Genomic DNA, 230686 nt, shown 5'->3' on the forward strand with positions numbered 1-230686 from the left:
GCAAGACTTGGTAAACACCGGGGTTGGCGGCGGGGCTTTTATCACCGGAGGCGGCCCGGACTGCACGCTTTCCGCTTCCTTAACCGGCGATGAGACATTCTGAGCCGCCATATTAACCGGCGCTGTGGCCGGATGATTGGGCTGCTCCTGTTTTTCGTAACTGTCCCTCTCCGAATTAATAAACCGGGCCCGACAGGGGCAGGTACTGACACTGTCCAATGTGCCCGCCAGTTTTCGCCCCATGTCAAACACATCTGAAACACCCCCGACAATCATATAAGTACCGGGATGTTTACCACAGGTCACCTTATCCCCTTCACGCGCGGTTGCCCGCCCGTTAAATGTCATGGTGTGGTCACCGGTAATAATCTGGCCGCCACAGGTCGTCTTATCACCAACGAGCAAAAAATACCCTATTGCCATCTATTCGCTTCTCCATCGGCTGACCACATGAAGAATGGGTTTAACTGAAATCACTATCATATTTTTACCACTTGTGAGTTAACAGATGGTTAATAATGCATCGAATTTAACTTAAGGTATATAAGAACAGTCCGAAAATGGCGGATTTTATCGCCTCGAATATATGTAATAACTTATGTTTTATAACAATCCATAAACACATAATTAACACAAGGACCAGTAAACGGGGGGATAAACAAGATACGACTGAAGTGATTATTACAAACCATTCTTTTGAATGAATAGTGAATGAGGACAGCCCACAAAACTATCGAAGTTCTTCTGTTGAAAAAGGAAAATACGGCGGTAGTACTCGATTGCCAATCAATCAGCAATCAATGCAATGTTTAATCAGAATTAATGAAAATTCGCCAATGATGCGTGAGTTGTGATGAAAAGGATTGGCAAAATCCCTTTCATCATTTACCTACATGCTGTTTTTTAAAGTCCGGTTTTCGTTTTTAGCTCACCATGCTTTTATCATGTCAAGCACACCTTCAGGGACGTTAATAAGGCCAAAGATGCTGAATCAAAAGTTGCACATCACGATTGCCTCTAAACTCATTAACATCCAGTTTATAAGCAAGTTCCACTGCACGGACACTGTTATCCGGCCAGCGAGTTGGATCGATATTGAATACGATACCATCTAACATTGGTCCACCATTTAATGGCTCTACAATCACTTTTAAATGACGTTCTCCAACAATACGCTGTTGATGTAACTTGAATTTACCGTCAAAAACAGGTTCCGGGAAGGCTTGCCCCCAAGGGCCACCATCACGCAACATTTCAGCCATTTCTAATGTCAGTTCACCAATCGCCAATTCACCATCACTCCAGATAACACCTTCAAGTTGCGAAATATCCAACCAATCTGCCATCAGAACAGAAAAATGATGCTGGAATTGTTCAAATTTATCCTGTTCAAGTGACAGGCCGGCAGCCATTGCATGACCACCAAACTTAAGTATCAACCCTGGATTTAAAGTATCCAATCGTTCAAGGGCATCACGCATATGCAGCCCCTGAACTGAACGGCCAGAACCTTTCAAAGTACCATCACCCGCCGGCGCAAAAGCGATAACAGGCCGGTGAAAACGTTCTTTAATACGGGATGCCAGAATGCCCACTACCCCCTGATGCCATTCGGGATGATAGAGCGCCAGTCCATAAGGCAATTCAGTGCTAGTACGTTCGAGTTTGTCACAGATTTGCAGTGCTTCTTGCTGCATTCCCTGTTCTATTTCACGACGGGTATGATTCAGTCCATCCAATTCGCAAGCTATCTGACGCGCTTTTGCTATATCATCAGTTAGCAATAAAGCGACGCCAATAGACATGTCATCCAGACGACCTGCGGCATTCAACCTTGGTCCAAGAAAAAAACCCAAATCGCTGGCGGTCAGTTTATGAGCATCACGTTTGGAAACTTCCAGTAATGCACGAATCCCCGCGCAACAACGTCCGGCACGAATGCGATTTAGCCCCTGATAAACCAAAATCCGGTTATTGGTATCCAAAGGCACAACATCGGCGACAGTTCCCAGCGCAACCAAATCCAGCATTTCGGCTAAATTCGGCAGAGCAACACCCTGCTTTTCAAACCATTGCTCTTTTCTCAGAGCCGCTCTCAAAGCAGACATCAAATAAAATGTGACGCCAACTCCCGCTAATGATTTAGACGGAAACGAACAATCAGACAGATTGGGGTTAATAATGGCATCAGCGGCTGGCAGAATCTCACCCGGCAAGTGATGATCTGTGACAATCACCTTCATCTGGTGCTGATGAGCCGCCGCAACCCCATCATGAGAAGAGATACCATTATCCACGGTAATAATAAGATCGGCGCCTTTTTTGACGACCTCCTCTACCACCTGTGGGCTTAAGCCATAACCATCTTCAAAACGATTTGGCACCAGATAATCCAGATTACGATATCCCATCGCGCGTAATGATCGGATAGCCAGTGCCGTACTGGTTGCACCGTCAGCATCAAAATCGCCGACAATAACGATACGCCAGTGTTCATGCAATGCTGCCAGTAATAGCGATACCGCCTGTTGTACACCACTCAGATGCTGATAATTGAGCAATCCTTGCACACTTCGCTCCAATTCATTAGCTTGCTGGATACCTCGAATGGCATATAAACGGCGCAGTAACGGATGGATTTGTTGTGGAAGGTGACTATCATCCACCGCCGGACGGCGGCGGAGTCGTGTTTCAATATTCACTAAACTTATTTACCACTCTGATCTAATGTCTTTGCCAACGCTTCTGGTGGCATATATCCACCTAATAAGTTGCCATCTTTAAGGATAATCGCCGGCGTTCCCTGCACGCCAAACTGGAGCCCCAATTTATAATGGTTAGCGATATTCACCTTACAGCCTTTAATTGGCGAAATATCATTACCTTTAAACGCAGCATCCAGTGATTTCTGTGGCGTCGCACTACACCAAATAGATTGCATCTCTTCAGCAGACTTATGCTTCATGCCCTGGCGAGGGAATGCCAAATAGCGAACAGTAATCCCCAATTTATTGTATTCTTTCATATTTTCATGCAATTTATGGCAGTAACCACATGTAATATCCGTGAAAACAGTCACAACATGCTTTTCTTCTGGCGCTTTGTAGACAATCATTTGGTCTTTCATCGCTTCCAGCTTTTTCATTAATAATTGATTACTGACATTCACTGGAGAACTACCACTGACGTCGTAAATTGGCCCTTGCAATAAATACTTGCCGTCATCAGATAAATAAATGATACCTTGCTCGGTGACTATCGTATTTAAACCAACAATAGGTGATGGTTTGATACTTTCTACCTTGATCCCCAATTTTTGCATTGTTCCATGAATAGCGCCATCATCAGCCAGTGCATTTCCGCTAATTAAGGTCAGCAAAAGAGAAAAACATAACACGCTTTTTTTCATTATTCAGTTCCTTTAAATCCACGCTCACCCACGCGGATGATGTTGTTGATGTAGCAATCTGAGTCGTTCTGTTGCTACATGAGTATATATTTGTGTTGTGGATAGATCGCTATGCCCCAGTAACATCTGCACAACCCGTAAATCAGCCCCATGATTAAGCAAATGCGTTGCAAATGCATGGCGCAAAACATGAGGAGATAGTCGTTCAGTATCAATTCCGGCCAATAGGGCATAATGTTTAATTCGGTACCAGAAAGTCTGTCGCGTCATTTGTCGCCCCCGGTTACTGGGAAAAAGCACATCCAGAGTTGCACCATTTAGCAATCCGTCTCTCCCGTACTCTATATAATTCTCCAACCAATAAATGGCTTCTTCTCCTAAAGGCACCAATCGTTCTTTATTGCCTTTACCAATCACCCGTACTACTCCCTGACGCAGACTGACGTCAGAAAGTGTCAACCCCACCAACTCAGAGACTCGTAAACCACAAGCATAAAGCACCTCAAGCATCGCTTTATCCCTCAGTTCCACAGGCTGATCGGTACAGGGCGCATTAAGCAAGGCTTCTACCTGCTTTTCACTTAAATCTTTAGGCAATCGCTTAGGTAATTTAGGTGCTGATAAAAGCGCAGTCGGATCATCTGCCCGCATTTTTTCCCGGTAAAAATACTGGAATAACTGACGCATGGCACTGAGTAAACGTGCTGAGCTACTGGCTTTATATCCCCCATCTACGCGTTCGGCCAGAAAAGATTGCAAATCAATTGATTGAACAGATAATAAATCATGACCATAATTAACCAGCCAGTTATCCAATGCCTGTAAATCCAACCGATAAGAAATAAGCGTATTTTCCGCAAGATCATGTTCTAACCAAATAGCATCAAGAAACTGTTCTATCAATGGATTTATCAACTGAGTCTGCTCTTCTGACACGAAACTCTTTCCTTAAATTTGCAAATCTATGTTGGCTATTATGCCTGAAAAAGCAATTATTCTGTTACAATGCCAGCCCTGATGTCCAAAAACCATAATAATTAATGATGAAGATTGGTCTTTTTTACGGTTCCAGCACCTGTTACACCGAAATGGTGGCAGAGAAAATCCGCGATATCCTTGGTGAGGATTTAATTGATCTCCACAATATCAAAGATACAGCACCTGAATTAATGGAAGAATATTCCGTACTGATTCTCGGCATCCCAACATGGGATTTCGGCGAATTACAGGAAGACTGGCAAACTATTTGGGATCACATTCCTTCCCTCAATTTACAGGGAAAAATCGTCGCCATGTATGGTATGGGTGACCAGATTGATTATGCCGAGTGGTTCCTTGATGCGCTTGGTATGTTATATCGCCATCTACTCCCTTCAGGCGTGCATTTTATTGGCTTCTGGCCGACCGAAGGTTACGAGTTTACCAGCCCGAAACCATTAACCGATACTGGTTCACAATTTGTCGGGCTGGCTTTGGACGATGTCAACCAGTATGAGCAAACCGATGAGCGTTTATCGCAATGGTGTATACAAATCCTGCAAGAAATGGAGCCTCTGCTTTAAATCAGGAAAATTTCAGCTCAATCAGATATCAGGATATTGCAACAACAGTTGATTAATATTCCTCCATTCATCCTGTGACATACTATCGGATGCTATCCATAGGCGGATTTTTTTCTGGTTATAAAAAGATTGAGCGGTAATTAATAGCCCATAGCGACACAGCCATGGCTGTCGGATAATTTGCCATTCGTGTTTTTTCCATTGCAACTTATTATCATTGAGCAGAACTAAAATCCCCTGTGATTTACGGATATTTTTCTGGCTACGCCCCCAACTGGCAATAATCAACAGGACCAAAGGAAGCCAGAAAATGCAGAAAATAGCGTCATCCGCCGGCCACGGAGCAAGTAGTACTATAAGTGCTATTACACCATGAGCACAGGTAGAAATTAGCTGGGTATGCCAGGATACCCTGAGATCACATTTCCACAGGACCACGATCTTTATTTCTATTCTGAATAAGTTTAATCATGCGGAATAGCTCTTCATCTTCCGGACACCCATGATTCATTAGCCAGTTAAACAGATCAGGATCAGCACATTCGAGTAAACGAATAAAAAGTCGTTTATCATCATCACTGAGTGAGTCATATTCATACTTAAAAAACGGCATAATTGAAATATCCAGCTCACGCATTCCACGCCGACATGCCCAATGTATACGTGCTTTATTATCAATATCCATGTTCAAAAAATCCCCTTTTTATTTTCATTGTCTGTGTTAAATCGATTAGCCAGTAAATCGCCCGGCAAACTTATGCATCATGCCAGCTAATAGCAATAATAACTACTTGCATTGTGCTTCAGCTCTTTTACCATTGATACATCATTGGCTCAAATATCTGACTAGCAGGATATGTCATGACTTATAAGACTCCGTTTTCTTCACAATTTCCATTACCTTCATCAAGCCTTCCCCTGACTTTAATCTCTCTGGATGACTGGGGCCTGGTAACAGCAACTGGACCGGATACCAAAAAATATCTGCAAGGTCAGGTTACGGCAGATATTTTCGCACTTGCCGCGAATCAACATGTGCTTAGTGCACATTGTGATGCAAAGGGCAAAATGTGGAGTAATCTACGCCTCTTTCATCGTGGTGAAAACCTTGCTTATATTGAACGCCGCAGTGTGCTGGAAACCCAGTTTACAGAACTGAAAAAATATGCGGTATTCTCTAAAATTACACTCGTTCAGGATGAAAATGCCGTGCTGTTAGGTGTTGCAGGTAAAGGCTGCCGCGAGGCACTGAATAATATTTTCCCAACACTACCCGATGCTAATAATGCTGTCGTTGAACATGAAACCACAACTTTACTCCATTTTACCTTGCCATCTGAGCGTTTTATGTTGATTACCGACACAGCAACGGCTGAGCTGTTAACAGAAACACTCCAGGCTCAGCTGAATAATAGCGAACAGTGGTTAGCTCTGGATATTGCCGCCGGCTTCCCGGTTATTGATCCGGCAAACAGTACACAATTTATTCCTCAGGCAACTAATCTTCAAGCATTGGAAGGAGGTATTTGTTTTAAAAAAGGGTGTTATACCGGTCAGGAAATGGTGGCTCGTGCTAAATACCGCGGAGCAAACAAACGGGCAATGTACTGGCTGGCTGGCAGTGCGGCCAAAATTCCTGTAGCCGGAGACGATCTGGAATGGCAACTGGGAGATAAGTGGCGGAGAACAGGCACCGTTTTGGCTGCCGTTAAGATGAATGATGAGAGTGTCTGGGTACAAGTCGTCATGAATAATGATATGGAAAGTGACAGTGTATTCCGTGTCCGTGACGATGAAGGCCATTCACTCACTATTCAGCCTCTACCTTATTCTCTCGATGAAGAGAAAAATAATTAATGAGGTTTATATGTCGTTAGCAGTACCTGCCGTTGATTTTGGTCCTTTTACTGATGTAATTGGTTTTTTGATGGAATTGGATAAGCTGAAGAAAGTTCAACGGCGGACTAAGTTATTGGATAACCAGCGTCAGGAAAATTCAGCAGAACATAGCTGGCATTTCGCTATCGCAGCGATGAGTTTTGCACCTTATATGAAAGGGGTAAATACTCAGCGAGTTATTCAGATGGCATTAATTCACGATATTGTAGAAATTGATGCTGGTGATGTGATGGTCTACGATTTAGCTGCCCGTGAAGCCATTCATGGACAAGAAGTTAAAGCCGCCAACCGTCTTTTTGGTTTACTCCCCGAACCTCAGAAAAATCACTTTATGTCACTTTGGCAGGAGTATGAAGCAGGAGAAAGTCAGGATGCTCTTTTTGCTAAAATGCTAGACAGATTGATGCCAGTTCTGATGAATCTGCATAACAAAGGCCAAAGTTGGGTGGAAAATGATATTAGCCTGGAGCAGGTGATTAACCGCAATAAATTTATTGCCGATGTTTATCCTGAATTCTGGCAATACTTGTTACCACAACTGGAAGCGTCTCAAGCTAAAGGCTGGTTAAAATAACTTTTCCCAAAAACTCTACGCTAAAATTCAGTGCGCCATATTAGAAAATATGGCGCACTGATTGATATGGAAAAAATAATAATGCCTTATGAAGTCAATTATCCCACCAAAATAATAATCTTACAGAAAAGAAAATCAGGAGTAGTCCCATTATTCTTTCAATCCAGTGGCCATAACTGACAAACCTATTTCTCATTACCCCAATAATGAAGGGACTGTACTATTCGGCTCAAGATTAACCAAAAACAGGGAGGACCCGTTGCACCGGAAAGGCACTGGGTGGATTACGGTTGCTCATACGGGTATACACTTATTGCTACAGGATAATTAAACACCTAAGCAAAGCATGACGGTAAAACTATTACCGCCATAGTTATGTAATATAGGCAGCCAGATTAAACAATTGTATCAACGACTCCGAACCACTAACCCTATTCCTAAACAAACGGGAATGACACCTAAGACCCCAATAAAGCTGGGCATTTCATGCAGTAAAACCCCCGCAAGTACCAATCCAAACACCGGGTTCAGAAAATGACAGGCGCTGGCTTTGCTTGCACCGGCAGTACGGATAAGGTGAAACCACAACAGCATAGCACCGATAGAGACAACCAACGCAAGATAGAGAGATACAATCCAGAAACGTCTGTCCAGATTTACCGTTGACAAGTTTTCAAAAAGCAAGGACAACACCAGCATAATGAATCCTGCGATAATCGTTGACCATGTGTTGATCCAAAAAGGAGAAATATCACTGGCATAACGTCGATAAACAATGGTTCCACACGTCATAGAAACTGTACTTAACCCAACCAGCGCAAATCCCAGAAGCTGGAACTGAGTGGAATCGCCATCAACCAATTGCCCATGAACAATAAGCCATACGCCGCAAATGCTCAGTATAAGACCTGCCAGTTTTTTCTTGGTTAAAAGCTCCCCGAGCGTAAAGTGTGCCAATACAGCCGTAATAATGGGGGCTGTACTGATGATAATGACGACAAATCCCGCCGGAAGAATTTGTAACGCATAAAAACTCAGTCCAAGATACAGTACATTGTTCAACATCCCCAATATCAGTGCCAGCAGCCACGAACGGGTTTTACGGTCGGGTATTTTGGCACTAGGTATAAACCCCATGATCAATACCATGAACAAGCCAGCCAGCAGGAATCGTATGGCCAGTAAAAACAAGGGCGGTGATGACTCAATGCCAAACTTTCCGGCTATAAAGGCTGAACTCCAAAGTACAGAGAATAGAGTAGCCATCAGCAATATTTTAAGGTTTTCTTTTATATTCAATGTTGAGTTGTATTTTGTGTTCATGGCTGGCTTATGTTGTTATGTGATTATTTGTCTTTAGTGTACTCGGCCGATTTCATCCAGTTATCATCGTAAAATTTTGATAAATATTTGAGTCCAGAATCAGGAACGATAGTCACAATACGCTTGCCCTTACGCCCTTTCTGAGCAAACATCAACAAGGTACTGCCCGCTATCCAGCCTGGATACACTCACAAAATACCTACCAAAATTTCACCCAAACAAATAACGAGCCACAGCTAATGCCAGCCCAGCAGTACCAATTATGGTTGCAGCTAACCATTTTGTCTGTGCACTGATTTCTTTATGTAAGTCGCCTTTTGTCGCAAACTCTTCAGATCGAGTTGTTAGTTTTGTTAACTCTATCTTTATTTGTATGACATCTGATTCAAGACGCGCCACTCTTGGCCCTAAACTGCCGCCATCACCACCATCATTACGGGTAGTATCCATATCATTACCCCCTTTACGTTTAGTGCTATTTATATAAGATACATTACTCATCATGAGATCCTTTCTCTTGCTGACTCAACCAATGAAGCACAGAGCTGACCTCATAAGTGGTAATATAACCACAACTATCACAGCTAAGTTTATAATAATAATTGGCATCACTATCGATGGGTTGCTCTGGTGCGTGTCTGAAAAAAGTAACAAATGTTTTACTAACCGATTGTCCATGAAGCAAGTCAGCAACCATAGCTTTGTTTGTCTCAGCAATAACTTGCTCACCAACACTGTAGCACATCGGGCATATTCGAGTTACTTTCTTCGCATCCAAAAACCTGAAGAAAGTATCAGCGTTTATTGTTTCCAACTTCTTGATAAGTTTATTTTTGTCTTTCATTTAATCACCATCATAAATGTTTTCATTAATAAGCTCCTTAATTTATAAGCTAAGGGAAACGTTCAACGCAAATCCCACCCCCAACGTATGTATATATTATATAGTTAACCAACCTTCTGGCCGCTTTGGCTATTGTATGTGTCGTCGCCTCTCCCAGAACGTGAAGTAAATATGGTTTATGAATTCCTTGAAACTTATGAAGAAGCCCTGGAAACACTCCTCATGAAGTTTTAAAAATAGCTGAGGTGATAATGATAAATCACACAAATTTCATTTTAAAACCAAACGCCACCAATGTTGTATCCGTATCTCTTGAAAACATTAATGGCGAATTCTTGTTAACAGCAATGTTAACGAACAGGTGTTAATTCTTGGACCCGCTCGGCTTCTTCAATGCACTGTTCAATATACTTTCGATGTCCGTAATGCGTGTCTGTATGGGCGGGTATTTCTTTAAAATGATTTCTAATGGCTGTGTCAAATGGAGAGAAATTTTTGATGGAAGATATCGATAATTCGGACATCAACGCTATTAGAAGCGTTTTATGAATGTCCAGTTGCTCTTGAAGATTTGAAATTTGTTCGTGTAATGACTCAATTTCTTTTCTTTCATACTCATTTAACATTGTGATTACCTTCTTAATTGAGAGGATTAATAATATCTAATATACCCTTCATCCTTCAAGTTGCTGCTTTGTTAGCTGCTTTCACGCACCCCAGTCACAGAGTTATCTATGCTCCTGGGGATGCGTTCACTTGCCGTCGCCCTGCAACTCGAAATCCTTAATTGCGGTAGCAGGTGACAGCAACGCCACCGACATAAGTTATTTGGCCTGCCTGAGCGTTTAGGCAACCGGCGAAATAATATTTTTGATTTTTTCCTAGCGTAGCAAAACGTTTATGCTGTCCCTTGAAATACCTATCAGAACCTATTATTTGGGTTAAAGTGAATATCGACTTCATTTTCATAAAACACCGGATGTTGCTCTGAGGCGCTGGACAAAGCGTCCGTGATTTTTGCCCTTTTTTCACCGTACTCAGGGCCAAGCAATTTTAAGGTAGAGGCTTATGGATAGTTTTTTTCATCTGGCGACGTTCATTTCGGGATATTGGTGCTATGATCAGCATAACTTAGTCCGGTGAATGATTTGTTTTGATTTGGCGATTGCTCAGATCGCAAAAATCGGACTGAGTTCCCTTCGAGGGATCTACATTTTGGAATTTTATTTAAGACAACCCCAAAACAAATATCATATTTCTCAATAATCAATTTATTAAACTTATACCCGTTATCTTTCAAGTTGCCTCTTTGTTGGCTGCACTCACTTCCCAAATAGAACATTAGAGGCATCGTAGTCCGATAAATTTTCTAAATCGCCACTACGTGCCTCTGAATTGACACCCCTTAAACAACTCGAAGATTATTCCTATTTCGCAATTGCCTTAACTTGCAGTCGATATGTAATCAAGGATGCAAGTTCTGCCAACGACTTATCACCCAGCAGCAACTCCAGAGGAATATCCAAACGTAATTGTTTGTTAATTTTTTGTACTAACATCAAACCATTCAATGAATCAATACCGTTGTCGGTCAGTGGTTGATCTGGCTGAAACACCTCAGCTGGTGAACCAACAATCTCACCACAGAAAGCCTGTAACAAGCTGACAATATCATCCAGATTATTCACCGCAAGCGTTGCATCTGCGGAGCTCTGAACCACATTTTCTTGCTGAATATCACGTAATAACGGTAGATGACTCATCGGGCTGGAAAGTAAATTTGACCAATTCGTCAAGAACGGCACCAGTTGCGGCTCAATCCGGGCAAACAAGCGCTCTAAAACCGCTAATCCCTCCTCTGAACCAAATGGCTGTAAGCCACTGTTTTCCAATACGGTGAGGGTTCGACTATCCCGCAAAGCGATCCCCGCTGCCCACGGTCCCCAGTTAAGGCTTAACGCCGGTAAACCTTGCTGACGCCGTAAGCAGGCCAGACTATCCAACATGGCGTTAGCCGCTGCATAAGATGCCATACCCGGTAAAGCTAATAGTGCCCCCAACGAGGAAAACATAACAAAATGCTCTAAAGGTGCATCAGCCAGCGCTTGATGTAATGTCCAGGCGGCTAATGCTTTAGCGGCAAATACTCTATCAAACGCCTCAGGACTGAGTTCACGGTATCCTTGATCTTCAACATGCGCGGCACAATGAATTACCCCACGTAGCGACTGGTTGGTCTGTTGTCGATACTGAGCCAAACAGATGTTGGTCATTTCCACATCACCGAGATCAATCGGCAGATAATTAGCCTCGACCCCCTGTTGATGCAGCATTTCCAGTAACTTCTGCTCCTCTGCATTAAGATTAGGACGACGCCCAATCAATAACAAATGACGAGCACCATGCTGTACCATCCAGGGAATCAATTGACGCCCCATATCACCAAAGGCACCAGTCAGTAAGTAACATCCATCTGGGCGAAAACGCACTGGGGGTAGCACGGGTATTTCTGGTAATGGCACAAGGCGTAGCACATAACGTTGAGCATGGCGCAGAGCTAATTGATCCTCACCATCATCGGTCAACAACGCGTCCCACCATTTGGCTGGAGCCGTGGTACTGTCAATATCCAGTAATCCCCCCCACAGTGCAGTCGCTTCCTGTTGACCAATAACACGCATCATGCCCCATAATGCTGCGGCAAAGGGATCAGGCAGATCTTGCTCAGTGACTTGATGAGCACATTGGGTCACTATCCACAAACGTGGTTTTATCGATCGTTCAGCCAGCGCTGCACATAAATGGATCAATGAATGATAAGCCATCCGCGGGGCTTGCAACGGCCAGAGAATCAGGATTCTTTCGGTCTCAACAGGAAGGGTATCAACCAGTTCTTGCATTTTCTGATCACGGTCGGGCAGACCAGAATATAACGAAGCATGCCCACCACGGCGTTGCAACTCATCAGCCAACTCTTCTACCAGAGCGTTTTCACCACCTAAAATAGTCCACCGCATTACAGACTCTGTTGATGGCTGAGCGGGTAGTTCACGCCACTGAGGTTGGCCGACAACCAGATTGTTCAGTCGGGAAGACAAGCTGTTTTTTCTATTACCAACAAGCTGAACGCAGAACCCACTGATCTGACAAAGCAACATACCGCTATCAGTATAGACATCAATATCACCAAACCATTGTTGTTCCGTCTGCTTAGTATTTCGAGCATGGGCATAAACCCGGCCTGACAAGTTACCATTGATACGCAAATGCTGAATACTTACCGGGATACGGAACTCGTTGGCAGGAATTGGCGCGTGAACATCAACAGACTGAATCGCCAACAATGATTGGAAGATGCCATCCAACGCCGCAGGGTGAAAATCCATTCCCGCCGGTGCAGGTGGTAATTCAATCTCACAGATTGTTTCCTCTTCACCGACCAACGCATGACGCAGAGTACGAAAAACACCACTATAGCTGAAATGCAGATGTTGGAATGCTTGATACAACATCTCTTGGTTCCACACACAAGGATAGCGATCATTTGCCGCTAACGGAGGGATAGCACACGCAGTCGCACCCGGTACAACAATGCTCACCTGCGCACTGGCTGCCAGTTGATAATGTGCATCCTCATCCAAATTACGGGTAATGTATACTTGCACTACCATTCGCTGGCGATCTAGCTGTGTCTTTAACCTGAACTCTATGCCTGGCTCCAGCAATAAAGCCGATTGCAACACCATATTATCAAGCGCCAATCCAACGCCAGGAAAGCAGATACGAGCCGCCGCCAACATGACTTCAATATAGCCCGCAGCTGGAAACATTGCATTGCCCATGACCACATGATCGAGTAACCAAGGCACTTGTTCCACAGCTAACTCAGCTTGCCAACTCTCACTACCCGGCTGGGCTTCGCCCAATAATACACCGCTCAATATACGTAATCGGCGGCGGCGGCTAATCTCTGGCTCATACCAATAAGATTGCTGATGCCAAGAGTAAGTGGGTAGATCGATTGGGCAAGCCGTAGGCATTAAAGCCCGCCAGTCCGGTTCAATACCGGCTTCAAACAGTTGCCCTAACAGTTGTGGCCAAGTCTGCCCTGCACGACAAGCAAACACCTGTCCTCGATAAGGCTGACTCCAATCCTTCAATCCTGCACTCAGTAGGGATTTAGGTGAAATTTCAAGAAAATGGTGGAAACCCGCTTTGAGCATATTTTCTACCGCATCGTCAAAACGGAATGGCGTGACTACATTGTCAGCCCAATGTTCAGGACTCAACTTACCCCTAATCAACTCCCCTGTGACTGATGAAAATACCGGCAACAAGGGTTCTGCCGCAGGAATCGTTGCCGCATCCGCGGTCAACCCAGCCCTGATTGACTCTAAGTAGTAGGAATGAGAAGCAATTCTATAATTGAGCCGACTACTGGCGATACGCTGACGCTTTAAACGATCAGCAACAGCTGTTAATTCACTTACAGGCCCGGACAATAAGCAACGGTCGATACTATTACGCCCAGCTATCACCACAGCAGGCTCGGCACCGGGAGCAGACAAATGAGGCAATATTTGCTCTATTGTCGCAGCCACGATTAATAATCCGCCGCCCTTATTCAACACTCGTTCCAGATAATGATAACGCTGATGTAACAGTGTCAGCGCCTGCGTCAGATCATAAATTCCCGCCAGATAACAAGCCGCCGTTTCACCGGAACTATGACCAAGTAACGCCGCAGGTCTGAATCCCCACTTTTGCAGCTGCGCAGCCATTGATACCTGCACGGCAAACTGCATCGGCGGCTCTATGAGTTCATCGGCAGAGCTCAATGCCGCATATAAGGAAGGTGCAGAAAATCCCGTCCAAATTGCCTCACAACGTTCGAATTGTTCAGTAAACTCAGGAAATTGTTGAAACCAAGCTATAGCATCTTTCCAATCTTCACTGCCAATACCAGCAAAGATCCAAGCCAAACGATCAACTTTTTTATGATTCTGCTTCGACGACACATTCAGATTAGTCAACTGCTGTCGCAACTGTTCTCGGTTACTGAATGCTATTCCCTTACGTAACGGAAAGCAGTGACGAGTCGTCGCCAGGCTATAGCACAAATCATCAAGGGCAATCTCCGGCTGCCGTTGCAGCAAATCAGCAATATTCTGAGCTTGTTGCTTCAGAGAAAATTCAGACTGCGCAGACAATGGCAGCATGAAAGCTTGCCCTTGCGTCGCCCGAAGTTGTACGGAAGATTCAGCATGATTACTTAACACGACATGAACATTCGTTCCGCCAAAACCAAAGGAATTCACTCCAGCTATCACTTTTCCTTCAGGCAGTGGGGTTAACTGCCGTGGAACTTGCAATCCCAACTCGGTAAAACGAATGTAGCGGTTAGGGGGATCGGCATGTAAATTGCCCGGTACCTGTCCCCGTTGTAAACACAATACCGCTTTAATTAATCCAGCAATACCTGCCGCGGCTTCCGTATGACCAATCACGGATTTACACGCGCCGATCAGCAATGGGCGATCTGTCGGATCGGGTCGACACACCAGTCCCAGCGCTTCCGCTTCTATCGGATCGCCTACCGCGGTTCCGGTGCCATGAGCCTCAATATAATCAATCTCTTCTGGGGAAATCCCTGCCTGAGCACAGGCCATCCGAATCACCCGTTGTTGTGCTGCGCTACTTGGCTGGGTAATCGTGGGAGTATGACCATCTTGATTTGCCGCCGAACCGTGGATCACCGCCAGAACGGGATCGCCATCCTGTAAAGCTGCGTTCAACGGTTTCAGCAAAACAGCGCCGACTCCCTCGCTACGCACATAACCATCAGCATTAGCCGAAAAGCTATGACAGCGGTTGGTAAGTGATAGAAAACCGGTACGACTTTCCACTACCGAAAAATCAGGTATCAGCATTAACTGGCTGCCACCGGCCAGAGCCAGTTGCGACTCTCCGCGCCGTAAACTTTCACAAGCCAAATGTACCGCCAACAGGGACGATGAACAGGCGCTATCAATGGTCAGGGACGGCCCCCGAAAATCAAACACATGGGATATCCGGTTTGACAACATAGTTCCCATCGCGCCGGTTGAGGTATAACCGGTAGTCTGGCGTAAATCAGTAAATTGAAGGTGCATGTAATCATGAGTGAAAGCGCCGACATAGACACCAACTGCCTGACCTGCCAACGATTTTGGCGCTATTCTCGCCCGCTCCAGCGTTTCCCATGCCACCTGTAACATCAGGCGATGCTGCGGATCGATAAAAGGCGCTTCTGTATTACTGATATCAAATACCGCTGCATCGAAGCCAGCAACATCAGCGATAAATCCCCCTTCTCGCGCCACCATTCTCCCTGGCAAATTGCGATCTCGGGAATGATAAGCCTGAGTTGACCAACGTTCGGGGGGGACTGGGGTAATTGCATCGCTTGAACCACATAACAGCTGCCAGTATTCCTCTGGGGAGCTAACGCCCCCCGGAAAACGGCAACCCATACCGATAACAGCAATTGGCATATTGTCACTTCTCATCATATTGATATCCATAGTGGTATTCTTTACTCCGATTAGTCGTTTGCCAGATCATTGTTCTTACTTATCAACACCAAGTCGTTGGGCTGGGAATACATCTCGGCGGATGAGGTGGTAATCCCGGTGTCATCAATGATTGATAACTAATACCCGTATTGAGTAACTGATAACGCAAACCACTTGGGCAAGTGGTAGCACCATCCATCGCCTGAGTGATATCAATTGTCACCCCAAAAGCAACATTAACCGGTTGTAATGTATTGTCAGCCGCAACCCGGATGATACGTAATGGCGATCCACCACAAACTTGCAGATGGTTATTGCCGACCTCGCTCACCCGAATCACAACAAAGTTACAATATCCCCGGTAACTCAGATCGGTGTCCTGCGGCTGGTTAGAGATAATCCAATATTGATCATTTTGTTTTTCGATGATTTTGGCATTAGACAACAGGTTATAGCCGTTATCGATAAATACCTGCCGCAATTCCTTTGATATCACGCCACTATCTAATGAATTCACCAACTCAAGCGCCGCACTGAATAAAGGCACACCTGTCTGCTTCTTACCTGCTTCCTCAAGCGGCAAAGCTACCGCGCCATTAGTCAGATTAGCGCCAGTCAATTTAGCTTCAGTGAAAATAGTGCCTTGAATTGAAGCAAAGGCCAGAGATGCCGGTTTAAGACCTTGAGTTGGTTCCAACATCGCCTTGCTGAAGTTGGTATTCACCAAATTAGCATAGGCCAAATTTGCACCATATAACCGTGCCTGAGTGAAATTCATGGTCGCTAAGTTAGCCTTCGATAAGTTGACTTGCTCCAGATTAGCGTTATCAGCTCTGGCGTCGCTGCCGTACCAATGAGCGCCGGACATATCAACCGCATACAGATTAGCGCCCGTCAAGATAGCGTTAGGCATAAATGTGTTGGCAAGAATTGCCGCATTACCACCATTATCTTGAGCAACGTTTAATTGCCCATTCTGATAGTGAATAAATAACGGTTTACCTTCATGTTCCACCAGCCAGTTCTGGCCCGGCTGACGAACCAACACCTCTGCTTGGCCGTTGATCAACATCTTTCCCTGATACAACATTTGATGTAACTGTGCAGGCAGCTGCTGATTATCCAGCGATTGAGCCTCGGCTTCATCCAGATATGTCACTGTGGATAAGGCCCCAAATTGAGCACCGGTCAGATCAACATTCGCCAGGCTAGCATTGGACAAATTCGCACCCACTAAAGAGACATTACCCAAGACAGTAGCGCCAGCCAGATTGGCACCGACCAGAACGGCACCATTGAGTGATGTATAATCCAGATTTACCTTCTTCATTGACGCCATCAGGAATACGACCTGATCCAACTTCTGCTTACTCAGATTGACCCCATCCATCTGTGCTTGAGTAAAATTGGTTTTAGCGGTAATCGTGGCATCAACCAGATCCATTTCTGTTAGCACCGTTGCTAATAAGGTACTGTCGCTGAGGTTAAGCTGACTATAACCGGTGGTTAACGATAACCGGGCATTGGTCAGATTAGCGCCACTGAAATTAACATGATTGATATTCGCCCCAGTAAAATCCGTCCCTACTAACGTGGCTTGACTAAAATTCGAAGTCTGCAAAGTGGTATTTTGTAAATTTACCAGCGTCATAATCGCCCCGGTAAAATTACAGGAAGCCAGACTGGCACCGCTTAGATCAACATTAACCAGATTCGCCTGCGATAAATCAGCATTCTCCATGATCACCGAAGGTAACAACGCACCTGAGAAATTAGCCCCGGGCGCTTTTAGACGATTTAATACCGGCTGACCACCACTGCTCTTACAGCCACGGAAAATGGCATTTGGTAGCTCAGCACCAGGCATATTGGTATCACTACCCACGATACACTTTTCAAAAAGTGCATTTTTACCATGAACATCCGTTAGATCAGTCTTACTTAAATCACAACCACTAAAATTACAATCATCAACTTTAACATTCGTTAAATCAGCGCCAAGCAATGTGGAGCCACGCAGGTCGGCATTGGACAAATCGACGGCCATCATCACCATTTCATTCAAATTCTCTTCGGCGAGATAGGCAAAACGTAGATCGGCGCCCATGGCTCCCCAGTCTTTGAGATATTCCAGGCTTTTTGTCACGACGGTACGAGTAAATTGGGCTGACAGAGGCGGACTGCTAGTGACTGCTTGCCAAATCAGCCCAGATTGTTGCACCACCAAATAGCTGTCACCACTGCTACTAATACGACGCAGGCGAAATCCAGATCCTCCTACCTCTTCCAACCGGATCTCAGCAACCGTACCATCGCGCGGTTGATTAGCTTGAGGAGTATTACCGCTCACAGCCAAATATCGACCATTGCCCGCCTGTAACCAAAAGCTAGTCATGCCATAAGCATTAATCATTTGATTTATCGCCCCTGATTGCTTGGCTGACAGGCTAAGCGTACCATCCTCCTGAACCGTAATCAGTTGGCCAGAAGCCGCTGCAAATTGCCATTTGCCAGCAAAAGATCTGGATTCGCTCATGTCATTATCCTCGCAGCAAGTGATTTACAGAAACCTTTCCAACTCTCCCAGCCTGACCACCACTGGCGCTAATCCCTCCAATACCATATCCTCCATCGGGTGCATGTGAACCATCTCCATTTACCCCACCGCGCCCGGCGATCCCTCCTGCACCACCTGGCTGACCGAGTCCTCCGTTCCCGCCATTAGAAGTGGCAGATACCGGTTTTGGTAAGCTAGTCTGGTTATATCTGACCCAAACATTACCACCATCGCCGCCATCCCCTCCATTGCCGCCATTGCCACCATTGCCACCATTGCCACCGTCCCCTCCCGGCTTGCCTGACGATGACGAATTACCACGGCCACCATTACCGCCATCCCCCCCATTGCCACCGTAACCCGCTATGCCACCATCACCACCATTACCGCCATTATTGCTAATCCGTGCGACACTCTGTACGTCAAAACGGGTACAACGCAGGGCAAACCACCAGCTAGAACCGGATTGACCATCCAGGCCACTCTTACCAGAATGACCATTACTACCAGGGCTACCGGCAGTGGCTGGCTTACGACGAGAGGCATTCTGACCATCAGCACCTCGTTGACCATCAGCGCCATTGGCTCCATCGGCACCATTTACACCGTTAGTCCCCAAAATTTGAATATCTGCGACCATAACTCCTCCTTGCGGTTATTGTTTTTTACCGTTGACATAAATTGCACCGATAGCACCGGCTTTTCCGGCAGCTCCTGTGGTCCCCGATGAACCACTACTACCTGGGGCACCACCGCTACTACCTGTACCACCACCACCGCCAGCACCACCAGAGCCACCATTGCCGCCTTTACCACCAGTACCGCCAACCGCCCTGGCCTGGAACGTCGCACTGCCGCCTTCCTGGTAAGTAAAATAGATGTTACCGCCGTCACCCGCATTACCACCATTACCACTGTTACCGCCGTTACCGCCATTACCCCCTTTACCACCCTTTCCAGCGCTACATTCGCTGGTAGAAGCACCGCCATTCCCTCCTTTTCCACCACTACCACCATTACCACCGTTACCGCCATTACCCCCATTACCGCCTTGTGTCAGCATATTCACAAAGCCGCTAAGCGTCCCCGTTTTAAAATTAACATCACCCGCATCCCCACCTTTTTCGCCATCACTTCCTCTGGCGCCATCAGTACCATTGCCACCAGCGGTACCGTCCGTAGCCTGCCTTGCACAGGAGTTTTTATTATCTTGACCCGCACTGCCATTGCTGCCGTCTCTTCCAGAAGAACCATTGTTTCCGCTCCCACCATCGCCTCCGTGACTACCAATATTTTCGATGTTCGGGCCATCATTATCACCCGGAGTTGGATATGGTTTTGGGGAGTTAACTATGACGACTTCGTTCGCCTCAACCGTACCATTGGTCAAATAAATAATCTTACCGCCGGGTTCAATCGTTATCTTATTAAACGTCAAATTAACAGGTTCACCATGGCTATCTTTATTTCCAACAATCAATGGGTTACTGGCAGTGACAACAATATCTTCACCACTGTATAACGCGACTTTCATCGGAAAACGTTTAGCGTTCAGAATATCCTCATAATCTTTGACTAAAGGAGAATATCCATAGATATAAGCACGGAAAGCTTTACATATATCAACATGATTACCGGTGACATTCGCCAACCGTTCAGCTGAATAGGGTTCAGGTAGTGGATGATGGGGTTCCATTCCGCCCGGGCCATACTCACTGTCAGGCACCCCGCCAAGCTCCTTCAACTCCTGTATAGTCTGTACAGTAAAAAACGCGGGTGGCACCGTAGCCATTTTTGGATCGTGAGAAAATATTACTGGCCCGTCAAAGTCCGAAGTTTTCAATTGTTTTGGCTGCCGCTCTGCATCGGTCAAATGATAATGCTCACGCAACATAGCCAAAGTTTCGTCAACAGATTTCATTTTATTCATGGGTATTCTCCTGAGTTTGGGTATAAGTTTGCACATTTAAGATCACATTAGCGTCACATATCAGTTGCCCACCCTGTTCAAGCACCAGCGTGTCTACCGCTACCACAATCGGCTGTGAATTTGGGCTGCTAATTTCCAAAATCTCACCATTAGCAATCACCAATTTTCCAATCGCAAAAACATCAACGGTTGCCGGAAATGCTATCGGCGCTTCAACCGGGGGGATACCAGAAAGGATCAACAGCTCCGCTGCTGACGACACGTTTGACTGATGAGATGGGGCCAGTGACTGTGGATCATCAGGCCGTAAAGAGCCTTGCGACGAAGATGGAATAACGACTGTCTCCGTTACATCGCTCTCCAAGATACCTAATAATTGCAAGACCGCTTTAAATCCTGAACTATAACTTTTTAATAACATATTTTTCTCCGAGAAACTGTAGACAGAAATAATCTGCAAATTATCGCCATCTACTGTAGAAATGACCGGGTAACGGGTATCAACATCGGTAATGATGAAATAACCATTGTTATTGATAGTTTCGATAGTTGCCTGATGACTAAGAGGGTGTTTGTTCTCAGCAAAAACTGCACTGATCTTATCCATATCGTGTTGCTGGAATATCGGTAGTTGATCGATACCCAGATCGAATATCGGTGTGGTTGGTGTCCATTGGCTGATCTGTGGTTGAGTACGTTGATTTTCACCCAGGAACTTGCCGTAATTCATTGCCACCAAGGTACGGAATGGATCTATCGCCAAATGTGCCGCCACAATATGCTGGCGTTTAGTCGGATCAGGTACCAGTGTTGAATCAGGGACAGTGACCAAGAACTTACCGTCAGGCTCATAGATATCAAGGATATAATCCGTTGGATCACGCCCTTCGTTACGGTATGACAAGACATAAATATATCCTTTAGACTCAACCGCCACATCCAAATAAGTTATTCCCTCTGGCTTATTCAGCGGCATATAGGACAGATAATCAGCGACTATAATTTCAGCCGGATTCGTTACATCAAGGGTTAACAACCAAGAGCGGGCGCCAGCAAGATCATCAATTTGCCATTTGACACCTTGACCGATAGCGATGACCCGCACGTTACTCAAATCGTTATATACGGATACCGTTGGTCCCTGAGCAGTTAGCGTGTAAGTTGCAGGTTTCTGCGGATCATATACCAACCAACTCTGCCCTTGCTGTATCACATCAACCGTTGTGCTGCCAACTGGGTCAATATTACCGTCTGCGGTCTGGTTATAACTCAGATAGATCCCGTCCTCAGCAAAGACGGCAATAATCTGCTCATCCAGCACCCCGGCATTCAGTGAACGAATAAAGCTCGGATCACTGTTACTAAACAGGAATGTCAGCCCTTGTTCACGAAATGCTTGTTGTAATGCCGGAGAGAACATCTGGGCATCCAGTGTTGCCTGATACTCAGCAGTAGGCAGTTTAAACAGTTTTGCCCCTGGAAAACTGGGGAATGGGTTCCCTTTAGTATCGAACGCCTGAACACGGGTATTGATTGTTTCCAATAATAAGATGCGACCATCTGGCGTGACAGTCAGGGCAATTGGCCCATGCATGAGCCCTTGTCGAATCCCCTCGCCAGAGACAATCTGGGCCGCAGGTGCTTGAGCATCCGGGTAACCCTGATCACCCAACGGCAGGATCTGCATCTTGCTGTATTGCCAACTGACTGCAATAACATAACCGCTCGGATGAACCACCATTGCATCCAGATGAGGAATCGTAAACGATCCCCAAGACAGCGGATTGTCTGTCAAACTAAAATCATGTTTGCCGTCGCGCAGGTCCACTCGACGCAAGTGATATTCACCGAATCGTGAGTCAATAATAAAGTTATAAGGGGTGATGGTTTTGTCGTCCGGCCCTTCGCCAAAACTGTTATAGCTGATCAGGGGTTGTACTTTGAAACCCACCTCGGATAATTTCAAACGTTCATTCAGCGTGTCGTTGCTCAAAGTGGAAATGTTTTGCAACACATACATCTGACCGCTATTTGGCGGGCTTGATGGATCTTCCAATGGGATATTCTGACCGGAAGCCTGGTAGCAATAACCCACCTGATAATCTGAATTCAGTATTGTCATATTGACCAGCTTGCAGATGTTATTACCTACATTGCTGCAATTGGTTGAAGACTGGGTTTCCAACGGTACACTGCCTTCAATCCACTGATACTCTTTTTTATCGCTATCGTAAGACAACTGTTCCCAATATTCGTATTGCGTCACCTGAGTCAGGGGCACCAACATCTCTTTTATATTGCCACTGACGCGCATAATGCCTTCATTAGGATCGTCTGGTTGCGCATTCAGCAGCTCACTGACGTAGCTCCCCGCTAACCAACCAGTAGCGGAATAAACATTAGCCTTAATTTTCAGGGTTCCACCCCAACCAACCGAATTGAAATTAAAAATTAGCGGCGTATTGGAGCCGGTTGTAGGTAATGGAATAGTCTGGGTGTAGTAGGTGCCGTTGGTATATTCGACCGTCACCTGGCACTGCACTCCCACCGGCGGCCAGATTGCGGTTTCTGGGCGCCCCACTTCACCATGAGCGGGATCGGGATGCAGGGTAAAAGCCAACGTCATCTGGCGCTTGATATCCACTTCCAAAGTGGCTGGCGTAGAGAGCAATTCCCCTGTAGTCACTGCAATCTGAGCCAAATCTAGCGCAATTGCAGCAATCCTGAACGCCCAACCCACCACAGGAACCGCCTGAGCCGCTGCACTGGCTGCTATCTGGGCTGTCACATAAGTGGCTAACGCTTCCAGTCCTTTTTTAGCCAAAATACCAATGGCGATACTGGCTAAACTGGTGAGCACTTTTTTAGTATTGAATAATGCTGAACCGATAGCGGCACCACCGCCAATCAATGGGAAAGCAATACCGGCTAATATGGCAACATTATCTTTATTAGAAATAAAATCTTTATACCACTGAGTATTGGTCACTGCGGCACCGGCCAACATCATCAGAGATGGAATACCGTACTGGAACATACCGGTTAAAATCACACCCGGCCAAACAATCGGGTTATCCCAACGGGAAGTTCCCAAACCACCAAACAAGAATTTAGCCGCCTGAGCTTCAGCCGGCCAAGGCAAACCAAAATTAGTGGGATCAGTGGGCATCGGAATTCCCATGATCGTATTGACATTAGGCAACACCCCAAGGGCTTTTTGTGATGGCGTTTCGAATAATTCCGCTAACTCTTTAGGGAAATAAAACGGCCAATTACCATCAACCGTTGGATTATCGATCGGCTGTTTCATCTCAGTGTCTTTAAAGAATTGAATATAAACACCAAGCTGACGTAAATATTTATTTTTAAAATCAACGGAAAAATGGCTTTGACCGGGATCGTAACGGATGCTGTCAGGATACACATCCATACCATGATTAGGTGTGCGGTTAGTGGCTGTCCAAATTTGGCTGGTATTTCGCGGAGCATTCAATGCTGAAGCTTGATCTTTGAATTCGGTAACGTCGAGAGACGCACTTTGGCTGACACTCCAGTTATGATTTTGCAAACGGGTATCATTATGTGAAGTTTTCAGCGCATTAGAGGCCGGCGATCCTGAATAATTCTCTGTTTCATCCGATAGATTATATTGCATTACCGGATCACCTTCGGCGAAAATCACCTGTCCGTCTTGACCCACCCAGTCAAATTCGTAAAACATCGCGTTGCCATCAGGGTCAACCAATTGGCCATAAGTGGCAAAACCACCGGTTTCTGTTGCAGGTCCTTGACTCGATATTGATATAGCTAGTTCATAAACTCGGTTATATTGCTGTGGGTCGATTGCCTCTGGAGGGGCAATATGTGCATCCATCACAATTGATGCCGCATAAGCTTGACTGTTAGACAATTCCGGATGGGAAAACACAATAGAGCAAGCAACATCCCACGGTGTTTTCATTTCATTAGTTGCAACCAACAAATCGCCACAATGAATAGGGTTTCGTGCTAAATGTTGGCTATTAACACCAAGAGCACTCAGTTTACCTGGCAAAGCCTTACCCATATTATTTACGGCCAGTTTTTCTATGTTACGTTTGGCATAACGACGTAAATGAGCGTTAGGGATATGGTAAGAAAGATGGTAAAGAACTGGTAACGAGGAACGGTAAGGCCCAGATTTATCACCAACCACTTTAATTAGAGTAACGTGATGAGGTAAAAAATAGTGTTCAGGTACCTCGGCGAAATGGCTAATATTGTGTGAACCGTAACGCAGAACCATATCTATTGCAGGATTCTCGCCAGCCGCTTTGGCCAAACTTGACTCATCATGTTCTTGCAACGGTATATTATATTCACCAACCCAGAGACTCAATTGGCTGGATTGGGTACGTAAATGACCTTGAGCTAAATCAAAATGTAAAGTATGTGTCTTCATTTGAATTTCATCTCTCTAAGTAATTATTTTCGTTATCACAAGAAATACTCAATAATCGTATATACCCTTCATCCTTCAAGTTGCTGCTTTGTTGGCTGCGTTCACTCACCCCAGTCACATAGTTATCTATGCTCCTGGGGATTCATTCACTTGCCGCCGCGCTGCAACTCGAAATCTATTGGGTATAAATAATTTGATCGTAAAATTTGAACAAATAATTCCCATGAGAATTAATATATCTCTTCAAAAGCCTATTTATTAATCCAAAATACCTAGAATTAATTAAATGCCACATTTATCCACTTTAGGCAAAATGATCTAATGTGGCATTTAAATTCTATCAATAAAATAGTAATGTGATTCTCAACTTTTTCCATCAAATAAAGAAGATATTTTTGTGATACATTGCAATTTTTTAATGCATGCCAATTAATTATCCCAACTTAAAATCTATAGAATTAAGTAATATCACCATAGTGAAATAAATCTGCCACGTGAAATAGTGCATTTTCAATCAAATAACAACCCGATACAAATATACCCTTCATCCTTCAAGTTGCTGCTTTGTTGGCTGCGTTTACTCACCCCAGTTACATAGTTATCTATGCTCCTGGGGATTCGTTCACTTGCCGCCGCGCTGCAACTCGAAATCTTTTGGGTATATATCTCGATTATTTCATAATGAAATTATTAATATAAATTAAGTAAAAACCCGCAAGTTAAATCGATGTTATATACCCTATATTCTTAGAATAAACTCTCACCTTAAATCAACAATTAAAACATTTAAATATATTTACCAAATTTGAATTTATTATTATTTTATAAATATAAAGAAAACCAAGAAATGAAATATTGTTTACAAAATATTTTACTATTACCCGCTTGTAATCACAGGCGGGTAATATCTTCCTTATTGTCCGTAATATAGGAACTATAGTGACTATTATCTCTTTATCTCAACAGTTGCCACAAATTTGAATGTCCACTTTCAGAACTTTTCTATGAGGGCACCTTATATCATTACTGACGTTCTCCATTAATATAAACATCCCCCTTAACACCCGCTGCTCCCGCAATCCCATCGTTACCCGATGCACCGATTTTACCGGGGCTACCACTAGGAGAACCACTACCACCATAGCCCCCACTTCCGCCATAACCAGCATAGCCACCTTCACCACCCATGCCACCAGCAGACTTAGCATTAAAGACCGGAGTACCACTCCCATAGGTAACATAAATATTGCCCCCATTCCCCCCTTTACCTCCATTGCCACCGTTATTCCCTTCGCCTCCATTACCTCCACTCCCGCCACGTCCAGCACCACAGTAAGTAGTAGAGCTACCTCCATTCCCCCCATTTCCCCCTCTTCCCCCCTTACCACCGACACCGCCATTACCACCATTACCCCCTGCCGATTCTAAGGTTACCGTACCTGCAAGGTGAGCAACCTTTAGAACAATATCATTTGCGTCGCCGCCATTTTCACCATTGCTTCCAGCAGCACCATCTGTACCATGAGTCCCGTTAGTACCCGACGTTGCAGCCTTTGCACAGGAGCTTTTGTTATCCTGCCCAGCATTACCATAACTACCGGTCCTTCCATCACTTCCATTCGCCCCATTACCGCCATGATTTCCATCACTTCCCCGATTAATAATATTGGTCGGCTCGCTGTCTGCCCCCATAGAACTCACCATCGTCATGGTATTCGCTTGAACAGCCCCATTGGTGCGATAAATAATTTGTCCGCCAGGTTCAACAGTTATCTGCTCATAAACTAATACAATAGGTTCACCGTGATTATCTCGACTTTGAACGATCAGTGGCTTGTCCGCAGAAATAGTTATGCTATCGCCACCATATAGCGCAACTTTCAGCGGGAAACGCTTCGCGTTGAGAATATCTTCATAATCTTTGACCAAAGCAGAATCACCATAAATATAAGCACGGAAGGCTTTACATAAATCGGCGTGATTACCAGTGACATTCTCCAGCCGTTCAGCAGAATAAGGTTCAGGCAATGGATGATGCGGCTCCATTCCTCCGGGGCCATAATCACTATCAGACACACCTCCTAACCTTTTTAATTCTTGTATAGTTTGTATGGTAAAAAATGCGGGTGAAACCGTGGCTATTTTCGGATCGTCGGAAAATATGACCGGCCCATCAAAATCCGCAGTCTTCAATTGTTTTGGTTGCCGTTCTATACCCACCAGATGATAATGTTCACGCAATTCCACTAAAGTTTCAGCAACAATTTTTACTTTATTCATAAAAAATCTCCTGAGTATAAATCTGTAGTTTTAGAATCATCTTTACGTTATATAACTCTCTGCGATATTTTATTCTCACATAATCCCTTTAAATCCAGAATATTAATCATTCAATGACATATTTTTTATCTCCATTTAGAGCGAAAACTTATAGAAAAAGGTGGTAATTTATCACCTACCGTTGTTCTCAATGTGTATTTTCACTCTCACTTTATCTTCTTACGTGATTATTTTATTCATTACAATAGACATTCAACAACTGAATAAATAATTTCAGGAGAATTGATACATCTCCTATACTTTATTTATAAATACCTATAATTAATTAAGAACTTATTCAGTTTATATGAGGTAGTTTGATGTAAACTTTATTTTTTACAACTAAGAATATTAATATGCCTTTCTGTTTTTTCCATCATAAAAATGAATTTTTTATGGTTCATCACTATTTTCATGTGAATCAATTGATTATTTCAATTTAAACTTTATACAATTAAATATTACTGGCACAGGAAAATAAGATAACCAATTATGTAGTCTTGGTTCAACGAATAAATGAATTTTTTTGGCGAGGCGGCCAATTGCTATACTCCAGCACCTTCCCACCCACAGGAAAATGCATATGCAATACAAACAACTGACCTGAAGAAAACCACTATTAGATGAACAAATCCATCACGAAATTTACCGTATGATCTATAACGATAAAAAAAGAGTTATTTATGAACACATCTTCGTTGTCGCAAATAAACCCTGCCAAACGATACGGAAAATGAACCCATTCCCCTTATTTATAGTCGTTTAGCCAATCTAAAGTCTGATTATCACCATGCTTCTGTACATTACCGTTAACATGTACCTTGCCAGAAGTACCTTCATCGCCGGCTGTTCCACCAGTACCCTCTTCACCAGATACTCCGGGATGACCATCAGTCCTTACCCCTCCATTACCAACGCCACCTGCCCCACCGAATCCTCCTCTTCCTCCTTTACCGCCTGACCCTCCTCTTCCGCCATCCCCTCTATGTGACAGAGCATTAATTATCGGCTGACCCTCAGTGAAAGTAACATAGATGTTACCCCCGTCCCCACCTTTACCCCCATTCCCTCCATCCCCTCCATTTCCGCCATTTCCTCCCCTTCCTCCATGTCCAGCACTACATTTGTTTGTTGCAGCGCCTCCATTGCCACCATTCCCTCCATTACCCCCATTCCCGCCATTTCCCCCATTTCCACCCTTACCACCTATCGATGCCGCATTGACGACTCCAGTAAAAAGTTCAACATCAACAATGACATCATTTGCACTTCCAGCCCTTTTGCCATCCATCCCTTGTGCTCCGGAAGAACCGCCAGTTGCATCAGTACCTGGTGTGGATGCAACAGAGCAACCATGTTTATCCTCTGAACCAATACTACCATTGCTGCCATTAACCCCATTACTTCCCTGTTCGCCCTCAAAACCATCGGCTCCATCAGTACCTATACTGACAATGCTCTGCTTTTTATCATTGCCATTCCCTACAACCGTGTTAGCTTCGATCTTGCCATTAGTGCGGTAAATAATTTGACCTCCCGGTTCAATGATTATCTGGTCATACACTAAGACAACCGGTTCACCATAATCATCTTGATCTTCAACAATCAATGGCGCACCTGCGGTAACAGTGATTCTTTCGCCACTGTATAACGCAACCTTCATCGGGAAACGCTTCGCATTTAGCATTTCTTCATAATCTTTGACCAGATTAGAATCACTATAGATATAGGCCCTAAAAGCTTTGCACAAATCGATATGATAACCCGTGACATTCACTAATCGTTCAGCAGAAAACGGCTCAGGTAATGGATGATGGGGCTCCATTTTGCCAGGACCATACTCACTGTCAGGAACACCTCCGAGGGCCTTCAGCTCCTGTATGGTTTGTACCGTAAAAAACGCAGGGGGCACAGTCGCTGTCTCCGGATCATTAGAGAATATTACCTTGCCGTCAAAATCCGAAGTCTTAAGTTGCTTTGGCTGTCGTTCTACACCAATCAGATTATAGTCCTGACGTAATATCGCCAAAGTTTCAATAACGGTTTTTCTTTTATCCACAGTAATTCTCCTGAGTTTAAGTTTATACCCTTCATCCTTCAAGTTGCTGCTTTGTTGGCTGCTTTCACTCACCCCAGTCACATAGTTATCTATGCTCCTGGGGATTCGTTCACTGGCCGCCGCGCGACAACTCGAAATCTATTAGGTATATTCACTTCACAGAAAAGTGATTGAATGTCATATTTAAATTGCACAATCTAAAATATTAATATACCTTCCCAATCTTTTCATTAATTAAAGAGAATATTTCTGTGATATATCACTACCTTTCAATACGTACGAGTTAAAACTCTTAATTTTATATTTGTCTCATCAGGTATTATTAGAAAATACAAATAGAAAACCATAATTACGGTTATATTTTTCAAAAATAACGACAAAACAGAAATCGGCTGCATACCCAAGACGATATGTAAAACCTAGAGGGCAAAAAAACAGAGCTAACCAACAAGGCCAGATTTAATTACTATTCAGTAATTAATAATGTAAGCCGCTTGAATATATACCCTATGGATTTCAAGATGCATCGCGACGGCCAGGGAGCGAATCCCCGGGAGCATAGATAACTATGTGACCGGGGTGAGTGAGTGCAGCCAACAAAGAGGCAACTTGAAAGATAACGGGTATAAACAAAATGAATATCTGGCCTCATCCCTCGATATTTATCGTCGTTCGTACCAGTCCGATTGCTGCACCACTAGCGCTCAAGGTTTCCGTTCATGACCGTTGACATATATCTTGCCAGTGATACCGTCATCGCCAAATTCTCCTCTGGCACCATCTCTACCATTTTCTCCATGTCGACCATATCTACCGACTGCTTTAAGAGAATGTCCAGGCCTCCCGCCTACGCCACCCCATCCCACCATACCCCCTTCACCGCCAAGACCATTAAGTGACACAACCGAAAGTTTTGGATCACCTTCAGAGAAATTAATATAGATGTTACCACTATCTCCACCTTTCCCCCCATGCCCTCCATTCCCTCCATTTCCTCCATCCCCCCCATTTCCTGCATCCTCATCGGGACACCACCTGATTGTTCCATCCCCCCAATTACCCCCGTTACCCCCAACTCCCCCATGTCCACCATTACCTCCCTTTCCACCATTACCACCGTTCCCCCCTACCGTTGCTGCACTTATTACTCCAGTAATAGATTGGACACTCATGGTCAGGTCATTTGCATTTCCAGCCGCGGCACCATCTCCCCCGATGGCTCCGGTAGAACCCCTAGAGCCATCAGTACCTGGTGTGGCACTAAATAAGCAACCGCTTTTACTATCTTGACCAGGGCTACCATTGCTGCCATTAGCGCCATCATATCCTGGTGCACCATCAAAACCATTGACGCCATTACTGCCTTTATTGACTATATTTTCATTTCCAGCGTTTCCATTCCCTACAAGCGTGTTAGCTTCGATCCGACCATTAGTGTGGTAAACAATTTGGCCTCCTGGTTCAATGACTATCTCGTCATACACCAAAACAACCGGTTCGCCATAGTCATTTTCATCCTTAATAATCAATGGATTATCGGAGGTGATAGTGATTCTTTCGCCACTGTACAATGCCACCTTCATCGGGAAGCGCTTGGCATTCAGCATTTCTTCATAATCTTTGACCAACGCAGAATTACCATAGATATAGGCCCGAAAAGCTTTGCATAAATCAATATGACTGCCCGTGACATCTGCCAGTCGTTCAGCTGAAAACGGTTCAGGTAGCGGATGATGAGGTTCCATTCTGCCAGGGCCATATTCACTGTCAGGTATACCGCCAAGTACCTTCAGCTCCTGTATGGTTTGTACCGTGAAAAATGCCGGGGGCACAGTCGCTGCCCTCGGATCATTAGAGAATATTACCTTACCACCAAAATCCGAGGTCTTAAGTTGATTTGGTTGCCGTTCTATACCAACCGGATGATGATTCTGATGTAATATTGCCAAAGTTTCAGAGACAGTTCTTATTTTATTCATAGATATTCTCCAGAATTTAAATCTAATATCATCTTCCTAATAAACTAATGCGATACAGGCGAAAACCCGAACTTACTCATTTCCAAACAGTTGGTATTTAGGAGACGGAGAGTTCATGCAATTTGCCATTGATATATATCTGCCCCTTTTTTCCTGGCTTTCCTGACTCTCCTGGCTTTCCATTAATACCCTTTATACCCGGCTTTCCGCAACAATTTAAGTTTTTAGTTTTATCCTCAGCATTACACCACGCGGAGCCACCATCACCGCCTTTCCCTCCCCTTCCCGCTCTACCGCCAGCTCCTGCCGAGCCTGGTTTTGACAAATAACTAATTTGTGGATGACCAGCAGAATAGTTAAACTCTATGTCCCCTCCATCTCCACTATTTCCCCCATTACCTCCATCCCCTCCATCCCCTCCAGCTGCTCCATTCCCTCCATACGCAGAACTACACAATGTGCTAGTAGCAAGACGGCGATTACCACTATAAATACTCCCAAAACCCCCATCACCACCATCTCCCCCATAGCCCCCATCACCACCATGACCACCATTACCCCCATCCCCTCCTTCAGACTGCAAATAGATCAGCCCACCTACCTCATCACATGTGACAGTGAGTTTATTCGCCTCTTGACCGGGTTCTCCATCCGATCCCGGAATTCCCGGAGAACCTTTAGTTCCGCCAGTACCTGATGTAGGCTGAGTTATACAGCGCTCTTTACTCTCATAACCAGATTGACCGCTAACGCCGCTAACGCCATTGCTTCCACCTGTACCAGCAGTACCATCTTTTCCATCTCGCCCTTTATTGACAAAGTGCTGTGGGCCTGATCCAATCCCTTGGATGACATTCGCTTCAATCCTACCATTGGTGTAACAAATAACTTTGCCTTCCGGTTCAATGGTTATCTGGTTATACACCAAAACAACCGGTTCACCACAATGCTCTTTATCTTCAATAATCAACGGATTATCTGCGGTAATCGTGATCTCCTCACCACTGTATAACGCAACTTTCATCGGAAAACGCTTAGCATTAAGAATTTCTTCATAATCTTTAACCAAAGTAGAATCACCATAGATATAAGCGCGGAAAGCTTTGCGCAAATCAATATGATTATCCGAGACATTTGCCAGACGTTCAGCAGAAAATGGTTCAGGTAACGGATGATAAGGTTCCATTTTTCCAGGACCATATCGACTGTCAGGCACACCGTTGAGTGCCTTCAGCTCTTGTATAGTTTGCACTGTAAAAAATGCAGGTGGCACAGTAGCCGTTTCCAGATCGTTAGAAAATATTACCGGCCCGTCAAAGTCGGAGGTCTTAAGTTGCTTTGGTTGCCGTTCCAGACCAAACGGATGATGATATTGATGTAATATTGCCAAAGTCTCAGCAACCGTTCTTATTTTTTCCATGGAAATTCTCCTAAGTTTAAATTTATACATTTAGAATAATTTTATATATCAATTATCAATCTAACCAAGTTCCAAAGTCTCTACTGTTATCACTACCGGTTATGTCACTAACTTGCTAATTAGTCAGAATCTTACCACTGACTAATCACCCGATTAGCCAGAGCAAAAACATCGATTTTTCCTGACAAAGAATATAGTCACGTCAACAATAAGCAGGCCAGAAAAATAATTCCTATGAGAATTAATTAGGTAAATATTTATACCCTTCATCCTTCAAGTTGCTGCTTTGTTGGCTGCTTTCTCTCACCCCAGTCACAGAGTTATCTATGCTCCTGGGGATTCGTTCACTTGCCGCCGCGCTGCAACTCGAAATTTATTGGGTATATTCACTTTACAGAAAACAATTAGATACGACATTGAAATGACACAATTTAAAATATTAATGTAAATTCCCATTTTTTCCATTAATTATGGAAAATATTTCTGTGATTCATCATTACCTTTTAATAGATACTAATTAAAAAGTTCAATTTTATACCCGTTATATTTCAAGTTGCCTCTTTGTTAACTGCACTTACTCACCCCGGTCACATAGTTATCTATGCTCCCGGGATTCGCTCCCTTGCCATTGCGATGCATCTTGAAATCCATAGGGTATATACTTATCTCACGAGGTATTATTAGATAATAAAATTATGAATATGATTAAAATTACAGTCTCTATCATGATAAGTGCAGCCATTGGAAATAGCTGCACATCTTGTAGTTCAACATAGGCAAATCATTCAACACGATTAATTCTGTACATTACCGTTAATATATATCTTGCCAACTACACCCGCCCCGCCCAATTTTCCATCAATACCGTCTCGACCAGATACTCCTAGTTGACTACTGTTACCAACTCCTCCTTTTCCTCCTTTTCCTCCTTTTCCGCCTTTTCCACCTTTTCCTCCGTTACCGCTATATGACTGAGCGTTCATTACTGGCCGACCGCCAAGGAAATTAATATATACGTTACCACTGTCTCCACCTTTCCCCCCATTACCCGCGTCTCCGCCATCTCCACCATTACCCCCATTTCCCGCCCTTCCTGCTCTAGATTTGCCTGTCTTATTACCTCCATTGCCCCCTATTCCACCATTTCCCCCATTCCCTCCATTGCCACCATTCCCTGCATTTCCACCCATTGATTCCACATTTACTGCCCCAGTAACAAGTTGAACATTAATAACTATGTCATTTGCATCTCCACCATCTCTGCCTCCTCCCCCCAATCCTCCTGAAGAACCGTCAGTTGCATCAGAACCTGCTGTAGGCTCAACAACACAGCCGTATTTATTCTCTATACCAGCAGCGCCATCTCTGCCATTAGACCCATCACATCCTGTCTCACCATCAAAACCATCACCTCTATCATCGCCTTTACTGATAATGCTCGGTTTCTGATCACTTCCATTCCCTACAAGCGTATTAGCTTCGATCCGACCATTAGTGCGGTAAATAATTTGACCTCCTGGTTCAATGATTATCTCGTCATACACCAAAACAACCGGTTCGCCATAGTTATCTTTATCCTCAATGATCAATGGATTATCGGCGGTGATAGTGATTCTTTCTCCACTGTATAATGCCACCTTCATCGGGAAACGCTTTGCATTCAGCATTTCTTCATAATCTTTGACCAACGCAGAATCACCATAGATATAGGCTCGAAAAGCTTTACATAAATCAATATGATTGCCCGTGACATCTGCCAGTCGTTCAGCTGAAAACGGTTCAGGTAACGGATGATGAGGTTCCATTCCACCAGGGCCATATTCACTGTCAGGTATGCCGCCAAGTACCTTCAGCTCCTGTATGGTTTGTACCGTGAAAAATGCAGGTGGCACAGTAGCTGTTTTTGGATCGTTAGAGAATATTACCTTGCCACCAAAATCCGAGGTCTTAAGTTGATTTAGCTGCCGTTCTATACCAACCGGATGATGATTCTGATGTAATATTGCCAAAGTTTCAGAGACAGTTCTTATTTTATCCACGAGAATTCTCCTGAGGTTAAGTTTATACCCTTCATCCTCCAAGTTGCTGCTTTGTTGGCTGCTTTCACTCACCCCAGTCACATCGTTATCTATGCTCCCGGGGATTCGTTCACTTGCCGCCGCGCTGCAACTCGAAATTTATTGGGTATATGCGTTTAAGATAACTTCATATCCGTTGCCCATTTGGTCAAGTTCCAAAGTATCTACTGTTATTACTACTGATTTTGACATTAAATTGCTAATAGACAGAATATTGCTCTTAGCCAATCGCCAGATTAACCATAACGGTAGCGTCGATTTTTTCTGACAAAAGATATATACCTGTTATCTTTCAAGTTGCCTCTTTGTTGGCTGCACTCACTCACCCCAGTCACATAGTTATCTATGCTCCCGGGGATTCGCTCCCTTGCCGTCGCGATGCATCTTGAAATCTATTGGGTATATTTACTTTACAGAAAAGTGATTGAATGTAATATTTAAATTGCACAATCTAAAATATTAATATATCTCCCCTGTTTTTTCATTAATTAAAGAAAATATTTCTGTGATAAATAACTTTCCAAAATGGTGCTACACCTTATCTACTAACAACCCTATGTATAACAATTGGTTGAAGAAAACCACGTGTGGCGGAATTATGAAACCTTATTTATATCACTACCTTTTAATACGTGCTAATTAAAACTTTTGATTTTATACCCGTCATCTTTCAAGTTTCCTCTTTGTTGGCTGCAACTCGAAATCTATTTGGTATATATTTATTTCATCAGGTATTATTATGAAATACAAAAAATAAATAATATTGTATTTTTAAAAATCACAACAAAATATAAACCTATAGGTATTATTAAACAATAAAATTATGAATGTGATTTAAATGAAGAATGGGAAATAATGACTTTCACAAGAATAAGATGTTTTTACGAATAAATTGCAACTTTTAAATGAATTAAACTTACAAAAAAATCTTAAATTACCGGCAAAAAAGTCAATAAAATAGCCTTAATGAAACCATGCAGTAAATCAACATAACACGGTGCAGCCGTTACCAACGGCTGCACAATAAGACAATCAATATTCAAGCACTTGAGTTTTCTGCGGAGCTTTCAACAAACGCCAGGCGAGCAATACCACACCTGCGGTCAATACCGTCGTCATCCAACTCATCATATGAATAGCACTGGTGAATGATTCTGCTGCTGCTGTCATCAGTTGCTGCCCTTCCGCCTCAGCTAATGAACCCGCTACGACGTAAGCACCAGCCAGAGTCTCTAACGCTAATCCACTCTGTTCCTGAGAGATCCCATCTGGCAATTGCAGAGTGACACGATAGAAGGCGGTTACCAACCCACCTATGATGGTCGTGCCAAGTACAACACCCACTTCATAAGCGGTTTCACTGATGGACGATGCAGCCCCTGCTTTCGACGATGGCACTGCCGAAAGCACCAGATCGTTAGATACCGAAGCGATTGCGCCCACACCAACATTTAATAATGCGAAGGCAATAATCAGAGTGGTCAAATCGCTACCGATACTGGCGACTAGCAAAAATGCAGCACCAGCAAAACTCAGCAAAAGCGGTACCAAGTAGTAAGCCGGCATCCGTTGAGCAACCGGCACTATCGCCATACCAATGACAATCGCCATGATTTGCCCTGGAACCAATGCCAGACTAGCCGAAATCGGTTCCATTCCCAGCACGATTTGTAAAACCTGAGTGGCAAAAAAGACGAAGCCAACCAGCAAGGCCAGACTCAATAAGTTGACCATAATCGAACCGGTAAACACCCCATTACGGAACAGAGAAAGATCCATCAGCGGGACAGACAAACTCCGCTGCCGGCGAACAAACAACACGCCAGCCACAAGACCAACAGACAGTTCTAGTATGACACTTGTTTCAAACCCATCACTGGCAAGATGTTTAATCGCATAAACAATACCAACCATAGCGATGATCGATAACAGCACGCTATACACATCGATAATGCCTGTCTGCTTCTTATCGGACTCTGGCAATAACATCGGTCCGAAGATCAACAACGGCACTAATACCGGTACTGCTAATAGGAAAATTGAATTCCAATCGAAGAACTGTAATAGAACACCACCTACTACAGGACCTAATGCCGAACCGATAGTTAATGTTGTCGCCCAAATAGCGACAGCTAACCGACGCTGTTCTCGATCCTCAAAAAGAGTGCTGATTAAAGCCAAAGTTGAAGGCATCAGCATCGCACCAAAAAATCCTAGTACGGCTCGCCCGCCAATCAACTGTACGGGTGAAGTTGACAGCGCTGTTAACACTGAAACAACGGTAAATCCCAACGATCCAAATAACAGTAATGAACGATGACCAACACGATCACCAATACTTCCCATTGATACCAGCAAACCCGCCAATACCAATGAATAAGCATCGATTATCCATAATTGCTGACTTGCACTGGGTCCCAGAGCTTCAGCAATTTTTGGCAAAGCAAAGCTTAAGATCGTATTGTCCACAGTCACTAACAATACTGGCAACATCAATATCAGTAATCCCAACCAATTTCTGAGTCCTGCCCGCCCGTTAGCCTCAGCAACTCTATTTAACGACATCCCCTCAACTCCTTTTATATCATTCAAGCGTTGAAAAAATATGCTGGCAATCAGCGGCACTAATATCGAGCTGTTCCCCCAGTTGTTGTGCAATGTGTCTGAGGTTATCGCCAAATTCAGTTTGATCACCAGCCTGCACTATTGAATCTAACTGTTGTATGGCATGCAGTAACTCTTGACGTGGTTCGGCAGCCATCGAATTTTCATATTGAACGTCCCAGTACACTTCTATTGGATTGCGTAAGATCCTTGATAACAACGCCAACATTGTACGCATCGGTGGCGGCGCAACCGTCGCCAGAGTACGAATATCCAACGGACTTTTCGCCAACACCAGACCAAAAATCAGTATCGCAGCATGGGGTAAAGCCTGACAAAGCGCCATCACCCGATCATGCTCCTCCGGCATCATTCTGCTGATGCGCATGTCAGCCTGCATCAATACCTGCTCAATCCAATGCTCACTAACATGACAGTTATCGAGAACGACTGCAACTGGCCTTTTTTGCTCCGGCAAGGATGGCGAAAACATCGGGTTAACCCCAATGAAAGGCTGCCTAGGGGCGGCAGCTTTCAACGCAGAATAGAACGGGGTTTGAACTGAACAGGTTGATACGATCTGTACATCATCACCAACCGCCGACAATACCCAAGGTAAAGCCTGTACTGCAACGGCTTCCGGTAAAGCAAAGACGACTGCCGTTGCCTCATTAAAAACCGCTCCAGAATCCGCAGCCGGATTTAAAATATCAACCTGATAGCAATCAGAACGCACTCCCTGCGTTCGTTTGTCCACACTGTATACTACACAACCAAAGTGAGTAAAAAGGCGCCCTAATAAAGAACCAATAGCACCCTGCCCACCAAGAATGACGACTTTGTGGTTACTCACACACTTCCTCCGCCATATGACTAAAACTGAAATAGGGCACGCTAGCCTTAACCAATGTTTCTTCAAATTCTCCATAAGGATCGGAGTGAGCAACAATTGCACCTCCTACCCCAAATTCTGCACATTCTTGATGTAACACTGCGGTACGTATCACAATGCTCAAGTCCACTTCACCACTGAAAGATAACCAGCCAAGCGCACCGGAATAGACACCGCGTGCCGTCGATTCCAACGTGTCAATAATTTCCATCGTGCGCTTCTTCGGTGCACCAGTCATTGATCCACCCGGGAAACATGCCCGGATAGCCTCCATTGATGGCGTCTTTTCGCATAATTCACCGCGTATTGTCGAAACCAATTGATGTACAGAAGAGAAACTCTCAACTTTAAACAATTCAGGTACATGAACACTACCGGGGCGGCACACCTGATTAAGATCATGGCGTACCAAATCAACAATCATCAAATTTTCAGCTCTATCCTTAGCTGATTGACTCAATTCCAGCTGAAGACGCTGATCATCTTCCTCCGTTTTTCCCCGTGGCCGGGTGCCCTTAATCGGTCTGGATTCAACACCTCTGGTTTCATCAATGCGTAAGAACGTTTCCGGCGATGCACTGAGCACAGAAAATTCTCCACATGCCAAATATGCGCCATAAGGTACAGGGCTGGCATGACGCATCCGCCGATAAGCGTCCAATGGTTGCCCTGAATAAGCCATCCTTGCCCTATTAGTCAGACAGATTTCATAAGACTCGCCATCTTTGATGTATTGCAGTGATTTATAGATTCCATCTATATACTTCTGAGCATCATATTCCAGACAAATCTTATTCTGATCGACAGCGCCAGGAATAAAGTCGGGTATGGCTTTACCGGTGTTTTTTGCCGTTGTCACCAACCGCTCCGGTGGCCAATTTTGTCGTTGTCCTATCGGTGTAATAAGGCATTCATAAAGCTTATTCTGCTGGTGATCAAACACAAAGAAATGCGGAGTAAATATTAAACTGGCATCAGGATGTGCGGAATGATATTTGCTGCTACCAATTGTTAGCGCCTTTAATTCATATCCCAAATAACCGATAAAGCCACCCTTGAAGACAAATGGCATCGGTTTTGGTGTTGAAATTTCCACAAAACCCAGTAGCTCAGACATCAGCGAGAAAAAATCACCATGGACAATCTTCTCTCCCTCAGGACCAACCAGACGCAAATCCTCAGTTTGTACACTGTATTCAAGCCTGATCGCGCCCTGTTCATTACCGCTTCCCATGATTGAAAAACGGGCATTGGGTCTGTCAGAGTTTTCACTGTCAAGCCAGAAAGAATGCGTATCATTGCCGTAACGATGAATGAACAAAGTTTCAGGATCAACGATGCCCTTATATTCACGGTAATTCAGGTTAAGATGCTCACTTCCGCCTATTGCAAGGTAAGCGTCACTGACAGAAAGACGCTTATTCTGAGCTATTTCCTGCTCGTTATTTTCTTTATACGTTTTAGCTATGTGAACAAAATTACCCAGTAGCTCACGCCCATACTCGGAGTCAATCGACTCGGGATGAAATTGAACACCCCAGATCGGCCTTTGGGTATGCTCAATTGCCATGATTAAACCATCGTCAGTCCAGGCAGTACATTTCAGGTTATCAGGCAGTCGAGTACATACCAGCGAGTGATATCTGACCACTTCAAACTGTTCAGGCAAACCGCGGAACAATCCTTCTCCGGTATTCCTGATACGACTGCGATAACCATGTACCGGATTGGGGGCATGTTCTACAGAACCACCAAATGCCAGGCTAATTCCCTGATGACCGAGACAAATACCCAACAATGGCACTTTGGCACGTGCAATGACTTCTGCACAAACACCAAAATCACTACTTTCTGCCGGATGCCCAGGTCCTGGCGAAAGGACTACCGCATCATAATCGTCTATCGCTAACTCCTCATAAGCCACAGAGTTGGTGACGACAACCGGTATATTTCCGGTAACTTCATATAGATATTGAGCAATGTTTTGCGTAAAGGAGTCATAATTATCAATGAGCAATATTTTCATTATTATTTTTTTTCTCACGTAATAACTTATCAATCAGCGTTTCTTCCTGACGGCAGGTTTCTTCAATAACCAGTTGAAATATTAATTCAGTATATTCAGGCCGTAGCCCAAAATCCGTTGACTTATCCTTCAACATAGCCAATAACGAGGTAATACGTTGCGGCTGCATCATCGGAATATCCTGCTCCGCTTTTATTTCAGCGATTTTCATACAGATCTTCATCCGTTCAGAAAGCAGCGACAGAATCTGCATATTAATAACATCCAGAGATTCCCTGTGAGGTTGCAATACGTCCTGCTTAGTTATTATTGATTGAGTCATATATTCGCTCTTCGTCACAAGTTCATTGTGATCATCTTTTTTATTGATAAATTTATGTCACTTAGACCTGTGGAACGACGGCCTGTGGCTCAACCCAATTTAACCCTTTCTCTCGTATTTCGAGCAACGTATTTGCCAGATGCCTAATCTCACCTACCCTATGCTCACTGGAGAAAGCAAAACGCAACATAGCATTACCATCCGGGACAAGTGGGTAAAACACCGGGAACAATAGGATACCGTTGTCACGCAGCAAACGAGCGGCTTCAAGCCCTTCTGCTTCGTTTTCAAATAAGGCACCACGAACCGGAGATTGCACGCCAGCATTCATCAGACTGTTATTCATCAAAGAATCAAACAAGTTGATGTTTTTCCATAGCTGTTCCTGCCGAATTTCTATTTCCAGACTAAGATGAAGTTTTGCTGAAGCAACGTTAGCTGCCAGCATCGGCACCATAATCGAATGACCAAAAACCAAAGGATTCGCCAAGGTACTAATAACTTCAACATCATCAGCACCCGCAACAACCACGAAACCGCCCGCACCACCAAATGCTTTGGATAATGAACCGGCAAGTATGAGGTTAGATGGCAAAATATGGTCAAGTGCCGCAAAGGCATAACCCGCACCGTGACGCCCCATAATGGAAATACCATGGGCATCGTCTACATAGACATAGCCTCCAGCAGCGGCCAATTTTCGGGTTAATTCGGCAACGGGGATCAAACCATTCATTGAACCAATGCCATCAATCAACAGGATAGGGGTACGCTGATTCTCCTCACAGTTCTGCAAAGCTTGCTGTATCGACTGCTCATCAGCACTATCAACCCGCGATACCGGTCCAAATTGTTCGAAAATACCACGTAACACCTGCATAGATGCATGAGCAGTTTTATCCATTAACCAATGTGCTGGCCGCGCAAGGGGATAATTAGGTAAAGAACCACTACCTAATAACGGTAATACTCCAAGATGCACATTACTGGTGGAAGTAAACACCGCAACGGAGCCACCCTGATAAATTTCTTCCAGCAATTTCTCCAATTGACCTAAATATGGCGGGCGCATAGCACCACGGGATGATGACAAATGTATTCCAGTCTTCGCCATTGCCTGATTTGCTGCTTCGATTAACGCAGGATGATGCTCCAATCCCAAATAAGAGCAGGAAACAAATTCAGTAAAAACCTTTCTTTCTGCTGTAGTAACTTGTTTACCTTGACGTTCTACTACCGTGAAGCCGGTCAAACCTTCGTCGATAGCTTGTGCTAACGCTCTGGTCGTCCGCGATCTGCGAATTGTCATCCAATCCTGTTTGTGTTTTACATCCATTATCTAGACTCCAACTGTCTAAGTTCAAATGAGCTTACAACCTACAGTGATTACCGAACTGCCTGTTTTGTCAGAAATATCTTCATCGATAATTGTTCGAATCAAGGAAAAACCCGCGTCTGAAAATAATGCTCTGACTCTCTCCCCTTGGCTTTCACCATGTTCAATGACCAACCAACCATTTAATTGCAGTAGCTGACGGGCTTGTTTAATAATCAATCGTGTTAAATCGAGTCCATCATTGCCTGAATACACCGAAGTATAAGGATGATGTTCCTCCCACTCCGGTAATATTGTCTGTTGCTCTGGAACATAAGGCGGATTCGCAACAATTAAGCCTACCGACTCGTTAAAGTGAGAAAATGCCTGCCAATCCCATAAATCTGCTTTTAACGCTTCGGCTTTAATCGCCCAATTAGCCAATCGATTGATATTGCGCGTCAGGTATTGAAAAGCGACATCATCATATTCAACACAGGTGACCTTTAAATCCGGGCGATATTTAGCAATAGCTAAACCGATAGCGCCACTCCCGGAACATAAATCCAAAACTGTCGCCCCTTGAGGCACTTGAGATTCATTCTCTAGCCATTTATGAATAATCTGGCTATGCGGACGCGGAATAAATATCCCAGTACCAATCGTCAGAGGTAATCCATCGAAATCCACAGCGCCAACAATATGCCCAAGTGGAATACGGTTACAGCGCTCATGGACCGCCAGCATGAACTCATCACGGGCACGATCCTTACAGCGCCGTTCTAGATAACGGTCAATCAGACAATCAAGATCGGTTTCTACATCCCAAATACCCGCTTCTGACAGTAATTCTCTGGCCTTATCAATAGCCGCCTGATCTTTCAACGAAAAACTCATGACCATGCCTCATAGTAACTACGTAACCGTTCACGCATAGATTCATAAATATAAGAGAAGGCGACCAGTTCTGGCGGTGGAGTGAACTGAGGATGAAGAGATTCAATCAAATCCTGGTAATTACGCGTCATACCTTCATTCAGCAGTGGTAACCAATAAGGTTTGATATCCCAGCGATATTCATAACCTGTAGCAAGCATTTGCTGGACAGTCTCTTTCGCCATCACTTCACGGGAGAAACCTACGAGTGGAGGGCGAACCGGATTGAAGGAATCAAGGTTAATTTGCGTATTTTCAATGCCAGTCAAAGCATTGGCGATATAATCTGCCAATAACGGTGACTGATGTAAGCCATCACGGTAAGTACCGGTCGCCAACCAAAGACCATTCACGCCACATTCACCAATCAACGGGAACCCATCAGCAGGAATTGGTCGGTTACCAACTTGGATTGAAAGGATTTCGGCATCATGCAAGTTAAGATCTAACTGATCTAACGCACAACCCAGCAAGAACTGCACATCAGAAATCAGTGCTTGGCTGCGTGGTTTTTCGGCCAGAATATTAGTCGCCCCAAGATACAGAACACCATCACCACGTGGTACACAGTGCAGGCCACAAGCAAATGCCCGGTTAGGAGTACGGATGACTGACGTCGGTAACTCTCTGCCTTTTGGCATCCTGACCAAAATTGACACCCCATAACCGGCAAAAATTGGCGGAATTTGGCGAACAACAGCAGGTACATTTGATAACAGATCCAACGAATGTGCACCGGCAGCAACGATGACTTTATCCGCCATTAAACGCTCACCACTGAGCAATTCGACACCGGTCGCTACACCCTCTTCAATCAGCACACACTTAATATTTTCGTCTTTCAGGATACCGCCTTCGGCAATAAAAGCGGCATCCAGTTTTTCCAGTAATAAATGCGAATCCAACGCATGTTCATCAGGGATATACAAGGCGCGCAGCGGGCGCACTAAATCGTTGGGCTTTAACCATTGAATATCACGCGGATCAACGGTCTCATAAGGGGCAGCATAATCGTTCAGGGTTTGCTCGATAGCGTCATAATTAATACTGTCAATCTCTTCCATGCCAGCGGTATTCAGTATCACATGAGTCCCTTTGGCGGTGAACAGCGTTCTGGTATCACCGGAAGAATCAGCTAATCGTTGTGCCCAAGCGGGCCAAAGCTCCTTAGCGATGCAATCCATATTCAACTTTAACTTACCGTGTTCACTCGCTAATAAACCACTGGTAATTTCGCCAAAACAACCATTCATCGCACCGGCAGCTTTAGAAGCAGCATTGGTTCTATCCGTTTCCCCAACCCTACAAACGGAAAAATTTCTGCTTGCCAGCTCATAGGCGATTGAACCGGCAATTGCCCCGGAACCCACAACAATAAAGTCATGCTTCACTTATTTACTCCTGTATGGCCTGTGGCCAGTTTATTTAAAATATTTTGTCAACAACAACAGACAAACAATTATTACCTTTTTACAGCAAAGATATTTTTACCGCATTGCATCAATGGTAAAAAAGAATTAACAGCACGTCCGTAATAGATTAGAATCACGAACCATGCGAATACTTACGAAATTAAAAAAACATACAACAAAAAATTATCACATTAAAAAACACCCATTTATTATCAAACAAATATAATCACCAACGAAATTAATCAAACGAAAATCACAACAATAAAAATCAATAAAAAAACAAATTAACCAACAAACCACAAAATATAAATCATATTTAAAATAAATAATAACAAAAGATATCATTATATTTGAAATAACATTCACAAATCAGGGGGGAACAATAGTCATCAAATACATAACTGTCAAATAAATTTATTCCAATATTATAAATAAAAAAATCATATAAATATTTTCAATATAAAATAAAAACAATTTATATTTTAATTGTTACGGGGAACATTATTTTAAATGTTTTTTATTCTTCAATAAAAAAACAAAAATCCTCAAAACAAGTGATTTTTTAAATTTATATTTTACATCAACTCATAGTAATATACATATAAAATAAAAACTGTAGTAATTATATCTTTATTTACTATTATATACCCAATAGATTTCAAGATGGATCGCGACGGCAAGGGAGCGAATCCCCGGGAGCATAGCAAACTATGTGACCGGGGTGAGTGAGTGCAGCCAACAAAGAGGCAACTTGAAAGATAACAGGTATATTGGTGATTATTGATATCGCTAAATTAGCGAAGTTAAGGAAAAAACCCATCCCTCTTGCTCAGAACGAAATTATCTCTGCCGGATTAAACGTGCTTATCACTCCCAGAGCGCCCTTAACCAACGGAATGAAGATCGGAGAGAGATAGGAACCCAGCGGGATACTCGCGTGGTCAATGCAGGTAAGCATGGTAAAGTCGTCGTTACGTCTAGTAAGCTCGTCGCTGATAGCTTTGCCAATGCGCACCGTCTGCGCCAGTCCATGACCGTTCCAGCCATGTACCATATACACGGGTATACTGTCTCCGCTCTTGCGGGCATCGGTTGCACCGTTCAGGGTCAGATCGCTGATCCCACCCCAGGAATATTCTAGTTCGATTTTTTCCAGCTGCGGGAACACGGTTCTGATACGCTCAAGCAGATAGTTGTTTACATCACGCGGTGACCAAGAGTTGCCAGTACCCTGTCCACCGAACAGCAGGCGGTTGTTACGCACTGCACGATAGTAGTCAACCTGTAACTGTGTATCGTAGACCGGCATATCTGACGGGATCAGCTCCTTGACATCCACTGGCAACGGCGGCGTTACTGACACATAGGTGAAAAAAGGCACCGTGGTGGAAGGGCCGGAGATAAACTCACCCGTGGAGCTATGCACACCCAGCACCACGGCTTTACTCGCTCTAATCACCCCCCACTCAGTTTCTACCACTGTGCTACCAGCCTCCTGCCTGATGCCCTTCACTTTCGTGCTGTCATAGATTCGCCCACCCAATCTGGCGAAACCGTAAACCAAGCCACGCAACAGTGCCAGAGGCTGGGCCTGCCCGCTGATACTGTCGATATTTGCTCCATGGTAGATACCCGACCGCACATACTCTTCCTGTAGCTCGTACGGTCCAATAACCTTCACCGCCATATCGCCTAGCTGACGCCGGGCATCGGCATTAGCCACCAGTGCCCCCATGTGGCCTGCGTGCACCGCAACAGTGATATGACCATATTTGCGGTCACATTCGAAATTGTAACGTTCACGGAGTTCATCCACGAGATTCATCGCTTCAACAGACGCAAAACGCCATAAGCGTTTAGCCTCATCGGATGAAAGTTTTTCCAGCATGGTTTCAGCTTCCCAGCGAGCGAGTCCGGGAGTCATCTGTCCTCCATTGCGGCCAGAAGCGCCTGAGCCAATGTTATCCTTTTCAACCAAAATCACGTCCACGCCCGCTTCCGCAAGATGCAATGCAGTGGAAGCACCCAGCAACCCACCGCCGATGACCACAACCTCGCAGTTCTGGTCTCCAGGCAGACTCCCAAAAGCGGGCCAGTCAGCCAGAGAAGCTTCATAATAGTTGGCTGGCATGGCGTCAGCAGCAGCATCTTTATGCCAGTTCCAGATACGCGGGTCCAACCTCAACCGGCTGGCTCTGTGCTGCGCATCCTCCAACAGTATCGGACGGAGCTTATCAACATTGACGGCAGAAACATCGGCCTCAGTTAAAGTCCGGGCGAGTAGGGAGAAGGAAGGAAATACGGATGAAAGCACTCCAGCCCCCGCGAGCGTCATGGCGGTAGAGATAAAGTCTCTCCTGTTCATTGTCATTTCAGCACTCCTGTCGTGGTCTTGAAATCACCCGCAGGCTTAGTCCGGGGCGTTTCCCTGTAAGTGAATCCGGCTTTCTGAGCTGTATTTATTGCTGCCAGAGTTCCCCTTCAGACCGGCGAGAATCAGCAGGATAACGGTGCCGATAAACGGAATGAGATGCAGCAATAACCACCAAGCGCTACAGTTGATGTCATGCAGGCGGCGGGCATTCACTGCTAGCGCGGGCAAAAATGTAAACAGCAGATAGACGGCGCTGAACCAGCCCATATAAACTTCAGGATTGGCAACAGCAAAGTAGTTTTCAAGGAAAGAGATAATAAATACAGCCAGAATCTGGAACAAAACAAAATACCAGAACTCTTTACGCCGGGCTCGCCCTCTGAAATATGCATAGTTCTTTAATACATTTAAATACCAGTGCATTGTTGTCCTCTCTTGTAAAGCAGCAGGTTCTACCCTGCCGCCCTACGTATCCAACCTGTAAGGTCTGCACCCATTCAGTCAGTACACGCGTAAACTCCCAGCCATTACGCCCCCACCCTGTTTACGGCTCAGCCAGATCGAGCAGCACAGACTCCAGAATGTCGAGTGCTTCGTCAAAAACATTATTTTGTATGGTCAGCGGCGGAAGAAAACGTATCACATTGCCGTGTACCCCACACATCAGCAGGATCAGACCACGTTCCAACGCTTTCTGACGTACCGCGTTGGTAAAGCAGGCATCGGGTTCCTGACTGTCCGCTCGGTTAAACTCTACCGCAATCATCAGCCCAAGCCCACGTACGTCGGCAATCTGCGGGACACGCGGTCGCAGTTCATGCAGACGCTGTTTTAGCTGGTCTCCCAGCTGCGTCGCCCGCTCATTCAGCTGCTCTTCTTCGATCACATCCAGCACCGCATGGGCAGCCGCAATTGCCACCGGGTTACCACCATAGGTTCCCCCCAAACCACCAAGCACTACAGCATCCATCAACTCTGCCCGTCCCGTCACAGCCGCCAGCGGCAAACCACCCGCCAGACCTTTCGCCATAGTGGTCAGATCGGCAGCCACCTCATGATGCTCCATGGCAAACAGTTTACCCGTACGCGCGAAACCGGTCTGGATCTCATCGGCGATAAGTACAATACCGTGGCAATCGGCGATCTCACGCAGGGCTTTGAGCAGCTCGGTAGGCGCAGGATAGAAACCACCTTCGCCCTGTACCGGTTCGATGATGATGGCAGCGACGCGCGAGGGATCAATGTCGGCTTTAAAGAGATTATCCAGCGCATTCAGCGTCTGTTCCACGCTAATGCCATGCAGCCCGACCGGAAACGGGACACGATAAATGTCGCTAACCAGCGGGCCGAACCCCATTTTGTACGGTGCAACTTTGCCGGTTAATGACATACCGAGGAAGGTTCGGCCATGGAAAGCGCCGCTGAAAGCTACCACGCCACTGCGCCCGGTAGCAGCACGCGCGATCTTCACAGCATTTTCCACCGCCTCAGCCCCGGTAGTGACAAAGACGGTCTTCTTCGTAAAATTACCAGGCACTAGGCGGTTCAGACGTTCGGCCAGCGCCACATAATTTTCGTAGGGCACTACCTGATGACAGGTGTGGGTAAACTGTTCCAGTTGCTCTCTGGCTGCCGCGATGACGCGTGGATGACGGTGGCCGGTATTTACCACGGCGATACCGGCGGCAAAATCAACATAACGTTGCCCATGAACATCCCAAATTTCAGCGTTTTCCGCCCGCTCCGCATAGACTTGAGTGGTCACGCCCACGCCTTTCGCAATAGCCGCGCTGCGTCTTTTGGCTAACATCGATTCAGTCATAAATGAAAATTCCTCAGCAATCTGAATAAGTGGGCTTCAGCAGGCAGACTCCCGATGTAATGATGATAGGATCACCAAACGCAGTGCAGATACCTCACCATCGGCTGACTGATTAACGTCCTGACACTTCCATAGTGAACCGGAACGCACTCCCGGCACTGTCGAGGTCACGACCCGCGCATCGTCATTAATAACCAATACTGGCTTACCAATGGCTCCCAGAGCAGGTAGAAGTAACCGATCCAGCGTTGAAACCAGCATATCCGCCGCCACGACGCCGACAAAATCCTCACCGATGAGTACCGGGTGAGCTATTGTAATCGTGTAGGCTCCGTTGCAGACATAATCTACATAGGGACCGTCGATAAAGGGAAGATGGCAACTTGCCGGCTGCCGGAACCAGTCAAACAACCGAAAATCCAGACGCCTGCACTGCTCCTGATTGTGTTCCAGCTGTGCTTGTTGAATGGTGCTCCCTTCCTGACGCCACCACTCCAACGTCCAGTAGCCTCCCTCTTCCTCAGCCGTCTTCGTTGACACATAACTGGCGAACCCCGCCCCGTTACACCAGGCGTTATCGTGCAGTACATCGTGGATATGTTTTTGCAAGGCAGCGCGCTGCTCCCGCGTTAAGCGGGCACCTTCCGTATAATGTAAAGACATTTCCGATAAAATACGCACCGTCGCATCTGCCAAGGCTGCGGTAGCCCTCTGTGCCGAGGTCAGGATATCGTCTAGGATGTTCCTGGCCCGTTCTGCATGTATGTTGTTGTACATATGCCACTTCCTTTCCTGAGATGACTGCAGACTCGTTACTCGCGGGCGGGTTTCTGTAAGAACAACGCATCGGTATCCATGCGCAATTTGCATTCAAGTAGGTGGTCGGTAATTCGGGCAATCATCCTCTGCGCCAGCTGATAACAGGCGAAGTCGTCAGCCTTATGTAGAACGTCCAAGAGTGAACGCCAGGCGGTGACAACTTCGCTGTGTACAGCAGCCTCTCGGTACAGAAGCGCCACCAAAGGCGTCCATTCGGCCTGAATCTCCAGCTCCTGGTTAGCAAGCCTCGCCGACTGCGCCTGAGATGCCAGGGTTAACAGGCAGCGCATATCTGCCTGTATACGAGCATCTGGTTGCGTCGCGGCGGCAAAACTGTCGATCAACTGCCCAAGCATCTCCAATTCACCCGGCGTTGAGCGTTGCGCCGCAAGCCTCGCGCTGTGGCCGATCACCGCACAGTGAAATTCGCTGAAATCCGCTAGCTCGCCTGAAGCCATCAACCGCAATGGATGATATTTCCGCATTATCTCAACGGGAGCCTGACATACGAAACTACCGCCATGACGTCCCCGCCGAGTATCGATCAACTGCCTGGTGCGCAGCGTATTCAGAGCATCACGTACCGTTACCGGCGACACACCCAACAGACGCGACAGCTCGTTTTCATTAGGCAACTGCTCATCGGTCTGTAATACCCCAGAGATGATCGCGTTACTTAAACGTTCCACAACCTGTTCGGTCCGAGTGGCCTGATCGAGCGGTGCGTAGACGATGGAATATGCCATCATTCTTTAATTCCTAATTGAAAAAACATGGATTCCGACATGTCTGCAAACAACACTAAAAAATACCGTGGCGATGCAGCGCTTTCTCATCCTCCGGGACCAGGGTGATAGCATCCCAAAGCTCAGCCACTTTACCGTTCTCGATGCGCCATAGCTCGAAATAGCTGTGACGCGCTCCAGCAATACTCCCCTCCGAATGGGTCAGAACAAATTGCCCATCGGCTACCGTACGGTGAATTTTAGTGTAATGCAGGCCCTGCCCTTCATCCCTAAGTTGTTTAAGAAACGAGATAACTGCCGCCGTACCATCGGGAATATCGGGGCTGTGCTGGCGAAACAATTCCCCATTGGTGTAATTCCCAAACTCTTCGTAGTAACCCTCGATCAGAGTACGTGTAAAAAAGTTGACCACCAGTTCACGATTCTTCTCCCGGTTATGGCTATGACCTGTTTCAGTCGGGCCGTCTAACTGAGTCCGACCACTGGCGTTGGGTGCGGCCTGTGGTACCAGACCGTCCCAATGCTCCACGATTAAGCCGTCAGCAACCCGGTACAGATCGAAACCGACCAATGGCCGGTCGTCTAACCCCATAAAACGACCGTGGATAGCGACCAGATCACCATCCTGCAATACACGATACGTTTCGTGGTGCAGTTCAGGATGTGTGCAGACCAGCTCACGTAGTCCGGTAAGCCCCTCTTTGACCAACGGGGAGTGTTCGATGAAATGCGGCGAAAAATAACGCTCAAGTGCCCCTACATCACGGTCAGTAAACAACTCGTGGTGCGCGCGCGACACCAAATCGCGTGGAGATCTATTCTGCATCATTACAGATGTCCTGTGTCAGTCGTTGGAACTCATCACATGTTTGATACGCGTATATTCATCGAAACCATAAACCGACAGATCCTTACCATATCCAGAACTCTTAAAACCACCGTGCGGCGCCTCTGCCGTAAGAGGCATATGGGTGTTAATCCAGACAGTACCGAAATCGAGTTCACGTGACAGGCGCAACGCTCGGCCATGGTCGCGGGTCCAGACACTGGAAGCCAGCCCGTATTTCACATCGTTAGCTTTCTCTATGGCATCCTGTTCATCACGGAACTTCTGCACCGTGATAACCGGGCCGAAAATCTCGGTCTGGATTGCTTCATCGTGCTGTTCCAAGCCGGTAATTACCGTAGGTTCAAAGTAATAACCCAAACGTTCGGCCTGACGGCCTCCTGTTTCGATACGGGCATAAGAGGGCAGACCTGCAATGAACCCTTTGACCTGCTCCAGCTGACGAATATTATTGAGCGGTCCATACAGCGCCCCTTCATCTTCCGGATCACCGAAGCGGGTGACTTTAGCTGCCGCCACCAGTTTGGCGACGAAGGTATCGTAAACAGATTCATGCACCAGCACACGCGAGGCTGCTGTACAATCCTGACCAGCGTTAAAGTACCCCGCAGTAACAATGGTCTCCACTGCTTTATCCATATCTGCATCGGCGAAAACAACCACTGGCGCTTTGCCGCCTAACTCCAAATGTGCTCTGGTGAGATTAGCCGCCGCCGAAGAGGCAACCTGCACACCTGCACGCACGGAACCCGTGATGGAAACCATAGCTGGCGTTTTGTGTGAAACGACCAAGGCACCTGCTTTGGCATTACCCAACACCACGTTGAATGCACCGGTAGGGAAGAACGGATTGGCCAGTTCAGCCAGCAACAAAGTACTTTCTGGCGTGGTATCGCTAGGTTTGAGTACCACAGTATTGCCCGCAGCCAGCGCTGGCGCTATCTTCCATACGGCCATCATCAGTGGGTAATTCCACGGCGTAACTTGGCCCACCACGCCTAGCGGTTCGCGCCGGATGCTGGTCGTCATATTAGGAAGATATTCAGCAGTAGCTTTGCCTTCCAGAAAACGGGCGGCGCCAGCGAAGAAACGGATATGATCCACTGACGTCGCAACTTCCTCAGAGGCAATCATATGCTTGAGCTGCCCCGTATTGCGGCTTTGCACTTCGATCAGACGTTCAGCGTTTTTTTCCACTGCATCGGCTAATGCCAGCAATGCCTGCTGACGGGCTGACGGGGTGCTGCCCCCCCAGATCTTGAACGCCTCTTTAGCTGATGCATACGCTTCATCAACATCCGCCGCAGTCGCGTTAGGAGAACGCGCATAAGTTTCACCAGTGACCGGGCTTACCAGATCAAAATATTCCGAACTTTTAGATTCAACATACTGACCATTCATGAAATGCCTGAGCATTGGCACCACCATGGTTACCTCCTGATGGATTGGATAACATAAAATATAACCTATAATTTAATATATTAAATGGTTACAGAACTGTCAAATTTGTAACAAAAAAGTAAAAACAAAAGAATAATCAGATACATAAATGTAACTTTCTGCATTCCTGCTTAGGAAAATATGCCGATCTATACCCTATGGATTTCAAGATGCATCGCGACAGCAAGGGAGCGAATCCCCGGGAGCATAGCAAACTATGTGACTGGGGTGAGTGAGTGCAGCCAACAAAGAGGCAACTTGAAAGATAACGGGTATATGAACAGGATCGAGGATTTCAGATTTTACGAACCGGGCAATATGGACAAACCAACGGGTTCCGTCTCTATTACAAAAAACGGCAAATAAAATAGCCCTAATGGGATAGGTTCTGAATCAATTTCATTTTGAAAAACGTTTATTTATTAAAATAAGCTCGTTATGTGATTTTAGATTTTCACTTAATCCCATTCACCCATGTCTATTTAAATGATGTTTAAATAAATCAGCAAACTCATTTAATCACGATTTATTAAATAAATAACAGTGAAAATCCTCTCTAATTAATCAGCTAGAAAGATTATAATTGTTAGATGAGTATTTAAGTGTTAAATCACACTAAAAGTATAAAAAGAGGCAACTTGAAAGATAACAGGTATAATTATTTAACGAGCTGATGGGGAAGTTGAAAACGTGATTAAAACAGGTTAATGCTTTAAATATATTGTTTTATTAACCTATTTCATATTCTTATTTATCCTTTTTTACAGGGTATATAAACATTAATAAAACCAATTCTTTTTCTCATTTTTCACTGAAAACTTTATGGTGGCATGTTTTAAACTATTCTTAAAAGATATTTTTTAACTTCCGGTTTTAATCGGAAAAAATAATAAACCATCGGAATAAAAATCGTTTTACAGGATTATACTTTTTATCTTTTTAACATTATTTACTTTCTCTTTTTACTTTTCAATTTTTAATAACAACAAACTCCTGTTTATCGATAATATGTAATCTCAGAATTAAAAAATCGGCGTTCCATTAATACCCTAAAAACACAGAATAATTAAAAACGGATTGCTTCTTATCATATTTAATGTCTTTAACCCTCTTTTTATTTTACATTGATTTAACCTGCCATGATCATTTAAACGTGATAATAGAGAGAAATTAAAAACTTCATATAATTATCCCCTTCATCCTTAAAGTTGCTGCTTTCACTCACCTCAATCACAGAGTTATCTATGCTGCTGGGGTGAGCGAGTGCCGCCAACAAAGAGGCAACTTGAAAGATAACGGGTATATAACTATTTCTTATGTGAGCCGTCTAAATATATTTAACCACTTTTATTAATATTGTGCCCCCATTTTGGTTTTAGCTTGATAAATATTCTCCCCCTGATATTGCTTACTGATTTTAAACCTGCCGCTTTTAATCTAATTCTACCGCTTGCATTTTCATTGGATCTTTGAATATTTTATCCAATGTTATTGCTGCCAGCTTTTTAAATAATTTCTGCTGATAGGTAATTAATAACCAGAAAATAAATAAACCCCAGCCGTGTGAACTGCACCTTTATAAGTTGAGAATTCAACTTTTGGGGTGCAGTTCGTCAGGCCAAGTGCTTTTTTTAACGTAACCAAAATGGTGGATCGTTTGGGCTTAAGGCATCGTATTGCTCAAGGGGGCAATTAATCTCATCAATGTAATATGGTGTATCAGTAAAACCAATTCTTACAGGGATATATTCATTAAGCTCTTGATAATAAACTTCAGTGCATTCCAATGCTTCAGAAAATGCACTAAAGATCCTTTTAAAAACAACTAATAGAGACTCTCCGTTCAGATTTAATTTCGTATTATTTACATTCACTCCTAACGACATCCAATCAATATCTTTAGCTGATATCTGTGAAAATGACCTTTCTATGCTATCAAGATCTTTTTTGACATTTGATAGTTCCTCATATTTCAAAGAACGCCGATAGAGATTTTCTGTAACCCAAGGATATTTACTCCCTTTATTACGATGTTCCAATAACGTTACCACTAAATTAAAAAATCCATTTATATCAGATGCAGGGCCTATTTCAGCTAATGTCATAGCAGCATGTATACCAACATTTTTCATTCTGTTTTAAACCTAATGGATGATGAACTTATAGCGCCATTTGATTTCTGCACTATACGTTGAACTATTTGCATTTTTTGCTTGGCAGTTATTGCTTATCCCTAACATCAATAACAACCCGTTGTTCCATCCCTGCTGGAAGGTTTTTCTGCCGCTCAATCGCCTGTTTGGCAACATTATTAATCAAGCTCTTTTTATTCGTTGCAATATTATAGTTTTTCACTTCAATACTGCAAACATTGCCCTGACACCAATCTGGGCGAACACTACCTTTAGTTCCATCAGGGACTTCCTTACCCTCTTTAAATGTCACTTGACCATTCCAGCCATCTCCTAAATCTTTTCCTACGTCGATTTCTGACTGCTTATGACCGGGGCGTGAGATTGATGTGATTTCATCACTGGCCTTATTAATAAGCTTAGACGCTTCCCCAACGTCACCTTTCTGTAAGGCTTTCTCTGCTGCCTTTATAGCCTTCCCAGCGGCATCACCCACTCCCGGAATAATCGCGGCGGCGGCGGCCAGATAATCTAATGCACTCTGTGCTTCAACAAAGCCTTTGATATCGCCGACAATCGGCACGAAGTCAGTACCAAGACTGATAATATCACCCGCTTGTTTACATGCCTCCGGTGATTGCTGACAAAAGGTGCCCTTTTTCTCCTCGTAGGTTTTTATTTACAGTGGGCATTCGACACGATAGAACGTTAAATAAGGCCGAAAGATAGCGGGGATCTCCCGGCCTTATCAGGTTTATGTTTTACTCAAGATCAGCGCTTTCCATTGTTCAAGATAACCTTTGAACTCTTCTATACTAGTAATTTTCAGACTTTCTTCTGTGTACTCATTAAAAATTTCGACGCCATCAGGTTTGATGGTGACAGTATGGGCATTGCCCGTACCCTCCCATTGTGGCAATTCGCTATTATTGACTGATTCACATAAAGAAATATATTCGTTCACACCACGCAGGCTACCTTGAACATCTCCACTTAAAAAATCTGCTAACACATGACGCTCATATTCAATATCCACTTCAAGATACCCATCTTTACCAATAAAAAATCTCATATTGCCTCTAATAGTATTTTGGAAAAGCAGTATTTATATTGCCTGAAGCATCAAGCCATCCTTCTATTTTGATTCCGCTCGGTGATGTTCCTGACCATTTGCCATTTGGTTGTATAGTGCCGTTTTGATAAGCTCCTCTAATTTCTGACATTATTTTTTGTCGGTTCCAAGATTGAGGGAAAAACGTTGAATCAGCTCCTTTTGGTATCCACTGATTTGTCTTAACATCAAATATTTCAACCTTTCCTTGGTAAACACCCTGAGCGTTTGGTGGGTTTGTAATTTCGGTGATACGAGCCTTCCCTTGATGACCTATACTTACTTCATGATGAAAACCAACCGCTTTTCCTCTCTGGTTTATTTCACCATGAAAAACATACTCAGAATTAATTTTTGGAACTGTTTTAGGCTTAGGGGCCAATCCTAGCGTATCACGAGCTTGATTAATAAGCGTAGAAGCTTCCCCAACGTCACCTTTCTGTAAGGCTTTCTCTGCTGTCTTTATAGCCTTCCCTGCGGCATCACCCGCTCCCGGAATAATCGCGGCGGCGGCCAGATAATCTAACGCACTCTGTGCTTCAACAAAGCCTTTGATATCGCCGACAATCGGCACAAAATCAGTACCAAGGCTGATAATGTCACCCGCTTGTTTACATGCCTCCGGTGACTGCTAGCAAAAGGCCGAAAGCCCACGTGATGTAGGCTTTCAGTTCAAACTTACTGGAAGCTCTAACAGTTATTAAGCCTGTAATGATATTTTAGCCAATCGACCATCTTGGGCAAATTCCATATGTAAGGCATAGTCATTACTTTCATACTTTATCCATCTATTGATATACCCCAATAGCATATCTGGCTTACCACCGCCACTTGCCGGTGGTTTTCCTTTTACTTCTACAACGTCTTTTTCTTTATTATCGATTCCTATTCCCGGAGGTAATTCCCCTTGATATATCGAAAAACCTTCTTCTGGTTTCATGAAGAAAGTAATTTGGGTTACCAAATCATTTTCCAATAAAAACAATATGCCTGCCTGAAAGAATGAATAATAAATCCTCTTACCTAACATATCAGTTGTAACTACAGGTAATTCACCAATATCTTGAGGTAACAAGACAAAAATATTATTCACACTAGATTCATTAATCATGCTAATGTAATCTCGCCATCTCAACATTATTCAGACACTCCCATCTGACGATTACGCTCTATGATTTTTTTAATAGCTTGGTCAACTAACTTAGGATCATATCCACGTTCTATCATATTAACTCTTAATGTTTCAGTATCACGACACACTGCACCACATAAATCTGCTGCGTCCTGATTCACCTGTTCTGATGTATTTTTACCTCTATAAGTTCGACTCTCAGCATGAGCATCTTTAGGAAGTTCAACAGCAGTAGCATTATTATACAGAGTCTTTTCTTCTTGAGGTGTTAACTTTCTTCCAAGTTTATTTTCTTTGGCTTTCCTAAGGGCAGCAAAAGATGGAATATGATCGTGTTCAAGATTATCTCCGACTACAGCTTTAGACTTCAGTTCCTTATAGGGACCAACGTCGAGAGGTTTCACTGCTTGAATTTCATCACTAGCCTTATTAATAAGCTTAGACGCTTCCCCAACATCACCTTTCTGTAAGGCTTTCTCTACCGCCTTGATAGTTTTCCCGGCGGCATCACCCGCTCCCGGAATAATCGCTGCGGCGGCTGCCAGATAATCTAATGCACTCTGTGCTTCAACAAAGCCTTTGATGTTGATGATCCAAGATCATATATCCACCCTGTACGAACAATCGCTGTTTTGCCGTTTGGTCCAGTAATTGGCATGTCAATAATTATTCTTTGACCAAACTTATCAACATTACCAAGAATAGCTTTATTCGTTTTAGCCCCTGCCTGTATTTTAGATATTAAATCGGCACAGCACCGGATTGGCTTTACAGCCTTCAAGCGCAACACGCCCTGCCGTTGCCATTTCAGCCGAGCCCGCAATCAATATATGACCGCCATAAACCAGCGCATAGCCGCCTGCCGCCACTGCGGTGACGGCAATCGCTGCATCCCGCCGCGCAACGACGCGCTCTTTCGCAGCTTTATCCCCTTTCTCTGCCGCTAATATATCTTTTTGATTATCTACCGATAACTGATACAGCATATGCTCAGTCATGTTATTACGATAGACCAGCTCCGCGCTGTTTGCCGCTCTGTTTCATTCTTGTACGCAGGTTCAAATAGCCTGCTTTCCAGCGAAGCCGCCAGCGCTGAGGCTATGGCCCGCATAAACCAGCGCATAGCCGCCTGCTACCTGCGGTTACGGCATAAGCTAGGTTTTCGTTAAATTAAACCAAGAGATTCTGGTAATCCTTTAACATACTCATACGTGTCACCGGTATAATTCTCTGATAAATCGTAGAAAATCATAACTACCTCTTGTTTCTCATCATCATTAAGTAACTGAAGTTCCGCTGCCATCTGTTCCATTATTTCTATTGCTGAATCCGGATTAAGCAGTTCTTCACTTGTAAACTCCAAAAATATGGCAAGATCAATAATTACCTTTACAAGCCTAATATTGCTATTCTTTAACAACTTTCACCTCTATGTTTTTGATTCCAAGTTCATCGAACATCTTTTGTGCTCTATTCGCCTGAGTTTGATCTGGTACTTCCCAACGTCCTGTCATACCATTGCGCTTTAACGCATCTGATTGTCGTAATGCCTGATCTTTAGCTTTTTGGGTTGTCACAACGGATATTTTTCTATCTATCATGACATTATCATCTACACCATCAAACCTAACAGGCTTGTTTTTTCCATCAGCGTCTATCCTATCAATACTGGGAGCCTGCCCTTTTTTAGTTTCAATATTTGAACGAGCACCTGACGCAGAATCATTATAGCCTTTAGCCCGTTGACTCATGCTTGCGTTTTCATCAACCCATTTAACTTTTATTGCATCACTAGCCTTATTAATAAGCGTAGAAGCTTCTCCAACGTCACCTTTCTGTAAGGCTTTCTCTGCCGCCTTGATAGTTTTCCCGGCGGCATCACCCGCTCCCGGAATAATCGCTGCGGCGGCTGCCAGATAATCTAACGCGCTTTCGGCCTCGGCAAAGCCTTTGATATCGCCGACAATCGGCACAAAATCAGTACCAAGACTGATAATATCACCCGCTTGTTTACATGCCTCCGGTGACTGCTGACAAAAGGCTTGCTTTTTCTCCTCGTAGGCGTTGATTGTGCCTGACTTTTCTTTCTCTGCGGCAGACAGAAGATGCGCCAGCGAATTGTACACCATCACTATTTCCCCGGCATTGGCACCGCTGTTCGCGCCCTCTGCACTGTTGGTGGCAATCGCCCCCGCAACGCCGCCAATGATTTTACCTCCTGCCTGTATTGCCATCGGGTCGCTAAAGGTGTTCTCCAGTGTGATAGCCGCCAGCTCCGCGGCTAAGGCCCCTACCGCCGCTCCTTTGGCATCCCCGCCACCAATCTCCACCGCCAACGCAGATACCGCCGCATGGTTAATCGCTTTACCCGGCACCCCCAGAATCTGGCCTTTATCACCAATCAATCCGGCCCCTTCCGCGTTAATCTGATTACCCACATTGCTCAGTAACGCCGCTTGCAGATTGTCCGTAAAACTGCCGCCATTTATGGCCGTACCGAGGGTTGAGCTTACGATGGATTGCACCGCTACACGCTGAGCTACCTGACTCCAATTATGATTACTCAATAAGGGAAGCTGCGCTTTTACGGGATCGACCACGCCTGTTCCTTCCACTAATTTTCCCCAGCCCATCGTGTGGTCTAGCCCCCCTAATGCGCCACCCACCGCTATTTGGGCCACCAGTGATTTGACAGCATCGCGTTGCGCTAAGACGGCCAGAGTCTGGGTGAGATTGCCTCTATTTTCGACTAAGGCCACCGCCGCCTGCGAGGTCAACCCTATCATCCCGCCATACGCCGCCCCATAAACCGCACTCGCCGTAGCTCCGGTGGCCCCTGTCGCCCCCACAGCACTACTTCCCGCCAAAGCCGCCACACCCGAGCCGGCAGTCACCGCCGCCACCGCAATCGCTATCACCGCACCCACCACGGGGTTTAAGTGTTCACTTTTCTTGTCCCAGCTGCTGTAAGCGTCCTTAACCTCGTTCCACTGGACGTCATTACGATCCCGAAGATTTTTCAACCATTCGGTCCCGGGGGTGTTACCCAGTCTCCCCAACGTGTCTTCCAGTAACTGCCCCTCCTGCACTTTCACAGCCGCACTGATGCCTTTTGCCGCTTCCACCGTCAGCGTACCGCCAACATGCACTGACGGGATGACCCAGGTCTGCTCATGGTGGCCTTTATCGTGCTGCGTAATAAAAAAGCCCGTTGATGTCGTGAGGGTCTGCTCAATATCCGTATTGGGCATCGCCCTGAAGTTCACTTTCCCGCTCTGGCTGGTGATTGTCGCGTTTTTATCGGTTTCTATCCGGCTCGCTTCTAATGTCACATCATCTTTTGCCCTCAGGTTAATATCCCCACCGGCAGTCAATTCCGTGACTTTGTTGGTATTCTTGATTTGTATTTTATGTTCCGTTTTAGAACCAAATATTTGACACGATTTCAGAGGACCAAAACCTTTACAGCTTTTCTTCGTTTCTTCCCACCGGTAAGCTTCTTCCATCGCCTGCGCATAGAGAAAACCACCGGTTGCCGCGATATCTATCACACCTTTGGCAATTAATTCCGTTGCCTGGAATAACAGACTGCCCTGAGCGCGAATAGTTAATGCCCCTCCACTCTTCAGCCGGCTGGCATGTTGCGTAAAGCGCTCAATATTCCCCTCGCGGCTAAATTCCCGTCGCGACTCAAAGCGAATATTCCCCCCTGCGGAAAGCTGCATATCCCTGCCGGCGGTCAAACTCGTTCCGGCAGTCAGCAGGTTGCCGGCAGCCACTAAGGTGAGATGTTGAGCCGCATTGACGGCACTGGTGGCATACAGGTCTTGTGGATTGCCATCATTAGCCGGCGAATATTTCTGGGCCGAGAAGATTAAATCCCGGCCCGCGTTAACCGAGACATTGCCCTGAGTCGAGGTTAATCCCGCTATCCCCGCGATATCGCCCCCCGCGCTGAGTTGCAGGTGCTCACCCGCCGTAATTTGCGTGCCTGATGCGGATAAATCAAACAGAGGGGCTGACACTTCCGGCGTAGGGGGACGAGACAGATCGATATCACGACCCGCGCTTAATGTGACCTGTTGCCCCGCACCGATACGCGCCTGCCGCAACATGAAATTCTGCCCCGCAAACAGATGAATATTGCCCGCAGCATTCAATTGACTTCGACTGGCATTAAGGTTTCGGCCCGCACTTAAGGTCAGATGACGAGATTGATCTAACCGGGTACCGGAAAGATCCAGATCGTTGCCGGCCGAAATGCGCAAATGATTATCAGCTGAAATGACCGGCAAGGCATCCAGCCGGAGGTCGCCTTCACGCACCAGCAGCTCAACATTTTCCCCCTTCAATGCCGCCTGAAAGGCTTTAATCTTATTGCCGGCTATTAAGGTCAGGGTGTCCTTTGCCGCCAGTTTAACCCGATCGGCATCCATGTCATGACCCGCGTTTAACGTGATGGTGTTTGATTCATCGAACAAAAGCCCCGGGAGAGCCAGTGTGTGATTCGCGAACATCTGCACACGGTTACTGGCCGAAATACGCGAACCGTCATCCCCCATCCGGATGTCACCTGCGCGCGCGAGAAGCTCAACATTTTCCCCTTTCAGCCCGGTTTGACGGGCGGTAATATTGTTGCCCGCCCTCAGGGTCAGATTGTTCTGTGCAGCCAATTTAACCCGGCTGACATCCATGTCATGACCCGCATTTAACGTGATGGTGTGGGCTTTATCGAACCAAAGACCATAAAGGTCCAGCTTGTGAGCCGCGAATATCTGCACATTATTGCCCGCCGAAATACGCGACCCCTCCCCACTCATCCGGATGTCGCCTTCACGCGTCAGCAGTTCAACATTTTCTCCCGTCAACTCAGCCTGAAAGGCGTCAATCTCGTTACCCGCCATCAGGGTCAGATTGCGCCTGGCCGCCAGTTTATTTTGGTGGGCATTCATGCTACGGTCGGCGGTGACGGCCAGATCATTTTCCGCGTTTAGGTGACCCATACTGATAATGTCACCGGCATGCAGCAGAATGTTTTTCGCCGCGATGAACGCCGTTCCGTTGAATTGATGAATAAAATCCGCCACCACATTCAGACCGGCTGAGAGTTTACCGGCCATCCCGTTGTTAATGTCGTGACCGGTTAAGATGAGATTTTTCTGCGCCTGAAACTGGCTTTGACTGTTATCCAGCCTGGTCGCATTGATATAAGCATTCGCCCCAGCATCCAGGTTAGCCTGACCGGTATGGCGGAATGCTTTGGTGCGAATAATGATATCGCCCTGATGGGTTTTCAGTGTCGCCGCATCATTGTTAATCTCCGTGCTGAGATGACCGCTCGCATCTTTTTGCAGCCAGAGATGACCCCTGGCCTGAATCAGGCCCTGATTCTGATTATCCAAACGCTCAACAAACAGACGCATATCCCCTTCAGCGATCATGTTACCCCGATTGCTCAGCGTGTTCGTGGCCAGCGTCATCTCTTTCCCGGCACACACCTGACTCTGTGCTGAGGTTTGCATGTCTTTACTGCTGACGTTGATATCCGCTTTGGCCTGTACATTTCCCAGCATAACCGGACCATCAGCAATGACACAGATATCGCCTTGCGTTGCCGTCAGATGAGTGAGATTGACCGCTTTACCCGGCTCGGTGCTCACTAAACGGATTTTATGGGCCGAGATCCCTCCCAATGACCCGATATCTATCGCACGCCTGGGGGAATAATCTTCCCCTGTCATGGGGACAAGGGTTCCACGCCTGAAATCAACCTGATTAGGGCCTTGTGTCAAAGTCAGGTTTTTCGCCTGCACGTTGCCGTTAACCAGGGTGGCCCGGCTGATAATATCAACATCATCCTGTGCCGTGGCATCCAGCCCCTTTTCGCTAATGGTGATAATGCCTTTTTTCACGGCCAAGGCCGCTAACGCCCCATCTTTATCAAACACCGACTGACCGGTCGATAAGGTGACCGCCAGCGTATGGATAAAGCCACAGCCGTGACAGGTTATGCCGTTCGGATTGGTGATAAAAACCGGGGCTGTTTGTCCCGCCACTTCCAGCAGTCCTTGCAAATTGGAAGCTACTGTCCCCACCACTTCATTAATGATCAGTGCGGCCGATTTTCCGTTGAAGTGAGGGTTAGCGCCCATGGCACCGGCCAGTACAGACTGAGTGGCCCCGGTCGCATTATTGAACACCAGTCCCGAAGCCCCCACATTAAACTCCCGATAACGGTTATGTGAAATACCGCGGGAATTAGGTGCCGCAATCTGGATAACAGGCAGGTTATTTATCACGGCAATCCGCGTTTGCCTATCCGCCAGTTGAATCCCGGGTATGCCACCGGCTATTTCTGGGATATTGAGGGTCAGTTGGGGCGCGCGGTCTAATGCGCGGTCAATCAACGCCGACGTCACCGGGGTATATTTTCCTTCAACTAAAGGCAACACGGGGCTGTTTTCAGCAATGGCAACCGCCCCTTCTGCTGACAGAGTTGCCTGGCTATCGGTCATACCCAAGCCGGCTATCAGAGTTAAATGGTTGCCGGCGGTGACCTGATCAACATCTATTGAGTGACCACTGGTCAAGGTCATGTCTTTCCCGGCGGTCAGGGCGGTACCATGCAGATTTATCCCCATACCCGCGTGGAGTTCAATATTCTCATCCGCCGCTAAACGTGGATGAATATCTATCCCCCCGTTACCCGCCAGAAAGATATTTTTCGCCCGGTTAATTAACGTCTGTGAAAGGGAAATGCCCTGCTCAGACAAAATACGTAACGTATTTGCCGCCGACATTGTGGGTAAGATCGGTACGCCTTCTGCGATGGAATATTTTCCAGAGGAAATATGAATACCGCCACCGCGGGCAATCAGGGTCACGTCATGACCTGAAATATCGGTGTCCTGCACGGTAAAAAGATCCTGTCCCTGTAGCAGAGCATGGTTCCCAGCGTTAACATTTCCCCCATCTAAGGACAATGCTTTCGCTGTAATGGTGACATCACCGCCGGCACGAATGCCTCCCTGATTCTGCCAGGTATCGGTGGTCACGGTCAGATTTTGTCCGGCTTGTATATGACTCTGCTGCGCCGTTTCAATGCCTTGACTGCGCAGGTTGATGTCCGTTTTGGCCTGTACCTCCCCCAGCATAACCGGCCCCTCGGTGGTCACACTGATATCACCTTGCGTTGCCGTCAGATGGGTGAGATTGACCGCTTTACCCGGCTCGGTACTCACTAAACGGATTTTATTGGCATACATTCCCCCCAATGAGCCGGTATCAATCGCTTCCCAGGGGGTATAACCTTCCCCTGCAATGGGGGCAAAAGTCCCGTGTTTGTAATCAACCTGATTGGAGCCTTGTATCAAGGTCAGGTTTTTCGCCTGTAGTCTACCGTTAAGCTTAGTGGTCCGACTGAGGATATTGACAGTATCCTGGGCCGTGGCATCCAGTCCCCTTTCCCCCAAGGTTATCATGCCTTTTTTCACGGCTAAGGCTGCTAACGCCCCCGCTTTATCAAACACCGGCTTACCGGTGGATAACGTGACAGCCGGGATATTGATAAAGCCACAACCATTACAGGTCATGCCGTTCGGGTTGACGATGACGACCGGCGCTTTTTTCCCCACCACTTCCAGCCGTCCTTGCAGATTCGAGGCCACCGTCCCCACCACTTCATTAATAATCAGTTCAGCCGATTGACCGTTGAAGTTCAGATTCGCGCTAATTTGCCCCGCCAGCAGAGACGACGTATCCTCGGTCGCGTTATTCAACACCAGCCCTAGAGTCCCCACATTAAACGCCTGATACTGGTTATGTGAAACGCCCCGAGCATTAGGGGCCGCAATATGGATAATCGGGCGATTGTTTTTCGAGGTGATGCGGGTTTGCTTATCCGCCAGTTTAATCCCGGGCATTTCACTTTCGATTTCGGCAACATTGAGTGTCAGTTCAGGCGCCTGACTTAATGCGCGTTCAATCAGCGCAGCGGTGACCGGCGTATATTTCCCGGCCATGACGTTATATTTCCCTTGAGCTGAGTGCAGTTCGGCATTGTTTTTGATAAGGGTCGTTATCCCTTTTGCCGACAACGTGGCATCCGTATCCATGATGTCACCGCCAGCATTCAGGGTTAAGTTGTTGCCAGCAGTCACAACACTTTTCGTTATCAGGAAGGGAAAGCGGGGATCGGATTGGGCGTCATCACCGGCATCTTCATATTCATCCTGTTTTTTATAGCCAGTTCCACTTTCATACTCATAGGTGTCTCCCGTACTGATATCCAGCGCTCCCCCGCTAGTCAGCGTGATATCTTTCCCCGCCGTCAAAGAAAGCGAGCGCAGATCAACCACTTTTCCCGCATGAACCTCAATATTCTCATCTGCTGCTAAGTGACTGATCTGGTGTAGACGCTGTTTGATTAGTGCTTGTTGCGTCTCATCATTGGGTCGGACTCCTTCACTCACATCAGCTAAATCACTCGAAGGATAAATCTCAATTTTATCATTGGTCGCCAAAAAGATATTTTTCGCCCGGTTAATCAGGGTACTGACAAGATTAATCTGACCCTCGACGATAATGCGTAACGCATTATCCGCCGAAATCGTGGTTAATACCCTTATGCCTTCCGGGGTATAGTCGTCGCCGGGCACAACAGAAAGCAGACCCCGGCGAGACAGCAACGTCACATCACGACCGGAGATATCATAGCCATTCACATCAAGATGTGACTTTCCCTCCAGGGTGACCTGGTTCCCGGCTTTTAAATTCCCTCGGCCTAAATAGACGGTTTCAGCGCCAATGGTCAGGTTTTGTTCTGCCCTCATTGACGCCCGATTCACTAAATCTCTGGCAGTCAGATCAATGTTTTTCCCGGTGATTAAAGCCCGATCAGTGGGTTTCCTGCCCGCTTGAAAATGTGACTTATCCAAATCAAAAAGAAAGCTCTTTTCAAATGTTGCTGTCAAATCCTCACCCGCACTGAGTTTACCGATGCTATTCCCCTGACTATCTTTTATGGCTTTCGTTGAAAAATTTTTGCCGGTCAGCGTGAGGTTTTGCGCGGCACTTAACTCACCCACATTGTTTATCTCGTTAGCGGTAATACGGTTGTTTTTACCCGCGGTAATCAGGGGATGACTTTGCTGGGTCGGGCTGACGTTATCCAGTTGGGTCGCTTTTAGGGTGACATTACCCCCGGCCCGGATTTGCCCCTGATTTCGCAATGTTTCGGTGGTCAATACCAGATGTTGACCCGCCTGCACATGACTTTTTGCTGCTGTTTCAGTGGCTTTGCTGTTGATGTGGAGGTCGGTCCCGGCGTGTACCTCCCCCAGGATAATTTTACCCTCAGTGGTTAAACGGATAGCGTCCTGCGTGGTGGTCAGATGGGTGAGGTTAACCCCAACCCCTTCTTCAGTGGCCACCAGCCGGATTTTATTGGCATACATGCCGCCTAAGGCTTTGGTATCAACCGCTAATTGCGGTTTAGCGCCTTCTCCGGCAATCGGCTTCACTGTGCCGTCTGTTAAACTGATGCGGTTGGCACCTTGCGTCAGTGACAGGTTATTCGCCTGAATTTTTCCATTCAACTCCGTTGCCCGGCTGATGATATCGACATAATCCGTCGCTTTGCCATCCAGCCCTTTGTCACCAATGGTAATCTGGCCTTGTTTTACTTCCAGCGCTTCCAGCGCCCCTTGTTTATCAAACTGCGGTTTACCGGTAGTCAGAGTTGCGCTGGCGGTGTTGATAAAACCACAGCCATCACAGGTCATGCCGTTGGGGTTGGCAATCATTACATTGGCTTTATTGCCAACAACTTCCAACTGGCCTTGCAGGTCAGTGCGCCCGCTGCCGGTCACTTCGTTGATAATCAGTGCCGCCGGTTTCTCTTTCAGGTTAGGATTGGCGTTAAGTTGCCCGGCCAGTTGTGACTGAGCCGCCTGAGTGGCGTTATTGAGTACCGCTCCCTGAGTAGCAACATTGAACGCTTGATAGGTGTTGTGAGATATCCCGGCACCGTTCGGCGTAGCGATATTCACCACCGGGACGTTCCCCTGATGGTGTACCTGGGTTTGGTTATTATCCGGCGTGATGCCGGCAGCAATCGCCGGGTGTAACGGCTGAATGGCCGTCAGGTAAATTAAAAGATGACTTGTGGCCCTTGTCACAGGGGTACTACGTTGACTCATGTATCAGTCCTTGTTTTTTGGAGTAAAAATGTTTTTTATCAATAGGTTGTGTCTTGCACTGTTACAGTGCCAGTGATGCAGACCAGTAAACCACCCAGTTATCCGGTTTCAGATGATTTGGGTGGGTAAGTGGTGCCCCAATAGTTATCGCTTGATTGAACCTGCGGTGAGTCAGTGATAAGCCCAGAGCCGCGCCGGTAACGTTACCGCCCTCGATTTGCCCGGTTTTCCCTCGTAACCAGCCAGTATCCAGTGCTCCAGTGAAGGCGAGTTCATCCAGAGCCGGCAACGCCGAGATCCGCCAGTTCAGCTCATTGCGCCAATATCCTCCGCGATTGCCGGTGAGCGATTGTTCTTTAAATCCCCGGACGGAATATTGTCCCCCGAGTGACAGACGCTCACTGGCGTAAAGGTTATCCGGTGTGGTTTGGCCGTAAATCGATGAGAGGTAATAGAGGGAATCTGCGACCGGCATAAAATAGCTGGCACTTAAACTGAATTTGCGAAATTGGCTACGGGGTGCCGCCGGGAAACGTGGGTCATCTTGTGTGGCACCAAACACCGGTAAACCGTGACTCACCATTGGATTGAAAGTGATATAACTGCCCGCCAGCGCGGCACTGTAATTAACGCCAAGGTTGATAGCGCTGAGTGTCGGGCTGCTGATGGATAATATTTCTCCGGCCAGTAAATTAGTAGTCCGACGGCGTGTCAGCCCCATATCCAGCGCCAGTTTCTGTTCACCATCACGATATAACGTCCGGTTTATTGCCAATCGATGAGTCTGGCTGTCACCGTTATAGCGATAGGCTTGTAAATCGACCGGGATATTTTGAAAGGAATCATTCCACGCATATTGATAACTGAACAACCAATAACCATAAGGCACCGTCACATTGGCAGAGAAGCTGCGGCTTTGATGGCGATGGCTGAAGTCACTGTTATGGCTGGCAGATAATGCCCACTGATCAGCAAGGTGTAATGGATTATCCAAATTTATACCGGCATTGATTTGCCCAGTGCCGGTACTTTTTTGACCGCTATTATCCGTACCAAAACTGGTACTGACCGGTAAACGAGTCGCTGTGCGTTTTAAAATAACTGTGGAATAACCCGGTTGTTTTCCCGGCTGAATATCAATGATCATCTGTTGGGAAGGCAGGCGGTTCAGGCGTTCCATGCCTTGTTCAATATCCCGCAGATTAAGCGTTTTACCCACAATTCTCGGGAAAACCATTTTCAATGCTAGGGAGGTTTCACCATCAAGATGGATTGATTCAACTTTGCCTTCATTGACGCTAATAATAAGGACGCCAGCGGATAAATCTTGGGCATTGAGTCTGGCGTGAGATGTGACATAACCCCGTTCAATATAGGCATTAGAAGTTTTCCGTACCAACGCGTTAATATCTTGCAAGGTTAAGCAATGGGATAAATAAGGGTGTATTAAGTTCTTTTTGACTGAGCGAGGCAGGCTTTTTGCACCGTCAAATTCAATCCGGCTAATAGTGTGGCAAACAGATTCTGGTGTACTTGGTACTACATCGGGTGATGGAGATAAGGTGATGTTGTTGCGCAGCATTTCCCGTTGTTGCTGGGCTTGTTGCAGTAAGGCTTTTTGTTGCTGAGTAATGGTTTCTTGATCCGCAGGGCTGACAGATGCTGAGGCATAGACCAATTCAGAAAGCACCAGCAGGATAAGTGACATCAAGCTTCGGTGATAAAACGGTAGTTTTCCCATAAATAATATTGATAGCCAAATAGTTACATTATTAAACTATTTTAATGTTGAATTACTTTCCTGTCCGAATAAGCAGTTCAAAATGTGATCAGAGATCAGATCTTTAATATTATTAATGGGGAATTTCATATATTAAATGCCAGAAAATGGTGATAAGAGTAGAGATACTAAATAGAACTGCTGGAATAAGGAAAAGCTCGCTGCTGCTACAATCGCTACAGTCGTCGTACTTCTTTTTTTCAGCGAAAAAGACATTCACAGAAAAGTTTAATTCATGCGGATTCTGATTCTAAAAGTTCGTGAATATCAGGAAAAATACAACTTTCTGGTTTCTATGGCGGTAGTACCGAGATAGTCGTACCGGGAGGTGGTTTAAGGCTGACAAAAAATAGCAACACCAGTAATTATACTGATGTTGCTTATTACGTTAGCGATTATTGGTAATCGCTGACAGGTGCGCAGGAGCAGTGCAGATTACGATCACCGTAAACATCATCAAGGCGTTTAACAGCAGGCCAATATTTATTGGCTTTGGTTTCTGCGGTTGGGAAAACTGCAATTTCACGGCTGTAACCATGGTTCCAATCAGAAACCAGCTCAGTTTGTACATGAGGCGCATTGACCAATGGGTTATCTTCCAATGACCATTCACCTTTCGCCACTTTGCTAATTTCAGCACGAATTGCCAGCATTGCATCCACAAAGCGATCAATTTCTACTTTACTTTCTGATTCTGTAGGCTCCACCATCAGCGTGCCAGCAACCGGGAATGACATGGTGGGTGCATGGAAACCATAATCAATCAAACGCTTGGCAATATCCATTTCACTAATACCAAACTTTTCTTTCAGTGGTCGAATGTCCAGAATACATTCATGCGCCACATAACCGTTATGGCCGGTATACAGCACGTCATAATCATTCTTCAGGCGAGCAGCAATATAGTTAGCATTCAAAATCGCCGTCTGACTTGCCTGTTTCAACCCCTGTGAGCCCATCATACGAATATACATCCAGCTAATAGGCAAAATGGAAGCACTACCAAATGGTGCCGCAGAGACAGCACCCTGTTCGGTAATACCATCCATTTGAACCACCGAGTGCCCCGGTAAGAACGGTGCCAAATGGGCTTTTACACCAATCGGCCCCATGCCTGGACCACCACCGCCATGTGGAATACAGAATGTTTTATGAAGGTTAAGATGCGAAACATCAGCGCCAATAAAGCCTGGGGAGGTGATACCAACTTGTGCGTTCATATTCGCACCATCAAGGTAAACCTGACCACCATATTGATGGATGATTTCACACACTTGACGGATCGTCTCTTCATATACGCCATGGGTTGATGGATAAGTCACCATGATACAAGAAAGTTCATCACCCGATTTTTCCGCTTTTTCCCGCAGGTCCGCCAGATCAATGTTACCTTCTTTATCACAACCCACCACAATAACTGTCATACCTGCCATATGAGCAGAAGCCGGGTTGGTTCCATGAGCAGAACTTGGAATTAAACAGATATGACGATGCCCTTCTCCACGACTTTCGTGATAATGGCGAATGGCCAGCAAACCGGCATATTCCCCCTGCGCTCCAGAGTTTGGTTGCATGCAAACCGCATCATAACCTGTCAGTTGCACCAACCAATGAGATAATTGGCTTATCATCTGTTGGTAACCCAGCGCCTGTTCTGGCGGGCAGAATGGATGCAGTTCATTAAATTCAGGCCAAGAGATAGGTAACATTTCTGCCGCAGCATTGAGTTTCATGGTACAAGAACCCAGCGGGATCATTGCCTGATTCAGCGCCAAATCTTTGCGCTCAAGGCGATGCATATAGCGCATCATATCCGTTTCGCTGTGATAGCGATTGAAATTCGGATGCTGGAGAATTTCATCATTGCGCAACATAGATGTAGGGATAGAGTGGCTTTCCGCTATTACATTCTCATCTAATGCCTCAACATCCAACCGCTCCTCTGTACCCGTCAGCACAGAGAATAATTTGACCAAATCATCACGGGTGGTAGTTTCATTCAATGTAACACCCACAGCACCGTGAATGTCAGTACGCAAGTTGATTTCCGCCTTGTCTGCCCGTGCCAGCACTGCGGCTTTATCGGCAACTTCAACGGTTAGCGTATCAAACCAAGTTTTGTAGCGCAGAGTCAATCCCGCTTTCTGTAGTCCAGCGGCTAGAATGTCAGACAGGCGATGAATGCGGCCTGCAATGCGTTTTAGTCCTTTTGCACCGTGATATACCGCGTACATCCCTGCAATATTTGCCAGCAGGACTTGAGAAGTACAGATATTGGAATTTGCTTTCTCACGACGGATATGCTGCTCACGGGTCTGCATTGCCATGCGCAGAGCGGTATTACCTGCCGCATCACGGGAAACGCCGATAATACGGCCCGGCATAGAACGTTTGAATTCATCACGGCAGGCAAAAAATGCGGCATGAGGACCACCATAACCCATTGGTACCCCAAAACGCTGAGCAGAACCAAACACCACATCTGCCCCTTGTTTGCCCGGAGCGGTCAGAAGCACCAGAGCCATCAAATCAGCAGCAACGCTGATAATGATTTTACGCTGTTTCAGTTGTGCGATCAGGTCAGTGTAATCATGGATTTCTCCTTTTGTACCAACCTGTTGCAGCAACACACCAAATACACCTTCCAACTCCAGAACTTTTTCTGCTTTATCAACAATCACATCAAAACCAAAAGTTTTGGCTCGGGTACGAACAACATCCAGTGTCTGAGGGTGTACATCATCAGCAACAAAGAAACGATCTGCATTTTTCAATTTGCTGGCACGCTTCGCCATTGCCATTGCTTCAGCCGCAGCAGTTGCTTCATCCAACAGAGAAGCAGAAGCAAGATCCAAACCCGTCAGGTCGATAGTCACTTGCTGGAAGTTCAGCAATGATTCAAGGCGTCCTTGAGAAACTTCCGGTTGATAAGGTGTATAAGCAGTGTACCAGCCAGGATTTTCTAATAAATTGCGTAAAATAACCGGTGGTAGCACAGAAGGCGCATATCCCATACCAATATAGGATTGGTAACGCTTATTTTGGCTGGCAATGGCTTTCAGTTCAGCCAGTGCTTGTTGTTCCGTTGCACCACCGCCTACATCGGGTAGCTCTGGTAATGCAATATCACGGGGAACAATTTTCTGAGTTAATTCATTGAGAGAATTTGCCCCTACTGTCGCTAACATCTCTTTTTGCTGTTCGGCGGAAGAGCCAATATGACGGCGGATAAACGCGCCCCGGTTTTCAAGTTGGCTTAATGTCTGAGTCATTCGATACTAATTCCTGAAACTGGCCAGAAATGGCATACAAATAAAAACGCCCCGATCACGATGTGAAACGGGGCGACAGTGGGCATCCTATTCTTCTTCGTCCAGAAGTGCCCGATATCCATCGGCATCCAGCAAATTCGAAAGTTCACTCTCATCAGTAGCTTTAATTCGGAACAACCAGCCTTCAGCATAAGGCTCGCTGTTAACTAATTCGGGAGCATCGCTCAATGTTCCATTAACGGCAATAATTTCACCACTCAGTGGTGCGTAAATATCAGAGGCGGCTTTTACAGATTCAACAACAGCACACTCATCACCAAAATTGACTTCATCACCAACTTCTGGCAAATCAACAAAAACCATGTCGCCTAACAGCTCTTGCGCATGCTCGGTAATACCTACAGTGTATTCACCATTACCTTCTGCGCGAACCCACTCATGCGATCTAGCATATTTTAACTCTGCGGGTGCATTACTCATTACCATCGTCTCCTTCAATCTTAGAACCGATCTCATTAAGCCATTTTGCTTTCTTGCACCAATCATGCTTACTGAGATAAGTTGCTATTTACTCATCACGTTATTAGATAAAAATGACTATACCCTTCATCCTTCAAGTTGCTGCTTTGTTGGCTGCTTTCTCTCACCCCAGTCACAGAGTTATCTATGCTCCTGGGGATTCGTTCACTTGCCGCCGAGCTGCAACTCGAAATTTATTGGGTATATACGAGAGGTTTACCCACCCGCACAAAACCAGGTTTGACTACCTGAACCGGCATCTCACGATGACGTATTTGTACAATTGCCTGTTCACCAATCCCTTGCGGTACACGAGCAAGGGCAATACTGAATCCTAATGTTGGGGAGAACGTACCGCTGGTAATAACGCCAGAGTGTAAGGTGCCCATCTCATCAGTGAAACTAACCGTTAAGCCACTGCGTAACACACCTTTCTCTCTCATCACCAAGCCAACCAATTGATCTGTGCCCTCTTTACGCTGTCTTTCCAGCGCTTCACGGCCTATAAACTGGCGATCTTCTGGTTTCCAGGCGATTGTCCAGCCCATATTCGCGGCTAATGGAGAAATAGTTTCATCCATATCCTGTCCATAGAGGTTCATACCCGCTTCAAGCCGCAAAGTATCACGTGCCCCTAACCCTGCGGGCTTAATGCCAGCACTAAGTAATTTTTGCCAGAAATTTGCGGCCTGCTCTTTTGGCATCGCTATTTCATAACCCGCTTCTCCGGTATAGCCCGTCGTTGCGATAAACAGCTCATCAGCCTGAATACCAAAGAATGGTTTCATACCGGCGATAGCCTGTTTTTGTTCATCATTCAACAGAGATTGTACTTTTGCCTGAGCTTCAGGGCCTTGAATGGCGATCAACGCCAGATCATCGCGAACTTGAATATCGACTGAGTAATGAGTTGCATGTTCATTAATCCAGGCCAGATCTTTCTCACGGGTCGCAGAATTGACCACCATCCGATAAAAATCGTGACTAAAATAATAAACAATCAGGTCATCAATAACACCGCCGGAAGCGTTAAGCATCCCGGTATATAAGGCTTTACCTTTCTCTGTGAGTTTAGCAATGTCATTTGCCAGTAAATAACGCAGGAAATCACGGCAGCCAGTACCATGCAAATCCACAATCGTCATATGGGAAACATCAAACATACCCGCATCAGTGCGGACAGTATGATGTTCATCCATTTGTGAACCGTAATGCAAAGGCATCATCCAGCCATGAAAATCTACCATGCGCGCACCACAGGCCAGATGCTGGTCATACAATGGAGTTTGTTTTGCCATTATTTCCCTCTTTTCATTTCCTACATGAAAACATGCCGCGTATTAACCGACAGATACTGTGAATCATGAATAAAAAGCGGCTAAAAAACACGACGCAAACGATATCTTAGAATGAAAGTTATCACTGAAAATCAAAATGAACCATAAGTAAAAATAGGGTCCAATTCAGCGACAACCAAAAAACACGCTATGAGTATGCAGAATTTTCAACTATTAAAATGAGCTATAATGCTCAAAATTAACAATTAACATCAGAAAACAATCATTTTCCATTAAGAGCTAACTGAAATATGAATAAAACCACTTATCCATATTTCAGCAATGCATGAGAAATACTAATTGATATGCAGAGGCTAAATTAGATTTTTTCAGCTGAATAGGACTGAGAAGAGAGCCAGTCCGGTAAATCATTCAGCCCCATAGCTTGACGAAGCAATTGAGGTTTAATTCCGGGTAAGTTATCTGCCAAAGATAATCCAATATCCCGCAAAAGCTTTTTCACTGGATTATTACCGTCGAATAATTGACGAAAACCCTGCATCCCAGCCAGCATCACAGCTGCACTATGTTTACGACGGCGTTCATATCGACGTAAATAGAAATGCTGACCAATATCTTTGCCCTGACAATGTAAACGTCGTAATTCACCTATCAGTTCAGCAATATCCATAAAACCCAAGTTCGCTCCCTGACCTGCCAGTGGATGAATGGTATGAGCGGCATCGCCCACTAAAACCAAACGGTGAGCGGCAAAGTTACGAGCATAACGACCAGTCAGTGGAATTGTCTGGCGTTCACTGATCAGTTCACACTGACCAAGGCGCATATCAAAATCCACCGCCAATTGTTGATTGAAAAGCGTATTATCAAGCTGTTTGAACTGATCTGCTGATTCACCTGGCAGTGACCAAACAATAGAACACAAATGCGGATCAGCAAGAGGCAAAAACGCCAAAATACCATCACCATAAAAAACCTGACGGGCAACACTGCCATGAGGCTCTTCAGTGCGAATAGTCGCCACCAGCGCATGATGCTCATAATCCCAGAATGTCAGGGGGATATCAGCGTGCTGCCGCAACCATGAATGAGCGCCATCAGCGCCAACCACTAAACGGGCAGTTAACATACTCCCATCGGATAAAGTCATAAAAGCTTCATTCTCACCCCAGGCAACCTGCTTCAAAGCCGCAGGAGATAAGATAGTCACATCAGATAAGCTTTCCGCTTTTTTCCATAATGTTTCACGAATAACCCGGTTTTCAATGATATGACCAAGGTATTCTAGACCATATTCAGCCGCACTAAACTGAATGCGACCGAAGCTATCCCGCTCCCAAACTTCCATTTCCTGATAAGGGCTGGTACGCCTATCCAGAATCTGTTGCCACACACCAAGACGCTGTAATAGACGCTCACTAGCAGCATTAATCGCAGAAACCCGCAAAGCATACTCTTCTCCAGCAATAATGGATTGAGCAGGCGGATAGCTCTCCACCACAGCCACCCGCAAGCCACTGCCTTGCAAGCCACAGGCAAGCGCCAAACCAACCATACCACCACCAGCAATAACCACATCAAATGATTGCATAATATAACGTCCTCTTATTTTGTCTGCTTTATCTGCGGTTATCTTTGGGCAACCCAACCCAGAGTCTGACGAGCCAGTATATCCCGCATAGGAGAGCATTTTTCCATCACCATCAGGCCAAAGTTACGGCTAACTTGTAATGGAAAATAACGATTGGCAAATATCCGTATCAATCCATCAGTCATATCAATGGTATTTTTCCGATCTAAAACCCGTTGCTGTTGATAGTTAGCCAGAACCGAATAAGTACCAATATCCTGACCAGCAGCAAAAGCCTCAGAAACGATCTGGGCCAGTGTCATAACATCTCGCATACCAAGATTAAAACCCTGGCCCGCAATCGGATGTAATGTTTGCGCAGCATTTCCCACCAGTACTAACCGGTGGCTAATTTGTTGATTTGCAGTAGACAGTGTTAGTGGGTAACTATGACGCTGACCAGCTTCCAATATTTTGCCCAGTCTCCAACCAAATGCACGCTGTAACTGCCTCAGAAATTGTTCATTATTCCAGCCAGTTATCTCCTTTCTCTGCGCCAATCGATGACACCATACCAGTGAGCTTCCACCTCCAGACATTGGCAACAGAGCAAGTGGGCCATATTCAGTAAAACGTTCAAATGCTCTACCTTGCGGGTGCTCTGAAGTGAGTACATTAGTAATTACTGCAACCTGTTCATAATGGTGCTGTTGCCGTTGAATATGACAGGCGTCACCAATAGCGGAATGGCTGCCATCTGCTGCTACCAACAATTCCCCCTGGAGTTGTTCACCATCCTCCAGTGTTACTATCACCGATGACGTCGTTCTCTCAACAGCCAGAACCTTGGACGGACAATACAGCGTAACGCCAGGGGCATTTTTCAGTAATCCAAACAAACTCTGCCCAGCATGATACAGTTCGATAACATTTCCCAAAGCTGGAATGTTATAGTCTTTAGCACGAAGGTTGACAAACCCCGCATGACCACGGTCACTAACATGAACGTGAGTTATTGGTATCACATAATCTTCCAGAGCAGACCAAACTCCTATCTGTTGTAAACGCTGACAAGTACCGTAAGCCAGCGCTATCGCTCTGGCATCAAAGCCGGGGTGTTTCTGCTCCGGCTCCGCTGCTTCAATCAGGGAAACATGAATCTGCCCTTTACTCAGGGAAGATATCGCCAGCGCAAGCGTCACGCCAGTCATGCCACCACCAACTATAATCACGTTCATACTTAACTTAACCCTGTTTTGCTTTCGCCATCAGAGCTTCAATCTCATCAGCTTCTTTAACAACACTGGCGGTCAGGTTTTCGTTGCCTGTTTCAGTAATCACAATGTCATCTTCAATACGAATACCAATACCACGATATTCCAGCGGCACATCAGCATCCGGTGCGATATAAAGCCCCGGTTCAACCGTCAATATCATTCCCGGTTCCAGAATGCGATCGCGCTCTACGCCATAGTGCCCAACATCATGCACATCCAACCCTAACCAATGGCTAAGACCATGCATAAAGAACTGGCGATATGCTTTGGTTTCAAGCAAATGTTCCACTTCACCATGCATAATGCCCAATTTCACCAACTCTTCTACCATAATCCGCACAACATGTTCTGTCACTTTGTTGATGCTGGTGCCCGGCTTATACAGTTCAAGCGAGATATTCAGTGTTTTTAATACGATATCGTAAATTTCACGCTGAGCACGGGTGAATCTGCCATTCACAGGGAAAGTGCGGGTGATATCTCCGGCATAACCCAAATATTCACAACCTGCATCAATCAGTACCAAATCACCCTCTTTCATCCTGCTTTCATTCTCGGTGTAATGCAGAATACAGCTATTTTCCCCACTCCCGATAATCGTGTTATAAGCAGGATAGCGAGCGCCTTGATGAGTGAATTCGTGATGAATTTCGGCTTCCAGTTGATACTCAAACATACCAGGGCGACAAACTTTCATTGCGCGCATATGTGCCTGTGCGCTGATTTCACCTGCCCGACGCATAATTTCAATTTCTGCCTTAGATTTGAACAACCGCATTTCATGCACCCAAGGACGCCAGTCAGTTATCGTTAAAGGCACTGAAAGATTACGACGTCCACCTTTTCTTAACGTATCCAACGCATGGAAGACAATTTCATCTGCGTAGGCAAATTCGCCCTGTGCGTGATAAACCACATCCAAACCATTCAGTAACTGATAAAGCTCTTCCTTGATGTCATCAAAAGGCAAAGCTCGATCAATAGCTAATTTTTTAGGTGCAGCTTCTTGTCCAAGACGGCGACCAAACCAAATTTCCGCTGTCAAATCACGAGTTCGATTAAAAAGAACACTATGATTATGCGTATCATCGCTCTTAATTAATATCAGCACAGCTTCCGGTTCATTAAACCCAGTCAAATAAAGGAAATCGCTATGCTGACGATAAGGATATTCACTATCTGAATTTCGTGGCGCAGGCGGGGCAGAAAAAATAATCGCTGCGCTGGCCGGAGCCATTTTTGCCAGTAAAGCCTGACGGCGGGATAAATATTCTTGTTTGACCATACCCTCTCCTGCGACTTAATTAATTATTTTGAGTTCAATAAATACCAATTAATGCAATGTTGGCTTATCATTTTTTGCGATTGATACGGCTTTAGCCTCAGTAAACGCGATATAGCAAAGTTGGGCGGCAACCCGCACATATTCCAGGACCTCTTCCAGTGCTTGAGCTAGCTCTTCATGATCATCACCCTCTTCATAACCAAGCAGGCCGATGCTACGCAGGTCACTAATAATCTCACTAACTTCTTTCTTTTCTGTCAGCTTTGGTTGAGCGACGCCCAACCCCAATAAAAAGTGATTTACCCAACCTGCCAATGCATCAGCTCGTTCAAACACACTATCTTCTTCATCAGGCAACAATAAATGGAATGTGAAATTACTGTCATCCAATGATTCAAATGTACTTTCACGTAATTCACGCAATTGCTGAGCCAATGGATGGGAAAAAGCTAAGCCATCATTAGCTAAATCATGAACTAAAGCCTGCCAGCTGCTATCGCGATTACCGCCGCACAGCAGGCCGCTAATCAACCCATGCATCTCTGAGGCTGTCAGTGCTACTGACTGCTGATGCAATATTTCGTCAAAAGATTGATAATCTGGTAATGAATTCTGTATAGACATGTGTATTGGTCATCGTTGACGGTGGAAGTTCATGCTATGCTACCACCAAGGGGAGTCGCTATACCAGACAACAGCGGTAGCTAATCGTTAGTTATCTGCCGGTATCGCGTTGTAATGATTGGCGCTGGTTTCAATTCTACAATTCAGAATTAAAACTGGAGCGCAGTAATAAGTCAGGAAGGGGTCATGTCTGCACAACCAGTAGATATCCAGATTTTTGGGCGATCATTACGTGTCAATTGTCCATCAGAACAGAAAGAAGCACTGCTAGCTGCCGCTGTGGAACTTGAACAACGTTTAGAAAATTTAAAAGAACGCACCAGAGTAAGCAATACTGAACAACTGGTTTTTATTGTGGCATTGAATATCTGTCATGAGCTGGCACAAGAAAAAGTGAAAACTCGTGACTATGCCTACAATATGGAACAGAAAATAAAGATGCTTCAACAGACTATAGAGCAGGCATTAATGGAACAAGGTCGCACCACTGAGCGTACTATTGCACCAAATAAATGAATTTTATTGATAAATCATACATTAGTGAATGAATCGTTCGATAATTAAGTTGATTTCTGTATTTAGTTTCATACAATAGGCCCTATAAAGTTGCTTAGTAAGTGCTGAATAAATTTCTCTGAGATGTTCGTTAACGGGGAAAGTCCCCTGAGCCGATATTTCATACATTATAGAATGTAGTGCTCCGTAGCCGGTGTGCATGCTCGGTCCGTCCGAGAAGCCTTAAGGACACGACGCTACGTTCACCTTGAACCAAGGGTTCAAGGGTTACTACCTGTAACGGCATCTTGGAGAACCTCATTTCTAATATTATTTCCGCTATTAACAGGCAGGTTCCATGCAATCAGATCCCCTGTTATCACTGAGGCAGAACCTCAGAAAACAAATGCGCCAAAAACGCCGAGAATTGTCCCCTGAACAGCAATCTCTTTTTGCAAAACAAGTTGCTGAGCGCGCGATTAACCATCCAAAAATTCTCCAGGCTAATAACATCGCGTTGTTTCTTTCATTCGACGGTGAAATTAATACGCGCCCATTAATTAGCCTGCTTTGGCAACAAAACAAGCAGATTTATCTGCCTGTATTGCACCCTTTCAGCCGTCACCATTTGTTATTTTTACACTATCAACCGAATACTAAACTTGTCAGAAATCGTTTCAATATAGAAGAGCCATTACTGAATGTTCAGCAAGTTTTACCCTTATTTGAACTGGATATCATGATGATTCCGCTGGTTGCCTTTGACCACACAGGACAACGGCTTGGCATGGGAGGCGGATTTTACGATCGCACTCTCAGCCAATGGCAACAAAAAAATTTCTATCCAATTGGTCTGGCTCATAACTGCCAATTAGTTGATTCACTGCCATCTGCTAAGTGGGATATCCCACTCCCCGAAATCATCACTCCTGAAAAGAACTGGCAATGGCAGTAAAAAATGGGCACACCGTATATACCTAATAGATTTCGAGTTGCAGCGCGGCGGCAAGTGAACGAATCCCCAGGAGCATAGATAACTATGCAACTGGGGTGAGTGAAAGCAGCCAACAAAGCAGTAACTTGAAAGATGAAGGGTATAATTCGCCCATTTATCTCATGTCATGCCAAAATAATTAGTAAAGCAGACGTGAACGAATAGTGCCCGGCAACGCTTTCAGTTTTTGAAATACCATTTCAGCCTGAGCGGGAGTTTCAGTCACAATATCAATAACTACGTAACCCATATCCCCGCTGGTACGCAAGTACTGAGCAGCGATATTGATATCCTGTTCAGCAAATACCTGGTTAATACTGTTCAGTATACCTGGACGATTTTCGTGAATATGCAAAAACCGGTTAGTATCGTCAGCATGAGCAGGAAGGGAAACTTCCGGGAAATTTACTGCCGATAAGGTAGAACCATTATCAGAATACTTTGCCAGTTTTCCTGCTACTTCATAACCAATGTTTTCCTGTGCTTCCTGAGTAGAACCACCGATATGTGGAGTCAGTAACACATTATCAAATTTACGCAGAGGCGATTCAAACGGATCATTATTAGTTGCCGGTTCAACCGGGAACACATCCACCGCCGCCCCTGACAGGTGCTCACTTTCCAGGGCATCACATAATGCCGGAATATCCACTACCGTTCCGCGTGAAGCATTGATCAGGATAGCCCCCGGTTTCATCAAGGCAAGTTCTGTCGTACCCATCATATTCTTAGTTGATGGTGTTTCTGGTACATGCAAGCTGACCACATCACTCATATTCAGTAATTCTGATAAATGACGTACCTGATGAGCATTACCTAATGGCAGTTTGTTTTCAATATCGTAAAAATAAACATCCATACCAATACTTTCAGCCAGAATACCAAGCTGAGTACCAATATGACCGTAACCGATAATACCTAATTTTTTACCGCGAACTTCATAGCAGCCCTTAGCCTGCTTATCCCACACGCCACGATGAGCTTTTGCATTCGCTAAAGGAATGCGACGCAGTAACAACAACAACTCACCGAGTACCATCTCAGCAACAGAACGAGTATTAGAAAACGGTGCATTAAAGACAGGAATACCACGTTTGGCTGCGGCTTTCAGATCAACTTGGTTAGTTCCGATACAAAAACACCCGACAGCAACTAGTTTTTCCGCAGCCTGAAAAATGTCTTCTGTTAGTTGTGTGCGAGAACGGATACCAACAAAATGGGCGTCACGAATTGCTTCTTTTAACTCTTGGGAATCTAACGCCCCTTTATGATATTCGATATTGCTATAGCCTGCTCCTCGCAGATTTTCCACCGTGCTCTGATGAACACCTTCCAATAGCAAAAATTTAATCTTATCTTTTTCCAGAGATACTTTAACCATTTATCCAGCCTATTGTTACGCTTCGTTACATTTTAGATTCATTCTCTCAACATAACAAAAAAAACAGACACAGCAATATAAACGATTGCTATCCTTATCCAACAAGCCTCAATAAAAGCGTTATTATGCAGAACAAAATGATGTAGGAAAGAACAAAATCAGGATTTAGACTATATAATCATTGGAGTAATAAGATATATCACTAAATTTTTACTTATCATTAAGCGTGAAAAAATTTTAAGGGCGAAAGATTCCGCCCTTTATAAATAATATCATTGAGTGATGGTTTTCACTCCATCTAATGCTCCCATCAATACAACATCTGCACCACGATTAGCAAACAGACCGACAGTCACTACACCTGCAATACCATTAATTTTATTCTCTAACTCAATAGGATCGAGAATTGATAAATTATGAACATCAAGGATTACATTACCGTTATCAGTCACAACATTCTGGCGATATTTGGGTACACCTCCCAATTTAACTAATTCACGAGCAACATACGAGCGAGCCATCGGAATCACTTCAACTGGCAGAGGGAATCTCCCCAATACATCAACTTGTTTAGAAGCATCAACGATACAAACAAATTTCTTCGCTATTGCAGCAATGATTTTTTCACGGGTCAATGCAGCACCACCGCCTTTAATCATCTGCATATTGCTATTGATTTCATCTGCGCCATCAACATAGATATCAAGAGAATCCACTTCATTACAATCAAGTATAGGAATTCCCAAACTTTTTAACTTCTCAGTAGAAGCCTCAGAGCTAGAGACTGCCCCTTTAACCTGGTCTTTAATTGAGCCAAGAGCATCAATAAAATGCGAAGCCGTCGAACCCGTCCCCACCCCCACAATCGTTCCTGGCGTGACAAATTCGAGCGCCGCCCAACCTACTGCTTTTTTCAGTTCATCCTGAGTCATATCAATTCACTGCCCATATCAGTTACTAAGGAAAGCCTGTCGGCTAGTATAAACAATAATTTGCCTCATCCACTGAAAAAATATGGCATAGTGCAATACAGCAAAATAAATGGAGAATCTTTCTGTAATGAAACGCCCTGATTACCGAACACTGCAAGCCCTGGACGCTGTTATCCGTGAGCGTGGTTTCGAACGCGCTGCCCAGAAACTCTGTATCACTCAGTCCGCAGTTTCTCAACGTATCAAACAATTGGAGAATCTGTTCGGTCAGCCTCTGCTGGTGCGCACCGTTCCTCCTCGCCCCACCGAACAGGGGCAAAAGCTACTGGCACTCTGGCATCAGGTAGAATTACTGGAAGAACAATGGCTGGGCGATGAATATGGTATAGATACTCCACTCCTGCTTTCACTAGCAGTCAACGCTGACAGTCTAGCCACCTGGTTATTACCGGCATTGCACCCGGTACTCGCTGATTTGCCTATCCGACTAAATATTCAAGTTGAAGATGAAACCCGTACTCAGGAACAACTGAGAAGAGGTGAAGTCGTTGGCGCAGTCAGTATTCAACCTCAACCATTACCGAGTTGTCTGGTCGATAAACTAGGGGCTCTAGATTACCTATTTGTTGCCTCACCAGAATTTGCGGCCCGTTATTTTCCAAATGGAGTTACCCGTTCCGCGTTACTGAAAGCCCCTGCGGTAGCATTCGACCACCTGGACGATATGCATCAAGCATTTTTACAACAGAACTTCGACTTATCACCGGGCAGTGTTCCATGTCATATCGTCAACTCATCTGAAGCGTTTGTACAATTAGCAAAACAGAGTTCTACTTGTTGTATGATCCCGCACTTGCAGATTGATAAGGAGTTGGAAAGCGGTGAATTGATCGATCTAACACCCGGTTTATGTCAGCGCCGGATGCTTTATTGGCATCGCTTTGCACCGGAAAGCAGAACGATGAAAAAAGTGACTGACGCCCTGCTGAAACTTGGGCGTCAGATGTTAAGACAAAATGACTCTCATTAATGCTTTAGTTCAAATACAACATCAACTTGATCGCTGAAGTTGATGCTATCCTGCCGGTAAGTTTCCCCCACACCAGCAGCACCTCCCGCCATAAGCACATCACTATTTTGGTACTTCATACGACCAATCGCTTCTGGCGCTCGATAATTAATGCTATATATTGAACCCAATTTGCTGTTAAAACCTTTAGCCAGTGCACCAGCCTGCTCAATTGCATTCTCGATTGCTTTCTGACGAGCTTCATCTCGATATTTTTGTGGATCGTCTACACCAAATTCAACAGACGCGATTTCATTCAAACCCGCTTTTAATGCACCATCAAGCAGAGCATTAAGCTGATCCAACTTACGAATCTTCACCTCCACTGAACGAATTGCACGATAACCTTTAAGCGTAGACTTACCAGACACTCCATCATACTCATAATCAGGCTGAGTACGCAGATTCGCCGCATTAATATCTTTCTTTTCAATACCGTTCTTTTTCAGAAAATCAAAATATTTAGTAACAAGCTCATCAACCTGTTTTTTAGCACCAGAAGCATCTTTAGCAGAAATATTGACGTTAATTATCAACGTTGCCATATCTGGTTCTGCTTTAACTATCGCATTACCAGAAGTAATAATATGCGGAACCGCGGGTAAATCAGCCGCCTGTGCAACAGGAGACAAACCTCCTGCACTTAACATTGCAGCCAAACCCAATGATTTTAATTTCACACAACCTCCGTAGAAAATCTGTTACGAAAAAATTTATCCCCCGGAAAGACCGAAATATACACGGGATAAATAAAACACTAACACACACTCTGTAAGCAAAGAAGTACCTGAGTTAACCAGAAATTATCAATCCCTGTTTAGCAAGTTGCCAGGCTATATACCACATCACAATACAGATAAACCCATTAATAATCCGTTGAGAACGTGGTTTATTCAGTACAGGTGAAAACCATGCAGCCAGAAATGCCAGAGCAAAAAACCAACTGACAGAAGCACTTGCTGCACCAAAAGTAAACCATAGCCTAAGGTCTGAGGATAGCTGACCACCAATACTTCCCAGAATGACAATAGTATCCAGATAAACATGCGGATTTAACCAAGTGACAGCAAAGATGATCGCAATGACCCGCCAACGATTTTTGGCTACACTGTCACTGCCAGACTGTTCCAATTCAAGATTCGTATGTAGAACTGCACGAAAAGCTCCCCAGCCGTACCACAATAAAAACGCTACGCCCCCCCAAGTGACAAATTGTAGTAGTAAAGTTGACTGCCCAAGCAATGCACTACCACCAAACACACCGACTCCAATCAGAAAACCATCGCTGATAGCACACAAAGTTGCACTCATTAGATGGAATTGCCTCCTACTTCCTTGTTGCATAACAAAAGCATTTTGTGGACCAAGAGGTAAAATCATCGCTGCACTAAGAAAAAAACCCTGCAAAAATGTCGTTAACATAAAAAAATCCCCCAATAATTATTCACTTTACTTTTCAAGACGCTAAATATTAGGAAGAATAGCTCATTAGAGGAAATAAATATTTCTAATCGATCATTAGAAATTTTAATACCTGTTGAAATATAACTTTTTTACAGGAATCCCATTTTATTAATTTAAAGGAAATCAAGACAATACCCATCCAAGACATTAATAAATCTATTAATTCTGTAAAAATTAAGAAAAAAATAATTTTGATAAAAATTTCAATTTCATGCTGTTAGTAATTATTATTACTACTGCACTCACTGTCATAGATAACTATTTTTCTCCGAAGTAATCTAGAAAAAACATTAAACCAATCCAAAACAATAAAATATTATATTAACACAGAAATAAAATATTACCGACATCAATTTCAGTCATAAACCCTTTAATTATAACCACATGACAAAAATAACTTGTCACGAGAGATTGCAAACACTTAATTATTTACTTTATAAAATGAGATGATGATAAAAAAACCATAAAAGACCTAGGTATTATTGGAATTTATTCACAACATTGACTATTATCTAATTACTGACTATCAAGCCAATAGAAAATGAGGTTTGCATATGAACGTATCTACAAAAAATCATGATGCTAAATTATTCCCTCAAGGGGATAATAGTAAAAATAGAGATAATAGAGAGACTAATAATAACAGAGACAAATCAGAATACGAGAATTACCCAGAACTTTCTCAATGGACCTTTAGATTCTAAACACGAATAATTCAACTTATACCCAATAAATTTCGAGTTGCAGCGCGGCGGCAAATGAACGAATCCCCAGGAGCATAGATAACTATGTGATTGGGGTGAGTGAAAGCAGCCAACAAAGCAGCAACTTGAAGGATAAAGGGTATATACCCAATGGATTTCAAGATGCATCGCGACGGCAAAGGAGCGAATCCCCGGGAGCATAGAGAACTATGTGACCGGGGTGAGTGAGTGCAGCCAACAAAGAGGCAACTTGAAAGATGACGGGTATAAACAATGGCATTGGTAGTCAGTACTTATACCTAAGACTAATCCCATTAACGTTATTTTATTTATTATTTTTCATTCGCAATACTGATGTACTGCATATGCGTATTAATAATTTTACACGGTCTTAATTAAAAACCATCTACAACAATAATACTTAAAAGAGAGGTTAAGATGAGCGAAAAAATAGAAGTAATAAATATAGATGAAAATAGCGACATGAGTACTAATTACACTAAAAAAAGACCTAAAATCCCTCAGGAACTATACGCATATGAAGATATAAAGAAAATTCCAATCCAAGATATCCTTTCTGATGAGGAAATAGAAATTTATGAAAATGAAATGCAGAAAAAAATAGAAGTAAAACCGTTGGGTTCAAATAAACTTGTGGTTGTTACCAAAGCGACCAGATTATGCAATTTAAGATGTTCCTACTGCCATTCATGGGCTGAAGGGAAAAATAATACAATGAGTTTTAGTAGCTTAGTTGCCATGACGAAAAGGATACTTGATATTCCCGATTTAATTAGAATTGAATTTGTCTGGCATGGCGGTGAAGTTACAAGATTAAGACCTGAATTTTTCATGAAATTCATTTGGTTACAGCAACATATTAAAAGAGATAACCAATTCGTTACCAATGCGATACAAACAAATGCTGTAAATATAAGTGAAAAATGGATCGAATTAATAAAAAGATTGAATATTAGCGTTGGAATAAGTCTTGATGGCCACCCCGAAATTAATGATAGCAGAAGAGTTGATCTAAAAGGCATTGGTACTTCTAAAAGAATAGAAAAAACAATACAAACATTTAGAAATAACAACATTAAATATGGCGGGCTAGTTGTCGTTGATCGGCTTATACTTGAATCAAATAAAAGAGAACTATTAGACTATTTTGCAAGAATACACCTCCATGATCTTGTTTTTCTAGATATTGTTCCAGATAACAGGTTGCTTCCTGGAGAATCTCCAGGTGATAGTTATATCAATTACTTCGAATACATGGACTTTCTCTCAGAACTATTTCTGATCTGGTGGAAGGAATATAAAGACACAATTAACATTCCTTTATTTAACTCATTTGTTGGTGTTTTGAAAGGTGCTAGTAATGTTCTGATGTCATGTTATTGGTCAGAAAAATGCCATCAAGAAGTTGTTACAATTGAGCCAAATGCAACCGTATCTGCCTGTGATAAATACGTCGGAAGCGAAAATTTTTATTATGGTTCATTACTAGATAATGATTTAAAAACATTATTAGAGAACTCTATACATTATGAAAAATCAGAAAAAGAAGAAATCGATAATAATAACAACATGAAAAATTGCCAGTGGTTTAATCTATGTCATGGTGGATGCCCACAAACGAGAATAAGTAACAGAAAACATAACAAAATGTACTCAGATACATTAGCATGTTGCGGAACTGACAAGCTACTTAATACAATATCAGGAGTGTTATGATGGAAAATAACAATCAAAACACTAATCTTAATAAGAATGAAATAAATAAATTAATTTTCGTAGAATCAACATTGAGCAATAAAGAAATCATTGACATACATGATATAATGACGAGCTCAGGCGAATTAAGACCTATTACATACCTTAAGTTATGTCAACGTGAGATTAAAGAATCAAAGAGAATAGTTCTACTATGTCGTCATAATACAGAGTTTGTCGGCATGGCACACATTCTCTTAATATCCGAGCGTACATCATTTAATGACCTGGGAATTATTGAACTCCATGACCTTTGGATTAATCCAAAGTGGAGGAGAAATGGCATAGCACTTCCTTTCACTCGTAAATTAGAGGAAATTTGTTATCAAAGACTTAAAGTAAAAACGGTTGGCCTGGCGATACAACTCTATAAAAACAATGAATATATTTTACGATTTTATATGAAAATTGGGTATAAACCTATTGATTTACAATTAGACGGTTCCAATACTGTATTATGGATGACAAAAGAAATAGAACCTTTTTAAGTGATTGATATTGAACTATCAATATCAGAGTCTATCCCAATAGGCGTAATTGTTACAAACCATAGCAAATAAAACAGCCAGATGGTTGTTCGAAATAAGGGATCATTTTGCGGCAATTCAATCCGGTCTGAGCAATCACAAAATCAGTAAATCACCAACCGGACTGAATTCTGCCAATAATAGCACCAACATCGATACCTCAATATACGCGCTGAGGATCGAGATAATAACCAAACTCTAATCGCTTACTCTATTCCGCGACATAGCCTGATTCTGATGCAGATACACATCCATTTGTGGATAAGGAATACCGATATTGTGCTTATCTAATGCGCGTTTAAAGTTCTCCATCAAATCCCAATAAACGTCCCAAGCATCACCATTGGTAGTCCATACACGCACAATAAAATTCAGCGAGGATGGCGCCATTTCATGTAAACGGACCGTCGCACCTTTGTCATGCTGAATACGGCTGTCTGCCGCAATTACGTCGCCCAACACTTTTTTAACTTCATCAATATCCGCATCATAGGCAACTCCAACCATTATCTGAGTTCGACGGTTTGGTTCACGACTGGTATTAATAACATTATCTGCAATAATTTTCCCATTCGGAATAACAATGATTTTGTCATCGGCTGTACGTAATGTGGTAGAGAAAATCTGTACCTGAATCACTGTGCCTTCAACGGCTCCCAGAATAACATATTCACCCGCACGAATTGGACGGAAAGCGACCAGCAACACGCCTGCGGCAAAGTTGGACAGAGAACCCTGTAAAGCCAAACCAACGGCCAAACCAGCAGCACCGATAACCGCAATCACCGAAGCTGTCTGAACACCTAACTTACCCAAGACCGCAATAATAGTGAACGCAATAATCAAATAACGGGCAACAGCAGCCAGAAAATCTGACACAGTTACATCAATGCCACGCAACGACATAACTCTTTTCACGCCCTTACTGACTAATCTTGCCGCCATCAACCCCAATACAAGAATCAGTACAGCAGCAACAATATTGACCAAATATTGAATGATTAAATCCTGATGACTGATAAACCAGTTTGTAGCCTCATTAAGACCACCAGACAGACTGATATCTTCCATTAAAACCACCTTGATTATTTAGCAATTCAACTATAATAAAATAAGCAAAACTACCTGATGACTATGACTCATAGCAAGTATTCATCGCAAGAAAAAACTATCGTGTCAGAAAATTATTTCTGTCTATACACAAATTCTTATCGATAGTTTTTGTGCAAAATAAAATCCCGATAATTGGACAACATATCAATAAAATCCTTGGTACCACAAAAGGCCAGGCTTTCATTATCGTAATAACTCATGCCCTCCTCTAGCGAATCAGTTTCAAATTCAAGCTGATTGGCACGAACCATAACCTCTTCATCATCCATTAACAGCGTATATTCGTGACCCACAAGCTGCCATTGACGTTCACTACCTTTAATCTCATCCAGCACTGCGGCAATCTTATCTATCACTGTTAAATCACCTTTAACTTCTTCATTCAGCCACTGACCAATAGCTTCATGGTCCATTGAGAATCGGCTAGTTACCTTCCCGGTAACATCCAGTAAAAATTCATAGTCCATCATTAACCTCCGGTGCATTCTTTTCATTCTAATATTTCCTAGCAATTCCGCCCCAGAATCAGCCTACAAACAGACAAGAAGTGTGAGATGCCTTTATGCTGACACAACGATATGGTTTGCACCTGGATAACCGAAATGTCCATCCCAAGCTATTCTTGCAGCTTGTGTCCGCTATGGCTTTCATCAGAGGAGAGTTCAGCCTTAAGTGCAAATATAGACAAATATACTATAATTAATAATATCTCAGAGAAACAAAAACAGCAAAATCGAACACACGTCCACTAATTGATGAGATATATTCAAGAGTCTTGCAATACAAGCATTTATTTTCTATCTTGTCTGGAAAAACAAAGACACTTTTCAGGAGCCATTATGATACGTCATATTCTTTTGTTAAAATTTACACCCGAAATAAAAGAGCAGCAATTAATGACGATAAGAGATACCGCTATTTCTATGCAATATCGAATCAATGGTATTTCTTCCGTTGAGTGGGGTGGTAATGTCAGTAGTGAAAATAAAAATAAAGGTTTTACACATGCTATCACTATGACATTTGATGATCATAACGCTATTTCAAGCTATTTATCTCACCCAGTGCATGACGAATTAAAAGATCTCCTTATAGATTCTGTCGACGATATCATTGTCTTTGATTATGAAGTGTAATTTTCACTTCTGGGTAATACCTCTCTGCGAATCAATGTTCATGCTGGCGCGCCTAAGAATAATTAGACGCGCCAATTATCGGAAGAAATTAGGCTGACGTAAATTCCCATAGAAAATTTAAATACTTAACCAACAATAAACACTATATAAACAAGTTTATAAATTTTCCTATTTATAAGAGATATAAAATAGGAGTTTTTTCTCTCTTTTTAAGCTGCTAACAAACCAATTTAAAAAAGAAGAGGTGTTTTCTCATCACCGAAAACAGGATCGAAAAGTAATAACGGTTAAATGGATTCAAGCAATGTAAAACAAGTTTAAACTAACGTATCTAAAGTATCTCAGTTTTGTATAAAAAATTCATATAATAACGCCGTCAGTAACCCATTTCGTATTCTATTAAATCATTTATTTGGGGATTTTGTTATGCCAATTTTTTATCATCGATGATTTAATTGGTTTATGACAAAGTTTATTATCAATTAAAAACATTATTAGAATCAGCCTTTTGAGAAATATATTGCTTTATTAACCTATATATTTTTATTTATCCTTTTTACCGGAAACATAAACATTAACAGCGCCAATTTTTACTTCTCACTTTTCACTGATAGATTTATGATAGGCAGGTTTTAAACTGTTATTAAAAACCACTGTTTTAACCTCCAATTTTAATCGGTATAAAGTTTTAACCGTTTTTTACTACTTTTAACACCTGTTTTTTGTTAAGTTTAATCATCATAGGAAATAGTACGAAAACCAGTAATTCACATGATTTAACCTGAAGTAAGTCGGAAGCGGCGGAGTAAATAAAAACTCAGCATTAAAAATGGGAGGTTTTTACCTCCCATTCGCTCGTACTGCAATGTATTGGAATTACACCGCAGTTTGGAAAATCACATCACCCGCTTTTTCAGTGTATTGATTCAATTGATCAAAGTTAAGATAACGATAAGTATCTTCTGCGGTTTCATCAACTTTATCCATAAATTGCTGGTACTCTTCCGGTGTAGGCAAACGCCCCAATAAAGAAGCCACAGCAGCCAGTTCAGCCGATGCCAGATAAACATTCGCCCCCGTCCCTAAACGGTTCGGGAAGTTACGGGTCGACGTGGAAACCACAGTTACACCGTCAGCAACACGCGCCTGGTTACCCATACACAAGGAACAACCAGGAATTTCAATCCGCGCCCCACTTTTACCAAAGATGCTGTAATAACCTTCCTCTGTAAGTTGAGCCGCATCCATTTTTGTTGGCGGAGCAACCCACAAACGAGTTGGTAATTGACCTTTATGTTGATCCAATAATTTACCGGCTGCACGGAAATGACCAATGTTAGTCATACAAGAACCGATGAAAACTTCATCAATTTTACTATTAGCGACATCAGACAACAAACGCGCATCATCGGGATCATTCGGTGCGCATAAAATGGGTTCTTTAATTTCAGCCAGATCGATTTCAATCACCGCTGCATATTCTGCATCAACATCGGCTTCCAGCAGTTGAGGATCTTTCAGCCAGTTTTCCATACCTGTTACACGACGTTCCAGTGTACGACGGTCACCATAACCTTCAGCAATCATCCATTTCAGCAATACAATATTGGATTGCAAGTATTCGATAATAGGTGCTTTATCCAGTTTAATGGTGCAACCCGCCGCAGAACGTTCCGCAGATGCATCCGCCAGTTCAAATGCCTGTTCAACTTTTAGATCTGGCAAACCTTCGATTTCGAGAATACGGCCAGAGAAGATGTTTTTCTTACCTTTCTTTTCAACCGTCAGCAGACCTTGCTGAATCGCATAGTAAGGAATCGCATGAACCAAATCACGCAAAGTAATACCGGGCTGCATCTGCCCTTTAAAACGAACCAACACAGATTCTGGCATATCCAAAGGCATCACCCCCGTCGCAGCAGCAAACGCCACCAGACCAGAACCTGCCGGGAAGGAAATACCAATCGGGAAACGAGTATGAGAATCACCGCCAGTACCTACGGTATCAGGCAACAGCATACGGTTCAGCCATGAGTGAATGATGCCATCGCCGGGACGCAAAGAAACACCGCCACGATTCATAATGAAGTCAGGCAAGGTATGGTGAGTAGTAACGTCAACTGGCTTAGGATAAGCAGCGGTATGGCAGAATGACTGCATTACCAGATCCGCAGAAAAACCCAAACACGCCAGATCTTTCAGTTCGTCACGAGTCATTGGGCCAGTAGTATCCTGAGAACCAACAGAAGTCATCTTAGGTTCGCAGTATTCACCTGGGCGAATACCCACGGTGCCACATGCCCGGCCAACCATTTTCTGAGCCAAGGAGAAACCACGGCTGCTTTTCTCAATCGCTTTCGCCTGACGAAATACATCACTTTGCGGTAAACCTAGAGACTCACGCGCCTTACTGGTCAAACCACGACCAATAATCAGTGGAATACGGCCACCAGCACGAACTTCATCCAGCAATACATCTGTTTTTAGTTCAAATTCAGCCAGCAGTTCATTAGTTTTATGGCTACGCACTTCACCTTTATATGGATAAATATCAATCACATCACCCATATTCAGCTTAGTAACATCCAGCTCTATTGGCAGTGCACCAGCATCTTCCATCGTATTAAAGAAGATTGGTGCAATCTTACCGCCCAGAACAACGCCACCACCACGTTTGTTTGGCACAAAGGGAATATCTTCGCCCATAAACCACAGCACTGAATTAGTCGCCGATTTACGGGAAGATCCTGTACCCACAACGTCACCGACATAAGCCAGCGGGTAGCCTTTCTTATTCAATTCTTCAATCTGTTTAATTGGTCCAACAACACCAGCTTGATCTGGAACAATCCCTTCACGGGCGTTTTTCAGCATAGCCAGAGCATGCAATGGGATATCAGGACGCGACCACGCATCCTGCGCAGGAGATAAGTCGTCAGTGTTTGTTTCACCCGTCACTTTAAATACGGTGACAGTGATTTTTTCTGCCAGTTCAGGGCGTTCCAGATACCACTGCGCATCAGCCCAAGACTGCATAATTTGTTTGGCTTGTGGATTACCTGCTTTTGCTTTTTCTTCTACATCATAGAAGTTGTCAAACATCAACAGCGTATGAGAGAGCGCTTTTGCTGCAATTGGAGCCAGTTTTTCATTATCCAGAGCATCAATCAAAGGATGAATATTATAACCACCCTGCATCGTTCCAAGCAGTTCAACCGCTCTTTCTGGCGTGATTAATGGTGAGGTGGTTTCACCCTTTGTAATGGCGGCCAGAAAACCAGCTTTTACATATGCCGCTTCATCAACACCAGGGGGAACACGGTTAATCAGCAGATCTAACAGGAAATCTTCTTCACCTTTTGGTGGACTCTTCAGTAACTCAACCAGCGCCGCCGCTTGTGTCGCATCCAATGGCTTAGGGACAACGCCTTGGGCTGCACGCTCAGCCACGTGCTTGCGGTATTCTTCTAGCACGACTTTCTCCTCGCTCTCATTGTCATTTTATCTACCCGGCTCTGCACCCGCCTTAGAACCTATCTCATCAAAAAACTATCGTCTTTGCGCAATAATATGTATTTTCGCAACAATAATCCCTCCTGGGACAGGTTATGAGTTATGGTTCCGGGTGCCAGGTCAGAGGATTGCCAGCATAACTTAGCAAGTGCAAATTAAGTTATGCCCAGCTTCGGGCGCCCAGCATACCAAAATTTGAATGCGATGTTAATTCGTTCACATAAAAGTAACATTAACTGATAGTAATATTCTGAATTAACAGCAGACAAAGCTATCAAAACAGATTATTCCTCTGATTTTTACCAGTAACACCTAAAAAAGCCACACTTTTTATACCGCATTTCATTAAACAGGTCATACCAGAATAAAAAACGGCTTTCATACAAATGAAAGCCGCTTCGGTAAATTAAACTGATCGATTTAAGAAATTATTTCTTTTTCTTAGCCTTAGCATTTGGCAAATCAGTAATGCTACCTTCAAAGATTTCAGCAGCCAAACCTACAGATTCATGCAGTGTTGGATGAGCATGGATAGTCAATGCGATATCTTCTGCATCACAACCCATTTCAATTGCCAGGCCGATTTCACCCAGCAGTTCACCACCGTTAGTACCAACAATGGCGCCACCGATAATACGATTACTTTCTTTATCGAAAATCAGTTTGGTCATACCGTCAGCACAATCAGAAGCGATAGCACGACCAGAAGCAGCCCATGGGAAGGTTGCTGTTTCATAGCTGATGCCTTTTTCTTTCGCTTCTTTCTCAGTCAAACCAACCCATGCAACTTCTGGTTCAGTGTAAGCAATAGATGGAATAACTTTTGGATCAAAGTAGTGTTTCTTACCAGAAATAACTTCCGCCGCAACGTGGCCTTCGTGAACACCTTTATGTGCCAACATTGGCTGACCAACAATGTCACCAATAGCAAAGATGTGCGGTACATTAGTACGCATTTGCTTATCAACATGGATAAAGCCACGGTCATCAACTTCAACACCTGCTTTACCCGCATCCAGCATTTTACCGTTAGGTACACGACCAATGGCAACCAGAACCGCGTCATAACGCTGTGGTTCTGCCGGTGCGTTTTTGCCTTCCATCGTGACGTAGATACCATCTTCTTTGGCTTCTACTACCGTCACTTTCGTTTCCAGCATCAGATTGAATTGCTTACTGATACGTTTGGTAAATACTTTCACCACATCTTTATCAGCCGCAGGGATAACCTGATCCAACATTTCGACAACATCGATCTGAGAACCCAAAGCGTGGTAAACGGTTCCCATTTCCAGACCGATAATACCTCCGCCCATTACCAGCAAACGTCCTGGAACCGTTGTCAGAGCTAGTGCATCAGTAGAATCCCATACGCGAGGATCATCATGAGGGATGAATGGCAATTGGATAGGACGGGAGCCAGCGGCAATAATGGCGTTATCAAAATTAATCGTTGTTGCGCCACCTTCACCTTCAACAACTAACGTGTTAGCACCCGTAAATTTACCAACACCATTAACAACTTTAACTTTGCGGCCTTTAGCCATACCAGCCAGACCACCGGTCAACTGATTGATAACTTTTTCTTTCCAGACACGGACTTTTTCAATATCAGTCTTTGGCTCACCAAAAACAATACCGTGATTTGCCAGAGCCTTAGCTTCTTCAATAACTTTTGCTACGTGAAGCAATGCCTTAGAAGGGATACAACCAACGTTAAGACAAACACCACCCAAGGTAGAGTAACGTTCCACCAGGACGGTTTCCAAACCTAAATCCGCGCAACGAAAAGCAGCAGAATACCCTGCTGGACCTGCCCCAAGCACCACAACCTGGGTTTTAATTTCAGTACTCATCATGACCTCTTAATTGTTTGTCCGGCGGGTCAGACGCCAAAAACGATATATTCCACCGGGACCTACACACCGCGAGCAGTTTACAGAATTGTTAATAACCTGAAAAGCGCGTTAACGTGACAGAACTCGCAACAAACCAACCGTTTCCTGCCACAGCTATAACAATCAGGCCGGCATACGGCCGGCCTTTGAGATTACATCACCAGACGGCGGATATCGCTCATTGCATGATTAATAAATGTAATGAAACGTGCACCATCAGCCCCATCGATCACTCGATGGTCGAAGGAAAGTGACAGAGGCAGCATCAGGCGTGGTACAAATTCTTTACCATTCCAGACTGGCTTCATCGATGAGCGAGATACACCCAGGATAGCCACTTCCGGCGCATTGACGATTGGCGTAAATGCTGTGCCGCCGATACCGCCCAAGCTTGAGATAGTGAAGCATCCACCCTGCATATCAGATGCAGTCAGTTTGCCAGCACGCGCTTTCTTAGACATTTCAGTCAGCTCACGGGACAATTCGATGATGCCTTTCTTATTAACGTCACGGAACACTGGAACCACCAGACCATTAGGTGTATCAACTGCCACACCAATGTTGATGTATTTTTTCAGCGTCAGTTTCTGGCCATCTTCCGAGATAGAGCTGTTAAAGCGCGGCATCTCTTCCAGCGCTTTTGCTACCGCTTTCATGATGAATACCAGCGGGGTGATCTTCACACCAAGCTGTTTCTTATCAGCTTCCTGATTCTGCTGTTTACGGAAGTTTTCAACTTCAGTGATATCCGTTTCATCGAACTGCGTAACATGCGGGATCATCACCCAGTTACGGCTCAGGTTAGCACCAGAGATTTTCTGAATACGGCCCAGTTCAACTTCTTCAATTTCACCAAATTTGCTGAAATCAACTTTCGGCCAAGGCAACATACCCGGTAGACCACCACCAGCTGACGCAGGAGCCGATTCAGCACGTTTAACCGCGTCTTTCACGTAAGCCTGAACGTCTTCACGCAGAATACGACCTTTACGACCCGTACCTTTCACCTTAGCCAGGTTAACACCAAATTCACGGGCCAGACGACGGATAACCGGTGTTGCATGAACATAAGCATTATTTTCTGCGAAGTCGTTTTTATCTGCTTCTACGAAACTTCTGCTCTCTATAACGGGCACCACTTTTTCTGGTTCAGCCGCTGGCGCTGGAGCAGAAGCCACAGGAGCAGGCGCTGCACCCGCGACTTCAAATACCATAATCATAGAATCGGTTTTTACTTTATCACCGACTTTGATTTTAATGTCTTTAACGATACCGGCGAATGGTGCAGGCACTTCCATTGAAGCCTTATCACCTTCCACGGTAATCAGTGACTGCTCCGCTGTAACTGTATCGCCGATTTGAACCATCACTTCGGTTACTTCAACTTCATCACCGCCGATATCCGGTACATGAACATCCATAGCCGCAGAAGCCACTGATTCCGGCTCTGCCATACGAGAAGATAGTGACATAACGGCTGATTCTTCAGCTGGTGCAGCTTCTACAACACCATCAGCAGAATCAAAAATCATAATCAATTTGCCAGTTTCAACTTTATTACCAACCGCAACTTTGATCTCTTTAACAACACCCGCTTGAGGGGATGGGACTTCCATCGAAGCCTTATCACCTTCGACTGTGATTAGCGATTGTTCAACTTCCACTGTATCGCCAACTTTCACCATGATTTCGGTGACTTCAACTTCATCTGCACCGATATCCGGTACCTTAATTTCGATAGCCATTGGTTCTTTACCTCTTATGCCAGACGCGGGTTAACTTTCTCTGGGTTAATGTTGTATTTCTTGATTGCTTCTTCCACAACATTCACATCGATTTCACCGCGTTTAGCCAATTCACCCAGAGCAGCAATTACCACGTAGGAAGCATCAACTTCAAAGTGATGACGCAGGTTTTCACGGCTGTCAGAACGACCAAAACCGTCAGTACCCAATACGCGGAATTCGCTTGCAGGGATGAAGTTACGAATTTGTTCTGCGAACAGTTTCATATAATCAGTAGAAGCAACTGCTGGTGCTTCATTCATGATCTGAGCAACATAAGGCACACGTGGCGTTTCTGTTGGATGCAACATATTCCAACGCTCACAATCTTGACCATCACGAGCCAGTTCAGTGAATGAAGTTACGCTGTATACATCAGAACCCACACCATAATCGTTAGCCAGAATCTGCGCTGCCTCACGAACATGACGCAAGATGGAACCAGAACCTAGCAACTGAACTTTACCTTTACTACCTTCTAGGCTTTCCAGTTTATAGATACCTTTACGGATACCTTCTTCTGCACCTTGTGGCATCGCTGGCATGTGGTAGTTTTCGTTCAGCGTAGTGATGTAGTAGTAAATGTTTTCTTGTTTCTCACCATACATACGCTCCAGACCATCATGCATAATTACAGCAACTTCATAAGCAAATGCTGGATCGTAAGAGATGCAGTTAGGAATAGTCAGAGACTGAATGTGACTATGGCCATCTTCGTGTTGCAGGCCTTCACCATTCAGAGTAGTACGACCTGAGGTACCACCAATTAAGAAACCACGAGCCTGCTGGTCACCTGCTGCCCAGCACAGGTCACCAATACGCTGGAACCCGAACATAGAGTAGTAAATGTAGAACGGAATCATTGGCAGGTTATTAGTACTGTAAGACGTTGCCGCCGCCAGCCATGATGAACCGGCACCTAGTTCATTGATACCTTCTTGCAGAATCTGACCTTTGGAATCCTCTTTATAGTAAGCAACCTGCTCACGGTCCTGCGGGGTATACTGCTGACCGTTAGGACTGTAGATGCCGATCTGACGGAACAAACCTTCCATGCCAAAAGTCCGCGCTTCATCAGCAATGATTGGCACCAGACGATCTTTGATTGATTTGTTCTTCAACATCACGTTCAAAGCACGAACAAAAGCAATAGTGGTCGAAATTTCTTTATTTTGTTCTTCCAACAACGCACCAAAATCTTCCAGTGTTGGCAGTTCCAGTTTCTCTTCAAAATGAGTGCGACGGCTCGGTAGATAGCCACCCAATGCCGCACGACGCTCATGCAAATATTTGTACTCTTCAGAATCTTTATCGAAAGTCACATACGGCAGATTTTCGAGTTGATCATCAGCCACAGCTACATTGAAACGATCACGGAAATGACGAACACCTTCCATATTCATCTTCTTAACCTGGTGAGCGATGTTTTTACCTTCCGCTGTATCACCCATACCGTAACCTTTGATAGTCTGAGCCAGGATAACCGTTGGTTTGCCGGTAGTTTCCTGCGCTTTTTTCAAAGCAGCAAAGACTTTCTTAGGATCATGACCACCACGGTTCAGCGCCCAAATCTGGTCATCTGTCATATCTTTGACTAATTCAGCGGTCTCTGGGTAACGGCCAAAGAAATGCTGACGCACATAAGCGCCATCTTTGGATTTGAACGTCTGGTAATCACCATCCAGAGTCTCGTTCATCAGTTGGATCAATTTGCCGCTGGTATCTTTACGCAACAGCTCATCCCAACGCTCACCCCAAAGCACTTTAATAACCTGCCAGCCTGCACCATCAAAAATGCCTTCCAGCTCGTTAACAATTTTGCCATTGCCTGTAACTGGACCATCCAGACGTTGCAGGTTACAGTTGATAACAAATACCAGGTTATCCAGTTTTTCACGAGTTGCGATCGTGATTGCGCCTTTAGATTCTGGCTCATCCATCTCTCCGTCACCCAAGAATGCGTAAACGGTTTGTTTAGATGTATCTTTCAGACCACGGTGTTCCAGATATTTCAGGAACTTAGCCTGATAGATAGCACCGATTGGCCCCAGTCCCATTGAAACCGTTGGGAATTGCCAGAATTCAGGCATCAGTTTTGGATGCGGATAAGAAGACAGACCGTTGCCATTAATTTCCTGACGGAAATTATTCATTTGTTCTTCAGTCAAACGACCTTCAAGGAAAGCACGAGCATAAACGCCCGGAGAAATGTGGCCCTGGAAATAAACCAAGTCACCGCCATCATTTTCATTACGGGCACGGAAGAAATGGTTAAAACAAACTTCATACATGGTTGCTGAAGACTGGAATGAAGCCATGTGGCCACCTAATTCCAGATCTTTTTTAGATGCCCGCAAAACAGTCATCACAGCGTTCCAACGAATAGCAGAGCGAATACGGCGCTCCAAATCCAGATTGCCAGGGTAAGCGGGCTCATCCTCAACAGCAATGGTATTGATATAATCGCGGTTAGCTGCACCTGCTGCAACATTCACGCCACCTTTACGTGCTTCGTTCAGTACCTGATCAATCAAGAACTGGGCACGATCAACACCCTCTTCACGGATGACCGATTCGATCGCCTGTAACCAGTCGCGAGTTTCGATCGGGTCCACGTCATTTTTCAAAATGTCTGACATGGTGTATTCCTTATCTGTTATCTGTTTCTAATGGTTATTTTGGAGCCTATCTTCCGGTCATACCTTTTGATGTTCCGCCGGTCATGACCGGAAGATAGGCCCTCACTGTTGTTGCCGCTAGCGCCCTCAGTTAAGGGACTCGACTAGCCATGCAGACGCAGCAAACTTCAGGATCTACATAGCTAATTTTATTCTGGATGTTGTTGGAGACGCCGTAATGATCGCTCGCGGCGGGTATGCTCACGGCTGAGATCCAATAAAACATCTTCAATAAAAGCTAAATGCCGGTGGGAAGCTTCTCGGGCCTTCTCCGGTTGTCTTGTCACTATAGCTTCAAAAATTTTTGCCCGATGATCACTGACAGCCGTCAGCATTTCTCGACGGGTATAAAGGAACTCAAAATTCTGCCGGATATTTTGTTCCAGCATAGGTGCCATACAACGCAATAAATGAAGGAGAACCACATTATGGGCAGCTTCAGTGACAACGAGTTGGTATTGTAGAACCGCATCGGATTCAGCATTAACATCACCACTTTGTTGAGCTTGTTGGATAACAAGGTGATGTTCCCGAATACGTTCAAAATCTTCGTCAGTTCCACGTAATGCCGCGTAATAGGCAGCAATACCTTCCAAAGCATGGCGAGTTTCAAGGAGATCAAACTGAGATTCTGGATGGCCAGCCAGTAATTGTGCCAATGGATCACTAAAACTTTGCCAGAGATTACTCTGAACGAATGTTCCGCCACCTTGACGGCGAAAGAGAAAGCCCTTAGCTTCCAACCGCTGAATAGCTTCGCGCAATGAAGGTCGTGACACATCAAATTGTTTCGCCAACTCACGTTCAGGTGGCAACTTCTCTCCGGGACGCAAAGATCCTTCAAGGATGAGATGTTCAATACGTTGCTCAATGACATCTGATAATTTTGGTTGGCGGATTTTACTATAAGCCATATTTACTGTAGCCAGTTAGAACCTATCTCATTAGGCTATTTTATTTGTCAAATTTGAACCTGGGGTGATTGCTCACACAAAAGTACTCGCTTTTGAATGCGCTTTAGTGCAACCCGAAGGACAATGAAGCGAGTCATCCTCATACACTACTTTTATACGCTCCGGGTTTGCGCACTATTCATGTTCAAACTGCCTGCATAATTCCTACTATATTCCTACTATCAAGATAGGCAATTAATGGGTAAACATTGCTTCGGTCTATGCCGGAGTCAATTGGTAATACCAATTTAAACCACAGACCCCTAAAAGTAACAAAGTATTCACCAACTGTCCATAAAGACCTTGTGCTAAATCATAAAAACCTGCAAATTTTAACAAATTTTTTTAAAAATTAGCAAAACCTGATAACTAATAGGCCAATAAATCCTCTACGACAACATTCTAATTTAACCTATTTTAAGGGTATAAATAGACATATTGAATCGTTACAGCAAGGAATAAGTATCATATTTATGCTAAAAATATAAATAATCAATCACAAGCCATTAACTTCAAACACAACTGTTATCTCATTAGGTTATAAATGTAGCTCAAATCAGTAAAACCGAGCGGCTAAAAATTGCGATCAGGAAGGAATAATGACAAATATGTGAGGAACCACCAGCAACAGTTCAACAAAACTCCCGCTGATGGGAAAAATGCACGATACTAAAACCAATAACGTGTTTTTTCATGCCACCCTTTTTTATACATACAGGAAGAAATTACCCAACGCCTTGCAGATTCATTTTTATCCCAACGCTCAACTTCAGCTTTTGGCACAGTGATGTAATGCCCACAAGATTTGTCTTTTTTCCCATCCTTATCTTCACAAGGGAAATGTTTTGTTTCATAAGAATGAACAATTTTGCTGTCCCAGTCTGGTGGAAAACGGAAATAACCCTGTTCCTTACATTCAGCATAATCTACGTCTCTATCAAACTGAGTTGCTCCTGGTTTTTCCCACGATGTACAACCGCTTAATACAGTAAATAATATAGATAAAGGAATAACAACTATTCTTTTTATAAAATTCATACAAAAATTCCTACAATTAAATAAAACAATCAAGGAAATTAAAAGTCAAAAGACATTCCAACACTATAATTTTCTTTTTCAAAAGATGGTCTCCCTCCGGATTGTATAACTTGTCTATCCTGAATTGGTGTATATTTATCAAAATTAGGTGTGGAATTCGTAGTATTTACTTTGACTCTGGTTCCTGAAATTATATCTTTAACATTACATTCAGAATAACCACACGCTGAAATATAACTACTATTCATCTTCGGTGTAGAACATCCGGTAACAATAAAAACTAATAATGAAATGATGAACAATTTATTCATTGTTAATATCCTTGAATTGCTGTATACGTTAAAAAAATTAATACAAATAAAAAGCAACCATATATAAATAAAGGCTATTTCTTACGTTCTATTAAATAATATCTACATATGCATTTTATCTTTCTGGCACCCCATGGAATATCAGAACAATCTCTTCCCATGGAAAAAAACATACCTTCATCACAGGGAAAAACCTGTTTTATTAGTATTCCATTAACACTCAGAAATAGCAAGCCAGATAAAAAACACGAAATAAGTGGTATTTTCATGCACTTAAAATGAGTTAATTAATATTAAATTCCACCTTACAAGATATCAAAAGACACCCAGTGACTTTATCAACTGTTATCCTCTTTATCTTCTACATATTCCAGTATATCTCCAGGCTGGCATTGCAAATGTTTACAAATTTTTTCCAATGTATCAATACGAATACCTTTTATCTTACCATTTTTCAGCAATGATAAATTTTGCTCAGTAATGCCGATAATTGCCGCCAACTCTTTAGACTTTACTTTCCTTTTAGCTAAGACCACATCCAGTCTTATTATAATACTCATGATGGTTCTCAGATAAAATAACGCTGCTCATCGCTGATCTTCTTAGACTCACGCATAATTAAGCTAAATATCAGAAGGAATACACCAAACATAATAATAAACAAAGATTCTGAATTAACGCCAAGCGAGAAACTAAATACCCGTTGTCCTTTTCCTAAATCCACAGATAACGCCATTCCTTGTAATGTATTAATCACAGGGTAAAGAAGTTGTTCCAGAATCATCAGGAAACCAATAATAAATGAACCGAAGATATTACGATCACTCCATATTTCACCTTTAGCAAACCGGAAAAACAAAATTCCAATCAATACATAAGAAGCTGTCGATATGATTCGTGGTATCGTATCCAGAGATATATAAAGTATCTGGCTTAATAAAGACTGTTTAAATCCTTTTGCAGTCAATGCAGGCATCAGATCACTATACGCCTGAAGAACAGCCTGGCGAGTGGAATCATGCCATAATGACCAGGAAGCAATATGGAATCCCATATCAGCAACCGCCATAACGCAAGCAATAATAATAGCCAGAAAGCTAAGAAGCCTGATTTTGGGGTTAGTCATAAACTCCTGTTTATCACACATCTTATGTTATTCCATTACATGCTCAACTAAACTTTCGTTAAAGTACTTCAAAAATTATCGTATTACAATAATTTTTTATCATTAAATAAACAGGGCATTATTCAGAGCAATATATAATCCATAGTAAACATAGTTGATGACTGTTATTAATTTATTGATAAAAGAGAAAAAAGGAGCTACTTACATAGCTCCCTTATAGATAGTTAAGCTAGTGAGCGCCAAACAAATCAGCATAGCCAAACCATCAAACTAATGCCCCATAAATTGTCAGTAAGGCAACAACTACAATGATAGAAAAAGTCACCTTTTTCGCCAGTGTCACTGCGGCAATAGGTGTTTGAATTGCATCAAGATGTGGCTCACGGCTTAATGAAAACTGGGCAAGCTGACACACGACTTTATATTGTGTCGTTCTCAAATCACTAAGAGAAGCAACCCACGCTGGCAAAGCCCGTTCACCATGCCCTAATAAAGCATAAGCAACGCCAGCCAGACGAGCCGGAATCCAATCCAACCAGTGCAATAGGCGATCAACACCAGACTGTGCACGCTGAAGCGGCGTACTATATTGCGCCAACCATCCTTGATAAGACCTTAAAAAGCAATATCCCACCAAAGCAACCGGTCCTAATTTGCCAGCAACGATTAGCCAAAAAATTGGTGCCAAGTAATAGCGAAAATTTACCCATAGAAGAGCATTTTGCATCTCTCGTAACTTATTTTCTTTACTAGCATCAGCTGGTAAACCATGAATGATTACAAGACGAGCAAGATATTCTCTTCGTTGCTCCCTGTCATCTTGATGAACAGTACGAAAATATTCACGATAATCATTCCGTAAACTTCCCGCACCTATACACAGCAAACAAATGAGCACCCATAAAATTAGTTCAACAATTCCAAACATAAAATCATTAAATATTGTAATAAATAGCCATGTAAGCAGCATAGCGGCTAACGTCATCAACAAGCTTTTCCATAAGGAAAAAGCCTTCATGTTGGTAAAAAGTGGTTCAAGACGGTGATCCAATTGCCAATGATCGCTGAATTTAAATACTCGTTCCCACGCTAGCACTAACAACAGTATAAAGAGAGTCATTCTTTCTGCTCCTGCAACAATTGTTGATAATGTGTCTAACCGAAATAAGGTTCTGAATCTATTTTTCTTCCCGGAGCAATATCATTGTGACCAGTGATATGCTTGTTATATCCGGATATTCCTGTATAAGTCATTGTGTCAAAATAACAAAGCTTTCAATTACCTATCAGTAAATGGCTGAGTGTCTGCTCCCATCAGTTCTATCCCCATGGAGAAATCATTGCATTCTTCCTGCACCATATAGCAGGACACGCCAGCATACCACGAGCGCTTAGTGACTGCTCACCGCCCTAAAGATGTATGGACTCCCCTCCCGCATTCGGCGAGCAACTATCTTGAGCGATAATTTATGAAGCCATCTGATAGTATGACTCATCCCATCCTTCGTTCTTTCTGACCCCACCAATCCAGCCCTCATGTAACCGCTATTGCCCCCCTAAATCTGATAACAAAACCAAGATAGTAGTTGTTCACTGCACAACAAGGTAGCATGTTAAGACCATCATCAATATTGTTATCAATCATTTCTGGAGCTTTTCAATGACGACACGAAATTACGATTCAGATCAGCGCCGAGCTATTCTAATAGAACGCTTGAAGAATGACATTCCTGCCAGTGTAACCCTTGCCTTAAAAGAAGATTTGGGCGGAAACACAGATTTAGCATCTGACATTACTGGTCAGTTAATTCCAGCGGATAAACAAGCCACCGCAATAATTATTACTCGAGAAGATGGCATTTTCTGCGGTCAGCAATGGCTGAACGAAGTCTTTACTCAATTGGGCAATCAAACTTCCATTGAATGGCTGGTAAAAGATAGCGACTCAATTACTACCAATCAAAAACTCTGTGTACTACAAGGCCCAGCATCTGTATTATTGACCGGTGAACGCACTGCTCTTAACTTTATTCAAACACTCTCCGGCGTTGCAACAGAAGTCAATCATTATGTCCACCTTCTTACCGGCTTAAAAACCCAGTTACTTGATACCCGTAAAACACTACCAGGATTACGTACTGCCCTAAAATATGCCGTACTTTGTGGGGGTGGTAATAATCACCGCCTTGGACTATTTGATGCTTTCCTTATTAAAGAGAATCACATTATTGCCAATGGCTCAATTAAACAGACTGTAGACAAAGCCCGTCATTCTCACCCTGATGTTCCTGTTGAAATCGAAGTAGAAACCTTGGATGAATTGATCCTGGCCCTGAAAGCCAATGTTGATATTATTATGCTGGATAATTTTACTATTCCAATGATGAAAGAAGCCGTTGCTATTACATCAGGTAAAGTTGCTTTAGAAGTATCAGGTAATATCACCTTAAATACCCTGCGCAGCTATGCTGAAACAGGTATTGACTTCATTTCCGTTGGAGCATTAACCAAACATGTTAAAGCATTAGATCTATCAATGCGCTTCCAATAGTTAACAATGATATTGATGGTGGTGTAAATTAGCAATCCATAACCAACAGATTTGCGAACACCACCGTAAATGTTTTTGCAAACATTGCAATCCAGAAATCTTTTTTCGAGTCAATTCCATAATCTCTATATATCCTATTTTATTTTTTTCTCTTTCCTTCATTATCTATATCGCAATACCACAACGCGGAGAAAAAACATGAGTCAACAACAAGGATTTACCTTAATGGAAATTATGGTGGCTATTGCCATAATTTCTATCTTAAGTGCTATTGGCATTCCCAGTTACCAAGGGTATATTCAGAAAGCCGCCTTAACAGATATACTACAAACTATTGTGCCTTATAAATCAAGTATAGAACTTTGCAGTTTTGAAACTGAAGATTTCAAAGGTTGTAATACAGGAACAACATCAATTCCCAAAGGCCATAACAGCAGATATATAGAGAGCATTTCAGTTAAAGATGGAGAAATTACCATTAAAGGGCAACAGAGCCTTAAAAACCTCAGCGTTACATTAAAACCGACACAAAATATACAAACAGGTACAATTAAATGGAATAATAAATGCGAATCGGCAAATAATTCATTAAAGAACCGTTGCCAGGAAATATTTGAATTTTAATTCATTACTCTCATAAATATATATTTATACCCAATAGATTTCGAGTTGCAGCGCGGCGGCAAGTGAACGAATCCCCAAGAGCATAGATAACTATGTGACTGGGGTGAGTGAAAGCAGCCAACAAAGCAGCAACTTGAAGGATGAAGGGTATATATAGGAGATAACAATGAACTCGCTTTCAGCAGCAGAAAACACATTAATGGAAAGAGAAATCCATGATATTTGTCATCGTTATCAATCTGTGGTTATAAAAAAAGATGATAATACTATAACAATTGCCAGCAGCGAATTACCCAATGATGAGCTATTAGCCGCATTACGTTTTATTTCTGGCCGTATCGTTAATGTAGAAATTTGGCCGTTGGCACGAATTGAATCAGTATTGCACCAAAATATTTCACTACACCATTTACCAGAGGAAGAATCATCTTTATTACCACCTACAACCGATATTCATGCAGATGAAAATGATGCACCAGTCATTCAGCTTATTAATCAAACTTTATTAACTTCAATTCAACGACGTGCATCTGATATTCATTTTGAACCATTCCAACAAGGTTATCGTATTCGTATCCGGGTTGATGGTGCATTACATCTCTTGTCATCTCCATCTCCTCAAATGAACGCCAGCATTGCCGCACGTCTTAAGATAATGGCGAAATTGAATATTGCCGAAAAACGGCTACCTCAAGATGGACAATTTGATTGGTATGACACACGTCATAACTATGCTATCCGTATGGCCACCTTACCAACAATACACGGAGAAAAAATTGTACTCAGAATATTAAATACAATGCGACAACTGTCACTGGATCAGCTAGGTATCCCAGAGCAGTTATTAAATCAATTACAACAAAAATTAACATTACCACAAGGGATGATTTTAGTGACAGGCCCAACGGGAAGCGGAAAAACAGTAACTTTATATAGTTGTTTACAATATCTGAATCAAAACAAAAAGAATATTTGCAGTGTAGAAGATCCTGTTGAAATCCCGCTCAATGGCATTAATCAGACACAAATTAACAGTAAAATTGATCTCAATTTTGCCAAAGTATTACGAGCATTATTACGGCAAGATCCCGATGTCATCATGGTAGGAGAAATACGTGATAGCGAAACAGCCGAAATATCAGTAAAAGCAGCACAAACAGGCCATCTGGTCCTTTCTACATTACATACTAATTCTACGGTAGATACATTATCTCGCCTACAAAATCTAGGCATTTCAGGCTATATGGCGGCTTCTTGTATCAAATTAATTATCGCCCAACGACTTGTCAGGAAATTATGCCTGCATTGCCGTAATCAGCAAACAGATGAAACAGTGATTAATATCGGAAATAATTCTATATTTATCAGGCAATGGATAGCGGTTGGTTGCAAACATTGTTTCTCTGGTTACTATGGCCGAACTGCTATTTATGAATTTTTGGAAATAACACATGAACTCCAACAAATATTATCACAACAAGACCCTCAAAATTTACAAAAAACTATTATAGATCAACGAAAAGAGACCTTGTTTTCATCTGGCATTCTATTAATAGAACAAGGAATCACTACACTAGAAGAAATTTACCAAGTTACAGGAAAAGAAGAACAATGAAAATTCATTATATTTATCATTGGCAAGCAGTTAATAATAAAGGCGAGATATCAAAAGGAAAATCACTATGTGATAACCGCAAAGTTTTATATCAACAACTTATTCATATTGGATTACAACCTTATAATATAAAATGCGAAAAATGGATATTTTATCATCATCAACAAGTTTCCTACCGTCTGAATTTCATTCGTCAATTAGCAACATTATTATCATCAGGAATGCCATTACTTAATTGCCTGAACATTCTTATCCGTGAATGTAGTAATCCATTATGGCATTGCGTATTATCAGATATTAGCAAAAGAATTACCCGAGGAGAATCATTCTCTACTTCACTAAAAAATTATCCATTTCTATTTCCACCTTTATTTTATCAACTCATTGCTGTTGGTGAGTTAACTGGGCAACTAGAAATCTGCTGCCAATTATTAATTAAACAGCAAGAGCAACAAGATAAGTTACAGAAGAAAATAGCAAAAGCATTACGCTACCCTCTGATTATTATTGTTGTTGCCAATATTATCATTTTATTAATGCTAATTTTTGTTTTGCCTGAATTTGAACATATTTATCATTCATTTAACACACAACTTCCTTTACTGACCCGTAGTTTATTAATAGCCTCCGACTGGATTATTCAATATGGTGGTTATAGCGCTATTGGATTAATAATGTTGTTCCTATTTTACCTACAATTACGCCAGCGCCATAAAATATGGATTGTCCGTGAAAAAAATCTGATATTACGTTTACCCATTATTGCAAAATTAATTAGTTGTCAGCAATTAGGACAACTTTTCCATATCCTATTTATGACACAAAAAGCCGGATTAACCCTCACCGCAGGGTTAAACAGTGCTATTGCATCAATAAATCATCCTGTATTTCTGAAAGCGACTAAATTCTTACATACCCAAATTAATCAAGGGATACCAATGAGCGAAGCACTAAAACAACAACCTTGCTTTCCTGCACTGTGTCAACAGTTCGTCAGTGTTGGCGAAGAGTCTGGCAATCTAGAACTACTATTGGAAAATCTCGCTAACTGGTATCAACAACAAGCATTGGAAATTTCTGATAATATGGCTCAGTTACTGGAACCAATACTTATGATTATAATAGCTACTATTGTTGGCATACTATTACTCGCAATGTATTTGCCAATTTTTCAGCTAGGTACAATACTCACTTGAAATAAAAACAATTCCATGGTTTTGCTCTAGGTCATCTGCCTCCCTTTCGGTTACAATCTCAAAATACTATCAAGTAATATTAAGGGATAGGATGACTTATATTATTGCACTCACAGGTGGGATTGGCAGCGGTAAAACCACTATAGCCAATGCTTTTGCAGCTCTTGGTGTTCCTCTTGTTGATGCAGATATTATCGCCAGAGAAGTCGTGGCTCCTGGAACTCCTGCTTTGCAAGCCATTAAAGAACACTTTGGACATGAAATACTAACGCCAGATGGTAGCCTTAACCGAACATTGTTACGCCAGAGAATTTTCACAAATCAACAAGAAAAACAGTGGATTAACCAACTCCTTCATCCTCTAATACATCAAGAAACCAAACGCCAGTTAGAACAGATAACTGCCTCTTATGTGATTTGGGTTATTCCATTGTTAGTTGAAAATAATTTGGGACATCTGGCAGATCGGATTCTAGTCGTTGATGTTTCACCTGAAGTACAAATCAGCCGGGTAGCTACTCGTGATGGTATTAGTTGCCAACAAGTCGAAAATATTTTAGCTGCACAGGCATCCCGTAGCGAGAGACTGGCTTATGCCGATGATGTTATCTCAAATCATGATAACATACAGGCAATTACTCCTCGTGTTGCCGAACTACATCAACAATATTTAAGATTAGCTGAATCAGCTTGACAGGATAATCATGATGAGTGATACAACTTCTACAATTATTTTTGAGCACCCACTGAATGAAAAAATGCGATCATGGTTGCGGATTGAGTCCTCTCTGCAACAACTCACCAATCAACGCCATTTAGACTCATTAGCAAGTAGCCTTGCCTTTTTCCGTACTGTTGCTGAACTACTTGAAGTTTTAGAACGAGGTGAAGTACGTTCAGAACTATTAAAAGAATTAGAACGCCAACAGGCGAAATTAAAACACTGGGCCGAAATACCTGATGTTGATATTAATATCGTCAATAATTTCAGATTAAAATTAAAAGAGCGAGCTGTTGCACTGAGCAAAGCGCCACGATTAGGACAATCCCTTAAAGACGATAAAATCATTAGTATGGTGCGCCAGCGCCTCAGTATTCCAAGTGGCTGTTGTGGTTTTGATCTACCCACCCTACATTTATGGCTTCACTTACCGCAATCAGAAAGAGATAAAATGGTTTCATTCTGGATTGATAGTTTGTTGCCACTCCAACAAGCACTGGAAAGTATTTTAGAACTAATACGCCAGTCTGCGACTTTTCGTTCAGAAGTCAGTAAAAACGGTTTTCACCAAGATACAGCAGAGGGTTCAGATTTACTAAGATTACGATTACCATTAAAACCTTTATTGTTCCCTCAAATCTCTGGCCATAAGACCCGCTTTGCCATCCGTTTCTTACCACTGGATAGTGAAAAAGGCTGCGTACCTACCCATTTGCCATTTGAACTGGCATGCTGCTAAGATTATAGGCTAGTTATCCGGAGAGAAATCATGTCTGAGTTATTAACTATTGAATGCCCAATATGCAGTAAAAGTGTGATTTGGGGAGAAATAAGCCCATATCGACCATTTTGCAGTAAACGCTGTCAATTAATTGACTTAGGTGAATGGGCAAATGAAGAGAAACGGATACCAAGCCAAAGTGAAAATTCCGATAGTGATGAATGGAGTGAAGGGCCTGAACAATAATAAGTAGCCGCGTTAATTATAATGCGGCTATTTACAATTCAAGCAGTCAATAAGGCAACAATACTGCGATTAGCGGGTGGGAATTCATCTGCAATTAAATCTTTCTGTAATACCCACCGGGAAAGCTGGCCTTCTTTGCCAAAAGGCTCATTTTCCCATCCACCTACCAAGAAAAAATAAAGGGTAATCAACCTATCAGGAAAATCATGTTTAACCGTTTCTACCAACTCATAATGAGTAGCAGTAATACCAATTTCTTCCTGTAGTTCACGAATCAAAGCCTGTTCAGGAGTTTCTCCTTTTTCGATCTTCCCGCCTGGAAATTCCCAGAATCCCCCCATATGAGTGTCAGCATGACGCTGAGTAATAAAAATTTCATGTTGTGAGTTTCTAATAATTCCAGCAGCTATATGCAGGTGTTTCTTTTCCATATTACTATTATCTTCATTCATTCTTTTGGTTATCAAGCAACCAATATTCAGATGCTATTTCCGAAGGAGGCAGATTAAGGCCCACAGTAAAAAGGCGGTTTCCCGCCTTTTCATCATTACTGCAAGCGCCCATGACAATGTTTATATTTTTTACCCGCGCCACAAGGACAAGGATCATTACGACCTACTTTACGAACACCACTAGCAATCTGAGCTTCTATTTCAGACATCAAAGCACCTTTTTCAACTTCATGGCTTAATTGCTGTTGTCTTGCCAGACGTTCAGCTTCCACACGACGTTGCTGTTCTAGTGCCTCTACCTCTTCTGGCATTCTTACCTGGACTTTGCCCAATGTACTAATCACTTCATATTTCAGCGATTCCAACATATTTGCAAACATAGCGAAAGATTCACGTTTGTACTCTTGTTTTGGATCTTTCTGAGCATAACCGCGTAAGTGGATACCCTGACGCAAGTAATCCATTGCAGCCAAATGTTCTTTCCACAACATATCTAGAGTCTGTAACATGATACCTTTTTCAAAGTTACGCATCATTTCAGTGCTGACAATCTCTTCTTTACGTTTATAGATTTCAACAGCCTGTTCAAGAATACGCTCACGTAAAGTTTCTTCATGTAGTTCAGGTTCTTTATCCAACCACTCTTTGATCGGTAATTCCAAATCAAAATCAGCCACTAAACGCTGCTGCAAACCTTCTATATCCCACATCTCTTCCAGAGATTGAGGGGGAATATAAACATCAATGATTGTTTTAAATACATCTTCACGGATACTACTGATAGTTTCGCTAACATCACTGACATCCAGCAAATCGTTACGCTGAGCATAGATAGCACGGCGCTGATCATTAGCAACATCATCGTATTCCAGTAATTGCTTGCGTATATCGAAGTTACGGCTTTCTACTTTACGCTGAGCATTGGCAATAGCCTTGGTTACCCACGGATGCTCAATCGCCTCACCGGGTTTCATACCAAGTTTACGCATCATACCCGTAACACGATCAGATGCAAAAATACGCATCAGTGAATCTTCCATTGATAAATAGAAACGTGATGAACCCGCATCCCCTTGGCGACCTGAACGCCCACGTAACTGATTATCAATACGACGGGATTCATGACGCTCCGTACCAATAATATGTAACCCGCCCGCAGCTAGAACAATATCGTGGTGTTCCTGCCATGCCGCTTTAATCTTTTCAACCTGAACTTCTGTTGGATCTTCCAACTTAGCAACTTCTGCCTGCCAACTACCACCCAGCACAATATCAGTACCACGACCAGCCATGTTCGTCGCAATAGTTACTGCACTCACCTGACCAGCCTGAGCAATAATATCTGCTTCCATTGCGTGAAATTTGGCATTAAGTACGTTATGCTCAATACCTGCTTTAGTCAGCTCACGGGAAACCAATTCAGATTTTTCAATAGAAATAGTCCCCACCAATACAGGCTGCCCTTTACCAGTACGTTCGCGGATATCTTCAATGATGGCTTCAATTTTTTCAGCTTCAGTCATATAAACCAGATCCGGCAAATCACTACGGATCATCGGGCGATTTGTCGGCACCACAATGGTATCGAGCTTGTAAATAGAACTGAATTCAAACGCTTCTGTATCTGCCGTACCGGTCATACCAGCCAGTTTTTCATACAGACGGAAATAATTTTGGAAAGTAATCGAAGCCAAGGTTTGGTTTTCATTCTGAATCTCTACTCCCTCTTTAGCTTCAACAGCCTGATGCAGCCCATCAGACCAACGGCGCCCCTGCATAGTACGACCAGTATGCTCATCAACAATAATGACTTCACCATCTTTTACGATGTAATCAACATCACGTGTAAATAAAGCATGGGCACGTAGCGCAGCGGTAACATGGTGCATCAACATGATATTGGTTGGTGAATACAAAGATTCACCTTCCTCCATCAATTTAGCTTCCGCCAGTAATTGTTCAATCAAAACCAAACCACGTTCCGTCAAGTTAACCTGACGGGACTTCTCGTCAACAGAAAAGTGCCCTTCCCCCTGAAAAGTATCTGAATCTTCTTTTTCCTGACGGATCAGTTTGGGAATCAGTTTATTCACTTTGATATAAAGTTCAGAGCTGTCTTCAGCAGGGCCAGAAATAATCAATGGAGTACGGGCTTCATCGATCAGAATAGAGTCAACTTCATCCACCAGCGCATAATGCAGTTTACGCTGAACACGTTCTTCTGGGCTAAATGCCATGTTGTCACGAAGATAATCAAAACCATATTCATTGTTAGTACCATAGGTAATATCCGCTGCATATGCCTGTCGTTTAGCGGGGGCTGGCATACCTGGCAGGTTGATACCAACACTCAACCCCAGAAATTCAAACAATGGACGGTTATTTTCAGCGTCACGTTGTGCCAAATAATCATTCACTGTAACTACGTGAACACCGCGGCCAGTCAATGCGTTCAAATAAGCAGGCAAAGTCGCTGTCAGTGTTTTACCTTCACCGGTACGCATCTCTGCAATACACCGCTCATTTAGAACCATACCACCCAGTAACTGAACATCGAAATGACGCATAGCAAACACACGTTTACTTGCTTCACGTACTGTTGCAAATGCTTCAGGTAACAGATTCTCCAGCGATTCACCTTTTTCCAAACGAGCACGGAATTCAACTGTTTTGCCTTTTAATTCGTCATCAGACAATTTTTCAAATTCTGACTCCATACGGTTGATTACATCAACTACTTTACGCATACGACGCAATGTACGATCATTACGACTACCAAAAACCTTAGTTAACAATTTAATTAGCATAGTTAATTACATCTCAGATAAGGCTGTTATCTCGCAGCCAACAAATAGTTATTTATTCAAACCTTATAAAAAAACGAAGATCAGAGGTAGGCAGAAGGACCTGCACGAATACCCTGGGCTTTTGCAATCCAAAACGCCGGAGTATGAGAAGATTGTGATACGGTAATCGGGAGTTGCGTATTTGAAACCGGTTCAGGCAGCTGAAGCTCTCGAGTTAACAGTCCATTCAAAGTTTCCAGCACAAGCTGCTGAATATTGGAAGAGCTTAACCGGATACTTTGTTTTGCTGTTTCATTATTTATAGGTTGGGAAACAAAAAAAGCAAAAGAAAGATGCCGAATCATATTACGCACAGCATGTTGTTGCCAGTAATTAACTCCATTATTGGCAGACTGACGCTGAATATTTTGCTGTGAAAAGAGGTTATCAAAAGCCGACAAAGCCTGATTTTGCCAACACTGACAGGATGATGTATTGGCTTGTAATAAGATATTATTCGTAACACCCACTAAGATGGTAGGAACACCAATACTTGCCGCAACCATCCCTAATAACAGATGCGGCCAGAAATAACGTCTACCAAATTGTCGCCAAAGATTTAGAATACTCATTAACCCTTCGTTATACCGGATCTACTTTTTATATGCGTGATAGCCGCCCACAATCATTAGATGTTCTTTTTGAAGACGCCGCTGCCATTGAGAAAAACCCGCTTCATATTGTCCAGCAACGTGCTGTCGCCTTATTAAAACTTAATCGTGCGGTCATCAGCCTACTCCCTGCACAACTACATCCGTGGTGCAGGGTCGCCAATTATCGCAAACAAATTCTGGTACTGGAAGCAGGAAACGCTAGTTGGATGACCAGATTGCGTTACGAATTACCAACGCTACTCTCTGCATTGAGAAGTGAAATTCTACCATCCTTGTCATCGATCGACATCAGGATTAATCCATCATTAATGGTTAAACATGATAATAGTGCGCAGAGCTTCGCAAAAATAATGAGTAACAGTCACAACATCTCACCGGTACGTCAGTTAAGTCAAGAAAGTGCTAAGGAATTAATAATATTAGCAAGCCGCAGTCCGAAAAAATTAAAGGAAAGATTGGAGCGATTGGCCGCACTGGCCGGAGAGAGTGCCAGCACAGCCAACAAGAAGCGCTAACGCTGAGTAAAAAACATCAATGAAAACAAAACCACTGATAGCATAACGCACTGATCATAATTGAGCTACTCTCTAAAGAACTATGCCATTACAACTGATGGAGCACGAAAAGCCAGAGGCATTTCAGCTTCATCTTCGAAAGTGATCAGTTCCCATGCGTTTTCTTGCGCCAAAACTGCCTGCAACAGCTTGTTGTTCAATGCATGACCAGATTTGAACGCAGTAAACGCGCCAATGATGTTATAGCCACACATAAATAAATCACCAATTGCATCTAACATTTTGTGGCGAACAAATTCGTCTTCAAAACGCAAACCATCTTCATTAAGCACGCGATAATCATCAACAACAATCGCACAATCAAAACTACCACCTAAACACAAGCCTTTAGATTGTAAGTACTCAATATCACGCATAAAACCAAAGGTACGTGCACGACTGATTTGACGAACAAATGCGTCTGCTGAGAAATCTAGGCAATAACGCTGAGAACTTGAATCAATCGCAGGATGATTGAAATCAATAGTGAAATCCAGACTGAAACCATTATAAGGTGTCATCTCTGCCCACTTATCGCCATCTTCCACACGAACAGCCTCTTTAATTCGCAGGAATTTTTTAGATGTGTTCAATTCTTCAATACCAGCATCCAGCAGCAGGAAGACAAACGGGCTGGCACTACCATCCATAATAGGAATTTCTGGCGCATCAACTTCGATAACAATGTTATCGATACCCAACCCTGCAAGTGCTGCGTTTAGGTGCTCAACTGTTGAGATTCGCACATCATGCTCATTTACCAGGCAAGTACAGAGCATAGTATCACGCACAGATTTTGCATCTGCCGGAAAATCAACCGGTGGATTCAAGTCAGTGCGACGATAGATGACCCCGGTATTCGCCGGTGCTGGGCGCATTGTCAGCGTGACCTTCTTACCGGTGTGCAAACCGACGCCAGTCGCCTGAACAATACGTTTAAGTGTCCTTTGTTTGATCATCGTTTTATCTCGCAATGTTATCCATCCTGCCAACCACTATACACTATGGTTGGCGGGGAAGTTTAGCACAAAAAGCGGAGAATCCAATCTTTTAGCTATTAATCGGCCTGTTTACGCAAAAATGCAGGAATATCCAGATAATCTGGTTCTTTGTTTGTTTGTGCGTTTTGGTCATTCACCACTTTTGCCGCAGGTTTATTTTCTTCCGACAATGAGGACAGACCACCAGATATCTGCTGATGACGGTGCTCCATTACACTTGATTGAGATGCCTTGTTGGTAACTAGCGTAATTTCAGGGCGCTTGTCCATGCCAATACCAGTAGCAACCACAGTTACACGTAACTCATCATTCATGTCTGGGTCCAGAGAAGTACCGATAACGACAGTTGCATTATCAGACGCAAATGCCCGAATAGTGTTACCCACGGTTTCGAACTCATCCAAACGCAGATCAAAGCCAGCAGTAATGTTAACCAAAACACCACGAGCACCAGACAAGTCGATATCTTCTAGTAACGGGCTGGAAATTGCCATTTCAGCAGCCTCTTCTGCGCGATCTTCACCCTGAGCAATACCAGAACCCATCATCGCGTAGCCCATTTCTGACATCACGGTGCGCACGTCAGCAAAGTCAACATTCATCAAGCCTGGACGTGTTATCAGTTCGGCGATACCCTGAACCGCACCTTTCAAGACATCATTAGCTGCCCCAAAAGCATCCAATAGTGAAATGCCACGGCCAAGCACTTTCAACAACTTGTCATTAGGGATAGTAATCAATGAATCTACATGCTTGGACAATTCAGTGATCCCTTGTTCAGCAAATGCCATACGTTTCTTACCTTCGAAATTAAAAGGTTTAGTCACGACAGCAACTGTCAAAATCCCTAGTTCTTTTGCAATTTCAGCGACCACAGGTGCAGCGCCAGTACCGGTCCCCCCCCCCATACCGGCAGCGATAAATACCATATCCGCACCATCAAGAGCTGTACGCAATGAATCACGATCTTCTTGTGCAGCAGTACGGCCAACTTCTGGATTTGCACCAGCCCCCAAGCCTTTAGTAATACCATTACCAATCTGGATAGTCTGGCCGACAGCAGTTTTACGTAATGCCTGAGCATCCGTATTTACTGCGAAGAATTCAACACCTTCGATACGCTCACGCACCATGTGCTCAACAGCGTTACCGCCGCCACCGCCGACGCCGATGACTTTAATCACCGCGTCATTGGTTAATTCTATTGGTTCAAACATAGTTTCTCTCCGCTTTGTGCCTTTATATCGAGACCAAAAAACAGATGTAGTCTCTGTATAAAATTAAAACTCTTTTTTCAGCCAGCTACTGACTTTCTTAAACCAGCGACTCACTGAAGCATGTTTTTCAATATCCGCATCACCATTAAGATGAGAGGCTTTTCCGTAATGCAACAACCCTACTGCTGTTGAATAATAGGGTTCCTGCGCATAGTCCGTCAGACCAGTAATATTAAGAGGTTGACCAATGCGCACCTGAGCATGGAATACACGCTGGGCACATTCAGCCAAACCATCAATCTGGGCACCACCACCGGTTAAGACAATACCCGCAGCCAAATGGTGTTTAACACCTTGCTGGCGTAACTGTTCCTGCAATCGCAGGATTTCATCATTCACTAAATTCAGTAATTCGATGTAACGTGGCTCAATCACTTCAGCCAACGTCTGGCGCTGTAAGCTACGAGGTGGGCGCCCACCGACACTCGGTACCTCCACACTTTCATCCTTGCTAACCAACGAACCCAACGCACAACCGTGACGTACTTTTATCGTTTCGGCATCACTTGGTGGAGTACCAAAGGCATAAGCAATATCGCTGGTGACGACATTCCCAGCGTAAGGGATTACTTTGGTATGACGCAGCGCTCCGCCGGTATACACCGCAATATCCATCGTCCCACCGCCAATATCTACCACACAAACTCCCAGTTCACGCTCATCCTCAGTTAAAACCGCATAGCTGGCAGCCAAACCAGAAAAAATAAGCTGATCGACTTTCAAACCACAACGTTCAACGGCTTTTGCGATATTTTTCGCCATATCGTTATGGCAGGTAATCAGATGAACTTTCGCCTGCATACGCACTCCGGAAAGCCCTACTGGATTTTTGATGCCTTCCTGATAATCGATCGCATACTCTTGAGGAATAACATGGAGTATCCGGTATTCATCACGTACACGAACCGATTTGGCCGTATGAACGACATTGTCTACATCTTCTTGGGTGACTTCCTCTTCAGAAATGGGAACCATCCCAATTTCATTCTGACAACTGATATGTTTTCCAGATAACGCCAGATAAACAGAAGAGATTTGACAATCTGCCATTAATTCAGCCTGATCGATAGCCCGCTGTACACATTTAACAACCGACTCCAGATCGTTTACACCACCTTTATCCATGCCGCGGGATGGACAGCTTCCCACCCCGATAATATTAACCATACCATCGGGCAGAATTTCACCAACAAGGGCAGATACCTTTGCTGTGCCAATCTCAAGGCCAACTACTAATTTTCTGTCCGTCGATTTGATCATTGTTATTCTGCCTGCCTCTATATTATTACCAGTAACTGTTTATTACCCATTGACCGGAGCATCAGGAGCACCAATTAGCAAAGGTGCCCAACCTACCGCGGCGCCGCTGTCATAACGTAAATCCACATAATCCACTCTTTTCTCTTTGTTCTGCTGTAATAGTGGATAAAGCTCGATAAAACGTTTAATACGACCTGTTGTATCCATTCTTCCCAGCTTTAGTCGGATATCATTATCCAGTGTCAGTTGCCAAGAACGACGATCAGTCATTGCTACAACTTTTAATTTCAATTTATTGGCAGCAAGAAGTTTAGCCATTGCCCGGTAGCCATCAAGCACCTCTTTCTCACTACCTTGCGGGCCATAAAGCATCGGGAAGTGACCTTTAGCTTCCCATTCAGCCGGTATACTAAACACCAGCCCTTCTGCATCCAGCATCTGTGTATCATTCCAACGCACATAAGGAACATATTCTACCAGATGAATTCTCAGTTCATCAGGCCACTGTTTACGGACAGTGACTTGCCTTATCCATGGCATCCGTTCAATCTGTTGCTGAATGATATTCACATCCTGCGTCATGAAAGTTCCCGGCTGCCCTAATGACAAAATTGCCTGCCGAATATCATCGTTGGTGGTGTAATGACGTTCCCCCGTTACCACCAGCTTAGAAATAGGCAATCTGTTAGTATCTTTCATCCAGTTAAGAACTGCCCAACCACCCCAAATAATGGTGCCAAGTACCATCAAGAAGAAGATAAGCCCTGCCAGATAAGAGCCGTTACTAGGGCGGGAACGACTATTTTCACTATCCCGCCCCTTTACTTTCAGGGCCGCCTGAGACATATCAATCAGCCAACTCCAAAATCTTTACTACCAACTGTGAAAAATTTAACCCTGCTTGACGTGCTGCCATTGGCACTAAGCTATGACTGGTCATCCCCGGAGATGTATTCACTTCCAACAGATAGAAAACACCATCAGAATCCATCATGATATCTACCCGGCCCCAACCACAGCATCCAACTGATTTATAAGCTTTTAATGCTAACTCTGCCAATTGTTGTTCTTTTTCATCACTTAAACCACTCGGACAAAAATACTTTGTTTCTTCAGACCAATATTTTGCATCATAGTCATAAAAAATAGCAGCGGGCTGAATACGAATAGAAGGTAAAGCCGTATCACCGAGAATAGCCACAGTGTATTCTGGACCATACAGCCATTTTTCTATCAACAAGTCAGCGTCATAACGAAATGCTATCTCCAATGCACCACGCAACTCTGAAATCTCATTAACCTTAGTCATACCCACACTGGAACCCTCCAGACTTGGCTTAACAATTAATGGCAAACCTAAATCTGCTACATGTTCTTGGAGTTGCAAATCAGTAAATTGTTCAAACTGCTGCAAATTAATTGCAACATATGGCGAAACCGTCAATCCTATCCCTTGCCATAACTGCTTTGTACGCAATTTATCCATCGACAAGGAAGAAGCCATCACGCCACTACCGGTATAAGGCAGCTGCAAAAATTCTAATACGCCTTGCAAAGTACCATCTTCCCCGCCACGACCATGAAGCGCGATAAAGACTTTCTCAAATCCCGCTTCTTTAAGTTGCGTTACAAGAAAATCTTTTGTATCAATTGGATGAGCATCAATACCTGCTTCTTTCAATCCAGCCAGCACGGCATGTCCAGACAACAGTGAAACTTCACGCTCAGCAGAAGTTCCTCCCAACAATACCGCGACTTTCTCAGCCATGGTGTTTTTCCTCATTCAAAGATGGCTGTAATTTTGTTTCAGCCAAATTGCGCGCTATTTTGCCTATATTCCCGGCCCCTTGAACCAGAACTAAATCATTACCGTCTAGTACTTGTGCCAACACAATCGCCACTTTTTCTGGCTCAGATACCAGAATCGGATCTAACTTACCGCGGCTACGGATAGTACGGCACAACGAACGGCTATCCGCCCCCGGAATAACCGCTTCGCCCGCAGAGTAAACGTCCAACATCAGCAATGCATCCACCTGATTCAATACATTGGCAAAGTCATCGTACAGATCACGCGTCCGAGTATAACGATGAGGCTGAAATACCATCACAATACGCTTATCTGGCCAGCCAGCACGAGCGGCTTTAATGGTTGCATCCACTTCCGTTGGATGATGACCATAATCATCAACCAACATTGCACTACCACTTTTGCCGTTAACATGCTCCAGAGAAAAATTTCCCAGAAAGTCAAAACGGCGTCCGGTTCCCTGAAAACCTGCTAACGCAGCCAGAATATCACTGCCAGAAATGCCTTCTTCAGTTGCAACAGCGACTGCTGCTGCCGCATTTAGCGCATTATGGCGACCCGGTGCATTTAATACGACTTTCAAATCAACCATATCTTGACGACTAACAGTAAAATACCCTTGAGCCCCTTTTTGCTCATAATGGGTGATACGTACATCTGCTTCCTCACTGAAGCCATAAGTCGTGATATAGCGTCCCACACGAGGGATTAACTCTTTGACGACAGGATCATCAATGCACATGACTGCACGCCCATAAAAAGGTAAGTTGTGCAGGAAGTTGATAAACGTCTGTTTCAGCTTTTCGAAGTCACCATGATAGGTATCCATATGGTCTGCTTCTATATTAGTAACTACTGCCACCATGGGCTGCAAATGCAGGAAAGAAGCATCACTTTCGTCGGCCTCCGCAATTAAATAGCGGCTGCTACCAAGACGAGCATGTGTTCCTGCCGCTTTGACTAAACCACCATTAACAAACGTTGGGTCTAAACCAGCCTGTGCATAAATGCTGGAAATCATCGCCGTGGTAGTTGTTTTTCCATGAGTCCCCGCAATAGCAATACCATGACGGTAACGCATCAGTTCTGCCAACATCTCTGCTCTGCGAATGACCGGAATCCGAGCTTCACGAGCAGCAATAATTTCTGGGTTATCTGCTAAGATTGCAGTTGAAGCCACAACAACACTAGCATCCAGTACATTTTCAGGACGATGGTTAAAATAAATCTGAGCACCCAACTTAGTTAGTTGCCGAGTTACCGGATTTGGCGCCAAATCAGATCCACTAATCTGGTAACCTTCATTGGCCAACACTTCGGCGATCCCCCCCATGCCAGCACCACCAATGCCAACAAAGTGGATATGCCTGACTTTTCTCATTTCAGGCACGAAAGCTCTTAATTTCGCCAGTTGTTGTGTATTCACGTTTTCTTCTTCACTGTATATGTTTACTTCACCACCCTGTTTCAGGTGGCCTGAATCATTTTTCTGCTGCATCAATTAATGCCGCCGATACTCTCTCAGTTGCATCAGTAATTGCTGCTAAACGGGCTTTTTCTGCCATTTCCAACAATTGTGGGCGTTGCCACTGAGTTAATAATTGTATTACTGCATCAACCGTAAATTGCGGTTGTTCCAGTATCTCTGCTGCACCAACTCTCTCCAGTGGTAGTGCATTCCAATATTGCTGACGATCTTTATGCTGAAATGGTACAAAAATCCCAGGTAATCCGGCTGCTGCCACTTCGCTGACTGTCAACGCACCAGAACGGCAAATCACCATATCAGCCCAGGCATAAGCTTGTGCCATATCATCAATAAATTCAGTAACTTTGTGTTCGCATTTAACTAATAAATTGTTATAGGCATTCTGAACACTTTCTTTAGCCCCTTTGCCTGTCTGATGCCAAAGGGTAATTTTATCACCCATATGGGCAGCAATTTCAGGCATTGTCTGGTTGAGAATTCTTGCCCCCTGACTACCACCAACAACTAGAACCCGAATCGGGCCTTCACGCCCTGCCAAACGCTGTTCAGGGCGGGGTAATGCCAACACGTCTTCACGGACAGGGTTCCCAACAATAGGTGCTTTCGGGAATGCACCGGGAAATGCCTGTAAAACAGTCGTAGCAATTTTTGCTAGCCAACGATTTGTCAGCCCTGCAATACCATTCTGTTCATGCAGGACAACCGGAATACCGCACATCCACGCAGCAATACCGCCAGGGCCAGAAACATACCCTCCCATTCCGAGCACTACATCTGGCTGATAGCGACGCATAATCGCTTTTGCCTGGCGAATGGCTTTGAAAATTCGCACCGGAGCAACTAACAGTGCTTTGATTCCCTTACCTCGCAAACCCGAGATCTGAATAAAATCAATCTCAATGTCATGTTTCGGCACTAAATCAGCTTCCATCCTATCCGCTGTTCCCAACCAGCGAACTTCCCAGCCCTGGTTTTTTAAATGATGAGCTACAGCCAAACCAGGGAAAACGTGTCCTCCAGTTCCACCTGCCATCACCATCAAACGCCGGGTTTTGCTACTCATCGAGTGCTCCTTACAAACGCCTGTGCTTTTGCCAAGCGTGTTTCAAAATCAATTCTTAATAGCAATACGATAGCAGTCGACATAATTAGCAAACTTGAACCACCGTAACTAATCAAAGGTAAAGTCAGACCTTTGGTCGGTAACATACCTGCGGCTGCACCAACGTTAACCAGGGTTTGAAAACTGAACCAGATACCAATCGAACAAGCCAGAAAACCAGAAAAACGCTGATCCATCTGCAATGCACGACGACCTATAGTCATCGCACGAAAAGCGACGAAGAATATCATTAACAATACAAAAACCACACCTACGTAACCCAATTCTTCTGCTAAAACAGAAAAAATAAAGTCAGTATGTGCTTCTGGCAGGTATGCCAATTTCTGTACTGAATTTCCTAATCCTTGCCCTAAAAATTCTCCTCGACCAAAAGCCATCAAAGATTGTGTTAATTGATAACCTTTGCCATACGGATCTTCCCAAGGGTCCAAAAAAGAAGTTACACGGCGTATACGATAGGGCTCAGCAATAATTAACAGAACGACTGCAAACACTCCTGAACCAATAATCGCCAGAAACTGCCATAACTTTGCCCCCGCCAGAAATAACATGGCCAATGTTGTAACAAACAGCACTACTACAGTTCCCAAATCGGGCTGAGCTAAAAGTAATACCGCCAACACCACCATGACACTCATTGGCTTACAGAATCCCCAAAAGTTATTCCGCACTTCTTCCACTTTGCGCACCAGATAACTGGCGAGATAACAAAACAGAGAAAGCTTGGATAACTCCGCAGGCTGAATTCTCAAAGGTCCAAGAGCAATCCAACGCGATGCACCATTTACCGAACTTCCCACTACCAATACAACCAGCAACAGGATAACGGAGATAAGCAACATCAGGTTGCTATAGCGCTGCCAGAAATCCATCGGGATACGCAGTGTGATTAATGACAACCCGAAAGCCAGCAAGAGATAAACCACATCACGCTTAGCAAACAAAAATGGATCTTCAGCAAGACGCTGCCCAACCGGCATTGATGCTGATGTCACCATAATAAAGCCGACAATACCCAATCCGAGTGCCAGCCAAACCAGTGTGCGATCGTACAACACCATATTAGTAGCATCGGTTTCACGACCACCAATAACCCAGTCTTTTAATCCACTGAACCCGGGAATAGACATCAGCCCAACTCCTCCGCCAAACGAGCAAACTCATGACCACGCTGTTCAAAATTACGGAACTGGTCAAGGCTCGCACAAGCAGGAGATAACAGCACCATGTCACCAGCCACCAGCCGCGGCGCAATATCACGTATCGCCTGTTCCATAGTTTCAGTTAATGTCGCTATTTCCGGACGTAGCTGCGCCAGTCGTTTCCCATCCCGGCCAAAGCAGTAAAGCCGAACTTTATCCCCACAAAGGAATGGCTTGAGCGGAGAAAAGTCTGCTGATTTACCATCACCACCTAGCAGCAAATAAAGCGTACCCTCTAAGTTAAGACCATTAAGCGCCGCCTCCGTACTGCCAACATTGGTCGCTTTAGAATCGTTAATCCAACGCACCCCGTTGTTCAAATGAACAAGTTGGAAACGGTGGTTAAGCCCCGGATAAACCGTCAATGTTGCCAAACTGGCTTCACGAGGAATACCAACCGCATCAGCTAAAGCTAATGCAACCAACCCATTGACGTAGTTATGTCGCCCGGTCAGCTTAATTTCATTCGCCGCTAGCAATGACTGGTTGTGAACTTTCAAAAAGGCATTTTCACTATCAAGCTGGTAATCACCACAATCGACACCAACGCTGACACAACGGCTGTCCATACCCGTTTCAGGCAATGTCAGAGTATCCTGAACATTCACAATGCATCTTTTTGCCTGATGATAAACCCTCAATTTAGCTGCCCGATACTGAGACAAGCCCTGAGGATAACGATCCATATGGTCTTCAGTTACATTCAGCACAGTTGCCGCCGCTGCCTTTAGACTATATGTAGTTTCCAACTGAAAACTGGAAAGTTCTAAAACATAAAGCTGACAAGATTGTTTCAATAGTTCTAATGCAGGAAGACCAATATTACCGCCAACCCCCACTTGCCAACCAGCAGCTTTCGCCATTTCTCCGACAAGACTAGTCACGGTACTTTTACCATTAGAGCCCGTGATTGCGATTATCGGGGTCGTTGCCTCACGGCAAAATAATTCGATATCGCCAACGATTTCTATGCCTGCATCAGCTGCGGCTTGTAATTCAGCTGTCGCCAAAGCAATGCCCGGGCTTACAACAATCAAGTCAGCATCCATCAACCAATTGGCATCCAAACTTCCACAATGGCATGCAACATCATCAGGCAGTTTATCCCTACCAGGCGGCATTACACGGGTATCCATCACGCGAGGGATGACACCGCGTACCATAAAAAAGTCAACGCAAGAGAGGCCTGTCAGCCCCAATCCAATAATGACGACTTTTTTACCCAAATAATCCGTCATGATTATCGTACCTTCAATGTTGCCAAGCCAATCAGTACTAACATCAGAGAAATAATCCAAAAACGCACGATAACGCGCGGTTCTGGCCAGCCTTTCAATTCATAATGGTGATGAATAGGCGCCATTCGGAAAATACGCTGTCCTCGCAGTTTAAAAGAACCTACCTGCAAGATAACCGACAAGGTTTCTACCACGAATACACCGCCCATAATCACCAGTAGAAACTCCTGACGCAGCAACACAGCAATGGTCCCAAGTGCACCACCCAATGCCAAAGAACCAACATCTCCCATAAAAACCTGAGCCGGGTAAGTGTTGAACCACAGGAAACCCAATCCAGCACCAACAATTGCAGTACAGACGATGACTAATTCGCCCGCATGGCTCAAGTAAGGAATATGCAAGTAGTTGGCAAAATTGACGTTACCTGTTGCCCACGCAACAAGTGCAAAACCAGCCGCAACAAAAACCGTCGGCATAATTGCCAAACCATCCAACCCATCAGTCAGATTCACTGCGTTGCTGGTTCCAACAATCACAAAATAAGACAACAGAATGTAAAGCACACCCAGTTGCGGCATCACATCTTTAAAGAATGGCACAACTAATTGTGTTGCCGGGGTACCTTTACCGACGCTGTACATGGCAAATGCTACGCCCAATGCCAAGATTGACTGCCAGAAATACTTCCAACGGGCAATCAACCCTTTAGTATCTTTGCGCACGACTTTACGGTAATCATCCACGAAACCAACAATGCCGTAACCAATCAACACAATCAGTACGCACCAAACATAAGGGTTATTCAAACGCGCCCATAGCAGTACCGAAATCGTGATTGAGAACAGGATCAACAAGCCACCCATCGTCGGTGTGCCACGTTTACTGAAATGAGATTCTGGTCCATCATTACGAACAACCTGCCCAATTTGTAATTTTTGCAGGAAGACGATCATACGCGGCCCCATCCATAATGCGATAGCCAAAGCAGTCAGCAGGCTGACAATAGCCCTAAACGTCAAGTAAGAAAAGACGTTAAAGCCGGTATGATATTTGACCAAATATTCGGCCAGCCAAACTAACATGTGAAGCTCTCCTGTAATGCATGGACAACATCTTCCATTGCGGTATTGCGCGAACCTTTAACTAACACTGAAATGACCTTGTGTTGTTGTAATAGTGGAATCAATGTTGCGATCAATGCGGCTTTATCCGCAAAATGCTGACCACAGCCGCTTGCCTCACTAATATGAATACTTAATTTACCGACACTGAACACACGATCGATACCGCAAGAAGCTGCGGTTTCACCAATTTGACGATGGTAATCTTCTGACTGTTCACCCAATGCCCCTATATCACCAACAACCATCACTCGGTAACCCGGCATCTGTGATAACACCTGGACCGCAACGGTCATTGAACCAACATTGGCGTTATACGTGTCATCAAGCAGCAATTTTCCTTCTGCCAGATTGATTGGAAACAACCGCCCCGGTACCGCTCTCAGCTCCGACAAGCCCAGACGAATATCTCGTAAGGTTGCACCAACAGAAATTGCTAACGCACTGGCAGCTAATGCATTGGCGACATTGTGTTTCCCAGGCAACGGCAAGTTGATTTCTGTGCTACCAATAGGAGTATGTAGACAAAAATCCGTAGTCAGTTGTTTAACCTGAATATCCGTGGCATAAAAATCAGCGCCTGATGCTTGTTGCATGGAAAAACGCTGTACTGTCTTGTCACCAATAACCTGTTGCCAGTAAGCCCAATCATTGCTTTCCACATTGATAATAGCCGTACCTTTTTCTGGAAGGCCGGTAAAAATCTCGCCCTTAGCTTTTGCAATACTCGCAAGAGAACCAAAATCTGCTAAGTGCGCTGCAAACAGGTTATTGACTAATGCCGTTTCTGGCCTAACCATTTCTACGGTATAGGCGATTTCACCAACATGGCTTGCACCTAATTCAACCACAGCAAACTCATGTTGTTCTGTCAGTCTGAACAATGTCAGCGGTACACCAATATCATTATTCAGGTTACCCGCGGTATAGAGCGTATTACCACACTGGCGCAAAATCGCGGCGGTCATCTCTTTCACCGATGTTTTACCGGACGAACCCGTTAGCGCAACAACCCGGGCTTTACTCTGTTGGCGAACCCAACCAGCCAATTTACCCATTGCCAAACGAGTATCTTCAACCACAACCTGAGGACAATTAATCGCTAATACACGGCTAACCAACAAAGCACCAGCGCCCGCTTTTACTGCATCAGCAGAAAAATCATGAGCGTCAAAACGTTCACCTTTCAATGCAATAAATAAACTACCATTTTCAACCTTACGGTTATCAGTAGTAACATCACGGATATAGATATCTATTGCCTGTCGCTCAGTTACCTGATTTAGTACCCCATCAGTGACCTGCGCCAATTGTTGTAATGTGAGGGAAATCATGCAATTACCCCCAGTAACCGGGCAACAGTCAAGCGGTCTGAATAATCCAAGCGGCGATGACCTACCAACTGATAATCTTCATGGCCTTTACCCGCCACCAATACAACATCATCTTGTTTTGCCTGCATAATGGCACTAGTCACCGCTTCAACACGGCCATGAATGACTATTGCTCGCCCCGGATCAATAAAACCGGTCAAAATATCATCAACAATTGCCTGCGGTTCTTCACTTCTCGGGTTATCATCGGTAGTAATCACATAGTCGGCCCACTGTTCTGCCACACTTCCCATTAAAGAACGCTTGCCCTTATCACGATCGCCACCACAACCAAAAACGCACCAAAGCCTACCTTTACAATGCAGGCGTGCAGCCAACAAAGCTTTCTCTAGTGCATCAGGTGTATGTGCATAATCAACAACGACAGTTGGCTTATCCGGTGCATTGAATACTTCCATTCTTCCGCAAACAGGTTCAAGGCAGGAAGCTGTTTCAAGCAGTTTTTTCAATGGATAACCCAGCGCTAATAAGGTAGAAAGTGCTAACAGCAGGTTGCTGACATTGAATGCTCCCATCAAGGGACTGTCAATTGTACCGCCTCCCCAACTGGACTCAAAAGTAACAGATACGCCTTTATCGTGATATTTTATTTCACTGGCCGACAACCAACGCCCTTGCCAATTTTCCGGCAGACGGTTTTCCATCGTTACAGCAACCGCTTGCGGTAAACGGGATAACCATTTCTGACCAACATCATCGTCAGCGTTAATGATTTGCTGTTTCACATTGTGAGAGGAAAATAGCAGCCATTTCGCTGCTTCATAGTGTTCCATATCACCATGGTAATCCAGATGATCACGACTCAGGTTGGTAAATACCGCCACCTCAAATGGCAATGCGGCCACACGCCCCTGAACCAGCCCATGGGACGAGACTTCCATTGCCGCAAAAGTTGCCCCTTTCTGAACAAGCTGTTGCAGATCCAGTTGGATATCAACAGCTGAACCGGTGGTATTTTCACTTGGTGCCACATGCCCCAATAAACCATTACCTACTGTTCCCATCACTGCGCTGATTTCACCCAATCCGTGAGCCCACTGCGCAAGTAATTGAGTCGTTGTCGTTTTACCATTAGTTCCGGTTACGCCAATCAGGCGCAGTTGACCACCAGGGTGGTGATAAAACTGACCAGCTAATTGTGACAACTTATTATTCAAATCACTCACATAAACAACCGGAACACCGTGAATAACCTGCACCGTCCCGCTATCAGCCTCGCCCTGGGCTTCTGCAATAACCGCCGCGACTCCTTGCGCGATGGCTTGAGGAATGTAGTGTCGACCATCTACCTGATGCCCTTTAATAGCAACAAACAAATCTCCGGCAGCCGATTTACGGCTATCCAATGTCATTTCGCGTAATGCACACTCTGGAGCATCAATACCCAACGGAGCGAGTAAACTGCGTAGATTACGATCTGCCACCTGTATCCTCTTTCTTATTAATCACAAATTCATTTTTATCACCTGCTGCCAAAGCATCCGGCTCCACATTCATAATGCGCAGAACACCGCCCATAATGGCACCAAATACCGGCGCAGAAACCGCACCACCATAATATTTACCTGCCTGTGGCTCATTAATGACCACAACTAAAGCAAACCTTGGGTTACTTGCAGGAGCAACACCTGCGGCGTAAGAGATATATCGATTAACGTATTGGCCATCCGGCCCAACTTTCTTTGCAGTACCCGTCTTGATTGCAATCCGATAACCTTTTACCGCGGCCCGCACTCCACCACCGCCAGGCAAAGCCACACTTTCCATCATATGAACGACTGTTCGCATGATGGGCTCAGGAAATACTCTTGTACCTGGCACAGGTGGATCAACTTTGGTAATTGACAGAGGACGGTAAATACCCAAGCTACCAATCGTTGCATAGACCCGCGCTAACTGTAATGGTGTTACCATCAGCCCATAACCGTAAGAAAAGGTCGCCCTCTCAAGATCTGACCACCGTTGTTTTCCTGTTGGATATAAGCCACTGCTTTCACCAACCAACCCCAGATTAGTCGCCTTTCCTAACCCAAAGCGTGAATAAACATCCACCAATTCTGTCGCGGGCATCGCTAACGCTAGCTTAGAGACACCGACATTGCTCGATTTTTGTAAAATACCAGTGATAGATAATTCCGAATAACGGGATACATCTTTAATTTCCTTACCGCTTATCCTAAAAGGTACTGTATTAATAACCGTATTTTCTTTGATGATACCATTATCCAGCGCAGCCATTACCACCATCGGCTTAACAGTGGAACCTGGTTCGAAAATATCGGTGATAGCACGGTTACGCATCGCGTCTTTTGGCGTATTGAGGAAATTATTTGGGTTATAAGACGGGTTGTTGGCCATTGCCAGCACTTCTCCGGTATTAACATCTACCAGTACTGCTGTACCAGATTCTGCTTTATTAAAAGCTACCGCGTTGGTCAGTTCCCGATAAACTAGTGCCTGCAAGCGTTCATCGATACTCAATACCAAATTGTGTGCCGCCAAGCTATCGACAGATGAGATATCTTCGATGACACGACCAAAACGGTCTTTACGTACAATCCGCTCGCCAGGCTGACCAGTCAGCCAGCGATCAAAACTTTTTTCCACACCTTCCATACCCTGACCATCAACGTTGGTCACACCAATAATATGGGCTGTTACCTGGCCAGACGGGTAATAACGCCGAGATTCTTGGCGTAAATAAATTCCCGGCAATTTCAGTTTATCAATATAATCGCCAACCGATGGATTGACCTGTCGTGCTAAATAGACAAAACGACCTTTAGGATTAGCACTAATTTTGTTAGTAAGTTGCTCAACAGGCAGGTTAATAGCATCAGACAAAGCTCTCCAGCGGGTATCATCAGTAATTCCCCCTTTTTCAAATACCTCTTTCGGATCTGCCCATACAGCATTTACTGGAACACTGACAGCCAAAGGTCGCCCCAGACGATCGCTTATCATACCGCGTGCAGTCGGAATCGACTGCACGCGCAAAGAACGTAAATCCCCTTCTTTAACCAATTGATCCGGATTGATAACTTGCAAGTAAGTCACTCTCAGCAACAAGCCAACCAAAGCAAGGACAATTCCCCCGCACAGCAACGCAAAACGCCAACTGACAAAGCTGGCTTTATCTTCTTGCCGTTTTGATTTCGCGAAACGAGCTGCTTTCATCGCTTACCTTATTAATTAATCAAATTAACTCACTGTGCAACAACAATGTTTTCCTGTGCTGGATTAACATGTTGCATCTGCATTTTTTCAACTGCTATCCGCTCAACCCGACTCTGATCACCAAGGGAATTTTCTTCAAGAATCAAATTACGCCACTCGATTTCTAATGCATTACGTTCCAGCGCCAAATGCTCTTTTTCAGCAGTCAACAAGCGGGTTTCATGTGTTGTGGTCACAACAAATATGGCTGAAACCACTACAGCTACTAGAAGAATCAATGGTATTTTGGCATTCCTGAGAAAATCGCTGCCGATAATACCGGCTAATCCGTGACGTTCACCTGCCATTATTCACTAACTTTTTCAGCAAAACGCAAAACCGAACTACGAGCCCGTGGATTATCAGCCACTTCGTTCTCTGAAGGTTTCATCTTACCGATGGATTTCAGGCTACGCCCACCCTGCGCTTTCAGTTGCTCTTCTGTCAGTGGTAACCCTGCCGGTACCTGTGGCCCACGGCTGTTATGACGAATAAACCGCTTAACAATGCGATCTTCCAGTGAATGGAAACTGATAACTGAAAGTCGCCCACGTGGGGCAAGCACCTGTAATGCACCATCCAGCGCTTGCTCAATCTCTTCCAATTCACTGTTGATATAAATCCTAATCGCTTGAAAGCTCCTTGTTGCAGGATGCTTATACTTCTCTTTTACCGGACTGGCTTGAGCAATCAAATCTGCCAACACTTTTGTTCGGGTGATTGGTTCTTCCTGATTACGTGTAACAATTGCTTTAGCTATACGTTTGGCGAAACGCTCTTCACCAAACGTTTTCAACACCCATGCAATGTCATCCGCTTCTGCTTTCATCAGCCATTCTGCAGCTGACTGCCCGTGTGTCGGGTCCATCCGCATATCTAGCGGCCCATCTCGCATAAAAGAAAAACCACGTTCTGGATCATCCAATTGAGGTGAAGAAACGCCTAAATCCAGTAATACCCCATCAATTTTTCCTGTCAGACCGGCGTTTTCTACATAGTGCGCTAATTCAGAAAACGGTCCATGGATAATTGAAAAACGCGGATCTGTGATCGATTTTGCGGTTTCAATCGCTTGCGGATCACGATCAATTGCGATTAAACGACCTTCCATTCCCAGTTGTGACAAAATCAGACGTGAGTGCCCACCACGGCCAAATGTGCCATCAATATAGATTCCATCTTTACGAATATTCAGTCCATTGACTGCTTCATCCAGCAATACACTGGTATGTTTAAAATGACTGTTTGCCATGTTTATAGTGATAAGTCCTGTAGCCGTACTGATAAAGGTTGCTGTGTGGATTGTTCAGCTGCAATGTCATCCTTAACCTGTTGATACCAAGCTTGCTCATCCCACAGTTCAAATTTGTTGAACTGACCAACCAGCATGACCTCTTTAACTAGCCCTGCGTGCTGACGCAGTGTATTGGCTAGCAAAAGACGTCCAGCGCTATCCATCTGGCATTCACTGGCGTGACCTAAGAGCAAACGTTGCACCCGACGCTCTGCCGGATTCATGCTGGATAAGCGAGAAAGTTTTTCTTCAATAATTTCCCATTCAGATAACGTATAAAGCAGCAAGCATGGCTGGTGGAGGTCAATAGTACAAACCATTTGCCCTTGCGATTCCTCGTTTAGCATAGCCCGATATCGGGTAGGTACGGCAAGCCGCCCCTTGCTATCGAGATTAACCAACGTTGCTCCACGAAACATCCTAAAGTTGCCTCAGGCGATCCCAAATTACCACTTTATCCCACTAATCCCCACAATAAGGAGTTTACGGATGGGACGAAAACCTTGTCAAGCCAGAGCCGATGCGCTTTAGCTATATTTAGTAAAAGGATTTTGGATGTTAGGAGCACTAATGATTAAATTTAGCAATGTCAATAATAATTAACACTATGATAATTTTGAATAATTTTACAAGTATAAGGAGAATAAATGTTCACTACAAAATAATGAAAAAATAATTGTGTTATTAGTTTATTTACATAATTTACATTTCATTACCATCCAACCATCATACAATAATATTTATCATTTAAATAAGTACATTCGATACTAAAACCAATAATGATAATAAAATCATCAAAAATAACATCATTAAAATCAATTTAATATATAAATAAAACAATGAGATAGGACAAAATGCAAAAAATTTCAAACCTAAATAAACTCCTATTCATGCCGTTTTCTTACTAAATAATTTAAGAATTGCTTTAAAATTGTCTTCCCACACTGCCTATTACAAATCTGAAGCAAAAGCCCCTCATCAAAAAATTAATGAGGGGCTTTTATCATAACTTTCGACTCAAGCTTCCTCGCCGACATAAGTCACGGCGTATCCGCGTAATACCTGGACCTGGTTTTTGCTTTTCATCCAGACTTGCAAGTACTAGTTCTAATACCTGTTCCGCCACTTCACGATGACGCTGCACGACAGAGAGTACCGGACACTCAAGGAAATCCAGTAATTCATGATCACCAAAAGTCGCAATAACTAATTGATTAGGTAATCTTCCATCGTGTTTAAGCGTGACATCCATTATTCCCTGTAGCAAAGCAAAAGAGGTAGTAAACAGCGCTTGTGGCATCGGATGAGTTTCCAACCACCTGGCGAACACTTCAGCAGCCGCATCACGCTCATAGCTGTTCGAATAAAGATACATAACTTTGCGAGGGTCATCTTTCCATGCTTCACGGAATCCCTGTTCACGCAAAAAACTAACTGACAGTTCAGGTAATGCGCCGAGATAAAGCACAGATTCAGCAGGAAATTGACGAAATTCTTGTGCCAACATCTTTGCATCTTCAAAGTCATCACCCACTACACTGATAAAGTGTTCATTTTCCAATGCACGGTCAAACGCAATAATGGGCAAAGCGCGGTTTGCCCAACGCTGATAAAAAGGATGCTCCGGCGGTAATGCAGTAGAAACAATAATTGCATCCACCTGACGTTGTAATAGGTGCTCAACACAGCGCATTTCATTATCAGGCTGATCTTCAGAACAGGCGATCAATAATTGGTAGCCACGCTGACGAGCTTGACGTTCTAGATAATTCGCAATACGGGTATAACTGGTATTTTCTAAATCTGGGATAACCAAACCAATAGAACGAGTGCGTCCTGCACGGAGACCAGCTGCCACAGCATTTGGATGGTAGTTATGCTCTCTAACCACGGCCATCACTTTCTCTACTGTTTTATCACTAACACGGTATTGCTTGGCTTTACCATTAATCACATAACTGGCCGTTGTGCGCGAAACACCTGCAAGGCGGGCGATTTCATCCAGTTTCACATTAACTCCTCATAAACCCCGAAAAGGCCCTACTTTATCGCAGAGCCTTATCAATGTATGTATATTGTCCCGCAGTTTGCGATTTTTCATCGCATAATTTTATCTCCGCGCGATACACCAACAATGCCGGAACGAGCAACTTCTACAATTTCAGCCGCGTCACGAACAGCATCGAGAAATGCATCCAGTTTATCGCTGGTTCCTACTAGTTGTACGGTATATAAGGTTGAAGTCACATCAACGATCTGCCCACGAAAAATTTCAGTACTGCGTTTAATTTCTTCACGGCCATATCCACTAGCCTGTAATTTCACCAGCATAATCTCACGTTCCACATGAGAACCTGATACCAACTCGCTGACCCGCAACACATCCACCAGTTTGTGCAATTGTTTTTCAATCTGCTCAAGTACCCTGGCATCACCTTTAGTCTGAATTGTCATCCGTGACAATGTTGGATCGTCAGTTGGAGCCACAGTTAAACTTTCAATATTGTAACCACGCTGGGAAAACAGACCAACAACACGGGATAAAGCCCCCGATTCGTTTTCAAGTAATACAGATAAAATCCGGCGCATAATCAGGTTCTCTCCGTTTTGCTTAACCACATCTCATCCATTGCCCCTCCACGGATCTGCATAGGATAGACGTGCTCAGTTTCATCAACTGTGACATCAACAAATACCAGCCGCTGATTTTCAGTTACCTCTTTCAAGGCTTCTGCCAATTTACTTTCCAATTCATCATAACGTTGGATAGCAATGCCTACATGACCATAAGCTTCGGCCAGTTTGACAAAATCAGGTAAGGATTCCATATAGGACTGGGAGTGACGGCCAGCATAAATCATGTCTTGCCACTGTCTTATCATCCCCAGGAAACGGTTATTCAAGTTCAGAACCAGCACCGGTAACCCATATTGCAATGCCGTGGACAGTTCCTGAATATTCATCTGAATACTACCATCCCCAGTAACACAGATTACCGTCGCTTCTGGTTTCACCAATTTGACACCTAAAGCAGCAGGTAAGCCAAACCCCATCGTTCCCAAACCTCCGGAACTGATCCAACGCCTTGGCTTATCAAATGGGTAATGTAATGCAACAAACATCTGGTGCTGCCCAACATCCGAAGTGATATAAGCTTCACCTTTCGTCAGACGATAGAGAACCTCGATAGCAGCTTGTGGTTTAATTTTTTCGCCACTGCGATCAAAATTGAGACATTTACGGCTACGCCATTGCTGAATAGATAACCACCAATCTTTTAATGCATCCGGGTCCTGTGTGTCTTCCATTGTTTCTAATAATCCCAACATTTGTCCCAAAACCTGTTTAGCATCACCGACAATAGGTACATCTGCAGAAACAGTTTTCGAAATTGATGTTGGATCAATATCAATATGTAAAACGGTTGCATCCGGGCAATATTTTTCCAGATTATTAGTAGTACGATCATCAAAACGTACACCAACAGCAAAAATCACATCCGAATTATGCATCGCTTTGTTAGCTTCAAATGTGCCATGCATACCAAGCATACCCAGATTTTGCTGATGAGTTGCCGGGAAACTGCCTAATCCCATCAGGGAGCTGACAACAGGAATATTAAATTTTTCTGCCAATACCAATAATTCTGCCGAACAATCTGCATTAATTGCCCCACCACCTACATATATGATCGGTTTTTTCGCATTCAGAAGTTTTCTCAATGCCCGTTTAACCTGCCCTCTATGCCCTTGAACCGTCGGGCTATAAGAGCGCATGCTGATCTGTTCAGGATAAATATATGGCAATTTTATTGCTGGATTTACCGTGTCTTTCGGTAAGTCAATGACAACTGGCCCCGGACGACCGCTAGAAGCCAAATAGAAGGCTTTTTTCAGTACCTTTGGAATATCTTCCGTTTTCTTCACTAAAAAGCTGTGTTTTACGATTGGACGGGAGATCCCCACCATGTCACATTCTTGGAATGCATCATTACCAATCAAGGAGCTGGCTACCTGACCGGACAATACAACCATTGGAATTGAATCCATATAAGCTGTCGCAATACCCGTGATTGCGTTAGTTGCACCTGGCCCAGAAGTGACCAATACCACACCCACTTTACCCGTGGCACGGGCATAACCATCAGCCATATGAACTGCACCTTGCTCATGACGTACCAGGATATGCTCAATTCCCCCAACCGTATGCAAGGCATCGTAAATATCCAGTACTGCCCCACCCGGATAACCGAATACATGTTCAACGCCCTGATCAATCAACGATCGGACGACCATTTCAGCTCCTGATAACATCTCCATGGGTTTTCCTCCAGGTTCTGTCTGCAAGTTAATAATCGGAAGTGATTTCCACTTTTATTTTCGTAAAACAAAGAGATTCTCAGCTATTACTGCTACTGAGTTAATTAACATAACGCCAGAAACGAGTATTAGCAATTGTCATCACCCTATTCTCTTCCAGCTACTTCTGTTGCAATCCATATCACCCTATTCCATCTATAAATATGACAATATTCAGCCAAAATCCATATATCCCATCATCAATATATTTTTTTATCACGTCATAAATTATATTGATTTAAATAATTCACCAAAATAGCCAAGTTATGGATATAAATAGACTTAACATACTCTACAAACAGTAAATCAGTATCCTCACAACATTGAATTATCTTTTAATACCTTCTCCAAATTAGAAAAAACAGTGAAACCATCGCTATCTAAAAAATGCCCTCCATAAGAGAAACCGTACAATTCAGCACAGATTTGCTGGCTCAAATTTAATGTAAACTGTGGAGGTACAATCTCATCATTAAGCGATAATACCGCTATTCGCCGTTTTATTTTTTGTATAAATAGACGAAAATCTAGATTTACATCAGTAAATGTACTTAATTCAGGTAAGGTTAGTAATTTTTCAGAGAACCCTGAAATTAATACGACACCCCCTATAGTTACATCATCAGGTAAAGATGAAATGTAACGGAGAGTCGCTATGCAGCCCAAGCTATGCCCGATAAAAAGCGTTCTTTCATTAGGGTTGGGTATACTTTGCTGCAATTTTTCTTGCCATAAATGAGGAGAAGGAGCATATGACTCTGGCATTTCCGGCACAATAACTTGGATATTTGACCTTTCATACTGACCTTTAAGCCAAGGAAACCAATGACTATTAGGAGTAGCTAAAAAGCCATGAACAATAACTACATTATCAAAATTCATTAATTCACCCAATTATACAAAATGTGTTCTGTTTACTATGCAAACAAGCATAAGATGCTATCATTTCATTTTTATGACTCTCTGTTACATATACTTTTCATATCCTATCTTAACCAATTAGCAAGAAAATATTCTATCTGACAGAAATAGTAGTCAACAGGCTATCTATAAATTAGCAGAAAAATATCATCAATCCCTAAAATCAATATATAACCTTCATCTTTCAAGTTGTTGCTTTGTTGGCTGCTTTCACTCACCCCAGTCACATAGTTATCTATGCTCCCGGGGATTCGCTCACTTGCCGCCACGCTGCAACTCGAAATCTATTGGGTATAGAATTTTTGATCCCAGAACTAAATAACACTTTTATAGCAGAAATCACCTGATAGTTTTCAAATAGCAAGCATTCAAGCTATAATGTTTAATAATTACAGCATGATATCAGGAAATATAATTCATCTACAATTTTCAAGGTCGGAATGCAACTTATTCGTCCAATATCGAGGTCATTAAAAACCAGATATTCTGGAGATAAGTTCGAGATGAGATATTATCCAATACCATGGAACTTCCCTTGAATAACTGGCTTTTAAGAGAATGACCCTAACTTATATAAATCCTGAAAATCAATCCTGATACATAGACTCAATTTCTTGATGGTAACGCTGCATAATAATTTTTCTCCGTAATTTCAGCGTTGGGGTTAATTCACCCATTTCCATTGAGAATGGTTGTGGCAGTAGTGTAAAACGCTTTACCCGATCAAAATGAGCAAAGTTTTTCTGTATCTCTTTCAAACGTTGTTCAAACATTGCCACAATGTGGCTATTACTCAGTAATTCAACCCGATCATGATATTTGAGATTAACGGATTTTGCATACTCTTCCAAGGCATCATAACAAGGCACTATTAGAGCAGATACAAATTTACGAGCATCAGCAATAACAGCAACATGCTCAATAAAACGATCTTGTCCCAAAGTACTTTCTATCATTTGTGGAGCAACATATTTACCATTTGATGTTTTCATCAAATCTTTTAAGCGTTCGGTAATAAACAAATTACCATTTTCATCTAACTTACCAGCATCACCTGTACGCAACCAACCATCTTCAGTAAATGTCCGGGTAGTTTCTTCCTGCTGATTGAAATAGCCTTTCATTACAATTGGGCCACGTACCTGTATTTCATCGTCTTCACCGATACGGACATCAATACCAGGCATCGGAGTACCAATAGAACCAAGCACGTAACCTTGCTCACCCCAACAGGAAACCGTGGCGCAAGTCTCAGTCATGCCATAACCATATTTGATATTTACACCAACAGCGAGGAAAAACAGGATAATTGTTTCATCCAGACGCGCTCCAGCAGCAGGCAAAAAGCGAACTCTGCCACCCAAGACATTACGCAATTTGCTCAATACCAATTTATCGGCCAATCGGTGCACTGCCTTTGACCAAAGGCAGCTTTTTTCCCCTTGCAGCTTGCGTAAAACCTGACGTTTTCCACATTCAATAGCCCAATTGAAGAGTTTTCTCCGATGCCAAGGTGCCTTAGAAACCTTTTCAAAAACTGCACTGTAAATTTTTTCGTAAAATCTTGGTACAGCACACATGACTGTTGGGCGAATAACAGCCATAGCTTGACGAACAAAATTAGTATCGGTCAAATAAACGTTTTGGGCGCCAGTATGCATGACATAGAAGCTCCATGCACGCTCGAAAATATGAGATAACGGCAGGAAACTTAAAGAAACATCCAGCTCAGTTAACGTTAGTACATTATCATGTGAATACAACTGATAAGCTAAACTACGGTAATCAAGCATGACACCTTTAGGCTCGCCGGTTGTACCAGATGTATATATAAGCGTAAAAAGATCATCCAAACTGCGATTAGCAATACGGGTTTCCAACTCAGATTGATGCTGTAATTTGTTATCAGTTATGAAGTCAGATAAATGCTGCGCTAATGAACAATCACGCAAATCGACTGATTCATCCAATACAATGATGTGACTTAGCTGAGGACAACATTCTATCAATGTGATAGCAATATCGTACTGCGCCTGCCCACCAACAAATAGAATATGTACGCCAGCATCCTTAAGAATAAAGCCAGCCTGCTCCTGACTGCTAGTTGCATACAAAGGAACTGTGACCGCCCTGAGCTGTAATATAGCTATATCCGTCAGTGACCACACCATACTATTATGTGCAAAAAGGCCAATTTTTTCCTGCACATCAACACCAATCTCCAACAGTGCCCGACTAATGGCTTTTACCTTTTTATCAATATCATTCCAACTCAATTCGAGTTGTCCATCCGGAGACCATTGACGAAACGCTATTTTCTCTGGGTGTTGTTTGATCTGCTGTTGCAACCGGTTTATCAAATGATAAGGATGTAAATTTTCAGCTATCACAATTCTTTTCCTGTTCGAAAAACTATTTTCTTATCAGAGAAAAAACAGCTGTTTTATTCTCTAATAATACCTGTTTGCATGGCTCATTCGCTATTCAGCTTACAGGTGTTAGCTATTTCCTCGCAGTCTACCTATTCCTGAACAACAGGAAAAGAATATTTATCAAAAGTTGAGAAATTTGTGATAAGGTAAAAAAACTCACTACCAGTTATCTAATAGTGAGTTCCAAGCTAATTAGTTTCCACCAAGCTGACTCAGCAACGATTTCATCCACTGATGCCCTTTATCTTTTGCTGTAGATTCGTGCCAGATCAAATAACACGGGCGGCTTACTTTATCCCACGGCAATGAAACAGCCTTTATTGCTAATTGTTCGCTGTAGTGTTCAACCAACCATCTTGGAGCAACCGCAACTAAGTAAGTTTGGGATACAATATGCAACACGCTATTCAAGTCAGTTCCTTGATAAACCACAGAGCGTAAACATTCGCTATCATCATAATAAGGGATACTGAATGAACCTACGTTATCCAAAGATACAACTGCATGATGCTCCTTATACAATTGCTGCTCACTAATACTATTTTCAATTCTTGGATGGTTACTGGAAACGGCCAAAACCAATTCATCGTTGAATAACGGATAATGATGAAAGTCCACACGTTCCAACTGCGTATAACTAATGACAAACTCAGTTTCTTGATACCTGAGTTGATGCTCAATATTATCATGCAGATATGATCTAATCGTGACACCCAAATTCGGCGTATTTTGTTTTACCTGTTCAACTATTTTTGCTGCCAGTCTAATATCTAAAGGGCTACAAATTGATAGATTAAAAACCCTATCACTATCCTCAGGCTCAAAGCCAACCCCAGGTAACTCATTATATACCAATTGCAATGCCTGGCGGACAGGCCCAAATAACTGATGAGCTCTTGCTGTCGGTTGTATTCCACGTCCATAACGCACAAATAATTCGTCATTGAACATTAACTTCAAACGAGAAACCGCATTACTAACAGCAGGTTGTGACATCCCTAATATCTGCGCCGCACGTGTTACATTCTGCATTTGCATAACTGCATCAAAAACCGTCAACAGATTTAGATCCACATTGCGTAAATGAATTTCACCTGGACCTTTTTGGGTTGTCGTTACTGAGGTGTATTCAGCCATTGTTTAACTCCACTAAACTCATTCAGATGACCCCAACTAATAACAAAACATCGGAAATACCTTCATTCATCACTCAGATATTACGATGACTTTTACTATTAACGAGATCAATTATCTCAATCATTTTGATGGTAAATAATTAAGACTCGTCCTTGTACAAATCTGAATACGCATAGCTAACCAGCGCATCCCCTTATTAGTGTTAAAAATATATAATCTCAATTAGTAGAAAATGTAGATGCTCATTATTTATTCACAAAAAAGTACAATCATGTTAACAATTCATTCACTCTGGCTTGTTAGATGAGATAATAAATCAAAGAATGACATAATTCATAATAAAATTACTGATTTATTATTATTAAACAATTTTATCAGAGTTATTATACTATAAAATTATTTTTTCAAAGATATATAACATAACTTCCTATTTACATCTATTTTGTCAATAACGGATGATATTTTTTAGAAAAATACAAAACGATTTCCATCTCTCTTCATGAAAATACTTAATTTTAATTAATAAGTATAATACGCTATTTTTTATATAATTATGAGGTTATCACTAAAGTCAAAACCGGCCACGAAAGAATAAAATAAAATCTTTTCAAATAAATACAGGTTAACACTTCAAATCATCACCATGGAAAAAGTAAAATCAAGAATCATATGCCTAAATGAATTCTTGACATCACTTTTAAGATAACGTATCAATAAAAGTATCGGAATCACAAACACTCATTAATACTACTGAAAGGTTGGATCAATATGATTCACTCAATTTGTCTATTAAACCTACTACTAATCGTATCTAATGTGCGCGGTATGCTGGTGGACAAAAAACGGAGTTGATTCAAAACAGAGTTGGTCCAAACCAGACATTAACAATAACCCGCGCCATGCGCGGGTTTTTTTTACCTGCTGGGCGCAAAAAATAACCACGAGAGGAATACAATATGAACCAGCAAGTTATTATCTTCGATACCACTTTGCGGGACGGAGAACAAGCATTACAGGCCAGTTTGTGTGTGAAAGAAAAGCTCCAAATTGCACTGGCTTTGGAAAGAATGGGAGTTGATATCATGGAAGTTGGTTTCCCAATTTCCTCTCCTGGTGACTTTGAATCTGTACAGACAATTGCTCAACAGATAAAAAACAGCCGTGTTTGCGCCTTAGCCCGTTGTGTAGAAAAAGATATTGATGTTGCCGCTGAAGCATTAAAAGTTGCGGAAGCCTTTCGTATCCATGTTTTCCTGGCTACCTCCAACTTACACATTGAATCCAAACTGAAAAAAACATTCGAAGATGTCATGGAAATGGCAGCTCAATCAATCAAACGGGCACGTCGTTACACCGATGATGTCGAATTCTCCTGTGAAGATGCTGGCCGCACGCCGATTGATAATCTGTGCCGGATTGTTGAAAATGCCATCAAAGCAGGTGCAACCACCATCAACATTCCAGATACCGTCGGTTACACTACCCCCTATCAATTTGGTGGAATCATCACCAATTTGATTGAACGAGTTCCTAATATTGATAAAGCTGTATTATCCGTCCATTGTCACGACGATTTAGGCATGTCTGTTGCTAACTCTATCACAGCGGTACAAGCTGGTGCCCGTCAGGTAGAAGGAACGATGAATGGTCTTGGTGAACGGGCTGGCAACTGCTCGCTGGAAGAAGTCATCATGGCAATTAAAGTGCGTCATCAGACGTTAGGCGTCTATACTAATATCAATCATCAGGAAATTTACCGTACCAGTCAGCTGGTCAGCCAGTTATGTAACATGCCGATCCCTGCTAACAAAGCAATTGTTGGTAGCAATGCATTCTCCCATTCATCTGGTATTCATCAGGATGGTGTACTGAAAAATCGTGAAACTTACGAGATCATGACACCAGAATCCATCGGCCTGAAAGAAATTCAATTGAATCTGACTTCCCGCTCTGGCCGTGCAGCGGTAAAACATCGAATGGAAGAGATGGGCTATCAAGACAAAGATTACGATATGGATAATTTATACGAAGCCTTTTTACGACTGGCGGATAAAAAAGGCCAAGTATTTGACTATGACTTAGAAGCTTTAGCTTTCATTAACCTGCAACAACAAGAGCCAGAGTTTTTTCATTTAGACAATTTTAATATCCAATCCGGTTCAAGTGTGATAGCAACAGCAGCGGTACGTTTAGTGTGTGGCAAAGAGATAAAATCAGAAGCTGCCACAGGTAATGGCCCGATAGATGCTATTTACCAAGCTATCAGCCGAATAACTGAATACCCAATTGAACTTGTTTCTTATCAATTATCAGGTAAAGGACAAGGGAAAAATGCGCTGGGTCAGGTAAGTATTGTTGTCGAATGCTTTGGACGTCGTTTCCATGGCATGGGACTGGAAACAGATATTGTTGAATCTTCTGCCAAGGCAATGATTCATGCGCTGAATTGTATTTGGCGCACAGAGCAAGTTAAGAAAGAGAAACAACGCATACAGCAAAATACAAAGGAAATGGTGTGAACATGTCGAACAATTATCATATTGCAGTTTTACCCGGTGATGGTATTGGCCCTGAAGTTATGACACAGGCCCATAAGGTACTGGACGCAGTCCGTAAGCGTTTCAATATCCGCATCACTACCAGCGAATATGATGTGGGTGGAGTTGCTATCGATCGTCACGGTCGTCCACTGCCGGCAGAAACTATAGCAGGTTGTGAACAGGCTGATGCTATATTGTTCGGCTCCGTAGGGGGGCCTAAATGGGAACATTTACCACCAGCAGAACAACCTGAGCGTGGTGCTCTGTTACCATTACGTAAACATTTCAAACTATTCAGCAACTTGCGCCCCGCTCGCTTATATGCTGGATTAGAAATATTTTGCCCCTTACGCAGCGATATCGCCGCCAAAGGTTTCGATATTTTATGTGTTCGTGAATTAACAGGCGGTATTTATTTTGGTCAGCCAAAGGGGCGTGAAGGCCAAGGTAAATTTGAGCGTGCATTTGATACTGAAATTTATCACCGCTTTGAGATTGAGCGTATCGCCCGCATTGCTTTTGAATCAGCGCGTAAACGCCGTAACAAAGTCACTTCTATTGACAAAGCAAATGTATTGCAGAGTTCTGTGTTATGGCGAGAAGTTGTCACCGAAATAGCTAAAGAGTACCCTGATGTGGAAATTGGCCACATGTATATTGATAATGCCACCATGCAATTAATCAAAGATCCGTCTCAGTTTGATGTCATGCTGTGTTCCAATATCTTCGGTGACATCTTATCTGATGAGTGCGCCATGATTACTGGCTCAATGGGCATGTTACCCTCTGCCAGCTTGAACGAAAAAAGCTTTGGTCTGTATGAACCCGCTGGTGGTTCTGCCCCAGATATTGCCGGGAAAGGTATTGCTAACCCGATAGCTCAGATTTTATCTGTCGCTTTACTGTTGCGTTACAGCTTAGGTCAGAATGATGCAGCTAATGCGATTGAACAAGCGGTTAACCATGCTCTGGAACAAGGTTATCGCACAGCAGATTTAGCCGGGAATGGTCAAGCAATCAGTACCGCTGAAATGGGTAATGTTATTGCCCGTTATATAGCCGAGGGGGTTTAATATGGCTAAGACTTTATATCAGAAATTATACGATGCTCATATTGTCCGGGAAGTACCGGATGAAACCCCGTTACTCTATATTGATCGTCATCTGGTTCATGAAGTAACCTCCCCACAAGCTTTTGATGGCTTACGCACCAAAGGTCGCCCGGTGCATCAGCCAAGTAAAACGTTCGCCACAATGGATCATAACGTCTCCACACAAACAAAAGATATTAACGCCTGTGGTGACATGGCACGTATTCAGATGCAGGAATTGATGAAAAACTGCGCTGAATTCGGTATCACACTATATGACCTAAACCACCCCTATCAGGGAATTGTTCATGTGATCGGACCTGAACAAGGTATGACCCTGCCCGGAATGACTATCGTATGTGGTGATTCACATACCGCAACCCATGGAGCATTCGGTTCATTAGCATTCGGTATTGGCACTTCTGAGGTTGAACATGTACTGGCAACTCAAACTCTGAAACAAGCTCGTGCTAAGACTATGAAAATCGAAGTTGTTGGTGACGTTGGTAATGCTATTACCGCCAAAGATATCGTTTTGGCAATCATTGGCAAAACAGGCAGTGCAGGTGGTACAGGCTATGTTGTTGAATTCTGCGGTAAAGCGATTGAAGCACTTAGCATGGAAGGCCGGATGACCTTATGTAATATGGCAATTGAAATGGGTGCTAAAGCCGGTTTAGTTGCACCAGATGAAACCACTTTTACTTATATGAAAGGTCGCCAATTCTCACCAAAAGGAGAACTGTGGGAACAAGCTGTTGCTTACTGGAAGACGCTGAAATCCGATCCTGACGCACAATATGACACAATTGTAACTATTAATGCGGAGGAGATTTCCCCACAAGTCACATGGGGAACAAATCCTGGACAAGTCATCTCTATCGATCAGGCTATTCCTGCACCAGAATCTTTCAGTGATCCTGTTGAACGCGCATCTGCTGAAAAAGCACTGGCTTACATGGACTTGAAACCCGGTATTAAGCTGACGGATGTGAAAATTGATAAAGTCTTTATTGGCTCCTGTACCAACTCCCGTATCGAAGATTTACGCGCTGCTGCTGCTATCGCTCAAGGCCATAAAGTTGCACCAGGTGTTCAAGCAATCGTAGTTCCGGGCTCAGGCCCAGTTCAGGCACAAGCGGAAGCAGAAGGTTTGGATAAAATCTTCATAGATGCCGGTTTTGAATGGCGTTTACCCGGATGCTCCATGTGTTTAGCAATGAATAATGACCGCTTGCAACCGGGTGAACGCTGTGCCTCAACCAGTAACCGCAACTTTGAAGGGCGTCAAGGTCGTGGAGGACGTACACACCTAGTTAGTCCGGCAATGGCAGCAGCAGCAGCGATTAACGGCCATTTTATTGACGTTCGTGGTTCTGCACAGACGTTATAAAAGGAGAAAATTATGGAAAAGTTTATTCAACATACTGGCTTAGTAGCTCCTTTAGATGCAGCAAACGTTGATACCGATGCCATTATTCCCAAACAATTTTTGCAGAAAGTTACCCGTACCGGATTTGGTCAACATCTGTTTCATGACTGGCGTTTTCTTGATGATGCAGGGCAGAAACCGAATCCCGAGTTCGTATTAAATCAACCCTGTTATCAGGGTGCCAGTATCCTTCTGGCTCGTGAAAACTTTGGTTGCGGCTCCTCCCGTGAACACGCACCTTGGGCGTTGACGGATTATGGGTTTAAAGTTGTTATTGCCCCAAGCTTTGCAGATATTTTCTACGGTAACTCCTTCAACAACCAGTTGCTACCCGTGAAATTAGACGATAAAGATGTCGATGAACTATTTAAACTGGTTCAACAAAACAAAGTTTGTCGTTTTACTGTCGATTTAGAACAACAGAAAGTACATGCTGGTAATAAAAGTTATAACTTTGAAATCGACAGTTTCCGGCGTCACTGCATGATGAATGGCCTGGATAGCATCGGTCTAACATTACAACATCTAGATGACATAATAGCCTACGAGCAGGAACAACCCGCTTTCTTGCGTTAATCCTTTCTTTACTCACCTATTTATCCCGTAGTTTTTTACTACGGGATTTTTTTATCACCAGAGTAGAAAGCAAGAAGAATCCTGCCATACTCAATGCTGGTTACTATATATTTTTTCAGCAATTGAGAGCACTTTCACTGCCCAAAAAGTGCCTTAGAGTTAGCTTAAAACACGACAGAAATTGATACACAAAAATAACCACAACAGCCGATCAAAACTCAATCAACATCAGATTGCTACTCAAGGCTGAACTAATGCGCAAAAGAAAAGCAACACAGAATTAAATCTTGAAATTCCTCTCAATTTACTTCTACCTCACATTCCTTAACATAAATAACAGAATAACAACATACACAATGTACAATAAGAAAAAAAGCCAGTAAGCTTGCTTACTGGCTGGCAAATCACCATTACTCAAGAAAATTGGGGGAGAAGCCAGATATCGTTCTGGCCTATTGAGCTACTTTCAATACTGATAATTATCTGCTCAATATAAGGAAACAAAAATTGATCAATAATACTGCGGAGTTCCTCTTTTATGCCCAGCCCACGCTTACAACAACAATTCATCCGATTATGGCAACACCATCAAGGAAAAGAGGCTGAAACAACATTACAAGAACTGGCAAATGTACTGCATTGTTCAAAGCGTCATATCCGTTCATTGCTCAATAACATGCAGAAAGCAGGCTGGTTACAATGGCAAGCAGAATCCGGCCGAGGGAAACGTTCTCAACTGAATTTTTTGCGCGACGGGCTAGAACTCCAGCAGCAACGAGCGGAAGAATTACTTGAACAACAGAATATTGAGAAGCTTGTTCAACTTGTTGGTGATAAAGATGCCGTTCGTCAGATGGTATTATCCCAGATTGAACGCCGTTTCCGGCAAGGAAAAAACTTACTGCGGATACTCTATTACCGCCCTTTCCTTAACCTTCTACCTGGTTCACCTTTACGCCGTTCTGAAATTCATCTAGTCAGGCAGATATTTAATAGCCTGACCCGTATAAATGAGGAAAATGGGGAACCAGAAGCTGATTTAGCTCATCATTGGCAACAGCTATCTCCAAATCATTGGCGCTTTTATCTGCGACCAGCCATCCATTTTCACCATGGAAGAGCATTACAGATGGCAGATGTTATTACTTCGATTCAAAGGTTATGTAACCTGCCTCTTTTTTCTCACATTGAAAAAGTCACAACACCGACACCACATGTAATTGATATTTTTCTTTCAGAACCCGACCACTGGCTCCCTTTATTAATTGGCAGTCCACATGCCATGATTTTGCCGCAAGAATGGCATCAACTACCGAATTTTGCTCGTATGCCAGTAGGAACTGGCCCTTATCAGGTAGTCAAAAATAGCTCTCAGAAACTGCAAATCCGTGCCTTTGATAATTACTTTGGCTTTCGGGCGCTGATTGATGAGGTCAATATATGGGTTCTGCCAGAATTAGCGGAAAAACTGGTCTGTACAACTCTGCACTTAGAAAGTGACAGTACCGGTAATAATTCATTAGACAGCAGGATGGAAGAAGGCTGCTATTTCCTACTGCATGATCACCGTTCTGCTAAATGTAACAGGGAAGATGTTCGCCAGTGGCTATGCAGCTTATTAACACCAATAAACCTGTTAGCTCATTGTGACCCCTTTTACCAACGACACTGGTCACCTGCATATGGCCTATTACTGCGTTGGCATCACAGTAAGCTGATAGTGGAGCTGAATAAACCAGAAGATATTACCCATCTGACCGTCACTCTTTATCATCAACACCACGAATACCATACAATCAGTCAAATCCTTCAAACCATACTGACAAAATACGGCGTCGAACTGAAAATCAACATCGTGGATTATGACACATGGTTCAATGGCAACGCCGAAAGTGACCTCTGGCTTGCTACCGCAAATTTTTATAATCCACTGGAATTTTCATTGTTCGCCACACTGTATGAGATGCCATTATTGAAAAAATGTCTTGGTGATAACTTAGATAAAGAAGTGTCACTATGGCGACGACAAGAATTATCACTTGAAGAATGGTGCGAAAAAATTGTCGGTAAACATTGGCTTTATCCTCTGTTCCACCACTGGCTTGAACTCCAAGGACAGAGAAGCATGCGGGGCGTTAAAATGAACACCTTTGGCTGGTTTGATTTCAAATCTGCCTGGTTTACCCCATATGAAGGGTAATTCACAGAAAATGCCACAGTTATGAACATACACAGGTATACAAATCTGCTTTTATTCACTTTTTCTGTGGATATCTATGTGAAAAAGGCAGGGGTAATTCAGGTATAGCTTTATATTATGAATTATCAATCTATAAACAAAGAATGAAATTGTATTTACTTTTCATTGAAATAGCAGTTATTTACCCCGTTATTTCTGGCGTCAATCACTGCTATAGCGGATAACGTTAGTCAACAAGAACAAAAAACAACCAATAATGACATTATCCACAGGTTATGCTTTTTAGTTAAACAAAAAATAGGTTTTTTTGTAGAAAAATACGTTAGTCAAGGCTGTAAATCAAACCAGTGATCTCATTTTTGTCTACTTATCCCATAAAACTGTGGATAACATGGTGTAAAATCCTGTTCATTATTACCGGCAATCGGTGAACAATAATGGCGTTCAATCTTACAATAATTAAAACAGCAATAAAAAATGTTTATATATCATGCTATTATCACTCTGTTAGCTGCTGTGTAAGATCCAGATTTGTTATTCACAAAGATAAGGCTGTTTTTTGACCTAAAAACGGATATACAAAATGAACACACGTTTTTCCTCTCCTCTCCCACCCGATAATGAACAACAGTTATTTGAATGTGCCCAACTTTTGGCTGGCTTATCCATGGGAGAACTGGCAACAAAAGCAAATTTACCTATCCCACCTAATCTGAAACGAGATAAAGGCTGGGTAGGAATGCTACTGGAATACTATCTTGGTGCCAGTGCCGGCAGTAAACCAGAACGAGACTTTGAACATATTGGTGTTGAACTTAAAACCATCCCTGTAGACGGAAAAGGCTATCCTTTGGAAACAACGTTTGTTTGCATAGCACCATTAACCGGGAACAGCGGCATTACCTGGCAAAGCTGTCATGTCAGACGCAAATTATCACGTGTGCTGTGGATACCCGTTGAAGGTGAAAGAGAGATTCCTTTAGCTAAACGCCGGGTCGGTTCCCCTTTGTTATGGAGTCCCAATCAAGAAGAAGAAGAATTACTACGTCGTGACTGGGAGGAATTGATGGATTTTATCGTACTTGGCAAGGTAGAAAGTGTTACAGCCCGTCATGGTGAGGTATTGCAGTTACGTCCTAAAGCCGCCAACAGCAAAGCATTAACCGAAGCAATCGGAATACACGGGCAACCCATTATGACTCTGCCTCGAGGATTTTATCTAAGGAAAAACTTTACGGCACCTCTACTGGCCCGTCATTTCTTAGTTTAACATCAATATTCGATCTGTTTTTTCATTGGCATACTTACCTTGCATTCAATCACGCGTATAATTGAATTTTTAACCTTAAGGTTTTAATAAACAATGTTAGAATGGATCGCTGATCCCCATGCTTGGATGGCACTTGCCACCCTGACAATTCTGGAAATCGTTTTAGGAATTGATAACATCATCTTTTTGTCACTTGTTGTCGCAAAACTTCCTATTCATCAACAAAATAAAGCACGCAAAATCGGACTGATGGGCGCAATGTTAATGCGCCTGGCACTATTGGCATCTATTGCCTGGATTATCCGGCTGACCTACCCGATATTAACCATTTTTGAACATGATGTTTCCGCCCGTGATCTAATTCTGTTCTTGGGTGGCCTATTCCTAATATGGAAATCCAGTCAAGAAATCCATGAAGCCATTGAAGGCGGCGATGAAGGAGATTTAAAACGCCCGGTTCACTCTTTCTTTGGTGCAATCATCCAGATTATGCTGTTGGATATTATTTTCAGCCTGGATTCTGTCATCACTGCCGTTGGTCTATCTGATCATCTGTTTATTATGATGGCAGCCGTGGTAATTGCTGTCGGTGTTATGATGCTTGCCGCTCGCCCTATCGGAGAGTTTGTTGACCGCCACCCTTCAGTAAAAATGCTGGCGTTGTCATTTCTGATACTTGTGGGCTTTACCCTTATTCTGGAAAGCGTACAAGTACACATACCTAAAGGTTATATCTATTTTGCGATGTTCTTCTCAATGACAGTGGAAGCACTGAACCTGATGCGTGGAAAAAAGAAAAGAAACGAGAAGTAGCGTTACAAATATCATTCTCTAATATAAAAAGTATTTTACCAAAGCCCAGTTCAGTATCACGGCATCTAAATTTCACATAACAAGAAATTGCCGGTTATTCCGGCATTTTTTGTTATATTTAGCTAACATTACTATGGAAAAAGAATAACTTCCTCCCACTATCTATATCACATGCCCATGCGGAACATGCCGGTGATTTATCACGCGATCATAGTGATCCTTTTGACAGGATGCTAATTGTTCAATCTCAGATGGAAGGACTGACACTGATTTCAGCTGATAGCATTTTCTCTCAATATGGCATTCAGTTAATCAATGCTCATATGTGAGAAATAATGGAGAGTATCTAGGAAAGCGTATAAGCACATGCATATATACCTGTTATCTTTCAAGTTGCCTCTTTGTTGGCTGCACTCACTCACCCCAGTCACATAGTTATCTATGCTCCCGGGGATTCGCTCCCTGGCCGTCGCGATGCATCTTGAAATCTATTGGGTATATATGAAGGTTATATCAATTCAAATAATACTAAGCCAGGGGATAGATTCACAACTCGTTACGAGCTTATCGACTATCCCCTGATGCTATGTATTAGCGCATAAGAATTCAGATTATTTTCTTAGCAGCCTGTAAGTAAAGCATCTCCAGTGCAACGGTCGCACCTGCCAAAGCAGTAATCTCAGACTGATCATAAGCTGGAGCCACTTCTACCACATCCATACCGACAATATTCAGTGGTTGCAAACCACGCAGTAACTTCAGTGTCCGATCTGTTGTCAGTCCACCAATAACAGGCGTACCCGTACCTGGTGCAAAAGCAGGATCAAGACAATCGATATCGAAAGTTAGATAAACCGGCATGTCGCCAGCCGTCTCTTTTATCTGAGCGATCAAATCCTCCACACTGCGGTCATTAACCTGAGCAGCATCCAACACGGTGAAACCATCGTCCTGACCATGTTCAGTACGGATACCAATCTGTACTGAATGATGTGGGTCGATCAATCCTTCGTTTGGAGCATGGTAAAACATAGTACCATGGTCAAATTTACTGCCGTTTGGATAGGTATCAGCATGAGCATCAAAATGGACCAGAGCCATTTTGCCAAAATATTTAGCATGAGCGCGTAAAAGAGGCAAAGTAATGAAATGATCACCCCCAAAAGAAAGCATGCGCTTACCGGAAGACAACAATCTTTCCGCATGGTCCTGTAATTTATCGCTCATATCCTGAGCATCACCAAAATCGAAGACTAAATCACCACAATCCACCACATTGAGGTAATTGCGTAATTTAAAATCCCACGGCCAGCGGCGGCTTTCCCAAGCCAGGTTAGTGGAAACCTGACGGATAGCTGCCGGCCCATGGCGACTGCCTGAACGACCTGATGTTGCCATATCAAATGGCACTCCGGTAATTACCCACTCTGCATCGCTAGAATACGGCTGGAAGTTCAGCGGAAAGCGCAGGAAACCGAAGGCATTCGAAACCAGGGAGTTATCTTGTTGGTTGCCCAAGGTACTTATTGTCATGATATATCCTCAAAAGTCTCCTGAAAGAAAAATGCTATTTAATTCCAGAATATTCAGAGCTATTACGAGATAGGGAATCTCTGAGAGAATCCTATCTCCATATATCCTAAATATCTGGCTTATATAAATAACGTTATTCCATGTATAGGAGGCTTAATTAACGCCAGAAGATTATTCATCTTCCAGATATGTGTAGCCATAAAGGCCACTTTCAAATTCCAGTAAAAATTGCTCTTGCAAACCGGTATCCAAATCCGTGCCTTTTACTTGATCACGGAACCGAGCCATCAGCACATTAGGGTCCAATTTCACATATTGCAGCATATCTGCGACTGAATCCCCTTCTTCACTCTGGTTGTAGGTCACTTCACCATTATCAAATACATAAACATCAATAGCCGCCGTATCACCAAACAGGTTATGCATATTGCCAAGAATTTCCTGATATGCCCCCACCATAAAGAAACCAATCATTGGCGGGTAATCAGGATCATAAGCCGGCATTGGCATTGTCGTTGCTACACCATCACCATCCACATAGTGATCAATGATACCATCGGAGTCACAGGTGATATCTAACAAGACAGCGCGACGATCCAACGGCTTATCCAGCCCCTCAATCGGCAAAACAGGAAACAACTGATCAATTCCCCATGCATCAGGCATAGACTGAAACAGAGAGAAATTCACATAGAATTTGTCTGCCATGCGTTCTTGCAATTCATCAATAATTGGCCGGTGAGCACGGTTGCTTGGATCAAGATCCTGCTGAATACGACGACAAATATTCAGATATAATTCTTCTGCCCATGCCCGTTCAGTCAGATCCAACATGCCATGAGCATATTGTGTATGAACATCATGCAGATCGAGCTGGCTGTCATGCAGCCATTCACGCAAAGAGCGCCTATTCCCTTCAGAATGCATCTCCTGCCATGTTTCCCACAGGCTGGCAAGCGGGCGGGAAGCATCTTCTACCGGTGGCGTTGTCTGCGTAAATTCATTACGTTCAACACCAATAACATTGGATACCAACACAGTATGATGAGCTGTCAGAGCACGGCCAGATTCGGTGATAACAGTCGGATGTGGTAAACCATGTTCATCACAGGCATCACCAATGCCCCAAATCACATTGTTAGCATATTCATTCAGCCCGTAGTTTACAGAACAGTCAGATTGAGAACGGGTTCCTTCATAATCAACACCCAGTCCTCCGCCAACGTCAAAACACTGAATATTGACACCAAGTTTATGCAATTCGACATAAAAACGGGCTGATTCACGGACACCCGTTGCAATATCACGAATATTCGCCAACTGTGATCCAAGGTGAAAATGCAGTAATTGCAGGCTATCAAGCCGCCCTACTTCACGCAGGGTCTCAACCAATTGCAGTACCTGAGTCGCAGCCAGCCCAAACTTCGATTTTTCACCGCCACTGGCTTGCCATTTACCCGAACCTTGAGATGCCAAACGGGCACGGACTCCCAGACGCGGTATTACATTGAGCCGTTCGGCCTCTTCCAGCACCTGAGCAATTTCAGACATTTTTTCGATCACCAGATAAACCTTGTGACCTAGTTTTTCACCTATCAGTGCCAGACGAATATATTCACGATCTTTATATCCATTACATACGATTACAGTACGAGTCATCCCCGCATGCGCTAGCACTGCCATTAGCTCGGCTTTAGAGCCAGCTTCAAGCCCTAAAGGTTCCCCAGAACTTGCCAACGATTCAATAACCCGACGTTGTTGGTTGACCTTGATGGGATAAACTAAAAAGTAATCACCTTTATAGCCATAGGACTCTCTGGCTCGCCTGAATGCAGCGTTGATTGAACGCAAACGATGTTGCAGGATTTGAGGAAAACAAAATAACGCCGGCAAGCGTAGATGTTTCTGCTCTTCCTGAACTCTCTTCACTAATCCCGCAAGATCAATTCTTGCCCCTGGCAAATCAGGGTTTGGACAAACACTGACATTGCCTAAATCATTGACGTAGTAGTAACTTCCTCCCCAATATGCAATATTGTAAGTCTGTTGCATTTTACGAGCGATATTATCATTCATGGCAGTCTCCTTAATGGAGTTAGAGTTTCGCCTTCGCCTGTAATTAATAAATAACTCAAGACACCATATCTTGCGTGTTAAGAAATATCAGGGAACAGCATGCTCTCAGGTTAAAAAAGCGTTTAGTTACTACTAAACAATGACAAAATTACCGAGCGACAATACATCTGTTCGACATATCCGGCCTATTTATTGACAACGGATAACATCGCATTAAAGACATATTGAAAAGAAAGGAAAAAGACGCGGACAAATCCGACAAGTGTGGCTGTTGGCCATTAGCAATCAGCAGATAATGGATCATTACCCCATTCACCCCCACACATGACTCATATTTAAAGAGCCATTTTCTCGATTGAGAAAACAGAAGCTATTTAGCTTTCTGCGAATCTGTAGCACAAAATAATTTAACTACGGCCGCTGTTTATACTCGCAATTACACAAAATTGCAAAATGAAATTGAACAAAACTGACATATAAGCAAAGAAATTATTTGTCACCAGATGAAAATTACCACCTACAACTAAAAAAATCTGGAACACGGATAGTAATTACCCTAGAATAGCCATCTAGATGTTAATCCATCCATCACTCCCAAACTGAAATTATATTTTAAGGTAACATAATATAATGACCACATACCTGTTCACTTCTGAATCTGTTTCTGAAGGGCATCCTGATAAAATCGCAGACCAAATTTCTGATGCTGTTCTCGATGCTATTCTGGAACAAGATCCAAAAGCTCGTGTCGCATGCGAAACCTATGTTAAAACCGGCATGGTTATGGTTGGCGGTGAAATCACTACCAGCGCTTGGGTTGATATTGAAGAAATTACGCGACAAACAGTTCGAGAAATTGGTTATGTTAATTCTGAAATGGGTTTTGATGCAAACTCATGTGCAGTATTAAGTGCTATTGGCAAGCAATCACCAGATATTAATCAAGGCGTTGACCGCGAAGATCCTCTACAACAAGGCGCTGGCGACCAAGGGCTAATGTTTGGTTATGCAACTAATGAAACTGACGTACTGATGCCTGCACCTATCACCTATGCACACCGTCTGGTGCAACGTCAGGCAGAAGTCCGAAAAAATGGTGTACTTTCGTGGTTACGCCCTGATGCTAAAAGCCAAGTAACATTCCAGTACAATAACGGCAAAATTGTCGGCGTTGACGCAGTTGTACTTTCAACACAGCATGCTGAAGATATTAACCAAAAAGATTTACAAGAAGCGGTAATGGAAGAGATCATCAAGCCGGTTCTACCTTCTGAATGGTTAAATGCAACAACCAAATACTTCATCAACCCAACTGGCCGTTTTGTGATCGGTGGCCCAATGGGTGACTGTGGTCTAACGGGTCGTAAAATCATTGTAGATACTTACGGTGGTATGGCTCGTCACGGGGGTGGAGCATTCTCTGGTAAAGATCCATCAAAAGTTGACCGTTCAGCAGCCTATGCTGCGCGTTATGTAGCAAAGAATATTGTGGCCGCTGGCTTAGCTGATCGTTGTGAAATTCAAGTTTCCTACGCTATCGGCGTTGCTGAGCCAACTTCCATTATGGTAGAAACATTTGGTACTGAAAAAGTTCCGACAGCGACTTTGACTCTGCTGGTACGTGAATTCTTCGATCTACGTCCTCATGGCTTAATTCAAATGCTGGATCTGTTACACCCAATCTATCGTGATACTGCTGCCTACGGCCATTTTGGTCGTCCACAGTTCCCATGGGAAGCCACTGACAAAGTAGAAGTTCTGCGTGAAGCGGCCGGCCTTAAATTGCCAGTTATCAATATGTGAAAGTAAAAAAACCTAGTTTGGATAAACTGAACTGGGTTTTCTTAATATTAGCTGACGATTGAAAAAACCATGAAATTATTATTATCGTTAGCTAATATTTAAGAATTTCTAACAAATATTCACCTATTATCCTCACCAACTCCATTTTCAACATATGAAATCAATTAGAGTGCCAATCACTTTACAACAAGCTGTTATGCAGACCTTACGGCAAAAACTGCAACAGGCACATTTGCATCTTAATCGTGATTTTCCTGAACCTACAATAAATTATCGCCAACGAGGAACCTCTGCCGGTAGTGCTTACATACAAAGTTGGGAAATCCGCCTTAATCCAGTGCTATTAATTGAAAACCAACAAACTTTTATTGATGAAGTTGTTCCTCACGAACTGGCACACCTACTGGTTTATCACTACTTTGGGAAAGTGCCTCCACATGGGAAACAGTGGCGTTGGATGATGGAAGAAGTTCTGAACGTTCCTGCCAACCGTACACACAAATTTGAAATTAATTCAGTGCGCAGTAAAACTTTTACTTATTACTGTAGCTGCCAGCAACACACGCTAACCCTACGTCGCCATAATAAAATCTTACGGGGGGAAAGCCATTATATCTGCCAAAAATGTGGCGATAGACTTATTTTTAAATAATAAAACCAATTGAAAATAAAGAAGAATCGGAAAATGTTTACATGAAGAAGTAATTACCTATATTACTAAATTTTCATAAATAACTTTAAAGAAATATTTAAACCACACAATAATCAAATATATAATCCAATGATAATATTAACATATTCTAAATTTATTAAATTCACCATGAATGAATCAAAAAAATTAAAAAATCAGATAGCAAGAATAAATAACTTATTTATTCTAAAATGATGTATTAAAGCCTAATTAGATTATATACCCAATAAATTTCGAGTTGCAGCGCGGCGGCAAGTGAACGAATCCCCAGGAGCATAGATAACTATGTGACTGGGGTGAGTGAAAGCAGCCAACAAAGCAGCAACTTGAAGGATGAAGGGTATACATAATAAAACCATCGTAAACAGAAATAACTGATAATATGGCTAATATAATAAACAGTCATACATCCATTCATTAAATTAATACCTGTAAATAAGTTTAACCAGAAGTAATAAAATATCACTTCACTATTTATTTTATTTTGATTAACAAATAAAGCCCCTATTTTTTAAATTTATGCTATTAATTGCACATAATGATAAATTAAAAACAACAAAAATAAACTCATTTCATTAAAAAAATGACGAATAAATTTCCCCAATATTATCTCCAGATAACAATAAAACCACAATAAGACATTATGGATAAAAAATATCGTTAAATCAATAAGATACCCAATTGCTATGGGTATCTTATTGATAGATTTAAGCCAGTTCTGTTATTACCAACTTAGCTATCTCAAAATAGATAATCAAACCAGTACCATCAATAAACGTAGCAATAAAAGGCGCTGATACAACAGCTGGATCAATAGAAAGCCTTTTCAGTACCATTGGAATAATGGAAGAAACAATGGCACTCCAGACCGTAATTGCAATTATGGTCAAACTAACAACAATCGTCACCTCAATTCCTACACCTAATATCCAAGCGCGGATAAGCGCGGCAAAACCAATCGTTATCGCAACTAAAAATGAAGTGGAAATCTCTTTACGTAACACAGCCCACAGATTACGCAAACTCACTTCCCCCAAAGCCATTGCTCTGACCAACATTGAAGTGATCTGTGTACCGCAGTTGCCTCCCGTACCTATCAATAACGGGATGAAAAATGCCAAAGAAATTACAGCTTCTAGTTGATCTTCAAAAGATTTAAGCACAGCCCCAGTATAGGCTTCTGCGACAAACAGCAGCAATAACCAACCAGCACGCTTACGCCATAATGTTATCGGGCTGGTACTGAGATAAGGTTCATTCAGAGGCAAAGTCGCCCCTTGTAAATGAGCATCTAAGGTATTTTCATCTTCAATCAGTTCAGCAATATCCTGTGGCCGTAAAACCCCCACTAATTTGCCAAAATGAATAACGGGTACACTATCCATACCACTGTGATTCATCAGACTATAAACATCATGACGCGGCTGCTCTGGTGATACAGAAAAGTAGTTTTGCCTCATAATATCTGACACAAATAAATCATCGGCTGCGGTTAATAACACCTTCACCGGCAATATGCCATTCAGATAGCCTTCAGCATCAATGACATATAAATACGTCGGAATTTGCTCTCCTTCAAGTTGATTAATCAGATTACCTTTCACCGATAAAACAGAATCAGCAACGGACACAGAAATAAAACATTGACTCATATATGCGCTAACAGTTGCATCTTCATTTTTTAATTGATGTTTCTGTTGCTGATCAGTATTTTTTTCATTGATAGAGTGGTTATTAGCAATAGCTAATAAATCCATTTTTTCATGGGATGTAACTTTCATGATATTAGTCCCTATTACTGTTGTGAACTTCAAACAGCACTCACATAGGGGCGAAACCAGATGAGAGAATGCAACAGCTATCTCCACGTCTCAGTTTTAGCACTATACAACGTATCCTGATTTATCAGGAAGTTACATGGGGATATACCTTGGTTCGATATATCCTGTCCTAATCTTGGGCGTCTCTCGACGTCGTCAGATCAGCAACCTGTGTTTGTATAGGAGCCTCGCCTAACGAGATACTGCACTTAGAATGCGGGTCGCATTATAAACAAAACTTATAATAATTCAAAATTAGAAGTTGGCTTGTTTAATTTTCATTTAAGTTACTAACAACGATAAAAAAACGGCATAGACTTTTTATCTCGTGCCGTTTAATGCAAATAATCCTATGAAGATGTTATTCATTTTCTGATTTCTTAGCTTCAATTATTTCAGCTTCAGCAATCAGTTGGTCAGCAGTTTTACCATCCAGTGACTTATAAAACTTTTGTTTCAATTCTTTTATATCACCATTAACACCTGATTTAACCAGCTCATTGAAATCGATGCTATTAAACATAGCTACCCGAATTGATTCATCAAACTTAGCTCTTTTATCATCTGGTAGCACATCTCTTATCTTATCAATGGATGTTTTCAAAGCAATTTCATTAGAAGCATCAATTTTAGGTTGGCTATCACACCCCACTAGTACAAATCCTAATAAACAAATTACTAACAATTTTTTCATACTCGCCCCCCGAAAAATATTAAACAAGGGAATAATAACAGAAGCAAAAACAATAAACCGTTTATACCCGTTATCTTTCAAGTTGCCTCTTTGTTGGCTGCACTCACTCACCCCGGTCACATAGTCATCTATGCTCCCGAGGATTCGCTCCCTTGCCGTCGCGAAGCATCTTGAAATCCATAGGGTATATACCCGTTATCTTTCAAGTTGGCAAAGAATAGGAACAAAATTAAACTTTTTATTCTATTCCCGAACAACATTTCCCCGTAATTGGCAACTGCATGCCAGAAAATAACCATTTGCTATTTCATTAGCAGTTAATGCCATGATACTACTAGTGGTATATTTATCATGAATAATCCGAGTCTTACAACTGCCACAAACACCTGCCCGGAATGCCGCCATCACCGGAATATGATCATTTGCCATTGCGGCTAACAAAGTCATTCCTACCGGTACTTTAACCGGGAAAATGACCAGTTCAAAGTCATAGTTAAAGACTTTTATCTTCAACTTGTTCTGGTTCTGTTGAAAACCACTTTATAAAAAAGCAATTTTCTACCACACCAAGACCATAGCAAAATTCACGGGCATTTTTCATATAAGACTCAAGTCAGTACCCAACGGCACATAAACATAACCAGCGTCACAACACATCCCTCAGCAACCCAGCCATCTATTATGCATTCTATTATTAGAAGTAATGCATTTTAAACAAATCTTACAACGAAGAATTTATTCAGGGAAAAAAGCCCTTTCGAACAAAGACATCAGGTGTTCAGATAACAACCACAACTTAACTCATTGTTATCATTTAAGAATAGTGAAAAATTAAAATATTATTTACTAAAACCACTAAAACTGTTTGATTAGTATAAATCGTTATCATTATCATTTTAAGCTTATCGTAAACAGATGTTGACCCTATCGGATGAGATCACATCGACACTTACCGACTCGCTTAATTATTCTAATGGATCAACCAAGAACACTCTATATTTCTGCACTCATGAATTTCTGATACAGAATATTACTTTGCAACCCTGCATATAAAACTTAAAAACAAAGGAGAAATAATGTCAGTCATCCACCGCATTGCAAAATATTTTCTGACTACGATGTTAATATTATTGCCTATCCTTACTCAGGCAAAAGAAATTATGGTCAGGGATGTTGCTGGCCGGAAAGTTAAAGTTGATGCCCCAACCAGTCGGGTCATGCTGGCTGACAGCCGGGTATTAATCGCACTAAATATTCTTCATCCTGATAATCCTCTTAAAGGCATTGTCGCCTGGGATAATGCATTAGAAATAAAATCCCCAGATCTGGCAGCTGTTTATGAGCAACACTTCCCACAGCTACGAAATATTCCTGTATTTCCTAATCCTTATCAAAGTGATTTCAGTGTTGAAAAAGCGCTAATTCATAAACCCGATTTAGTTATTTTTGATATTGGCCTTCAGACCAAACTCAATGATAACGGAACTATGACTCTACTAGAGAAAGCCAGTATCCCAGTTATTTTTATCGATTTCCGTCAATATCCGCTGACAAATACTGTTCCGAGTATGATTTTGCTTGGGAAAGTATTTGACGAAGAAGAAAATGCACAGAAATTCATTAAGTTTTATCAAGACAGGATGCAAACCATTAATAAACGAATCGGTACACTGGGCAAAGAACAGCGCCCGCCGGTATTTATTGAACGCCATGCAGGAATGTTTGGCGCAGAACAATGCTGTAAAACTTTCGGGAGTGGAAATTTTGGTGAATTTGTTACTGCTGCTGGAGGTGATAATCTGGGGGCTCGCTGGTTCTCAGGTATGGAAGGTGAAGTAAATGAAGAACAATTAATTGTCAGTAATCCTGAATTTTATCTGATGACCGCTGCTGATTGGGATAAAGTTCGATCTGAAAGTTTTTCTGTTCCATTGGGTTATGCCAGCAATCTGAAACAGTCACAAAAACGACTGGAAAAACTGCTAACACGACCAAAGTTGAACATATTAAGAGCATTCCGTGAAAAACGGGTAATAGCACTGTATCACCAATATTACGATACACCATTTAACATCATTGCCGTTGAAGTTATCGCAAAATTCCTACATCCAGAGCTGTTCGAAGATATCGATCCACAGGCCGACAACATATATCTGCATAAAACTTTTACTGCCCTTGATGGTAGCGGGGTATTCTGGGTCACAGCAAAATAATATTTCCTTTCAGTCCGTTGGAATATTCCAGCGGATATTTATTCCACATTTATTCATAATTTACATTCGTTAATATACGTAATATTTTATATAACACGCTAATAGACATCTATTATTTTGTACTCTACTATGTTGGTACTAAAAAATAACAAAACATGACAAGAAACATTTGACCAGGTAATAAATTATAAAGCAAAGATACATTCACCTGTCGAAACTATATTAAGGCTATTAATTAATAACCTTTCCCAATAGACATAATTGATGCAAGGCAGTAAACGTAACTATTCTTAAACCAAAGTACCCGGAGTATGTTAATGAAACGATTACATGATATTGCTGAAGAGATGTTACCCGTTAAATCCTACAAAATGCTTATCGGTGGACAATGGGTAGATAGTGTATCCAAAGAAACAACCAAAAGTTATAACCCGACGACGGGAGAATTACTGACTGAATATGCATCTGGTAATGCCAAAGATGTTGATCTTGCTGTCAGTGCCGCGAAAAAAGCCTTCTCTGTATGGAGTCAAACCTCCCCAATAGAAAGACAATCAGCTTTGCTGAAAATTGCTGACTTACTGGAAGCAGAACTAGAACGTTTTGCCATGCTTGAATCACTGGATAACGGTAAACCATTACATGAATCCCGGGATATGGATCTGCCCGCCAGCATTGACCAGTTCCGCTACTTTGCGGGAGTGATCCGTGCCCATTCCGATGAAGCTTCAGTTCTAGATACCAATACACTTAGCTTGGTGATCCGTGAGCCTATTGGTGTTGTCGGACAAGTAATTCCCTGGAATTTCCCGCTACTGATGGCGGCATGGAAACTGGCTCCTGCTCTCGCAGCAGGTAACACGATTGTTATCAATCCTGCAACATTGACACCAATCACACTGCTTGAATTAGGTCGGATATTGAATCAAGTCCTGCCAGCTGGGGTGGTCAACATTGTTACAGGTCGTGGTGCAGTAGTAGGTCAAGCGATTCTGGATCATAAAGATGTCGAGAAAGTGGCCTTCACAGGTTCCACCGGAGTTGGCTATACCGTAGCCGAAGCCGCTGCTAAAAAGCTTATCCCTGCAACACTGGAACTTGGCGGTAAATCGGCCAATATTATCTTCCCTGATGCCAATATGAAGAAAGCAGTAAAATATGCTGCCAAAGCCATTCTGTTGAATCAAGGGCAGGCATGTGAATCAGGTTCGCGGTTATTCCTGCATAAAGATATTCATGATGAATTCCTGAAATCCCTGAAAGTAGAATTTGAATCTGTCCGGGTTGGTGATCCATTGGAAAAAGAAACACAGATGGGAAGCCAAATCAGCCAGGAACAAATGGAAAAAATTCTCTCATATGTCGATATTGCGAAAAAAGAGGGCGCGACTATCTTGACCGGTGGCAAACGGATTACTGGTGAAGGTTATGATGATGGCTTCTTTATTCAACCAACCATTATTATCAATGCGACTAATGAAATGCGAGTCGCACGCGAAGAAATCTTTGGCCCTGTATTAACAGTCATTCCATTCAGCACAGAAGAAGACGTGATCAACATGGCAAATGATTCTGATTATGGGCTTGGTGGTGCAGTTTGGACACAGGATATCGACCGAGCATTACGTGTTTCCAAAGCTGTCAGAACTGGCCGCATGTGGATCAATACTTACCATGAACTACCCGCCCATGCACCATTCGGCGGTTACAAAAAATCTGGCCTTGGAAGAGAAACACACAAAATGATGTTAGATGCTTATACTCAGGTCAAAAACATCTACATTAAAACTAGTGAAAAATAAAATTAGTTTCACCTAGTGATTAATAAAGCCTTCCATTTGAACTGACCCCAGAAAGTTGGACATTTTAGTTAAACGGCGTGTAAGGCCTGGTTTCGATATTCTATCGGAGTTAGGCCTTTTAATTTCACCTTGATCCGTTTTGTATTGTAATATTCAATGTATTCTTCTATTTTTTCAATCAGTTCATCCGCACTTTTAAAGTGCTGCTGGTGATACATTTCTGTTTTGAGTAAGGCAAAAAAGTTTTCTGCCATCGCATTATCCAAACAGTTCCCTTTCCTCGACATACTTTGTTTAATATCTTTATCAGCAAGTTGCTTTTGATAAGCCCTATGCCGATATTGCCAACCTTGATCACTGTGAATGAGTGGCTTAGAGTGAGCATCTAGCCCATCTAATGCCCCTTTTAGCATCTCTGTCACTAAAGGCAGACTCGCCTTTTTCGCCACGTTGTAAGCGATAACTTCTTGATTAAATAAGTCAATAATAGGTGATAGATAGACTTTTTGTTCATTCACTTTAAATTCCGTCACATCCGTTACCCATTTCTCATTAGGTTTTGTCGCGCGAAAATCTCTTGCCAACCAATTCGGTGCTGTTTTTCCAACTTCCCCACGATAAGAACGATATTTCTTCGGCCTTACCGTGGATTTTAGGTTTAATTGCCCCATTAATCGTTGGACTGTTTTATGATTGATTTTAAAGCCATTTTTTCTCAATGCTAAATGAATGCGGCGATAGCCATAACGACCTTTATGCTCATGATAGATAGTTTTAATCATCTCTATTTCTTGTTCATAAGCACGCGTTTTTTTAAGCGCTTGGCATTGATAGTAAAACACGCTTCTTGCAAGATTAATGGCACAAAGTAAGTGCTTTAATGGATATTTCTTTTTAAGAGCTAAAACAATTAACGCTTTTTCTTTGCTAGTGGGCGTTTCTTCTGTTCCAGCTCTTCTAACTTTTTTAGGACAGCATTTTCTGCACGCAAATAAGCTAATTCTTCTTTAAGTTCCTCAACTGTCATTTTGTCATCAGACTTCGGCGGGGTTTTAGGTCGGGATTTCATTGGGGGTCTTCCTCGCTGATGACTTTCGAGTCCTTTGATACCGGTTTCATTATACTTATCAAGCCAGACTGATAAGGTACCTGGAGTCGTTAAATTGAGAACTGCACTAGTGTGAGTGAGAGACCAATCATGTGTCCACATTAATTTTAAAGCTTGGAATTTTGTTACAGCACAAAGAGAGTGAGACGTTGGCAAAAAGGCGTTATCGCCATGAATGGCAACAACTTGAGCCCAGTATCGAATTTGTCGAGAAGAGATTGAATATTCCGCTGATAGCTTATCCGATGTGTTACCTGCTAGACATCGTTTAGCAATAATGATTTTTAGTTCACGACTATATTTAGACATAAAAAAACCCCCAGTAAGTGGTTGTCCAACTATTGGGGGTCACTTCACATTCGGAAGGCTTTTATTCAATTCTTTTCTCTAATATCAATACCATTCGAATTTACATCTTTAATGTGTTCTTTTGTCAGCCGGTAAACAACCGGGCTCAATAATGCCAATGCAATCAGATTTGGTATCGCCATCATTGCATTTAATGTATCGGCCAGTAACCAAACAAAATCCAACGACTGAGTAGCACCTACCATCAAAGCGACAATCCAGACCACACGGAAAGGGGTAATTGCTTTTTGCCCAAACAAATACTGAATACATTTTTCGCCATAGAAACTCCAGCCAAGAATAGTGGTAAAAGCAAATATTACCAACGCCCCCGCAACGATATAGTTACCGCCAGGAATCGCCGCAGAGAAAGAAGTCGCTGTCAGTGTCGCACCAGTCTGACCGTTCAACCAACCGCCAGTAATCACGATAGTTAATCCAGTGATGGAACAAACAATAATGGTGTCGATAAAGGTACCGAGCATCGCTATCAATCCCTGACGAACCGGATTTTGCGTCTTTGCTGTGGCATGAGCAATTGGTGCACTTCCCAGTCCCGCTTCATTAGAAAAAATTCCGCGGGCCACACCAAAACGAATTGCTGCCCATACTGCTGCACCAGCAAAACCACCTTGAGCCGCAACGGGTGTAAATGCAGATTTAACAATCAGGATAAATGCAGCGGGAATTTCATTGAAATTTACTCCCAAAACAACAATCCCAGCAACCAAGTAGGCAACCGTCATAAATGGCACTAACTTACCTGCCACATCAGCAATACGTTTAATACCACCAATAAGTACTGCACCAACCAGAAACGCCAGTATTATGGCAGTTACCATCGTCGGAACACCGAAATTACTTTGCAGCACATCAGCAACAGAATTCGCTTGTACGGTATTACCAATACCGAAGCAAGCAAGGCTACCAAATATCGCAAATAACGTTCCCAGCCAGATCCATTTTTCACCCAAACCGTTTTTTATGTAATACATAGGGCCACCAACATAGTGACCATTTTTGTCAACCTCACGGAAACGAACTGCCAGTACTGCCTCTGAGTACTTAGTCGCCATTCCGACTAATGCAGTGATCCACATCCAGAACAACGCACCCGGTCCACCCAATACAACTGCGGTAGCAACACCAGCTATATTACCCGTGCCGATGGTGGCAGAAAGCGCAGTCATCAGTGCATTAAACGGCGATATTTGCCCTTCTCCTCGCTGATGATTACGCTCAAACAGTAACTTAAAACCTGTTCCCAATTTACGTATGGGCAGAAAAGAGAGGCGGATCTGCATAAAGATACCAACTCCCAGAAGACCAACCAGCATTGGTACTCCCAACACTACCCCATTAATAGCACCCAGCCATTCTGTGATTAATTCCATATATTTCCTCGATATTTCGCAACAAAACAACAACATATATGAAGCAATTTAAATAAAGAATATTTACAGAAAATATGCGAGAAAAAATTTCGTAAAAATGTAAAAAGATTTAATACTTGTGAGTGATATCACTCAATACAATTTTAAGATAGGGTACTTAAAATTTGTTATCCCAAACTCATCACAAAATATCTGCGCCTAATCTACCTTTTTACATACAAATAATTTGCTGATAGCATTAACATTTTCAACTAATTGAAATAAAAAGCTATTCTTCATACTTAATTTTTTGTTCATTAATGCTCTTCTTAAAAAGAATGACTTATTGGATAACTAATAACCAAATAGAAATTATCAACAATTTTTCTGAAAGCCTATTCCTCGCTCTAACTATCATTTTTTTCTTGAACCAGCCCTTATCCAAAACAGATTCCATTACTCCAATCTGGGGAACAATAAAAATATATTTAATATTCTTTCATAATCATAAAATTACCAAATCTTTCTCGAACCGCTTCACAATAATTAAACAACCCCATTGTATTATTGTTCTGTTCAACTCATTTTGTCAGCTCAAGTTAACGAGTGGGCAAAGGATCACATGGTAGAACAACAATATTTCATTGGTGTTGATGTTGGCTCAGCTAGTGTCCGTACCGCGGTTTTTGACCAACACGGTAAACGACATGCATTCTCTGTGCGCCCTATCCAACAATTTCATCCAAACGCTGGTTTTGTTGAACAATCCTCGACAAATATCTGGGAACAAGTGTGTATCACCGTCCAAGAAGCTGTCACATTGGCGAATATCAATCCGATTGATGTTAAATCAATCGGCTTCGATGCCACCTGCTCACTCGTCGCGGTGGCAGCTAAAGGCCAATCTCTTTCTGTTGCTGAAAATGGCAATCCTGAACACGATATCATCATGTGGATGGATCACCGCGCGATCGAAGAAACCACCACTATAAATCTGACCAATGATCCGGCACTATGCTATGTAGGTGGCCAAATCAGCCCTGAAATGGAGCTACCAAAAATCTTATGGCTAAAAAACCACTTCCCTCAACGTTACCAAGATGCATGGCGTTTCTTTGACTTAGCTGATTTTCTGGTATGGAAAGCAACTACAGCTGATGTAGCCAGTATCTGTACTCTCACCTGCAAATGGAATTACCTGGCTCATCAAAAACAATTCAGCGAACAGCTACTTTATGATGTGGGCTTAGAAAATTTAGCAGACAAAGTTCCAACGACCATTCTCGAACTTGGCGAACCAGCCGGTCATCTAACCACTGAAGTAGCTAAAAACTTTGGACTACATACAGGGGTTGTAGTCGCCGGTGGTATTATTGACGCTCATGCAGGCGGGCTAGCATTAGCTGGAGCATGTCCAGAAGGCAGTCTGGTCATCATCAGTGGTACTTCAAACTGCCATATGATCGTCAGCCCCTATCCTGTTATCGTTCCAGGGATTTGGGGGCCTTATTTCGGCGCTATGCTACCCGGTTACTGGCTCAACGAAGGCGGGCAAAGTGCAACTGGCTCATTAGTTGAATGGACAATTCGTCAACATGATAGCTGGCTGGAGTTAGCAGCTGAAGCTAAAGCATCTGATCGTGATTACTACCTACTACTAAATGAAGCTGTTGCCCGATTAGAGCAACGAGAAAAATATCCAACTGCACAACTTCACATTTTAAGTGACCATTACGGTAACCGTTCACCAAGGGCAAACCCCAATGCGAAGGGGATGGAAAGTGGGTTAACACTGGAAACAGGCCGTGATGCTTTGGCTCGCCATTACCTGGCAACCTTACAATCTATCGCCTATGGTACCCGCCATATTATTGATGCGTTAGCAGAATCCGGACATCAGATAAACAGACTAACTATGTGTGGTGGCGCAACTAAAAATCCATTATGGCTGCGCGAATATGCCAATGCCACCGGGCGAGAAATTCATCTTCCCCAAGAGCAGGATGCCGTCAATCTTGGTGCTGCTCTGCTCGGTGCAGTTGCCTGTGGTTCTTTTCAAAACCTTACACAAGCAGCAAAATTGATGGTACATAGCGGCAACATCATCAAACCGGAAAAAGAGACATTTTTATTTCATCAGGCTAAATATCAGGTATATCTACAAATGTACCAAGACCAGCAGAAATATAACGAAATTATGCAAACCTGCTATTAGCTTTTAATAATAAAAGCTAGAATATCAATAGGATAGAACATATATCCCAAATTACAACTCAGAAAATAAACCAATAACCAATTGAGTCGCTTGACGCTGTCAACATAGAATTAATAGCTCATCTAAAATATTTTAATGCTTTTTGGCAATAAGCGTAGCAAAATTTAATTTTATTCTGTTGCCATGTTCATCCGTTTTATGAAGATACCCTGGATTTTCATTATATTTAATAATTTCCCAGTCAGAATAATAATTTCTCAATTCCCCCGGTTCCAGAAAACACTTAAATGGCAGTAATGAATATGGTGCAGAATCTGTTTTAATCGGACACACAATCAGATTAATACCACTTTCATTCGTTTGTTTCTGCATATTGAGAATAATATCAGCAATTTTTTCCCGTTGTAGGAACATCAGTACCACAGTTGAAATAATCAAATCATATTTTCCTGTAATATTGTGCGAATTGATATCATAAACAGTAGTACGGATGTTTTTCAGCTGTTCTTTCTCTTTAATAAAATTAATTGTATCAATATGCTGTTGGCTAATATCCATCGCCATAACATCATAACCCTTTTTTGCCAGATAGAAAGTATTTCGACCACGACCCGATCCCAGATCTAATGTCCTACAAGGAGAAATAATATCTACCAAGTATCTAATTTCAGAATGAGGCAGCGACAGGTTATTTTGTTTATAAAACAGATATTGCGATTCACATAAAAAAGAGAGCTGACATTTAATATCATCACTCACCCATTTAATTTTATGCCAAACTTGTGGCTGAATGACTGGAGGCTGCTTTTGCACATTAAAGTATGAGATTTCTTCTTGTTGATCATTGAAAATCACAAATTCCAGTTCACCTTCAAAGATTTCAAGACAAGCATAAGTACCTTCTTTGGTGTTGTGTCTTTCAGTAAACATTTCAGGAATCGTGTTTTTTTGCCAGATTGGCATTCGTTTATAGCAAACAAGGTCGCCCATTAGATTTCCCCAGAAATAAGTTACATAACAAATGCATCTTATAGTTACAATCTGCAACTGTAAAGGTATAAAGCAACAACAGGAAAAGTTCTGTTGGTTCAGCCTTCAAAATAAAAGGAAAAATGGTCAATTTTCCTTTTACTTGAGCAAACTAACTGCTGTCAGAAAGTAGAAAGGAACAAGATTTCATTGATAAAATTTCTCCGACCTGCAACTGGAGGCCGGAGAAAAACAGATCAATCCTTATAACTATATTGATAATGCCCGCCATAATAGAGACTCGAATTCTTCTCTACAGCGTTTAACAATACCCCTTTAATATGAGTACCATTTTGCTCGAAACGGCGAATAGCAACATCAACTTCTCTAACCCGAGTTTTATAATAACGGGCAATCAGTAATGAAGTTCCTGCATATCTTCCAATAATTGCAGCATCAGTTACAGCCAAAATAGGGGGAGTATCTACCAAGACATAATCATAATGCTCTTCTGCCCAAGATAATAGCTCCTTAAATCTGTTATGCATAAGCAGCTCTGACGGATTAGGCGGAATAGTGCCTCGACTAATAAAATCAAGCTCAGTAAGATAAGTTCTGGTAATAGTCTCTTTTATCTGGTTTTGGCCAGCCAAATATTCTGAAAGTCCTGGAGACTGAGGGCTTTCTAACACCTTATGTAAATGCCCTCTTCTCATATCTGCATCTATTAAAAGAACTCGTTTATTACCTAATGCCAATACTGCTGCAAGGTTTACTGAAATAAAAGATTTTCCTAATTCTGGAGCTGGACCGGAAAGAAGAATAATTTTATTTGCAGATTCCATCATTGAAAAATGCAAAGTTGTTCTAAGACTACGTAATGCTTCAATCGCCAAGTCAGTAGGGTCATGAATAGCTAATAACCGTAATCTTTGATGATAAGATCTCTTTTTCTGTTGCTGCTCAAGCTTAGTTTGGGTCTCCGATAATGGAATAGTTGCATAAACAGAAATCCCTATTTCTTCCAACTGTTCGGGGCTTTCAATTCCTTTGCGGAACAATACGCGTACTAAAACTAATCCCATCGATAATATAAGCCCTAACATCATCATAACAGCAATGATCAAAGACTTTTTCGGTTTTATCGCTGAAGACTCTACAACAGCTTCATCGATAATACGTACATTACCAACCGTCCCGGCTTTTAAAATATTCAGCTCTTGCTGTTTATTAAGTAACTGAACATAAATTTCTTGCCCAACCTGGACATCTCTGGTCAAACGTAAAATTTCCTGCTGGGTTTTAGGTAACCGTTTGATTGACTGATTCAACTCCTTTTTGGTATCAGTCAGAGTCTTGCGCTTATCAAGCAATGCAACATAAGCAGGATGTTGTTTGGTATATAATTGCTGTAACTCAGCCTCTTTAAAAGTCAGTTCGTTAAGCTGCTTCTCAACCTGGACCAATGTCTCCAGAGCGGATTTTGCTTCAAGCGATAAATCAATAGATTCATTAGCTTGACGATATTGATTAAGCAACTCTTCGGAGCGATTGAGCTCCATTTTAACTTTAGGTAAATGATTCTTTAAGAAATTAAGGCTACTCTCAGCCTCTTCGGTCTTTCTTGTCACATTCTGTCGCAAGTAATTTTCACTGATACTATCAAGTATCAATTTTATCTTTGTACGATCATCACCTTCTATTTCAAGCGAAATAATACCGGTATTACTTCCTTTCTCCGTTACCCTCAAGGATTGTTGCAACCGGCGAATTACGTCTAACTGCGCCTTTTTAATCAATGTAAAACTTTGCCCAGGTGAAGCCGAGATATTTGATATGAGCAAATTTATACCATCAGCATCAAACACCTTATTAACTTGCCCATTAAAAACCTGACCATCGAATTCCAATCGATAATGTTCAGAGTCATCAACATATATTTTTATGGGGTTGTTAATATTGTGTGACGATATGGTAAAATTTTTAATAACAATTTTAGGATTTGGCATACCACGAAGGCGGGCAATTCCTTTACCTACCACAGGAAAATAATCAGCTTCAACCTGAACATCCAAATTCAGGTCTCTTACTGTTTTTCCTATTATCATCCGAGAAACCAGTAACTCCAATTCTGCTGATATATCTGACGGTTTTCCAGACAGCATATCCGTCACGTCCCCGACTAAAGACAACGCGCTACTTTTCTTTTCAACCTGCAATAAAGCATTCGCTTTGTATACAGGTGTAGCAATCAAGGCATAACAAAGACCAATAACAGTGAATAATAAAGTGACTCCGCCAATAACCCAGCGATAATCGAATAAGGCGCTAAAAAGACGGCCTAAATCAATTTCATCACTATCCGTATGAGTGTGACTTGATTTATCTGATGTAGTCATAAAAAGCCTATAATTACTTATTTAAGAAGTAATGAAAAATAAAAAAAATTAAAGAACATTTATAAGTTATAATTTCTCTAACCAACTATTAACGCTTTTAAATAATAATTGATATACATATTCATAAACCTCGGTATCAGATTTATAAGGATCAGGAATCTCCATTTCATTTAGCCAATGGCCTAAGAGCATTGTTTTCCCTCGTGCTCCCAAGTTAACTCTGTTTACAGCCTCAATATGCTTTTTTTCCATAACCAGAATCAGATTTGACTGCTGACATAACTCACTGGTTAACTGACGCGCTGTATGTCCTTCCAGAGACAATCCATGTCTAGCCGCAACTCTACTAGAAAGCTCATGTGCAGGCTTACCAATCAGAGCTGATATTCCCGCAGAATAAATTTTTTTCTGAGGGAATAGCTGCCGCAATAAACGCTCTCCCGTTGGAGATCGACAAATGTTACCCACACAAACAATCAGAATAGAATTAAACATCAATTAGGCCACTTATGAATCCATTTGGTTGTTTCAGTCAGACTATTAATACTTGATATTGTTGGCACCAGTTGACTAATAACCCGATTCCAGCGAACAATTGGTGCACTGGTAACATAAACAATATCATAGGGTTGCAAATTAAACTCAGTTCCCAAAATTAACGTTGTCGCATCCTTGGCATTGAGCTGATAGATATTTGCTATTTTCCCACTCTTATCAGGTTCATTGCGCAGTGAGCGAATCACAAAGATTCCACTAGCATCGCTTGATAATTGATCTATACCTTCAGCATTACCTAATGCTTCTGTTAAGGTCATTCCACTACGATCCATACGTAGAGTGCTTTGCTTTTTGACTTCTCCCATGACAAACACTTTCAAATCATCATTACGAGGAATATATAAAATATCACCAGAATAGAGCAGACGATTCTGCTTCAGATCCCCGTTTTGCATTAAATCCTGAAGAGAAATAACTGTTTCTTTTCCTTTATGAGTCAAAATAGCTCTTTTCCAGTCAGCATTTTCAGTCAAGCCGCCAGCATGGTTAATCGCATCAATCACGGTTAAAGGAACATTAGTGATAGGCTGTTGATCAGATCTAGCAACTTCACCTGTTACATAAGCTTTTTGTGAACGGAAAGCAGCAATATTTACATCGACCTGAGGTGATTCAATATACTTTGATAACTGATGCGTAATCATAGTACGCACCTGAGTCACTGTTTTCCCTTTCACATGCAGTCTGCCAATATATGGGTAAAAAATCGTTCCATCAGAATGTACCCAGTTACCAGTATCACTGGCACTGCGATATTGTCCCGCAGGCGTCGTTAATTCAGGATGATCCCAGACGGTAACCATGATTACATCCCCCACACCTATATGATACTCATATTGCTGCAATTCTTTATCTAGTTCAGGGTTTGGACGAGCAATCGCAGAATTAACTCGCAATTTTTCAATTAACTGCGGTGTCACCGGATAAACATTTACCAAATTATTAATATCATAGTTACTATCATTATCATTGATTATTTCTTTATTATAAACAGGGAGGCTGCTCCCAGGAGCAACCGTACAACCACCTAATAACATAGAACAAGACAATACTTGAACTATAATTAATTCCTTTATATTCATCAGAATTTTATCCTTAAAAACAATAAGCAAAAAATACAGTAGTATTAATTATAATCTCCTTAAGAAAGGAAGATTATAATATAATAAGATATAATATAATATAAAAATTTTGTTTAAGTATCATGAGCTATATGAGTCATTGATCGTATCATTTTGTAAAAACAATAAAAACCAGCTTAATACCTTTGATAACTCAAACGACTAAATAGAAAATAAATCAAACAAATAATATAACCACTAACTATTTTATTATAAAATGTATTGCATAAGATATTGTTGCAAATAGAAAGTAAGAACTGAATATCCCTGATACAATAAAGAGAAAATATCACCAGAAGTTATTGAAACTGAATGCATATTTGTGATTATATTGCTGCAAAAACACACTTCTGCTTGTATCAAAATTAATCCTTAATTTAGTAAGTAGTTTTGTAATTTATACAATGGTAATAAGCCTAAAGCTAGACAACATATTTGCCAAACAATTAAAAACACAAAACAAACAATAATTCTTATATATTTTAAATTTAAAGAATAATAATCTGGTATGGATTCTATCACAATTTCTGACTGTTTTGGTTCATTAAGCCTACTATTTTGTATTTTCGCGGCTCTCAACTACTATTATTAGTTGTTTTATATAGAGATAGAAGATCTATGAGTTGAACACATTCCATAAAAACTTTATCAGCTGGAAATATCATGCACAAATCAACCATTCTAAGGATAGCCAGACCAACAGATAACCTAAATCAGATCGCTAAAATGTACTGTCAAGGTTTAGGGTTTACTGTTTTAGCTAAATTCGAAAATCACGAAAACTTCGATGGCATTATGCTAGGACATCCAGATCATCTCTGGCACCTCGAATTTACACATCATCGCGGCACAAAGGTAGGCAAAGCTCCGACACAAGATAATTTACTGGCCTTCTATATACCAGACCATTCAGAGTGGTTACATCAAATATCATTAATGAAAACCGCTGGTTTCATGAATATCTCTTCTTACAACCCATACTGGGATGTCAAAGGTAAAACATTTGAAGATATTGACGGTTATCGGGTTGTGTTACAAAACACAGTATCCACTGTCTGATTATAAATTGACTTTCAGCAGACTTTCCTGATAACCACCCCATATCTACATTATTTCACATTGTGCAATAACATCATCAAAACTCAGCTACTGACACTGAGTTTTGATGTATTCCTGCAAGTATTTAGTTTGCCTCTCGTTCTCAACAATCATTCTTCGGAGATCGAAATAATCTTGTTCAGCTGCCGGGTTAAATCGTGGGGTTCCTGCATGGCCCACGCTGCCGGTGGAACTGGTTTCGCCCTGACTACAGGTTGCCGCGATGCGCAACCTGAGACGACCAGCGGCAACATCACCACGAAGAGCATCAATTTCAGATTTAGCATTAGCAAGCTCCTTCGTATGTTTATTATCCAACTCAGACAGGAGTTTTATCCGCTCCTGCTGGCTGACTATTTCATTCTGCTGCTCCAATAACCGACTCTGTAGCTGAACTGTTGTATCAAGCTGCTTGGTATATTTACCGTAATAGTGATAAGCCAGCAACGAGATAAGTGCCAGGGCAACAACAGCATAACCATGAGAGTTAACCTTCATAATATCGCTCTACAAAAGTGAAAAGGCTTTATCAATGACCGCATTGCTATAGGGCTGACTACCATTTTCCATGGTAATAATCGATTTAAGAAGTTTTGTCATAAATGTCTTATCGAAGACATTAATAATCTGGTCGCGGGTAGCACCCGTATCTTTACAAACCCGGCTTATATAAGCATCGGTATTATTTTCATTGGGAGGAGCCCATCGTGAAATGATCCCCTTCACTGTTTTAAGGCCATGTTTCCGATTGTAATTATGTAAAATTTTAATCATTGCCCGGATACCATACTCAGGACTGACAAACTGACAGAAAGATTTATCAGTACGTTGTGATTTAGGTACTAAACCTAGCCAATCATCACCCCAGCGAATATTGCCAGGGTTATTATTCCGAATGCCTCTGCTCATAATTTGCTCCTACTGCTTGTTGCCTGTTTTATTATTAACAACTTTTCTTAAGATCTGACCAAAATAATCAGTTCCCAAGTAACCAATAATGACACTACCGATGTAAGCCAAATCCGTGCTCATACCAAAGAAATCCAGCACATCACGGATAAACCAGGCAATCATGGCACACATAATGGCATCCATAATTGTCGTCCAGAATTTACCGCCGTTATATCGACCTCTGAGATAAGCCATTGCAGCAGCCAGTGCCGCGCCTATACCTTGTTCTTTGACTGACAGCAACCATAACCATAGCTGCATCCAGATGTCAGGCTGTTTATCCATGTATTTCATCCTTTCCTCCCATTCATATAATGGGAATCCATAGGCTGCTGTGTAGCCTTAAATTTGAGTTAATAGGAATACTGCGAAATCAGTAGAATAAGAAAAGGCCACACATAGCGCAGCCTTAAATTTTGTTAGGTGATTACTTACATTTAGTATAATACCGCACTCATCAACAATTCTCAGTTATGCATCATTATGGATAAAAAAATTAGGATGACAGATGGATATATAATTAGTTGAAATGTTCATTATTCCAATAAAATAATATTCCTATTGATAATTATTACTGACTGCTTTGTGAAAATCCGACTGAAAGTTTATTTTTTAATGTTCTGATATCGTATTACTGGATTAAAAGGCAAGATATTATTATCTTGCCTCGAGCTTGCCACTTTCAAGTAGCTATTATTTCGCTAAGCTTAAATTCTATAATGAACTGTTATATTGCTATAATGAATTCACTTTTATCAATTCATTTCAATACAGGGTGAATACTAACCTAAAACAGATCTCTCACATCTATTCCTTTAATATAAAAATTTTTAAAGTACGGTAAACCTCTTCAGGTTGTTCAAGTATACCCAAATGTGTTCTGGCACTTTCCAATCTCTTAACCTGGAAAAAAGAGTTCTCATGAGAAAATTTTTGCTGCTCCAACAAATAATTGTCTCTTTTATCTAAAGAATAAATATGAATACATTGATGATGCCCAGATAAAAGTTTCAATCTATCTAGAGGAGAACCATATCTGCTATATGCTCCCGCTATTGCCTTTCCCGCCGCTTCCCACACAGTAAAACCCACTTGTGACATTTCTTTAACCAAGTGATCCTTAACAACTTTATTATTTCCACCTCCCATCCAGGAATTAAATAAAGAATCCCTTGCCGAAACCCAATTTTCAGGATCTTGTATATAGTTAATTGCTTGAAAGAATTCAGGCTCAGGATTAGTCATAATCCAGTCAAGAAATACGAGCGCAGAAACTCTCTCTGGCATGATCTCTGCTAGATCGGTAGCAATCCAGCTAGCATGTGCAACTGAAACCGGTATAAATTGCTCTATTTCTAATGAGTTAATCAATGAAACAACATCATTTAACAATATCTCTGGAGTCAACGGTAATACAGATTGTGAAGATAGTCCGTGATTACGCCAATCCAGGCTAATAATTCTGAAAGTTTCCGAAGCCAACGCTTCAAAGGGCATAAAAACTGTTTTAGGTTCACACCATCCAGGAAGAAGTAGTAATGTGATTGGACCTATACCACTATCATTGTAATCTATTTTTATATCATTGTAATAAAATTGACTCATAATCCTATCCTCAACAGAAAGAATAACGATAACCTAAGATCTACAACAAATTGTCATATTAAGATCTTATTGTCTATACCCTAATTATTTTTCACCACTAAATAGCACTAAAAGTAAATAATTCAGAGCACAATCATCATTAATTCATGAATTTCCTTAATGCTAAGATTAAATTACAAGGTATAATAAACTATAATTCATGATAATTATGTACACCAGGTAATAAATATTTCACAGTAATTTCTTTAAGGTAAACTCTTATATCTTTTTCTTATGCAAAATAAAAAACCAATTCTATTATTGCATGGCGATTAGTTGAATTTCTTAAATATTTTTTATCTTTAATTTATTTATAAATTTCAATAATTGAATCAATTACAGTACTAATTTTATTAAAATTAGCATTATTTAATTTAAAGAAAATCAATAAATATAGAAGGGTAATTTTATAATCATCATATTTCTATTACAAAGTAAAAACATCCAATAACATATAAAAATAAAAAATTTTCATTTAATAAATAAACCTAATAGACATTTAATATTAAAAATTAATTGAATTATATATTACAAATAATATGAATAATAAATGCAATGTAAAATAATTAGATAAAAATTAAATAGTATTTATACCCTTCATCCTTCAAGTTGCTGCTTTGTTGGCTGCTTTCACTCACCCCAGTCACATAGTTATCTATGCTCCTGGGGATTCGTTCACTTGCCGTCGCGCTGCAACTCGAAATCTATTGGGTATAGACACTTATAAATAAACATTATTTTTTTATTGCTGAAGAATTTGCTATTCAGTCTTATAAACATTCTGGATAACACGGTAGGGGAGATAATTGCACTATGACCTTTTTTCCTGCAACAATCCATTGTTGACTCTTTGCCTGTATTGCTCGTTCCCCATCCCAATGTAAACGAGTTCGCAAGAACAAATCTTCATGAGAAAACTGTAATGACCCCAAACGCATGGAAAAAGTAAGCGGTAGCATATCCAGGCGATAACGCATCTTACCCACTGTTAACACTTTCCCTTCAACGACAGCAAGCAACGATAGTTCAACATTTGCAGTTTTGGATAGAGGAACCAGCATAGTCACATCCCCCTCAATCAACCGTGATGTCCCATTATCTGTTACGTTACTTACACACCCGACAATCAGCAAACACAACAACATTAGCCCCTTTCTGGTCATAACAAGCTGATCCGACGTTGTGACAATGGTGTATGCTGCCCATCTAACAAGCGTTGCAATACTGCCTCATGTTCAAGCTCTATTACAAGCCCTCTACTCAGCACAACAGAAAGCGGTTCATGAACATTTTGCGATATATGCCCTGACGTAACCCGATAACCACAACAAAGATTATCATTTTCATGAGATACTTTTGTTAAATGAATGGGTAATGAATTTTCAATTTTCATACTCGCATTCCCAAAGATTCATTCTGTTGAGTACCAGTCGAAAGCTGAGCCTGCAATAACTCCTGCCAAAACTCAGCATGATCTAGCATACTCGAAAGGCTTTCCTCAAAAGCAGCCAGATTCAGCCGGCTGGCCGCCATTTGCCGATAAAGCTGCACCATTAACGTTGACTCATCAAAACCAAAGTGAAGATCAAACTGATACCAATGACGATTAAAACTGGCTAATTGACGGAAAATCCCCTCTCCAACCGCAGTAATATCAGCGACATCTACCTGTAAAACTAGTTGATCACGTTCAGGAATTAAGATCAAAGAGAGGTGAAGATGCTCATCAAAACAGAGAGCAGCCACACCTTCATGATTCAAAGCTAAGTGTGGCAAACCGAATTTGGCAGCAAATTCAGCCAAAACTTGGTTGATGATAACTATCACATCCATGGGTTACTCCCGCAGAGAAGGAAATCAGGCAAACTTGAAGCTACCACGCAGTTAAACAAGCGGGTTAATCCCGCAGAAAAGGGATTTAGTTTACTACCACCATCTTTTATGCCTCTGTCACTCAAAGGCAATTCTTTTAATAAAAAGGTCACCCCGGTAATTATTAAAAACCAAACACCGGAACATAGGAAATTTCTTTCTTACTTAACACATTCTGTCGGTTAAGAATTGAAATCTTGATTTGGTATTTTCGCTTTCTGGTACCTTTGGCGGTGTTAGTAAATTTTAAAAAAAGAGAGCAAATAGCAGTATCCATTTATAAGAGCGCACCGGAAGGTGCGCTCAGGTTTGTTATATGACACTGAATCTACTTACTCTGTCCGCATTACACGACACCAGTCGCCGCACGCAATGCCTGGACATGGCTCTGATAAATTTGCTGTATCAATTGCAAAACATCTCTCATGAAATTGTTATCTAATGAAATCTGATCTTCACTCTTTTGTTTTTCATGTTGAGCAATAGATGCATCTACTTCATGTTCCTTAACTTTAGCCTGAGAAAGCCCCTGCTCCACTTGCACTGAATTATTAGACATGCTCTCTAAAGATTTCATCACTGCACTTAAGAACTGCTGTTTGCTGTTACGATCTTCAAAAACCACGGTAAGAGATTTCAAAGCCTTTTCATCAAGAAGTTGAGCGTTAGCCCATACTTTACCAACCACAGCACGATCCACATCGCCATTTTTACCTAGCTGTTGCAGCTTAAGATCAATCAATTCGTTCCGACCAGCAATATTATTTTCCAGCGTCCTCTGCTGCTTAACCGTCTGACTATTTTTAACACTAGAGAAGATACCTATAAACCCTGAACCAACAGTCATCAAGCCGGAAACTACAGCCGTAGCAATCATCAGCTTGGCTCCATGTCGCATCTCATCCACTTGTGACTTCTGAGCATCAATGGACGCTTTATTCTCAATGTCACGCTGTAAAATACCCAGTTCGCGCATCCTCTTGGCGATCTCAAAAATCAGCGACATCATATCCAGAGTGTTACTTAATTCTCGTTCGGCATTCCCTAAGCGATTGAGATCGAGATTCTGTTTCGGTGCAATCAATACAACCCGATTCATTTGCCCCGTTTTTTCCGACGGTTGAATAGCGGCTTCATGTGCTGTCTGTGTCGAAATAGAAATTTCGTCAGTTTCAAGGCCAACAATGTGATTGGAAGTGACCTTTTGACCACTGACACTAGCACTATCATTAATCCCCATCTTCATTACTCCCTAAATTTCCTGTGGTCGGCTGGCAAGGTTATTTATCATATCTCCCTTGGCATTAAGCATCTGTAAAATCATTTCCATTACATGTTGGAAAGACTCCACCATTTGGAACAAGTCCCCTTTGAGCTTATCCATAAGAGCCTGAAATGTGGTCAATTCGCTACGTGAAAGCTGTACATCGGCCTGTCTGTTAGCCGCTTTACTCTGGAAGGCCGCATTGGCAGTTTGAGCAGCACCATTAGCAAGATCAACTGCCATATCACTCACCTGTGTAACCACCTTCATCCCTCGAGCCGCGGTATTAGCTGCTGTACCAGCCATTTTTGCAGAAAACTCCACCGCCTTTGTTGCCACCCTAGCCGTCACTTCAGCCACTTTACCGCCAATCTTAGCGCCCATTTTAGCTATCAAACCTGCGGCGGAACCACCAAAACTGACTGCCGCCGCAGCCACAGCCATTGTAACCTCAATCGCGGTTATAACTGGCCCCAACCATTTCATAGTTTCCTTGCTAATTAAACCGTCTTGAGCCGCCTGTTGTAATCCCTGAGAAACCACACCCATTACTCCTCCAGCAATCAGCAAAGCGCCTGCTACTGCGCCAACCCCGGTAGCAACCATGATTGCCCCAACCACAATTGAGGCAATCGCACTAAGCCACCCAAAGATTTTAGAGAACAACCCAGATTTCTGCGCCTCTTTGGCAGAATTTTCTGCTTCTTTGATCTTCTGCTGATTCTCATCCATTTTCTGTAAACTTTGCTGACGCGCCCGATGAATATCCTGAAGCTTAAGATTCGTCTGATTACGTTCAAGCTCACTGGTCAGTTTGCCCAGCTCAATTTCTATTTCCTCAAATGAGGATATCGCCAGAGAGGCCAACCGCGAAGTTTCTGTCAGTTTTACTGCCAATTCTGCTATCAGCCCCGTTGCTTGCTCGGTCTTTTGTCTAATTGATTCGAGCAGATGATCTACTTCCTTTTGTTGTTGTACATCAAGACGAGTATTACTGACTGACAATGGTTGCGGTAATACCACTCCTGATGTCGCGACTATATTGTTAGGTTGTATATTACCCGCTTGGCTAGGTGTAAAGTGATCATCCTTTTTAAAAGGTGTAATCGCAGGGATATCACCAACTGGAAAACCGCCCCGTAGTGGATCATTTGCTATTAGATTCATCTTCCTGAGCCCTTTTTATCGTAATGGCTTCTAACATTGCACTAGCACTGGCAACCAAAGCCGCCTGTTCCGGCAAAGCTGCCGCAAGTTGTTTAGCCGAGTAGAATCCACTCTCAGCCCCATCAAGCTCTCCTAGTCGCATTAAACATTCGGCAGCATGAAATGGAAAACGAGGCTCGTTAACATCAAGCATTGCCCCATAGCTATAACTTTGGATAGCCTGTTCCAATTGCCCCATTGCTTGACGACATGCTCCCAACCCAAGAAAGAATCGGTGATCATAGTGATCCAACATGCATAAAGCCTGGAATATTTTATGCGCATCCTGCCATTTACCTGACTGGTACTGGTTGAACGCCAAAGAATAAAGCTGTTCCAGCGTATCACTGGAGACATCCCTCAACATGGCAAGAGTGCCACCATCATGAAAAAAAGCCTCCAATTCTTGTGCATACTGGTCAGAAGTGGTAGAGGTTTCTTGGTACTCCATAATCATTCCTTAAATTGCGCCGAGAATATTGCGCATAATGCTGTCATACTTCTGGATAAAACGGTTTAACGCTTCAATAGCAGCATTAAAACGGGAACTCACGTCATTTAAACGAGTCGTTCTTTCCTGGACAGAGTTGTTGAGTGGATTTACGCGATCATTGACAGAAGTAGAGAAGTTGGCCAAACGATTATTATCTTTGTCATATTCATACGAATTCGCCAGACCTTTCATAGCTCCACTATGCTTATCGGGACTTTCTAAAAATGCCTTAATAGAGATAGGTTCAGAGGATATCTTATTTAACAGCTTATATTCTGTACTCTCCGCAAAAGCGGTTTCATCGCTAAAACCATATTTCTTATAGTCCCGCAAGTCGAAAGATGTACTGTCAATCGAAAGCTTCTGCTCACCATCCTTAGCTGACAATTTAGCATTAATCTCCGATTGAATAACACTGTAAATCTTTAGCTCCGCAGTTAATTCAGCCAGCTCATCACGCAACTGACGCCGTTTTTCATCATGACGCAACATGACCGAAGTAAACACTTCGATGACATCATCATCAAGACGATCAGGCGTCAAATTAAAATGAACCACAGACAGGAAATCTCTTAATGTCCAAGTTGTCGATGCCTGATTATTCAAGAAGGATTTAAGATTATCGATCCCATTTTTTATTTGGCTATCTAAGTGGCCATCCTTGACAACAGCATCCGCTGGCAGGAAATAGGCAATCAGCTTTTTCAGCAGTTCTTTATCGTCAGTGATAACCTTGGGATCAAAACTTGGCCCGTCATCCTTACTTGGATCGTATTTCACTTCAATCTTAATCCCCTTAGCAAGAATAAGTTGAACCAATCCATCAAGCTCTGAAGATTTAGAACCCTGTAGTTGCTCCGGCTGAACTGACTTCAGATCGTCCAAGAAATGTTGTGGGTTGCTGTGATATGACCTAATTTCCACCTTTAAATCCTTATACAATAATGCCACGCATACCAGGTGGACGACGGGGACGTTTTCCCTCTTCCAGAGAATGAACATAGCTGTTTCGCAAGCGATTAATTTCTGTCAGCAGTTCCTGTTCAGCATTTTGAACCAGAGAAAGGTCAGAATTGCCAAACAGTTCAGCACCCACACTTGGCTTAATACCAAGAGACTGCCACATCTCCTGTAACAATTGCAGCCTGTGATCACTGTCCTTAATGGCTTCCTCAGCGGCTTGCAGTACTTTGGCATTAGGTTTCTCTTGCATCAGTGGCTCCTATAATAAAGAGAGATATTGATTCTTCCTGTCAGAGTTAGACTTTTTTTTGTTGTTTTCTCATTTGATGTAACGATATTACGCAACTGGCTTCTAACTCGAACCAGCCAGGCGCTACTTCACTCGCACCTGTCCAGCGGTGATAAAATCGGGTTAAACGTTCATCATTAAGAGGAGAGTCAACTAGCGTATTAACTTGACCATAAAGCCGGCTACCCGGCCCAAGCACTGTCATAGCGGCTGTAGCCAACAGATAAAGAGGCGCAAATGGATTAGCAAGTCCCCGCCGTTGCTGAGTACGACGTAACATTATGATCCAAACTCGCGGAGCATCGTAGCGCCAGGCAATTTCACAGCCTTCACACCACACACGCCAACCTAGAGGAATTGAACTACTTCCCATACAATGAAGCTGCACTGGATAACCCCGTTCCTCAAACCAAGACGTCAGCGGATCATGATTCATAGACAAACCCGACCAAGAGGTTGGATATTGATCTGTTGAGTCAATTCCTGATACGAGAGCACAGGTAAGCTGTGATGATCACCTTCAATTAACTTACGTACATAGCGACGAATATCCATTGATACGATCAGCACCGGTTTATTCTGCATCTGTGTTAAATCACCCACCGTTTTTCGCATCTGTTCAAGGAAATTTTGCGTCACCGCGGGGTCAAGTGCCAGGTAGCTACCAGCACTTGTCTGACGAATACCACTACGGATCTGTTCCTCCACCTGTTGATCTAACAGATAAGCAGGCAAGATGTTGTTGCCATTAGCATACTTGTAACAGATATAACGCTTGAGACTGCTGCGAATATATTCCGTCAATTGCACCACATCCTTCTCCTTCTGCCCCCACACTACCATAGCTTCGAGAATCGCACGTGTATTACGAATAGAGATGTCCTCTCCTACCAACCGTTGCAATATCTCGGTCATCCGCTGTAATGGGATTATGCGCATAGCCTCCTTGACCAACTCACCGTAACTGCCTTCCATCTGCTCCAGAAGATAACGGGTTTCCTGAACGCCAATAAAATCTTCCGCATATTCTCGCAGCACATGTGACAAATGCCATGTGATCACTTGAGACATTGATAAAACCGCCAATCCGGACTTAGATAAACGTTCTTGATGCGCTTCATCTACCCACAAAGTTGGTTGATTAGGTAATAGTGGTTCACCTTCCTCATAGGGGATAGCCAACAATTCCAACTGGCTGACTGGTTCCTGTACCAGCAAGTGTGCCGAACGCAATCGACCACGGGCAACAGGTACCTCTTGTAGTTGGATCAAGTATTCCCCTTCCTTCATACCCTCATTAAAGCGTAAGTGGATACCCGGAAATGGGACTCCCAAGTCCAAATAGAGGGCACGTCGTACCCGTATTAACTCATCATTTAGCGAAATCGCTTCCAGTTCAGCTTGTAACCCAGCATCCACATCAATAAGTAAAGGAACCGTCATAGCGAATTCCTCTTTTTCCCCAAGTTTCCCACCCTTGGCCTTACTACCGATTTTAGGCTTAGATTTAGGTTTAGCTGCCGGGGCACCAGCCCCTTGGGCTAACAAGCTGGGAAGGTCAGTTTGCTGGTTGGCGTTAGCTTGCTGCTGACGTTGGAACAAGAAATAACCGCCTCCAGTTACCACCAGCGCAAGCATTAAAAAGGTTAATGTCGGAAACCCAGGAATAAGACCAAACAACACCAATAAAACACCACCAATTAGCAGCGCCTTAGGTTGAGCGACGACCTGATCACCAATCTCATTACCCAGATCCAAAGAATCTTCTGATGAAACCCGAGTAACAATGATACCTGCCGTGATAGCAATCAACAGTGCTGGGACCTGAGCAACCATGCCATCACCAATGGTTAAAATAGCATAGAGTTGCAATGCATCAGCCGCTGCCATCCCCTTCTGAGTAACACCTATAGTTATTCCCCCCAGGATGTTGACAAAGATAATGAGGAGGCTAGCAATGGCATCCCCCTTGACAAATTTCATTGCACCATCCATCGAACCAAACATCTGGCTCTCTTTTTCGATAATGCTACGCCTCTCCCTAGCTTCATTAACGTCAATAACTCCAGCACGCATATCTCCGTCAATACTCATCTGCTTACCGGGCATCGCATCAAGGGAAAAACGGGCGCTAACCTCAGCCACACGTTCCGAACCTTTGGTTATGACGATGAATTGCACAATGGTGATAATCAGGAAGATCACTATCCCTACTATCAGATTTCCACCAACAACGAAATTACCAAAAGTATAAACAATCTTCCCGGCGTCAGCCTGCAACAGAATCATTCGGGTGGTACTCACTGAAAGCGCCAAGCGAAACAGGGTTGTTACCAGCAACACGGCTGGGAAAGCAGAAAATTGCAAGGGCGAGTTTATATAGACTGCCATCATCATTAGTACGACCGAGATAGTCATATTAATGGCGATCAAAATATCAAGCAGGACAGGAGGAAGTGGCAACACCATCATAAAGACAACAGCCAACAACAATATTGCCAGCATAATATCTTTGCGCTCGCCGATCAGACGTAATAATTCAAACCCGCGATTCATGGTAAAGTCTCTTGGGAAAGATAACGCTGATAAGCACTACGTGCTTCTTCTAAATTTCCCTCTTGTTGGCAGGCTCGGCTAACACAAAGCCAAAGGGCAGCACTTTGGTCTCCCTGTTTCTGTAAAAACGTACAATGTTCTCTCGCCACTGTCCCTTGTTTCAGCTTAAGTAACGAAACCACCAAGGCACGACGCCCTTCTTGGTGTTCAGGATGCAAGGCTAGTAATGCATCTAATAAAATACGAGCTCGGTCAGGGTGACCATACTGGAGTTGAAGCCAGCCAAGCAGCAGCAAAGCGCTCTGCTGTTTAGAACTAAGAGTCATGGTCATACCTTGTGTAACAGGTGCAGAGCCATCTGCAACAACTGTTCATCTTGATTCATATTTTCCAACAAGGAAACGGCATTCCGTACTCTAATGTCATCACCTTGTTGTAAAGTCTCATGCAGGCTACTGACAGCCTGACGGAAGTCATACGGGCGTAAAAGAGAATGAAACCCATCTTTTGGGCAGGCAAAGGCCAATAAAGTCTGATCGGCTTTGTTAGCCGGATAAAGACGTGCTGAGTGAGTCTCAACAGATTGACCATCAGGCAATAATACATAGCGATCGGGCAAACCAATCCCTATCTCTTCCTGGCTGATCGCCGTCAGTTGCTCAATTCCTATATGGGCGGAAGCAATTCTACTCACGAAGCGAGCACCTCACGCTGTACTCTCAACAAAGAACTAAATGCCTGATGTAACAAAGGCAACGTTACACATCGTTCATCTAATGTAACAAACAACAACAAACGATCATCCCCCAACCAGCCACAACGCAAGGGCAATTCAGGACCCAACCCGCTAAAAGTAAGCGACATCGCCTTAATCATCACGTCTCCCCTTTGATGCCAAGAGATTTCACGGGCTAGCCAAAGCGTTAATAACCCACCATAGCGTTCAATCTGTAACGTGCCAGAGTACTCAAAATCGATTTGGATCAAAGAGCTGGGAACATCAGACATTTCCATACCCAAATCCTGACAAAACTGGAGCAATTGTGACTCTATCCAGTTCATGATGTTCCTTCTCCTGACCACAGTTCGTCTTCTTCTTTCTCAATTGCTGCATCAAGCACCAGTTGACAGGAATTAAGCAGATTTTGGCGCTGCTCCTCATCACTAAACACTTCCACCGGAATCAATCGAATTAATTGTTTCAACTCCCGGAAGAAATAAATTTGAGTTTCACTATCCTGCAATTCCAAAGCATTACCGAGCATTTCAACATCCCGCACATTAGCCCAGCGTTTCTCAATCAGGGAAATAACATCCCCCATAAGGTCAGAAGGCCAGTATGACTTGCTTTCTTCCTTCACTACGCTTTTATATAACAACTCAACCTTAGCCGACACAGTGTTAACCAAACGTAGCTTCTTCATATCATCCATAACACATTGCAGCTTAGCAGACTCAATATTTCGCGGTTGGCTTTCCAGATCAGCAACCAAAGCTTTCATGATGAATCCTGTTACTTCCTTCAAGGGACTGTTCTTAAAATTTGATTGGATATCTCGCCAAGCCGCTGACAACCCTTGATAATCCATAACAGCATCACGATAAATGTTACGTAATGCCTGCAAATTGCCAACCCCATTTCTGGCTGCTACCGTGGCATCAGGCGTAATGCGAGCCCCCAACTCGATAGCGATTCCCTGCTCTTGTGCTAAACGTGACAACTCCTGCTCAATCAATGCCAACATGGCACGGGCCTCTGGCCTGCCTGCTAGCGCATCACGGGCCTGACTCAACGCATAGAATTGTTCACTCACTTCTCCAGAGAAACTTTCCAGATAAGCCTGTAACTGCGAGATATTGGTCAACTGGCCGCTATTTAAGTGAGAGATCAATGCCTTAATCTTTTGTTGACGCTCCAGATCCGGCACTTTCTGTAAGTACTCACTCACTAGCGCCTCAATTTCCCGCACCCTAGCATGCCCATCGCTAACTTTACGTTTGGATAATGGCATATCCTTACGTTCCGAAAATGCAAAGGTCATCTCTTCAGCCGCGTCAGCTAAAGACTGGGATGCAGCAACCAGTACCACTTTCTCTCCCTGAAACTGACCGATTTTAGCCTGCTCCTGTTGCGCTGTAATTTCGGCACCGGATTCTGGCAAAGTCACCGAATGAAGATGATTCTGGATAATATCCATAGCCTATCCTGTCATATCAGAGTTAATTAATGGACAAATTATAAAGATACCGCCCCGGGGCCTATGCCAAAATCAGTCGTGAATTTTTAGCAAAATCCGCCGGAAACCGCGTCTAATGCGAGTGGCGAACTCCAACCATTTTCTAAAAACTCCCGACTCAAACTACAATCTCTCCGCCATTCCCTGCTTTATAGTGTTTAAAGCAGAGGTTACATATAACGATCATGAAGCTTTCCCTAGACCACATTCCCGGCCAAATGCATCATGCTATTAATGAATGTCGACTGATTCAGATTCGCGGCAGGGTTACCCAGGTTACAGGCACACTGCTTAAAGCAGTTATCCCTGGTGTACGGATAGGTGAACTTTGCCACTTGCGCAATCCTGACAACACATTGTCGCTCTTGGCAGAGGTTATAGGCTTCCAACAACATCAAGCTCTGTTGACACCACTTGGTGAGATGTTTGGTATCTCTTCTAATACAGAAGTGAGTCCAACCGGTGCTATGCATCAGGTTGGTGTAGGTGATTATCTATTAGGGCAAATTCTTGACGGGTTGGGTAACCCATTTTCTGGAGGCCAATTACCGGAACCACAAGCCTGGTATCCAGTTTATCGAGATGCCCCAGCCCCCATGAGTCGTAAACGGATTGAACACCCGCTCTCACTTGGCGTAAGAGCCATTGATGGCCTGTTAACCTGTGGTGAAGGGCAACGTATGGGGATATTTGCCGCCGCAGGTGGCGGGAAAAGTACGCTGTTATCTACATTGATTCGTAATGCCGAAGTTGATGTTACCGTGCTGGCACTCATCGGTGAACGAGGTCGGGAAGTGCGAGAATTCATCGAATCTGATCTAGGTGAAGAGGGGCTGAAACGCTCAGTATTAGTGGTCGCTACCTCAGATCGTCCCGCGATGGAGAGAGCTAAAGCCGGGTTCGTCGCCACTTCAATAGCTGAATACTTCCGCGATCAGGGCAAACGTGTACTACTGCTGATGGACTCCGTGACCCGTTTCGCCCGGGCTCAACGAGAAATAGGTCTGGCGGCTGGTGAACCACCGACCCGACGAGGATATCCTCCATCAGTCTTCGCGGCCTTACCGCGGTTAATGGAGCGTGCGGGTCAATCTGACAAAGGTTCGATCACCGCACTCTATACCGTATTGGTAGAAGGAGATGACATGACAGAACCCGTAGCAGATGAGACTCGTTCTATCCTAGATGGCCACATTATTCTGTCACGCAAGTTAGCCGCTGCTAACCACTATCCGGCCATTGATGTATTACGTTCCGCTAGCAGGGTGATGAGTCAAATTATCACCCCCGAACATCAAGCTCAGGCCAACCTATTACGTCATTGGCTGGCTAAGTATGAAGAAGTTGAACTTCTGTTGCAGATTGGAGAGTACCAAAAAGGACAAGATCCTGTTGCCGACAATGCTATTGCGCATATTGAAGCAATACGTGGTTGGCTGCGTCAAGGCACTCATGAGCCAAGTGATCTGCCACAAACTCTGGTGCTCTTACAGCAGATAACAAAACAATGATTAGCCGTTTACAACGCATAAAAGCATTGCGCGTCAAACGCGCTGAACAACATTTGTCATTACAACAAATGAAGCTGCAAACAGCTCATCAGCACCATGAACAAGCCTTGCGAAACGTGCAAAATTACAGTCAGTGGCGAATAGCAGAAGAACAGCGTCTTTTTAAACTGTGTCAAGGCCAGCCCATTGACCGCAAAGGGCTTGAACGTTGGCAGCAACAAGTTGCTCTGTTGCGCAAAAATGAAGCACAACTGGAGAGGAAAGCCGCTGAAATACTCGAACAAGTAGAGCTAGAACTCCGCCAATTACAAGAGTGCCAACGCGTATTGCATCACGCACGCCGGCAGCAAGAAAAATTTAATGAGTTAGGTCGTCAAGAACAAGAGGCGCTCCGTATCCAAGGTGAATACCAAGAAGAGCTGGAGCAAGAAGAGTTCCACCGCCAAGCAAGAGTATAAACAGAGAGTATGAAACCACTGACAGCTATCGGAAAAGGCGTTTCCCCACTCCCAGAATCCCCTGTGGCAGCAGATGCAGACTTGCAACGCCGTTTCGAACAGGCTATCGCCTCTCACACCACCAACACACGCCAGCCAACAACACGACGGACGGAACAACCGTTAAATGACCCAAAGGCAAACGACAAAACAACGAATTTGTATTCCATGGATGACTCAAATGAGGAGCTTTCTTCATTCGATTCCATGCATCTGACAACCGATGACCCGAATATACATGCCTTACCGCAGACATCCCCTAGCATACCTTCCTGTTCACACAACAGAGAAGAGAGCTTGGCTAACCCGAATCAGAGAGAAACCTTACCAAAATTTGCTCACCGCCCCATTGAGGCCATCACAGAGATAAAAGAATCATTGACGTATGAACAAACAAATTTTCTGGCGGCACCAAGTATCCCAGAGCTTCACCTAGACTTAAAGTCAATTAGTATTATGTCTTCTGCTATACCTAATCCTGATATAACAGCTATTCCTGCACAGAAAAACGCAAATGACGAATTGGTAGCCTACCCAATGACTCAGGCAACGCCTGATCTCCCAGTGAACCCAGACCTGAAAACGTCATCTGCTCTTGACCTAGAGCCAACTGACATTATGCCCACGGTTGCTTCTCATCCTGACACAACAGCTATTCCTGCACGAAAAAACACAGGCAATGAGTTGGCATACCGTCAAAACACACAACAAGGAACAATCCTTCGCCAGCAAGAAGACTTAACTTTAGCTATGCCGGTCCGCTATTCCAACGAAATCAGAATTAGGGAAGGAAAGACCCTTGCCGAAACTGAGATACATCATTTGTCAGCGTCAAAGCCAAAAGAGTCGGATACTCATCCTTCCTACCCTAATGAATCAGACGGCAAAGGGGCCTTCTTCCCACCAACACAACTTCTGCCAGGAGAGCGCATACTCGCTACGATGCAAGCCACTTCAGCCACCGTTCCTCTTTTAGCAACGCTAATCGATAAATTGAGTGTAGAGATCAGCATCACATTAACACAGCAGCAGCGCCCGACGACATTACATCTGACACTGCCTAACCTAGGTGCTCTTGAGATCCAACTCACCAATGAGAATGGCAAACTTCAAATAGAGATTTTGGCAAATCCGACAACCCAACAACTACTGAAGCAGGCACGCTCTGAACTACTTGAACGCCTACAGCACCTTTACCCAACACAAACTATCGATCTCTCTCTTCCGTCTCAAACGGATAGCGAACATGGTTCACGCCAACGTCGCAGCATATATGAAGAATGGAAAGATGATGTATGAATAGCCTGACCTTACCTAAAGTCTCATTAGAAGAATTGACCTTGCGTCAGACCCTAAGTCATTATCAGCAACAATTTAGCTGGGTTAATGGTCACCTCTCACTTGATGTCGTCTCCCCTCCCCAAACGCTGGACAGAGTATTGCTGGCCCACTGGAAAGGACATACATTCTCTTTTTATTGCCATGCAGCTGAACTGGCCCTGTGGCTCGCTCCTGATCTGCAACAAGCAGACTTATCCTCACTTCCTCAGGATCTATTACTATCATTGCTGGAATACCAGAGTAAGATGCTATCTGATCTATCATGGTCAGCACTACGTACTACATCAGCCCCCTCTTCATCAGCCTGCGTACTACTGCGTTTTGAGCGACAAGGTGCCACATTACCGCTCTGGTTAACAGAACCCTCTCCCCTACTTGCTATATTGCCCAAACGTCAACCGGGGGAGTACCTGACCATTCCATTACTCCTTTCTTTACAATGGGGAGCGATAAACCTGACCTTAAACGAATTTCGCACCTTGGAATCCGGGGATGTATTGCTACTGCCTCCCCAACAGCAACCAGATACTCCTCTGTTAGGGTATCTGGAAGGACACCCTTGGGCCTACTTTAAATACCATGAACATAAACTGGAGTTAATCACTATGCATACACTCTCTTCTGACAGTCCCAACAGCACTTCACCAGTACCGGACTTAAACAGCTTAGAGATTCATGTTAGTTTTGAAGTAGGTCGCCAGACTCTGGATTTACATACACTCACTAGTCTACAACCCGGTTCATTACTCGATCTTGGCGTCCCGCCAGATGGTGAAGTACGTATTCTCGTCAATCAAAAGTGTCTCGGCTCAGGGCGGCTGGTGGATATTCAGGGACGCCTGGGAGTCAGAGTTGAACGCCTTGCTATGGAGAAAGAATCATGATCCAGCTACCGAACGAGCTGGACCTCATCATCGGGCTTGCTCTACTCTCTCTGCTTCCCTTTATTGCAGTGATGGCTACCTCTTTTCTCAAACTGGCTGTGGTATTTTCCTTACTGCGTAACGCCTTGGGAGTACAACAAATCCCGCCCAACATGGCTATGTATGGGTTAGCAATTATCCTCACAATCTATGTGATGGCTCCGGTAGGTTTCGCTACTCAGGATTACCTGCGTCAAAATGAAGTTTCATTCAGCAATGCACAATCAGTAGAAAAATTCCTGGAAGAAGGCATGGCACCTTACCGGAACTTTCTAAAACAACATATTAAGTCCAGTGAACGAACTTTTTTTATCGATAGCACCCGACAAATTTGGCCAAGCCAGTATGCGAACCGGCTGGAGCCAGATAGTTTGTTAATCTTACTACCAGCCTTTACGGTCAGTGAATTAACCCGGGCATTTGAAATTGGGTTTCTTCTTTATTTGCCATTTATTGCAATCGATCTCATTATTTCTAACATTCTGCTCGCAATGGGGATGATGATGGTCTCTCCTATGACCATTTCCCTCCCTTTCAAGTTACTACTATTTGTCTTGCTTGATGGCTGGACACGCCTGACACATGGCCTTGTCATCAGTTATGGAAGTTAAATATGAGTAATGCTGATATTTTACATTTCACCAGCCAATCCCTCTGGTTAGTGTTAATCCTTTCCCTGCCACCTGTATTGATGGCTGCCGTGGTGGGAACATTGGTTTCTCTGATCCAGGCACTCACCCAAATACAAGAACAAACACTGGGCTTTGTCATCAAATTAATTGCGGTTATTATCACCCTGTTTGCCACTGCTACCTGGCTTGGCAATGAACTCTATAGTTTCGCCAATATGGCCTTTTCCAAGGTGCCTCTGATCAAATGACACTACAAGAGTTCCAGCAACACATACTTGCTTATACCCTGCTGTTACCACGCATTATGAGCTGTTTTGTGATATTTCCTGTCCTCAGCAAACAGATGCTGGGAGGGGGAATGATTCGCAACGGTGTGGCCTGCTCATTGGCTCTTTATGCTTATCCAACAGTGGCAAATAATCCACTACCCACATTCGGCAGCCTGGAATTGATGCTATTGCTTGGTAAGGAAGTTCTGCTTGGCCTATTAATTGGCTTTATCGCTTCTATCCCATTTTGGGCCATGGAAGCAACGGGTTTTATCGTAGATAACCAGCGGGGGGCAACCATGGCTTCAGTACTTAATCCTTCACTGGGAAGCCAAACCTCGCCTACTGGTCTGTTATTAACTCAAACCCTGATAACTCTTTTTTTCTCCGGCGGCGCTTTTCTTAGTCTACTTGGTGCCTTATTTCAGAGTTATAACAGTTGGCCGGTAACTCAGTTTTTCCCCACAATTACCAATCAATGGATCAGTTTTTTCTACGGTCAGTTCAGCTACCTATTGCAACTATGTGCCCTAATGGCTGCCCCCTTGTTGATAGCCATGTTTCTGGCAGAATTTGGATTAGCACTGATTAGCCGTTTTGCTCCTTCTCTCAACGTCTTCGTGTTAGCAATGCCGATCAAGAGCGCAATCGCCAGCTTGTTACTGGTTATCTATATCCAGTTACTGATGCACTATGCCTATGATAAGGTGTTGTTAATATTCTCCCCTCTACACATGTTAACCCCTATCCTGGAGGCCCCATGAGTGGAGAGAAGACTGAAAAACCTACCCCCAAGAAACTCAGAGATGCCCGCAAGAAGGGCCAGGTAACTAAGAGTACAGAAATAGTCTCTACCTCCTTAATCTTGGGGCTGGTTGGTATGATAATGGTTATGTCTGATTACTATTTGGAACATCTGAGTAAACTGATGTTGATCCCAGCTAACCTACTGGAAAAGCCGTTCCCTCAAGCTCTCAATCACGTCGTTGAAAACCTGATGCAGGAACTGGTCTACCTCTGCCTGCCAATTCTGAGCGTTTCCGTTTTACTATCGCTGGCATCACACTTCGCTCAATACGGTTTCCTGCTAAGTGGGCATTCAATCAAGCCTGATATCAAAAAAATCAACCCTGTTGAAGGTGCTAAAAGAATTTTTTCTATCAAAAGTTTGGTGGAGTTCATCAAATCGATACTTAAGGTAGGTCTACTCTGCACCCTAATCTGGGTTACTCTGGAAGGCAATCTACAGGGGCTACTAAATCTACCGGAATGTGGGTCAAGATGTATTATTCCTGTACTTGGTATGATGCTAACCCAGTTAATGACTGTATGCGGTATCGGATTTATTATTATTTCTATCGCCGATTATGCTTTTGAACACTACCAACATATCAAGCAGCTTAGGATGAGCAAAGACGAAATTAAACGGGAATATAAAGAAAGTGAAGGCAGTCCAGAAATCAAAAGCAAACGACGCCAATTCCATCAAGAATTACAATCAAGCAATATGCGCGCCAGCGTCAAGAATTCATCAGTGATCGTTGCCAACCCAACCCACATTGCCGTTGGTATCCGTTATAAGAAAGGCGAAACCCCACTGCCTCTTATCACGCTTAAGTTCACCGACGCACAGGCCCTACAAGTTCGACGCATTGCTGAAGAAGAAGGCATCCCGGTGTTACAGCGAATTCCTCTCGCCAGAGCACTTTATCAAGATGGTCTCATCGACCACTATATTCCTGCTGATCTTATCCAAGCCACCGCAGAGGTTTTACGTTGGTTAGATCAATGGCAGGATCGTTCTCCTGAATGATAACCTTCTCCATATATTAACTTTTTGAGATACAAAACCGCACCATGTTGATAACCCCACAGGCAAACATTCACTATACCCTTCATCCTTCAAGTTGCTGCTTTGTTGGCTGCTTTCACGCACCCCAGTCACATAGTTATCTATGCTCTTGGGGATTCGTTCACTTGCCGCCTCGCTGCAACTCGAAATCTATTGGGTATATGTTTTAGTCATCGCCGGCAGCTCTTTATTTAAGGTTTGTCCAACTTATCGCTTGTTGGACCACCTTTCTTTTAAGTGACGAAGCAACTTGATAAAAACCCGACTAATTACGTAAAACGATTTGCGAGTCCTTGCATTAGTATCTTCCTAAAATTCTTTCGGAGAATATTTAAAATGCAAATTCACATTAATCCTTTAAAAATTTCTTCTCCTGATTATGAAGCAACAAAAAGTCATTCATCCCCAACAAACGTTACCAAAGATCCCATAGTTCAAAGTCTCACTAGTACTTTGAAGAGTGCAGTGGCTACTTTACGTCTCCCAACAGAACCGGCCATTCGCAACCAAATCCAGTCCCCAACGGCACAGGGTAATGCCACAGTTATGGCAGAAGGTGCTGGAAAACGAAACATTACGTTAAAACAATTTGAAAATGGTAGTGTCAGCCTGGAGTTAAATCGCCCCCCCTTAACTAGCCTGGTACTCAGTGGTGGAGGCGCTAAAGGTGCCGCCTACCCCGGCGCTATTAAAGCATTAGAAGAACAAGGAATGCTAAACGGCATCCGCACCATGTCAGGTTCTTCTGCGGGCGGGATCACTGCCGCATTATTGGCTTCTGGTATGGATGCAGCGGGCTTTAAAAAACTCTCTGATGACATGGACCTAATTTCCTTGCTAGATAAACCCAACAGCAAAGCACAATTAAATCCGCCCCCTATCACCCGTTCCGGAAAAAAGTTTGCTGGTCCTTTTGGTGCGGTAGGGAAACTAGTTGACCTGCTTTATAAGTTGCTTCCGCGTATACAGTCCAAGGCGGTACCACTGGAAAAAGTTATCCGCCAGGAATCCGCTAAATCGATGTTAAAACAGATAGCAGCCCATCCAGAACTTTCCAATAAACCTGACATTATGTCCATCCGCGATCGACTCAACAACGGAGGTGGAGTGACATTTAAGGATTTGGATATTCTGAGTAAACACATTCCCGAGATAAAAGCATTAAACATTACCGGAACCGCAATGTTTGATGGCAAGCCACAAATGGTCGTCTTCAGCTCAACACTCACTCCTTACATGGAAATTGCGCGGGCTGCCCATATTTCAGGCTCTTTCCCTATCGTATTTTCTAAACCTGAAGAACACAGCCAACCTTTCCAGTCAGAACAAGAAATTACCCACTTCCAGGACGGGGGAGTGATGCTAAACGTGCCTGTCCCTGAAATGATTAATCCACATCATCAACACTCCCCTATTCGGCAAAATGACAATCTGATCTTGGAATTTGAAGGAGAGAAGGTAAAAGTACCTGCCAAAGGTAATCTTGGTTCGGCAATAGTAGATTGGATCGTAGGTGCACCTGTCACTGCCAGGAGCGCATTACAGACCAATGAGCTGAAAACATACAAAGAACAAATAGTCACAGTCCCTTTAAAAACAGAGATGGGTGATTTCAGCGATACGCTCAGCGGTACGTTGAATTTCACCATGAGCGGGGAAATCAAAAACCAGCTACAAGAAAAGCTAGACTCCGCTGTCACAGAGCACTTGCAGAATCGGCAACAACAAACCGAACATCACCGTTTTGATAACCTGGAACAAGCGTTACTCTCTCTGGATGATGAAATGTTCTCTGCTGTTGCGACACAATCCAAGGAATCAACCTCAAACATTGCTCAATTCCGTACTGAAGCCCGGGAAGCGCTGTCTGAATTAGCTGCTGCGATTATCAGTGAAGAGAACGATAATACGTTAACCATAACTCCATTCATGCAATCTGCATTGCAGAAGCTGGATGCCTTAGCGACAACCCCTGAACGTAAGGCATGGATTGCTGGAGAATTGAATCAGAGTGATAACCCAATATTCCAGCGATTACTCAGCGCCAGTGCCGGAAAAAAAATTGACTCATCTGTATTAGGACAAGCACTGACAGAAGCAAGACGCAGAGATATCGCCAATATTGCGTTGAATATTACACGTGAAGTCGTTTATCCATCATTATTCCGGATGGGACAACCTGCCTCTAACATCGCACTACTACGTAAAGTCGAACACAGCCTTGCCAGAGCAACAACCGCCGAGCAAGTCAACCAGGCACTGACAGAGCTGGCGGACAATTATGGCGCAAGAATGAAACCTTGGAAAAAACCGTTCTCTTCAACAACAGTAGAACTGGCTAAGGCTTGGATGATCAAAACAGCATAGGAATAGAATATGTTACAAGAATGGTTAAAAAAATATCAACTGGAGTTGCCTTTAGCAGGAGAGACACTGCGCATTAAAAACAAGCAAGGTCCCGATGTGTTGCTAGAAAGATTTGATGAGAATTATTTACTGGCAGTCAAATTGGGCGATTATCCAGGTAAAGTTCTGCAAGGCGTCATGCTGCAATTATTGCAAGTGAATAATCCTTTTTCAGCTTTATACCCTGCACGGCTAACTGCTGATGTTGCTGGGGATTTACTGCTATGGTTACCGCTTTCCACAGAAGCAACAGCAGACGAATGTGATTCTGCTTATCATAAATTACTTGATGGTCATCAAGCCCTAAGTCCTATGCTAAATCCGCCTGACGATGACATCACTAAACCTTCAGAAATGATGTTTGTTTAACGTAATAAGTGCAGCATTGAGCATTGGTATAAACATCTCCCAGTGTTCAATGCAAACAAAAACACCTCAGGCTCACGTCTCATCATCATGACCAAACTGCATTCAAATAAATTTATGATAAATAAAAATCACTGATGATGGATCAATATCCGTTAAACGATATTAAAATAAACAATTCAATGTAGTCAGGTTGATTTCTTCTTTTTATCGATTGATCAAATTGTTCAAACCAGATTTGAATTTCTTATCAAGTGATCTACTATTATGCGAAGACCATTTGAACTATTAGATTTCATTTCATATTGATTTCTATACTTTTAATCAATTAATATTCAGGGGTTCATTACAATAATTGACGTATTCTGAACCATCCATACATTACTTGAATAATAAGGGAGAAAATTTAAGTTTGGATAAAAATATTGATTCATGACTCACTGCCTATCACATTAGGTTATTTACTCTGTTGTTTGTAATAACAGCATGAATATGAACGGTGCTTACTATTCATTCATAAGCATGTCATTCACAAGCATGGTCTGCGACAATTACACTTACTGGGATAGACTTTAAGAATGCAAAATCGACAGGTACTTGTTATTATGCAAAAAAATTTATCACTTTTCATCTGTCGTTTATAAAACGTGAAAATAATACTATTATTCAGACAGGGATAATGTACCTGCCAGAAGAAAAACATTTTAATCAAAAGGCGTTACAACTCACCATCCAGTTAAGTACTTAAAATTATTCTTCCTGTCTATTGCAGGTAGTAAAACCAAACAAAACATATATTTAATATCAATAAGAATAACGCTATTTATATTTTTTTAAGACAACATCAATAGATCCAGGACAATAAAATGAACGGCATCACAACATCAGGGAAAGGAATGGATATTACTCTATTCCAGAGTAGTATGCCTGCCTTCAACGTTATAGAGCATCATCAGGAAGGGATATATATCCTGCTCGAAGGCGAAATGACATGGCAGGACAGCACCAATAGCTACGACATCTCCCATAACGAGCTGCTTTTTGTTCGTCGTGGCAGTTATGTAGCAAAAACTCGTAGTGATACTTGTAAGCTACTTTGGTTGCCCCTAAGTACACCTTTTCTTCACGGTTTTCTGCAACGTTTTGGTACTCTACTTAGTGAAGTCGAGCGGCACAATGTACCCGCCCCCGAATTGATTGCATTTACCTCATCTCCTCTATTGTCTCAAAGTATTAACGGTCTGGTCGATTTATTGGCTCATGATTACCCCACAGCTTTGGGCCAGCTAAGAACGGAAGAATTGGTATTGTTGATGGCATTCGGGGAGCAAGGTGCGTTGCTCATGTCAGTATTACGGCAATTGAGCAATCGTCAGGTAGAACGTTTGCAGATCTTTATGGAAAATCACTACCTCAAAGAGTGGAAGCTCAGCGAATTCGCTAAGGAATTCGGTATGGGACTAACCACTTTCAAGGAATTGTTCCGTTCTGTATACGGAATATCACCACGAGCTTGGATCAGTGAGCGCCGTATTCTTTATGCACACCAGTTACTACTCAATAGCGAAATGAGTATTGTTGATATCTCTATGGAAGCTGGATTCTCCAGCCAATCCTATTTTACTCAAAGCTACCGACGGCGTTTCGATTGCACACCCAGTCGGGCTAGGTATGGCAAAGAGTAACGATTGGCTAAAATAATCTGACGTTTTTTACAAGTTAACTCGTGGCCTGACAGATAAAATAAAGCCATTTCTAATTTAATCGATAAGAGTGACTAGCAGCAAGATGAGCATAGCATGAGCCAACAAGACCATAATCAGACTCGAACCAGCATGTTTCTTGGCCGCAAAATCTCTGTCATGCAGTCTGGGATTCCACGCCGGGATCAGTTACTCGGAAAATCACAGCCAGCCCAATCTCAGAATACAGGCATTATCAATAGCCAGCAGTCTGTTTTGTTACAACGTCTCTTACCAAGACGCCGTTTGGAAAGCCTGACGAAATCGGTTTGGTTTCACAGACGGTTAAATTGCGGGCAAACTTTAAGACGTGATGAACTACAACAGCTAATCAGAACAGCTGCGAAACCAGAGTGCGACTGGAATCAAATACTGGGTGACCACATTAACCTGGCTGACAAGTGTCTTTTGCAACACTGGGTATTACAACCACTATTTAACTGGTGGCTACGACTGTTAGAACCAGAAATTGAACTCTGGTTCACCGAACTTGAACAATTGCAGATTCAAGAACGACAATTACATGCTAAAGCACACTTTTGGCAACAGGCTGAAAACGTACCACCTCAATGCCGGGAACAACATCAGCAAGAGGTCATATCCTTACAAGCAACACTCAACCAACGCAAACATCAGTTAGAAAAACAGCTGGTTACAACTGAAACCCATGCCCGCGAAGCGTGGCCAAATTGGTTTATTGGGCTAGATGCACTCCAATCTGACGGCAACCTGATGGCTTTTATGCCAGTTCCGGAAGCGTTGTCATCATGCTGGGCTTGGTTAACCGCCATAGAATATGACTCCAAGGCGGCCAACCATTTGCAACAATGGCTCTGTGCTCGGGCTTTATGTCTACCACAGGATAGTTTTCACTGGCAATCGACGATGGCCTAACCATTTAGAGGAAGCATGCAAACTCTACTCAACCATTTGGCCAGTCGCTTGGGCCAGAAGCTTTTTGTTCCCGATAGACAAGGGCACTATCATCTACACATTGATAACTACAACCTGTTTCTGCGCCAACAGGGAACCGAATTTGTATTATCCAGCCCACTAAACTGGCGTCATAACCTACAAGATCAAACAAGTACTGAATCACTAAAAATATTGCTTCAACAAGTCACTCGATGGGGACGCTATGCCCCTCAAGCAATAGTCTTGGATGAATCAGAGAATCTTATTCTGGAAGCACGTCTTGCTCATGACAGTCTGGATGTTCAAATACTGGAGCAGATGATAGGCATACATATCGATCTATTGGAACAGGTAATAACTTTATTATCAGAAACTCAATCTGCTCCGCAATGGAAACAGGTAATATGGCAGCCATGAAACAGTTCCAACGGCTGTGCCGTTACTTACTGTTATCGTTGAGTATCAGCACTATGATACTTCCCTCTGCGTTTAGCCAGGATCTAGACTGGTTGCCTACGCCTTATAACTATTTGGCTAAAGGAGAAAGTTTACGGGATGTCCTGGTTAATTTTGGTGCTAACTATGAAGCATCAGTGATTGTCAGTGATAAGGTGACCGATCAGGTTAGTGGTCATTTCGAACACGAAGGGCCTCAGGAATTCCTGCAACACTTATCCTCTCTCTATAATCTGGTCTGGTATTATGATGGCAGTGTGCTTTATGTATTCAAAAATAGCGAAATACAATCGCGTCTCCTTAAGCTTGAGCAGACCAACGCAACAGAGTTAAAACAGGTTCTGAAACGTGCCGGCATCTGGGAATCACGCTTTGGCTGGCGCCCTGACTCAAACAACCAACTAGTTTATGTATCTGGTCCTCCCCGCTATCTTGAGCTGGTCGATCAAACTGCATCTGCATTGGAACAGCAGTCACTACTACGTAGCGAAAAAACGGGCGCATTAACAATAGAAATTTTCCCACTTAAATATGCTTCAGTTGTCGATCGCAAGATCCAGTATCGTGATACCAATATTGAAGCGCCTGGCATAGCCACCGTCCTCTCCCGCCTGCTTAGTGATGCCAATGTGACAACTGTCACGGGTGAAATGTCCTCATCTACGGGAGGAAACCACTCAAGTCGTGCTGTCATACAGGCAGAACCCTCTCTAAACGCAATCATTGTACGGGACAATCCTGAAAGGATGTCCATGTATACACATTTGATTAACGCACTGGATAAGCCATCAGCGCGTATTGAAGTTGCCCTCTCCATCGTTGACATCAATGCTGACAATCTTTCAGAGTTAGGCGTTGACTGGCAGGTAGGTATCAATACTGGACCACGCCATATAATTGATATCACAACCTCAGCCAGAGAAAAGGAAAAGGAGAAGAACGGAGGAAAAGGCGAAAGCATCGGTTCAACTGCATTGGGTAGTTTAGTTGACCGCCGTGGTCTGGATTATCTGTTAGCCAAAATAACCTTATTAGAAAGCAAAGGCAGTGCTCAGGTAGTTTCCCGCCCGACACTACTCACTCAGGAGAACACTCAAGCAGTTATTGATCACAATGAAACCTATTACGTAAAAGTTGAAGGTGAACGGGTTGCTGAGCTTAAGAGTCTTACCTATGGCACCATGCTACGCATGACCCCCAGAGTCATCAAAATAGGCGATACCCCCGAAATCAGTTTAAACCTGCATATTGAGGATGGTAATCAGAAGCCGAACAGTTCAGGCTTAGGGGGCATACCTACAATTAACCGAACCATTGTCGATACAGTTGCCCGGGTTGGGCATGGTCAAAGCCTGCTGATCGGCGGCATTTATCGTGATGAGATGAGTGAAACTGTACGCAAGGTGCCATTTTTAGGCGATATTCCTTACCTAGGCGTATTGTTCCGCACTACCACTGAGCAAGTTAGACGATCAGTACGACTGTTCATTATTGAGCCACGGCTAATTGATAGTGGAGTGGCCAATTATCTGGCTCTGGGTAACGGCCAAGACCTACGTACCGGATTACTGGCGACACAAGATATCTCTAATCAGAGCATTTCTCTGAGTAAAGCACTGAGTAGTGCACAATGCCAACCATTATCCTCAGCCCGTCAAATGCAAGAAACATTACGACAAGCGGGTAAAAGCTCATTTCTGACTTCATGCCGAATGGGTAACGTTTATGGATGGCGCATCATCGAACAACAATGTTCACTTAAGGATACTTGGTGTGTTCGTGCACAAAACAAGGCGAGCAAATGAGTTGGAAAATTCGCTTTTACCGCGGACTGAATAAAAGTATTGAGGTCAATTTGGCTGAAGGGCGTTTAGTCATCGGCTCAGACCCTCTACAGGCAGACATCGTTCTGGTAGATGAAGGAATTGCCCCCGTGCACCTCATCTTAGAAGTAGAACCAGACTCAGTCCGCTTGTTGGAATGGGCGGGTGAAACAACACCAAGTCAGAATGGCGAACCGCTGTCGCCAAATGCCTTATTGCAAGCACTGGCCCGTCAGGAAGCAGGTCCATTGCTATGGGCTTTCTGCGACCAACAACATACCTTCCCAGACCAACTTGCCGAGCCGGTGATAACACCACACCAGCGCCCAGTCCGGCAAAATCGCAACCGGATTGCTGGTTGGATGTTAATACTCTGTTTGGTAGTCGCACTTGTTTTTCTAGCGTTGCTTGGACATGAAGGATGGCAAAGAAGCAACATGTCCAATGGTATGGCCGAGCAAGAACTACGTCGTTTTCTCAATAGCAACTCAGCCTATCATCAGGTTAGTGTGCAAATGATGCCTAATGATGAACCTCTACTGATAAAAGGTTATGTGGACCGCAACCACCATCGGCTGGCACTGCAACAATATCTTGATACCCACCCGCTTAATTATCGCCTGGAGTTACGTACCATGGAGGAATTACTTCAAGGAGTGGATTTTATCTTACAGAAATTAGGTCATACCCAAGTCCAAAGCGGCAATGGCAAACAACCTGGCTGGATTCGTCTTACCGGAGAATTAACTGATTCTGAGCAGAACTGGAATGATATCGAATCATTACTTAAACGCGACGTTCCGGGCTTACTTGGTATAGAAAACCAAACGATGCAAACCGGTGGCCATCTCAAGAGACTAGATATGCTACTGGCTAAACATGATTTGCCCAACACACTGACCTATCAGGATAAAAGTGATCGTATCGAGTTCACAGGTCAACTGGATGAGCACCAAACTCACAGCTTCTACCGCTTACAGCAAGTATTTAAGCAAGAATTCGGCAACCGACCAGAACTGGTACTGCTAAACAACAACCGGCTAGCCCGCAATAATGATGAACTCAATTTCGATGTCCGGGCGGTTTCCTTGGGGCGTGTACCCTACGTGGTACTAAAAAATAACCTGCGCTACCCCGTTGGAGCAACAACAGAAAATGGTTTAAGGATCGAAGCAATCCGCAGCGATGCCATTATCATTATCAAAGGTGAACAGCAATTTATCATCAAACTTAACAGGAGCCCCGCTTTATGATGACATCCCTGGAGGCCCGACTGTTCGGGGCTGATCCCAATTATGTCAACGAACTTCAACACCGCCTCTCTCAGGCACTAAACGATATCAAACAACGTTTGAGACATGGAGGTTCGGTACAAGAATACCAACAGTGGCAGTTGGAAGCTGATGCTATCCAAGCTGCAATTACAATACTTAATGCAACAGAAGGAGACAATCATGTCTGGAGCAGATGCTAGCACTAAAATTTTTACTTCCGCAGAGACAGTAAATACACTTGATAAAGTTGCTAATCAATTAAGCACACAAGCTAACGCAGCCAACAAAAACGTCAATGACGCAATCACCGCCCTCAAAGACGGTCCTGATAACCCCGCATTACTGGCTGAATTGCAACACACGATTAACAAGTGGTCAGTCATCTACAACATTAACTCCACTGTCACCCGGTCCATGAAAGACCTGATGCAGGGCATATTACAGAAGATCTAATCATGACACGTTCACTCAAAGGGCTACTGGCAGATATTGCTCTGGTTGGAAGCGGCCATCACTGCCATGACGAGGCCAATATTATTGCTGACTGGCTGATGTTAAACGAGGAAAGTCAAGAAGCTGCAAACCTGATTCGGCTCTCTTCTTTGACAAATCAAGGCAAATATCAACAGGCTTTAGATTTTGGTCGAGATCTTCCCTGGCCTAGTCTGGAACCTTGGTTAGCTTTGTGTGAGTGGCGTCTGGGACTAGCATCAGCTCTGGAACAAAGACTGACACGAATGGCAGGCAGTGACGATCCACAATTGCTCTCCTTTGTTGACGGTATGCGGGAACAACTGACTCATGAATAGGATTGAAGGGCCGACCGATCACACTGTGCCGCAACCAACAGCACAGCCTTCGGTCAGTTCTGGGCATCAGCACAGCTTCGAGCAAGCACTGGAAATCTTGCCCGATCAACAAATGCTGAAAGAACGACAGCAACGTTGGCTACAGGGAGAACCTCTGGAAAACGTTTTAGGCGACTTAGATCCAACAACACAGCACAAAACTCTCTGGCAGTGGTATCAGACCTTATCGCCTGAAAGCCAACCTTCGCAACGTGCCCAATTAGAAGCCAGGCTCACTACCCCTGTCCAAGAACACTTATGGTCGCAGTTTGGTGGCTTAGCATTGCCCGTCAAGCCATCACTGGATATACCAGAATTGAGAGCAATTGTTCGTGAATTTGCGCCCACAGGCCGACAACAGGAAACCGTACTTCTCAAAGTACTAGGCAACATTAAGCCTTTAGCGGGTAATGAATACCTGAGTGACCTAATTCGACGTGAGTTGCAAACACTGATCCCTCGTAACGGTATGGTAGATAACCTACTACGAAACTCACACAAACTCGATTTGGAGGAATAATGGACCTACCACAGATAAGAGAGATACTGATAACCAACTTGGATGAACTTAATAAACTCCAAGCCAGTGCCGAAAATATTGCACGTTTTGAACATGCTATGTCCAATCATGATCAGGGGCTCGGCAACAATCTGATCAATGAATTGGGTCAGATCAGACAACAGCTTACTCAGGCTAAACAAGAGTTGGAAACACAGCTAGCCGTCCCTGGCAGTGATCCCAACAGCCTGATGCAAATGCAGTGGTCTCTGATGCGCATCACCTTGCAAGAAGAGTTGATTGCCAAAACGGTAGGACGACTCAATCAAAACGTTGAAACTTTAATGAAAGCCCAGTGAGGAGCTGTGAAGAAACCCTATATAATCTGCGTCTTGCTCGCTGTCCTGATGCTAGCTGGCTGTAAAATCGAACTCTACACAGGAGTTAGCCAAAAAGAAGGCAACGAAATGTTAGCCTTACTCAGGGAAGCGGGCATTTCCTCTGATAAACAGCCAGATAAAGATGGCAATATCAAGTTGTTGGTAGAAGAATCTGATGTCGCACAAGCTGTTGAGGTACTCAAGAGTAAAGGGTATCCACGAGAAAACTTCTCTTCGCTACAAGATGTCTTCCCCAAAGATGGGCTTATCTCTTCCCCGGTGGAAGAACGTGCTCGGCTCAACTTCGCCAAAGCACAAGAGATCGCCCGAACGCTTTCTGAGATCGACGGAGTACTCGTGGCACGCGTACATGTAGTCTTACCGGAAGAGCAAGACAGACTGGGTAAAAAATTATTGCCAGCCTCTTCTTCCGTGTTTATCAAACACGCTGCTGACGTTCAATTGGATACCTACATCCCGCAGATAAAGCAATTGGTCAATAACAGCATTGAAGGGCTGAGTTATGATCGTATCAGCGTTGTATTAGTTCCCGCAGCTGGCGTGCGTCAAGTACCATTAGCACCAAGGTACACGACTTTATTCTCTATCCAAGTCACTGAAGAATCACAGGGCCGTCTGGTCGGGCTTTTAGTTCTATTATTAGCCTTGCTATTTATCAGCAACCTGGCTCAGTTCCTGTGGCACCGAAGCAAGGTGCAATAATGGCAACAGGATTAACGCCCTACCAGTTCAAATTCTGCCCTGCCAGCTATATCCATTCTGACCATCTACCGCCAGAATGGCTTTCAGTCCTGTCCTACCTTCCTGAGTGGCGTAGCTCTCCCAGGATCAATGGACTACTATTAACTCAATTTAATTTGAATGTGGGCTATGAATTGCCAACCGGGTTGGGAAATATCGCCCTATTAGAGCAATCCTATTTAGAGCAGATGCTTACCTGGCTGGGTGCCCTATTGCATGGACAAGCTATTCGCCATTGCTTGTTGGCGACAGAACTTCGCCACTTGCATAACTCCCTCGGTATAGAGGGGCATCGCTTCTGCTTAAAGTACCTCGATATCATCATCGGCAATTGGCCGACTGGTTGGCAACGTCCATTACCGCCAACGATTACTGCGAACTATTTTCGTACCAGTGCGCTACAATTTTGGCTAATGGCGATAGACCCCTTTCCTGTCGATTTCGCTAAACGTCTGAGCCTGCGATTTCCTCCCCATGAAAACCTCCCAGATTGGCCTGTCAGCCAGACAGAACGACCGTTAGCACAAGCATTGTGTCTCAAATTAGCTAAGCAAGTGAATACAGAATGTTACCTTTTATTAAAATAACAAAAGAACACCCCCAACTGTCTCCTGAACTTCTGATACTACGTAAAGCAGACTATCAGACCTGTCTCAATGCCGAATCGTTGCTTGATGCCGCTCGGGCCCAAGCGAAGGAAATTGAACGAGAGGCTCAAACAGTTTATGAGCAACAAAAAGAGCTGGGTTGGCAGGCAGGTATTGATGCCGCTCGCGCAGAACAAGCCAGCCTGATTCATCAAACCCAGTTGCAATGCCAGCAATACTACCGGCAAGTCGAGCAACAAATGAGCAATGTGGTATTACAGGCTGTACGAAAGATCCTGAAAAATTACGATCAGATTTCCCTTACCTTACAAGTGGTTCGAGAAGCGCTTTCATTAGTCAGCAACCAAAAGCAGGTCATCCTACGGGTTAATCCTGAACAAGCTGCAACAGTGCGCGAACAGATATCTCGAGTACATAAAGATTTTCCTGAAATCGGCTATTTAGAAGTCACCGCTGATGCTCGCCTCGATCAAGGCGGTTGTATTCTGGAAACAGAAGTGGGGATCATTGATGCCAGCTTAGATAGCCAACTCGACGCACTCATGTCCGCTATTAATAGCAAATGGAAAAGTTAATGATTTTGTCACTTTGACAGATTCAGAAACAACTATGTTAATTCTTTAGTTTATATTTAAACGGCCAAGGCGAAAAAACCAAACAGAAAATCAAACAAAATATAGCTACCACCACGCAAAAAACCCGCAACTAAGCGTAAGCGGGTTTTTACTTATTAACAACTTTAACTGCTCAGGATATCACCCTCATCGCTATCGTAAAGTCGCTAATCGATTTAAGCAATTAAGTTAAATCAGGATAATACGATCACATTTACTGCTGATGGACCTTTAGCACCATTCTCAATAGAGAATGAAACTTCCTGACCTTCTTCCAGTGTTTTGAAATTATTGCTCTGAATTGCAGAATAATGGACAAAAACATCTTTGCTACCATTTTTTGGAGAAATAAATCCAAAGCCTTTATCGTTATTAAACCATTTTACTGAACCAGTCATTGCATTAGACATAGAGTTTTCCTTTAATTTTATGAAGTTGCCATAAGGCGTATGAGGTCTGTTTTTCAGTTTTACTTATGGGTACTAATTAGAAGGAATTCGCAATGAAGTGGTATCAGGGATAGCGCTAAATGGTGAACTGCTTTAACTTTCTTTTTCATAAATAGGTCTGAACTTCCAAACCAGTGATGCTATTAACTCACATTTATTGCCAATTAGCAAATTTTAATTTCATTTATTTTTTCCTAGTTTGGTGTTCACCTTTATCCTAAATTTCGGTTTTGCCTATATTACATAGCCTTAGCATAGTCATAACTAATTATAAAAAATTTTTATCCACAAGCCCTATTTTCAGAGATTACGGCACTGACTTGAATTTACAATTTTTCCCTAACGCCCTAATCAGGCTACAGCCCGTAGCCTGAAATTAATGAAAACAAAGTCAACATCCATAAGTCTTTAAATAACCATCGCAGTTAACGAGCTGTGATACCTTAGAATACGGAAAAAACCGAGTACCATTCTCAACAACTGGCCCATGAGCAACACGACATAGTGCTGTAATAGCGCAAGTAGTATCTCCGATTTTCCAAATTAATGCATCACAAGACCGGGAAGCACTAGACATATCCCATTTCGCAATACACTCTTGATCAGTTAATTCAATAGACTTATCGGCTCCACTGCCTGCGTTTGCGGCAAACGCAATCCCGAGAAGCAATGCTCCTAACATACATTTCTTCATATTTATATATCCTTCAAGAATCATTTAATTATCGTATAATAGTATTAGCTAATTGAAATTAATTTTCATAGCTATTTTAGGTATGTAAATATCTTTCTTAAATAATGTTTAATTTTCGAATGAAATCATATAATCAATATTCTTTAGTGAATCTGAGAATTTCATATATTCACATCAAAAAAGTAGTCAATTCTCCATATGATTACAAGTCAATTTAAATATCATATAAAGAAAACCATCTGTTAATTTCAAATTATTATCATTAGAATGATATTATTTACCCTGCAAGGATATAATTAATTAGATATAAATTTTCATTAAATTAAGATTTATTAACTCGATAGTTCAATATGGAAAAATTCCGTTTAAATGATATAGGAATTTAATTTTAAATTAAATCAATTATAATATTTATATTCTTAAAACGGTACAAAACACGATGATAATACTGATAAATAGAAATATTATTACAATACAGAGAAAGTTGCATCTATGATCTTACTGTAAAACTGGATAAATATCTCAATATAGCCACGAGTATTAGGTGATTGCAGGTTATTCATCTGTAATATGGTAATACTAATGACATAGAAACCATTCAAGAGATTATCCAAGATAAAGGTGGAAGAATGTTAATAATTAATTTCAGAATTAAACAGTAATTTAAACACAATAAAATATATCCTTCAAGTAAATTTATTGATTATAAAGAAAACTGAACTGCTTATTGCAATTTATTTTGAACAGGATAAAAAACATAAAATAAATTTATTCAACCGCTTGAAACCCTACCATTTTGAACTATATTTATTTTAACCACTTTTAATTATGAAAAAATTTAATTTTTATGAGGAGTTAAAAATGAGAAAGATTTTCACTAAATCATCAAATCAACAGGAAATTAAAATATATACTGACGATTATGGAACCCAAACGATTATCCTCCCTCCGCAATCTGAACCCAATTCGCTAGATAAATCAGACAGTACCAGTTTTACAATGGATAAAAATGATAATATATTAACATTAACAAGCAAATCTAAGTATGCCTCTATCTATTGGCCCGAATTTAGTTCCAATGATAATGGGGAATTCATTGGTAGTGACAAAGTTATGGCAATAAATAATTCTACCGGGATATTAACAGTAGACTATCAATCAGAAAAAAGAGATAACACAGTTATTTATTTTGGCTGTGCTGATAGCGCCACATTTGATTTTAGAGACTTAAGCGAATTAGAAATAAGAAATCCAGGAACTGTGTTTATGTTCATAGATTATATTACTTCTGATAAACCTCCTACACTAACTATGTCAGGAAAAAGCAAATTCAGAATAACACAACCAATGGATATACAACAAGATTCTCCCGCATTTATTTTTTTAGCTAGTAGTATTTCTCTGAAGGAATCATCTGAACTTACTTTTGAAAGTAGTGAACTATTTTTGGGAGATGGGAAATTTAATTACTGTAATATAAACATACAAGATAACTCACAGTTAATATTAAACAACGACGGTATATTGCCGAAAAGTGATATAGACAGAAGCAAGACACAATTTAATCTTGGAACCGGTTCGCCTTTATTAAAAATCTCATCTATTACTGGCATTAGTTCTCCTCTGTCTCTTGACAATATAGAATATCCTGAATGCCTATTTAACTTCATTACTACAAAAGGTGATAATAAAGGAAAAATTATAATTGATGTCATAAATGACCCAAAATTCAGCGATAAAATATTTAGCAAAAAACTCATCGCTATAAATGGAAAAATAGCAGACAAAGAGAATTTTAGCGTTAGTTATGGAACTGAAACTCGCCAAGGTAATAGTGTGACAACTACAAAAATATCACTCAAATTATAATATCAATTATTTTATCAAGTAAATATAATTACATGACCTGCCATAATTACCTTTCCCTTTGTGGTACGAAATCAAATAAGATAACGTACCACTCAATAAATAACGTTTCATAATTCTGCTACACATGACCATCTTCAACCCATTGTTATACATAGAATTGTGAGTGATGCAAGATGTAGCACTATTTTAGAATCTTATTTATAAATAAAAATTAGCAATATTCTATTTAGCTGTACAGAATAGTAAATTAGAATATAAATCTAATTTAATAGATTACAATCAATAGATAAGCAAAAAAATCAAATAACCTAACGCATAAACCACAGTATTAATTACTTGTTGATAACATCCATCATATCATTAATTTGTTAATTCCAAGATCATTCTATATTTTAGAATATATTATACCTAAAATAAAAAGGCTACGCCTAAAGCGTAGCCATTAATCAAAAACCATCATACTCGTAAAGCAATTACATATCGTTTAATTTATAAGTTTGCAAAAACTTATTTAAGTCCATGATGAGTTTTTAATAAATTGAAAATACTTAATCTATAAAATTCCATTTCATAAAAATAGCCTATTATAACGCTTTATACAATGTCACAATAATATTATTTTTCTCCGGGGTCAGTATCATATGCCTCTGTCCCCCACCTGTGGGATCACCATGAGCCTTCTGTTTATTGTTGTAATTAAAGACATCACCAACACAGTACATAATAGCATTGTCATTACTATATCTATCTTGGAATAGCCAAACATTTTGACGAGCAATTCCCTTACTTGGAACAGGCATAGTGGTAAATAGAATTGTATCCACTCTCTCACTCATTGGACCTGCCAATGGAATTTGTAATGAGCCATAAGGGGGTACCTGAGTAGTCTCCACATCGACGAAAAAACTATGGTATGGTAAATCATATGGCATTACATTCAACTTCATCGTATCCGGTGGTAAATAATTGGACACAGACATAATATATGTTGGCTTTAAACTATTAAGGGCTGTTAACGCATCAATATTATCTATTTTCTCTATCATTTCATTCACCTATATTATTAATAAATTAAAAGGTATAATAAGATTTTGAATAACACCAATCTTTGCATTCAAAAACACAATATAAATTCAGAATTAATTAAATCGATGAACTAATCTCTGAGCACCTCCTTGAATTTTAATTTTATTTCTAGTCATAAACTTTCTCTTCTATTCCACTAAAGCGTTACCATTTTTATTTATCATGTTACGTTGTTAATTAAATATAGCCAAAGTTCCATTCCTTTCCACTAAATTTTAAAATTATTTTATGACATCTTATCTATCTTCATATTAAGACATTGAAAACCACAAAATAATTTATATAAAAAATAAAACCAGTTAATTATTCTTATTTTGATATAGGCAAGCAATATAAAAAAGAATAATATCATGTTAGTACTGATTATTATTTCATAATAAAATTAGCCATCCTAAAAATCGTCACACTTAAGTATATTCGTAATTGATTTTACGATTATTGTAGTATTTCCAATGCATTATAGTATTCAATATATGCTTACCCAATAAAATTCCCTTCAGAGAATCACTCCATTTGGCAATCTATAATAAAACATCCGGCAATTAGAAATTTTCTTTTTTGAGATTTAAATCACATATAGACAAACCGATTAGTTCAATCAGGAATCTTAATTTCCCATATGACAAGAAATAAGGTCATAACTGACTATTAAAACGCATTGATAACGCCTACTTAGCACAGACTTATCCAATAAAATAAATAGATTAAACTGCTAACGAAGATCTTTAGCAGAAGATAATAAAACAATATATACCCAATAGATTTCGAGTTGCAGCGCAGCGGCAAATGAACGCATCCCCAGGAGCATAGATAACTATGTGACTGGGGTAAGTGAAAGCAGCCAACAAAGCAGCAGCTTGAAAGATGAAGGGTATAAGCCTTCTATTCCCTATAGAACTCACACCTTTGCTCTACAATTGAGAAATTATAAGATTGCTAATTTTAATTTTTATAAAACATTCCAGAACTTCACGACAATTCGCCGCGCTGCAACTCGAAATCTATTGAGTATATATAAATAAATCATTGAAAAGTTTTTATCAAAAACAGATAAAAATGCTGATATCAAGTTTCATTCAGCAGTAAAAAAATTATAATAAAATAAGCTAAAAGTCTCCTTGAAACCCACCAATTTTGAACTATATTTACATTAATTCACGTTTATTTAATTACAAAATAACATCAATTCCTACAAGGGTAGAACAATGAACGAAAAATTTATCTGGGCCCCTGATGAAGATCAATCATACAGTCATGAAAACGGCAGCCAAGCTATTAATCCAATCAATTCATTCAATAAATATCCTGGTTTCACCTTCAAAATGGACGCAGGAGAAAATACATTAACACTATGTTTTAATGAAAATGAAATAGATAAACTTGACTACTATAATATTCACTGGCCTAATTCACAACTGACTATTACAGAAAATACAGATAGAATCATAGGAGAAATAATAAAAATATCCTCAGGTAATTTTAAAATAAATGGAAATAAAGAAAAACCAGTTAATTTCTATTTAAATTCTGAAGTTTTTAATAAATATAGAATAAAATTACAAAATTCAAGTACCTTTGAAATAATGAAAGCAAACATTGTAAGAATTGCAGGCCCCCAAAAACCTGAAGAATCAGCCGTAACTATGTCAGGGAATAGTCGTTTGACTATAGATGCACAAGAAAATAAAGAGCTAGAAGGTTCTATTTCACTAAATTGTTATTTCTCTATTACTGAATCCTCTACAGCTATGCTTAAAAGTCATCGTATTCATATCGATGGTGGCAGTATTATCTTACAGGATAATGCACAAGTGTTTATAAATTCTCCAGTATTAGAGATAAAAACTAATTTGGATGAAAAAGCTCACACTTCATCCAACACAAATTTCACCCTAAAAGCCGGAGCGACTTCATTAAATCTCAATTCCCCAGATGGCAAACACTTCCCATTAGATATTCACAGAGAAGACTATCCTAAAGGTGTATTCAACTTCATGGCCGAAGGAAAAGAGAATATAGGAAAAGTTGTCATTGATGTTGCACCAAAAGATGCTAATGCCTATGGACTTAATACAATGCTCCGCAAAAATTTCACGGCAATTAATGGAACAATGGTAGAAACCGGAGACCAGATGAAATATTTTGATTTTAGTTATGGACAAGATACCCGCAATGGTAATCAAGTCGGAACAATAACTATTTCTCTTAGAAACCCTCTCCTAAAATTGTCTTAGCAAATAGATTCAAGGTACGGCATTAAATACAATGCCGTACTTCTCAGTACCAACCGATCATCATTACATTATACACCTATAAGGCTAAAGTGAACCAAACCCATTAGAAGCCCCTCACACTTACCCATTTTCGCCCTTGCCCCCATTCGGCAACGCTTTCTATACTTCCAATCACCACTTTCCCCCTAACCTGAACGGCGAGGTTTTTCGGAGGCTAATTGATGAAGCAGAAAGTCAATCAACGACACCGAGCCTCATCCGACAGCTACGGCTGGGATCGGATCTTAACTAACAGCCCGAAAATGATGGCTTTGTGCCGTGATACAGCGAAAATTGCCCGTAGCCATGCCAGAGTATTGATTACCGGCGAAAGCGGCACCGGTAAGGAACTCATCGCTAAGGCCATTCATTATCACAGTCCGCGGGCTAAAGGGCCGTTCATCAAAATTAACTGCGGCGCTTTACCCGAGTCCTTACTAGAAAGTGAATTATTCGGCCATGAAAAAGGAGCGTTTACTGGCGCACAAATACAGCGTCAGGGGCTATTTGAACGCGCCAATCAGGGCACCCTGCTACTTGATGAAGTTGGCGAAATGTCCCTCAATCTACAGGCTAAACTACTACGCGTTTTACAAGAAAAAGAATTCGAACGTCTTGGCGGTAACCAAACCATCAAAACCGATATTCGTTTGATTGCAGCAACCAACCGTAATCTCGCGACCATGGTGGAACGAGCAGAATTTCGTCAGGATCTGTTTTACCGCCTTAACGTCATTCATCTTTCACCCCCTCCGCTACGGGAACGTCCTGAGGATATCGCCCTGCTGGCCCAGCATTTCCTACAAAAATTCAGTGCAGAAAACAATAAAGAGATCATCGAATTAGATGCCAGTACATTGCCAATTCTGGCGGCGTATCACTGGCCGGGCAATGTTCGGGAACTCTCTAACGCGCTGGAACGTGCGGTCATCATGAGTACGGGATCAGTTATTTTCCCCGACGATCTGCCAGAACATCTGTTATTCAAACCACCTTTACCACTAAGTTCTGAACACCAACAGACACTGGAACGCAGTCATAGTCTGAAAGAAAGCATTAAAGCCTATGAACGTAAACTGATTAGTGCTGCGCTAGCAAACAATCAAGGCAATCGGTCACAAACCGCTCGAATGTTAGGGATCAGTCGCCGGGCACTGATGTATAAACTTCAAGAATACCGTATCGACCCGCTCACTCTGACAGAATAAACGACCTTCACACCGATTAAGGCCAACCGCTGACTGAGCAGAAAAGCTGATTATCAGGTGACATGTTCATCATGCCAAAAAGATGAAACAAAACGTGCACACCTGTGCAAAATTTTGCACACCTCTTCCCTGTTACTCATATAGCCCGCATAGTGTTTCTTCAGCCAGAGAAATATAATTCATTAAATTTCAATTAATTATAATAAAATCTCATTTAAATCCAACGTCTTATTACGACTGGCATAACCATTGCTACTCCTGATATAAGTCAGTTTCTGTACATCATATAAGGGAATAAATATGAAAAATAAATGCATCAGCATTCAGCAAGCCGCAAAGCATTTTTATGATGGAATGACAATCATGGTAGGCGGTTTTATGGGCGTAGGCACACCTCCCCACTTAATCACCACATTACTGAACTCCGGTGTAAAAAATCTGACCGTGATCGCCAACGATACTGGTCGTATTGATACCGGCATTGGCCCCCTTGTGACTAATAACAGAGTGAAAAAAATTATTACCTCACATATTGGTACTAATCCGGAAACTGGACGCCAACTGCTTGCCGGAGAAATAGAAGTAGAACTGGTTCCTTTGGGTACGTTAATTGAACGTATTCGCTGCGGAGGCGCCGGTCTGGGCGGATTCCTGACACCAACCGGAGTGGGTACTATTGTCGAAGAGGGGAAACAAAAAATAGCCCTCAATGGAACAGATTATTTGCTGGAGCTTCCGCTACGCGCCGATCTAGCATTAATTCAAGCTCATCTGGCCGATTATCAAGGAAACCTGACTTACCAGTTAAGCGCCCGAAATTTCAACCCGCTGATTGCTCTGGCAGCAGACATCACAATTGCCGAACCGGATACGCTGGTTGAAATCGGTGAGATTGTACCGGACTGCGTTATAACACCTGGCGCATTGATCGACTACATCATTTATCCAGGATAAAACATAATGAATGCTAAACAACTTATTGCCTACCGTGTCGCTCTCGAATTACAAGACGGCGACGTTGTCAACCTTGGCATCGGTATTCCCACGCAAGTCCCGAACTATCTGCCTGATCACACTCACATTACTCTTCAGTCAGAAAACGGCATTTTGGGCCTTGGGCCTACGACAGAAGCACATCCCAATCTGGTCAACGCTGGCGGAAAACCTTGTGGTATCCTGCCCGGCGGTGCCATATTTGACAGTGCCCTTTCCTTTGCTCTGATCCGCGGTGGTCACATAAGCACCTGTGTTCTGGGCGGTCTTCAAGTTGACCAACATGCCAATCTGGCCAGCTGGATAATACCGGGGAAGATGGTATTAGGAATGGGAGGAGCAATGGATCTTGTCACTGGTGCCCGTAAAGTCATCATTGCAATGGAACATTGTACTAAAGATGGTTCTGCAAAGATCCTCAAACAGTGTACGCTGCCACTTACCGCCATCAACAAAGTCAGCATGATTGTCACTGAACTGGGCGTCTTCTCCTTTGAACAAGGCCAGTTAATCCTGAAAGAACATGCACCAGACGTCACATTAGAAATTCTGCGGGAAAAAACCGAAGCAGAATTTAGCATTGCGCATGATCTCAAAATCATGCCTATACCGGTATAAGAGACGGCGCATAATTAGCAGCATCACCCGCTGGTTTTATAAACCGTTATCTCACCAGCCCACCAAGCATTGCCATGCCACTGACCATGGATGTTCGCCTGATACAGAATATGTTTTTAACATAGAATTCCTCGCTGGATTATAAATAAATAGAAAAAACCGAATAACAGTGAATGAATAAATATAAACAAAAACTCACTGAACTCTGATACAAAACAGGAATGTAATAAACTCAACCTTATGATAAAGATATTATTCTTAACCCAACACAGCGTTTTCTCAATATACAAACATCATATAAATAAGGAATAGCAAATGAATAGACCAAATTCGCCTATAGTTAAACAGCAAAACTTAGAATTAAAAAAAGACGTTATCAATAATCACCTCAAGAAATTTAAAGATATTGGAATCACTATAATTAAAACAAATAAACTACCGAAACATCCAGAAAATGAAGTAATAATCCTTCAATATCCGCATAATCTAACAGATTTAGAAAATAGCGATCTTGATACGGTTAAACAAACAATTCTTCAAGATATCTGCAAGGAAATAGGAGACAATGCGACGGTACGTACAGAAAACCTGGATTCAATCATCGTCGAATTTTAAAGACAAAACTTATCCTCTTAACTAAGAAGGTGGTATCTACTACCCAGAGCTGCCTTTTTATTCCAGATGGCATATATACCCAATAAATTTCGAGTTGCAGCGCGGCGGCAAATGAACGAATCCCCAGGAGCATAGATAACTATGTGACTGGGGTGAGTGAAAGCAGCCAACAAAGCAGCAACTTGAAGGATGAAGGGTATAGAATAATAAACACTCATTAAATTCTCATAAAATTATATGAGTGTTTTTATGAAATAAATCGTAGCATTACCATTTAACAAAACCATTAACGCATAATTGTAACCATGCCTATCCATGTGATATTTTCGCATTCATTCAACCACATAATTTCTATAGTTTTTTATCGATTATAGGTTACGTATAAAAACAGAATATAATGATATAAAAAACGCATTACTTAGAACAAATGCAATACATTTTCTCTTACTAAATATCCATACCAAATATAAATAGCTTGGATATATTTCTGGTTAAAAAATATTTAATTATTTATTTTCACCAATTATACAAAAATAGTTAACCATCTAAGTTATAAGAACATTTCATTATTTTTTACTCTAACTAAACTGTTATTAACGTGAATCTCAGAGAGTTACCTTTACAATAATTTAATATATTTATTATAAAACGGCATTATTTAATTTGAGGAAAATATATGCGCACAAAGAATGATTTTAAAGCGTTTTCTATTAGCAATAATGCTAACGTAGTGAGCCAAGAAAGATATGAAGAAGAGCAAAGTTTGCAAACTGGGTTTCCTCCAGAGCATATTACTACTCATGTGTTAAATAAGGCATTACGTCAGTCATCAACCATATCATCTGTCGTGGCTAGTTTTATAGAAACACAATCTGGCAATGATGTGCTGGATGACGGAAATATAACCAAACTCACTACTCAATTAAATAAAGCCTTAGAACAAAAGATCGCAACAGAAGTTCCAAGTGCTTCATTAACTCAGAAAGGAAAAGTTCAACTCACAGACAAAACAGGCAGCAGTAATTCACTTGCTGCCACTCAGAAACTGGTTTCTGATGTTAATGACAATGCTAATAACAGATTGGCAAAAAACCAAAATGGCGCAGACATTCCTGATAAAAATGCGTTTGTGAAAAATCTCGGTTTAGTAGAAACGGTAACTCAAGCCAAAAATGCCGTGCCGAATAGTAGAAAAATTAACGGTAAAGCATTGACCGGAGATGTCATTCTGAATGCCGGGGATGTGGGAGCATTTAGGCTCGGATTAACAGAAAGATACACTGTTAATAATCAAGTTCCCTGGAACGCAAACACAGGGTTGTATGATCTACTGAACCCTGGAATAGATTCTGCGCATGTTGCTCATTTCAATAATGGCATTGGAAGTTGCCCAGCTTTTCAGTTGAAAGTGCAATACAGAAATGGAGGGATTGCTTATCGCTCTGCCCGTGATAATTATGGTTTCGAAGAAGATTGGACCAATATTTACACAACAAAACATAAACCAACGCCGGCGGATATCGGGGCATATGCAAAATCTGAAGGATCTGAATTTATCCAGCCAAAATATGTGACTCAAGCGAATATAAGTGATTTTACAACATGGATAAAATCATTGCCTCAAGGCGGCCATGCATTCAGATTTAGCGATAATCATGGGGGTATTGGCTATCCATGGTCAGGTGGCTATATAACAAGAATGCATGATATATGGGCAGGATTTGTCGCACATTATGACTATGCCGGTATTAGCTTTATTCACGGAAATGATGGGGGTGGAAATACAAAAATTAGCCGACTTCGGACAGATAAAAACACTCTCTCCGACACTAACGGCATTCTCAGAGTATCCAGTCCAGTTGTCGATATTCATCCAGACGGAACTTACGAGTTAACTAGCGAAGCTGAGGGGGTAACTGTTAAGCATGTAAATACCGGGAAATATCGTATCAGCGGCTGCAACGGTTTTGCTAAAGATGGGGCATGGGGAATTCACGGTGGCACTGTCGTCCCAGCCGACAGTAACGGGTTAAATCTTATTTGGGTTTGCGAATCGGTGGACACATCCAGCGGTGATATAACCATCGAATGTTATCATCGTCAAAATACCGATGCGCCAGAATTTGCTCAGAATAAGCGCGTCAAAAGCGTAACTGACACAGGAGAAATCGTTTATTACAATGATGGTGAGCCATGCGATATTCCAGACGGCAGAGTAATCAATGTTCGCGTGCAAATGCCTGAGCAACTCTAATAATAATGTAATCAGGGCCATGTAGCCCTGTATTACAGTAACTCAAAATTCTCCTCTAGAGGAAATAAAAGCTTGAGTGAATATGTATTACCAATAAAGCAATATACCCTTCATCTTTCAAGTTGCTGCTTTGTTGGCTGCTTTCACTCACCCCAGTCACATAGCTATCTATGCTCCTGGGGATTCGTTCACTTGCCGCCGCGCTGCAACTTGAAATCTATTGGGTATAAACATTCTCATTGATATCATGCCAAGTGAAAAATCACATTATTTCACTTGGCAGATAACAAGACCCTGTAAATAATTACTTTGTATTTCTTCCATTTCAGTAAAGCTGGTTTCTTCTATTTCTGACTTTTAAAAGTATTTTTTTCAATCATTATGCTGCTCTTACTATGTAATTAAAGGCAATGTTGCGGGGACGGGTTTCATTCTCACCACTCATTCCAATAGATTTACCTTCCCCTAAACCCCCCCGATAGCTAGCTCCGCCAGTCATACTGCCACGCACGGGATCTGTATTCTCAAGAATTTGACTCTGGCTATTAGTAGTTGAAATACTGTGATTGTGCCTTTTAAACGCATCAGTCTGAGCACTCAATAGATTACGTCCAATATCGATGCCACGCCCATCATCCCATCCACGGATAAATTCACCTCTTAAATCGGGTAATCTACCATCAGGATAAGCTTCAGCTAATTTCGGGTACTGTAATTTATTAAACGCTGAACCGTTACAAGTGAAATAACCAATAGGTGGATGGGACAACGGCCACGGAATAGGAGAACCGACAGGAACTTCACTGGCTATTTTAATCCGATTATCTATCTCTTCACGGGTATATTCACGTAACGAACTTATTACTTCTTGAATAAGCTTTTGTGTAACCGCCAATGTGTCGCTATTGCCAATCACATTTGTCAGTTGGACAGCACCTTTTTGTGTTAATGAAGCACTAGGAATATCTGTTTTAATTTTTTGTTCTAATGCTTTATTTAATTTAGCGGTGAGTTTAGCTATATTTCCATCATCCAGCACATCATTACCCGATTGTGTTGCAATAAAATCAGCCACCACAGATGATATAGTTGATGTTTGACGCAATACCTTATTTAACAAGTGAGTAGAAACACTATCCGGTGGGAATCCAGTCTGCAAACTCTGGTTTTCTTCATATTTTTCTTGACTTACTACATTCGCATTATTACTAATAGAAAAAGCCTTAAAATCATTCTTGTGACCCATGTACTTTCTCCTGAAATTAAATAATGTTATTTATAATCAACACATTGAATTATCACCAAAATAATACCCTGCAATTCACACTAATCAAAGTCTAGTTCAGAAAAAATAATGCGGTATACCTATTGCTTATAAAGTTAATGGCACTTATATAATTGGTGGCAATAAGTAGTACAATATTTTGGAATTGAAAATATAAATATCAATAAACACGCAAGAAGACCATCTTCTGCCTGTTGAGTATGCCAAACAATGACGAAAATTTCGTTCACGTAATAATTTTACCAGTTTTACCCCATAGACATTCTGATGCACATTTAAAACACTGGCCGGAGAAATGGAAAAACAAGCCACTATCGCTGTGAGCAATAAGGGCCAAACGGCCCTATCATTATTATGCTGCCCTGACAATGTAGTTAAATGCGATATTGCGAGGGCGATTCTCTGAAGCTACAGGAACAACCCTTGACGCTAGGAATCCAAAGCCGTATGGAGTATCCGGGTCAACAATATTTTTCGATTTGAAACTACCATCTGTAGCTATTCCAAGAACTTGACTAGCATAAAAAGCTCCTCCCATTGCCAAATGATAGTTTGGTGCTATCGGGCCGGCGAACGAACCATGAATATTTCTGATAGCATCCCCCTGCTGAGTTAGAATTCTACGGTTATTATCAACACCTCGTTTATCATCCCAACCTCGAATAAATTCCCCTCTTAAATCGGGTAATTTACCATCAGGATAAGCTTCTGCTAATTTCGGAAATTTCGACTTATCAAAGACCGAACCATTACATTGTAACCATCCAGCAGGCGGTATGGTAGCTGGCCAAGGAACAGGAACACCTACAGGAATGTTAGAGATATCTGAAATTTTCTGCTCTAACGCCCTATTTAATTGTGCAGCGAGCTTAACTACATCGCCATCATCCAGAACATCATCGCCAGATTGTTCAGAAATAAAATTAGCCACCACAGAGGCGACTATCGATGATTGGCGTAATGCCTTATTTAATATAGGAATAGAAATATTCTCTGGTGGAAACCCTGCTGGCAAACTTTGATTTTCTTCATATTTTTCTTGACTAATTACATTAGCATCATTGCTAATAGAAAAAGCTTTAAAATCATTCTTGTGATTCATATACCTTCCTTAAATAAGATAACACTATTTCATAATCAATATATTTGACTTATTATAAAAATCTCCCTGCAACTCACACCAATCAAAGTCTAGTTTAGAAAAATAATAATGCGTTGTTCTTATTCCTTACAAGATTAACTATTTTTATATAATTGGCAGCAATAAGTAATTAAATAATTTGTAACCGAAAATATATCCAAATTATTTACAGTTGACATGCTGAAACTATTTTTCTCTCACGATAGTGTTTCACTTCATCGCTATTCACTGACGTTTAACTTCATTTCGTTTTGTGCTGACAGCACCGCAAGATTAGGAAATAGTATAACTAATTTTAAATCAACAAATTACCGTATCAGCCAGTGCTCACACGCCCTACACTACCGAAAGTTACCCGCAATTACCTGTGATTACCTTTTGTTACCTTGTCGTTATGGTTATTACAGCGTAAGTTAACATAAGGTATTGCAATGAAAAAATTGATTATTTTATTAGCTGGAACTGTTTTGTTATCCGGGTGCGCTTCCTTCTGAGATAACTTTGATGCTTTGATCAAAACACCTCCACTGATGAAGATTTTGAGTGCGTGTATCAATTTTATTCAAACGAGATAGATATATACCCAATAGATTTCAAGTTGCAGCGCGGCGGCAAGTGAACGCAGCCAACAAAACAGCAGCTTGAAGGATGAAGGGTATAAGCCCTCACTCTGAGAGCTTTTTCTCTAGCAGAGACGTTTTATACATGATTACCGTCCTGAAAACTCAGAATAAGTACTCGACCACTGCCGGGAACTTATCAATAGTATTATGGAACAAAATAATCTCACATTTAAGAAAATCCTGACTTTCGTTTTATGGGAACGTATTGAACTGCTCAGTAATTTTCAGGATAATGATAATGGATATTAAGATAAACATCTTGCCTGTATAGAAAATACAATTTAGCTTTTAAAGTTAATATGTCTTGAAAAATAGATCCTAGGAGTAAGTGAATAATGTTCAACAAGTTTTTTCCATGACTGTAAAGCCAGTAAGAATTGAATAGAGTTTTTTTCAGTTATCCGTTTAATATCCTGTTCAAATACAAACCAGAGAGATGCACATTTAATTTCCCTATCACTTTTAACCACCCCCTTTAGGATCAATTCCAGTGCATCCTTCGACTGCTCAATGTTGTAAATTAGCTCTTTATCTTTACCAGAGATTTTCACAGCAATTATTTCTCCATCTTTATATAAATCAGCAACTTCAAGTTTATATTTCTTCTTTTTATTTTCAATCGAATTTATTAGCATTAGCTCCCTATCTAACAACTCATAACCTTCTTCATTCGATTTCTTCTCATTAAAATAATATTCCCTGTAAGTTACTTTGTTTTCAACATACTCTCTTTTCTCGATCTTATCCTTTTTGACTGAAAGCCATTCCAAATAATCATTTTCATCTAAAGGCTCTTGGATCTTTAAATCAATATTGTTTAGAGAGTCCCTTAAATAGTTCAAAAAAGGCTGGTTAAAACAACACCAATCACCATTACTTAGAAAATAGTGAACATCACCGTTCTGGATATATATATCTAAAATTTCCTTAAGTGGCCTCGTAAATTTACTGCCTTTATCCTCTATGTCAAATGTAATTACTAAGTCATTTAAAGATTTTATTTCAGCATGTGCATTAACGTATTTGGATATAGCTTCGATATTGATAGAATTTCCGAGTTCTTCTTTAAAAAAATTTTTCCTACCAATCTTTGTTGCAATTTTATAATTATATTCTGTGAAGCTAAAACAAAAGTTAACACCATAAACTTGGAACTCATCTAATCGAAGAGAAGCGTCACTCCGCTTTAAATAATCAAATAGCACACAATCTAAGTTTAATGTTAAATCCTCATCAATAACCATCTCTCTTTTTGGAAGGCGAATGCTTTGCGGATCTTCCATTGCCAATATTATCTTATCAAAAATATGTGCTAACTCTTCTGGTTTTTTCTCAATATCCATTTGAATGGAATCAGCAAAGATAATATTTTTCGCTCCCCAAATATCCTGGTCCGTAGCTTTTAATTTCAAATGGTCTACTGATTCTCCCGGTTCATAACTATCTTTTATGAAATTTTTATATGACGATATCTCTTGCTTTTTTGATCCAGAAAAATACGTGCTTTTCTTTAGCAAGATAGTTTCTTCGTTAGCAATCCTGATAGCTAACTCAATACCAAAGCCTCGTTCGATAAACTTATTAACATAAAAATGAGACTTACCAAGTGTTATTGCAAATCCAAAATCAGGGTTTGTGGTATCTTTTATACAAATAAGCAAACCATAATAAAATTTATTTTTAGGTTCATCCACTTCCTCATCAAAAAACTGCCTATACGTTTCCCACCACCATATTGGACTCCCCTCTAATCCTTTAGAAAAGTAAAAATTCATTTTATAACCATCAATATTTTTTTCCTTTTGTTTGATCAGTCCAACTGAAGTGGCTTTCTCAATCAGTTTTTCAAGATTAGAAATGCGAAATCTATAAATATTGTATGTGTTAGCCATAAATACTATCCCTCTTTAAGAATCAACGAGCGAGAATACCCAGTGAGTTAAGTATTTGAGTATCCAAAGTTTCGGTCGTAGGAGAAGGCAATCCATTCGCAACACGATATGTTCTTAAAGCTAACCGTGTTAAAGGTCCCATCTTTCCATCGATTGCTCCATTGTAAAATCCTTTATCAAGCAATGCGAACTGAACCCGCATAATGAGTCTTTTACGCTTTTCTGAATCTGAAACTAAATCATTTGATGATCTGTTTACTCCAGTGGTGCTTGATGAGTTAGTTGTGGAAGAATTTTTGTTACTGTTTGAACGAAGAGAACGGACTGAAGAAGATGAAGAACCAGAGCTTGAGTTATCAGATGAACTTGGTGAGCGATATTTTTTTGGATAGTAAGGAGCACTGCCTCCATAATAACCACCGCCTGATGATGACCTGTGAGAACTATGGCTACGGTGTGAGCTGTGACTACGATGCCCAGCAATGTAGAATGGAACTTCTGTATTCAACGGAGCTATCACCAAATCATGCTCGTTAAGTGTCATGCCAGATAGCTCACTTGCTCCAGTAGAAGAATCACTTGCCCAGACGGAATTATTGAGTGCAAGAAATCCCGGAAGTAATGCAGCAAAATTGAATTTTTTCATTTAATTGGACTCGGAGGTTGATGAAAACGGCCTTTTGATGAACTGAAATAACCAGCACAGGAAGACTTCTGAATGCATTCATCACATTCTTTTGGATAAAAATTTTTCCAGTCAGAGATGGATTGTGTAGCTATTCTCCATGCCTTTCTGGGTAAATGACAAAGAGGAAAATTAAATATAGCCAGAGGGATACCACATCTGTGAGCACTATCAATGGCAGATAGCAGACTATCAGTATAACTTTCATGCTCAATGAAAATCTCTGACCAGTTTTTTTTTGCCCAACCAATCGATTCCAGTCCCATTAGTGATATCTGGTTAATATTTGAGAAAACCCTCCCAGAAAACTCAACTATTTCGCTTAGTTCATTATGGTTAGCTTGAGTAGGAATGATCCTTAGTTCAATGTTAATGCCAGAATTTCCTGCATTTATGAGTCCTCTTACCGTTTCGTCAAATGCTCCTTTACTACCTACTAGCTGGTCATGTACCGCTTGCCTGGATGAGTAAAGTGGAATTCCAAAGGTTATCTTGAGCTTTTCGCATCGATCTTTAATCTTCTCTGCAAAGCTTGCATCTGAAAATTTTCGTCCGTTAGTCAAAATATGCAGAGAAGTTTCAGGCGAGTTTTCTATGATGAAATCGAGGAAGTTTAGAAAATCATCCCCATACAAAAGAGGCTCCCCACCGCTTACCCCTACCACTCCATCTAAAGCGAAGGAAGCTATGGCAAGTGCAGACTGGTTGAGTAACCAATCATCATTTCCTGTTTTTGGGGGTTGAGAGCAGAAAAGGCAAAGGTTATTACATCTCTCTGTAACTAGAACAGTATTGTGGTTGGCTTTACGAGACAGGATAACCCTGATCATATTGCCATTATTAACTATCCCAATATCCCCATCTTCGATCGAATCGTATAACTGCTTACTACACACTGAGCCTGAGTAGTAAGGAGGGTTACTAGAATCATCGAGATTTTCCTTGATTAGGAGGTTTGGCAGGTAAAACTGCGGATTCACTGGCTTATACTTACAAAGACGATAGAACCCCTGCTGAACACCCCCTTCAGATGAAAAGTGAAAAATGTCGTTTCTCAGCACCTCAGACATAAACCCAGCCTTTGAGCATTTTTGCCATTGCTCCATCCTTAGAAATCTCGTTTAACAAATGACGGAACATTCCTTTGTGATAATGGCAAAAGGTAGACCGACTCTTGTCACCTACTGGTTCTCCATGAACACTTATGTTCTGACAGGGATCAGACCCGCAGAAAGGCTGATAAGCACAGGTATCACAGCCAGGCATGGCGAAGTTGAATGATGATGCTAATGAAGATTGATAATATTCATTGCTACTGAAAGACAGCGATGAGAAATTCCCTGCACTGAAATCCGCTTCTGGATTTACTTGCTGAAGCATACGGCTTTCATCGCTGCCATACACCCTACCGTCATAGTTGAAGAGGATACAGTTGAGCACCACCCCACTCGGTGATTTCAAGTCTGCATAACCGCTAAAGCCCGGATTGAAGATACGTTTAAGGTGTATCGCGGCTGAATGCTCAACTACAGAGATTCCCTCCTGGTTTTGCCAGAGGATTTCCTGCATTAGTTGATCATAAAATTCGAAATACTCTGGCATCGAAAACGTACAACTTTGCTTGTGAGCAAAGCCGTAGGGACTAACAGGTCTGATAAACATATCCTTCAGACCTAACGACAAGTGAGCTTCAACTATTGAGGCAGGATCAGCAATCAGTTCTTTAGTTACGGTAGTTACTGTTGCTACACGACTTAGACCAAGTTCATCACGGATAGTCTGGATTCCTGTGACCGCCTTAGAATGGGCTTTTGCTCCGGTCAGAATTCGATTTTTATTGTGAACATCTTCCTTACCATCGAGGGAAACAGAAAATGTAATGTTCCGGTCTTTCACCCAGTCAATAATCGAAGCATCCAGAAGCGATAGGCTGGTTGCGATCACCATTTCGAAGGCATCATGCCCAAGTGAACTTTGACATTCGTCATATATCCTCTGCACAAGGTCAAACCTGAGGAGTGGTTCTCCTCCCTGAACCTCAATTTTATATGGCATTGTTCCAAGTTTCTTAATAGCACTGACAATTTCAGGGATCAGCGCAGGGTCCAAGTCGTAACCATTCGCACCAACCGCTGCTCTACTGACCTGACAATATTTACAGGTATGGTCACACCTCAGTGTTGGAACGATCATGAAGATAGGCCTGACAGCCAACTCATTCATCAATCGTTTAGCGAAACCAGAGCTTAATGAAGCTTTGGCTAAAGCTTGAGTAGAATCCCCTGTTATGAACAGTCTCCCTTCCAGTTTTGCAGAAGACGGGTGATCGCTAGGGAAACGGTTTTGAGAAAGAAGTCGCAGTTCTTCGTCTTCTACGAAGTTATGGAAACCAGCCAGGTTACTAATGAAGATTTTGCCATCATTCAACCGGTCAAAGTTAAACGGCATGATGTTCATTGAGCAAGCCTCGAATCAATACTCTTGAGGACATTCTCGATGATCGAATTCCTGACCTGCCCTGTCTGGCTCTGGAGTCTTTCTCGAAGCTTATAGTCGTTGAGAAGTCGTTCGAATTCGAACTCAACCTCTCCACTAACAGTATCGAAGGACACTATCCAATAGTCATCATACTCATCCAGCTTCCAACGGCTATAGGCACTCATCCAGTAAAGGCTGTTTCTAATGACCCATTCTGAACATGCTGTTTTTCTTATGTTTTTAATCAAAATCATTACCTCAAAATATACGAGTAAATCTTCCAACCTACTTAGATTAAACTTTTTTAATAAAGCGTCGTGTTTGTTTAAAGGATTAAAAATGAAAACAAAACACAATCAATTGTTTTTTTTATGATTTTTTTTCAAAGTGATTTTACGGATGATTCTCATTGAAGGAATATTAATCACTATATTTTCAGATGTAAATTTTTTTTGCAAAAATTGATAAGCCATTAAAATATATTTATAAAATCTAATGAATTACTTGTCATCTAATCTTATCGTTTTTTGTGGCCCTACAGGATTCGATAAAGTGAATTATTTTATTGTTTTTAAAAGATTTTATTTAGTTCAATTATCTGACATGCCCCCATATGATTTTTTTGATTTATCTATAGACGGCATCTTTTTCTTGGGAAAGGAAAATACAAGCAATAATAAAAACACCTAAAATAATCTCAAAACTTTATAATTAAAATTATTCATAGTAAATTCAGTAAAATTCCTCGTATAATCTTATTATTAACCACACCTATATAGTAAGTATCATCACATTTTTCTAATCTTATACATGCGTCTTTTACGGTATTTGTGTTATAGATTCCAGCTTCAGAAACATGTATGGAAAAACATCTGATCAAAATGCAATCCCATTCTGTTTTGCTTGACAACAAAATTAAATAATCAATGGAGTGTGAAATGCCAAATATAAATTTAGATGCATTAATTCCTCGTGAGGATTTTGAAATAATTGAAGGTAACACAAGAGCATCATCATTTAATCAAAATGTAGGTGTGAAAGATTTAGAAATAGGTGAGTTTTTCTATGCCGGACTAAGAAAACCTGATTTCCAACGTGAAACCTCAGATTGGAGTGATGATCAATTATGTGAATTTATACAAAGCTTTATAGATGGTGACTTAATTCCAGCAGTGATTCTATGGAACTCTGGTCACTACAGAGTTATTTAATTGCAAATAATTAGATTAAACAAGTCATGAAATAAAAAAACTTCAGTCGGAATAAAAACCTGAAAATTTTAGCTGGAATGAAAATGTGATATTTCCATTCCATAGAAAAATCATTCTACCCTATTCACAAAAGACAATTTAAGTTACGATGCAACAAGCCAATCACCTTCCATCACTTCTTTAGCCAGAGACGGCATAGTTTTTCTCAGTCGATCTATTGGATTAGTATCATAAACATCTGGATAAAGTATTTGAGCAAAAACAACGTTACTTATCACTATATTTTTAGCTGAACAGTAGATAATCAAATCAAGGTACTGTAGTAATCTAAGATTAATAAATTTCTTAATCTCAACCTCAGAGATA

At 42.6% G+C, this 230686-nt stretch carries 198 protein-coding genes, 1 other RNA gene, 4 pseudogenes and 1 riboswitch (2 of these 204 only partly in view); of the genes and pseudogenes, 66 read left to right on the top strand and 137 right to left on the bottom strand.

The genetic code is table 11. The features are described from left to right. The 4 genes from BDD30_RS05365 to xerD form a co-directional block, all read right to left on the bottom strand. Positions 1-423, bottom strand: the 5' portion of a protein-coding gene (locus BDD30_RS05365; protein WP_015833360.1) for an S-type pyocin domain-containing protein. Its footprint begins 1251 nt before the window's first position; 423 of the gene's 1674 nt are visible here — the first part of the coding sequence; its start codon is at positions 421-423; the stop codon falls past the left edge of the window. A 545-nt stretch (positions 424-968) separates the two neighbouring features. Next, entirely contained in the window at positions 969-2702 is a 1734-nt protein-coding gene (gene recJ, locus BDD30_RS05370) for a single-stranded-DNA-specific exonuclease RecJ (protein WP_015833359.1), read from the bottom strand. Between the two features lie 5 nt (positions 2703-2707). Continuing rightward, positions 2708-3409 carry a bifunctional protein-disulfide isomerase/oxidoreductase DsbC gene (gene dsbC / locus BDD30_RS05375; protein WP_015833358.1) on the bottom strand — a complete coding sequence of 234 codons (702 nt, stop codon included), beginning with the start codon at positions 3407-3409 and terminating at the stop codon, positions 2708-2710. Positions 3410-3433: 24 nt separating this feature from the next. Further along, entirely contained in the window at positions 3434-4345 is a 912-nt protein-coding gene (gene xerD / locus BDD30_RS05380; protein WP_015833357.1) for a site-specific tyrosine recombinase XerD, read from the bottom strand. A gap of 107 nt (positions 4346-4452) precedes the next feature. Between xerD and fldB the strand changes: the two genes are divergently transcribed. Continuing rightward, positions 4453-4971 carry a flavodoxin FldB gene (fldB, locus tag BDD30_RS05385; protein ID WP_041382730.1) on the top strand — a complete coding sequence of 173 codons (519 nt, stop codon included), beginning with the start codon at positions 4453-4455 and terminating at the stop codon, positions 4969-4971. A 21-nt stretch (positions 4972-4992) separates the two neighbouring features. Here the strand turns inward: fldB and BDD30_RS05390 are convergent, their stop codons facing one another. Beyond that, on the bottom strand, positions 4993-5409 hold the full coding sequence (locus BDD30_RS05390; RefSeq protein ID WP_015833355.1) for a protein YgfX: 417 nt from the start codon (positions 5407-5409) through the stop codon (positions 4993-4995). Continuing rightward, a complete protein-coding gene (sdhE, locus tag BDD30_RS05395) occupies positions 5390-5656 on the bottom strand; it encodes an FAD assembly factor SdhE (protein WP_015833354.1) in 267 nt (88 codons plus the stop codon). The genes BDD30_RS05390 and sdhE overlap by 20 nt, the downstream gene beginning before the upstream one ends. A 176-nt stretch (positions 5657-5832) precedes the next feature. Here sdhE and ygfZ point away from each other — a divergent pair, with 176 nt between their 5' ends. Next, positions 5833-6828, top strand: a complete 996-nt coding sequence (gene ygfZ / locus BDD30_RS05400; protein ID WP_015833353.1) for a tRNA-modifying protein YgfZ — start codon at positions 5833-5835, stop codon at positions 6826-6828. Positions 6829-6838: 10 nt separating this feature from the next. Further along, the gene (locus BDD30_RS05405) at positions 6839-7444 is read left to right on the top strand and encodes an HD domain-containing protein (RefSeq protein WP_015833352.1); all 606 of its coding nucleotides are present in this window, start codon (positions 6839-6841) and stop codon (positions 7442-7444) included. A 408-nt stretch (positions 7445-7852) separates the two neighbouring features. Here BDD30_RS05405 and BDD30_RS05410 read toward each other — a convergent pair whose 3' ends face one another. The 12 genes and pseudogenes from BDD30_RS05410 to BDD30_RS05475 form a co-directional block, all read right to left on the bottom strand. Then, the gene (locus BDD30_RS05410; protein ID WP_015833351.1) at positions 7853-8767 is read right to left on the bottom strand and encodes a DMT family transporter; all 915 of its coding nucleotides are present in this window, start codon (positions 8765-8767) and stop codon (positions 7853-7855) included. 210 nt (positions 8768-8977) lie between these two features. Then, positions 8978-9268, bottom strand: coding sequence for a hypothetical protein (locus tag BDD30_RS05415; RefSeq protein WP_049795187.1), 291 nt, complete (start codon positions 9266-9268; stop codon positions 8978-8980). Then, positions 9261-9611: a hypothetical protein gene (locus tag BDD30_RS05420; protein WP_015833348.1), complete on the bottom strand. Its 351-nt coding sequence runs from the start codon at positions 9609-9611 to the stop codon at positions 9261-9263. Before BDD30_RS05420 ends, BDD30_RS05415 begins: the two co-directional genes overlap by 8 nt. Before the next feature lie 350 nt (positions 9612-9961). After that, entirely contained in the window at positions 9962-10237 is a 276-nt protein-coding gene (locus BDD30_RS05425; RefSeq protein ID WP_041381656.1) for a hypothetical protein, read from the bottom strand. 181 nt (positions 10238-10418) lie between these two features. Continuing rightward, positions 10419-10677, bottom strand: a pseudogene (locus tag BDD30_RS24035) (IS630 family transposase); the annotation flags it as partial. Positions 10678-11038: 361 nt separating this feature from the next. Beyond that, entirely contained in the window at positions 11039-16162 is a 5124-nt protein-coding gene (locus tag BDD30_RS05435) for a type I polyketide synthase (RefSeq protein ID WP_158307053.1), read from the bottom strand. 64 nt (positions 16163-16226) lie between these two features. Then, on the bottom strand, positions 16227-18701 hold the full coding sequence (locus BDD30_RS05440) for a pentapeptide repeat-containing protein (protein WP_015833344.1): 2475 nt from the start codon (positions 18699-18701) through the stop codon (positions 16227-16229). Between the two features lie 4 nt (positions 18702-18705). Beyond that, positions 18706-19362, bottom strand: coding sequence for a collagen-like protein (locus BDD30_RS23470; protein WP_015833343.1), 657 nt, complete (start codon positions 19360-19362; stop codon positions 18706-18708). Positions 19363-19377: 15 nt separating this feature from the next. Continuing rightward, positions 19378-20652 carry a hypothetical protein gene (locus BDD30_RS05455; RefSeq protein WP_015833342.1) on the bottom strand — a complete coding sequence of 425 codons (1275 nt, stop codon included), beginning with the start codon at positions 20650-20652 and terminating at the stop codon, positions 19378-19380. After that, positions 20645-25093: a C-type lectin-like domain-containing protein gene (locus tag BDD30_RS05460; RefSeq protein ID WP_015833341.1), complete on the bottom strand. Its 4449-nt coding sequence runs from the start codon at positions 25091-25093 to the stop codon at positions 20645-20647. Before BDD30_RS05460 ends, BDD30_RS05455 begins: the two co-directional genes overlap by 8 nt. 1023 nt (positions 25094-26116) lie before the next feature. Then, positions 26117-27373, bottom strand: coding sequence for a hypothetical protein (locus tag BDD30_RS05470; RefSeq protein ID WP_015833340.1), 1257 nt, complete (start codon positions 27371-27373; stop codon positions 26117-26119). A gap of 787 nt (positions 27374-28160) precedes the next feature. Continuing rightward, complete coding sequence (locus BDD30_RS05475; RefSeq protein WP_015833339.1) at positions 28161-29471, bottom strand: hypothetical protein; 1311 nt, start codon at positions 29469-29471, stop codon at positions 28161-28163. A 570-nt stretch (positions 29472-30041) separates the two neighbouring features. Here BDD30_RS05475 and BDD30_RS23475 point away from each other — a divergent pair. Continuing rightward, positions 30042-30194: a hypothetical protein gene (locus BDD30_RS23475; protein ID WP_170152943.1), complete on the top strand. Its 153-nt coding sequence runs from the start codon at positions 30042-30044 to the stop codon at positions 30192-30194. Here the strand turns inward: BDD30_RS23475 and BDD30_RS05485 are convergent. The 17 genes from BDD30_RS05485 to BDD30_RS05565 all read right to left on the bottom strand — a co-directional run bounded on the left by BDD30_RS05485 (position 30176) and on the right by BDD30_RS05565 (position 52491). Then, positions 30176-31450: a hypothetical protein gene (locus tag BDD30_RS05485; protein ID WP_015833337.1), complete on the bottom strand. Its 1275-nt coding sequence runs from the start codon at positions 31448-31450 to the stop codon at positions 30176-30178. The genes BDD30_RS23475 and BDD30_RS05485 overlap by 19 nt on opposite strands. 97 nt (positions 31451-31547) lie before the next feature. Further along, positions 31548-32870: a hypothetical protein gene (locus BDD30_RS05490; RefSeq protein ID WP_015833336.1), complete on the bottom strand. Its 1323-nt coding sequence runs from the start codon at positions 32868-32870 to the stop codon at positions 31548-31550. Between the two features lie 794 nt (positions 32871-33664). Beyond that, entirely contained in the window at positions 33665-34909 is a 1245-nt protein-coding gene (locus BDD30_RS05495; RefSeq protein ID WP_015833335.1) for a hypothetical protein, read from the bottom strand. Between the two features lie 1071 nt (positions 34910-35980). Further along, a complete protein-coding gene (locus BDD30_RS05500) occupies positions 35981-37513 on the bottom strand; it encodes an MFS transporter (RefSeq protein WP_015833332.1) in 1533 nt (510 codons plus the stop codon). 19 nt (positions 37514-37532) lie between these two features. After that, the gene (locus tag BDD30_RS05505) at positions 37533-38405 is read right to left on the bottom strand and encodes a prephenate dehydrogenase dimerization domain-containing protein (protein ID WP_015833331.1); all 873 of its coding nucleotides are present in this window, start codon (positions 38403-38405) and stop codon (positions 37533-37535) included. Beyond that, positions 38398-40470, bottom strand: coding sequence for an aminodeoxychorismate synthase component I (gene pabB / locus BDD30_RS05510; protein WP_015833330.1), 2073 nt, complete (start codon positions 40468-40470; stop codon positions 38398-38400). Before pabB ends, BDD30_RS05505 begins: the two co-directional genes overlap by 8 nt. After that, positions 40451-40792 (bottom strand): chorismate mutase, encoded by a 342-nt coding sequence (locus BDD30_RS05515; protein ID WP_231849192.1) that lies wholly within the window; start codon positions 40790-40792, stop codon positions 40451-40453. The genes pabB and BDD30_RS05515 overlap by 20 nt, the downstream gene beginning before the upstream one ends. A gap of 61 nt (positions 40793-40853) precedes the next feature. Further along, a complete protein-coding gene (locus BDD30_RS05520) occupies positions 40854-42128 on the bottom strand; it encodes an 8-amino-7-oxononanoate synthase family protein (RefSeq protein ID WP_015833328.1) in 1275 nt (424 codons plus the stop codon). Between the two features lie 24 nt (positions 42129-42152). Then, the gene (locus BDD30_RS05525) at positions 42153-43004 is read right to left on the bottom strand and encodes a HemK/PrmC family methyltransferase (RefSeq protein ID WP_015833327.1); all 852 of its coding nucleotides are present in this window, start codon (positions 43002-43004) and stop codon (positions 42153-42155) included. Next, positions 43001-44434, bottom strand: coding sequence for an NAD(P)/FAD-dependent oxidoreductase (locus BDD30_RS05530; protein WP_015833326.1), 1434 nt, complete (start codon positions 44432-44434; stop codon positions 43001-43003). Before BDD30_RS05530 ends, BDD30_RS05525 begins: the two co-directional genes overlap by 4 nt. Before the next feature lie 850 nt (positions 44435-45284). Next, positions 45285-46826 carry an NAD(P)/FAD-dependent oxidoreductase gene (locus BDD30_RS05535; RefSeq protein ID WP_015833325.1) on the bottom strand — a complete coding sequence of 514 codons (1542 nt, stop codon included), beginning with the start codon at positions 46824-46826 and terminating at the stop codon, positions 45285-45287. A gap of 39 nt (positions 46827-46865) precedes the next feature. After that, complete coding sequence (locus BDD30_RS05540) at positions 46866-47252, bottom strand: DUF805 domain-containing protein (protein ID WP_015833324.1); 387 nt, start codon at positions 47250-47252, stop codon at positions 46866-46868. Positions 47253-47373: 121 nt separating this feature from the next. Beyond that, entirely contained in the window at positions 47374-48651 is a 1278-nt protein-coding gene (locus tag BDD30_RS05545) for a 4-aminobutyrate--2-oxoglutarate transaminase (protein WP_015833323.1), read from the bottom strand. Positions 48652-48687: 36 nt separating this feature from the next. Further along, positions 48688-49332: a cache domain-containing protein gene (locus tag BDD30_RS05550; protein WP_249039914.1), complete on the bottom strand. Its 645-nt coding sequence runs from the start codon at positions 49330-49332 to the stop codon at positions 48688-48690. Between the two features lie 131 nt (positions 49333-49463). Then, positions 49464-50219 carry a FadR/GntR family transcriptional regulator gene (locus BDD30_RS05555; protein ID WP_041381651.1) on the bottom strand — a complete coding sequence of 252 codons (756 nt, stop codon included), beginning with the start codon at positions 50217-50219 and terminating at the stop codon, positions 49464-49466. A gap of 52 nt (positions 50220-50271) precedes the next feature. Continuing rightward, a complete protein-coding gene (locus BDD30_RS05560) occupies positions 50272-51045 on the bottom strand; it encodes a nuclear transport factor 2 family protein (RefSeq protein WP_015833320.1) in 774 nt (257 codons plus the stop codon). Between the two features lie 15 nt (positions 51046-51060). Beyond that, entirely contained in the window at positions 51061-52491 is a 1431-nt protein-coding gene (locus tag BDD30_RS05565) for a gamma-aminobutyraldehyde dehydrogenase (protein WP_015833319.1), read from the bottom strand. A gap of 231 nt (positions 52492-52722) precedes the next feature. Here BDD30_RS05565 and BDD30_RS23480 point away from each other — a divergent pair, with 231 nt between their 5' ends. Next, positions 52723-52869: a hypothetical protein gene (locus BDD30_RS23480; RefSeq protein ID WP_170152944.1), complete on the top strand. Its 147-nt coding sequence runs from the start codon at positions 52723-52725 to the stop codon at positions 52867-52869. 1265 nt (positions 52870-54134) lie between these two features. On the opposite strand, the gene BDD30_RS05570 is transcribed toward BDD30_RS23480, so the two are convergent. The 18 genes from BDD30_RS05570 to BDD30_RS05655 form a co-directional block, all read right to left on the bottom strand. Then, positions 54135-54635, bottom strand: a complete 501-nt coding sequence (locus BDD30_RS05570) for an Imm70 family immunity protein (RefSeq protein ID WP_015833317.1) — start codon at positions 54633-54635, stop codon at positions 54135-54137. An 88-nt stretch (positions 54636-54723) separates the two neighbouring features. After that, positions 54724-55218, bottom strand: a complete 495-nt coding sequence (locus BDD30_RS05575) for a hypothetical protein (protein ID WP_015833316.1) — start codon at positions 55216-55218, stop codon at positions 54724-54726. 171 nt (positions 55219-55389) lie between these two features. Further along, positions 55390-55707 (bottom strand): hypothetical protein, encoded by a 318-nt coding sequence (locus BDD30_RS05580; protein WP_015833315.1) that lies wholly within the window; start codon positions 55705-55707, stop codon positions 55390-55392. Positions 55708-55714: 7 nt separating this feature from the next. Then, complete coding sequence (locus tag BDD30_RS05585) at positions 55715-56320, bottom strand: EndoU domain-containing protein (RefSeq protein WP_015833314.1); 606 nt, start codon at positions 56318-56320, stop codon at positions 55715-55717. Positions 56321-56446: 126 nt separating this feature from the next. Then, complete coding sequence (locus BDD30_RS05590) at positions 56447-56857, bottom strand: DUF6392 family protein (RefSeq protein ID WP_015833313.1); 411 nt, start codon at positions 56855-56857, stop codon at positions 56447-56449. A gap of 26 nt (positions 56858-56883) precedes the next feature. After that, a complete protein-coding gene (locus BDD30_RS05595) occupies positions 56884-57282 on the bottom strand; it encodes a hypothetical protein (protein WP_015833312.1) in 399 nt (132 codons plus the stop codon). A gap of 146 nt (positions 57283-57428) precedes the next feature. Beyond that, positions 57429-57668 carry a DUF6883 domain-containing protein gene (locus BDD30_RS24970; protein ID WP_331430140.1) on the bottom strand — a complete coding sequence of 80 codons (240 nt, stop codon included), beginning with the start codon at positions 57666-57668 and terminating at the stop codon, positions 57429-57431. Beyond that, positions 57613-57876 (bottom strand): hypothetical protein, encoded by a 264-nt coding sequence (locus tag BDD30_RS05605; protein ID WP_015833311.1) that lies wholly within the window; start codon positions 57874-57876, stop codon positions 57613-57615. Before BDD30_RS05605 ends, BDD30_RS24970 begins: the two co-directional genes overlap by 56 nt. Positions 57877-58043: 167 nt before the next feature. After that, positions 58044-58298, bottom strand: coding sequence for a hypothetical protein (locus BDD30_RS05610; RefSeq protein WP_041381647.1), 255 nt, complete (start codon positions 58296-58298; stop codon positions 58044-58046). Further along, on the bottom strand, positions 58285-67077 hold the full coding sequence (locus BDD30_RS05615) for a two-partner secretion domain-containing protein (protein WP_012777336.1): 8793 nt from the start codon (positions 67075-67077) through the stop codon (positions 58285-58287). The genes BDD30_RS05610 and BDD30_RS05615 overlap by 14 nt, the downstream gene beginning before the upstream one ends. A 61-nt stretch (positions 67078-67138) precedes the next feature. Further along, the gene (locus BDD30_RS05620) at positions 67139-68785 is read right to left on the bottom strand and encodes a ShlB/FhaC/HecB family hemolysin secretion/activation protein (protein ID WP_041381645.1); all 1647 of its coding nucleotides are present in this window, start codon (positions 68783-68785) and stop codon (positions 67139-67141) included. Positions 68786-69252: 467 nt separating this feature from the next. Beyond that, positions 69253-72129: an aminomethyl-transferring glycine dehydrogenase gene (gcvP, locus tag BDD30_RS05625; protein WP_012777334.1), complete on the bottom strand. Its 2877-nt coding sequence runs from the start codon at positions 72127-72129 to the stop codon at positions 69253-69255. An 87-nt stretch (positions 72130-72216) separates the two neighbouring features. After that, positions 72217-72609: a glycine cleavage system protein GcvH gene (gcvH, locus tag BDD30_RS05630; RefSeq protein ID WP_012777333.1), complete on the bottom strand. Its 393-nt coding sequence runs from the start codon at positions 72607-72609 to the stop codon at positions 72217-72219. 233 nt (positions 72610-72842) lie between these two features. Continuing rightward, positions 72843-73946: a glycine cleavage system aminomethyltransferase GcvT gene (gene gcvT, locus BDD30_RS05635; RefSeq protein WP_012777332.1), complete on the bottom strand. Its 1104-nt coding sequence runs from the start codon at positions 73944-73946 to the stop codon at positions 72843-72845. Between the two features lie 358 nt (positions 73947-74304). Further along, positions 74305-75537: an FAD-dependent 2-octaprenylphenol hydroxylase gene (gene ubiI, locus BDD30_RS05640; protein ID WP_012777331.1), complete on the bottom strand. Its 1233-nt coding sequence runs from the start codon at positions 75535-75537 to the stop codon at positions 74305-74307. Between the two features lie 38 nt (positions 75538-75575). Then, positions 75576-76754: a 2-octaprenyl-6-methoxyphenyl hydroxylase gene (ubiH, locus tag BDD30_RS05645; protein ID WP_012777330.1), complete on the bottom strand. Its 1179-nt coding sequence runs from the start codon at positions 76752-76754 to the stop codon at positions 75576-75578. 7 nt (positions 76755-76761) lie between these two features. Beyond that, the gene (pepP, locus tag BDD30_RS05650; RefSeq protein ID WP_012777329.1) at positions 76762-78078 is read right to left on the bottom strand and encodes a Xaa-Pro aminopeptidase; all 1317 of its coding nucleotides are present in this window, start codon (positions 78076-78078) and stop codon (positions 76762-76764) included. Between the two features lie 48 nt (positions 78079-78126). Further along, positions 78127-78702, bottom strand: a complete 576-nt coding sequence (locus tag BDD30_RS05655; protein ID WP_012777328.1) for a YecA/YgfB family protein — start codon at positions 78700-78702, stop codon at positions 78127-78129. A 186-nt stretch (positions 78703-78888) separates the two neighbouring features. Here BDD30_RS05655 and zapA point away from each other — a divergent pair, with 186 nt between their 5' ends. From zapA to BDD30_RS05670, 3 genes are all read left to right on the top strand, one after another. Next, on the top strand, positions 78889-79218 hold the full coding sequence (gene zapA, locus BDD30_RS05660; RefSeq protein ID WP_012777327.1) for a cell division protein ZapA: 330 nt from the start codon (positions 78889-78891) through the stop codon (positions 79216-79218). 112 nt (positions 79219-79330) lie between these two features. Then, a non-coding RNA gene (ssrS, locus tag BDD30_RS05665) (6S RNA) lies at positions 79331-79516 on the top strand. 39 nt (positions 79517-79555) lie between these two features. Continuing rightward, positions 79556-80152, top strand: a complete 597-nt coding sequence (locus tag BDD30_RS05670) for a 5-formyltetrahydrofolate cyclo-ligase (RefSeq protein WP_012777326.1) — start codon at positions 79556-79558, stop codon at positions 80150-80152. A gap of 178 nt (positions 80153-80330) precedes the next feature. On the opposite strand, the gene serA is transcribed toward BDD30_RS05670, so the two are convergent. Together serA and rpiA are read right to left on the bottom strand one after the other, a co-directional pair. Beyond that, positions 80331-81572, bottom strand: a complete 1242-nt coding sequence (gene serA, locus BDD30_RS05680; protein WP_012777325.1) for a phosphoglycerate dehydrogenase — start codon at positions 81570-81572, stop codon at positions 80331-80333. A 272-nt stretch (positions 81573-81844) separates the two neighbouring features. Continuing rightward, positions 81845-82504 carry a ribose-5-phosphate isomerase RpiA gene (rpiA, locus tag BDD30_RS05685; RefSeq protein ID WP_012777324.1) on the bottom strand — a complete coding sequence of 220 codons (660 nt, stop codon included), beginning with the start codon at positions 82502-82504 and terminating at the stop codon, positions 81845-81847. 127 nt (positions 82505-82631) lie between these two features. Here rpiA and BDD30_RS05690 point away from each other — a divergent pair, with 127 nt between their 5' ends. Then, entirely contained in the window at positions 82632-83534 is a 903-nt protein-coding gene (locus BDD30_RS05690) for a LysR family transcriptional regulator ArgP (protein ID WP_012777323.1), read from the top strand. Here the strand turns inward: BDD30_RS05690 and BDD30_RS05695 are convergent. Together BDD30_RS05695 and argO are read right to left on the bottom strand one after the other, a co-directional pair. Continuing rightward, positions 83531-84253, bottom strand: coding sequence for an oxidative stress defense protein (locus BDD30_RS05695; RefSeq protein WP_012777322.1), 723 nt, complete (start codon positions 84251-84253; stop codon positions 83531-83533). The two genes, BDD30_RS05690 and BDD30_RS05695, sit on opposite strands and share 4 nt — an antisense overlap. A 112-nt stretch (positions 84254-84365) precedes the next feature. Further along, the gene (gene argO / locus BDD30_RS05700) at positions 84366-84995 is read right to left on the bottom strand and encodes an arginine exporter ArgO (RefSeq protein WP_012777321.1); all 630 of its coding nucleotides are present in this window, start codon (positions 84993-84995) and stop codon (positions 84366-84368) included. A 1184-nt stretch (positions 84996-86179) separates the two neighbouring features. On the opposite strand from argO, the gene darE reads away from it, so the two are divergent. Together darE and BDD30_RS05710 are read left to right on the top strand one after the other, a co-directional pair. Beyond that, on the top strand, positions 86180-87478 hold the full coding sequence (darE, locus tag BDD30_RS05705; RefSeq protein WP_012777319.1) for a darobactin maturation radical SAM/SPASM protein DarE: 1299 nt from the start codon (positions 86180-86182) through the stop codon (positions 87476-87478). Beyond that, on the top strand, positions 87478-88005 hold the full coding sequence (locus BDD30_RS05710; RefSeq protein WP_249039915.1) for a GNAT family N-acetyltransferase: 528 nt from the start codon (positions 87478-87480) through the stop codon (positions 88003-88005). The genes darE and BDD30_RS05710 overlap by 1 nt, the downstream gene beginning before the upstream one ends. Before the next feature lie 237 nt (positions 88006-88242). On the opposite strand, the gene mscS is transcribed toward BDD30_RS05710, so the two are convergent. Beyond that, positions 88243-89115, bottom strand: coding sequence for a small-conductance mechanosensitive channel MscS (mscS, locus tag BDD30_RS05715; RefSeq protein ID WP_012777317.1), 873 nt, complete (start codon positions 89113-89115; stop codon positions 88243-88245). 137 nt (positions 89116-89252) lie between these two features. Then, on the bottom strand, positions 89253-89624 hold the full coding sequence (locus BDD30_RS05720) for a YacL family protein (protein WP_012777316.1): 372 nt from the start codon (positions 89622-89624) through the stop codon (positions 89253-89255). Between the two features lie 372 nt (positions 89625-89996). On the opposite strand from BDD30_RS05720, the gene BDD30_RS05725 reads away from it, so the two are divergent. Beyond that, entirely contained in the window at positions 89997-90293 is a 297-nt protein-coding gene (locus BDD30_RS05725) for a Dabb family protein (RefSeq protein WP_012777315.1), read from the top strand. 876 nt (positions 90294-91169) lie between these two features. On the opposite strand, the gene acnB is transcribed toward BDD30_RS05725, so the two are convergent. From acnB to ampE, 10 genes are all read right to left on the bottom strand, one after another. After that, a complete protein-coding gene (gene acnB, locus BDD30_RS05730) occupies positions 91170-93767 on the bottom strand; it encodes a bifunctional aconitate hydratase 2/2-methylisocitrate dehydratase (protein WP_012777314.1) in 2598 nt (865 codons plus the stop codon). A 467-nt stretch (positions 93768-94234) separates the two neighbouring features. Then, the gene (gene lpdA, locus BDD30_RS05735) at positions 94235-95662 is read right to left on the bottom strand and encodes a dihydrolipoyl dehydrogenase (protein WP_041381642.1); all 1428 of its coding nucleotides are present in this window, start codon (positions 95660-95662) and stop codon (positions 94235-94237) included. Between the two features lie 194 nt (positions 95663-95856). Further along, a complete protein-coding gene (aceF, locus tag BDD30_RS05740) occupies positions 95857-97449 on the bottom strand; it encodes a pyruvate dehydrogenase complex dihydrolipoyllysine-residue acetyltransferase (protein ID WP_012777312.1) in 1593 nt (530 codons plus the stop codon). A 14-nt stretch (positions 97450-97463) separates the two neighbouring features. Next, the gene (gene aceE, locus BDD30_RS05745; protein WP_012777311.1) at positions 97464-100127 is read right to left on the bottom strand and encodes a pyruvate dehydrogenase (acetyl-transferring), homodimeric type; all 2664 of its coding nucleotides are present in this window, start codon (positions 100125-100127) and stop codon (positions 97464-97466) included. A gap of 188 nt (positions 100128-100315) precedes the next feature. Beyond that, positions 100316-101080, bottom strand: a complete 765-nt coding sequence (pdhR, locus tag BDD30_RS05750; RefSeq protein ID WP_012777310.1) for a pyruvate dehydrogenase complex transcriptional repressor PdhR — start codon at positions 101078-101080, stop codon at positions 100316-100318. 708 nt (positions 101081-101788) lie between these two features. Further along, positions 101789-102157 carry a hypothetical protein gene (locus BDD30_RS05755; RefSeq protein ID WP_012777309.1) on the bottom strand — a complete coding sequence of 123 codons (369 nt, stop codon included), beginning with the start codon at positions 102155-102157 and terminating at the stop codon, positions 101789-101791. 38 nt (positions 102158-102195) lie between these two features. Then, positions 102196-102468, bottom strand: coding sequence for a hypothetical protein (locus BDD30_RS05760; RefSeq protein ID WP_231849190.1), 273 nt, complete (start codon positions 102466-102468; stop codon positions 102196-102198). A 338-nt stretch (positions 102469-102806) separates the two neighbouring features. Beyond that, positions 102807-103028, bottom strand: a complete 222-nt coding sequence (locus BDD30_RS05765) for a helix-turn-helix domain-containing protein (protein WP_012777306.1) — start codon at positions 103026-103028, stop codon at positions 102807-102809. An 8-nt stretch (positions 103029-103036) separates the two neighbouring features. After that, a complete protein-coding gene (locus BDD30_RS05770) occupies positions 103037-103594 on the bottom strand; it encodes a hypothetical protein (protein WP_231849189.1) in 558 nt (185 codons plus the stop codon). A 265-nt stretch (positions 103595-103859) separates the two neighbouring features. Beyond that, complete coding sequence (ampE, locus tag BDD30_RS05775; RefSeq protein WP_012777304.1) at positions 103860-104714, bottom strand: beta-lactamase regulator AmpE; 855 nt, start codon at positions 104712-104714, stop codon at positions 103860-103862. Between the two features lie 540 nt (positions 104715-105254). Here ampE and nadC point away from each other — a divergent pair. The 7 genes from nadC to yacG all read left to right on the top strand — a co-directional run bounded on the left by nadC (position 105255) and on the right by yacG (position 111268). Next, positions 105255-106145, top strand: a complete 891-nt coding sequence (gene nadC / locus BDD30_RS05780) for a carboxylating nicotinate-nucleotide diphosphorylase (RefSeq protein WP_012777303.1) — start codon at positions 105255-105257, stop codon at positions 106143-106145. A gap of 198 nt (positions 106146-106343) precedes the next feature. Continuing rightward, the gene (gene ppdD, locus BDD30_RS05785; protein ID WP_012777302.1) at positions 106344-106769 is read left to right on the top strand and encodes a prepilin peptidase-dependent pilin; all 426 of its coding nucleotides are present in this window, start codon (positions 106344-106346) and stop codon (positions 106767-106769) included. 166 nt (positions 106770-106935) lie between these two features. After that, entirely contained in the window at positions 106936-108384 is a 1449-nt protein-coding gene (gspE, locus tag BDD30_RS05790; protein WP_012777301.1) for a type II secretion system protein GspE, read from the top strand. Then, positions 108381-109580, top strand: a complete 1200-nt coding sequence (hofC, locus tag BDD30_RS05795) for a protein transport protein HofC (protein ID WP_012777300.1) — start codon at positions 108381-108383, stop codon at positions 109578-109580. The genes gspE and hofC overlap by 4 nt, the downstream gene beginning before the upstream one ends. 91 nt (positions 109581-109671) lie before the next feature. Then, entirely contained in the window at positions 109672-110274 is a 603-nt protein-coding gene (gene coaE / locus BDD30_RS05800; RefSeq protein WP_012777299.1) for a dephospho-CoA kinase, read from the top strand. 13 nt (positions 110275-110287) lie between these two features. Next, positions 110288-111040, top strand: a complete 753-nt coding sequence (gene zapD / locus BDD30_RS05805) for a cell division protein ZapD (protein ID WP_012777298.1) — start codon at positions 110288-110290, stop codon at positions 111038-111040. 30 nt (positions 111041-111070) lie between these two features. Next, the gene (gene yacG / locus BDD30_RS05810; RefSeq protein WP_012777297.1) at positions 111071-111268 is read left to right on the top strand and encodes a DNA gyrase inhibitor YacG; all 198 of its coding nucleotides are present in this window, start codon (positions 111071-111073) and stop codon (positions 111266-111268) included. Between the two features lie 38 nt (positions 111269-111306). Here yacG and mutT read toward each other — a convergent pair whose 3' ends face one another. The 3 genes from mutT to secM all read right to left on the bottom strand — a co-directional run bounded on the left by mutT (position 111307) and on the right by secM (position 115138). Further along, on the bottom strand, positions 111307-111699 hold the full coding sequence (mutT, locus tag BDD30_RS05815) for an 8-oxo-dGTP diphosphatase MutT (RefSeq protein WP_012777296.1): 393 nt from the start codon (positions 111697-111699) through the stop codon (positions 111307-111309). A gap of 116 nt (positions 111700-111815) precedes the next feature. Next, positions 111816-114527 carry a preprotein translocase subunit SecA gene (gene secA / locus BDD30_RS05820; protein WP_012777295.1) on the bottom strand — a complete coding sequence of 904 codons (2712 nt, stop codon included), beginning with the start codon at positions 114525-114527 and terminating at the stop codon, positions 111816-111818. A gap of 80 nt (positions 114528-114607) precedes the next feature. Further along, positions 114608-115138 (bottom strand): secA translation cis-regulator SecM, encoded by a 531-nt coding sequence (secM, locus tag BDD30_RS05825; RefSeq protein ID WP_012777294.1) that lies wholly within the window; start codon positions 115136-115138, stop codon positions 114608-114610. Between the two features lie 32 nt (positions 115139-115170). Between secM and BDD30_RS05830 the strand changes: the two genes are divergently transcribed. Then, positions 115171-115695: a DUF721 domain-containing protein gene (locus tag BDD30_RS05830; protein WP_012777293.1), complete on the top strand. Its 525-nt coding sequence runs from the start codon at positions 115171-115173 to the stop codon at positions 115693-115695. Positions 115696-115775: 80 nt separating this feature from the next. Here BDD30_RS05830 and lpxC read toward each other — a convergent pair whose 3' ends face one another. The 22 genes from lpxC to leuO all read right to left on the bottom strand — a co-directional run bounded on the left by lpxC (position 115776) and on the right by leuO (position 142010). Next, positions 115776-116693 (bottom strand): UDP-3-O-acyl-N-acetylglucosamine deacetylase, encoded by a 918-nt coding sequence (gene lpxC / locus BDD30_RS05835; RefSeq protein ID WP_012777292.1) that lies wholly within the window; start codon positions 116691-116693, stop codon positions 115776-115778. A 98-nt stretch (positions 116694-116791) separates the two neighbouring features. Further along, on the bottom strand, positions 116792-117952 hold the full coding sequence (gene ftsZ, locus BDD30_RS05840; RefSeq protein ID WP_012777291.1) for a cell division protein FtsZ: 1161 nt from the start codon (positions 117950-117952) through the stop codon (positions 116792-116794). Between the two features lie 63 nt (positions 117953-118015). Continuing rightward, the gene (ftsA, locus tag BDD30_RS05845) at positions 118016-119272 is read right to left on the bottom strand and encodes a cell division protein FtsA (protein ID WP_012777290.1); all 1257 of its coding nucleotides are present in this window, start codon (positions 119270-119272) and stop codon (positions 118016-118018) included. A gap of 42 nt (positions 119273-119314) precedes the next feature. Then, positions 119315-120118, bottom strand: a complete 804-nt coding sequence (ftsQ, locus tag BDD30_RS05850) for a cell division protein FtsQ (protein WP_012777289.1) — start codon at positions 120116-120118, stop codon at positions 119315-119317. A 1-nt stretch (position 120119) separates the two neighbouring features. Beyond that, entirely contained in the window at positions 120120-121040 is a 921-nt protein-coding gene (locus BDD30_RS05855; protein WP_012777288.1) for a D-alanine--D-alanine ligase, read from the bottom strand. Further along, positions 121033-122508 (bottom strand): UDP-N-acetylmuramate--L-alanine ligase, encoded by a 1476-nt coding sequence (gene murC, locus BDD30_RS05860; protein ID WP_041382723.1) that lies wholly within the window; start codon positions 122506-122508, stop codon positions 121033-121035. The genes BDD30_RS05855 and murC overlap by 8 nt, the downstream gene beginning before the upstream one ends. A 55-nt stretch (positions 122509-122563) precedes the next feature. Beyond that, complete coding sequence (gene murG, locus BDD30_RS05865; protein ID WP_012777286.1) at positions 122564-123634, bottom strand: undecaprenyldiphospho-muramoylpentapeptide beta-N-acetylglucosaminyltransferase; 1071 nt, start codon at positions 123632-123634, stop codon at positions 122564-122566. After that, on the bottom strand, positions 123631-124824 hold the full coding sequence (gene ftsW, locus BDD30_RS05870; RefSeq protein WP_012777285.1) for a cell division protein FtsW: 1194 nt from the start codon (positions 124822-124824) through the stop codon (positions 123631-123633). The genes murG and ftsW overlap by 4 nt, the downstream gene beginning before the upstream one ends. Further along, the gene (gene murD / locus BDD30_RS05875; protein ID WP_041381638.1) at positions 124824-126134 is read right to left on the bottom strand and encodes a UDP-N-acetylmuramoyl-L-alanine--D-glutamate ligase; all 1311 of its coding nucleotides are present in this window, start codon (positions 126132-126134) and stop codon (positions 124824-124826) included. Before murD ends, ftsW begins: the two co-directional genes overlap by 1 nt. Before the next feature lie 2 nt (positions 126135-126136). After that, on the bottom strand, positions 126137-127219 hold the full coding sequence (mraY, locus tag BDD30_RS05880; protein ID WP_012777283.1) for a phospho-N-acetylmuramoyl-pentapeptide-transferase: 1083 nt from the start codon (positions 127217-127219) through the stop codon (positions 126137-126139). Further along, positions 127213-128592, bottom strand: coding sequence for a UDP-N-acetylmuramoyl-tripeptide--D-alanyl-D-alanine ligase (gene murF, locus BDD30_RS05885; RefSeq protein WP_012777282.1), 1380 nt, complete (start codon positions 128590-128592; stop codon positions 127213-127215). The genes mraY and murF overlap by 7 nt, the downstream gene beginning before the upstream one ends. Next, positions 128589-130076 (bottom strand): UDP-N-acetylmuramoyl-L-alanyl-D-glutamate--2,6-diaminopimelate ligase, encoded by a 1488-nt coding sequence (gene murE / locus BDD30_RS05890; RefSeq protein ID WP_012777281.1) that lies wholly within the window; start codon positions 130074-130076, stop codon positions 128589-128591. The genes murF and murE overlap by 4 nt, the downstream gene beginning before the upstream one ends. Continuing rightward, positions 130063-131829: a peptidoglycan glycosyltransferase FtsI gene (locus tag BDD30_RS05895; protein ID WP_012777280.1), complete on the bottom strand. Its 1767-nt coding sequence runs from the start codon at positions 131827-131829 to the stop codon at positions 130063-130065. The genes murE and BDD30_RS05895 overlap by 14 nt, the downstream gene beginning before the upstream one ends. Positions 131830-131858: 29 nt before the next feature. Then, entirely contained in the window at positions 131859-132179 is a 321-nt protein-coding gene (ftsL, locus tag BDD30_RS05900; RefSeq protein WP_041381636.1) for a cell division protein FtsL, read from the bottom strand. Further along, the gene (rsmH, locus tag BDD30_RS05905; protein ID WP_012777278.1) at positions 132176-133120 is read right to left on the bottom strand and encodes a 16S rRNA (cytosine(1402)-N(4))-methyltransferase RsmH; all 945 of its coding nucleotides are present in this window, start codon (positions 133118-133120) and stop codon (positions 132176-132178) included. Before rsmH ends, ftsL begins: the two co-directional genes overlap by 4 nt. Before the next feature lie 2 nt (positions 133121-133122). Continuing rightward, positions 133123-133581 (bottom strand): division/cell wall cluster transcriptional repressor MraZ, encoded by a 459-nt coding sequence (gene mraZ / locus BDD30_RS05910; protein ID WP_012777277.1) that lies wholly within the window; start codon positions 133579-133581, stop codon positions 133123-133125. 584 nt (positions 133582-134165) lie between these two features. Continuing rightward, positions 134166-135173: a catabolite repressor/activator gene (gene cra / locus BDD30_RS05915; protein ID WP_012777276.1), complete on the bottom strand. Its 1008-nt coding sequence runs from the start codon at positions 135171-135173 to the stop codon at positions 134166-134168. Positions 135174-135259: 86 nt separating this feature from the next. Next, the gene (gene ilvN / locus BDD30_RS05920; RefSeq protein WP_012777275.1) at positions 135260-135751 is read right to left on the bottom strand and encodes an acetolactate synthase small subunit; all 492 of its coding nucleotides are present in this window, start codon (positions 135749-135751) and stop codon (positions 135260-135262) included. A gap of 2 nt (positions 135752-135753) precedes the next feature. Further along, positions 135754-137481, bottom strand: a complete 1728-nt coding sequence (gene ilvI / locus BDD30_RS05925; protein WP_012777274.1) for an acetolactate synthase 3 large subunit — start codon at positions 137479-137481, stop codon at positions 135754-135756. A 354-nt stretch (positions 137482-137835) separates the two neighbouring features. Continuing rightward, positions 137836-138402 carry an RBBP9/YdeN family alpha/beta hydrolase gene (locus BDD30_RS05930; protein ID WP_012777273.1) on the bottom strand — a complete coding sequence of 189 codons (567 nt, stop codon included), beginning with the start codon at positions 138400-138402 and terminating at the stop codon, positions 137836-137838. A gap of 626 nt (positions 138403-139028) precedes the next feature. Further along, entirely contained in the window at positions 139029-140828 is a 1800-nt protein-coding gene (locus BDD30_RS05935; protein ID WP_197535167.1) for an AMP-dependent synthetase/ligase, read from the bottom strand. Positions 140829-141065: 237 nt separating this feature from the next. Further along, a complete protein-coding gene (gene leuO, locus BDD30_RS05940) occupies positions 141066-142010 on the bottom strand; it encodes a transcriptional regulator LeuO (protein WP_012777271.1) in 945 nt (314 codons plus the stop codon). Between the two features lie 956 nt (positions 142011-142966). Here leuO and leuA point away from each other — a divergent pair. The 8 genes and pseudogenes from leuA to BDD30_RS05985 form a co-directional block, all read left to right on the top strand. Further along, positions 142967-144529, top strand: a complete 1563-nt coding sequence (gene leuA / locus BDD30_RS05950) for a 2-isopropylmalate synthase (RefSeq protein ID WP_012777270.1) — start codon at positions 142967-142969, stop codon at positions 144527-144529. 2 nt (positions 144530-144531) lie between these two features. Beyond that, complete coding sequence (gene leuB / locus BDD30_RS05955) at positions 144532-145623, top strand: 3-isopropylmalate dehydrogenase (RefSeq protein WP_012777269.1); 1092 nt, start codon at positions 144532-144534, stop codon at positions 145621-145623. A 1-nt stretch (position 145624) separates the two neighbouring features. Continuing rightward, entirely contained in the window at positions 145625-147034 is a 1410-nt protein-coding gene (gene leuC / locus BDD30_RS05960; RefSeq protein ID WP_012777268.1) for a 3-isopropylmalate dehydratase large subunit, read from the top strand. Between the two features lie 12 nt (positions 147035-147046). Further along, complete coding sequence (leuD, locus tag BDD30_RS05965) at positions 147047-147649, top strand: 3-isopropylmalate dehydratase small subunit (RefSeq protein WP_012777267.1); 603 nt, start codon at positions 147047-147049, stop codon at positions 147647-147649. 538 nt (positions 147650-148187) lie between these two features. Beyond that, positions 148188-149849 carry an HTH-type transcriptional regulator SgrR gene (sgrR, locus tag BDD30_RS05970; protein WP_012777266.1) on the top strand — a complete coding sequence of 554 codons (1662 nt, stop codon included), beginning with the start codon at positions 148188-148190 and terminating at the stop codon, positions 149847-149849. Positions 149850-150432: 583 nt separating this feature from the next. After that, complete coding sequence (gene mutH, locus BDD30_RS05975) at positions 150433-151119, top strand: DNA mismatch repair endonuclease MutH (protein WP_012777265.1); 687 nt, start codon at positions 150433-150435, stop codon at positions 151117-151119. A gap of 93 nt (positions 151120-151212) precedes the next feature. After that, positions 151213-151932, top strand: coding sequence for a TerC family protein (locus tag BDD30_RS05980; RefSeq protein WP_012777264.1), 720 nt, complete (start codon positions 151213-151215; stop codon positions 151930-151932). 152 nt (positions 151933-152084) lie between these two features. Beyond that, positions 152085-152261: pseudogene (locus BDD30_RS05985) on the top strand (PIN domain-containing protein); the annotation flags it as partial. On the opposite strand, the gene BDD30_RS24625 reads toward BDD30_RS05985, so the two are convergent. The 3 genes from BDD30_RS24625 to speA all read right to left on the bottom strand — a co-directional run bounded on the left by BDD30_RS24625 (position 152241) and on the right by speA (position 155541). Further along, complete coding sequence (locus BDD30_RS24625; RefSeq protein WP_282958020.1) at positions 152241-152363, bottom strand: hypothetical protein; 123 nt, start codon at positions 152361-152363, stop codon at positions 152241-152243. The pseudogene BDD30_RS05985 and the gene BDD30_RS24625 sit on opposite strands and share 21 nt — an antisense overlap. Positions 152364-152538: 175 nt before the next feature. Beyond that, complete coding sequence (speB, locus tag BDD30_RS05990; RefSeq protein ID WP_012777262.1) at positions 152539-153465, bottom strand: agmatinase; 927 nt, start codon at positions 153463-153465, stop codon at positions 152539-152541. 171 nt (positions 153466-153636) lie between these two features. Continuing rightward, positions 153637-155541 (bottom strand): biosynthetic arginine decarboxylase, encoded by a 1905-nt coding sequence (gene speA, locus BDD30_RS05995; protein WP_012777261.1) that lies wholly within the window; start codon positions 155539-155541, stop codon positions 153637-153639. Between the two features lie 630 nt (positions 155542-156171). Here speA and metK point away from each other — a divergent pair. Then, positions 156172-157344, top strand: a complete 1173-nt coding sequence (gene metK / locus BDD30_RS06000; protein ID WP_012777260.1) for a methionine adenosyltransferase — start codon at positions 156172-156174, stop codon at positions 157342-157344. A 154-nt stretch (positions 157345-157498) separates the two neighbouring features. After that, positions 157499-157996: a SprT family zinc-dependent metalloprotease gene (locus tag BDD30_RS06005; protein WP_012777259.1), complete on the top strand. Its 498-nt coding sequence runs from the start codon at positions 157499-157501 to the stop codon at positions 157994-157996. Between the two features lie 746 nt (positions 157997-158742). Here the strand turns inward: BDD30_RS06005 and BDD30_RS06010 are convergent. The 3 genes from BDD30_RS06010 to BDD30_RS06020 all read right to left on the bottom strand — a co-directional run bounded on the left by BDD30_RS06010 (position 158743) and on the right by BDD30_RS06020 (position 161062). Continuing rightward, positions 158743-159816, bottom strand: a complete 1074-nt coding sequence (locus BDD30_RS06010; protein ID WP_012777258.1) for a magnesium transporter — start codon at positions 159814-159816, stop codon at positions 158743-158745. A 74-nt stretch (positions 159817-159890) separates the two neighbouring features. Beyond that, positions 159891-160062, bottom strand: a riboswitch (M-box (ykoK) riboswitch). Positions 160063-160216: 154 nt separating this feature from the next. Next, on the bottom strand, positions 160217-160669 hold the full coding sequence (locus tag BDD30_RS06015; RefSeq protein ID WP_249039916.1) for a DUF6694 family lipoprotein: 453 nt from the start codon (positions 160667-160669) through the stop codon (positions 160217-160219). A 123-nt stretch (positions 160670-160792) separates the two neighbouring features. Then, a complete protein-coding gene (locus tag BDD30_RS06020) occupies positions 160793-161062 on the bottom strand; it encodes a 2Fe-2S iron-sulfur cluster-binding protein (RefSeq protein ID WP_387794909.1) in 270 nt (89 codons plus the stop codon). Between the two features lie 563 nt (positions 161063-161625). Here BDD30_RS06020 and BDD30_RS06025 point away from each other — a divergent pair. Both BDD30_RS06025 and BDD30_RS06030 read left to right on the top strand, forming a co-directional pair. Continuing rightward, positions 161626-162762, top strand: a complete 1137-nt coding sequence (locus BDD30_RS06025) for an ABC transporter substrate-binding protein (RefSeq protein ID WP_012777255.1) — start codon at positions 161626-161628, stop codon at positions 162760-162762. 317 nt (positions 162763-163079) lie between these two features. Beyond that, positions 163080-164564 (top strand): aldehyde dehydrogenase family protein, encoded by a 1485-nt coding sequence (locus BDD30_RS06030; RefSeq protein ID WP_012777254.1) that lies wholly within the window; start codon positions 163080-163082, stop codon positions 164562-164564. A 68-nt stretch (positions 164565-164632) separates the two neighbouring features. On the opposite strand, the gene BDD30_RS06035 is transcribed toward BDD30_RS06030, so the two are convergent. The 3 genes from BDD30_RS06035 to BDD30_RS06045 all read right to left on the bottom strand — a co-directional run bounded on the left by BDD30_RS06035 (position 164633) and on the right by BDD30_RS06045 (position 167414). Then, on the bottom strand, positions 164633-165565 hold the full coding sequence (locus BDD30_RS06035; protein WP_121302549.1) for an IS3 family transposase: 933 nt from the start codon (positions 165563-165565) through the stop codon (positions 164633-164635). Next, complete coding sequence (locus BDD30_RS06040) at positions 165475-165981, bottom strand: helix-turn-helix domain-containing protein (protein ID WP_012776365.1); 507 nt, start codon at positions 165979-165981, stop codon at positions 165475-165477. Before BDD30_RS06040 ends, BDD30_RS06035 begins: the two co-directional genes overlap by 91 nt. A 65-nt stretch (positions 165982-166046) precedes the next feature. Next, positions 166047-167414: an alanine/glycine:cation symporter family protein gene (locus tag BDD30_RS06045; protein ID WP_041381630.1), complete on the bottom strand. Its 1368-nt coding sequence runs from the start codon at positions 167412-167414 to the stop codon at positions 166047-166049. Positions 167415-168015: 601 nt separating this feature from the next. Here BDD30_RS06045 and BDD30_RS06050 point away from each other — a divergent pair. Further along, positions 168016-169608, top strand: coding sequence for an FGGY-family carbohydrate kinase (locus BDD30_RS06050; RefSeq protein WP_012777252.1), 1593 nt, complete (start codon positions 168016-168018; stop codon positions 169606-169608). 132 nt (positions 169609-169740) lie between these two features. On the opposite strand, the gene tehB is transcribed toward BDD30_RS06050, so the two are convergent. From tehB to BDD30_RS06070, 4 genes are all read right to left on the bottom strand, one after another. After that, positions 169741-170598, bottom strand: coding sequence for an SAM-dependent methyltransferase TehB (gene tehB, locus BDD30_RS06055; protein ID WP_012777251.1), 858 nt, complete (start codon positions 170596-170598; stop codon positions 169741-169743). 236 nt (positions 170599-170834) lie between these two features. Further along, positions 170835-172976 (bottom strand): polysaccharide biosynthesis tyrosine autokinase, encoded by a 2142-nt coding sequence (locus BDD30_RS06060; protein WP_012777250.1) that lies wholly within the window; start codon positions 172974-172976, stop codon positions 170835-170837. A gap of 66 nt (positions 172977-173042) precedes the next feature. Then, positions 173043-173471 carry an arsenate reductase/protein-tyrosine-phosphatase family protein gene (locus tag BDD30_RS06065; protein WP_012777249.1) on the bottom strand — a complete coding sequence of 143 codons (429 nt, stop codon included), beginning with the start codon at positions 173469-173471 and terminating at the stop codon, positions 173043-173045. Then, positions 173471-174616 carry a polysaccharide export protein gene (locus tag BDD30_RS06070; RefSeq protein WP_012777248.1) on the bottom strand — a complete coding sequence of 382 codons (1146 nt, stop codon included), beginning with the start codon at positions 174614-174616 and terminating at the stop codon, positions 173471-173473. The genes BDD30_RS06065 and BDD30_RS06070 overlap by 1 nt, the downstream gene beginning before the upstream one ends. 702 nt (positions 174617-175318) lie before the next feature. On the opposite strand from BDD30_RS06070, the gene BDD30_RS06075 reads away from it, so the two are divergent. After that, a complete protein-coding gene (locus BDD30_RS06075; RefSeq protein ID WP_012777247.1) occupies positions 175319-175714 on the top strand; it encodes a VOC family protein in 396 nt (131 codons plus the stop codon). 87 nt (positions 175715-175801) lie between these two features. Here BDD30_RS06075 and BDD30_RS06080 read toward each other — a convergent pair whose 3' ends face one another. From BDD30_RS06080 to sctW, 18 genes are all read right to left on the bottom strand, one after another. Next, on the bottom strand, positions 175802-176251 hold the full coding sequence (locus tag BDD30_RS06080) for a lysis protein (RefSeq protein ID WP_012777246.1): 450 nt from the start codon (positions 176249-176251) through the stop codon (positions 175802-175804). A 9-nt stretch (positions 176252-176260) separates the two neighbouring features. Next, the gene (locus tag BDD30_RS06085; protein ID WP_012777245.1) at positions 176261-176662 is read right to left on the bottom strand and encodes a hypothetical protein; all 402 of its coding nucleotides are present in this window, start codon (positions 176660-176662) and stop codon (positions 176261-176263) included. 9 nt (positions 176663-176671) lie between these two features. Continuing rightward, positions 176672-176998 (bottom strand): phage holin, lambda family, encoded by a 327-nt coding sequence (locus BDD30_RS06090; protein WP_012777244.1) that lies wholly within the window; start codon positions 176996-176998, stop codon positions 176672-176674. 513 nt (positions 176999-177511) lie between these two features. After that, entirely contained in the window at positions 177512-178309 is a 798-nt protein-coding gene (locus BDD30_RS06095) for an alpha/beta hydrolase (protein ID WP_041381628.1), read from the bottom strand. An 809-nt stretch (positions 178310-179118) separates the two neighbouring features. Then, positions 179119-179511, bottom strand: coding sequence for a YscW family type III secretion system pilotin (locus BDD30_RS06100; RefSeq protein WP_012777242.1), 393 nt, complete (start codon positions 179509-179511; stop codon positions 179119-179121). Continuing rightward, positions 179508-179741 (bottom strand): T3SS regulon translocated regulator ExsE family protein, encoded by a 234-nt coding sequence (locus tag BDD30_RS06105; protein ID WP_012777241.1) that lies wholly within the window; start codon positions 179739-179741, stop codon positions 179508-179510. The genes BDD30_RS06100 and BDD30_RS06105 overlap by 4 nt, the downstream gene beginning before the upstream one ends. Beyond that, positions 179738-180181 carry a type III secretion system chaperone gene (locus BDD30_RS06110; RefSeq protein ID WP_012777240.1) on the bottom strand — a complete coding sequence of 148 codons (444 nt, stop codon included), beginning with the start codon at positions 180179-180181 and terminating at the stop codon, positions 179738-179740. Before BDD30_RS06110 ends, BDD30_RS06105 begins: the two co-directional genes overlap by 4 nt. Positions 180182-180566: 385 nt before the next feature. Continuing rightward, the gene (locus BDD30_RS06115; RefSeq protein ID WP_012777238.1) at positions 180567-181460 is read right to left on the bottom strand and encodes a YopD family type III secretion system translocon subunit; all 894 of its coding nucleotides are present in this window, start codon (positions 181458-181460) and stop codon (positions 180567-180569) included. 12 nt (positions 181461-181472) lie between these two features. Then, positions 181473-182651, bottom strand: coding sequence for a type III secretion system translocon subunit SseC family protein (gene sctE / locus BDD30_RS06120; protein WP_012777237.1), 1179 nt, complete (start codon positions 182649-182651; stop codon positions 181473-181475). Beyond that, positions 182632-183141 (bottom strand): SycD/LcrH family type III secretion system chaperone, encoded by a 510-nt coding sequence (locus tag BDD30_RS06125; RefSeq protein ID WP_012777236.1) that lies wholly within the window; start codon positions 183139-183141, stop codon positions 182632-182634. Before BDD30_RS06125 ends, sctE begins: the two co-directional genes overlap by 20 nt. 9 nt (positions 183142-183150) lie before the next feature. Further along, a complete protein-coding gene (locus tag BDD30_RS06130) occupies positions 183151-184107 on the bottom strand; it encodes a virulence-associated V antigen (RefSeq protein WP_012777235.1) in 957 nt (318 codons plus the stop codon). Positions 184108-184117: 10 nt separating this feature from the next. After that, on the bottom strand, positions 184118-184396 hold the full coding sequence (locus BDD30_RS06135) for an LcrG family type III secretion system chaperone (protein WP_012777234.1): 279 nt from the start codon (positions 184394-184396) through the stop codon (positions 184118-184120). Between the two features lie 46 nt (positions 184397-184442). Continuing rightward, positions 184443-184871 carry an LcrR family type III secretion system chaperone gene (locus BDD30_RS06140; RefSeq protein ID WP_012777233.1) on the bottom strand — a complete coding sequence of 143 codons (429 nt, stop codon included), beginning with the start codon at positions 184869-184871 and terminating at the stop codon, positions 184443-184445. Next, positions 184868-186991, bottom strand: coding sequence for a type III secretion system export apparatus subunit SctV (gene sctV, locus BDD30_RS06145; RefSeq protein ID WP_012777232.1), 2124 nt, complete (start codon positions 186989-186991; stop codon positions 184868-184870). The genes BDD30_RS06140 and sctV overlap by 4 nt, the downstream gene beginning before the upstream one ends. Further along, positions 186988-187317, bottom strand: coding sequence for a type III secretion system chaperone SctY (gene sctY / locus BDD30_RS06150; protein WP_012777231.1), 330 nt, complete (start codon positions 187315-187317; stop codon positions 186988-186990). Before sctY ends, sctV begins: the two co-directional genes overlap by 4 nt. Positions 187318-187319: 2 nt before the next feature. Further along, a complete protein-coding gene (sctX, locus tag BDD30_RS06155; protein ID WP_012777230.1) occupies positions 187320-187685 on the bottom strand; it encodes a YscX family type III secretion system protein SctX in 366 nt (121 codons plus the stop codon). Further along, positions 187682-188053, bottom strand: a complete 372-nt coding sequence (gene sycN / locus BDD30_RS06160) for a type III secretion chaperone SycN (protein ID WP_012777229.1) — start codon at positions 188051-188053, stop codon at positions 187682-187684. Before sycN ends, sctX begins: the two co-directional genes overlap by 4 nt. Further along, positions 188050-189189, bottom strand: coding sequence for a type III secretion system gatekeeper subunit SctW (sctW, locus tag BDD30_RS06165; RefSeq protein WP_012777228.1), 1140 nt, complete (start codon positions 189187-189189; stop codon positions 188050-188052). The genes sycN and sctW overlap by 4 nt, the downstream gene beginning before the upstream one ends. A gap of 224 nt (positions 189190-189413) precedes the next feature. Between sctW and sctN the strand changes: the two genes are divergently transcribed. From sctN to sctU, 8 genes are read left to right on the top strand one after another with little or no spacing between them, the layout of a single operon-like run. Next, positions 189414-190739, top strand: coding sequence for a type III secretion system ATPase SctN (gene sctN / locus BDD30_RS06170; RefSeq protein ID WP_012777227.1), 1326 nt, complete (start codon positions 189414-189416; stop codon positions 190737-190739). After that, positions 190736-191197, top strand: coding sequence for a type III secretion protein (locus BDD30_RS06175; RefSeq protein WP_012777226.1), 462 nt, complete (start codon positions 190736-190738; stop codon positions 191195-191197). Before sctN ends, BDD30_RS06175 begins: the two co-directional genes overlap by 4 nt. A 9-nt stretch (positions 191198-191206) precedes the next feature. After that, a complete protein-coding gene (locus tag BDD30_RS06180; protein WP_012777225.1) occupies positions 191207-192535 on the top strand; it encodes a type III secretion system needle length determinant in 1329 nt (442 codons plus the stop codon). Continuing rightward, positions 192532-193461 carry a type III secretion system cytoplasmic ring protein SctQ gene (sctQ, locus tag BDD30_RS06185; RefSeq protein ID WP_012777224.1) on the top strand — a complete coding sequence of 310 codons (930 nt, stop codon included), beginning with the start codon at positions 192532-192534 and terminating at the stop codon, positions 193459-193461. The genes BDD30_RS06180 and sctQ overlap by 4 nt, the downstream gene beginning before the upstream one ends. Then, positions 193458-194111: a type III secretion system export apparatus subunit SctR gene (gene sctR, locus BDD30_RS06190; protein ID WP_012777223.1), complete on the top strand. Its 654-nt coding sequence runs from the start codon at positions 193458-193460 to the stop codon at positions 194109-194111. Before sctQ ends, sctR begins: the two co-directional genes overlap by 4 nt. A gap of 2 nt (positions 194112-194113) precedes the next feature. Next, positions 194114-194380, top strand: coding sequence for a type III secretion system export apparatus subunit SctS (gene sctS / locus BDD30_RS06195; protein ID WP_012777222.1), 267 nt, complete (start codon positions 194114-194116; stop codon positions 194378-194380). Continuing rightward, the gene (gene sctT / locus BDD30_RS06200; RefSeq protein WP_012777221.1) at positions 194377-195165 is read left to right on the top strand and encodes a type III secretion system export apparatus subunit SctT; all 789 of its coding nucleotides are present in this window, start codon (positions 194377-194379) and stop codon (positions 195163-195165) included. Before sctS ends, sctT begins: the two co-directional genes overlap by 4 nt. Then, complete coding sequence (gene sctU / locus BDD30_RS06205; protein ID WP_012777220.1) at positions 195162-196214, top strand: type III secretion system export apparatus subunit SctU; 1053 nt, start codon at positions 195162-195164, stop codon at positions 196212-196214. The genes sctT and sctU overlap by 4 nt, the downstream gene beginning before the upstream one ends. Here sctU and BDD30_RS23485 read toward each other — a convergent pair. After that, positions 196182-196346, bottom strand: a complete 165-nt coding sequence (locus tag BDD30_RS23485) for a hypothetical protein (protein ID WP_170152945.1) — start codon at positions 196344-196346, stop codon at positions 196182-196184. The genes sctU and BDD30_RS23485 overlap by 33 nt on opposite strands. Before the next feature lie 372 nt (positions 196347-196718). Here BDD30_RS23485 and BDD30_RS06210 point away from each other — a divergent pair, with 372 nt between their 5' ends. The 15 genes from BDD30_RS06210 to BDD30_RS06280 all read left to right on the top strand — a co-directional run bounded on the left by BDD30_RS06210 (position 196719) and on the right by BDD30_RS06280 (position 208907). Then, positions 196719-198620 (top strand): patatin-like phospholipase family protein, encoded by a 1902-nt coding sequence (locus BDD30_RS06210; protein WP_211338299.1) that lies wholly within the window; start codon positions 196719-196721, stop codon positions 198618-198620. A gap of 9 nt (positions 198621-198629) precedes the next feature. Next, a complete protein-coding gene (locus tag BDD30_RS06215; RefSeq protein ID WP_012777217.1) occupies positions 198630-199028 on the top strand; it encodes a type III secretion system chaperone family protein in 399 nt (132 codons plus the stop codon). A gap of 863 nt (positions 199029-199891) precedes the next feature. Further along, on the top strand, positions 199892-200710 hold the full coding sequence (locus tag BDD30_RS06220) for a helix-turn-helix transcriptional regulator (RefSeq protein WP_012777215.1): 819 nt from the start codon (positions 199892-199894) through the stop codon (positions 200708-200710). A 114-nt stretch (positions 200711-200824) separates the two neighbouring features. Continuing rightward, positions 200825-201661 carry a T3SS regulon anti-activator ExsD domain-containing protein gene (locus BDD30_RS06225; protein ID WP_012777214.1) on the top strand — a complete coding sequence of 279 codons (837 nt, stop codon included), beginning with the start codon at positions 200825-200827 and terminating at the stop codon, positions 201659-201661. 15 nt (positions 201662-201676) lie between these two features. Beyond that, positions 201677-202099 carry a YscB family type III secretion system chaperone gene (locus tag BDD30_RS06230; protein ID WP_012777213.1) on the top strand — a complete coding sequence of 141 codons (423 nt, stop codon included), beginning with the start codon at positions 201677-201679 and terminating at the stop codon, positions 202097-202099. Continuing rightward, positions 202087-203943 (top strand): type III secretion system outer membrane ring subunit SctC, encoded by a 1857-nt coding sequence (gene sctC, locus BDD30_RS06235; RefSeq protein ID WP_012777212.1) that lies wholly within the window; start codon positions 202087-202089, stop codon positions 203941-203943. Before BDD30_RS06230 ends, sctC begins: the two co-directional genes overlap by 13 nt. Continuing rightward, on the top strand, positions 203940-205214 hold the full coding sequence (gene sctD / locus BDD30_RS06240) for a type III secretion system inner membrane ring subunit SctD (protein WP_012777211.1): 1275 nt from the start codon (positions 203940-203942) through the stop codon (positions 205212-205214). The genes sctC and sctD overlap by 4 nt, the downstream gene beginning before the upstream one ends. After that, the gene (locus BDD30_RS06245; protein ID WP_041381625.1) at positions 205211-205435 is read left to right on the top strand and encodes an EscE/YscE/SsaE family type III secretion system needle protein co-chaperone; all 225 of its coding nucleotides are present in this window, start codon (positions 205211-205213) and stop codon (positions 205433-205435) included. Before sctD ends, BDD30_RS06245 begins: the two co-directional genes overlap by 4 nt. Next, the gene (sctF, locus tag BDD30_RS06250) at positions 205416-205688 is read left to right on the top strand and encodes a type III secretion system needle filament subunit SctF (protein WP_041381623.1); all 273 of its coding nucleotides are present in this window, start codon (positions 205416-205418) and stop codon (positions 205686-205688) included. The genes BDD30_RS06245 and sctF overlap by 20 nt, the downstream gene beginning before the upstream one ends. A 2-nt stretch (positions 205689-205690) precedes the next feature. Then, positions 205691-206044 (top strand): YscG family type III secretion system chaperone, encoded by a 354-nt coding sequence (locus BDD30_RS06255; RefSeq protein ID WP_012777209.1) that lies wholly within the window; start codon positions 205691-205693, stop codon positions 206042-206044. Next, positions 206037-206603: a YopR family T3SS polymerization control protein gene (locus tag BDD30_RS06260; protein ID WP_012777208.1), complete on the top strand. Its 567-nt coding sequence runs from the start codon at positions 206037-206039 to the stop codon at positions 206601-206603. Before BDD30_RS06255 ends, BDD30_RS06260 begins: the two co-directional genes overlap by 8 nt. Continuing rightward, positions 206603-206941 (top strand): type III secretion system inner rod subunit SctI, encoded by a 339-nt coding sequence (sctI, locus tag BDD30_RS06265; RefSeq protein ID WP_012777207.1) that lies wholly within the window; start codon positions 206603-206605, stop codon positions 206939-206941. Before BDD30_RS06260 ends, sctI begins: the two co-directional genes overlap by 1 nt. 6 nt (positions 206942-206947) lie before the next feature. Further along, a complete protein-coding gene (sctJ, locus tag BDD30_RS06270; protein WP_012777206.1) occupies positions 206948-207685 on the top strand; it encodes a type III secretion system inner membrane ring lipoprotein SctJ in 738 nt (245 codons plus the stop codon). Next, on the top strand, positions 207685-208311 hold the full coding sequence (locus BDD30_RS06275; RefSeq protein ID WP_012777205.1) for a Yop proteins translocation protein K: 627 nt from the start codon (positions 207685-207687) through the stop codon (positions 208309-208311). The genes sctJ and BDD30_RS06275 overlap by 1 nt, the downstream gene beginning before the upstream one ends. Next, entirely contained in the window at positions 208290-208907 is a 618-nt protein-coding gene (locus BDD30_RS06280) for an HrpE/YscL family type III secretion apparatus protein (protein WP_012777204.1), read from the top strand. The genes BDD30_RS06275 and BDD30_RS06280 overlap by 22 nt, the downstream gene beginning before the upstream one ends. Before the next feature lie 233 nt (positions 208908-209140). Here the strand turns inward: BDD30_RS06280 and cspE are convergent, their stop codons facing one another. Both cspE and BDD30_RS06290 read right to left on the bottom strand, forming a co-directional pair. Further along, positions 209141-209356 carry a transcription antiterminator/RNA stability regulator CspE gene (cspE, locus tag BDD30_RS06285; protein ID WP_012777203.1) on the bottom strand — a complete coding sequence of 72 codons (216 nt, stop codon included), beginning with the start codon at positions 209354-209356 and terminating at the stop codon, positions 209141-209143. Between the two features lie 430 nt (positions 209357-209786). Further along, a complete protein-coding gene (locus tag BDD30_RS06290; protein WP_012777202.1) occupies positions 209787-210089 on the bottom strand; it encodes a hypothetical protein in 303 nt (100 codons plus the stop codon). A gap of 861 nt (positions 210090-210950) precedes the next feature. Here BDD30_RS06290 and BDD30_RS06295 point away from each other — a divergent pair. Next, positions 210951-211958 (top strand): hypothetical protein, encoded by a 1008-nt coding sequence (locus tag BDD30_RS06295; RefSeq protein WP_012777199.1) that lies wholly within the window; start codon positions 210951-210953, stop codon positions 211956-211958. A gap of 584 nt (positions 211959-212542) precedes the next feature. Here BDD30_RS06295 and BDD30_RS06300 read toward each other — a convergent pair. Beyond that, a complete protein-coding gene (locus BDD30_RS06300) occupies positions 212543-213004 on the bottom strand; it encodes a hypothetical protein (protein ID WP_012777198.1) in 462 nt (153 codons plus the stop codon). 858 nt (positions 213005-213862) lie between these two features. Between BDD30_RS06300 and BDD30_RS23490 the strand changes: the two genes are divergently transcribed. From BDD30_RS23490 to BDD30_RS24870, 7 genes and pseudogenes are all read left to right on the top strand, one after another. After that, complete coding sequence (locus BDD30_RS23490; protein ID WP_170152946.1) at positions 213863-214066, top strand: hypothetical protein; 204 nt, start codon at positions 213863-213865, stop codon at positions 214064-214066. 183 nt (positions 214067-214249) lie between these two features. Beyond that, positions 214250-215278 carry a hypothetical protein gene (locus tag BDD30_RS06305; RefSeq protein ID WP_012777197.1) on the top strand — a complete coding sequence of 343 codons (1029 nt, stop codon included), beginning with the start codon at positions 214250-214252 and terminating at the stop codon, positions 215276-215278. Between the two features lie 221 nt (positions 215279-215499). Next, a pseudogene (locus BDD30_RS06310) lies at positions 215500-216525 on the top strand (sigma 54-interacting transcriptional regulator); the annotation flags it as partial. Positions 216526-216825: 300 nt separating this feature from the next. After that, positions 216826-217479 carry an acetate CoA-transferase subunit alpha gene (gene atoD, locus BDD30_RS06315; protein ID WP_012777195.1) on the top strand — a complete coding sequence of 218 codons (654 nt, stop codon included), beginning with the start codon at positions 216826-216828 and terminating at the stop codon, positions 217477-217479. Positions 217480-217485: 6 nt separating this feature from the next. Next, positions 217486-218136 (top strand): CoA transferase subunit B, encoded by a 651-nt coding sequence (locus tag BDD30_RS06320; protein WP_012777194.1) that lies wholly within the window; start codon positions 217486-217488, stop codon positions 218134-218136. Between the two features lie 315 nt (positions 218137-218451). Next, a complete protein-coding gene (locus BDD30_RS06325; RefSeq protein ID WP_041381619.1) occupies positions 218452-218751 on the top strand; it encodes a hypothetical protein in 300 nt (99 codons plus the stop codon). A gap of 676 nt (positions 218752-219427) precedes the next feature. Continuing rightward, positions 219428-221005: a phage tail protein gene (locus BDD30_RS24870; protein ID WP_012777193.1), complete on the top strand. Its 1578-nt coding sequence runs from the start codon at positions 219428-219430 to the stop codon at positions 221003-221005. A 379-nt stretch (positions 221006-221384) separates the two neighbouring features. Here the strand turns inward: BDD30_RS24870 and BDD30_RS06340 are convergent, their stop codons facing one another. The 7 genes from BDD30_RS06340 to hxsD form a co-directional block, all read right to left on the bottom strand. Then, positions 221385-222251, bottom strand: a complete 867-nt coding sequence (locus BDD30_RS06340; RefSeq protein ID WP_012777192.1) for a tail fiber protein — start codon at positions 222249-222251, stop codon at positions 221385-221387. 391 nt (positions 222252-222642) lie between these two features. Next, positions 222643-223392 carry a phage tail protein gene (locus tag BDD30_RS06345; RefSeq protein ID WP_012777191.1) on the bottom strand — a complete coding sequence of 250 codons (750 nt, stop codon included), beginning with the start codon at positions 223390-223392 and terminating at the stop codon, positions 222643-222645. A 943-nt stretch (positions 223393-224335) separates the two neighbouring features. Beyond that, entirely contained in the window at positions 224336-225946 is a 1611-nt protein-coding gene (locus tag BDD30_RS06350; RefSeq protein ID WP_012777190.1) for a DUF6119 family protein, read from the bottom strand. Between the two features lie 22 nt (positions 225947-225968). Continuing rightward, the gene (hxsA, locus tag BDD30_RS06355; protein WP_012777189.1) at positions 225969-226592 is read right to left on the bottom strand and encodes a His-Xaa-Ser repeat protein HxsA; all 624 of its coding nucleotides are present in this window, start codon (positions 226590-226592) and stop codon (positions 225969-225971) included. Continuing rightward, positions 226589-227701, bottom strand: a complete 1113-nt coding sequence (hxsC, locus tag BDD30_RS06360) for a His-Xaa-Ser system radical SAM maturase HxsC (protein WP_041381618.1) — start codon at positions 227699-227701, stop codon at positions 226589-226591. Before hxsC ends, hxsA begins: the two co-directional genes overlap by 4 nt. Then, positions 227694-229088, bottom strand: a complete 1395-nt coding sequence (gene hxsB / locus BDD30_RS06365) for a His-Xaa-Ser system radical SAM maturase HxsB (RefSeq protein ID WP_012777187.1) — start codon at positions 229086-229088, stop codon at positions 227694-227696. The genes hxsC and hxsB overlap by 8 nt, the downstream gene beginning before the upstream one ends. Continuing rightward, entirely contained in the window at positions 229085-229363 is a 279-nt protein-coding gene (gene hxsD, locus BDD30_RS06370; RefSeq protein ID WP_041381617.1) for a His-Xaa-Ser system protein HxsD, read from the bottom strand. The genes hxsB and hxsD overlap by 4 nt, the downstream gene beginning before the upstream one ends. A 684-nt stretch (positions 229364-230047) precedes the next feature. Between hxsD and BDD30_RS06375 the strand changes: the two genes are divergently transcribed. Continuing rightward, the gene (locus BDD30_RS06375; RefSeq protein ID WP_041381616.1) at positions 230048-230320 is read left to right on the top strand and encodes a hypothetical protein; all 273 of its coding nucleotides are present in this window, start codon (positions 230048-230050) and stop codon (positions 230318-230320) included. 143 nt (positions 230321-230463) lie between these two features. Here the strand turns inward: BDD30_RS06375 and BDD30_RS24050 are convergent. After that, positions 230464-230686 (bottom strand): annotated as a pseudogene (locus BDD30_RS24050) (DUF6387 family protein); its annotated part runs 50 nt beyond the window's last position; the annotation flags it as partial.

It is taken from the genome of Photorhabdus asymbiotica (assembly GCF_003634575.1).
Classification (GTDB): domain Bacteria; phylum Pseudomonadota; class Gammaproteobacteria; order Enterobacterales; family Enterobacteriaceae; genus Photorhabdus; species Photorhabdus asymbiotica.

What these genes read in the sequence shown, in the direction of transcription:
- dsbC (WP_015833358.1), bottom strand. Translation starts at nt 3,409, where the DNA reads ATGAAAAAAAGCGTGTTATGTTTTTCTCTTTTGCTGACCTTAATTAGC.
- fldB (WP_041382730.1), top strand. Translation starts at nt 4,453, where the DNA reads ATGAAGATTGGTCTTTTTTACGGTTCCAGCACCTGTTACACCGAAATG.
- sdhE (WP_015833354.1), bottom strand. Translation starts at nt 5,656, where the DNA reads ATGGATATTGATAATAAAGCACGTATACATTGGGCATGTCGGCGTGGA.
- ygfZ (WP_015833353.1), top strand. Translation starts at nt 5,833, where the DNA reads ATGACTTATAAGACTCCGTTTTCTTCACAATTTCCATTACCTTCATCA.
- BDD30_RS05405 (WP_015833352.1), top strand. Translation starts at nt 6,839, where the DNA reads ATGTCGTTAGCAGTACCTGCCGTTGATTTTGGTCCTTTTACTGATGTA.
- BDD30_RS05410 (WP_015833351.1), bottom strand. Translation starts at nt 8,767, where the DNA reads ATGAACACAAAATACAACTCAACATTGAATATAAAAGAAAACCTTAAA.
- BDD30_RS05415 (WP_049795187.1), bottom strand. Translation starts at nt 9,268, where the DNA reads ATGAGTAATGTATCTTATATAAATAGCACTAAACGTAAAGGGGGTAAT.
- BDD30_RS05420 (WP_015833348.1), bottom strand. Translation starts at nt 9,611, where the DNA reads ATGAAAGACAAAAATAAACTTATCAAGAAGTTGGAAACAATAAACGCT.
- BDD30_RS05425 (WP_041381656.1), bottom strand. Translation starts at nt 10,237, where the DNA reads ATGTTAAATGAGTATGAAAGAAAAGAAATTGAGTCATTACACGAACAA.
- BDD30_RS05435 (WP_158307053.1), bottom strand. Translation starts at nt 16,162, where the DNA reads ATGATGAGAAGTGACAATATGCCAATTGCTGTTATCGGTATGGGTTGC.
- BDD30_RS05440 (WP_015833344.1), bottom strand. Translation starts at nt 18,701, where the DNA reads ATGAGCGAATCCAGATCTTTTGCTGGCAAATGGCAATTTGCAGCGGCT.
- BDD30_RS23470 (WP_015833343.1), bottom strand. Translation starts at nt 19,362, where the DNA reads ATGGTCGCAGATATTCAAATTTTGGGGACTAACGGTGTAAATGGTGCC.
- BDD30_RS05455 (WP_015833342.1), bottom strand. Translation starts at nt 20,652, where the DNA reads ATGAATAAAATGAAATCTGTTGACGAAACTTTGGCTATGTTGCGTGAG.
- BDD30_RS05460 (WP_015833341.1), bottom strand. Translation starts at nt 25,093, where the DNA reads ATGAAGACACATACTTTACATTTTGATTTAGCTCAAGGTCATTTACGT.
- BDD30_RS05470 (WP_015833340.1), bottom strand. Translation starts at nt 27,373, where the DNA reads ATGAATAAAGTAAAAATTGTTGCTGAAACTTTAGTGGAATTGCGTGAA.
- BDD30_RS05485 (WP_015833337.1), bottom strand. Translation starts at nt 31,450, where the DNA reads ATGAATAAAATAAGAACTGTCTCTGAAACTTTGGCAATATTACATCAG.
- BDD30_RS05490 (WP_015833336.1), bottom strand. Translation starts at nt 32,870, where the DNA reads ATGGAAAAAATAAGAACGGTTGCTGAGACTTTGGCAATATTACATCAA.
- BDD30_RS05500 (WP_015833332.1), bottom strand. Translation starts at nt 37,513, where the DNA reads ATGTCGTTAAATAGAGTTGCTGAGGCTAACGGGCGGGCAGGACTCAGA.
- pabB (WP_015833330.1), bottom strand. Translation starts at nt 40,470, where the DNA reads ATGAAAATATTGCTCATTGATAATTATGACTCCTTTACGCAAAACATT.
- BDD30_RS05515 (WP_231849192.1), bottom strand. Translation starts at nt 40,792, where the DNA reads ATGACTCAATCAATAATAACTAAGCAGGACGTATTGCAACCTCACAGG.
- BDD30_RS05520 (WP_015833328.1), bottom strand. Translation starts at nt 42,128, where the DNA reads ATGGATGTAAAACACAAACAGGATTGGATGACAATTCGCAGATCGCGG.
- BDD30_RS05525 (WP_015833327.1), bottom strand. Translation starts at nt 43,004, where the DNA reads ATGAGTTTTTCGTTGAAAGATCAGGCGGCTATTGATAAGGCCAGAGAA.
- BDD30_RS05535 (WP_015833325.1), bottom strand. Translation starts at nt 46,826, where the DNA reads ATGACAATGAACAGGAGAGACTTTATCTCTACCGCCATGACGCTCGCG.
- BDD30_RS05540 (WP_015833324.1), bottom strand. Translation starts at nt 47,252, where the DNA reads ATGCACTGGTATTTAAATGTATTAAAGAACTATGCATATTTCAGAGGG.
- BDD30_RS05545 (WP_015833323.1), bottom strand. Translation starts at nt 48,651, where the DNA reads ATGACTGAATCGATGTTAGCCAAAAGACGCAGCGCGGCTATTGCGAAA.
- BDD30_RS05555 (WP_041381651.1), bottom strand. Translation starts at nt 50,219, where the DNA reads ATGATGGCATATTCCATCGTCTACGCACCGCTCGATCAGGCCACTCGG.
- BDD30_RS05560 (WP_015833320.1), bottom strand. Translation starts at nt 51,045, where the DNA reads ATGATGCAGAATAGATCTCCACGCGATTTGGTGTCGCGCGCGCACCAC.
- BDD30_RS05565 (WP_015833319.1), bottom strand. Translation starts at nt 52,491, where the DNA reads ATGGTGGTGCCAATGCTCAGGCATTTCATGAATGGTCAGTATGTTGAA.
- BDD30_RS05570 (WP_015833317.1), bottom strand. Translation starts at nt 54,635, where the DNA reads ATGAAAAATGTTGGTATACATGCTGCTATGACATTAGCTGAAATAGGC.
- BDD30_RS05580 (WP_015833315.1), bottom strand. Translation starts at nt 55,707, where the DNA reads ATGAGATTTTTTATTGGTAAAGATGGGTATCTTGAAGTGGATATTGAA.
- BDD30_RS05590 (WP_015833313.1), bottom strand. Translation starts at nt 56,857, where the DNA reads ATGATTAATGAATCTAGTGTGAATAATATTTTTGTCTTGTTACCTCAA.
- BDD30_RS05605 (WP_015833311.1), bottom strand. Translation starts at nt 57,876, where the DNA reads ATGACTGAGCATATGCTGTATCAGTTATCGGTAGATAATCAAAAAGAT.
- BDD30_RS05615 (WP_012777336.1), bottom strand. Translation starts at nt 67,077, where the DNA reads ATGAGTCAACGTAGTACCCCTGTGACAAGGGCCACAAGTCATCTTTTA.
- BDD30_RS05620 (WP_041381645.1), bottom strand. Translation starts at nt 68,785, where the DNA reads ATGTCACTTATCCTGCTGGTGCTTTCTGAATTGGTCTATGCCTCAGCA.
- gcvP (WP_012777334.1), bottom strand. Translation starts at nt 72,129, where the DNA reads ATGACTCAGACATTAAGCCAACTTGAAAACCGGGGCGCGTTTATCCGC.
- gcvH (WP_012777333.1), bottom strand. Translation starts at nt 72,609, where the DNA reads ATGAGTAATGCACCCGCAGAGTTAAAATATGCTAGATCGCATGAGTGG.
- gcvT (WP_012777332.1), bottom strand. Translation starts at nt 73,946, where the DNA reads ATGGCAAAACAAACTCCATTGTATGACCAGCATCTGGCCTGTGGTGCG.
- ubiI (WP_012777331.1), bottom strand. Translation starts at nt 75,537, where the DNA reads ATGCAATCATTTGATGTGGTTATTGCTGGTGGTGGTATGGTTGGTTTG.
- ubiH (WP_012777330.1), bottom strand. Translation starts at nt 76,754, where the DNA reads ATGAACGTGATTATAGTTGGTGGTGGCATGACTGGCGTGACGCTTGCG.
- pepP (WP_012777329.1), bottom strand. Translation starts at nt 78,078, where the DNA reads ATGGTCAAACAAGAATATTTATCCCGCCGTCAGGCTTTACTGGCAAAA.
- BDD30_RS05655 (WP_012777328.1), bottom strand. Translation starts at nt 78,702, where the DNA reads ATGTCTATACAGAATTCATTACCAGATTATCAATCTTTTGACGAAATA.
- zapA (WP_012777327.1), top strand. Translation starts at nt 78,889, where the DNA reads ATGTCTGCACAACCAGTAGATATCCAGATTTTTGGGCGATCATTACGT.
- BDD30_RS05670 (WP_012777326.1), top strand. Translation starts at nt 79,556, where the DNA reads ATGCAATCAGATCCCCTGTTATCACTGAGGCAGAACCTCAGAAAACAA.
- serA (WP_012777325.1), bottom strand. Translation starts at nt 81,572, where the DNA reads ATGGTTAAAGTATCTCTGGAAAAAGATAAGATTAAATTTTTGCTATTG.
- rpiA (WP_012777324.1), bottom strand. Translation starts at nt 82,504, where the DNA reads ATGACTCAGGATGAACTGAAAAAAGCAGTAGGTTGGGCGGCGCTCGAA.
- BDD30_RS05690 (WP_012777323.1), top strand. Translation starts at nt 82,632, where the DNA reads ATGAAACGCCCTGATTACCGAACACTGCAAGCCCTGGACGCTGTTATC.
- argO (WP_012777321.1), bottom strand. Translation starts at nt 84,995, where the DNA reads ATGTTAACGACATTTTTGCAGGGTTTTTTTCTTAGTGCAGCGATGATT.
- darE (WP_012777319.1), top strand. Translation starts at nt 86,180, where the DNA reads ATGAGCGAAAAAATAGAAGTAATAAATATAGATGAAAATAGCGACATG.
- BDD30_RS05710 (WP_249039915.1), top strand. Translation starts at nt 87,478, where the DNA reads ATGGAAAATAACAATCAAAACACTAATCTTAATAAGAATGAAATAAAT.
- mscS (WP_012777317.1), bottom strand. Translation starts at nt 89,115, where the DNA reads ATGGAAGATATCAGTCTGTCTGGTGGTCTTAATGAGGCTACAAACTGG.
- BDD30_RS05720 (WP_012777316.1), bottom strand. Translation starts at nt 89,624, where the DNA reads ATGGACTATGAATTTTTACTGGATGTTACCGGGAAGGTAACTAGCCGA.
- BDD30_RS05725 (WP_012777315.1), top strand. Translation starts at nt 89,997, where the DNA reads ATGATACGTCATATTCTTTTGTTAAAATTTACACCCGAAATAAAAGAG.
- lpdA (WP_041381642.1), bottom strand. Translation starts at nt 95,662, where the DNA reads ATGAGTACTGAAATTAAAACCCAGGTTGTGGTGCTTGGGGCAGGTCCA.
- aceF (WP_012777312.1), bottom strand. Translation starts at nt 97,449, where the DNA reads ATGGCTATCGAAATTAAGGTACCGGATATCGGTGCAGATGAAGTTGAA.
- aceE (WP_012777311.1), bottom strand. Translation starts at nt 100,127, where the DNA reads ATGTCAGACATTTTGAAAAATGACGTGGACCCGATCGAAACTCGCGAC.
- pdhR (WP_012777310.1), bottom strand. Translation starts at nt 101,080, where the DNA reads ATGGCTTATAGTAAAATCCGCCAACCAAAATTATCAGATGTCATTGAG.
- BDD30_RS05755 (WP_012777309.1), bottom strand. Translation starts at nt 102,157, where the DNA reads ATGAATTTTATAAAAAGAATAGTTGTTATTCCTTTATCTATATTATTT.
- BDD30_RS05760 (WP_231849190.1), bottom strand. Translation starts at nt 102,468, where the DNA reads ATGAATAAATTGTTCATCATTTCATTATTAGTTTTTATTGTTACCGGA.
- BDD30_RS05765 (WP_012777306.1), bottom strand. Translation starts at nt 103,028, where the DNA reads ATGAGTATTATAATAAGACTGGATGTGGTCTTAGCTAAAAGGAAAGTA.
- BDD30_RS05770 (WP_231849189.1), bottom strand. Translation starts at nt 103,594, where the DNA reads ATGACTAACCCCAAAATCAGGCTTCTTAGCTTTCTGGCTATTATTATT.
- ampE (WP_012777304.1), bottom strand. Translation starts at nt 104,714, where the DNA reads ATGACTCTCTTTATACTGTTGTTAGTGCTAGCGTGGGAACGAGTATTT.
- nadC (WP_012777303.1), top strand. Translation starts at nt 105,255, where the DNA reads ATGACGACACGAAATTACGATTCAGATCAGCGCCGAGCTATTCTAATA.
- ppdD (WP_012777302.1), top strand. Translation starts at nt 106,344, where the DNA reads ATGAGTCAACAACAAGGATTTACCTTAATGGAAATTATGGTGGCTATT.
- gspE (WP_012777301.1), top strand. Translation starts at nt 106,936, where the DNA reads ATGAACTCGCTTTCAGCAGCAGAAAACACATTAATGGAAAGAGAAATC.
- hofC (WP_012777300.1), top strand. Translation starts at nt 108,381, where the DNA reads ATGAAAATTCATTATATTTATCATTGGCAAGCAGTTAATAATAAAGGC.
- coaE (WP_012777299.1), top strand. Translation starts at nt 109,672, where the DNA reads ATGACTTATATTATTGCACTCACAGGTGGGATTGGCAGCGGTAAAACC.
- zapD (WP_012777298.1), top strand. Translation starts at nt 110,288, where the DNA reads ATGAGTGATACAACTTCTACAATTATTTTTGAGCACCCACTGAATGAA.
- yacG (WP_012777297.1), top strand. Translation starts at nt 111,071, where the DNA reads ATGTCTGAGTTATTAACTATTGAATGCCCAATATGCAGTAAAAGTGTG.
- mutT (WP_012777296.1), bottom strand. Translation starts at nt 111,699, where the DNA reads ATGGAAAAGAAACACCTGCATATAGCTGCTGGAATTATTAGAAACTCA.
- secA (WP_012777295.1), bottom strand. Translation starts at nt 114,527, where the DNA reads ATGCTAATTAAATTGTTAACTAAGGTTTTTGGTAGTCGTAATGATCGT.
- secM (WP_012777294.1), bottom strand. Translation starts at nt 115,138, where the DNA reads ATGAGTATTCTAAATCTTTGGCGACAATTTGGTAGACGTTATTTCTGG.
- BDD30_RS05830 (WP_012777293.1), top strand. Translation starts at nt 115,171, where the DNA reads ATGCGTGATAGCCGCCCACAATCATTAGATGTTCTTTTTGAAGACGCC.
- lpxC (WP_012777292.1), bottom strand. Translation starts at nt 116,693, where the DNA reads ATGATCAAACAAAGGACACTTAAACGTATTGTTCAGGCGACTGGCGTC.
- ftsZ (WP_012777291.1), bottom strand. Translation starts at nt 117,952, where the DNA reads ATGTTTGAACCAATAGAATTAACCAATGACGCGGTGATTAAAGTCATC.
- ftsA (WP_012777290.1), bottom strand. Translation starts at nt 119,272, where the DNA reads ATGATCAAATCGACGGACAGAAAATTAGTAGTTGGCCTTGAGATTGGC.
- ftsQ (WP_012777289.1), bottom strand. Translation starts at nt 120,118, where the DNA reads ATGTCTCAGGCGGCCCTGAAAGTAAAGGGGCGGGATAGTGAAAATAGT.
- BDD30_RS05855 (WP_012777288.1), bottom strand. Translation starts at nt 121,040, where the DNA reads ATGGCTGAGAAAGTCGCGGTATTGTTGGGAGGAACTTCTGCTGAGCGT.
- murG (WP_012777286.1), bottom strand. Translation starts at nt 123,634, where the DNA reads ATGAGTAGCAAAACCCGGCGTTTGATGGTGATGGCAGGTGGAACTGGA.
- ftsW (WP_012777285.1), bottom strand. Translation starts at nt 124,824, where the DNA reads ATGTCTATTCCCGGGTTCAGTGGATTAAAAGACTGGGTTATTGGTGGT.
- murD (WP_041381638.1), bottom strand. Translation starts at nt 126,134, where the DNA reads ATGACGGATTATTTGGGTAAAAAAGTCGTCATTATTGGATTGGGGCTG.
- mraY (WP_012777283.1), bottom strand. Translation starts at nt 127,219, where the DNA reads ATGTTAGTTTGGCTGGCCGAATATTTGGTCAAATATCATACCGGCTTT.
- murF (WP_012777282.1), bottom strand. Translation starts at nt 128,592, where the DNA reads ATGATTTCCCTCACATTACAACAATTGGCGCAGGTCACTGATGGGGTA.
- BDD30_RS05895 (WP_012777280.1), bottom strand. Translation starts at nt 131,829, where the DNA reads ATGAAAGCAGCTCGTTTCGCGAAATCAAAACGGCAAGAAGATAAAGCC.
- rsmH (WP_012777278.1), bottom strand. Translation starts at nt 133,120, where the DNA reads ATGGCAAACAGTCATTTTAAACATACCAGTGTATTGCTGGATGAAGCA.
- mraZ (WP_012777277.1), bottom strand. Translation starts at nt 133,581, where the DNA reads ATGTTTCGTGGAGCAACGTTGGTTAATCTCGATAGCAAGGGGCGGCTT.
- ilvN (WP_012777275.1), bottom strand. Translation starts at nt 135,751, where the DNA reads ATGCGCCGGATTTTATCTGTATTACTTGAAAACGAATCGGGGGCTTTA.
- ilvI (WP_012777274.1), bottom strand. Translation starts at nt 137,481, where the DNA reads ATGGAGATGTTATCAGGAGCTGAAATGGTCGTCCGATCGTTGATTGAT.
- BDD30_RS05930 (WP_012777273.1), bottom strand. Translation starts at nt 138,402, where the DNA reads ATGAATTTTGATAATGTAGTTATTGTTCATGGCTTTTTAGCTACTCCT.
- leuO (WP_012777271.1), bottom strand. Translation starts at nt 142,010, where the DNA reads ATGGCTGAATACACCTCAGTAACGACAACCCAAAAAGGTCCAGGTGAA.
- leuA (WP_012777270.1), top strand. Translation starts at nt 142,967, where the DNA reads ATGAACCAGCAAGTTATTATCTTCGATACCACTTTGCGGGACGGAGAA.
- leuB (WP_012777269.1), top strand. Translation starts at nt 144,532, where the DNA reads ATGTCGAACAATTATCATATTGCAGTTTTACCCGGTGATGGTATTGGC.
- leuC (WP_012777268.1), top strand. Translation starts at nt 145,625, where the DNA reads ATGGCTAAGACTTTATATCAGAAATTATACGATGCTCATATTGTCCGG.
- leuD (WP_012777267.1), top strand. Translation starts at nt 147,047, where the DNA reads ATGGAAAAGTTTATTCAACATACTGGCTTAGTAGCTCCTTTAGATGCA.
- sgrR (WP_012777266.1), top strand. Translation starts at nt 148,188, where the DNA reads ATGCCCAGCCCACGCTTACAACAACAATTCATCCGATTATGGCAACAC.
- mutH (WP_012777265.1), top strand. Translation starts at nt 150,433, where the DNA reads ATGAACACACGTTTTTCCTCTCCTCTCCCACCCGATAATGAACAACAG.
- BDD30_RS05980 (WP_012777264.1), top strand. Translation starts at nt 151,213, where the DNA reads ATGTTAGAATGGATCGCTGATCCCCATGCTTGGATGGCACTTGCCACC.
- speB (WP_012777262.1), bottom strand. Translation starts at nt 153,465, where the DNA reads ATGACAATAAGTACCTTGGGCAACCAACAAGATAACTCCCTGGTTTCG.
- speA (WP_012777261.1), bottom strand. Translation starts at nt 155,541, where the DNA reads ATGAATGATAATATCGCTCGTAAAATGCAACAGACTTACAATATTGCA.
- metK (WP_012777260.1), top strand. Translation starts at nt 156,172, where the DNA reads ATGACCACATACCTGTTCACTTCTGAATCTGTTTCTGAAGGGCATCCT.
- BDD30_RS06005 (WP_012777259.1), top strand. Translation starts at nt 157,499, where the DNA reads ATGAAATCAATTAGAGTGCCAATCACTTTACAACAAGCTGTTATGCAG.
- BDD30_RS06010 (WP_012777258.1), bottom strand. Translation starts at nt 159,816, where the DNA reads ATGAAAGTTACATCCCATGAAAAAATGGATTTATTAGCTATTGCTAAT.
- BDD30_RS06025 (WP_012777255.1), top strand. Translation starts at nt 161,626, where the DNA reads ATGTCAGTCATCCACCGCATTGCAAAATATTTTCTGACTACGATGTTA.
- BDD30_RS06030 (WP_012777254.1), top strand. Translation starts at nt 163,080, where the DNA reads ATGAAACGATTACATGATATTGCTGAAGAGATGTTACCCGTTAAATCC.
- BDD30_RS06040 (WP_012776365.1), bottom strand. Translation starts at nt 165,981, where the DNA reads ATGTCTAAATATAGTCGTGAACTAAAAATCATTATTGCTAAACGATGT.
- BDD30_RS06045 (WP_041381630.1), bottom strand. Translation starts at nt 167,414, where the DNA reads ATGGAATTAATCACAGAATGGCTGGGTGCTATTAATGGGGTAGTGTTG.
- BDD30_RS06050 (WP_012777252.1), top strand. Translation starts at nt 168,016, where the DNA reads ATGGTAGAACAACAATATTTCATTGGTGTTGATGTTGGCTCAGCTAGT.
- tehB (WP_012777251.1), bottom strand. Translation starts at nt 170,598, where the DNA reads ATGGGCGACCTTGTTTGCTATAAACGAATGCCAATCTGGCAAAAAAAC.
- BDD30_RS06060 (WP_012777250.1), bottom strand. Translation starts at nt 172,976, where the DNA reads ATGACTACATCAGATAAATCAAGTCACACTCATACGGATAGTGATGAA.
- BDD30_RS06065 (WP_012777249.1), bottom strand. Translation starts at nt 173,471, where the DNA reads ATGTTTAATTCTATTCTGATTGTTTGTGTGGGTAACATTTGTCGATCT.
- BDD30_RS06070 (WP_012777248.1), bottom strand. Translation starts at nt 174,616, where the DNA reads ATGAATATAAAGGAATTAATTATAGTTCAAGTATTGTCTTGTTCTATG.
- BDD30_RS06075 (WP_012777247.1), top strand. Translation starts at nt 175,319, where the DNA reads ATGCACAAATCAACCATTCTAAGGATAGCCAGACCAACAGATAACCTA.
- BDD30_RS06080 (WP_012777246.1), bottom strand. Translation starts at nt 176,251, where the DNA reads ATGAAGGTTAACTCTCATGGTTATGCTGTTGTTGCCCTGGCACTTATC.
- BDD30_RS06085 (WP_012777245.1), bottom strand. Translation starts at nt 176,662, where the DNA reads ATGAGCAGAGGCATTCGGAATAATAACCCTGGCAATATTCGCTGGGGT.
- BDD30_RS06090 (WP_012777244.1), bottom strand. Translation starts at nt 176,998, where the DNA reads ATGAAATACATGGATAAACAGCCTGACATCTGGATGCAGCTATGGTTA.
- BDD30_RS06095 (WP_041381628.1), bottom strand. Translation starts at nt 178,309, where the DNA reads ATGAGTCAATTTTATTACAATGATATAAAAATAGATTACAATGATAGT.
- BDD30_RS06100 (WP_012777242.1), bottom strand. Translation starts at nt 179,511, where the DNA reads ATGACCAGAAAGGGGCTAATGTTGTTGTGTTTGCTGATTGTCGGGTGT.
- BDD30_RS06105 (WP_012777241.1), bottom strand. Translation starts at nt 179,741, where the DNA reads ATGAAAATTGAAAATTCATTACCCATTCATTTAACAAAAGTATCTCAT.
- BDD30_RS06110 (WP_012777240.1), bottom strand. Translation starts at nt 180,181, where the DNA reads ATGGATGTGATAGTTATCATCAACCAAGTTTTGGCTGAATTTGCTGCC.
- BDD30_RS06115 (WP_012777238.1), bottom strand. Translation starts at nt 181,460, where the DNA reads ATGGGGATTAATGATAGTGCTAGTGTCAGTGGTCAAAAGGTCACTTCC.
- sctE (WP_012777237.1), bottom strand. Translation starts at nt 182,651, where the DNA reads ATGAATCTAATAGCAAATGATCCACTACGGGGCGGTTTTCCAGTTGGT.
- BDD30_RS06125 (WP_012777236.1), bottom strand. Translation starts at nt 183,141, where the DNA reads ATGGAGTACCAAGAAACCTCTACCACTTCTGACCAGTATGCACAAGAA.
- BDD30_RS06135 (WP_012777234.1), bottom strand. Translation starts at nt 184,396, where the DNA reads ATGCAAGAGAAACCTAATGCCAAAGTACTGCAAGCCGCTGAGGAAGCC.
- BDD30_RS06140 (WP_012777233.1), bottom strand. Translation starts at nt 184,871, where the DNA reads ATGAATCATGATCCGCTGACGTCTTGGTTTGAGGAACGGGGTTATCCA.
- sctV (WP_012777232.1), bottom strand. Translation starts at nt 186,991, where the DNA reads ATGAATCGCGGGTTTGAATTATTACGTCTGATCGGCGAGCGCAAAGAT.
- sctY (WP_012777231.1), bottom strand. Translation starts at nt 187,317, where the DNA reads ATGACTCTTAGTTCTAAACAGCAGAGCGCTTTGCTGCTGCTTGGCTGG.
- sycN (WP_012777229.1), bottom strand. Translation starts at nt 188,053, where the DNA reads ATGAACTGGATAGAGTCACAATTGCTCCAGTTTTGTCAGGATTTGGGT.
- sctW (WP_012777228.1), bottom strand. Translation starts at nt 189,189, where the DNA reads ATGGATATTATCCAGAATCATCTTCATTCGGTGACTTTGCCAGAATCC.
- sctN (WP_012777227.1), top strand. Translation starts at nt 189,414, where the DNA reads ATGAAGCTTTCCCTAGACCACATTCCCGGCCAAATGCATCATGCTATT.
- BDD30_RS06175 (WP_012777226.1), top strand. Translation starts at nt 190,736, where the DNA reads ATGATTAGCCGTTTACAACGCATAAAAGCATTGCGCGTCAAACGCGCT.
- BDD30_RS06180 (WP_012777225.1), top strand. Translation starts at nt 191,207, where the DNA reads ATGAAACCACTGACAGCTATCGGAAAAGGCGTTTCCCCACTCCCAGAA.
- sctQ (WP_012777224.1), top strand. Translation starts at nt 192,532, where the DNA reads ATGAATAGCCTGACCTTACCTAAAGTCTCATTAGAAGAATTGACCTTG.
- sctR (WP_012777223.1), top strand. Translation starts at nt 193,458, where the DNA reads ATGATCCAGCTACCGAACGAGCTGGACCTCATCATCGGGCTTGCTCTA.
- sctS (WP_012777222.1), top strand. Translation starts at nt 194,114, where the DNA reads ATGAGTAATGCTGATATTTTACATTTCACCAGCCAATCCCTCTGGTTA.
- sctT (WP_012777221.1), top strand. Translation starts at nt 194,377, where the DNA reads ATGACACTACAAGAGTTCCAGCAACACATACTTGCTTATACCCTGCTG.
- sctU (WP_012777220.1), top strand. Translation starts at nt 195,162, where the DNA reads ATGAGTGGAGAGAAGACTGAAAAACCTACCCCCAAGAAACTCAGAGAT.
- BDD30_RS06215 (WP_012777217.1), top strand. Translation starts at nt 198,630, where the DNA reads ATGTTACAAGAATGGTTAAAAAAATATCAACTGGAGTTGCCTTTAGCA.
- BDD30_RS06220 (WP_012777215.1), top strand. Translation starts at nt 199,892, where the DNA reads ATGAACGGCATCACAACATCAGGGAAAGGAATGGATATTACTCTATTC.
- BDD30_RS06225 (WP_012777214.1), top strand. Translation starts at nt 200,825, where the DNA reads ATGAGCCAACAAGACCATAATCAGACTCGAACCAGCATGTTTCTTGGC.
- BDD30_RS06230 (WP_012777213.1), top strand. Translation starts at nt 201,677, where the DNA reads ATGCAAACTCTACTCAACCATTTGGCCAGTCGCTTGGGCCAGAAGCTT.
- sctC (WP_012777212.1), top strand. Translation starts at nt 202,087, where the DNA reads ATGGCAGCCATGAAACAGTTCCAACGGCTGTGCCGTTACTTACTGTTA.
- sctD (WP_012777211.1), top strand. Translation starts at nt 203,940, where the DNA reads ATGAGTTGGAAAATTCGCTTTTACCGCGGACTGAATAAAAGTATTGAG.
- BDD30_RS06245 (WP_041381625.1), top strand. Translation starts at nt 205,211, where the DNA reads ATGATGACATCCCTGGAGGCCCGACTGTTCGGGGCTGATCCCAATTAT.
- sctF (WP_041381623.1), top strand. Translation starts at nt 205,416, where the DNA reads ATGTCTGGAGCAGATGCTAGCACTAAAATTTTTACTTCCGCAGAGACA.
- BDD30_RS06255 (WP_012777209.1), top strand. Translation starts at nt 205,691, where the DNA reads ATGACACGTTCACTCAAAGGGCTACTGGCAGATATTGCTCTGGTTGGA.
- BDD30_RS06260 (WP_012777208.1), top strand. Translation starts at nt 206,037, where the DNA reads ATGAATAGGATTGAAGGGCCGACCGATCACACTGTGCCGCAACCAACA.
- sctI (WP_012777207.1), top strand. Translation starts at nt 206,603, where the DNA reads ATGGACCTACCACAGATAAGAGAGATACTGATAACCAACTTGGATGAA.
- BDD30_RS06275 (WP_012777205.1), top strand. Translation starts at nt 207,685, where the DNA reads ATGGCAACAGGATTAACGCCCTACCAGTTCAAATTCTGCCCTGCCAGC.
- BDD30_RS06280 (WP_012777204.1), top strand. Translation starts at nt 208,290, where the DNA reads ATGTTACCTTTTATTAAAATAACAAAAGAACACCCCCAACTGTCTCCT.
- cspE (WP_012777203.1), bottom strand. Translation starts at nt 209,356, where the DNA reads ATGTCTAATGCAATGACTGGTTCAGTAAAATGGTTTAATAACGATAAA.
- BDD30_RS06290 (WP_012777202.1), bottom strand. Translation starts at nt 210,089, where the DNA reads ATGAAGAAATGTATGTTAGGAGCATTGCTTCTCGGGATTGCGTTTGCC.
- BDD30_RS06295 (WP_012777199.1), top strand. Translation starts at nt 210,951, where the DNA reads ATGAGAAAGATTTTCACTAAATCATCAAATCAACAGGAAATTAAAATA.
- BDD30_RS06300 (WP_012777198.1), bottom strand. Translation starts at nt 213,004, where the DNA reads ATGATAGAGAAAATAGATAATATTGATGCGTTAACAGCCCTTAATAGT.
- BDD30_RS06305 (WP_012777197.1), top strand. Translation starts at nt 214,250, where the DNA reads ATGAACGAAAAATTTATCTGGGCCCCTGATGAAGATCAATCATACAGT.
- atoD (WP_012777195.1), top strand. Translation starts at nt 216,826, where the DNA reads ATGAAAAATAAATGCATCAGCATTCAGCAAGCCGCAAAGCATTTTTAT.
- BDD30_RS06320 (WP_012777194.1), top strand. Translation starts at nt 217,486, where the DNA reads ATGAATGCTAAACAACTTATTGCCTACCGTGTCGCTCTCGAATTACAA.
- BDD30_RS06325 (WP_041381619.1), top strand. Translation starts at nt 218,452, where the DNA reads ATGAATAGACCAAATTCGCCTATAGTTAAACAGCAAAACTTAGAATTA.
- BDD30_RS24870 (WP_012777193.1), top strand. Translation starts at nt 219,428, where the DNA reads ATGCGCACAAAGAATGATTTTAAAGCGTTTTCTATTAGCAATAATGCT.
- BDD30_RS06340 (WP_012777192.1), bottom strand. Translation starts at nt 222,251, where the DNA reads ATGGGTCACAAGAATGATTTTAAGGCTTTTTCTATTAGTAATAATGCG.
- BDD30_RS06345 (WP_012777191.1), bottom strand. Translation starts at nt 223,392, where the DNA reads ATGAATCACAAGAATGATTTTAAAGCTTTTTCTATTAGCAATGATGCT.
- BDD30_RS06350 (WP_012777190.1), bottom strand. Translation starts at nt 225,946, where the DNA reads ATGGCTAACACATACAATATTTATAGATTTCGCATTTCTAATCTTGAA.
- hxsA (WP_012777189.1), bottom strand. Translation starts at nt 226,592, where the DNA reads ATGAAAAAATTCAATTTTGCTGCATTACTTCCGGGATTTCTTGCACTC.
- hxsC (WP_041381618.1), bottom strand. Translation starts at nt 227,701, where the DNA reads ATGTCTGAGGTGCTGAGAAACGACATTTTTCACTTTTCATCTGAAGGG.
- hxsB (WP_012777187.1), bottom strand. Translation starts at nt 229,088, where the DNA reads ATGAACATCATGCCGTTTAACTTTGACCGGTTGAATGATGGCAAAATC.
- hxsD (WP_041381617.1), bottom strand. Translation starts at nt 229,363, where the DNA reads ATGATTTTGATTAAAAACATAAGAAAAACAGCATGTTCAGAATGGGTC.
- BDD30_RS06375 (WP_041381616.1), top strand. Translation starts at nt 230,048, where the DNA reads ATGCCAAATATAAATTTAGATGCATTAATTCCTCGTGAGGATTTTGAA.